Below are 212,456 nucleotides of genomic sequence, written 5' to 3' on the forward strand. Positions count from 1 at the left end.
GTGACGAGGTAGAAAGCTGGGCAACCCTGCTGGACTGATTGTCCATTGCTCGCTATTTGATATACGTAAAAAACGCCGGTTAATAACCGGCGTTTTTTTATGGGCTTTCAATTGACGGCAAACCTCGTTTGCAACGCGTTGGCATGCAGTTGCCAGGCTGTCAGCACTTGCTGTCCTGCTTCACCCGCGCCAGGCCAGGCTGCGGCCAGGGCCTGGGCGAAATCACCCAGGGTATTGGGCGCACCCCAGCGGGGGTCAGTCAGACGTTGCCTACAAAAATCCTGCCATCGCGCCCTGTCTTCATCGTTCAAGGTGTCGGGAAAGTTACGTGCACGGTAACGAAAGAGCAATTCGGCCAAGCGTGGATCATCGAACATCCACTGCCCGGCGCCCAACTGGGCGGGCGACAGCGAACGCACTTGATCGCATAACCGCCGGTCACGCTCGCCGAGAAACCGCTCATACAATTGCTGTTCAGGATCGTCACTGGCCGCAAAACCGTCTTGCGTATAAATAGGTGCCAGTTTTTCCTGCCATTGATCCTGTTGACGGACCAATGCCTCGGCGCGTCGTTGTAATGCGTCCAGGTCAATCCCCAGACGCGCTTGATCAGCCGGTCGTAATACAGAAAGGGGCGCCACCACCGGGCAGCGGTTGATCTGGATGAGTTTGAGCGGTACAGGGAGCTCGCCTTCGCCAAGGGCTTCTCGACGGGTATAGAGCCGCTGGCGCAAAGTTTCGGCGCGCTCTTCAATCAGCGGCAGGGTTTGCTGATGCAGATCGCAAACAATCAATGCATTGCGGTTTTTAGGGTGCCAGGCCAAAGGCAACACGACGCCCAAGTAATGACGCGCAGCACTGAAACGTCCAGAAATATGCACCATCGGCTGCAGCAGCCGTATCTGCTCCATGACCTTGTGCTTGCTGCGAAGCTGAAACAACCAGTCGTACAACTTTGGCTGCTTCTCGCGTATCAGCCGGGCAAGGGCAATGGTCGCCCGAACATCGGAGAGTGCCTCGTGTGCGTGGCCATGTTCGAGGCCGTTGGCCTTGCTCAACAACTCAAGGCGCAGACTGATGCGCCCTTCCTGCTGGGGCCATTGAATGCCATCGGGACGCAACGCGAACGCGGTCCTGACGATATCGATCAGGTCCCAGCGACTGTTACCGCCCTGCCACTCGCGTGCGTAAGGGTCGAAGAAGTTGCGGTATAGGCTGTAGCGCGTGACTTCGTCGTCGAAACGCAGCGTGTTGTAGCCGGCACCGCAGGTACCGGGTTGCGCCAGTTCGGCATGCACGCGCGCCATGAACTCGGCCTCGCCGAGTCCTTTTTCGGCCAACTGTTGCGGCGTGACGCCCGTCACCAGGCAGGCAGCAGGATGCGGCAATATGTCATCCGACAAGCGGCAATAGAGGTTGATCGGTTCGGCGATTTCATTCAGGTCGAGGTCAGTACGCACCCCTGCCATCTGCACGGGCCGGTCGCAGCGCGGGTTGATGCCGGTGGTTTCGTAGTCATGCCAGAAAATGCTTGAAGTCACAGGGCCGTCCTGTTGCAGGTTCGCCCTGATTCTAACGCGTTGAGCCGGGCCTGACGTCGGGCCAATGAAGCGACTTGGGGCCAGTAGGCCGTGCTACACAGCCCCTACTGACCCGGACCGATCTCATGGACGGGCGTCAGCAATCGGCAATACCGACCTGTCAAACCGAGGTAGAGGAGGCGCGAAAACTGAAGTACTCCTGCAAGGAGCGCACAAAGTCGTCGTATTCGCGAGGCGCCTGCAACAACATGAAGCCCGAATCGTAGTACCCAGGCGTCTGGTCCTCGCGGCACCACAGACAACTGGCCGTAAGGTTGACGAACTGATGCCCACCCCCCGTCAACGGCAGGCGCAACTGCAATTCGTAATCGGGGCCCACCATGACCGGCAGCTCGCTGATCAGCATCATGCCGTTTTCAGAGGCATTGCCCAGCTGGCCCATCTCCTGCCCATTGAAGCGATTGAATACCTTCAGGACAAAAGGCAACTGGTGGCGGTCGATATGTCGTTTATTGAATAGCGTCAAGGTCAGTCCGTCCGCGATGCCAGGAACGCCTGGTACTGGCGGTTGTTGTATCAGTTGAGTTACAGGTTAGCGCACGCTGCGACAAATCTCCCCGTCAATACAGCACACCTTGGCATTAGCGCCAAGGTACGCTCGGCGCTGGCCTGGTCACGGCCGGCTCGCCACCCCGGTAATGACCCAGCTTCTCCAATGTTTGCAGACGCGCCTGGGCACGGTAGGCATATTCATTGCCCGGATAGCGCTGGATCAGGTACTGGTAGGTCTGTGCGGCATCCACGTACAACGCTTGCCGCTCCAGGCACTGCCCGCGCAGCAACGCCACTTCCGGGTGGATGAAAGGCCGGGCGCGGCTGGTGCGGTCGACCTGGGACAGCTCCAACATTACCCGCTGGCAATCACCGCGATCATAAGCGCGGTAGGCATTGTTGAGATGGTGGTCCATGGACCAGCGGGTACACCCGACGGCACTGGCCGCGAGGGCTAAAACGATCAGCATGCGCATGGGAGTCTCCTTTGCTGAAGAGCGTATCGGCCGGCCCATCGGATTCTTCAACGGTCGGCACGTATCGCGTGCAGTGGCCCGACCACGCCAGCCAGCAAATGCGCGCGACTGTCACCTGCACAGTTTTCCAAAGCCAGGTAGTGCAACCTAACGATGACTACAGCCCGATTCAGGAGTAGCCTCTCGCTGCGCTTCACTATAGGAGTCTGTGCATGACCATCCGCCGTACCAAAATCGTCGCCACCCTTGGCCCCGCCAGCAATTCGCCGGAAGTGATCGAACAGTTGATCCTCGCCGGCCTGGACGTGGCTCGCCTGAACTTCTCTCATGGCACTCCGGACGAGCACAAGGCACGCGCCCGCCTGATCCGTGAAATCGCTGCCAAGAATGGCCGTCACGTGGCCTTGCTCGGCGACCTGCAGGGTCCGAAGATCCGCATCGCCAAGTTCGCCAACAAGCGCATCGAACTGAAAGTCGGTGACACCTTCACCTTCTCGACCGCTCATCCGCTGACCGAAGGCAACCAGGACATCGTCGGTATCGACTACCCCGACCTGGTCAAGGACTGTGGCGTTGGCGACGAACTGCTGCTCGACGATGGCCGCGTGGTCATGCGCGTCGAAACCGCGACCGCCGACGCCCTGCACTGCGTGGTGATCATCGGTGGACCGCTGTCGGACCACAAGGGCATCAACCGCAAAGGTGGCGGCCTGACTGCACCGGCCCTGACCGAGAAGGACAAGGCCGACATCAAGCTGGCTGCCGAGATGGACCTGGACTACCTGGCCGTGTCCTTCCCGCGTGACGCCAGCGACATGGAATACGCCCGCAAGCTGCGTGACGAGTCTGGTGGCAGCGCTTGGCTGGTGGCCAAGATCGAACGCGCCGAAGCGGTTGCCGACGACGAAACCCTCGACAAGCTCATCGCAGCCTCCGACGCCGTCATGGTTGCCCGTGGTGACCTGGGCGTGGAAATCGGCGACGCCGAGCTGATCGCCATTCAGAAAAAGATCATCCAGCACGCCCGCCGCAACAACAAGGCAGTGATCGTCGCGACCCAGATGATGGAGTCGATGATCCAGAACCCGATGCCGACCCGTGCCGAAGTGTCCGACGTGGCCAACGCCGTGCTCGACAACACCGACGCCGTGATGCTGTCGGCCGAAAGCGCCGCCGGTTCATACCCGATCGAAGCCGTCCAGGCCATGGCGCGCATCTGCCTGGGTGCCGAGAAACACCCAACTAGCCAGCGCTCCAGCCACCGCCTGCACACCACGTTCGAGCGCTGCGACGAAAGCATCGCCCTGGCAGCCATGTACACGGCTAACCACTTCCCAGGCGTGAAGGCGATCATCGCCCTGACCGAGAGCGGTTATACCCCGCTGATCATGTCGCGCCTGCGCTCGCACGTACCGATCTTCGCCCTGTCTCCGCACCGCGCTACCCAGGCCCGTGCCTCGATGTTCCGGGGTGTGTACCCGATCGATTTCGACCCGGCATCGCTGCCGGCCGACAAGGTCAGCCAGGCCGCCGTGGACGAGCTGCTCAAGCGTGGGCTGGTCGAGCAAGGTGACTGGGTGATCCTCACCAAGGGCGACAGCTACCACACCATCGGCGGGACCAACGGCATGAAGATCCTGCATGTCGGTGATCCGCTGGTCGGCTGATCGGCTGACGAGCCAGGGTCGCTTCGCGCGCGTTCCCCCGTGAGCAAGCGGCCCTGTGCAGGCACTGCAGACACGTCGGCTCAGACGTGCTCGACAAAGCTGTCTGCGAACACCTGCCCCCTCGGCACGCCGGCGATGAACAGCCTTCGGGCAAACCGTTCGACGCTGGCGGGCGCGCCGCACAGCAGGGCCAAGGTCTGTCTCGATGAAGGCCGCAGCGCCGCCAGTGTTTCCTCCAGCTGCGCTGTCACCACCAGTTCCACGCTCACACCTGGCAACTGCTGCAACGGTGCTGCCAGGTAGTGCCCTGCGCGGTCGCGGGCCACGTGCAGCAACCGGATCTCCCCCCGATGCCCTTGACGCAACGCTTCGCGCACGATGCCCCATAGCGGTGCAAGCCCGGTACCGGCAGCCAGTAGCCATAACGGCCGGTCCTGCCAGTCAAGGTCGTAATGCAATGCCCCACCCCTGACTTCGCCAAGGCGCAACGCATCGCCCACCCCCAGCGCCCGTGCCTGGTCACAGAAAGCACCGGGACGATGGCAATCGATATGAAACTCCAGGCAATCATCCTCACCCGGCAGGCTGGCCAGTGAATAAGGCCGCGCCACCCCACCCAACCAGAGCACCGCGTGTTGGCCTGGCTGGTAGCGGACGCTGCGCTCGGTCCGCAGGCGCAACCGCAACACATCACCGAACCAGTCCAGTTCGCTGACAACGCCGCCTACGCCGTCGCGCAAGGGATCGAACACGTCCACGCGCAAGTCTTCTACCACGCGGCACTGGCAGGCCAGGCGCCAGCCCACGGCATGCCTGTCCAACGCCAGGGCTTCTGGCAGGGCATCGAGGGGCAACCCGTGCTCGCACCGTACCAGGCACGCATGGCAGCGCCCTGCACGGCAGCTGTAGGGCACATCAAGCCCTGCCTCGTTCAAGGCATCGAGCAAGTTGGCGCCAGTCGGCACTGTCCAACAACGCGTGCCCACGCTAAGTTCGGGCATGTTCACTCACCTCTTCAAACCCCTTGTGCCGATGGACGCGACCGCGTGCCCGTCGATTCTAATGCCCTGTACTGTGCCGAGCAGCAAAAAGGATGCCGGCCACCGGCCAGACCATGGTCCTGACCACTCGCAGGTGTTTCACCGGGGCAGGCGCGCTATACTGCCGCGCCTTTTTTGCGTCGGCAGGCTGTCGGCGCGCCTTTGCAAGGCGTTTCGACAGGCTGGTCGGCTCCGTCGAACGTCTCACTGAATGTTCCCGTCTTTAAGAGGAGCGCGCTGCATGACCGTGATCAAGCAAGACGACCTGATTCAGAGCGTTGCCGACGCCCTGCAATTCATCTCGTACTACCACCCCGTCGATTTCATCCAGGCCATGCACGAGGCCTACCTGCGCGAAGAGTCGCCGGCTGCGCGCGACTCCATCGCCCAGATCCTGATCAACTCGCGCATGTGTGCCACCGGTCACCGGCCTATCTGCCAGGACACCGGCATCGTCACCGTGTTCGTGCGCGTGGGTATGGATGTGCGCTGGGACGGCGCCACCTTGAGCGTGGACGACATGATCAACGAGGGTGTGCGCCGCGCCTACAATCTGCCTGAAAACGTCCTGCGCGCATCGATCCTGGCCGACCCGGCCGGCGCCCGCAAGAACACCAAGGACAACACCCCGGCCGTCATCCACTACTCCATCGTCCCCGGCGACAAGGTCGAGGTCAATGTTGCAGCCAAGGGCGGCGGTTCGGAAAACAAGTCCAAGATGGCCATGCTCAACCCGTCCGACTCCATCGTCGACTGGGTGCTCAAGACCGTTCCGACCATGGGCGCTGGCTGGTGCCCGCCTGGCATGCTGGGCATCGGCATCGGCGGCACCGCCGAAAAAGCCGCGGTCATGGCCAAGGAAGTGCTCATGGAGTCCATCGACATCCATGAGCTCAAGGCACGCGGCCCGCAGAACCGCCTGGAAGAAATCCGTCTGGAGCTGTTCGAGAAGGTCAACCAGCTGGGCATCGGCGCCCAGGGCCTCGGTGGCCTGACCACCGTGCTCGACGTCAAGATCATGGACTACCCGACCCACGCCGCCTCGCTGCCGGTGTGCATGATCCCAAACTGCGCGGCCACTCGCCACGCCCACTTCGTGCTCGACGGCACGGGCCCGGCGCAGCTGGAAGCGCCGTCGCTGGACGCCTACCCCGAGATCGTCTGGGAAGCTGGCCCAAGCGCCCGACGTGTCAACCTGGACAGCATCACGCCCGAAGAAGTGGCCAGCTGGAAACCGGGTGAAACCATCCTGCTCAACGGCAAGATGCTGACCGGCCGGGATGCCGCCCACAAGCGCATGGTCGAAATGCTCAACCGCGGCGAAGCACTGCCGGTGGATCTCAAGGGCCGCTTCATCTACTACGTTGGTCCGGTCGACCCGGTAGGCGACGAAGTGGTCGGCCCTGCTGGCCCCACCACCGCCACGCGCATGGACAAGTTCACCCGCCAGATCCTGGAGCAGACCGGTCTGCTGGGCATGATCGGCAAGTCCGAGCGCGGCCCGACCGCCATCGACGCGATCAAGGACAACAAGGCCGTTTACCTGATGGCCGTAGGTGGCGCCGCCTATCTGGTCGCGCAAGCCATCCGCAAGTCCAAGGTCCTGGCCTTTGCCGAGCTGGGCATGGAGGCCATCTACGAGTTCGAGGTCAAGGACATGCCAGTGACCGTGGCCGTGGACAGCAACGGTGAGTCGGTGCACATCACAGGCCCCGCCTTGTGGCAGAACAAGATCGCCCAGAGCCTGGCCGTCGAAGTGAAGTAACCCAAGGCAACAGCGACGGCGCTGTCACCGGCCGCTCGCGTGCGCAGTCAATGCGCAGCCAACCTGCAGCGGCGGACCTTGATGCCAGGGCCCGCCGCTGTTGCGTTCAAAGACGTTCGAATTGTTCGGGCCAGTCCCTGCGTGTGAATACCTGCCCCTGCTGCCTGACCCGGCGCACGGCCTCCAGATCCAGGTCACACATCAGCCAACGGCTGCGCTGCGGGTCGAGCGATTCGCTCAATGCCATCACCCCATCCCCCGGCATGCCACGATCAGGCGGCACGAACAGCCCTGCCCGGCCCAGGTTCTCGTCCAGTGCCGGCGACCAAGGGGCCAGCCCCACGGTCGGGCTCTGCAACACGGCCAGCTGGTTCTCCAACGCGCGTGCTTGAGCCCCGATCCGTACACGGTGATAGCCGGCCTCGGTGTCGGTGCAGCTCGGCGCCAGGATCAGGTCGGCGCCACGTTCTGCCAACCGACGGGCCAAGAGCGGGAACTCATTGTCGTAACAGACCAGGATGCCAAGACGGCCCAGATCGGTGTCGAAGACCGTCAGCCCTTGGCCTGCGGCAATGCCCCACTGTTCCCGCTCGAAGCGGGTCATCATCAGCTTGTCCTGATGCCCTAGCACACCCTTGGGGCCAAACAGCCAGGCGCGGTTGCGGTAGGCGCCGTCGCTGTCCAGTACCGGCAGCGTGCCTGGTTGCAGGTAGATGCCCCAACGCCTGGCCAGGCCCGCACACAAGGCCTTCCACGGCTCGATCAACGGCTGGATGCCTGCAATGGAAGCGTTCAGGTCCCCCCGCTGCTCGGGTGTCAGCTGCCCACTGAGTACCAGCCCTGCATACTCGGGCAGCAGCAACAGACGCGCGCCAGCCTCCACCGCCTCTGCACACAAACCTTGCAGGTGGTCGGCATAGGCCTCCCAGGTTTCGTGCAGCTCAATGGCATACTGGCAGGCCGCGACACGGATCAAAAGGGCAGTTCCTTGAGCCAGAACGACATGAGTTTGTCCGAGCTTTCCTGCTCGTCCAGGTCGCGCCAGGCATACCGGGTACGCAGGGACGGGTCATGCAGAAAACCACGGTTGCGCCAGAACCCATGCAAGGGCTTGTAATCGGTTGGGCGGCGCGGATGTACACCGGGCCGCTCCACGGCGCAGAACGCGCAGTAATCGAACTCGGCCAGTTTATGGGCGTAGGATTCGCGTTCGATGAAAAAGCGTACCCCAAGCCCCTGCCCTCGGTATTGCGGCAGAACCACGGACTCGCCGAAATAGTAGACGCTGGCCGGGTCGCGACCCCGGGCCACGAACGGCTCCTGAAACTCGGGCGCGACGTCGACCAGGGGCAGGCCCGTCGACGCGCCCACCACCTTGTCCTCATCCACGGCCAGCACCACCAGGCTGCGACCGGAACGGGCATAGGTGGCCAGGTAGTCGGCTTCGTACTCGGGCGAACCGTCGTAGAGGTAGGGGAACTCGCGGAACACGGTCAGGCGCAGACGAGCGAGGTCATCGATATAAGGCGCGATGGCGGCGCCGTGCAGTAGGCGTATTTGCATGCTTGGCGGTCGTTTTGTCGATGTGGATGACGCGCTCGGCTAAGCCGGGCTTGAGGGGAAACCCTATCATCCAGGCCAACGACACGCCTTTTCCCTACACGACAGGTAATGTTCCATGACCGCTACCGAATTGGTAAACGCTTACTACGCTGCCTTCAACGCAGGCGACATGCCAGGGTTTCTGGCCCTGCTCAGCGAGGATGTAATTCACGACATCAACCAGGGTGAGCGGCAGATGGGCAAGGCCAGGTTCGCCGCCTTCATGGACAAGATGAACCGGTGTTACCGCGAGCGCCTTGCCGACATCGTGGTGATGCAAAATGCCGATGGCAGCCGCGCAGCGGCGGAATTCACCGTGCACGGCCAGTACGTGGCCGATGACGAAGGCCTGCCTGCGGCCACCGGCCAGACCTATGTCCTGCCGGCCGGCGCGTTCTTCTATATCCACTGCGGCAAGATCGCCCGCGTGACCAACTATTACAACCTCAACGACTGGGTCGAGCAAGTCGGCTGACCCACGGGCCGGTCGGCCTGTTGGGTCAGAGGATACGGGTGCCCAACACCTTCAGAAACGCCGCCAGCCACGCAGGGTGTGCCGGCCAGGCGGGCGCGGTGACCAGGTTGCCGTCCACATGGGCCTGGTCCACCGCAATGTCGATATAGGTGCCGCCTGCCAGGCGCACCTCCGGAGCGCAGGCCGGGTACGCACTGCACTCCCGGCCTTTGAGCACACCGGCGGCGGCCAGCAACTGGGCGCCGTGGCACACGGCGGCGATGGGCTTGCCTGCTTGGTCGAACGCTCGCACCAGGTCGAGCACTTTCTCGTTCAGGCGCAGGTACTCAGGCGCCCGCCCGCCCGGGATCACCAGGGCATCGTAACTTTCGGCACGGGCCCTGACGAAATCCTGATTCAGGGCAAACTGGTGCCCTGGCTTTTCGCTGTAGGTCTGGTCGCCTTCGAAGTCGTGAATAGCCGTGCGCACGGTCTGGCCCGCTACCTTTTCCGGGCACACGGCGTGCACGGTATGCCCGACCATACTCAGCGCCTGGAAGGGCACCATGACCTCGTAGTCTTCGACGTAATCGCCCACCAGCATGAGTATCTTCTTAGCCGTCATCGCATCCACTCCATCGATTGCCTGTGAACCGTCATTGCACGATAGCTGCGCTCAGTCGCGCCGGTCGAGCACGTTGGCCACCAACCGGTCCAGCCATCCCCAGATGCGCTGTTTGACCCGGCGCCAGAACGGCCTGGCATTCCAGTGCGCGAGGTCGACTTCCTCGCTCAGGGCGAAATCGCGCTCGAAACTGGCGACCACTGCGGTCGTCAGCGGCAGGTCCAACGCTTCTATATTGGCCTCCAGATTGAAGCGCAGGTTCCAATGGTCGAAGTTGCAGGAGCCGACGCTGACCCAATCGTCCACCACCACCATCTTCAGGTGCAGGAAGCACGGCTGATACTCGAAAATTCGCACTCCGGCGCGCAGCAGGCGTGGATAGTACCGGTGGCCGGCATACCGTACCGAAGGGTGGTCGGTGCGCGGGCCGGTGAGCAGCAACCGCACATCGACGCCCTTGCCCGCTGCGCGGCGCAGCGAGCGGCGTACGCTCCAGGTCGGCAGAAAATAAGGCGTGGCCAGCCAAATGCGCTGCTTGCCGCTGTTGAGGGCACGCACCAATGCATGCAGGATGTCCTGATGCTGACGGGCGTCGGCGTACGCCACCCGGCCCATGCCCTGCCCTTGCGCAGGCACCTTGGGCAGGCGCGGCAGGCCGAAGCCCTCGGCAGGGCGCCAGGCCGTGCGGCGATGGTTGGCCTGCCACTGGCGATCGAACAGCAATTGCCAGTCGCTCACCACCGGGCCTTGCATCAGCACCATCACCTCATGCCATTCGCTGCTGGGCTGGCCCGGTTGCCAGAACTCGTCGGTCACCCCGGTACCGCCGACCACCGCCCACTGCTCGTCGACCACCAGTAACTTGCGATGGTCGCGGTACAGGTTGCGCAGCCCGCGTTTCCAGTGCAGCCGGTTGTACCAGCGCAGGTACACGCCGGCATCCACCAGACGTTGCCGCAGCTTGGCGCTCAAGGCCAGCGACCCGTAATAATCGAACAGGCAGCGCACCCGCACCCCGCGGCGGGCCGTCTGTTCCAGCGCCTGGACCACAGCCTCGGCGCAGGCCCCGGACTCGACCAGGTACAGCTCCAGGTCTACCTGCGTCTGGGCATGCTCGATGGCCGACAGCATGCGGGGAAAGAAGTGTGGCCCATCGATCAGCAGCTCGAACTGGTTGCCATCCCGCCAGGGGAAGACCGGGCCCGGCATGTCAGCGCGCAGTGAAGATCAGTACCGCATTGACCGGTACGGACGGGTTGATGGCCGTAAGGTTGGCGGACTTGCGCAGGGCTTGCAGCCCTGGCATCAGGCCGAAATCCTCGGCGCGCAGCACCAGAGGCTCCAAGGTCACGACCTGAAACCGCCGCTCGTCCAGGCGAGTGGCCAGCAGCAAGGCCTCGTAACGATGGGACTGGCCGTGCAACGTTACCGTCAGCGGCAGGCGCAGTTCGATCTGCGCCCCGTTGGCCAAGTCGTTGATCGGGCGCAGATCCAGTTGTGCCTGCACGGTCGCTTCGGCAAACCGCGCGACGTCGAACAACGCGTCACGCATGCGTTCATCACGCAGCGGCACGCCACTGCTGACCGAATCCATCTCGATACGAAGGCTCGCGGCGCCTTTGCGGTCCACCGTGCCATGCAGCACCAGGAAGCGGTGCACCTGCGCCGCTTCGCCATTGGTACCGGTGATGAACGACAGGCGAGACGACTCGCCATCAAGGTGCCAATTGGCGTGTGCGGGCAGGCACAACGCAAGCAGCAGTGCGGGCCATAGGCGGAGTGACTTCAGCATGAGGGGTCTCGAAAATGCAGGCGGCTCACCTTACCGCGCAGGTCTTTGGCACAGCAAGCGCCAGCACGTTCGCCGCCACGCCCAACGGGCGGTTCATGCAAGCATCATCGAACCTTCATCGCCGTGACATCCCATGTTTCTAGCCTGAACGTGCACATAAACGCCTACCGGCCACCTTTGCATGGCTGGTTTTATGGAGACTCGTAATGACGCGAATCGCTCATGTTGCCGACACCTGCGCCGGACACCGCCTGCACGCCGAGCGCCTGATGGGTCACGCCGCGTTGCAGGAGGCCCAGGCCCTGCGCTATCAGGTCTTCAGCGAAGCGTTCGAGGCAAGGTTCAAGGGCGCTGAGCACGGCCTGGATCAGGACGAATTTGACGCGCACTGCCGCCATATCGGCGTACGCGATGTCACCACTGGACGACTGGTGGCCACCACCCGCCTGCTCGACCACGAGGCGGCCAGCAGCCTGGGTCGCTTCTACAGCGAGGAAGGGTTCCGCCTGCAGGGGCTGCTGCAACTTCAGGGCCCTATCCTGGAAGTGGGCCGCACCTGCGTGGCCGCGCCGTACCGCAACGGCGGCACCATTGCTACGCTCTGGAGTGAGCTGGCCGAAGTACTCAACGAAGGCGGTTATCGCTACCTGATGGGTTGCGCCAGCATCTCGATGCAGGACGGCGGGGTGCAGGCGCATGCGGTCATGCAGCGCCTGCGCGAACGCCACCTGTGCACCCAGGACCTGCGTGCCGAACCCCGCAAACCGCTGCCACCGCTGACGTTGCCGGATAACGTGGGCGCCCAGATGCCGGCCTTGCTCAAGGCCTACATGCGCCTGGGCGCCAAGGTCTGTGGCGAACCGTGCTGGGATGAAGACTTCCAGGTCGCCGATGTGTTCATCCTGCTCAAGCGCGAGGCGCTGTGCCCGCGCTACGCCCGTCACTTCAAGGCCGCTGTGTGAGGGGCCGTCTGCGGCAGGTGGGGCGCCTGGCTCACGTGCTGCTGGTGGTGGCGCTGGGGCTGCTGATGGCCAGCCTGCTCGTCATCGGGCGGCACCTTGGCATCAAAGCGTCGCTCGCGCGCCGGCAACGCTGGACACGGCTGTTCATGCGGCGCTTGGTGGCAGCACTGCCGTTCGACGTCTGCGTGACGGGGAAGCTGCCGAGCAGCCCCATGCTGTGGGTCAGCAACCATGTGTCCTGGACCGACATTCCCCTGTTGGGCATGCTGGCCCCTGTGTCATTTCTGTCCAAGGCCGAGGTCCGGCACTGGCCGCTTGCCGGGTGGTTAGCCGAGCAGGCAGGCACCTTGTTCATCAAGCGCGGTGCCAGCGATGGCCAGCAGCTGCGCGTGCACATCGGTCAGCGGTTGGTCACAGGTCACCCCCTGTTGCTGTTTCCCGAAGGCACTACCACCGACGGGCACCAGCTCGGGACGTTCCATGGGCGCCTGCTGGCGGCAGCCATCGACCAGGGCATCGCCGTGCAACCGGTGGCAATCCAATACCAGCGGCGGGGCCAGATCGACCCCTTTGCACCCTTCGTGGGAGATGACGATCTGCTGTCACACCTGCTGCGGTTGCTCGCGCAACCTCGCGGTCGAGTGCGGATTCACCTGCTCGAGCCACTGGCAAGTCATGGCAAGGGCCGCACGCTGCTGGGGCTCCAGGCCCAGCGTTCGATCCATCAGGCGCTCTACGGCAAACCAGAGCCACCGGCACTTCGCAGGCAGTGTGCGACTGCTGCCTGAATGCAGCAGATCCGTCAATCAACGCACGGGCTGGCCTGTGCCCGATGACTGGCAGCGAACGCTTGTACCAGCGGGTAGAATTCGCGGAAATCATCGAGCAACGGCACGTACAGGCGATCAAGCTCGTCCATGACCCCTACCAGGCCTTCAGGCCGCGACAAGCGCCGGGCGATCCCGGCAAACACCTGCTCCAGCGTGGCAAAGTCAGCATACGAGCCCAGCCAATCAGACTGCGCCATGGACGGCGCGATGTGGGCCAACCGGCCCGGCAGGGCGGGCTCGGCTAACAGCACCTGATAGAACGCCTGGGTGAACTGACGCAGCGGCTGGCGCCCATACTCGGGCCAGTGCCGCGCCAGGCAGTGGTCGAAAAAGACGTCCAGAGCGATCCCCGCAAACCGCCGCCGCACCCGCGCAAAGCGCGCCAGGGAAGCGAGCACCACAGGGTGGGCGTCGGTGAAACTGTCGATGTGTCGATGCAGTCGGATGGACGCTTCGAGCTGCGGCGGGAACCGCCCTTCCAGCGAACCTTTGACGAAGTCCCCGTAGAGGCTGCCCAGCAATTGCTGCGGAGCCGACCCTCCCAGGTGCAGGTGTGCAAGATAATTCATGGCGCCAGTCTATCACTTGCTCGGGACATATCGCCGCCGAGCGATATATCGTCTGGCTACTCGCTCGGAACACTTGAATCTTTGTATATCGCAAAATCACGATGTAGGGTTCGCGCTGACCCGATGCACCGCTGCGAGATGAGCCATGCCGCTTGACCTGGACGACATCATGAAAGCCCTCGCCCACCCGGTGAGGCGGGAAATACTCGGCTGGTTGAAAACGCCGGCAGCCCAGTTTCTCGAGCAGGTCCACAGTACTGACCAAGGGGTTTGTGCCGGCAGATCGAGCGGCGCTGCGGGTTGTCCCAATCGACTGTGTCGGCGCACCTGGCGATCCTGCAGCGAGCAGGCCTGGTCATCCGCCAGAAAATCGGCCAATGGCACTTGTTCAAGCGCAACGAAGTCATCATCGAAGCATTGCTCGAACAATTGCGCGACTCTCTTTGACTTTCAGGTATACGTCATGACCACGCTATTCGATCCAATCACCCTGGGCGATCTGGAACTGCCCAATCGTATCATCATGGCCCCACTCACCCGTTGCCGCGCAGACGCCGGCCGCGTGCCGAATGCACTGATGGCCGAGTACTACGTACAACGCGCCAGTGCCGGTCTGATCATCAGTGAGGCGACGTCGGTCAGCCCCATGGGCGTGGGCTACCCGGACACACCGGGCATCTGGAGTGCGGAACAGGTCAGGGGCTGGACCCACGTCACCCATGCCGTGCATGCCGCAGGCGGCCGAATCTTCTTGCAGCTGTGGCACGTGGGCCGCATTTCCCATCCACGCTACCTCGATGGCCAGTTGCCGGTCGCACCCAGTGCCATCCAGCCCAAGGGGCACGTGAGTCTGGTTCGCCCGCTCAGCGACTACCCCACGCCTCGGGCCCTGGATACCGAAGAGATCAGCGACATCGTCGAGGCCTTCCGCACTGGCGCCGAAAACGCCAAGGCCGCAGGCTTTGACGGTGTCGAGATCCATGGCGCCAACGGCTATCTGCTCGACCAGTTCCTGCAAAGCAGCACCAACCAGCGCACCGACGCGTACGGCGGCTCGCTGGAAAACCGGGCGCGCCTGCTGTTGGAGGTCACCGATGCCGTAGTCCAGGTATGGGGGGCGCAGCGCGTTGGGATGCACCTGGCGCCGCGCGCCGATGCCCATGACATGGGCGATGCCGACCGTACCCAGACCTTCACGTATGTGGCGCGAGCGCTGGGCAAGCGGGGCATTGCCTTCATCTGCTCACGGGAGCGGGAGCGCGACGACAGCCTGGGCCCTGCCCTCAAAGACGCATTTGGTGGCGTCTATATCGTCAACGAAGGTTTCGACAAAGCCAGTGCCAATGCGGCCCTGGCCGATGGCAAAGCCGATGCCGTGGCCTTTGGTGTGCCGTTCATCGCCAACCCGGACCTGCCTGCACGCCTGGCTGACGATGCCCCACTGAACGAAGCTCATCCGGAAACGTTCTATGGCCAGGGGCCGGTGGGGTATATCGACTACCCACGCCTGTAAGGCCTGAGACAGGGGCCAGGACCCGGCCCCTGCCCTTCCCAGTCATGGCCTGGCGTTGATCTGCTGCTGCAGGTTCTGCAGCTGGCTCTGGACGTTGTTCAGGTTACGGGTCATCTGACCACGAAACGCGTCGAACTCCTGCACCGATGCGCCCCCGCCGGCCGCCGTGTTCGGGCGGTTGTCCAGCTGGCTTTTGAGCACCAGCACATCCTGCTGCAGGCTTTCGATGGCGGCCGTGGGATTGCCTTGTTTTTTCAGCGCGGCCACCTCCTCGCTCAGACTCTTGAGTTGCCCGTCGAGCTTGCCCCCATCGACCTGGCCCGACTTGAGCGCTGCCAACTCGCCGTTCACCGCCTTCAACTGTGCCTGCAACTGCGTTTGCAGCTCGGTGACCGCTCTTTGCTGTTCACGGTTGTCCGCCAGGACCTGCTCCAGGCGCTTGCCCAGGTCCCCGGCCTGGCCCGCTACACCTGCCTGCTGCTTGCCTTGCTCGGCCAGACTGGCCTGCAACTGGCTGATCTGCTGTTTGAGGGCTTCACTGCCACTGTTGCTGGACGACGCGCTGGCTTCGACCTTGCCGCTGATTGCCTGCAAACGCCCTGCCGCGTCTTCGCTGATGCGCGCGAAGCTCTCCTGAGTGGCGACCAGCTGCTGCTCCATCAGGGAGATCTGCCGATAGCTCCACCATCCCAGACAGCCCAGGGCGATGAACGCGGCCACCAGCATCGCCCACAATGGGCCGGTGCTCGGCGCCCTGGCCGCTTGACGGCGACTGCGCGAGACATGAGCTGGCAGCAACTCATCGTCATCCTGCGTCCCTGCGCGCAAGGCCGGTACATCATCGAAATCATCGCGAGCATCAAAGCGCATGAGCATCCCACCCCACAGGTTGCAAATAAGCCGGATTATAAACCGCGCGCGCAGCCCGGTGATGCCCGACGTCGAGCTGAACGCTTTACCGGCCAGGCGGCTGGTGTTTCCACCACGTGCAGAATTCATCCAATGCCGCCCATACGCTGGTGGTGGGCTGATAGTCCAGGTACTGACTGGCGCGGGTGATGTCCAGGGTGAAATCGCGACTCATCACCTGCATGGCCAGGCGTGACAGCGTAGGCTCCGGCCGCCCCGGCCACAGGGTGCACGCTGCCTCGTTGAGCGCGGCCAAGCCGTAGGCCAGCCCATAACCTCGGTAGCGGGTGACCTGAGGGAGCTGAAGCTGGCGCAGGACATAGTTGATCACATCCCACAGCGGCAAGGGCTGGCCATTGCTGATGTTGTACGCTTGCCCAAGCGCGCGCCCGTCCGCGAACACTGCGCTGTACAGCGCCTCGTTCAGGTTGTGAACACTGGTGAAGTCGACTTTGTTCAAGCCGTTGCCGATGATCGCCAGCCTGCCTTTGCGTTGCAGGTGCACCAGCCGCGGCAGCAGGCTCGTATCGCCTGCGCCGATGACGAAACGCGGGCGCAGCGCCAACACTTCGAGGCCGAACTCCTGGGCGCCGAACACCTTCTGTTCGGCAATGAACTTGGTCCTGGCGTAGTGATTGGCAAACCGGCCGGGCACCTGATCCTCGCCAATGGCCACGCGTGAACGGCCATTGAAGTAGATCGAAGGCGATGACAGGTGCACGAGGCGACGCACGTGTTCCTTCAGGCAGCCTTCGACGACGTTCTCGGTCACCACCACGTTGCCCTGGGCAAACGCCTGATAGGGTCCCCAGTGCCCCACTGCACCGGCGCAATGCACCACGGCCTCGACGCCCTGGCACAGGCGCCGGGCCAGCTCCGCGTCGCCAAGGTCGCCCGGAATGAACTGCGCGCCACGCCGCACCAGGTGCTCCACACCTTCGGCGCGCCGGCCACTGACCCGCACATCCAGCCCCCGCTCCAGGGCCAGCCGCGCAAAACGCCCGCCGATGAAGCCACTTGCGCCAGTGACCAGAATTCGCATGTAACACTCCGCCTTGCCTGATGTTCAGAAGCCTTTGACGCCCTTAGGCGCTACAACGGCACCAGCCAGTGCCGGGCGCTGTGGCGCAGGTGGTCGGTCAGCTGTGCCAGCAGTTGCCCGCCGTTACGCCAATGATGCCAGTACAACGGTACATCGATCGGGGTATCGCTGCAGATTTCCACCAATTGGCCGCTGGCCAGTTGCTCGCGGGCCTGCAACTCGGGCACCAGCCCCCAGCCCAACCCCGCTTCGGTCATGCGCAAAAAGCCTTCGGATGAGGGGCATAAATGATGCAGAAAACCGTCCTGCATGCCCAAAGAGGCCAGGTAGCGGTGCTGCAGGAAATCGTCGGGGCCGTAGACGATCGCGGGCGTGCGGGCCAGGCGACGGGCATCGAATCCCTGGGCAAAATGCTGCTTCATGAAGGCAGGGCTGGCCAAGGCCCGATAGCGCATCGCCCCCAGCGCCAGACTGCGCGCGCCGGCCACTGGGCGTTCGCTGCCGCACAGGCAGGCGGCCACGTCGCCGGCGCGCATGCGCTTGAGGCCCACTTCCTGGTCCTCGACCACCAAATCGGTAAGCACCTTGTGCTCGGCGCAGAATTGCCCCACGGCGCCGGCCCACCAAGTGGCCAGGCTATCGGCATTGAGCGCGATGCGCAGACGCTCCGGCATGCCCCCGTCTTCGAGCGCGGGTACCTGACGCTGCAGGTCGCGCTCAAGCAGGCGTACCTGCTGCACATGGTTGAGCAACTGCCGGCCTACCTCCGTCGGGCCAGGCGGCGCGATGCGAACCAGTACCGGCTGCCCCACGCGCGCCTCCAGCAGCTTGATGCGCTGCGACACGGCCGATTGAGACAGGCCCAGCACCTGCGCGGCACGCTCGAAACCGCCTTGCTCGACGACAGCAGCAAGCGCCGCGAGCAACTTGTAGTCGAACATCGATTTTCCTAATGCCCAGTGAGCTTTATTGATTTTTCTTATAACCCGCAACTTGTCACACTGGCCAGCATCTTTCGAGGAGTCGTCTTCCATGTGGCAGAGTTATCTCAATGGCCTGCTGGTCGCCCTGGGCCTGATCATGGCCATCGGCACGCAGAACGCATTCGTCCTGGCGCAAAGCCTGCGCCGCGAGCATCACTTGCCGGTGGCAGCGCTGTGCATCCTGTGTGATGCCCTGCTGGTCGCCGCAGGTGTGTTCGGCCTTGCCACGGCCCTGGCCCATAACCCGACGCTGCTGAGCGTTGCCCGCTGGGGGGGCGCGGTGTTCCTCATCTGGTACGGGGCCAAGGCGCTTCGCAGCGTCTTTTCCGACCAGAGCCTGCAGCACCAGCAGGGCCAAGGCATGCGCTCACGGCGCGCCGTGCTGCTCAGTGCCCTGGCGGTCACCTTGCTCAACCCCCACGTTTACCTCGACACCGTGCTGCTGATCGGCTCGCTCGGGGCCCAGCAGACGGCGCCGGGCGCCTACGTGGCCGGGGCTGCCAGTGCTTCGCTGCTGTGGTTCTCGACCCTGGCGATCGGGGCGGCCTGGTTGGCGCCCTGGCTGGCACGGCCAGGCACCTGGCGACTGCTGGACCTGATGGTGGCCGTGATGATGTTCGCCGTGGCAGCGCAACTGATCTTCAACTGATCGTACGGGCTCGTGGGTGCCAACGGGCGACTTACCTGCCTGTCCGGTCTGGAAACGACTGCCACCGGTCGCTGCCCGCCAAGGCGCCTGGAACCTCTAATCCCTATGTTTGTTGCGTGGTTATGCGCCAAGGCTTGGTGCTATGATCCAGCCCTTGCGTCGCAAAGAGTACAAACTCGCCGACGCACATAGGGCCGCCCGTGATCGGCCCTGCGCAAACCGCGAACTAGACCTGAATCAGGAGATCTACCATGGCTTTTGAATTGCCGCCGCTGCCCTACGCCCACGATGCCCTGCAGCCGCACATCTCCAAGGAAACCCTGGAGTATCACCACGACAAGCACCACAACACCTATGTCGTGAACCTGAACAACCTGGTCCCGGGCACCGAATTCGAAGGCAAGACCCTCGAAGAGATCGTCACCTCTTCGTCGGGCGGCATCTTCAACAACGCCGCTCAAGTGTGGAACCACACCTTCTACTGGAACTGCCTGTCGCCAAACGGCGGCGGCCAGCCGACCGGCGCCCTGGCAGAAGCCATCAACACCGCTTTCGGTTCCTTCGACAAGTTCAAGGAAGAGTTCACCAAGACGTCCGTCGGCACCTTCGGTTCCGGCTGGGGCTGGCTGGTCAAGAAAACTGATGGTTCCCTGGCGCTGGCCAGCACCATCGGTGCCGGCAACCCGCTGACCAGCGACGATACCCCGCTGCTGACCTGCGATGTCTGGGAGCACGCCTACTACATCGACTACCGCAACCTGCGGCCGAAGTATGTCGAGGCGTTCTGGAACCTCGTCAACTGGGCCTTCGTGGCCGAGCAGTTCGAAGGCAAGACCTTCAAGGCCTGAGCCTCGTAACGCTCTGAGAGCCCGGCACGTGCCGGGCTTTTTTATGCCTGCTGTTCGGCGATGTGGCACTTGCTCAGTGTGCATAGCGCGCTAACATCAAACTTCCGGTTTCTTGACGAGGCCCACTCAAGTTACCCAGGGCTTCAACCGATACACTGCTAATGACCCTCCCGTAGTGAAGGGTCGTGATTGATGGCAAAATAATGTCATTTGCATGGATTAAGGAACCTCCCTTGAAGCTGGAATTGCGTAACAGCTTGTCGGTCAAGTTGCTAAGGGTCGTGCTCCTGGCGGCGCTAGCGGTCGGCGTCGTGCTCAGCTGTGCGCAAATCGTCTATGACACCTACAAGACACGCCAGGCCGTCAACAATGACGCCCAGCGTATCCTCGACATGTTCCGCGATCCTTCCACACAGGCGGTCTACAGCCTGGACCGAGAAATGGGCATGCAGGTCATGGAAGGCCTGTTTCAGGACGAGTCGGTTCGAATGGCCTCCATCGGCCACCCCAACGAGACGATGCTGGCAGAAAAGTCCCGACCCTTGCAGGACATGCCCCTGCGTTGGCTCACCGACCTGATTCTTGGCCAGGAGCGTAGCTACTCCACGCAGCTGGTAGGCCGGGGGCCCTACAGTGAATATTACGGCGACCTCAACATCACCCTCGATACGGCGGCCTATGGCGAAGACTTTCTGATCAATGCCGTGATCATCTTCATCTCCGGCGTGCTTCGAGCGCTTGCCATGGGGCTGGTGCTGTACCTGGTCTACCACTGGCTGTTGACCAAGCCACTCTCCAAAATCATCGAACACCTCACCCAGATCAATCCGGATCGCCCCAGCCAGCATCAGATCCCACTGATCAAAGGCCATGAGAAGAACGAGCTCGGCCTTTGGGTGAACACCGCCAACCAGTTGCTGGCATCGATCGAGCGCAATACCCATCTGCGCCATGAGGCCGAGAACAGTCTGCAGCGCATGGCCCAGTACGACTTCCTCACCGGCCTGCCCAATCGCCAGCAACTGCAGCAGCAACTGGACAAGATTCTGGTGGACGGTGGGCGCCTGCAACACCGGGTGGCCGTGCTATGCGTAGGCCTGGATGATTTCAAGGGCATCAACGAGCAGTTCACCTACCAGGTAGGCGACCAGTTGCTGCTGGCCTTGGCCGATCGTCTGAGGGCCCACAGCGGACGACTGGGCGCGCTGGCGCGGCTGGGGGGCGACCAGTTCGCACTGGTGCAGGCCAACATCGAACAGCCCTACGAAGCGGCAGAGCTTGCGCAAAGCATCCTGGATGACCTGGAAGTGCCCTTCGACCTGGACCACCACCAGCAGATCCGGCTGCGCGCAACCATTGGCATCACCCTGTTCCCGGAAGACGGCGACAGCACCGAAAAACTCCTGCAAAAAGCCGAACAGACCATGACCCTGGCCAAGGCGCGCTCACGCAATCGCTACCAGTTCTATATCGCGAGCGTGGACACCGAGATGCGTCGGCGCCGTGAGCTGGAAAAGGACCTGCGCGAGGCCCTGCCACGCAACCAGCTGTACCTGGTGTATCAACCCCAGATCAGCTATCGCGATCATCGCGTTGTAGGGGTCGAGGCGCTGTTGCGCTGGCAGCATCCGGAACTGGGCATGGTGCCGCCCGATCAGTTCATACCGCTGGCCGAACAGAACGGCAGCATCATCGGGATCGGCGAGTGGGTGCTCGACCAGGCCTGCCAGCAATTGCGCGAATGGCACGACCTGGGCTTCAGCGAACTGCGCATGGCGGTCAACCTGTCCACCGTCCAACTTCACCACAGCGAACTGCCGCGGGTGGTGAACAATTTGCTCCAGGCCTATCGCCTGCCCCCGCGCAGCCTGGAACTGGAGGTGACCGAGACTGGCCTGATGGAGGACATCAGCACCGCGGCCCAACACCTGCTGAGCCTGCGCCGCTCGGGCGCCCTGATCGCCATCGACGACTTCGGGACCGGGTACTCGTCATTGAGTTACCTCAAGTCCTTGCCCCTGGACAAGATCAAGATCGACAAGAGCTTCGTGCAGGACCTGCTCGATGACGACGATGACGCGACCATCGTGCGCGCCATCATCCAGTTGGGCAAAAGCCTGGGCATGCAGGTCATTGCCGAAGGCGTGGAAACCGCCGAACAGGAAGCCTACATCATTGCCCAAGGCTGTCACGAGGGCCAGGGCTACCACTACAGCAAACCGCTGTCGGCCCGGGAACTGACCAGCTTCCTCAGGCAGGCCCAGCGCAATCAGGTTTCCGTGCTCTGAGTGCACAGATGACACGTCGTGACCTGCTTTTACATGAATCGCAGGCTGGACCCTTTACAGCAAATGCAAATCTTTCGCATGATGTGTCGGTTCAACGTGCCATCGCGCACGGTTCATCCATGGTCCAACCACACGACGCAGGAAACCAACAATGATTCGAACGCCCCTGGCCTCTGCCAGTCTGCTGGCCATTGCCATCGCTCTCGCCGGTTGCGGTGAAGGCAAGGACGACAAGACCGCCGCGCCGCAAGCCCAGGCGCCCGCTGCCGCCAGCACCCCTGCAGCAACGCCGGGGGCTGTCGACGAAGCCGCTGCCAAGGCCGTGGTCAAGCACTACGCCGAGATGGTCCATGCCGTGTACAGCGACTCGCTGAGCACCGCCAAAACCCTGCAGAGCGCCGTGGACGCATTCCTCGCCACGCCCAACGATCAGACGCTCAAGGCCGCCAGGGACGCCTGGGTCGCTGCGCGCGTGCCATACCTGCAAAGCGAAGTGTTCCGCTTCGGCAACACCATCATCGACGACTGGGAAGGCCAGGTGAACGCCTGGCCCCTGGACGAAGGCCTGATCGACTACGTCGACACCAGCTATGAGCACGCCCTGGGCAACCCGGCAGCCAGTGCCAATATCATCGCCAACACCGAGATCCAGGTGGGCGAAGAGAAGATCGACGTCAAGGACATCACCCCGGAGAAGCTGGCCAGCCTCAACGAGTTGGGCGGCTCCGAAGCCAACGTCGCCACCGGCTACCACGCCATCGAATTCCTGCTATGGGGCCAGGACCTGAACGGTACCGGCCCAGGTGCGGGTAACCGTCCGGCGTCGGACTACCTCGAAGGCCAGGGTGCCACGGGTGGTCACAACGACCGCCGCCGTGCCTACCTCAAGGCCGTCACCGACCTGCTGGTCGCCGATCTCGACGAGATGGTTGCCAACTGGGCGCCGAACGTGACCGACAACTATCGCGCCAAGCTCGAAGCCGAGCCTGCCACCGACGGCTTGCGCAAGATGCTGTTCGGCATGGGCAGCCTGTCGCTCGGTGAGCTGGCCGGTGAGCGCATGAAGGTGTCCCTGGAGGCGAACTCGCCCGAGGACGAACACGACTGCTTCAGCGACAACACTCACTACTCGCATTTCTACGATGCCAAGGGCATTCGCAACGTCTATCTGGGCGAGTACACCCGCCCCGATGGCACCAAGCTGACCGGGCCTAGCCTGTCGTCACTGGTGGCCAAGGCCGACCCTGCCGCCGATGCGACCTTGCGCGCAGACCTGGAAGCCACCGAAGCGAAGATCCAGGTGATCGTCGATCACGCCCTCAAAGGCGAGCACTACGACCAACTGATCGCTGCCGACAACACCGCCGGCAATCAGATCGTGCGTGATGCGATTGCAGCCCTGGTCAAGCAGACCGGTGCCATCGAACAGGCAGCCGGCAAACTGGGTATCGACAACCTGAACCCTGACACAGCCGACCACGAGTTCTGATCCCACCCTTGTGCAACACCCGACGCCCGGCCTAGAGCCGGGCGTTTTCATGTCTGCGGCAGCGCTTCCCGCTGCCTGGCAGGCCGATGATCGACCACCCTGTACGCATCATTCAATCGCCAACAGGGAGGCAGCCAATGCTGCAGATTCTCGATGTCTGGGGAGAGGGCCGGATCGTGCAGCGCGCTGAAGGCGCGAACCTGATCACAGGATTTCACAACGCCTATAACCTCAACAAAGCAGGGCAGCGCATCTCCAACGGCCCATTTGCTGGCGGGCCGATTCCCAACTTGATCCTGGTGTATGAGTACGACGCGCCCAAGTTCCCGATCGACGATCACTCCGTCCCGCATGTCACCCTCATGGGCGCGCCGATCACCCACACGGTGGCCGAGGAAATGTGCCGTGTATTGGCAGGGTCAGGCAAGGTCTACCTGTACGACCCCAACGAAAGCGACCGACGACTGTTCGAAGCCGTGGCTCACGAGTATGGCCTGCAACCCTTGGGTCGCTTCGATCCAGCCACCCTCGAACCGCCCTTCAATGAAATCACCTTGCTCGCGGCCTACGTATACCGCGCCCCGAGCGCCCCCTTGCCACGTCCGAGTACTCATCCATAAAGGAGATACACCATGGCCAGCGTCACCTACCTGCGTTCCATTGCCAACAACACGCCTTATACCCTGACTTTGGTTGACGGAGAGAGCCGTAGCCAAAGCCTGGCAATTGGCGCCCAGCACGCCTGGAACGGCTCGCTCGCGGTACCTTGGATCGGTAAATCCAAAGAGAACTACAAGGCGCTGCGCTTGATTCTGGGGCCAGGTGCAGAGACCAACATCTGGGTTTTTCAGGATTACTGGCAGCCCGCCCACAAGGATGTAGTGAAATACCTGACCGCCTCGTCCATGGAATACACCAGCGAAGAAGTGATGGAGGTCCCGGGCGATAATCATGAAGGCGGTAGCAAGAACCTCATCGTCAGCCTGGTCAATCGCCAGTTCAAACTCTTCATGGCATAAGCACCTGCCAAGACGATTTCATCCAGCAAACGCAAATTGCTCTTATTCAATGATCCTGGGCCTGATAAGCTTGCACGCCGGTTTTTACGTTCAGGCCCAGGATTCTGCATGTCCCTGCCGCTGTCCCGACTTGCCCCTCTGCTGCTGGTCTTTGCCCTCGCTGCCTGTGATGACGCTCCGCGTTTCACCCAGGCCGAGCCGGGCGAAGCGCTGTCAGGTGGCAAGACGACCGTGTTGCGCAGTGACCGCAATGCGTATTCGCAGCCCGCTGCCAATCTCTCCCCTGAGCGGCGCCTGGACTTTGCCGTGGGCAACAGTTTCTTTCGCAACCCGTGGGTCATCGCCCCCTCTACCACAACGGCGCGCGACGGCCTGGGCCCCTTGTTCAATACCAACGCCTGCCAGAACTGCCATGTGCGCGACGGGCGTGGCCACCCCCCCGCAACAGATGCCAGCAATGCAGTTGGCATGCTCGTGCGCCTGTCGATACCTGACCAGCCCTACCTGGCCAAGGTCATCGAACGGCTCGGGGTGGTACCGGAACCTGTGTACGGCACCCAGCTTCAGGACATGGCCATTCCTGGCGTAGTGCCTGAAGGCAAGGTGCGCATGACCTACACCCCGCAGACGGTCTCGTTCAAGGATGGCTATCAGGTCGAGCTGCGCATGCCTGCGTTGCAGATCACTCAGCTGGGCTATGGGGCGATGCACCCGGACACGCGCTTTTCGGCACGCGTGGCGCCACCGATGATCGGCCTGGGCCTGCTCGAGGCGATCCCCGAGGCCGACCTGCTGGCCAACGAAGACCCGGACGACCGCAATCGCGACGGGATTCGTGGGCGCGCCAACCGCGTATGGGACGACGCTCAGGGACGTTCAGTTGTTGGCCGCTTTGGGTGGAAAGCGGGCCAGCCCAACGTGAACCAGCAGAACGCGCATGCGTTCGCCGGCGACATGGGCCTGACGACGACATTGCAGCCCAACGACGACTGCACCCAGGCGCAGGTCGAATGCCGCGCAGCGCCCAATGGCGACGGCGTGGCAGGCGAAAAGGAAGTCAGTGACAACATCCTGCGCCTGGTCACCTTCTATACACGCAACCTTGCAGTACCGGCCCGGCGGGATGTGTCTGACCCCCAGGTGCTTGCAGGCAAGAACCTGTTCCACGAGGCCGGGTGCCAGAGTTGTCACATTCCTCAGTTCACCACCGCCAGCGATGCCGCCGAGCCGGAGCTCGCCGGTCAGACCATCCGGCCCTATACCGATCTGCTGCTGCATGACATGGGGCCCGGCCTTGCCGATGAACGAACCGAATTTGCCGCCAACGGCCAGGACTGGCGCACGGCCCCGCTCTGGGGAATCGGCCTGAGCGAAACGGTCAGCGGTCACTCGCAATTTCTGCATGACGGACGCGCGCGCAACTTGCTCGAAGCGGTGCTGTGGCACGGCGGCGAAGCCCAGGCAGCACGCGATTTCGTCCTTACATTCGATGCCGAGCAGCGCGCTGCGCTGCTGGCTTTTCTGAACTCACTTTAAACATGCACAGGAGCCGGCCATGTTCCGACCCAAACTGTTGTTTACCAGCCTCGCTGCCCTGGCCCTTGGCGCCTGCTCGCCGCAGGATCCGCAGGCCGTCACCTCCGCGGCCATCGCCAAGCAGGTGATCCTGCCCACCTACAGCCGCTGGGTCGAAGCCGACCGCATGCTGGCCGCCAGCGCCCTGGCTTTCTGTGAAGGCAAGGAGACCCTGGAAAAGGCGCGCGCCGATTTCCTCAATGCGCAAAAGGCCTGGGCCGAACTGCAACCCTTGCTGGTGGGTCCACTGGCCGAAGGCAACCGTGCGTGGCAGGTACAGTTCTGGCCTGACAAGAAGAACCTGGTCGGCCGTCAGGTCGAGCAATTGGTCAATGCGGACAAGCCTGTCGATGCGGCCTCCCTGGCCAAGGCCAGCGTTGTCGTCCGCGGCTTGTCGGCCTATGAGTACATCCTGTTCGACAGCAAGCCGGACATCGCCACGGCCGAGCAGAAGGCGCGATACTGCCCGATGCTGGTGGCCATCGCCGAGCACCAGAAGGGGCTGGCCGAGGAAATTCTCAAGGGCTGGAACAGCACTGATGGCATGCTCTCGCAGATGACCAAGTTCCCCAACCAGCGCTACGCCGATTCGCACGAGGCCATCGCCGACCTGCTGCGCGCACAGGTGACCGCTTTGGACTCGCTGAAGAAAAAGCTGGGTGCGCCCATGGGGCGGCAAAGCAAAGGCATCCCACAGCCGCTGCAGGCTGAAGCCTGGCGTAGCCACAACTCCATGAACAGCCTCCAGGCCAGCCTCAAGGCGGCCCAGGCGGTCTGGGTGGGTGTGGACAATCAAGGGCTGCGCGGGCTGCTGCCTAGCGATCAGAAGGCGCTTGCGCAAAAGATAGACGATGCCTACGCCACATCGTTGAAGTTGCTGGCCGACAATCAGAAAACCCTGGGCGAGCTGCTGGCCGACGATGCAGGCCAGCAGACCCTCAACCAGATCTACGACAGCCTCAACGTGGTACACCGCCTGCATGAAGGTGAGTTGGCCAAGGCACTTAACATTCAGTTGGGTTTCAACGCCAACGACGGTGACTGATCATGCTGCGACGCCAGGCCCTGAAACTCGGTAGCGTTGTGCTCAGTGCCCTTACCTTGGGCGGCTGGACGCTTCTGCGCAACAAAGGTAGCGAGCCCTTGCTGCTCTCGGCACGCGACGACGCCGACGGCAAGCACTACGCCGTGGGCTATCGCCTGGACGGCACCCAGGTGTTCAGCACCCAGGTCGCCCAGCGTTGCCATGCCATCATCGATCACCCCGACCGGCCCGTCGCCCTGTTCGTGGCTCGCCGCCCAGGGACCGAAAGCTACCTGGTCGATCTGCGCGACGGGAAGCTGCTGCAGACGGTGGTATCGCCGCCCGACCGGCATTTCTATGGTCATGCCGTGCTCCACAAGGACGGACAGTGGCTATACACCACCGAAAACGATACCCGTGACCCTGGCCGTGGCGTGCTGGGGGTCTACCGTTTCGACGACGAGCGCCTGGTGCGCACAGGCGAGCTCAGCACCCACGGCATTGGCCCGCACGAAGTCGCCTGGCTGCCGGACGGCGAAACGCTGGTAGTCGCCAACGGTGGCATCCGTACCGAAGCCGAAAGCCGGGTGGAAATGAACCTTGATGCCATGGAGCCGAGCCTGGTGCTGATGCAGCGCGACGGCACCTTGTTGAGCAAGGAAACCCTGGCCCAGCAGATGAACAGTGTTCGTCACCTGGCGGTAGCACGCGACGGCACCATTGCCGCGTGCCAGCAGTTCATGGGGGATGCCTCGGATACTGCCGAGCTACTGGCGATCAAACGGCCGGGCCAGCCTTTCCAGGCTTTCCCCGTTGCGCAACACCAGCTACAGGCCATGGCCCAGTACACCGCCAGCGTGGCCATTCACGACGAACTGCGTCTGGTGGCCTTGACAGCACCACGGGCTAACCGCCTGTTCGTCTGGGACCTGGACAGCGGCGCCGTTCGTCTGGATGCGCCCATGCCCGACTGTGCCGGGGTTGGTGCGGTGAAGGACGGGTTCGTCGTGACATCTGGCCAAGGCCGTTGCCGGTTCTATGATTGCCGCAAGCACCAGCTTGTCGGCCAGCCCCTGAACCTGCCTTCAGGCTTCTGGGACAATCACCTGCACCTAATCTGAAATGTGCGTCAGGCCATGCCCTGCGGCTTAGCCGAACGGCCGCAGGCCCTGGCGCATGCCGAACAGGAACAGCAGCAGGTCATGATCAGGCTGCACCTTGGCCTGCTGCTGCGGCTTTACCTCGCGCGGCAGTGCACATTGTTCAGCCAGCTCCGATTGGCTGAATACCACTGTTTTTGGTTGTTCCCACGCTGCCACCGCAACGGTAGTGAGCGCCAGGCCCCCAACCAGGAACAAAGTTCGAGCTATTTCTAGTTTCATTGCCCTAACCCTTTGACAGCGCTGCCAAACGCTACCTCATCAACGTAGTGCAACCTACGCCCCTTTGCACGCTTGAACGACGAATGGCGGCACCTGTCACATGGGTGATCACGCACAGGGCGCTGCCCTCGAGAGCCGTCAATGCGCCTCAACCCTTGCGCAATACATACACACGCCACATGGCATAAAACGGCAGGAAGTCGAGACGCTCCTGGATTCTGAAACCCGCGGCAGCGAATTCCGCCTCAACCGTTTCGGTGGGTAACACAAAACGGTTCTGGTAACTTTCCGGTCCATGCTCGGCGCCGCGACGCCGCTCGAGCTTCCTGCGCCGCCAGGCTTTGAAATTGCCATCCACCCACAACGACACAATCACGCTGTCTCGGCTAACCCGATGAAATTCATTGAGAATCGCTTTTCTGTGCGCCGCTTCGCCAATATGGTGAAACAGACGCATGCAAAAGATGCTGTCCACCGCGTTGTCCGGCAATTCGATGGCAAAGGCCGAGGTCTGCAAAGGTCGTACCCGGGCCACGATTTCCGGTGGTTGGGCCGCGCATGCCGTCTCGATCATGTCGGCAGAATTGTCTGCTCCGATGATCACGCGGTTGGCTTTTTCCGCCAGCAGTGGCCAGAAGCGACCCGCCCCGCAGGGCAGGTCCAGGACCAGGCCCGGCTCGCCCGCCAGCATCAGGGCCCGTCGAGCCAACTGTTCATCGCGCTTATGGGAAAGGCGCCTGGCAAGGCCAGCCTGGTGCTTCAAAAAATACTGTTGGGCATGGGCCTTGTCGTATTTACGGGAAAATTCGAGGTTGATGGGGCTACGCATCGGGCATCTCCTGATTCCAATGGCGGCCAGACTAAGCAGCCAAGCGTTGGAATCAGGTTATGGCCTTGTGAAAAAAGCGTTCTTCAATAGGATATTTCTTACAGGCTATTACGAAAGTGTGTTCAGCTCGCCCTTGGCTACGGTGCTGCTGAGGTCCACTTGGAAACGGCAGCCATGAGGGTGGGTCGAGGTCAGGGTGACCTGCCAGCCTTGGTCATCGCAAATGCGCTGGACCAACGACAAGCCCAGGCCAAGCCCTTCACCTCGGCGCTCATCCCCCCGCACGAAGGGCTTGAACATGGCTTCGCGCTGCTCCTCCGGGATGCCTACCCCGCTGTCTTCCACGGTGAAATGCGTGGCTTGCAGGGTCAGACGAATGTAACCGCTGTCGGTGTAATGGGCAGCATTACGCAGCAAGTTGCCCATGACCGATTGCAGGAAGGTGGCGTTGTACAAGACCGGACCTGCGTTACCACGGCCTTCGTAATGCAGCGTCAGCCCCTTTTGTTCGATGGTGTCGCGCCATACCCCGATCAATTCGTCCCCCACCTCGCGCAGGGTTGCCCGCGAAGCCACAGCGCCTTCGTCTCTTTGGGCCCGGGCCAGCATGAGGAAGGTTTTTACCAGCTCGCGCATTTCCTCGGTGGCGCGGGCTACCCGTTCGACCTGACTGCGCGAGCGCGCGTCCAGTGCCGGGTTTTCCATGAGCAGCTCGCACGAGGTGGCCAGCACCATCAGCGGCGTACGCAACTCGTGGCTGACGTCGCTTGTGAACAGGCGCTCGCGCGTCAAGGCATCGCGCAGACGGCCCAGGGTGTCGTCGAAGGCCACTGCCAACTGCCCGACCTCGTCGGCGGCGTAATCAGGCGCCAATGGTGGCGCCAACCCCAACAGCTGATCGCGATGGCGCACTTGGCGCGCCAGGCGGATGACCGGCGCCATCACCCGGCGCGCCACCAACCAGCCCAGAATCACGGCGAGCACCAGGCTCAATACGAACCCTACGACCACCACCGCGAACAGCAGCCGTTCTCGCTCCTCGAAGTCGCTTTGATCCTGCAACAGCACGTAGCGACGACCGTCCACGATCTCCACCATGGCGTGATACGAAAGCTGATCGCGAAAGACCTCGTGGAAACCCCGGTCCAGATGGCGCAGGTCCTTTGGCAACTCGAAGTCGTCCCGCCCGCCACTGAAGTAGAACAGTTGGTCCGGTCGCGGACGGTGACTCCAGTCGCTGACGCTGTCCATGCGCAACAGACGCTGCAAGTCACCGCCGAGCACCGACGAAATCAGGCGTTCTTCCACCAGGTGCACGGTAGAAACGATACCCACGGCGAAAGCCCCCGCCACCAGCGCGCTCATCAACGCAAAGGCAATGATGATGCGCTGGGCAAGGCTCTGTTTAAACTCCATCGCGGCCCTCGGCGAGGCGATAGCCGACGCCATGGACGGTATGCAGCAGGGGTTTTTCAAAGGGTTTGTCGATCACCTGGCGCAACTGGTGTACATGGCTGCGCAGGCTGTCGCTGTCGGGGCAGTCATCGCCCCACAGGGCTTCTTCGAGCACTTCGCGCCGCAACACGTGCGGGCTCTTCTGCATGAGCACCGCCAGCAGTTTCAGGCCGACCGGGTTGAGCTTGAGCAGGCGGCCTTGCCGGCTGACCTCGAGTGTGTCGAGGTCGTAGCTCAGGTCTGCAACCTGCAGCGTGCGACGTCCACCACCCTGCGCCCTGCGCAGCACGGCTTCGATACGCGCAGACAGCTCGGACAAGGCGAAGGGCTTGAGCAGGTAGTCATCGGCGCCGGAACGGAAGCCTTGCAGCCGATCGTCCAGCTGATCGCGGGCGGTGAGCATGATCACCGGCGTGTCGCGGCGTGCGTCTTCGCGCAGGCGCTTGCACAGCGTATAGCCATCGATGCCCGGCAACATGATGTCGAGCACGATCAGGTCATAGTGCTCGGTCGCTGCCAGGTGCAGGCCCGACAACCCATCCTGGGCACAGTCGACGGTATAGCCCTTCATGCCGAGGTAATCGGCAAGGTTGGCCAGAATATCGCGGTTGTCTTCAACCAAGAGGATGCGCATGAATTTCTCCTGTGCGACGCTGCTCGCGGTGATGCGCGGCAGGCGCAGCTTAAGGCCTAAGCCTGCGGGGTGCCAGCCTTTGGATGAATTCAGGCGGCTTGACGTTTTTTTCACCGAACCTTCACGGACACAGCATAGAAGCGGCCTGACAATGCGCGACCTTCTCGCGCCCTGGAGCCGCCATGCAGCAATCAAATTGCCCTCGCCCCTTGAACCTGTGGCTGTACCTAGGTATCCCAATGGCCATCATGCTTGGGCTGGTGGCGCTCGAATGGACGTCGGTGGACATGGACATAGCCAACCTGTTCTTCGATACCGCCACCGGGCAGTTCATCGGTCGCCACAGCTACCTGCTGGAGAACATCCTGCATGACCGGGTCAAGCAGGGCGTAATCGTGTTGGGCGTACTGGCACTGGCTGTGTTTGCGGCAAGTTTTTTGGTCAAGGGTTTGTACAGCTGGCGCCGCGAACTGGGCTGCCTGGTGCTCGCACTGGGGGTGTCCACCGCCTTCGTCACACCGCTTAAGAAACTGACGCAGGTGCAGTGCCCTTGGAGCCTCACGCAGTTCGGCGGCTCGGAAACCTACAGCAAGCTGCTCGAGCCAAGGCCTGCCACCGACAAGCCGGGCCTGTGCTGGCCGGGCGGTCACGCGACCACGGGGTTCTGCCTGTTCGCGCTGTTTTTCGCGTTGCGTGATCGTAAACCGCGCCTCGCGCGCGTGGCATTTGCGGCCGCCCTGATCGCCGGTACGGTCCTGTCGGTGGGCAGGATGATGCAAGGGGCGCACTTTTTGTCCCACAACGTGTGGACGGCCGTCTTCTGCTGGCTGATCGGCCTGGGTGCCTACTACCTGGTGCTGTACCGCAGACGGGCAGCAGACAGGCCAGCCGCCGAGCCCAACCCTGCCTGAGTCAGTGCCCCCCGGTCGAGTGCCGAGCCCTGAACGAAAAAGCCCCGGCTCTTGCGAGCCGGGGCTTAGGGGTATAGCGAGGGTAAGGCTGGCTTACATCATGCCGCCCATGCCACCCATGCCGCCCATGTCAGGCATGCCGCCGCCTGCTGGCTTGTCTTCCGGCAGGTCAGCAACCATGGCTTCGGTGGTGATCATCAGACCGCCGATCGAAGCAGCAGCTTGCAGTGCCGAACGGGTAACCTTGGCTGGGTCCAGGATCCCCATTTCGATCATGTCGCCGTACTCGCCGGTCGCAGCGTTGTAGCCGTAGTTGCCCGAACCCTGCTTGACCTTGTCGGCCACAACGCTTGGCTCGTCGCCGGCGTTGGCAGTGATCTGACGCAGCGGGGATTCGACCGCACGGCGCAGCAGCGAGATACCGACGTTCTGGTCTTCGTTGTCACCTTTGAGGTCAACGATTGCAGACAGGGCGCGCACCAGGGCAACACCACCGCCAGGCACCACGCCTTCCTCGACCGCTGCACGGGTAGCGTGCAGTGCGTCTTCGACGCGGGCTTTCTTCTCTTTCATTTCGACTTCGGTGCCAGCACCGACCTTGATGACGGCAACACCGCCGGCCAGCTTGGCCAGACGCTCTTGCAGCTTCTCACGGTCGTAGTCCGAAGAGGTTTCTTCGATCTGAGCACGGATCTGCTTGACGCGACCCTGGATATCGTCTTCAGCGCCAGCGCCGTCGATGATGATGGTGTTTTCCTTGGACAGGGTAACGCGCTTGGCGTTGCCCAGGTGTTCCAGGGTAGCGGTTTCCAGGGACAGGCCGATTTCTTCGGAGATGACCTGGCCGCCAGTCAGGACGGCGATGTCCTGCAGCATGGCCTTGCGACGGTCGCCGAAGCCTGGTGCCTTGACTGCTGCAACCTTGACGATGCCGCGCATGTTGTTGACGACCAGGGTAGCCAGGGCTTCGCCTTCGACGTCTTCAGCAACGATCAGCAGCGGGCGGCCGGCCTTGGCAACGGCTTCCAGTACTGGCAGCAGCTCACGGATGTTGGAGATCTTCTTGTCGACCAGCAGCAGCAGCGGGCTGTCCAGCTCGGCAACCATGGTGTCTGGCTTGTTGACGAAGTACGGGGACAGGTAGCCGCGGTCGAACTGCATGCCTTCGACGACCGACAGCTCGTTTTCCAGGCCCGAACCTTCCTCGACGGTGATGACGCCTTCCTTGCCGACCTTCTCCATGGCTTCGGCGATGATTTCACCGATGGAGCTGTCGGAGTTGGCGGAAATGGTACCGACCTGGGCAATGGCCTTGGAATCGGCGCATGGCTTGGACAGGTTCTTCAGCTCGGCAACGATGGCGGAGGTCGCCTTGTCGATGCCGCGCTTGAGGTCCATCGGGTTCATGCCGGCAGCGACGGCCTTCAGGCCTTCGTTGACGATCGACTGAGCCAGCACGGTCGCGGTGGTGGTGCCGTCACCGGCTGCATCGTTGGCCTTGGAAGCGACTTCCTTGACCAGCTGGGCGCCCATGTTCTCGAAGGCGTCCTTGAGCTCGATTTCCTTGGCGACGGAAACGCCGTCCTTGGTGATGGTCGGCGCGCCGAAGCTCTTGGCCAGTACCACGTTACGGCCTTTCGGGCCCAGGGTCGCTTTTACCGCGTCAGCCAGAACGTTGACACCAACCAGCATTTTCTTGCGAGCGGAATCGCCGAATTTTACGTCTTTAGCAGCCATGATCGTTTAATCCTTGATAAATCTTTGGAGTAACGGGAAGTCGGTGGAAATCAGCCTTCAACAACGGCCAGGATTTCGTTTTCGGCCATGACCAGCAGGTCTTCGCCGTCGACTTTCACGGTGTTGCTACCCGAGTACGGGCCGAAAACCACTTTGTCACCCACTTTCACGGCCAGTGCACGTACTTCGCCGTTGTCCAGGACGCGGCCAGTGCCGACGGCGACGACTTCGCCGCGGTTTGGTTTTTCAGCGGCCGAACCTGGCAGGACGATACCGCCAGCGGTTTTCGATTCTTCTTCGCTGCGACGGATGACGACGCGGTCATGCAGAGGACGAAGCTTCATTGTCGATCTCTCCCAAATTGTGGTTTTCATCGGCCGGTGTCGACACCGGCGGGTTGATGCTGTCCGGCGTTGCCGGAAGGCCGCTCGCAACGAGCAAACGGCCTGAGTCATGTCTGGTGTCACCACCAGAAACCTTGCGGTGACCACTACATGAGGCCGTCCGAATCGATTACAAGGCTTGGCAGGGAATTTTTTTTGCCCAGGCATGAAAAAGGGCCGCTTGGCGGCCCTGTTCTCACTGATCGCGGCGCTCGTACTCGCCTTCGATCACATTGGGCCGATGGCCCCCGTCACGCGGGGGCTGGCCCTGCAAAGGGTCATCCTGAAACGCTCGCTGGCGGGTCGCCTGGGCCTGGGCACGCTCGCGCATCTTGCGAGCCGCCAGACGGCGGGTGAAGGGCAACAGGCACAGCAGGCCGAGCACGTCGCTGATGAAACCGGGGATCATCAGCAGCCCGCCGCCGACCGCCAGCATCATGCCATGGAACATGTCCTCGGCAGGCAGCTCACCGCGTTGCAGGCTTTCACGCGCACGCAGGGCCGTGGCCAACCCCGCGACTCGCATGACCAAGACCCCGAGGGCGGAGCCGGCGATAATCAGCAGCAATGCGGGGAAGAACCCGATGGCACCGCTGACTTTCACGAAGACGAACAGCTCCAGCACTGGAAACAGCAGAAGCAGCAGTAGAAAAACACGCATCAAAGCATTCCTCGTCGCAAGACACCCTTGCAGTAAGACCTACAAATGGATGCGTGTGCTCCGCTTTTCAAGCAGGTATTTCGCTCGAAGCCGGCCAGCGGTCGGCGCGGGCCAGAAAAACCAAGGCTTCGCGCACTTGTGTCGGCGTATTGCAATGAGTCGGAAATGCCAACCAGTGGATCGCCTGGCCGATGCGCAGGTGCATCCCTTCGCTGTCGATACCGACCAACTGCGCAGGCATGTGGCTGGGAAGCTGGGCAAGCTGCACATAGTGCGCGATGGCCACGGCATGGTCGCTGTTCATGTGCTCGATCATGCCGCTCTCGACCTTGCCGGCGAACGGATTGGCCAAGGTCACCTTGTCGAGCCAGTGGATGGCACCGAAGCCACCGATGTAGCGATGCCGTACCGGCTCAAGCACCCAGAAATCGAAGTCGTGAGCCTGGTGGTAGTCGGCCGCGTCCGGGAAGTAGCGGTAATAGCGCAGGGCCGCTGCCTCGATGCTGGCCGGGTCCTGCAGCTTGCTCGCCTCGGCCATGACGGTCAGTCGCCCGACCGCCTGCACGTCCTGCGCCTCACGCTCGCCCACCAGCAGCGAACACTTGGCGTCCTTGTGCAGGTTATGCGTGTGCTGGGCGATACGGCTGATCAGGATGAGCGGCCTGCCCTCTGCATCGAGGCAATAGGGCACGACCGAACCGAACGGGAAACCAGGCATGGACTTGGAATGGGTCGACAAGACCCCCCGGTATTCCTTGAGCAACAATTCCCGGGCAGGACGGACAGCGTTCTCACTCACTTCGAAACCCCTCGATGAAACCCTGCAGGCAGCAGGCGGTGATGGCAGGCACAAGACCGACAAGGGCAGGCCTGACTCCAATCGCCCAGCTTAACCCCGACGGCTTACCAGGTAACGCCAAAGCCTGCAGTGTAGCGGGTCTTGTCCAGGTCGCTCTCGCGGGTGCCACTGATGATGTCCTTCTCGGCCTTGAGGTTCAGCGACGCCCAGTCGGTGACCTTGTAGCGCAGGCCCACTTCGGCGTCCAGGGAATAGTCGGCGACATTGCCCAGGGGCTTTGCCAGCTCGCCGTTAGTGAACAGCTGCACCTTCTTGCCGATCAGGTAGCGGGTGTAGTCCCACTTCACGGCGGCGGAATAGAAGTTGTCCTTGTCACCGTCCTGGTACTCGAAGTCGGTACGGTTGATCAGCGAGCCCAGCGAGAAGGCACCCAGCTCGTCGTCCCAGAACTGGTAGCCAGGGCCAGTACCCACCGTGCGCTGGCGGGCGAGGTCTTCGATACGGTCACGCTTGTACTCGGCACGCCCCTGCCAGAACCATTTCTCGGTCAGGAAGCGGTCCAGCGCATACTCGGCGCTCCAGTTGTCGGTGGTGGTGACATCGTCCTTGGTCTCGCGGTTGTACTCGCCTTCGGCGTTATGACGCCAGCGCCCATGGCGTGCAGTGGTCTTGAAACTGACGTCGTAGTCGTCGGTGTCGTTCTCGGCCCGCTTGTAGTCCAGCGCCACATCGACATTGCCTTTCCAGACCAGGTCCTCGACCACCGGCTTGGGCTTCATGATCTGCTCGATGCTCGCCAGGTCCACCGTCTTGGGTGCCTCGCCGTTGGCCAGGGTCACTTTGCCTGCCTCGGCAGCCTGGAGCGACTTGGCCTTCTCGCCGGAGTAGGCATCCTGCTTGACCAGCAGCTCCTGGTCGCTTTCAAGGGTCTTCACCTGTTTCCAGTCCAAGGCGATCGAACCGCCGTAAGGCGTTTCGAGCAGCAGCTTGCCGCCGTCGAAGACCTTGATCTTGCCGCTCAGGCGGTCGCCATTTTTCATCCAGACAGTATCGGCGAACGCCGAGGAGACGCAGCAGGAGGCGGCGAGCAGTGAGAGCAGTAATTTGAAGGACATAAGCGGGCTACAGGTTCGATTTGGCGAGAAAACCGGGCATTATCCAGATGCAACCGGCAAGAGCAAGCAAAGACCTGCCACGCGCCGATGAGTTCCACTCTCATTTGCCGGCCGTTGGTCAGGTTTCATGTACACCCCAGGGAGGGCCTGGTGTTCGACGCGATGGAGCATACCTTGGAAACTGCAGAGGGCCGACGGACGGCATTGTATTCAGTGCTCGGCCAGGTGCCTGTCGGGCGCGTGGTGAGCTATGGCCAACTGGCAGCGCTTGCCGGGCTTGGCAAGGCCGCCCGGTGGGTGGGCCGCACGCTGTCCCAGTTGCCTGAGGGCACGCGTTTGCCTTGGCATCGGGTGCTGGGCGCAGGCGGTCGCCTGAGCCTGCCTTCAGGTACGCCATCGGGCGATGAGCAACGGGCCCGTTTGCGTGCCGAAGGCGTGCACGTGGCCAACAATCGCGTGGATATGACGCGCCATGGCTGGCGCCCGATGGAGCACAGCGGTTAGAGTGCGCGCTTTGTCCTGGAAACTTGAGGCAGATGTTGGTCCATGCCCCGTAAAACCTGGCGCGCTGCGCTCGCTGCCTATGCCAGCCCGTCAACCCTGGTGCTTTTGCTGCTCGGCTTCGCGGCCGGCCTGCCTTACATGCTGGTGTTCTCGACCCTCTCCGTATGGTTGCGCGAAGCCGGCGTAGCCAGGGAAACCATCGGCTATGCCAGCCTTATCGGCCTGGCCTATGCCTTCAAATGGGTGTGGTCGCCGCTGCTGGACCAATGGCGCTTACCGCTTCTGGGCGGCATGGGGCGTCGCCGTTCCTGGCTGCTGCTGTCCCAGGCACTGGTCGTGGTGGGCCTGGTCGGCATGAGCCTGTGCGACCCGCAACAGCACCTTTCGTGGCTGATCGCCCTGGCCGTCCTGGTGGCCTTTGCCTCGGCCACCCAGGATATCGCCGTGGATGCCTACCGCCTGGAGATCGCCGATGACCAGCGCCAGGCGGCCCTGGCCGCCAGCTACATGGCCGGTTATCGCGTCGCCGCCCTGCTCGCCACCGCCGGCGCGCTGTTCTTTGCCGAATGGTTTGGCTCCACCGGGTTCAGCTACCTGCACAAGGCGTGGGCCGGCACCTATGTGATGTTCGCAGTCATGATGCTTCCGGCCCTCTTCACGACCCTGGTCATGCGTGAGCCACCCGTGCCCCTGCGCACCCAGCTTTCGGCAGCCCGCTACGGGTTGGCCCACCAGTTGGCCTCGGTGTTCGTGCTCATCATCCTGCTGGTGTCGGTGCCGGCCAGCTTCACGCAGATGTTCAATACAGGCTGGTCGAGCGTGATCTCGGGCGACGCCACGCCCCTGGACCTGCTGCTCGAGGACCGCGCCTTCCTGCGCTTGATCCTGTACGTGCTGCTGTCCTGGGCTTGCCTGTCGAGCCTTGGGCGCCGCGGCCTTGCGCCGGTGCTCACGCCCATCAATGACTTCATCGTGCGCTACCGCTGGCAAGCCCTGCTGCTACTCGGGCTGATCGCCACCTACCGCATGTCCGACACGGTAATGGGCGTCATGGCCAACGTGTTCTACATCGACATGGGCTTTACCAAGGACCAGATCGCCAGTGTCAGCAAGATTTTCGGCCTGATCATGACCTTGGTGGGCGCCGGCGTGGGCGGCCTGCTCATCGTGCGCTTCGGCATCATGCCCATTCTGTTCATCGGTGGCGTGGCGTCAGCCGGCACCAACATTCTGTTCCTGATGCTGGCGGACATGGGCCCGAATCTGGAAATGCTGGTGGTGACCATTTCGCTGGACAACTTCAGCTCCGGCATGGCGACTTCAGCCTTTGTCGCCTACTTGTCGAGCCTGACCAACCTCAAGTTCTCGGCCACCCAGTATGCGCTACTGAGCTCGATCATGTTGCTGCTGCCACGCTTGATCGGTGGCTATTCCGGCGTCATGGTGGAGAAGTTCGGGTACCACGATTTCTTCCTGATCACCGCGCTGCTTGGCGTGCCGACCTTGATCCTGATCGCCTTGCAGTGGCGCCAGGACAGCACGCCCGGCCAGTCGGCCAGCCCACCTGCCCCGGCCTCCGAGCAGCCCTGAACCGCCTGCCTTGCAAGGGCAAGGCATGTGTACCGCCTAAGGCATCACAGCCGCTTGGGCACTGCGCGCCCTTAACAGCGACCACAGCGGCCACAGGGCTAGCCCCCCTGCCACACTGGCCGCCACGGCAAAGTGCAAAAGGCTCGCCCCGGCACCGATCATGGCCAGCAAGGCCCCGCCTAATCCCAGCAGCGCGATGGTGATCATGCCGAGCATGGCCGAGACCAGGCCTTTGCTTTGAGTGCTTGCGAACAATGTCATGCGATAGAGCACGGCATTGGCGATACCCAGGCCCAGTGCGTAGAGCGACAGACCTGCCACCAGGCTGATAACGCTCGGCCATACCCAGGTTGCCACCACCATCAGGCAGAGCCCTGCCACATAAGGCCACAGCGCACCGCGCACCAACGTCGGCAGCGGATGACGGTCGGCAATGTGGTTGATGATCAGGTTGCCCAGAATCAGCCCACCAAACACCGGCAACTGCCACAGGGCATAGGCGAGCGTGCTTAGCCCTTCATCGTGGATGAGCAGCACCGGGGACAGGCCAATCCAGCCGATCAACGGCAGACCAACCAGGCCCAGGGCGGCGCTGCCGGCGACGAAACGCCGGTTCGACAGCAGCTGCCCGTACCCGGCCAGCAACGGCAACAGGTGGATCGGGGTGAAGGCCAGGCGCGAGCCGTCGCGCCGCTCCACACCCAAGGTTTCGGGCATCAACCGATACAGCAGCAACCAGGCAACCACAGCGCCAATGGCAAACGCCACGAACAACCAGCGCCAGTCCAGCCATTGCAGCATCAGCGTCCCCACCAAAGGCCCCAGCAGTGGCGACAGCAAGGCGATATTGGCCAGCAAGGCCATCATGCGCACAGCATCCGCCTCGCTGAATGCCTCGTTGAGTGCGGGATAACTGACCGTGACCACAAAACCCAGTCCGATGCCTTGCAGCAGACGCAGCAGGTTGAACAGGCCAATGTCATGGACCCAGAAGGTGCCCAGGCACGCCAGGCCGAAGAATGCGCAACCGGTGAGCAGCAGCGGTCGGCGGCCGTAGCGATCGGCCAACGGCCCGATCAGCCATTGCAGCAAGACACCCCCGAGCAGGTAGAGATTGAGCGCAAGGGGAATGTATTCGGGGCCGGCCTTGAGCTCGCCCACCACAACGGGCATCGCCGGCATGACGGCGTCGCTGGCCAGGTAGGTCAGCAGCTCGAACAGCGCGAGTGTCAGGCCAAACAACAAGGCCCGCAGCGGGGTGATGTACAGCAGTGGTTTCATGATGGTTTACGAAGATGACGGTGGGACGAGGCTATATGCCAGAAATCCCGATGACTGACTGTGAGCAAGTGTAAGCGCGCGAATAGATCCCCTTGAGCAACGAAGCCCGCCCTGCGCGCCCAGCAGGCCCTGTGAAGGACGCTGCTGAACCCGGAGGGCGGGCTCGATCGATGCCAGCCTGTGCTGAGGCCTTACTGCGCGGCCGTTTCCTGCACCACGCGAATGACCCGCTGCGGGAACGGAATGTCGATTCCTTCCGCCTTCAAGCGGTCACGTGCCTGCTCGTTGAGCATGAAGATCACGTCCCAGTAGTCCGAGGTCTTGGTCCACAGACGCAGCGAGACGGTGATCGAGCTGTCACCCAGGGTAGACACCACCGCCACAGGGGCAGGGTCGGCCAGCACACGTGGGTCCTGGGCCAGCTCCAGCAGGACGTTGCGCGCCTTCTGCAAGTCAGCCTCGTAGTCCACCCCCACGTCGAACACCACCTTGCGGGTGGGTTGGCGGTTGGTGTTGGTGATGATCCCGTTGGACAGGGAGCCGTTGGGCAGGATCACGGTCTTGTTGTCGCCGGTACGCAGCACCGTGTGGAAAATCTGGATGCTGTCCACGGTACCGCTCACGCCCTGCGCCTCGATCCAGTCACCGATGCGGAACGGGCGGAACAGCAGGATCAGTACGCCGCCTGCGAAGTTCGCCAGGCTGCCTTGCAACGCCAGGCCGATGGCCAGGGTAGCACCACCGATGGCCGCCACGAAGGAGGTCGTCTCGATACCGATCATCGAGGCCACGCTGATGGCCAGCAGGATCTTCAACACGATGTTGGCCAGCGTGCGGATGAAGCTCTGCAGCGCCGGGTCGTGGACTTTCAGGCCCACGAGCCTTGCCAGCCGGTCGCTGACGATGTTGGTCACCCACCAGCCGATGGCGAGGGTCACCAGCGCCAGCAGCAGGCGGCTGCCGTACGCCATGATCATGGGAATCCAGGTTTCGGATTGGCGGACCAGCTGATCGACTTCAGCACTCAAATCCATATTCATCTCCTGATGCCGAACGGCGATTGCACAATACGTCAGGCCGCCTGCATTTCAGCGGCCAGGCCCCCATGGACAGCCGTGAGTGCACGGGGGTTCCGGCGGCCCGGATCAGTCGCGGAAGTTGTTGAACTGCAGCGGCATGTCAAATTCCTTGGTACGCAGCAAGGCGATGGCTTCCTGCAGATCATCGCGCTTCTTGCCAGTGACCCGTACCTGCTCGCCCTGGATGGCGGCCTGGACCTTGAGCTTGCCATCCTTGATGGTGGCGACGATCTTCTTGGCCAGGTCCTTGTCGATGCCCTCGCGGAACTTGGCCTCCTGCTTTTTCTCCTTGCCGGACGGATAGGGGTCCTTGGTTTCCAGGCACTTGACGTCGATCTTGCGCTTGGCCAGGGCCAGGCGCAGGATTTCGATCATCGCCTCGAGCTGGATCTCTTCCTCGGCCGTGAGCATGACGGTCTGCTCTTTATCCTTGAACTCGAAGCTGCCCTTGCCCTTGAGGTCGTAGCGGCGGTCAAGCTCCTTGATGGCATTGTCGACCGCGTTCTGCACTTCGTGCTTGTCCAGTTCCGATACCACGTCGAACGAAGGCATGGTTACTCTCCCAAAATAAAAGCGCGCTCGGACTGAAGATGGAGCGCGCTGGGTTTGACGGTTAAAATGCGGGCTCATTATAACGGTTGCGAAACGCATATGAGCAGCACCTGGCACATTCTCGGCGCAGGAAGCCTGGGCAGCCTGTGGGCCTGTCGTCTGGCGCGGGCCGGCAAGGCCGTGCGCCTGATCATGCGTGACAGCACGCGTTTGCAGGCTTACCAGCAAGTGGGCAGCCTTGGCTTGCTGGAACAGGACCTGACCGCCCACTACGCCATACCGGCCGAAACAGCCCAGAGTGATGGGCCGATCCACCGCCTGCTGGTGGCCTGCAAGGCCTATGACGCGGCGCCGGCCGTGGCCAGCGTTGCCAGCCGTCTTGTGCCCGGCGCCGAGGTGCTGTTGTTGCAAAACGGCCTGGGTAGCCAGGACGAGGTGGCCAGGCAGGTGCCGCAGGCCCGCTGCATCTTCGTCTCCAGCACCGAGGGCGCCTACCGGGAACGTGACTGGCAGGTGCGCTTCGCCGGGCAGGGGTACAACTGGCTGGGGGACCCGGGCAATCCTGCTCCACCGCCGTGGCTCGAGGATTTGCAAGCAGCGGGTATCCCTGCCCAATGGAGCCCCGATATCCTCAGCCGGCTCTGGCGCAAGCTGGCCATCAACTGCGCGATCAACCCGCTGACCGTGCTGCACCAATGCCGCAACGGGGGCCTGCTGGGCCATCTCGATCAGGTGCAGGCACTGTGCGTTGAGCTCGAGCGTCTGTTGCGTCAGTGCGGCCAGCCGCAGGCCGCTCAGGACCTTGAACAGGACGTGCAACGGGTCCTCCTGGCCACTGCCACCAACTACGCTTCGATGTACCAGGATGTACGGGCTGGCCGGCGTACCGAGGTGCAGTACCTGCTTGGCTATGCTTGCCAGGCAGCCCGCCGACATGGGCTGCACCTGCCGCATCTGGAACACCTGCTCCAATGCCTGGTCGATAACTTGCGCGTGCGGGGCTTGCCCTGCGACTGACGCGGCCCTTGAACCCACACGGACATCGCCTTGCCCATGACGCTGCGTCAACGCCTGGAGAACCTCCCCGTCGGGCAGAAGCTGCTGGCAGCTTTGCTGGTCTTGCTGGTGACCATTCTGCTGGTGGCGAACCTGACCTTCATCAGCGCCGCCTACTGGATCACCCAGGAAAGCATGGCACCGCAAGCGCTCCAGACCATCGGCCGGCTGGTCTCCAATCCTGAGCTGTCGACCCGCGCGGCAGACGACCCCACCTCGGCCCAGGCGCTGCTCGATGAACTGGACAGCTATGCGCCGCTGCGCGCCGCCGCCTTGTATGGCAGCGACGGGCGCATGCTCGCCCAATTGCAGCATGGCGCCCCCCTCACACTGCCCAAGCGGTTTCGCAACATAGAAGGCTGGCGATTCATGGAGTTTCGCAGCACGCAGCTGATTCGCCTGCCACGGGCCGGTAGCCCGCCGGGGCATTTGCTACTGGTAGCCAGCAGCGAGCTGCCCACCGCCTTCTACACCGGCACGCTCAGCGCGAGCCTGGCCATTCTGGTGTTCAGCGTGCTGTTGTGGCTCTTCATCGCCCGGCAGATCAAACGCCTGATCACGCAGCCGATCAACCAGCTCGAAGAGCTCAGCCGCCAGGTCACCCGTGAGGAGAGCTACGCGCTGCGGGCCCGACGCGGCAACGACGACGAGATCGGTAGCCTGGCTAATGCCTTCAATACGATGCTCTCGCGCATCGAAGCCCGGGAGCACCAGCTCAAGCGTGCCCGGGACGAGTTCCAGAGTGCCTACGACCAGGCCCAGGGGCTCGCCGAGCAAACGCGTCATACAAACCGCAAGCTCGAGCTCGAAGTGCAGGTGCGCAGCAAGATCGAGAAAAAGCTCACAGGCTTTCAGAACTACCTGAACAGCATCATCGACTCCATGCCGTCGGCCCTGATCGCCTTGGACGAGCAGCTGTACGTGACCCAGTGGAACCAAGAGGCAACGGCGTTATCCGGCACGACCCTCAACGAGGCGCTCAACCAACCGGTGTTCATCGCCTTCGCACCGCTAAAACCCTTCTTGCCACAGTTGAAGGACACGGTGGAGCGGCACCGGGTGGCGAAAATCGAGCGTGTTACCTGGCACAAGGATGATGAGCCGCGGCATTACGCATTGACCTTCTACCCACTCACCGGCGGTGGAGGCCGGGGCGTGGTGATCCGGATCGATGACATCACCCAACGTCTGTCGCTCGAAGAAATGATGGTGCAGTCGGAAAAGATGCTCTCGGTCGGTGGCCTGGCGGCCGGCATGGCCCACGAAATCAACAACCCGCTCGGGGCCATCCTGCATAACGTGCAGAATATCCGCCGCCGCCTGTCACCTGATCTGCCGCGCAATCTTGAGCAAGCCCACGCGCTGGGCATCGACCTGACCACGGTCAACGCCTACCTGCAAAGCCGCGAAGTGCCTCAGTTGCTCGATGGCATCCAGCAAGCGGGTGCCAGGGCCGCCAAGATCGTCACCCACATGCTCAGTTTCAGCCGTCGCAGCACGCGCGAACTGGCGCCCTGCGACCTCCCTGCCTTGATTGACCAGGCGGTGGACATAGCAGGCAACGACTTCGACCTGGCCATTGGTTTCGACTTCAAAGGCCAGGCCATCGTGCGCCAGTTCGACCCGGCGCTGGGGCCTGTGCCCTGCACCGCCAACGAACTGGAGCAGGTATTGCTCAACCTGCTCAAGAACGCCGCCCAGGCCATTCACCAGCGCCCGGCACCTTGCGAGCCAGGCCGTATCATCTTGCGCACACGGCTTGCGCCGCCCTGGGCAGAAATCCAAGTGGAGGACAATGGCGTGGGCATGCCCGAAGCCGTGCGCAAGCGCACCTTCGAGCCCTTCTTCACGACCAAGGAAATCGGCCAGGGCACCGGTCTTGGGCTTTCGGTGTCGTACTTCATCATCACCAATAACCACAAGGGGCAGATGGAGGTGCATTCCACGCCTGGGCAGGGGACCTGTTTCACCCTGCGCCTGCCCCTCGGCCAGCCGCATCCGCCGCTGCCGGTCACCACGGAGCAATGACATGGGCTACCGCTTGTCCAAAATCTATACCCGCACTGGCGACACAGGTGAAACCGGCCTGGGCGATGGCCGGCGTGTACCCAAGGATCATCCACGCATCGAAGCCATCGGCGAAGTGGACAGCCTCAACAGCCAGCTTGGCCTGTTGCTGGCCGGCCTGGATGAACAAGGTCTGGACGAAGTCAGCCGCGTTCTGGCGCCCTGCCAGCACCGCCTGTTCGACCTGGGCGGGGAGCTGGCCATGCCCAGTTACCAGGCCCTGACCACGGCAGAGGTGGAGCGGCTAGAGGCGGCCATCGATGAGTGGAATGACGAACTGGGCCCACTGAAGAATTTCATCCTGCCCAGCGGGTCGGCCCTGGTCGCCCAAGCACACGTGTGCCGCAGCCTGGCACGCAGCGCCGAGCGACGCTGCCAGCACCTCAATACCGTAGAGCCGCTGGAGGGTGTCGGCCTGGCGTACATCAACCGCCTATCGGACCTGCTGTTCGTTGCCGCCCGTATCATCGGCAGGCGGCAAGGCATTGCCGAGGTCCTGTGGCAGCCGGCCGAAAAACCTCAAGGCTGACGCCAAGCGCTTGCCGCACCGGTCCGGCGTCAGAGGGTCGGCCAGAACGCCCTGATACCCGCAACGCCCTGCGCCCCGGCTAGCCAGGCCTGTTCGCGGTCCGCTGGGCCCATGCCACCGAGCAGGTACACCGGTTGGTCGAACCCGGCAATCAGGTGCTGGGCCTGTTCCCAGCCAAGCGGCGCGGCCTCTGGGTGACTTTCGGTACGCTGGACCGGCGACAGGGTGACGAAGTCGACCCCCATCTGCTGGGCCAGGGCAAGCTCCTCGGCAGTGTGGCAGGAGGCGGCAAGCCAGCGCTGGACCGGGAACGGCCTGCCCTTGTCGGCATACTTGCGCAACTGCGCTGCCGTCAGGTGCCAGCCTGCCGACGGGAAGTCGCCTAACCACTCCAGAGGCCCCTTGAGCATGAGCTGGGCCTTGCCCGCGCATAACCCCACCGCATCAACCGCCACATCGCGGTACTTGGGGTCGTACATGTCCGGTGCACGCAACTGGATCAGCCGGATGCCACTGGCCACGGCCTTCTGGATACCCTTGAGCATGTCAGGCACGTCCAGGCCGTCGGGTGTGATCAGGTATTGATCCGGCAGCCGGGCAGCGTTGACGATGGGCTTGTTGGCCTCGGGAAACGCATGGTCCGGCAGCTCACGGGGCGCGACCCAGGCCAGCGGTTGCCCCTCGGCGCCATGGGGTTCACCGTTGAAGGCCTCGACCTCGCGCACCTCGAGCAGTACGTGTTTGTCGGGGTAGTCGTGACTGACCTTGATCAAGGGCCGCGAGCGCGTTACCTGGATGCCCAGCTCCTCGTCGAGCTCACGCGCCAGCGCGGCCTCGACGCTTTCACCGGGCTCCACCTTGCCTCCCGGAAACTCCCAGAGGCCGCCCTGGTGTTGGGTGTCGGCGCGGCGGGCGATGAGTATCCGCCCGTCCATGCCCCGAATCACGGCTGCAACGACGTGAACCCGTTTCATCGGTCACACTCCGTCACGCCAGCCGTGGGCAATGGGGTTGGCATAAAGCTCATGGTTTTGCTCCCTTGGCATTGAAACATCGGGACCGCGAGCGGCCCCGGCTGCATCAGGTGCGGTACTCGGCGTTGATTTTCACGTATTCGTGAGAGAGGTCGGTGGTCCAGATGGTTTCACTGCACTGGCCACGGCCAAGGTCGATACGGATGGTGATTTCTTCCTGGGCCATCACCCGGGCGCCCTGGTCTTCGGTATAGCTCGGGCTACGACCGCCCTGGCTGGCAATGCACACCTCATCCAGGTAGACATCGATCAGGCTCACATCCAGCGCGGGCACGCCGGCACGCCCAACCGCTGCGAGGATGCGGCCCCAGTTGGGATCGGAGGCGAACAGTGCGGTCTTGATCAGCGGCGAATGCGCCACGGCGTAGCCGACGTCCAGGCATTCCTGAGGGTTGCCACCGCCGTTGACCTGCACGGTCACGAACTTGGTCGCCCCCTCACCGTCACGGACAATGGCCTGTGCCACCTCCATGCAGACCTCGAACACAGCCTTTTTCAAAGCTTCGAACAGGGCTCCGCTGGCTTGGGTGACTTCCGGCAGGTCGGCCTGGCCGGTGGCGATCAGCATGCAGCAGTCGTTGGTCGAGGTATCACCGTCGATGGTGATGCGGTTGAACGATTTGTTGGCCCCGTCCAGCATCAGGTCCTTGAGCACGCCTGGCGCGACCTTGGCGTCGGTGGCGATGTAGCCCAGCATGGTCGCCATGTTCGGGCGGATCATGCCCGCGCCCTTGCTGATACCGGTCACGGTCACGGTCACGCCGTCGTGCTGGAACTGACGGCTCGCGCCCTTGGGCAAGGTGTCGGTGGTCATGATGCCGGTGGCCGCTTCAGCCCAGTTGTTTTCCGACAGGTTGTCCAGGGCAGCTTGCAAGGCACCTTCGATCTTTTCCACCGGCAGTGGCTCACCGATCACACCGGTGGAGAACGGTAAAACCGACTCGGCGGACACACCAGCAAGCTCGGCGAGTTTCGCGCAGGTCCGCTGCGCCGCTTCCAAGCCGGGGGCGCCCGTGCCGGCGTTGGCATTGCCCGTGTTGGTCAGCAGGTAGCGTACGGTACCCTGCACCCGCTGCTTGGCCAGGATCACGGGGGCGGCGCAGAAGGCATTGAGGGTGAACACACCGGCCACACTCGAACCCTCGGCGCAGCGCATGACCACCACATCCTTGCGCCCCGGGCGCTTGATGCCGGCGGAGGCAATACCGAGTTCGAAACCCGGGACGGGGTGCAGCGTAGGCAAAGGACCAAGACCAACAGCCATTGGAGCGCTCCTAGAAAATACGTGTGGTGAAAAAAAGGGCCGCTGTGCGGCCCATCTTTGGCAAGCCCGGGCGAACCGGGCATACCGCATGGCTTGAATCGACGCAGCTCAGGGCGGCGCTGGCGTGTCGGCGATGGGCTGCGCAGTAGCCCCTTGGCAGTGAGCAGCCAGCACGGCGCCGTGCGCCCTGTGACGGCCTTGCGGTCAGATCACTCGATCTGGCCGTGGCAGTGCTTGAATTTCTTGCCCGAACCACACCAGCACGGCTCGTTGCGACCCAGTTTCTGCTCGTTGCGCACAGGCTCGGCAGCCACGGCTACCTCAGCGCCCTCCTCGGCCAACTGCTCGCTTTCAAGACCAGGTGCGGGCGCGTGTTCGAACTGCATGCGGCTGGCCAACTCTTCGGCGTCGCGGCGCAGGCGTGCTTCTTCCTCGGCAGGGTCTTCGCGGCGAACCTGCACGTGCGAGAGCACACGGATGGCATCGCGCTTGATCGACTCGAGCAGTTCCTGGAACAGGGTGAACGACTCGCGCTTGTACTCCTGCTTCGGGTTCTTCTGGGCGTAGCCGCGCAGGTGGATACCATGACGCAGGTGGTCCATGGTCGACAGGTGGTCCTTCCACAGGTCGTCCAGCACACGCAGCAGGATCTGCTTCTCGAAGGTGCGCAGTGCTTCCATCCCGGCCTGGTCTTCTTTCTCGGTGTAGGCCGTGGTGATTTCGTGCAGCAGCTTCTCGCGCAGGGTCTCTTCGTAGAGGTGGTCGTCTTCGTCGAGCCACTGCTGGATCGGCAACTTCATGGCGAAGTCACTGGACAGCGAGGCTTCCAGGCCGGCCACGTCCCACTGCTCAGGCAGCGATTGCGGCGGGATGTGCTGGCTGATGGTGGCGTCGAGTACTTCCTTGCGGAATTCGGCGATGGTGTCGCCCACGTTCTCTGCGGCCAGCAGGCTGTTGCGCATGTGGTAGATGACCTTGCGCTGCTCGTTGGCCACGTCGTCGTATTCGAGCAACTGCTTGCGGATATCGAAGTTGCGGCCTTCGACCTTGCGCTGGGCCTTTTCGATGGCGTTGGTGACCATGCGGTGTTCGATGGCTTCGCCCGACTGCATGCCCAGCGCCTTCATGAAGTTCTTCACCCGGTCAGAGGCGAAGATGCGCATCAGGCTGTCTTCGAGCGAGAGGTAGAAGCGGCTGGAACCCGGGTCACCCTGGCGACCGGAACGACCGCGCAGCTGGTTGTCGATACGACGCGATTCGTGACGCTCGGAGGCGATGACGTGCAGGCCACCGGACTCGATCACCTGCTGGTGACGCTTCTGCCAGTCGGCCTTGATGTGCGCGATCTGCTCGGCCGTTGGGTTTTCCAGTGCGGCCACTTCAGCTTCCCAGTTGCCGCCCAACAGGATGTCGGTACCGCGACCGGCCATGTTGGTGGCAATGGTCAGCGCGCCTGGCGCACCGGCCTGGGCAATGATCTCGGCTTCCTTCTCGTGGTACTTGGCGTTCAGAACCTTGTGCTCGATGCCTTCCTTGTGCAGCAGGTTGGACATGTGCTCGGAGGTTTCGATGGTGGCCGTACCCACCAGCACCGGCCGGCCTTGCTTCAAGGTTTCCTTGATGTCGGCGATGATCGCGGCGTACTTCTCTTCGGCGGTCAGGTACACCAGGTCGTTGTGGTCCTTGCGCGCCAGGGGCTTGTTCGGCGGAATGACCATCACGTTCAGGGCGTAGATCTGGGCGAACTCGAAGGCCTCGGTATCGGCGGTGCCGGTCATGCCCGACAGTTTCGAGTACAGACGGAAGTAGTTCTGGAACGTGGTGGAGGCCAGGGTCTGGCTCTCGGCTTGAATGTTGAGGTTTTCCTTGGCCTCGATGGCCTGGTGCAGGCCTTCGGACAGGCGACGACCCGGCATGGTACGCCCGGTGTGCTCGTCGATCAGCAGCACCTGGCCGTCCTGCACGATGTACTCGACGTTGCGGTGGAACAGCTTGTGCGCGCGCAGACCGGCATAGACGTGGGTCAGCAGGCCCAGGTTGTGCGCCGAGTACAAGCTCTCGCCCTCGGCCAGCAGGCCGACCTGGGTCAGCATTTCTTCGATGAACTGGTGACCGGCTTCGTTGAGCTCGACCTGGCGGGTCTTCTCGTCGATGGTGAAGTGGCCTTCCTGGGTGACCTGGCCTTCGACTTCCTCGATGTGCTGGGTCAGGCGCGGGATCAGGCGGTTGATCTCGATGTACAGCTTGGAGCTGTCCTCGGCCTGGCCGGAAATGATCAACGGCGTACGGGCTTCGTCGATGAGGATCGAGTCCACTTCGTCGATCACTGCGAAGTTCAGCTCACGCTGGAACTTCTCGTCCTGGCTGAACGCCATGTTGTCGCGCAGGTAGTCGAAACCGAATTCGTTGTTGGTACCGTAAGTGATGTCGGCAGCGTAGGCTGCGCGCTTTTCTTCCGGCGGCTGGAAGGCCGAGACGATACCGACCGACAGGCCGAGGAACTCGTACAGCGGGCGCATCCAGTTGGCGTCACGACGGGCGAGGTAGTCGTTGACGGTGACCACGTGCACGCCCTTGCCGGACAATGCATTGAGGTAGACGGCCAAGGTACCGACCAGGGTCTTGCCCTCACCGGTGCGCATTTCCGCGATCATGCCCTCGTGCAGGGTCATGCCGCCAATGAGCTGAACGTCGAAGTGACGCATGCCCATTACGCGCTTGCCAGCCTCACGGGCGACGGCGAAGGCTTCGGGCAGCAGTTGGTCCAGTGTTTCGCCTTTGGCCAAACGCTCCTTGAACTCGGCAGTCTTGCCACGCAGCTGCTCGTCGGAGAGGGCCACCATCTTCTCTTCGAAGGCATTGACGATACTCACCGTCTTGAGCATGCGTTTGACTTCACGCTCGTTCTTGCTTCCAAAAAGTTTCTTTAACAAAGGCGCAAACATATTGGCAGGATCTTCCACACGTAGGGATGGAGGGCGGCCCCATGAGTCGCCCGTGCAGCCCTAAGGCCGCATGCGAACGAGCATTCTACCCGGAAACGATGGTGATGAAAGTGGTGGATTCCACGATGCTGGCACAGCGCTTTTACAGGGGCGTGTCTTAGATAGGGGCATTTCCCCTGAGTTCAAGACCTGGAAAGATGAAAGCGTTCAAGACTCGCCTGTGCGCGCTGCCTTGCAGGGCCTGGCCCCGGTAGCGCCAGGCGCAGCGCTTGGCCAGTGGGCTCAACCGCCGGGTGATCGGGACAGACGCTGAAGTGTTAGACTGCCCTACTTGTAACCTCATGCGTATACCCATGGCCTACAAACCCTCCCCCGCCCAGCTGCCCTCGGCGTTGCTGCGCCAGGTTCGCCCGCTGCGCCTGTTGCTCAACCAGGCCGAGCGCCTGGAGCACCTGCAACGCCTGGTCGAAGGCCAGTTGCAGCCGGCTGCACGCGAGCACTGCCACGTGGCGTCATGGCGTGACGGTACCTTACTGCTTGTGGTAACCGATGGGCACTGGGCCACGCGCCTGCGTTACCAGCAAAAGCGCCTGATGGCGGCGTTGCAGGCAACCGATGCGTTCGGCAACCTCAGGCGTATTCTTTTCAAGGTGCAACCACCCTTGGTACCCGCCAAACGCGGCGGGCATGCGACCGAGTTGTCCAACAGCGCGGCCGAGAGCCTGCTGCAGACGGCCGAAGGCATCACTGACGCGAAATTGCGGGCCGCACTGGAGCGCCTGGCGGCGCATGCGCAGGCCAAGGACTGACCGATTTGCCAGGGGGCTTCGGGCGGCAGCAACCAAGATTTTGAAGGCGTTACAGACTGCGCTGTTCAGCCTGATGGTGCGAGCCATCCTCGGCGGCGCCGGGTTTGGATGGCCGCCAATACTCACAGGTGCATGCGCGCCTGGATCATATCGAGGATGAAAGAGCCGCGCGCAAGGGCAGCCCCAGGGCCAAGCCGATGGATCGCATCCACCATCGAAGCCTGAGTCGATGCCTTTGCCGCCTCGGCGCCGCAGGATACAGTCCGACGCTGCCCCGACTTACACGGTCGGCTCGGGCCATCTGGATGGATTGATGGGTGTCTCTGCCCATAAGCAAGCCATAAAAAAGGCCACCCGAAGGTGGCCTCAATGAACTAGAGAGTGTTCGAGCTTACACAGCCGCGACAGGACGCATATACGAGATCGGCGCCGTGCTGGCATCTTCGAAAGTGACCACTTCCCAGGCATCGGTTTCGGCAATCAGCTTGCGCAACAGCTGGTTGTTCAGCGCGTGACCGGACTTGAAGCCCTTGAACTCGCCAATCAGGCTGTTGCCCAGCAAGTACAGGTCGCCAATGGCGTCGAGAATCTTGTGTTTGACGAACTCGTCTTCGTAGCGAAGACCGTCTTCGTTCAACACGCCTTCCTCATCGACCACGATGGCGTTTTCTACACTGCCGCCCAGCGCAAGGTTGTGCTTGCGCAGGTATTCGATGTCACGCATGAAGCCAAAGGTGCGGGCGCGGCTGACTTCCTTCACGAACGAGGTGCTGGAGAAGTCGACGCTTGCGCTCTGGGTCCGGTTGCGAAGCACCGGGTGATCGAAGTCGATCTCGAAGCTCACCTTGAACCCCTCGAAAGGCAGGAAGGTGGCGCGCTTGTCGCCCTCTTGCACCGTTACCTCACGCAGGATGCGGATGAACTTCTTGGCTGCGTCCTGTTCTTCCAGGCCGGCAGACTGTATCAGGAATACGAAAGGTCCGGCGCTGCCATCCATGATCGGTACTTCCGAGGCGGAGAGCTCGACGTAGGCGTTATCGATGCCCAGGCCCGCCATGGCGGAGAGCAGATGCTCGACCGTATCGACCTTGACGTCACCGTTGACCAGCGTCGTGGACATGGTTGTCTCGCCGACATTGGCCGCACGCGCCGGGATCTCGACCACAGGGTCGAGGTCGGCGCGGCGGAAGACGATGCCGGTGTCAACAGGTGCAGGCTTGAGGGTCAGGTAGACCTTCTCCCCAGAGTGCAGACCGACACCTGTGGCACGGATGGTATTCTTCAGGGTGCGTTGTTTAATCATGGCATTGGCCGCTTCAGCGCAAATTGCGAACAGTTATCAACAAAGGCTGGCGATAATACCAGACCCAACCTTTGATGAATACCAATCACCTTCATAGCCCTGATAAATTTCATTAATCAGCCTGACGACGCAGGAAGGCCGGAATATCCAGATAATCCAGGTCATCCTGAGGGTTCAGCTTGGCCGCCGCTGCCGCACCCGCGTGCGCCTGATTGCGCATGACGGTCGGGCGCTCCAGATCACGGTAGTTGACGGCTGGCTGCTCCTGACGCGCAGGGGCAGGGTTGGACGCCTCGTAGGCCTGCTGGGCAGTCTGCAGAGTGTTGTCCACCACCTTGACCGGCTTCTCGATACGCGCACCCAAGCCGGTGGCCACGACGGTGACATGCAGTTCGTCGCGCATGTCTGGGTCGATCACGGTACCGACCTTGACCATGGCATGGTCCGAGGCGAACGCTTCGATGATGCTACCCACGTCGGAGTATTCACCCAGGGACAGGTCCGGACCTGCGGTGATGTTGACCAGGATGCCACGGGCGCCCTGCAGGTTGACGTCCTCGAGCAGCGGGTTGCGGATCGCAGCCTCGGTCGCCTCGCGAGCACGGTTCGGGCCACTGGCGCAGCCGGTGCCCATCATGGCCATGCCCATCTCACCCATCACGGTGCGCACGTCGGCGAAGTCGACGTTGATCATGCCCGGGCGCTTGATGATGTCGGAGATACCGCGAACGGCACCGGCCAACACGTCATCGGCCTTGGCGAACGCGGACAACAGGCTTGCGTCCTTGCCCAGGATGGTCAGCAGTTTCTCGTTGGGGATGGTGATCAGCGAGTCGACGCTTTCGGCCAGCATGCGGATGCCTTCATCGGCGATCTGCATGCGCTTGCGGCCCTCGAACGGGAACGGACGGGTCACCACTGCCACGGTGAGGATGCCCATTTCCTTGGCCACTTCGGCGATGATCGGCGCTGCACCGGTACCGGTACCGCCGCCCATGCCGGTGGTGATGAACACCATGTTGGTGCCTTGCAGCACTTCGGCGATGCGCTCACGGTCTTCCAGCGCGGCCTGACGACCGACTTCCGGATTGGCGCCAGCACCCAGGCCCTTGGTCACGCCAGTGCCCAATTGCAGGATGGTGCGCGCACCAATGTTCTTGAGCGCCTGGGCATCGGTGTTGGCGCAGATGAACTCCACGCCTTCGATGCTGCTCTTGACCATGTGATTGACGGCGTTACCACCACCACCACCTACGCCGATCACCTTGATGACCGGGCTTTGCGGGACGTTGTCTACGAGCTCGAACATTTTCCCTCTCCTTACAGTTCTCTAGTTGTCGCGCCTACCACTACTGCTTTGAAACTTAGAAGTTGCCTTGTACCCACCGCTTGAAGCGCTCAAGCACCGGGGCCTTCGGTTCATCGCCATAGCTGTTGTTGCTGCTGCTGTTGCCGGTCAAGGGCAGGTCTTCGGTCTGCTTGTGCAGCCCGTAGGTAAGCAAGCCCACACCGGTGGAATAAATCGGGTTGCGTACCACGTCGCTCAGGCCGCGCACGCTGTGCGGCACGCCCAGGCGTACCGGCATGTGGAAAATTTCCTCGGCCAGCTCGACCGCGCCTTCCATCTTGGCGGTGCCACCGGTCAGGACGATGCCAGCAGGCACCAGGTCCTCGTAGCCGCTGCGGCGAAGTTCAGCCTGGATCAGGGTGAAGAGTTCGTCGTAGCGCGGCTCGACCACTTCGGCCAATGCCTGGCGCGACAGTTCGCGCGGAGGACGGTCGCCAACGCTTGGCACCTTGATGGTTTCACCTGCACCTGCCAGCTTGGCCAAGGCGCAGGCATAACGGATCTTGATTTCCTCGGCATACTGTGTGGGCGTACGCAGGGCCATGGCAATGTCATTGGTCACCTGGTCGCCGGCAATCGGAATGACGGCGGTGTGGCGAATGGCGCCTTCGGTGAAAATCGCGATGTCGGTGGTGCCGCCGCCGATGTCGACCAGGCACACGCCCAGCTCTTTCTCGTCGTCGGTCAGTACCGAATAGGCCGATGCCAGTTGCTCGAGAATGATGTCGTCGATTTCGAGGCCGCAGCGGCGCACGCATTTCTCGATGTTCTGGGCGGCATTGACGGCGCAGGTCACCACATGAACCTTGGCCTCCAGGCGCACGCCCGACATGCCGAGCGGTTCGCGCACGCCTTCCTGGTTATCGATCACGTAGTCCTGCGGCAGGGTGTGAAGCACCCGCTGGTCCGCCGGAATGGCCACCGCCTGGGCGGCATCGAGCACACGCTCAAGGTCGGCCAGGCTGACTTCGCGATCGCGAATGGCGACGATGCCATGGGAGTTCAGGCTGCGGATGTGATTGCCTGCAACGCCCACGAAGGCCGAGTGGATGCGGCAGCCCGCCATCAGTTGAGCTTCTTCGACGGCGCGCTGGATCGATTGCACGGTGGACTCGATGTTCACCACCACGCCTTTTTTCAGGCCGCGGGACGGGTGTGTGCCGATCCCGACGATTTCCAGCGTGCCGTCTTCGCCCACCTCACCTACCAAGGCCACTACCTTGGAAGTGCCGATGTCCAGCCCGACGATCATTTTGCCGCTATGCGCGTTTGCCATGGTCCTGCCTCTCTCTAATTCTTCGCAACGGCGGGTTGGGCCGTCGTCGGTGCAATCGGTTCCCGCCAGCCAACGGCAAGCCCGTTGGCATATCGCAGATCGATGCGGGCGATGTTGGCGATCTGCTCTTTAAGCGTCTTGTCGTAAATGGCAATGAAACGGCGCATCTTCTCGACCAGATGGTCGCGCCCCAGCAGCAGCTCGATACCAGGCCCTGCGCTGCTCGCGCCCGTGGTCAGGAACCAGCTGCCTCGCTCGCGCAACTCCAGGCGCGCAATGGAGAAGCCCAGGGGGCGCAGCATCTGGCTCAATATCTGATACTGCTGCATGACCTGCTGCTGGGCCCGCTGGGGGCCGGCCAATTGTGGCAGGTGCTCGTAGTTGGCCAGTTCGCGCGGTGTGAAGGCCTGGCCCTGGTTATTGAGCAAGGCCGCGTCACCCCAGCGTGCCACCGGCAGTTGTTCCTCGAGGCGAATCACCACTTCGTCCGGCCATACCCGGCGCACTTCGGCATGGGCGATCCAGGGCATCTGCTCAAGCTCCTTGCGCATCGCCGGCAGGTCGACGGTGAAGAAGCTTGCGGCCACATAGGGGGCGATACGCTGCTGCACCGACTGCTGGCTGATGTAGGTCAGGTCGCCCTGCACGTCGATCTTGGTGATCGGCCGGTCGGCATACGGCATGAGCCGTATGGCCCCCTCGTAGGCACCGAAGCCTGCGGCTACCAGCAACACCGGCCACAGCAGGCGCTTGAGGCCGCCCAGGCTTGGACGCGGCAGGCGCGCCGATACGGGCTCGTCGGCCACCAGCCGGCTGGCACCACGCGGCACCGGCTTGCTGCGGCCGGTAACGGGTTGCTGCTGACGTACCATTGCGCCCTGCATGATGATTAACCTCGCGTCGCCACGCTTTCGGCCAGGATCGCCAGCACCAGTTGCTGGAAGTCCAAGCCGGCCGCGCGGGCCGCCATGGGCACCAGGCTATGATCAGTCATGCCTGGTGCGGTGTTGACTTCGAGCAGCCAGAACCGGCCCTGCTCGTCCTGCATCACGTCCAGCCGCCCCCAGCCTTCGATGCCGATGGCATCGCAAGCGCGGGCGGTCAGATCGATCAGTTCCTGCTCCTTGGCGCTATCGAGCCCACAGGGAATGCGGTACTGGGTATCGTTGGCGATGTATTTGGCGTCGTAGTCGTAGAACACGTGGGGGGTTCCCAGGGCAATCGGCGGCAGTACCTGCCCGCGCAACACCGCAATGGTGAACTCCGGGCCGTGAATCCACTGTTCCACGAGTACCTGAGAATCGTAGTTGGCGGCATCTCGCCAGGCGGCAACCAGTTCTTGCTCGCTGTTCACCTTGGCCATGCCGATGCTGGAGCCTTCATGGGCAGGTTTGACGATAAGCGGGAAGCCCAGTTCCGTACTGGCACGCAAACAATCGCTTTCGCTGGCCAATACCGCATGCCGCGGGGTAGGAATGCCCAGGCTCTGCCAAACCTGCTTGGTGCGCAGCTTGTCCATCGCCAAGGCCGAAGCCAGGATGCCGCTACCGGTGTAGGGAATGCCCAGGCACTCGAGCAACCCCTGCATGCTGCCGTCTTCGCCGCCGCGGCCGTGCAGGATGATGAAGGCACGGTCGATTTTTTCGCTTTGCAGACGCGCAAGCAGGTCATCGCCCACGTCGATGGCGACGACGTCCACGCCGGCTTCGGTGAGCGCACCTATCACGGCGGCGCCGGACTTGAGCGAGACTTCCCGCTCGGCGCTCTTGCCCCCATAGAGCACGGCGACGCGGCCGAACGCCTTGACGTCCAAGGTGCTGGGCAATAGGTCGTAGGCGCTGGTCATTTAGACGTCTCCTGCACGGCGCCGGCAAACAGCGGGCTTTTCATCAATTGCGGAGCCAGGCCACCGACATCGCCGGCACCTTGGCAGATCAGGATGTCGCCGGCACGCAGCAACGGCTGAACCAACGGCGCCAGCTCGGCGCCGCGCTCGATGTAGATCGGGTCCAGCTTGCCGCGCTGGCGAATGCTGTGGCACAGCTGGCGGCTATCGGCCCCGGGGATCGGCTCTTCGCCAGCCGGGTAGACTTCCATCAGCAGCAGCACGTTGGCGTCACCGAGCACCTGGACGAAGTCGTCGTACAGGTCGCGGGTGCGGCTGTAGCGGTGCGGCTGGTAGACGATCACCAGGCGGCGGCTTGGCCAGCCGCCACGCACGGCCTTGATCACCGCGGCCACTTCAGTGGGGTGATGACCGTAATCATCCACCAGCATCACGCTGCCGCCTTCCACGGGCAGCTCACCGTACACCTGGAACCGACGGCCGACGCCCTGAAACCCGGAGAGCCCCTGGAGAATGGCTTCGTCGGGAATGCCTTCGTCAGTGGCGATGGCAATGGTCGCCAGTGCATTGAGCACGTTGTGGTTGCCGGGCATGTTCACCGAGACTTCCAGCGGCTCGCAGTCGCGGCGCAAGACGGTGAAATGCGTCTGCATGCCTTGCTGGCGGACGTTGATGGCGCGGATATCGGCTTCTTCGCTGAAGCCGTAGGTGACCGTCGGGCGCTTGACCTGGGGCAGGATCTCGCGCACCACCGGGTCATCCAGGCACATCACCGCCAGGCCGTAGAACGGCAGGTTGTGCAGGAACTCGACGAAGGTCTTCTTCAGTTTGTTGAAGTCCCCTTCGTAGGTGGCCATGTGGTCGGCGTCGATGTTGGTGACCACGGCGACCATCGGTTGCAAGTGCAGGAAGCTGGCGTCGCTTTCATCGGCTTCGGCGATCAGGTAACGGCTGGTGCCCAGCTGGGCATTGGTGCCCGCTGCGGTCAAACGGCCACCGATGACGAACGTGGGGTCCAGCCCACCGGCGGCGAATACCGAGGCCAGCAGGCTGGTGGTGGTGGTCTTGCCGTGGGTCCCGGCCACGGCCACGCCATGGCGGTAGCGCATGAGTTCGGCCAGCATCTCGGCGCGTGGCACCACCGGAATGCGGCGTTCCAGGGCGGTTGCCACTTCAGGGTTGGCCGGGTTGATGGCGCTCGACACCACCAGCACGTCAGCGGTCGCAGCGTTCTCTGCACGGTGGCCGACGAAGATCTGCGCGCCGAACGACTCCAGCCGCTCGGTCACAGGCGAGACCTTGAGGTCCGAACCGGAAACCTCGTAGCCCAGGTTCAGCAGCACCTCGGCGATACCGCACATGCCGACACCGCCGATACCCACGAAGTGGATACGGCGAATACGGCCCATCTTGGGCTGGGGCATGGCTTTCTGGCTCTCAACCACGGGCCACCTCCAGACAGATATCGACGACGGTGCTGGTTGCAGCAGGTTTGGCCAGGCGTCTTGCGGTACCGGCCATGACAGTCAGTTTCTCGGGTTGCATCAGCACCTCGTTCAGGCGTTCAGCGAGCTGCGCTGCGCCAGTTGTCGCTTGTGGCATCAGGAAGGCAGCGCCTTCGCGGGCCAGATAATGGGCGTTATGGGTCTGGTGGTCGTCGATCGCATGGGGCAAGGGCACCAGCATCGAGGGCAGGCCCGCTGCCGCCAGCTCGCTGACGGTGAGGGCCCCGGCACGGCAGACCACCAGGTCGGCCCAGCCATAGGCTTGGGCCATGTCCTTGATGAAGGGCTCGACCTGCGCCTGGACACCCGCTTCGCGGTATCGCTCGGCGGTGATCGACGCATGTTGCTTGCCCGCCTGGTGGAACACCTTGGGGCGCACGGCTTCGGGCACTTCGGACAGCGCCTTAGGCAACAAAGTATTCAAGGGTTCCGCGCCCAGGCTACCGCCGAGTACCAGCAGGTGCGGTTGGCGCTGGCCAAGCGCAGGGCGCTCGGCATCCATGAACAGTTCCGCACGCACCGGATTGCCTGTGGTGCGGCGCTTTTCACTGGCCTGGAAGGTGTCGGGGAAGGCTTCGCACACCCGTGCAGCCAGAGGCACCAGCAAACGGTTGGCGGTGCCAGCGCGGGCATTTTGCTCATGAATGATCAGCGGCACCCCGCAAAGGCGCGCTGCCACGCCGCCGGGGCCTGTGACGTACCCGCCGAAGCCCAGCACACAGGCAGGCTTGAGCGCGCGGATGATGCGCCGGGCCTGCAGCACGGCCTTGACCAGGGTCAATGGGGCCTTGAGCAGCGACAGCTTGCCCTTGCCACGCAGGCCGGTGACCTGAATCTGATGCAGGGTAAGGCCGGCCTGGGGCACCAATTCATTCTCGATACCTCGCGGGGTACCCAGCCAGTGCACGGTATAGCCACGCGCCTGGAACTCGCGCGCGCAGGCCAGCGCCGGGAACACGTGACCGCCGGTTCCGCCAGCCATGATCAATACGTTCTTGCCTTCAGCGGCCATGGGCAGGCTCCTCGGCAAAATCGCTTTCGCTGAATTCGTGCTCCTCGCTGCCCAGGTGGGTACGGCTTTCCCATTCGATGCGCAGCAGCAGCCCCACACACGCGCAACAGATGACCAGCGAGCTGCCGCCATAGCTGAGGAACGGCAGGGTCAGGCCTTTGGTCGGCAGCAAACCGACGTTCACGCCAATGTTGATCAGGAACTGACCAATCCACAGGAAGGCCAGCCCGAAGGCCATGTACGCGGCGAAGAACTGTTTGGCTTTTTCGGCCCAGAGCCCGATGTACAGCGCACGGACAGTGACGAAGACGAACAGCGCGATGGTGACCAGCGAGCCCACCACACCCAGCTCTTCGGCCAGCACCGAGAACACGAAGTCGGTGTGCGCTTCAGGCAGGTAGAACTGCTTCTGCACGCTGTTGCCCAGGCCCACGCCAAGCCACTCGCCACGCCCGAATGCGATCAGGGCCTGAGTCAACTGGTAGCCGGAGCCGAACTGATCGGACCAGGGGTCGGTGAAGGTGATCAGTCGCGCCATTCGATAGGGCTGCGCCTGCACCAGCACGAACACCGCGACAACCGCCAGCACCACCATCAGGCTGAATCGGAACAGCCCCACCCCACCCAGGAACAGCATGGCAGCCGCCGCCCCCATCATCACCACGGTGGCGCCGAAGTCCGGCTCCATCAGCAGCAGGCCAGCCATGGGCAGCAGCACGATGAACGGCTTGAAAAAGCCCATCCAGCTTTCCCGCACCTCGGTCTGACGGCGTACCAGGTAGCCGGCAAGGTAGATGACCACGAATACCTTGGCGATTTCAGACGGCTGGACGTTGAAGAAGCTGAAGCCGATCCAGCGCATCGAGCCGTTGACCTCGCGCCCGATCCCGGGCACCAGCACCATGACCAACAGGCCGAAGGCCCCCAGGAGCATCATGAAGCCCATGCGCTGCCAGGTGGCAATTGGCACCATCATGGTCGCGCCACAGGCGACCAGCCCGAGGAAAACGTAAACCAGGTGCCGGTACATGTGGTAAAGCGGGTTGCCGGACTGAACGGCGGCCACTTCCGAGGAGGCGGAAGTGATCATCACCAGGCCCAGGCCCAGCAGCGCCAGGCAACCGGCCAGCAGGGGGAAGTCCAGGTCGATGCCACGGCCGCTGATCAGCGGCGACGGATAGGGCTTGAGGATGCCGAAGATCATGCCAGTGCTCCCGCTGCCTGGGCAAACAGGCGCCCGCGTTCTTCGAAGTTCTTGAACATGTCGAGGCTGGCGCAGGCTGGCGACAGCAGAACGGCATCACCGGGCTGTGCCAGCTCGGCGCAGCGCTGAACGGCGTCGTCCAGGGAGGCCACCCGCACCAGCGGCGCAGCATCACCCAGGGCCTGGCCCAGGCGTTCGGCATCACGGCCCAGCAACACCACGGCGCGGCAGTAGCGCCGGACCGGTTCGCGCAACGCGGCAAAATCGGCGCCCTTGCCGTCGCCTCCGGCAATCAGCACCAGCTTGCCTGCTGTATCGGCACCCAGTCCTTCGATGGCTGCCAGTGCGGCGCCAACGTTGGTGGCCTTGGAGTCGTCGTACCAGTTCACGCCGTGGCGCTCACGTACCCACTGGCAGCGGTGAGCGAGCCCCGTGAATTCACGCAGCGCCTGCAGCATCGGCTCGAAGGGCAGGCCCGCAGCATGGCCCAGGGCCAGTGCGGCCAGCGCATTGCTTTGGTTATGGGCGCCGCGCACCTTGAGGTCGCGAACCGGCATCAGGGTTTGGAACGCGAAGGCCAGGTATTTCTCGCCGTCCACCTCGCGCAGGCCGAACGCCTTGAAGTCGGGCTCGCCCAGGCCAAAAGTCCAGCAGGGACGGCCTTCGACCGGCAGGGGACGGCTGAGCGCGTCCTGGCGATTGACCACCACCTGCCGCGCACCACGGAAGATGCGGTGCTTGGCCAGGTGGTAGGCCGGCAGGCCACTGTAGCGGTCCATGTGGTCTTCGCTGATGTTCAGCACCGTGGCGACTTCGGCATTGAGCTGGTCGGTGGTTTCCAGCTGGAAGCTGGACAGCTCCATTACGTACAGCTCCACGTCATCGGCCAACAGGTCGAGGGCCGGTGTGCCAAGGTTGCCGCCGACCGCCACGCGCTTGCCCGCCCTGGCGGCCATTTCGCCGACCAGGGTGGTGACGGTGCTTTTGGCATTCGATCCACTGATGGCGATGATGGGTGCCTTGGCGTTGCGCGCGAACAGTTCGATGTCGCCGGACAGCTTGACCCCACGGGCAGCGGCTTGTTGCAGCGCCGGCGTAGCCAAGGCCAGGCCTGGGCTGACGTACAGCTCGCTGGCGCGGCACAGGAAGTCCACGTCAAGCTCGCCACAGCGTACTTCCACCTGCGGGTAGTCACGGCGCAGGGTTTCCAGTTCCGGCGGTTGCTCGCGGGTATCGGCGACCGCAAAGGCGATGCCCCGGCTCGCCAGGAAGCGAACCAGGGACATGCCGCTCTTGCCGAGGCCGACAACGATGCGGAATTGGTCGGAAGCGATCAGTGACACGCGCATCTACCTCAGTTTCAGGGTGGCAAGGCCAATCAGCACCAGGATCACGGTGATGATCCAGAATCGGACGATCACGCGTGGCTCTGGCCAGCCCTTGAGTTCAAAGTGGTGGTGAATCGGCGCCATGCGGAACACGCGCTTGCCGGTCAGCTTGAACGAAGCGACCTGGATGACCACGGACAGGGTTTCCATCACGAACACGCCGCCCATGATGAACAGCACGATCTCCTGGCGCACGATCACGGCGATGGTGCCCAGCGCCGCGCCCAGCGCCAATGCCCCCACATCGCCCATGAACACTTGTGCCGGGTAGGTGTTGAACCACAGAAAGCCCAGACCAGCACCGATCAGTGCGCCGCAGAACACGATCAGCTCACCGGAGCCGGGCACGTACGGGATCAACAGGTACTCGGCGAACTTCACGTTGCCCGACAGGTAGCAGAAGATGCCCAGCGCCCCGCCGACCATCACGGTCGGCATGATGGCTAGGCCATCCAGGCCATCGGTCAGGTTCACGGCGTTGCTGGAGCCGACGATGACGAAATAGGTCAGCACCACGAAACCGATGCCCAGGGGAATGGTGACGTCCTTGATGAACGGCAGTATCAGGGTGGTCTCGACACTGGTCGGGGCGGTCTTGTAGAGGAACACCGCCGCAGCCAGGCCGAACACCGACTGCCAGAAGTACTTCCAGCGACTTGGCAGGCCACGGGAGTTCTTCTCGATGACCTTGCGGTAGTCGTCGACCCAGCCGATGGCACCGAAGGCCAGGGTGACGATCAGCACCACCCAGACATATCGGTTGGTCAGGTCGGCCCACAGCAAGGTACTGACGGCGATGGCAGACAGGATCAACGCCCCGCCCATGGTCGGCGTACCGGACTTGGACAGGTGCGACTGCGGCCCGTCATTGCGCACGGCCTGGCCGATCTGGCGAATTTGCAGCGTACGGATCATCCACGGCCCCAGCCACAGCGCCAGCGACAACGCGGTAAGCACCCCGAGAATCCCGCGCAGGGAGAGGTACTGGAAGACCGCGAAGCCTTTGTGGAACTGTTGCAGATACTCGGCCAACAGCAGCAGCATTAATGTTTCTCCCCGCTGGCACCGCACAGTGCAGCCACGACGTTTTCCATCGCAGCGCTGCGCGAGCCCTTGATCAAGATAGTGGTATCGCTGGCATTTTCGGCACTGACTGCTTCGATCAGCGCGGCCTGCGTAGCGTAATGGTGGCCATGGGTCCCGAACGCCTCGACGGCGTGCGCCATGTTGGCACCCACCGCATACAAGGCGTCGACCTTGCCGCGTGCGTAGTCACCCACCTGACGGTGACCTTCCTGCGCCCACTGACCCAGCTCGCCGATTTCTCCAAGCACCAGGACGGTGCGTCCGGAAAAGCCGGCGAGTATATCAATGGCGGCACACATGGAGGTGGGATTTGCGTTGTAACTGTCATCGATCACACGAGCACCGCGCGGGGTGACCTGCGCCACGGTGCGGCCCTTGACCGGCTGAACCGCAGCCAGGCCTGCGGCAATACCCTGCAGGCTGATGCCCACGGCATGGGCAGCGGCGGCGGCGGCCAGGGCGTTGCTGACGTTGTGCACGCCCAGCACGTTGAGTTGCACCTGCACCTGCTCGCCGGCCCCGTGCAGGGTGAAGGACGGGCAACCGCGGGGATCACGGCCAATGCCACTGGCATGGAAATCGGCACGGGGATCGTCGAGCGCAAAGCTCACGACCCGGTGATCGCCAGCACGCGTGCGCCAGGTGTCGAAGGCCTTGTCGGCCAGGTTGAGAATGGCTGTACCGCCCTCACCCAGCCCTTCGAGGATTTCGCCCTTGGCCTCGACGATCTTGTCCGGGCCGCCGAATTCACCCACGTGCGCGGTGCCGGCATTATTGATGATCACCACCTGAGGCTGGGTCAGGCCCACGGTGTAGCGAATCTCGCCGATGCGCGAGGCGCCCAGCTCGATGACGGCGGCGCTATGCTCGGGGGCAATTTCCAACAAGGTCAGGGGCGCGCCCAGGTCATTGTTCAGGTTGCCTCGTGTGGCATGCACCAGGCCGCGCGTGCGCAAAATGCTGGCGAGCATTTCCTTGACCGTGGTCTTGCCGCTGGACCCGGTAATGGCCACCACGGGCTTGTCGAAGGCGGCCCGGTTGAGTGCTCCAAGCTGGCCAAGGGCCAGGCGGCAATCGGCGACCACCAATTGCGGCAGGTCGACGCCTTGCACTTCGCGCTCTACCAGCGCCGCCACGGCGCCCTTGGCCTTGACGTCTGCCAGGTAGTCATGGCCGTCGAAGCGCGGGCCGGTCAGGGCAACGAAGAGCTGCCCCGGCACGACGCTGCGGCTGTCGATGCTGACGCCATCGAAGCGAGCATCGGCGCCGGTCAGGCGGCCGTGCACGGTGGAGCTCACCTGGCTGAGCGTCATCGCCTCAAGCATTGGGGGCCTCCCAGGCTGCGAGTGCCTTTTCGGCCTCGGTCAAATCGGAAAACGCATGCCGCTGCGCGTTGATTTCCTGATAATCCTCATGTCCCTTGCCGGCCAGCACGATGACGTCGGCGGCGCGGGCACCGGCGATCAGCTGGGCGATGGCCTCGCCGCGACCGGGCACGAACGCCACCTCGGTCGGCGCCGTAAAGCCGGGACGAATATCGTCGAATATGCGCATCGGGTCTTCGGTCCGCGGGTTGTCGTCGGTCACCAGCACCCGGTCGGCCAGGCGCTCGGCCACTTCTGCCATCAGCGGGCGCTTGCCCCGGTCACGGTCGCCGCCACAGCCGAACAGGCACAGCAGTTGCCCGTGGGCATGAGGGCGCAGGGCCTGGAGCACTTTTTCCAAGGCATCGGGCGTGTGCGCGTAATCGACCACCACCAGGGGCTTTTCGCCGCCGCCCAGGCGTTGCATGCGGCCAACAGGGCCGTGCAGCTGCGGCATGACCTTGAGGATCTCGTCCAGCGCGTAATCCAATGCCAGCAAGGTCGCCACGGCCGCCAATACGTTGCTCAGGTTGAAGCGACCCAGCAGCTGCGTGCGCAACGTGCGCTCGCCCTGGGCGGTGACGAGGGTGGCGCAGACGCCATCGTCGTCGAACGTGGCCTCGGGGCAATACAGCGAGGCGTCGGGGTGCTCCAGGCTGTAGCTGATCAGCCGGGTATCGATGCGATCGGCCATCGGCTTGCGAGCGTAGGCGTCAGCCAGGCGGTGACCGAAGTCGTCGTCCAGATTGACCACCTGGCAGCGCAGGCTTGGCCAGGCAAACAGCTTGGCCTTGGCCGCTTCGTAGGCCTGCATGCTGCCGTGGTAGTCGAGGTGGTCACGGGACAGGTTGGTCATCACCGCGATGTCGAACGCCAGGGCCGCTACACGCCCCTGTTCCAGGGCATGGGAGGACACTTCCATGGCCACGGCCCTGGCGCCTTGTTTTTTCAAGTCATACAGGGTCGACTGCACGGCGATCGGGTCAGGCGTGGTCAGGCGGCCGCTTTTCAGCTCGCCGTAGAAACCCGTCCCCAGGGTACCCACCAGGCCGCAACGCTGGCCCAACAGATCGAGCGCCTGTGCCACCAGTTGGGTAACGCTGGTCTTGCCGTTGGTGCCGGTCACGCCCACCAGGTTCAATTGGCGGCTGGGCTCGCCATAGAAGCGCCCGGCGATGTCCGACAGCTGGGCGATCAGGCCTTTGACTGGAATCAGCGGTACATCGGTCAGCGGCAGCACCGTGGCGCCCTGTTCCTCGTAAGCCACGGCGGCAGCGCCACGGGCCAGCGCGTCGGCGATATGCTCGCGGCCGTCGACCTTGGCCCCAGGCACCGCCAGGAACAGGTCGCCTGGGCGCACGTTGCGGCTGTCGAGGGTCAGTTCACGAATCAGCGGATCGCGGCTGGCATGGGCGAAGAGCTTGCTCAATGGCATTGTCATTATCCACGCCCTCCGTTGGCAGCTGCTGCATTGACTTGCGATTGGCTTGCCGGCGCTGCCGGCGCAGGGGGCGGCAGGTTGTCTGGCGGCACGTTCATCAACCGAAGGGTGCCGGACATGACCTTGCTGAACACAGGTGCCGATACCAGACCGCCGAAGTACCCGCCTTTGCCGGGCTCGTCGATCACCACGACGATCGCATAACGCGGATCGCTCATCGGACCGAAACCTGCGAACAGCGAGCGATAGGCATTTTCGGTGTAGCCCTTGGAGCCCACCGTGGCTTTACGCGCGGTACCGGACTTGCCGGCCACGTGATAGAACGGCACCTGGGCACGGAATACGCCGCGCGGCGCCTCGATCACTTGCTGGAGCATGCCCTGCACGGTCTCTGCGGTATCCTTGGGAATCGCCTGGACGGCCTCGGGCGCCTTGTCCACCTTGAGGATCGACAGCGGCACCATCTTGCCGTCGTTGGCCAAGGCTGCATAAGCATGCACCAGCTGCAGGGCGGTGACCGAAACGCCGTAGCCGTACGACAGCGTGGCTGTTTCGGCCTTGCGCCATTCCCGGTGGTTGGGCAGGTTGCCGACGCGCTCACCCGGGAAACCCAGGCCGGTGTACTGACCCAGCCCGACCTGAGACATGACCCGGTAGATGGCTTCGCCGCCGATATCGAAGGCGATCTTGCTCATGCCCACGTTACTGGAGTTGATCAGAATGCCGGTCAGGTCGAGGATCGGACCTTCGCTTCGGGACACGTCCTTGATGGTGTAGCGACCGATCTGCAAGCTGCCCGGGTAAACCTCGACCTTGTCGGTGGGCTTCCAGCGGCCACTTTCCAGTGCGGCACTCATCGAGATGGGCTTGACCGTGGAACCAGGCTCGAACACGTCGATGATGGCCCGGTTGCGCATGGCCGCCGGGAACATGCTGCGGCGGTTGTTAGGGTTGTAGGTAGGCTGGTTGACCATCGCCAGAACCTCACCGGTCTTGACGTCCATGATCACCAGGCTACCGGCCTTGGCGTCCTGCTCGGCGATGGCGTTACGCAGTTCGCGGGTAGCCAGGTACTGAAGGCGCAGGTCAATCGACAACGCCAAGGTCTTCCCTGCCTTGGCGTTCTTGGTGACCTGGATGTCCTTGATCAGGCGACCGCGCCGGTCCTTGATCACCTGCCGCTTGCCCGGCACACCGGCCAGCCACTCGTCATAGGCCAGCTCGACACCTTCGCGACCGTGATCATCCAGGTCGGTAAAACCGACCATGTGGGCGGTCACGTCACCAGCGGGGTAGAAGCGGCGGAACTCTTCCAGCCCATAGACGCCTGGCACCTTCAGGTCCAGCACATGCTGCCCCTGCTCCGGCGTCAGGCCGCGGACCAGGTAGATGAATTCCTTGTTGGCCTGCTGGGTCAGGCGCTCGGTGAGCTGCTGTGGATTCTGCCCAAGGGCGGTTGCCAACTGCGGCCACCGATCGCGCGAAGCCTGCATTTCCTTGGGGTTGGCCCACAGGGTGGTGACCGGCGTACTGACCGCCAGTGGCTCGCCATTGCGGTCTGTGATCAAGCCACGGTGCGCAGGGATAGGAATGTGACGCAGGCTGCGCGCATCGCCCTGCCCCTTGAGGAAATCGCGGTCGACGACCTGCAGGTCGATGATGCGCCAGCAAATGGCGCCGACCATCAGCGCCAGCAGGCCAACGACTACGCGGAACCGCCAGGGGTAGAGTGCGCCTTCGAGCTTCATCATGGCGCCACCATCCGCACTTCGTCAGCGGCTGGCACACGCATCTTGAGCTGCTCGGTGGCCAGGTTTTCGATGCGGCTGGCCGCCGTCCAGGTGCTTTGTTCCAGAATCAACCGGCCCCATTCGGCCTGGGCCTTGTCCCGCTCATTCAGCTCCCCGTACAGGGTATTGAGCAATTGCCGGTTCCAGTGCGCGCTATACGACACGGCAATGGCCGAGCCCAGCACGCCGACGAACAGCATGAGCATGAGGAAGCTGCCGCCCGGCAGAGGTTTGGCGAACAACTTGCTCACCGCAATTTCTCCGCAACACGCATCACCGCACTGCGTGAGCGGGGGTTGGCCTTGAGCTCTGCATCGGAGGCGAACTGGGCTTTACCGATCAGCTTGATCTTGGGCTCGAACACCTTGTGCTGCACGGGCAGGTTGCGCGGCAGGTTGTCAGCTTCGCCCTTGGCCAGTTTGCGCATGAACAGCTTGACGATCCGGTCTTCGAGCGAGTGGAAGCTGATCACGGCCAGGCGACCGCCAACCTCCAGCGCGTCGATAGCCGCTTGCAGCCCGGTTTCCAGGTCACCGAGTTCGTTGTTGACATGGATACGCAGGCCCTGGAACGCGCGGGTGGCAGGGTTCTTGCCCTTCTCCCACGCAGGGTTGGCTACCTTGAGAACCTCGGCAAGGTCACCGGTGCGGGTGAACGGCTGCTTTTCACGGCGCTCGACGACGGCACGGGCCATACGGCCGGCAAAGCGCTCCTCGCCATACTCCTTGAACACGCGGGCGATTTCCTCGACCGGCGCGGTGGCAATGAATTCGGCGGCGCTGATGCCCTGATCGGGATTCATGCGCATGTCCAGCGGCCCGTCGTTGAGAAAGCTAAAGCCACGTTCCGGGTCGTCGAGCTGAGGTGAGGACACACCCAGGTCCATCAGTATCCCGCTCACCTTGCCGTGCAGGCCGCGTTCGGCCACTTCTGCACCCAGCTCGGCAAAGCTGCGCTGCACAATGACAAAGCGGCCGTCTTCGGCCGCCAGCGCTTGCCCTGTGGCAATCGCTTGTGGATCTTTATCAAAGCCCAGTAGCTGCCCTTGTGGGCCGAGCCTGCTGAGAATCAACCGACTGTGTCCGCCACGGCCAAAGGTGCCGTCCAGATAGCAACCGTCGGCGCGCAAGGCCAGTGCCTCGACAGCTTCGTCGAGCAGGACGGTAATGTGGTTGAAGCCGCTATCTATGGTCACAGGATCAGGTCACGCAATTCGTCGGGCATGGCGCCCGGTTGTTGGATAGCTGCGAGGTCGGCTGCCGAAACCGTGTTCCAGGCTTCCTCATCCCACAGCTGGAATTTGTTCAGTTGCCCCACCAGCATCGCCTTCTTGTCCAGCCGGGCGTACTCACGCAAGCGGGGCGGCACCAGGAAGCGACCACTGCCATCAAGCTCAAGGTCGACCGCGTTACCGATCAGCAAGCGCTGCAGGCGGCGGTTTTCCTCACGAAGCGACGGCAAGGCTCGCAACTTGGCTTCAATTTGCTCCCACTCATCGAGCGGGTAGACGCACAAACAGGGATCGACAGCATCGATGGTCACGATCAGCTGCCCGTTGCAACGCGAATCGAGCTCGTCACGGTACCGGCTCGGCATGGCGAGACGGCCCTTGGCATCGAGACTGACGGCATTGGCTCCGCGAAACACGGCTGCGATTCCCCACAATATTAGCTTTTTTGTGTCAGAAAACCCACTTCATCCCACTTTCTGCCACTTGCGCACACTATAGGAATCCGCCCGCAGCACCGTCAAGGCACGTTCGGAAGGAAAAGCCTTACATGACCGAGATTTAGCGCGTTAAAGGAATGTGGAAAGACTATCTGGGGAATAAAAAGACTTGAGAAATCAAACGCGCACAACCCGATGCGGGCCGAACTTAAAGTGATTTATGAAGAGTAAGATTTTTTCGGCATTACCAGATGAGATCTGCTATCGATTCAAGCAGGAAGGAAAAGGTGGAGAGTCGATCTGTAAGCCGGGTTTTGTCGAGGACAGTCATTCCTCTACGACGGCCATCACTGGACGCCTCTAGCAACCTACCCGGTTCCGACGCGGGCCACGCCTGATGGAACCCTATTTGGTCTTGCTCCGAGTGGGGTTTACCTAGCCACGGACTGTTGCCAGCCGTGCGGTGCGCTCTTACCGCACCTTTTCACCCTTACCGGCACCGAAGTGCTTAGGCGGTTGTTTTCTGTGGCACTTTCCGTAGGCTCGCGCCTCCCAGGCGTTACCTGGCACTCTGCCCTGCGGAGCCCGGACTTTCCTCCCCCCGCCAGCGACACCGCAATGCGGTGGAACTTAAACGGGCAGCGACTGTCCGATCGACTCTCCGGCGCAAAGAGTACCGGCAGATGCTGCCAAGAACAAGCGTTACCGCCACATATATCAATTAGCCACTACTGCTCTTTCTGTTTTTCCAGCGCAACTTGATACAGCAGGTTCTTGCGTACGCCCGTTATTTCCGACGCCAGCGCCGCGGCCCGCTTGAGCGGAAGCTCGGCCAGCAGCAGGTCAAGTACCCGCTGCGCCTCGGTGCCAATCCCCTGCTCGCCTTCCGGGGCGCTCCAGCCGCCTACCAATACCACGCATTCACCCCGCTGCTGATTGCTGTCGCCGGCCACGAACGCATGCAACTCGGACAAAGGCAGACCCTTGAGGGTTTCAAACGTTTTGGTGATTTCACGCGCCAGCACCGCTGGGCGATCTGCGCCAAACACTGCCTGCATGTCGTCCAGGCACTCCAGGATGCGATGCGGCGCCTCATAGAAGATCAAGGTACGCGGCTCCTCCTTGACCTGCTCCAGACGGGCGCGGCGCCCCGCTGCCTTGGCCGGCAGGAAACCTTCGAAGATGAAACGATCCGAAGGCAAGCCTGCCGCCGACAGTGCGGCGATCAAGGCACAGGCGCCAGGTACCGGCACCACGGGTACGCCTGCACTGCGAGCCTGCCGGACCAGGTGATAACCCGGATCCGAAATCAACGGGGTGCCTGCGTCAGACACCAGCGCCACATCGTCGCCGGCCAATAGCCGGGTCAGAAAGCGCCCCCCCTCGTCCCGCTCGTTATGTTCGTGACAGGCGGCCAGCGGAGTGTCGATGCCGAAGTGTTGAAGCAGGCGGATCGAATGGCGCGTGTCCTCGGCAGCAATCAAGGACACGCCTGCCAGCACCTTCAGCGCCCTGGCACTCATGTCGTCAAGATTGCCGATAGGTGTTGCCACCACATAAAGCGTTCCCACGGGGGCGGTCGAAGCCCCGGCCACATCAGTCACTGCACGCACCTGCGATTGAAATCAAAGCGGGCATTGTAGCCCGAGCACCCGCAACAGCGCGCAAAGAAGTTGAACGCCGCTGCGCGGCAGCAGGCCTATAGTGATGCTTTCACACGGCGACATCGCGCCCCAGCCAGCGCTTGGGTACAATCGCCAGCCAACTTGATCGAGTAACAGGACAATTACATGATCGCCTGCCTGCGGCTGCTCACAGCCTTCTGTCTCGCTGCCCTGCTGGCAGCTTGCGCCAGTTCGCCCTCATCCAGCCTTGGCGAGCTCCCCCGTACGCCGGATGCCAGCATCGAGCAGTTGCTCGAAAGGGCGACCTCCAGCAAGTCTGCCGAAGATGCCGCACTGCTGCGCCTGAGCGCCGCAGACATGGCCTACCAGCAAAAGGACTTCCCGCGCGCCGCACGCATTCTCGAACAAGTCCAGGTAGAGACGCTCAAGCCAGCCCAGCAGGTGTTCGCCGTTACGCTGGCGGCCGAACTTGCCATGAGCCGCAATCAACCCAAGGCGGCCCTGAGCGCATTGCAGCACCCCAGTCTGCAGCACGTGCCCGAATTGCCTGCGCAACAGCAAGTGCGTACCTATTCGGTACACGCCGCCGCCCTGGAGGCCGACGGGCAGGCCATGGCCGCCGCCCAGCAGCGCGTGCTGTTGGCACCGCTGCTCAGCGGGCAAGCTGCCAGCGCCAACCACGATGCCATCTGGTCACTGGTCGCCTCGCTGTCGAACGAGCAACTGCAACAGCCCACCAGCGATCCTGTCCTGGCAGGCTGGTCCAGCTTGGCCCTGACCGTCAAGGGCGCTGGTACCTTGGAACAGCAACAGGCAGCGATCGACGACTGGGTCAAACAGCACCCGGATCATCCTGCCGCGAAACAGTTGCCAACCGCTCTGACCAAGCTCAAGGAGCTGGCTAGCCAGCCTCTGACGCGCATCGCCCTGCTACTTCCCCAGGAAGGCCCATTGGCTGGCGTGGCGCGTGCGCTGCGTGACGGCTTCATGGCTGCCCACTTCCAGGCCCAGCAATCCGGGCAGCCTGCCCCGTCCGTGCAGATGGTCGACAGCTCCCGCCTAGGGTCGCTGGACGACTTCTACCGCCAGGCCCAGGCCGATGGCGTGCAGCTTGTCATTGGCCCGCTGGAAAAACCGCTGGTCAAGCAACTGGCTGCCAAACCGCAGCTTCCGATCACAACCTTGGCACTGAACTACGCCGACGCCGGTCAGAAAGCGCCGCCTCAACTGTTCCAATTTGGCCTTGCCGCCGAGGACGAAGCCCGCGAGGTGTCCCGCAGGGCGCGCGCAGACGGCATGGTCCGTGCCGTTGCCATGGTGCCGAGCGGGGAATGGGGCGACCGTGTACTGGCCGCGTTCCGTCAGGACTGGGAGAGCAACGGCGGCACATTGCTGGCTGCAGAGCGTATTGCCCAGCCCGTGGCACTGGCCCAGCAGATTGCCGACCTGTTCCAGCTGCGCCAAAGCGAAGGTCGCGCCAAGAGCGTGCAAAGCACCGTGGGCGGCAGCATCGCTGCCCAGCCCGCGCGTCGCCAGGACATCGACTTCCTGTTCCTCGCAGCCACCCCACAGCAGGCACAGCAAATCAAGCCGACCCTGAACTTCCAGTACGCAGGTGATGTGCCGGTCTATGCCACCTCCAACCTGTACAGCGCCAGCGGCGATGTGAACCAGTACAACGACATGAACGGCATCCGTTTCTGTGAAACCCCATGGTTGCTCGACAGCAGCAACAGCCTCCGCCAGCAGGTGGTACAGCAATGGCCGCAAGCTGCCGGCAGCCTGGGTCGCCTGTATGCCATGGGGGTGGACGCCTACAGCCTGGCCCCGCGCCTGGGGCAGCTCAAGGCTCTGCCTGACAGCCGTATCCAGGGCCTGTCTGGCAACCTGGGCATCAATGCCAGCCAACGCGTTGAGCGTCAGCTGCCGTGGGCAGAGTTTGCCGGTGGCCAGGTCAAGCGCCTCCCCGACACGCCCCGTTGATGCCCCCTGCCTCGCCAAGCCATGCCGGGCAAGCGGCGGAAAACCAGGCCCTTGAGTACCTTCAAGGGCATGGCCTCAAGCTGATTGCCCGCAACTGGCGATGCAAAGGAGGCGAGCTTGATCTGGTCATGCTCGACGCCGATACAGTAGTATTCGTCGAAGTCCGCTATCGGTTGCACGCACGCTTCGGTGGCGCCCTCGGCAGTATCGATCAGCGCAAGCAGAAGCGGCTGGTGCTTGCCGCCAGCCTGTTCCTGCATCAGAAGCCTCAATGGGGCAACTGTCCTTGCCGCTTCGACGTGGTTGCCCTGCAAGGCAGCCATCATGCTGGCAAGCCGCTCGAATGGTTGAAAAACGCCTTCGAATGCTGAACCCACTCCGTTCTTTTTGCTCTATGTTTCGCGGGCTGATTACCGTCGCGTGCCGCGCCGGCCTCCGCCCCATTTAAGGTCACCAGATGGACATGCAATCCCGAATCCGCCGGCTGTTCCAGGCCAGCATCGATACCAAGCAACAGGCAATGGACATCCTGGCACCGCACATCGAGCAGGCCAGCCTGGTCATGGTCAACGCACTGCTCAACGAGGGCAAGATGCTCGCGTGCGGCAATGGCGGCTCGGCCGGCGATGCGCAGCATTTCTCCTCGGAGCTGCTCAACCGCTTCGAGCGCGAACGCCCCAGCCTGCCAGCGATCGCGCTGACCACCGACAGCTCGACCCTGACCTCGATTGCCAACGACTACAGTTACAACGAGGTATTTTCCAAGCAGATCCGCGCCCTGGGCCAACCTGGGGATGTTCTGCTGGCCATCTCTACCAGCGGCAATTCCGCCAACGTCATCCAGGCCATCCAGGCCGCACATGACCGCGAAATGATTGTCGTAGCATTGACCGGCCGCGACGGCGGGGGCATGGCCTCGCTCTTGCTGCCAGAGGACGTCGAGATTCGGGTACCCTCGACGGTGACCGCTCGCATCCAGGAAGTCCACCTGCTGGCGATCCATTGCCTGTGCGATCTGATCGACAGCCAACTGTTCGGGAGTGAAGAATGACCCCTATGCGCATTGGCCTTGTGGCCTTGACCTTGTGCCTGAGCGTCACCGGCTGCAGTTCGGTACTCAACTCTGCTCGTAATTCGCCCATCGAGGATGACCGAGGCACTCGTACCATTGGCAGCAAGATCGACGACTCACTGATCGAGACCAAGGCCTCGGTGAATATCGCCAAGGCCAGCCCAGACCTGGACAAGGGCTCGCACATCGTCGTCAGCAGCTACAACGGCATCGTGCTCTTGGCTGGCCAGACACCACGCGCCGAACTCAAGAGCCTTGCCGAACAGACGGCCAGCCAGGTCCAGCGCGTCAAGAAGGTGCATAACGAACTGCAGGTCATGCAGCCCTCCTCCATCCTGGCACGCAACAACGACGCGTGGTTGACCACCAAGATCAAGACCCAGATGCTGACCGATACAGCAGTACCCAGCTCGCGGATCAAGGTGATCACCGAGAATGGCATCGTGTACTTGTTGGGCCTCGTCACCCAGCAGGAGGCCAATGCCGCCACTGCTGTCGTGCAGAGCGTGTCTGGCGTGCAGAAGATCGTGAAACTGTTCGAGTACATCGACTGAACATGTGAGCCCGCAGGCAGCGCGGACCAGCGCGCACCTCGTCTATTGCCCAGGCTAAAAAGGCGATCCTTGCGGATCGCCTTTTTTTATTTCACCACTTTCAAACTTGGCCGCCCGCTTGGGCGCGGAGGCTGCCCGCCGCCTTCTGGCGGCCCATCATCATCAGGCTGCTCCTGATCGTCCTCGATCTCGTCGTCCTCCATCATCGAAGACTCCAACTCGAAGACCATGCCCTGTCCATTCTCGCGGGCATAGATACCCAGCACCGCGCCAATGGGCACGAACAATGAATGGGGCACACCGCCAAAACGGCCTTCGAAGCTGACGGCGTCATTGTCCATGTGCAAACTGCGCACAGCGCTTGGCGACACATTCAGGACGATCTGGCCATCACTGGCGAAACCGTCCGGCACCTGTACTTTCGGGTACTCGGCATTGACCAACATATGGGGTGTGCAATCGTTGTCGACGATCCACTCGTACAGTGCTCGAACCAGATAGGGGCGACTGGAGTTCATCAACAGCTCCTCAAAGCGTGCGCATTTCGCGTTCAACGGACGACAGGCTTGCCTGGAATGATTCCCGGGCGAACTGTCGCTCCATGTAATCCAGCAGCGGCTTGGCTTGCCGCGGCAATTCGATACCCATCATCGGCAGACGCCAGAGTATGGGCAGTAGACAGCAATCGACCAGGCTTTGCTCATCGCTCATGAAACAGGCGAACTCGGCAAACAGCGGCGAGACACCGGTCAGGCTTTCGCGCAGTGCCTTGCGAGCCTCTGCACGGGCAGCCTCGCGGGTGCGTGGGTCGAGAATCTGATCGGCCAGGCTGCACCAGTCTCGCTGGATACGGTGCATCAGCAACCGGCTATTGCCACGCCCGACCGGATAGACCGGCATCAGCGGAGGGTGCGGATAGCGCTCCTCCAGGTATTCCATGATCACGGCCGACTCGTACAGAACCAAATCCCGATCCACCAAGGTCGGCACGCTGCCATACGGGTTCAGTTCGGCGAGCCGCGGCGGGATCTTGCCGGTATCGACGTCGATGATGTGCGCGTCAACGGCCTTTTCGGCCAACACAAGGCGAACCCGATGCGAGTATTGATCGGCAGGGTCGGAATAGCAGGCTAACCCATTGGTTACGCCCATGTAGCGCCTCCTCTCGAGGGATGCTTGTAAAAACTGTAAATGAAAACGCGCCTGTGGCGCACTGGCATAACTGCCAGTGCGCCACAGGCGCGTTCAACAACCAGAGGTTACTGCGTGATCAGTGCACGTCCTTCCAGTATTCACGCTTGAGCAAATAGGCGAATACGAAGAAGAAAGCCAGGTACAGCAATACGTAAGTACCAATGCGCTGACTTTCCAGTTTGACCGGGTTGGCCGAATAGGCCAGGAAGGTCACCAGGTTCTTGACCTTCTCGTCGAACTGCTCGGTGGTCAGGGTACCGGAATTCGGCGTAATGGTCAGCTGATCGCAGGCTTCATGGGTCAACGGCGTGCCGGTCAATGGGTCAAATTGTTTTTTGCCATCCACCACCGTCTGCACCTGCTTGCAGCCGATCACCTGGTTTCCCTGCAGGCCAACCAGCACGTTCGGCATGCCGACGTTGGGGAAGACCTTGTTGTTCACGCCGTAGGGCCGCGATGGGTCCTCGTAGAAACTGCGCAGGTAGCTGTACAGCCAGTCGGCACCCCTGACCCGCGCCACCAGGGTAAGGTCGGGCGGCGCGGCACCGAACCAGGTCTTGGCATCGCTGGGCTTCATGCCAATCTGCATGTGGTCGCCAATCTTTGCCCCGGTGAACACCAGGTTCTCAAGCATCACATCGTGGGGTATGCCCAGGTCATCGGCCACACGCTCATAGCGCTGAAACTTGGCACTGTGGCAACCCATGCAGTAGTTGGCGAACGTGCGCGCACCGTCCTGCATCGCCGCCTTGTCGCTCAGGTCGATATCGACCTTGTCCAGTTCCACGCCATGCTCTGCAGCAAGGGTGAATGCAGGCATCACTGCCAGGAGAATTACAGCAATCAACTTTTTCATCAGCCAGTCACCCTTTCCGGAACCGGTTTGGTCTTCTCGAGCCTTGTGTAGAACGGCATCAGCAGGAAGTAGGCGAAGTACAGGAACGTGCACACCTGCGACAGCAAGGTACGCCCAGGCGTCGGCGCCAGTACCCCCAGCACGCCGAGGACGATGAAGGCGACGCAGAACACCAGCAGGAAGAGTTTGCTTATCCAGCCCTTGTAGCGCATGGAGCGAACGGGGCTGCGGTCCAGCCAGGGCAGCACGAACAGCACGGCAATGGCAGCGCCCATGGCGATCACGCCCATCAGTTTGTCCGGTACGGCGCGCAAGATGGCGTAGAACGGCGTGAAGTACCACACCGGCGCGATGTGCTCAGGGGTCTTGAAGGCGTTGGCCTGTTCGAAGTTGGGTTTTTCCAGGAAGTATCCGCCCATTTCCGGGAAGAAGAACACCACGGCGCAGAACACGAACAGGAACACGACCACCCCGACGATATCCTTGACGGTGTAGTACGGGTGGAACGGAATGCCGTCCAGCGGGATACCGTTTTCGTCCTTGTGCTTCTTGATGTCGATGCCGTCAGGGTTGTTCGAGCCGACTTCGTGCAAGGCCAGGATGTGCAGCACCACCAGGCCCAGAATGACGATCGGCAAGGCCACCACGTGCAGGGCGAAGAAGCGATTGAGCGTGATGCCCGAAATCAGGTAGTCGCCGCGAATCCACTGGGTGATGTCTTCGCCGATGACGGGAATGGCCCCGAACAGGGAGATGATCACCTGTGCGCCCCAATACGACATCTGCCCCCATGGCAGCAGGTAGCCCATGAACGCCTCAGCCATCAGCGCCAGGTAGATCAGCATACCAAACAGCCATACCAGCTCCCGGGGCTTTTGGTAGGAGCCATACAGCAAGCCGCGGAACATGTGGAGGTAGACGACGATGAAGAAGGCCGACGCACCCGTCGAATGCAAGTAGCGCAGTATCCAGCCGTACTCCACGTCACGCATGATGTATTCGACCGAGGCGAATGCCTCTTCGGCCGAAGGCGTGAAACTCATCGTCAGCCAGACCCCGGTGACGATCTGATTGACCAGCACCAGCAAGGCCAGAGAGCCGAAGAAGTACAGGAAATTGAAGTTCTTGGGCGCGTAGTACTTGCTGAGGTGGTCTTCCCACATCTTGGTGGCAGGGAAACGCGCGTCGATCCAGTCCATGAACTTGCTCATCATGCGTTCTCCTGGTCGATACCGATGACGATGATTTCGTCGGACTCGTAGGCATGCGGCGGCACCGGCAGGTTCAGCGGTGCCGGCTGCGACTTGTACACTCGCCCCGCCATGTCGTAGTGGGAACCATGGCAGGGGCAGAAATAACCTCCGACCCATTTGGGTCCGAGGTCGACAGGGGCCACTTCAGGGCGGAACGTCGGCGAGCAACCCAGGTGCGTGCACAGACCAACCAGCACGAGGATCTCCGGCTTGATGGAGCGTACCTGCGGATCGACGTAGGTCGGCTGGTCCGATGCCTGGGAATCGGGGTCTGACAGTTCGCCGGTTATTTTCTTGAGATTGCCGAGGATCTCAGCCGTTCGCCGCACGATGAATACAGGCTGCCCTCGCCATTCTGCAACCATCTGCTGCCCTGGCTCGACCTTGGCGATGTTGACCTTTACCGGTGCACCTGCAGCTTTCGCCTTGGCACTGGGGAACCATGACCCCACGAACGGTACCGCAGCCCCCACTGCTCCCGCTGCCCCGACCACGGATGTCGCGGCTACGAGGAAGCGGCGCCGGCCTGCGTTGACGCCGTCATTGCTCATTCAGTCCTCTCCCATCAGCTTGCTTGGCCTGTTGAACCAGGCTCGTACCTAGGTTGTGTCAGTGGCGCTAAAAATTGGTCGCCATGGTAAGTAACAAAACCACACACTGACAAGGTGATTACCGGGCTGCACGGCCACTACCCACGCTTTGCTTGATCTACGTCTATGGGAAAGACGCTCACCGCCGAGCGGGTGAATTATTCAAGGCAAAAAAAAGCCCGGTTCCAAGGAACCGGGCTTTTTTCGACTGCCGAAGCGGTATTAACGCTTGGAGTACTGAGGACGCTTACGCGCTTTACGCAGACCCACTTTCTTACGCTCGACTTCACGAGCGTCGCGGGTGACGTAGCCAGCACGACGCAGTGCGCCACGCAGGGTTTCGTCGTATTCCATCAGAGCGCGGGTGATACCGTGACGGATCGCACCGGCCTGACCGCTGACACCACCACCGGAAACGGTGACGTAGATGTCGAATTTCTCAACGCTTTCGGTCAGCTCGAGTGGCTGGCGAACAACCATGCGAGCGGTTTCGCGACCGAAGAACACGTCCAGAGAACGGTTGTTGATGGAGATGTTACCAGTACCCGGACGCAGGAATACGCGAGCGGTTGCGGTCTTGCGACGGCCAGTGCCGTAATTTTGAGTCGCCGACATAATGAACTATCCCGTTAGATCTTCAGTTCTTGAGGCTGCTGAGCAGTGTGTGGGTGAGCAGCACCCGCGTACACTTTCAGCTTACGGTACATGTCGCGACCCAGCGGGTTCTTCGGCAGCATGCCTTTGACCGCAGTCTCGATAACACGCTCAGGGGCCTTGGCGATCAACTTCTCGAAGTTGATTTCCTTGATACCACCTGGGAAACCGGAGTGGGAGTAGTACATTTTGTCGGAAGACTTGGCACCCGTCACACGAACCTGCTCGGCGTTGATGACGACGATGTAGTCGCCGGTATCAACGTGAGGGGTGTATTCTGGCTTGTGTTTGCCACGCAGACGGCTAGCGATTTCGGTAGCCAGACGACCCAGGGTCTGGCCAGCGGCGTCGACTACGAACCACTCGCGCTTTACTGTTTCCGGTTTAGCAGTAAAAGTTTTCATTCTCTAAAGCCTCAGAGGCCGCCCAGCGAAAAATAGACGGCGAATCTTACTGGATAGTGCACAGCTTGCCAAGGGCAAGCGCGCAGCCGAACGCTGACGCTTTTGGGGGCTCGGGTCAGGCACGCCAATGTTCGACGGGGTTCTTCCTGCGTGATGGTGCATCACTTCCGCCACGCGGAGAGGGGCTGAATTATCCAGATTGCGGGAAAAATATCAACCTGCTTTGATGAATGACCATAGCCAAGGAGCAAGCAACCGATGGACTACCGTCAGCTGGGTCGCACCGACCTCGAAGTCAGCGCGCTGTGTCTGGGCACCATGACCTGGGGCGAACAGAACGATCAGACCCAGGCATTCGAACAGATTGGCCGGGCCAAGGCCGCAGGCATCAACTTCATCGACACTGCAGAGATGTACCCGGTACCCCCGCGCCCGGAAACCTATGCCGCCACCGAGCGCATCATCGGCAACTGGTTCGCCCGCCAGGGCGATCGGGACGACTGGGTACTGGCCAGCAAGGTGGCCGGCCCCGGCAATGGCATCAGCCATATCCGCGACGGTCAACTCAGGCACAACCGGCAACACATTGTCGCGGCACTGGAAGAGAGCCTGCGGCGCCTGCAGACTGATCGCATCGATCTCTACCAACTGCACTGGCCTGAGCGCAGCACCAACTTTTTCGGCAAGCTGGGCTACCAGCACCTGCCGCAAGACCATTTCACCCCACTGGAAGAAACCCTGGAGGTGCTCGACGAGCAGGTGCGCGCGGGCAAGATCCGCCACATCGGGCTGTCCAACGAAACCCCCTGGGGCACCATGAAATTCCTGCAGTTGGCCGAAACCCGTGGCTGGCCTCGGGCCGTCTCCATCCAGAACCCCTACAACCTGCTCAACCGCAGCTTCGAGGTGGGGCTCGCCGAAATCGCCATTCGCGAGCAGTGCGGCCTGCTGGCCTACTCGCCCCTGGCCTTTGGCATGCTCTCGGGCAAATACGACGGCGGCGCCCGCCCGGAGAAAGCGCGTCTGACCCTGTTCAGCCGCTTTGCGCGCTATTCCAACCCACAGACAGTGGCCGCTTGCGAGCGTTATGTACAGCTGGCCCGGGAACATGGTGTCGATCCGGCGCAGATGGCGTTGGCCTTCGTTACCCGTCAACCGTTCGTGACCAGTAACATCATCGGTGCCACCAGCCTCGAACAACTGGACAGCAACCTGGCCAGCCTCGAACTCAGCCTCGATGACGAACTGCTGGCAGCCATCGAGGCCATCCACCAGGATCACCCCAACCCCGCGCCCTGAGCACGCACCCAACGCCGCTTGCTTCTCGGGTTTACCCGCGAAGCGGGCGGCGCTGTCTACCAGGCTAGACATGACCCGTAAAAAATAAGACGATCCAGCCAGTGATTGACCACTCCATCCTATAAGAACAATGACAATGATGTTTACCCAACCCTCCGCGTCGTTGCGGCGCGTCAGCATCCTGGCCATTGACAAGGTATTCGCTTCGACCTTGATGCAGGCCAAGGACTTCTTTCACCTGGCCAGCTTGCGCTACGGCAAGCAGCTTGGCCTGGGCTTGCAACTCATGTTCGAGATCCACCTGGTCAGCCCTGACGGGTTGCCGGTAGAGAGCTTCAGCAACGTGCAGCTGCCGGTGGACGGCGGCCTGGATGATGCCGATGTGATCATCCTTCCGGCGTTCTGGGACGATTTTGACAACCTGTTGCAACGTTATCCGCAGGTGCTGCCCTGGCTGCAGGCACAGCATGCGCGGGGCGCCGTGCTGTGTGCAGAGGCCAGCGGCGTGTTCTGGCTGGCCGAGTCAGGCCTGCTCGACGGCAAGGAAGCGACCACGTACTGGCGTTTCTTCGACAGTTTTGCCGAGCGCTTCCCACACGTACGCCTGACCCAGGACAAACACCTGACCGATGCGGACAATCTGTACTGCGCTGGCGGCACCACGTCAGCCTGCGATCTGTACATCTACCTGATCGAGCGCTTCTGCGGGGCCAATGTGGCGCGGGCCGTGTCGCGCGACATCCTGTACGAGGTGCAGCGCAACTACACGCCGGGACGCATGGGCTTTGGCGGCCAGAAGCTGCACCAGGACCTGATCATCCTGCAGATTCAGCACTGGCTGGAAGAGCATTTCGCCGACAAGTTTCGCTTCGAGGACGTAGCCCGCAACCACGGCATGAGCATTCGCAATTTCATGCGCCGTTTCCAGGGCGCAACCGGGGACAAGCCGCTGCATTACCTGCAACGCTTGCGCATCGAGACGGCCAAGGGGCTGTTGTCGAGCACGCGCAAGAGCATCAAGACCATCAGTTACGAGGTGGGCTATGACGATGCCAGCTTCTTCGCCCGGCTGTTTCGCCAGCACACCGACCTGTCACCGAATCAGTATCGCCAGCAGTTCATGCAAGAGGCCTGAGCGCAATCGGGCTGCAAGGCAGCCCCAGGTTTTCAAGGCTTGTGCGCGCGGGACAGGAATTCATGAGACTGCATTTCCAGCAGTCGGCTCAGCGTGCGCTGAAACTCGAAGCTCAAGCGCCCACCGGTGTACAGGTCCTTGAGTTCCACTTCGGCCGAGATGATCAGCTTGACGTTACGGTCATAGAACTCGTCGACCATGTTGATGAAGCGACGCGCGATGTCATCGCTTGCCACGCCCATTTGCTCGACGTTGCTCAGCAGGACCGCATGGAAGATCTTGCCCAGTTCGATGTAGTCGTTCTGGCTTCGCGGCCCATCGCACAAGGCGCGGAAGTCGAACCAGGCCACATCGTCGCAGGTGCGCAGCGCATGAATGGGACGGTTCTCGATCATCAGCACGTCGTTCTCGACCGCTGCCGTGCACTCGGGCGTCAGCGCCTTGAAGCTGGCACGCATGCTCTGCTGCGCCGCCTCGTCGAGCGGGTAATGGAACAGTTCGGCCTGCTCCAGGTGGCGCAGGCGATAATCGACACCGCTGTCGACGTTCACTACATCGGTGTACTGCTTGATCATGGCGATGGCCGGCAGGAAGCGCGCACGCTGCAGGCCATCTTTGTAGAGGCCGTCCGGCACGATGTTGGAAGTGGCCACCAGGGAAACGCCGTTCTTGAACAGCTCCTCCATCAAGGTGCCCAGGATCATGGCGTCGGTGATGTCCGAGACGAAGAACTCGTCGAAGCAGATCACCTTGGCCTCATCGCTGAAGCGCTTGGCAATGATGGTCAGGGGATTCTTCTCGCCCTTTAGGGTTTTCATCTCCTCGTGGACACGCTTCATGAAGCGGTGGAAGTGCGTGCGCATCTTCTGCTTGAACGGCAGCGCTTCGAAGAAGGTGTCGACCAGGTAGGTCTTGCCTCGCCCTACCCCGCCCCAGAAGTACAGGCCCTTGACCGGGGTCTGCTCCTTCTTGCCGAACAACTTGCCGAATACACCCGGCTTGTTGTTCTGGGCCTGCACCAGGTCGTCGTACAGGCGCTGCAGGTGACGCACCGCAGTTTCCTGCGCCGCGTCATGAAAGAAATCGGGACGTTTCAGATCTGCTTGATAGCGTTCTAGGGGAGTCATGATTCGTTAGCGAGGCAACAAAAAACGGGCCGTCACTGTAGCGAGCGGCCCGCCTAATGGCAATGCGACTTGCGTCAATATGCCTCATACCGGCACCAGAGACCCGATGAGGCTACCCTGATCACAGTACCAGTGGGCGGATACCTCCCGCCCGTCGGTCAGCCCTGTTGAGGCTCAAGCGCTGCGCGAAGACGCTCGATGGCAGCATCACGGGCTTGTTCGCTGTCGAACGGCGCACCGTCGGCAACCGGCTGATCCTTGAGCCACACAGCAAAGCCCAATCCCTCGGCGCGGATATCCACCCCGTCGCCTTGTTGCAACTGCTTGCTCACGGCACCTGCGCTTTTGCCATCGGCAAAGCTGCGCGACAACAGCAGTTGCTCGCCATCGGCAGCCAACAGGCGGAAGCGGAAGCTCCCGTCTTCGTCGCGGAAGCTGACGAAGCGCGCGCTCTTGGCGACCTTCTTCTTGACGTTCGCCGTGGCCTGTACGCTGCTGCGGAACGAGCGCAGGCCAACGGCTTCGCGCAATTGCTCCAGAAATGGCGTGGCGATGGCGCGCGCCTTGGCCGCGCCTGCCAGGAGGATATCCTCCAGGTCCGCAGGCCGCGCGATCAGCTGATGGTAATACTCGCGCTTTTCGGCCAGCTGGCCGTCGAGCAACTGGAACAGTCGCTGCTTGGCTTCGCCCCAACCCAGGCCTTGCTCCAGCTCGGCTCGGAACTCGGCGCACTGCTCAGGTGTGGAGAAGGCCTGGAACAGCGTGAACAGGTGCGCGTCGTCCGGGTTTTTGGCTTCACCCGGCGCGCGCGAGTCCGTGACGATGCGCGAAATGGCATCCTTCATGTCCTTGGCGCTGGTGAACAACGGGATGGTGTTGTCATAGCTCTTGGACATCTTGCGCCCATCCAGGCCGGGCAAGGTGGCCACGCTTTCCTCGATGACCGCCTCCGGCAGTGCGAAGAACTCATTGCCCTGGCCGAACAGGTGGTTGAAGCGCTGGCCGATATCGCGGGCCATTTCCACGTGCTGGATCTGGTCACGACCAACCGGCACCTTGTTGGCGTTGAACATCAGGATGTCCGCCGCCATCAGCACCGGGTAGCTGAACAGGCCCATGGTGACGCCGGCATCCGGGTCTTCGCCGTTTTCGACGTTCTTGTCCACCGATGCCTTGTAGGCATGGGCGCGGTTGAGCAAGCCCTTGGCCGCCACGCAGGTCAGCAGCCAGGTCAGCTCGGGGATTTCCGGAATGTCGGACTGGCGGTAGAAGGTCACCTTGTCCGGATCCAGGCCACCGGCGAGCCAGGTGGCGGCGATTTCCAGACGCGAGCGCTGGATGCGCAGCGGATCGTCGCACTTGATCAGGGCGTGGTAGTCGGCCAGGAAGTAGAACGAGTCCACGCCAGGCTGCTGGCTGGCTCGGATGGCCGGGCGGATGGCACCGGCGTAGTTGCCCAGGTGCGGAGTGCCGGTGGTCGTGATACCGGTAAGGATACGCGTGGTCATGGGTGTTCGCTTATTCAGGCTTGGCTCGGTTCGAAAGTCGCGGCAGCAGCAGATCCTTGAGGTCGGTCAGCTTGCCATGGAAGAAGTGTCCGCATTCTGCCACTTTCAGCAGCTCATGGGGGCGTGACAGGCTGTCGGACCAATCGTAAACCAGCGCCGGTGAAACGACCTCGTCGGCATCGGGTTGCACCAGGGTCACCGGGCACCGCTGCGGCACGGGGAATTGATCGGTCAGGCGCATGACGGCCGGAGCGATCATGAACAGATGCTGCAAGGCAGTGCCTTCGGCTTCCAGGCGGCCAGCCAGGGCGGTCGCCACGAAGCCGCCGAAGGAAAAGCCCATCAACACCAAGGGCAGCCCGGGATGCGCCGCCTGCAGCCAGGCGGCCGCGGCCTGGGCGTCAGCCACCTCGCCTTCGCCCATGTCATGGCTGCCGGCGCTTTGCCCAACGCCGCGGTAGTTGAAACGCAGGGTCACGTACCCGGCGTCCCGGGCCGTGCGTTGCAATGTCGAAACCACCTTGTTGAGCATGGTGCCGCCCTGTACCGGGTTGGGATGACAGATCAGCACGGCGCCACGGGCGTCTGCCACGTCCAGGTAGAGGGCTTCGAGCGGGCCACTGGGGCCGTCGATGAACAGAGGGGTTTCGCGGACAAGCAAGGCACTACTCCGTGACCTTGGGGGAGGTCGATTCGTCTAGGTGAGGAATTCTGTTCTGATTTGCGATCGCTCGCGGTATACAGCGCAGGTCTGAGCCGTTAACGTAAAGCAAAGCCGTTTATAGAGGAAGGACTCGTGGAACTCTCGCTCCTTGTTTGGTTGTTGCCTACCCTGGCCCTGGTCATCGGTGTGGTCGTCGGTTTCGTCGTGGCGCGCCTGTTGCCCAACGCTGCGCCCAGCAGCAGCCAGCGCCAGCTCGATGACATCCAACAGCGTTTCGACAGCTACCAGAACCAGGTGGTGACGCACTTCAACAGCACCGCCGTACTGGTCAAAAAGCTCAATCAGAGCTATCAGGATGTTCAAGATCACCTGGCCGATGGCGCCAACAACCTGGCCCTGGACGAAGTGACGCGTCAACGCCTGCTGGCAGCGCTGCACTCGGAAAGCTCCCACGGCCCGCACAGCCGCCTGACGCCGCCCAGGGATACCGCCGAAGTGCCGCGCGATTACGCGCCGAAAACGCCCAACTCGCCGGGCATGCTCGACGAGAGCTATGGTCTGAAGCACTGACATTGAAAAAGGCCTCGAAAGAGGCCTTTTTCAATGCACGATCAACATCGACCAGGCGCCCCCTGCAAGGGCGGGGAACGCCCTTCAGGTCAAGGCTTGCGCCAGGAATGACCGCCCTCATCGTCATCTCCGCCAGCATGGCGAATGATCAGATCGAGTGGGTATGCAGATACTTTCATGGTGACGCTCCTCTTGGATACGCTGGCTCTTTCGCCAGCACCGCCAGAATGCCCTCGCCCAGTCTGGACAAGGCATCGGGTAGCGCTTCCTCGCACCTCATGAGCAGGCGCGCAACGCCTGTTGCACGTCTGCCAGCAGGTCTTCAATGTCCTCAAGCCCTACTGACAAACGCACAAGCCCCTCGGAGATACCGTGCTGCACCCGCTCTTCGGGCGTGTAGCTAGAATGGGTCATGCTTGCCGGGTGCTGGGCCAACGACTCGGCATCCCCCAGGCTCACGGCGCGTGCGAACAGGCCCAGCGCATTCATGAAGCGGCGTCCAGCATCAAGGCCGCCCTTGAGCTCGAAAGCGATCATGCCGCCGGGTAGGCGCATTTGCCGCTTGGCCAAGTCGTGTTGTGCGAACGTCGGCAAGCCTGGGTAGTGGATCAGCTCCACCTGCGGCTGACGCGACAGGTACTCGGCGACCTGCCGGGCGTTTTCGCAATGCCGGTCCATGCGCAGGGCCAGGGTCTTTATTCCGCGCATCAGCAGCATGGCGTCCTGAGGCGACAGCACCGCCCCAGTCATGTCCTTGAGCCCCTGCAGACGAATCCGATCGATCAGCGCCTGACGGCCCACCACCAAGCCGGCGGTGATATCGCCATGGCCGCTGAGGTACTTGGTGGCCGAATGCACGACCAGATCAGCGCCCAGTTCCAGCGGCCTTTGCAGGTAAGGCGTGCAGTAGGTGTTGTCGACCACCACCAGCACATCACGGCCGCGTACCGCTTCGGCCACGGCGGCAATATCGACCAGCCGCATGGTCGGGTTGGCGGGGGTCTCGAAGTAGATCATGCGCGTCTTATCACTGAGCGCGGCGCGCAGTGCGTCGGTATCGTTGAGGTCGACGTGGCGGATCGTCACGCCAAACGCCCCGATGCCGTGGTGCATGAAGGCAAAGGTGCATCCATACACGGTCCGCCCGACGATCAACTCATCGCCCGGGCGCAGCAGGGTCCAGAGCGTGGACGTGATGGCGCCCATCCCCGATGCCAGCGCAAGGCCCGCCTCCCCGCCCTCAAGCGACGCCATGCGCGCTTCGAGCACATTCAGCGTGGGGTTGGAGATACGGCTGTAGAAATGCCCGGCCTGTTCACCGGCAAAGCACGCCGCGCCGTATTCGACGGTTGGAAAGGCATAGGTAGCGGTTTGGTAGATCGGCGGTACCAGTGCGCCGCCGTGCGCGAGCGGGTCGTAACCGTGATGGATGGCACGCGTTGAAAAACCGTTGTCGTGACGGGAGTCGCGCATGGCAACAGCCTCTTGTTGGTTTGATCTAAGCTTATGCCACTGCGTCGCACGAATTTTTCCAAACTCGCTTGTAAGCACTGCTTATTTCACAACAAAACAGCCATTCTGCCGTTTGCGAGAGCACGTTATGCCTGCCGAGCTAGACCGTATCGATCGCGCCCTGTTGACTGCCCTGCAAGGCAATGCACGCCTGACCATCGCCGAGTTGGCCGACCTGGTGTCGCTGACCACTTCGCCCTGTTGGCGGCGGGTCAAGCAGCTTGAAGAAAGCGGGTACATAACGGGCTATCAGGCTGTACTTTCACCCAGGGCGATGGGCTTTGGCGTAACCGCGTTCGTCAGCATCATGATGGAATCGCACACCAAGCAGACCGCGTTGGCATTCGAGCAGCAGCTGATGGCCATTCCACAAATCGTGGCCTGCCACAACATTTCGGGACGCTACGATTTTTTGCTTGAAGTGCTCGCCGCTGACCTGGAATCGTTCGGGGAGTTTACCCGTGAAGTGTTGCAACGGTTGCCGGGGGTCAAGGAAATCTATTCGAGTTTTTCGTACAAGGCGGTGAAGGAAGGGAGATCCATACCGGTGTTGTGAAGCTGTGCATGTGGGAGCGCTGGGGCCGCTGCGCGGCCCATCGCAGTCGGTCCGGCGCCCCGGTAATGCCGCTCCTACCCCAGACCGCGTGCTGCCTGAGTCAGCAGGCTCGCAGTTTTTTGTAGGAGGGGCATTGCCAAGGCGCTGGACTGGCGTCGGTCAGATCGCCCCACGCTGCCTCAACACATCCAGCACGAGCTTGACCCCTTCTTCCACGCTGGTGGCCTGGGTATCGATGACCAGATCGGCGTCCAGCGGCACATCGAACGGGAAGCTCTCGCCTGGAATGTTGTCACCTTCGGCCGCATACAGGCCCTGCGGATCGCGTTCGCGGCAGACCAGTGGCGAGGCCTGGACGTAGACGGTCACCAGGCGGTCCTTGCCGATCAGCGCCTTGGCTTGCTCACGGCCTTCGGCATCCGGGGCCACGAACGCGGCCAGGGTCAGCAAGCCGGCCTCGTTGAACTGGCGCGCCACATGGGCGGCGCGGCGCCAGTTCTCGGTACGGCCAGCGCGATCCTGTGGCAGGCCCTTGTTCAGGTCATGGCGCAGGTTCTGCCCGTCGAGTACGTAAACGGCGCGGCCCATGTCGAACAGCTTGCGCTCCACCGCGTAGGCCAAGGTGCTCTTGCCGGCGCCGGACAGGCCGCTGAACAGCACGGTTGCCGGTTGCTGGCCAAAGCGCAGGGCGCGCTCTTCGGTCGAGACATGCGCCGACTTGCCATGCTGCCCGGCGCTGCCATGGGGCAGTACGGGCTGGGCGATGATCATGCCGGCGCCCACGGTGCCGTTGGTCAGGCGGTCGATGACGATGAACGCACCGGTGGTGCGGTTGCTCTCGTAACCGTCCAGCGCAATGGCGCTGTCCAGGGACACCTTGACGCGACCGATTTCGTTCAGTTGCAAGGCGCTGGCAGCGCCCTTCTCCAGGGTATTGACGTCCACCTTGTGGGTGATGCTGGCAATCGAACCCGGCACGTAGCTGGTCGCACGCTTGATGTCGTACTTCTTGCCCGGCAGCATCGGCTCTTCGGCCATCCACACCAGCATGGCTTCGAACTGGTCGGTCACAGGCGGCACATTGTCGGCATGCACCAGCAGGTCGCCACGGGAGATGTCGATCTCGTCTTCCATGGTCAGGGTCACGGCCTGGCCCGGGCCTGCGCTTTCCAGCTCGCCTTCGTAGGTGACGATGGACTTCACCCGGCTGCTCTTGCCCGACGGCAGCACGACGACTTCATCGCCCTTGTGCACCACGCCGCTGGCCAGGGTGCCTGCGAAACCACGGAAGTTCAGGTTGGGGCGGTTGACGTACTGCACCGGGAAACGCAGGTCGGTGAAGTTGCGGTCGGCCGCCACTTCCACGGTTTCCAGGATTTCCATCAGGGTCGGGCCGGTGTACCACGGCGACTGTTCGCTGTGGTTGACCACGTTGTCACCCTTGAGCGCGGACATCGGCACAAAGTGCAGGCTGCTCGGCGTCAGGTTGATGGCTTCGGCGAATGCCAGGTAGTCGGCCTTGATCGACTCGAAGACACCTTCATCGAAGCCCTTGAGGTCCATCTTGTTGACGGCGACCACGATGTGCTTGATGCCCAGCAACGAGGCGATGTAGCTGTGGCGGCGGGTCTGGGTCTGCACACCGTAGCGCGCATCGACCAGGATGATGGCCAGGTCGCAGGTGGACGCGCCGGTCGCCATGTTGCGGGTGTACTGCTCGTGGCCCGGGGTGTCGGCGATGATGAACTTGCGTTTGGCCGTGGAGAAGTAGCGGTAGGCCACGTCGATGGTGATGCCCTGCTCGCGCTCGGCCTGCAGGCCATCGACCAGCAGCGCCAGGTCCACTTCCTCGCCCGTGGTGCCGGACTTCTTCGAATCACGGGTGATGGCTTCGAGGTGGTCCTCGTAGATCATCTTCGAGTCATGCAGCAGGCGCCCGATCAAGGTGCTCTTGCCGTCGTCCACGTTACCGCAGGTCAGGAAACGCAGCAGTTCTTTGCGCTCGTGCTGAGCCAGATAAGCGAGGATGTCTTCGCTGATCAAATCGGATTGGTGACTCATCTCATTCAAGCTCCAAGCTGTCAGCTTCAAGCGGCAAGCTTGTCGGCGTACAACTAGTTAGAAATTAGGTTGATCAACCCACTTGGCATTCTGGAGCGCTCGCGGGCCATGCAGGCGGCAATCCACAAGGTTCGAACGCAGCGCGTTCGACTGCTCTTGCAGCTTGCCGCTTGAAGCTTAGAAATAGCCCTGGCGTTTCTTGTCTTCCATGGACCCGGCGCCGTCGTGATCGATGACCCGGCCCTGGCGCTCGGAAGTGCGCGTCAGGAGCATTTCCTGAATGATGTCGGTGAGCGTCTCGGCTTCGGACTCCACGGCGCCCGTCAACGGGTAGCAGCCCAGGGTACGGAAACGCACCTTTTTCTTGACGATACGGGCTTTCTCTTCCTCGGACAGGTGCTCGAGGATGCGCTCGTCGTCGATCATGATCAGGGTGCCATTCTTCTCGATGACTTCGCGCTCGGCGGCGAAGTACAGCGGCACGATCGGGATGCCTTCAAGGTAGATGTACTGCCAGATGTCCAGCTCGGTCCAGTTCGACAGAGGGAACACACGAATGGACTCGCCCTTGTTGACCTTGCCGTTGTAGACGTTCCACAGCTCAGGGCGCTGGTTCTTCGGGTCCCAGCGGTGCTTGCTGTCACGGAAGGAGTACACGCGTTCCTTGGCTCGCGACTTTTCTTCGTCGCGGCGGGCGCCACCGAAAGCGGCATCGAAGCCATGCTTGTCCAGTGCCTGCTTGAGGCCCTGGGTCTTCATGATGTCGGTGTGCTTGGCGCTGCCATGGGTGAACGGGTTGATGCCCTGCGCCACACCCTCTGGGTTGACGTGGGTGATCAGGTCGAGCCCCATTTCCTCGACCATCTTGTCGCGGAAGCGGTACATCTCCTGGAATTTCCACTGGGTGTCGACGTGCATCACCGGGAACGGCAGCTTGCCCGGGAAGAAAGCCTTGCGCGCCAGGTGCAGCATCACGGCGGAATCCTTGCCGATCGAGTACAGCATGACCGGGTTGTCGAACTCGGCGGCCACCTCGCGGATGATATGGATGCTTTCCGCCTCCAGCTGTTTCAAGTGCGTCAGTTTGTCGACCATGGCTACTCACGAAAAACGATCTTATGGACGGCCAGCGGGCCGTGTTCGAGCGAGCCACTCTATCACAGCAGATGATTCTATTTAGACGCCTGGATAGATCGAAAGCGTCTAACCATATGACTGCGGGTTTGGGCTGCGGGTTGGCGCTCAAGCCCGCTGATCCATCATCTGGCCTGCGCCGACAGGCCGGTCAGATCGGATTGGGGCAATCGATGAACAGGTGCTCCACGGCAAAACGCCGTGCCAGGTAATCGCCCAATGCCTGCACCCCGTAACGCTCGGTCGCATGGTGTCCTGCGGCGATGAAGCTCACGCCGTTTTCGCGGGCGCTGTGGTAGGTCTGTTCCGACGCTTCGCCGGTCAGGTACAAGTCCACCCCGGCGGCGATCGCGGTGTCGATGTAGCCCTGCCCGCCGCCGGTGCACCACCCTACACGACGAACGACCCTGTCTTCTTCGACCAGCAATGGCTCACGCCCCAGCACATCCTGCACGCGTCGGGCGAAATCGCGGGCAGTCATGGGTTGGGCCAGCGACCCGACCAGCCCGACTACCTTGGGGTTTTCTGGATCCAGCGGGCCCTCGACGGTGATCTGAAGCTGTTGCGCCAGCTGCACGTTGTTGCCCACTTCCGGGTGGACGTCGAGCGGCAGGTGAAAGGCCAGCAGGCTGATGTCGTTGTTCAGCAGGGTTTTCAGGCGTCGCTGGCGAATGCCGGTGATGCAGGGGTTTTCCCCCTTCCAGAAATAACCATGGTGCACCAGCACGAGATCGGCTTGAGCCTCTACGGCCGCATCGAGCAAGGCCTGGCTGGCGGTCACGCCCGTGACGATGCGCCCGACCTGCGGCCGGCCTTCGACCTGCAAGCCATTGGGGCAATAGTCCTGGATCCTGCTGCTGCCCAGGTAGCGCTCGGCTTCTTCGACCAATGTACTCAGCGCGACGGCCATGGGAAATCTCCTCGAAAAAACTGGGTGCCTGCCAGGCGCAAGGCCTGGCGAAGGTCCGTATAATGCCGGCCATTATGGGCCGTCGTCGGCACTGGGGGAACCGGTGTATGATCGCGCGCCCACGCTCCAATGCGCGGCCCCAGGCCCCGGCTCTTTCCAGGATTCGTTCATGTTCAAGGCTCTGCGTTACTTTGGCTGGCCCCTGCTCACTGGCGTGCTCATCGCCGCCCTGATCATCCAACGCTTTCCGGAGTGGGTCGGCTTGCCCAGCCAGGATGTCAACCTGCAACAGGCGCCCCAGTCCACACAGGTGGTGCAGGGCCCGGTCTCCTATGCCGATGCCGTCACCCTGGCCGCGCCTGCGGTGGCCAACCTGTACACCACCAAGGTGGTGAACAAGAGCTCGCACCCGCTGTTCGAAGACCCGCAGTTCCGCCGGTTCTTCGGCGACAACCTGCCCAAGCAGCGCCGCTGGGAGTCCAGCCTGGGCTCGGCGGTGATCATGAGCCCCGAGGGCTATCTGCTGACCAACAACCACGTGACCAGCGGCGCCGACCAGATCGTCGTGGCGCTCAAGGATGGCCGGGAAACCTTGGCCAGGGTGATCGGCAGCGACCCGGAGACAGACCTGGCGGTGCTCAAGATCGACCTGAAGAAACTGCCGGCCATCACCATCGGGCGCTCCGACACCATTCGCATCGGCGACGTGTCGCTGGCGATCGGCAACCCGTTCGGCGTCGGCCAGACCGTGACCATGGGTATCATCAGCGCCACCGGCCGTAACCAGCTGGGCCTGAACAACTACGAAGATTTCATCCAGACCGACGCGGCGATCAACCCGGGCAATTCGGGCGGCGCCCTGGTGGATGCCAACGGCAACCTGATCGGCATCAACACCGCCATCTTCTCCAAGTCGGGTGGCTCGCAAGGCATCGGCTTTGCTATTCCAGTGAAGCTGGCCCTTGAGGTGATGAAGTCGATCGTCGAGCACGGCCAGGTCATCCGGGGCTGGCTGGGTATTGAGGTTCAGCCGCTCAGCACAGAGCTTGCCGAGTCGTTCGGCATGAAGGACCGGCCAGGCATCGTGGTGGCGGGCATTTTCCGCGAAGGCCCGGCGGCCAAGGCCGGCCTGCAGTTAGGGGATGTGATCCTGAGCATTAACGGCGAGCCGGCGGGCGATGGCCGCCGGTCGATGAACCAGGTGGCGCGCATCAAGCCCAACGAAAAGATCACCATCGAGGTGATGCGCAACGGTCAGCAGCTCAAGCTGATCGCCGAGGTAGGCCTGCGGCCACCGCCAGCGCCGGTGGCCAAGCAGGAAGAAAAGTAACGCAAGTGCCCAACATGTGGGCACTTGCGATTGGCCTGCGGCGCTACGCAGGCCATTCGCCCCTCTACTGCATCAGTGCAGAATCTGACTGAGGAACAAGCGCGTGCGGTCACTCTGTGGCCGGTCGAAGAAATCGTCCGGTGACGCCTGCTCGACGATCTCGCCCTTGTCCATGAAGATCACCCGATTCGCCACGGTGCGGGCAAAGCCCATTTCGTGGGTCACGCACAGCATGGTCATGCCATCTTCGGCCAGGCCAACCATGGTATCGAGCACTTCCTTGACCATTTCCGGGTCCAGCGCCGAGGTCGGCTCATCGAACAGCATGATTTTGGGCTTCATGCACAACGCCCGGGCGATGGCCACGCGCTGCTGCTGACCGCCAGACAACTGCCCGGGGTACTTGTGCGCCTGCTCGGGGATACGCACTCGCTCCAGGTAGTGCATGGCGATTTCCTCGGCCTTGCGCTTGGGCATCTTGCGCACCCACATGGGCGCCAGGGTGCAGTTTTCCAGGATGGTCAGGTGCGGAAACAGGTTGAAGTGCTGGAACACCATGCCCACTTCGCGGCGGATGGCCTCGATCTGCTTGAGGTCGTTGGTCAGTTCCACACCGTCGACCACGATCCGCCCCTGCTGGTGTTCCTCCAGACGGTTCAGGCAACGGATGGTGGTGGACTTGCCCGAACCCGAGGGCCCGCACAGCACGATGCGCTCGCCCTGGCGAACATTGAGATTGATGTCCTTGAGCACATGAAACTGGCCATACCACTTGTTCACGCCCTGCATCTGGATGATGCCTTCGGGGCCGGCAGGCTGCTTGATCGCTTCACTCATTTCGAAACTCCTAACGCTTGTGGCCAGTGTCCAGCTTGCGCTCCAGGTGCATGGAGTAGCGGGACATACCGAAACAGAAAATCCAGAAAACCAAGGCGGCGAACACATAGCCTTCGGTGGCCATGCCCAGCCAGGCCGGGTCGGCGGCAGCTTGCTTGACGCTGTTGAGCAGGTCGAACAGGCCGATGATGATCACCAGGCTGGTGTCCTTGAACAGGGCGATGAAGGTATTGACGATGCCGGGGATGACCAGCTTGAGCGCCTGGGGCAGGATCACCAGCCCCATCGAGCGCCAGTAGCCCAGCCCCATGGCGGCGGCGGCTTCGTACTGCCCCTTGGGGATGGCTTGCAGGCCGCCACGCACCACTTCGGCGATGTATGCCGACTGGAACAGGATCACCCCGATCATGGCCCGCAGCAGCTTGTCGAAGCTCATGCCCTCGGGCAGGAACAACGGCAGCATCACCGACGACATGAACAACACCGTGATCAGTGGCACGCCCCGCCAGAACTCGATGAAGGTCACGCACACCACTTTCACCGCCGGCATGCGCGAGCGCCGCCCCAGCGCCAGTACGATCCCCAGGGGCAAGGCCCCGACGATGCCCACGGTGGCAATCACCAGCGTCAGCATCAGGCCGCCCCATTGGCTGGTCGGTACCGTCTCCAGGCCAAACAGCCCGCCGTGCAGCAGGGTGTAGGCCACCAGCGGGTACAGCACCAGGAACCCCAGCCCGTAGACCGCCTTGCGCGGGAAGCTGCGGATGAACAGCGGCGCTGCGCCCAGCACCGCCAGCCATACCGTCAGGTCCACCCGCCAGCGCAACTCGGAGGGGTAATAGCCATACATGAACTGGCCGAAACGCTGCTGGATGAACACCCAGCAGGCGCCCTCCTTGGTGCAGTCGGCACGGGTGGTGCCCACCCAGTTCGCATCGATCAACGCCCATTGCAGCAGCGGTGGCACGATCAGCCAGACCAGGTAGATGGCGAACAGGGTAAGCAGGGTGTTGAGCCAGCTGGAGAACAGGTTGGCGCGCATCCAGGCGAGCACGCCGACGGTTTTCACCGGAGGCGGCATGTCAGGTTTGAAAACATGAGCATTCACAGACGTATCCTCACCGTTCGATCAGCGCGATGCGCTTGTTGTACCAGTTCATCAACAGCGAAATGCTGATGCTGATGGCCAGGTAGACGCTCATGGTGATGGCGATCACCTCGATGGCCTGGCCGGTCTGGTTGAGCACGGTGCCGGCGAACAGCGAGACCATTTCCGGATAGCCGATGCCTGCGGCCAGCGACGAGTTCTTCGCCAGGTTCAGGTACTGGCTGGTAAGCGGTGGAATGATCACGCGCAGTGCCTGCGGGATGATCACCTTGCGCAGGGTTGGCCCCTCGCGCAGCCCCAGCGAACGCGCAGCCTCGGTCTGGCCATGGCTGACCGAACGGATACCCGAGCGCACGATTTCGGCAATGAATGCTGCGGTGTAGATCGTCAAGGCCAGGGTCAACGCCAGTAGTTCAGGGATCAGTACCCAGCCGCCGACAAAGTTGAAGCCCTTGAGCTGCGGCACCTCCCACTGCACGGGGCTGCCGAACAACAGCACACAGGCACCCGGAATGGCGATCATCAGCGCCAGCCCCACCCAGAACTTGTGATACGGCTGGCCGGTTTCTTCGAAGCGCCGGTTGGCTCGACGCGCCATCAACACGGTTGCCAGCAAGGCTACCAGCAGGGCAGCCACGAATGGCCAGAAGCCTTCTGCCATGGAGGCTCCAGGCATGTTCAGGCCGCGGTTGCTGATAAAGAAAGCGTCATCGATGTTGATGCTGCCCCGCGGCCCCGGAAGGGTCAGGAACACGGCGAAGTACCAGAACAGGATCTGCAATAGCGGCGGGATGTTGCGGAAGGTTTCCACGTACACGGTAGCCAGCTTGTTGATCATCCAGTTCGGCGACAACCTGGCGACACCGATGATGAAGCCCAGCAGTGTGGCCAGCACCACCCCGATGAGGGTCACCAACAAGGTGTTGAGCAGCCCGATGACGAACACCCGCGCATAGCTGTCCGACTCCACATAGGGAATCAGGTGCTGAGCGATGCCGAAGCCGGCACTGCGGTCAAGAAAGTCGAAGCCCGAGGTGATGCCTCGGTGCTGCAGGTTGGTTTGCGTGTTGTGAAACAGGTACCAGCCCAGACCGACCACGAAGACGATGGTCAATAGCTGGAACAGCCACGCGCGCACACGTGGATCGCTCAGGGATAAACCCTTTCGTGCGCCAATTCGATTTTGCATGAAATGCCCCGAAGAGAAGGGTAGCGGACCGCCTGCGGCGGCGGGATGCCGCCGCAGGTGCAACCATTCAACGCACAGGTGGTGCGTACTGGATGCCGCCGTTGTTCCACAGGGCATTCATGCCACGGTCGATCTTCAGGTCGGTGCTCTGGCCAAGGTTCTTCTCGAACACCTCGCCGTAGTTGCCCACTTGCTTGACGATCTGCACTACCCAGTCCTTGGGCAGTTTGAGGTCCTTGCCGTACTCGCCGTCGCCACCCAGCAGACGCGCCACATCCGGGTTCTTGGTGCTCTTGGCCTCGGCCTCGACGTTCTTGGAGGTGATGCCGGCTTCTTCGGCATTGAGCATGGCGAACAGGGTCCACTTGACGATGCTGAACCACTCCTCGTCACCCTTGCGCACGACCGGGCCCAGCGGTTCCTTGGAAATGGTTTCCGGCAGTACCACGTAGTCGGTCGGGGCGGCGAGTTTGGAACGCTGGGCGAACAATTGGGACTTGTCCGACGTCAGCACGTCGCAACGGCCAGACTCCAGGGACTTGGCGCTCTCATCCGAAGTGTCGAAGGTGATGGGGGTGTATTTCAGGCCATTGGCGCGGAAGAAGTCCGATACGTTCAGTTCGGTCGTGGTGCCGGCCTGGATGCAGATGGTCGCGCCATCGAGCTCCTTGGCGCTGGATACGCCAAGCTTCTTGTTGACCAGGAAACCTACGCCGTCGTAGTAGGTGACCCCAGTGAACATCAGGCCCATGCCGGCATCGCGCGAGCTGGTCCAGGTGGTGTTGCGCGACAGCACGTCGACTTCGCCCGATTGCAGCGCGGTGAAGCGTTCCTTGGCGTTGAGCTGGCTGAACTTGACCTTGGTCGCGTCCCCGAACACTGCTGCCGCTACAGCGCGACAGACATCGGCGTCGATCCCGACGATCTTGCCTTGGGCATCTGGAACCGAGAAGCCAGGGAGACCGTCACTCACGCCACACTGGACGAAGCCCTTCTTCTTTACCGCATCGAGTGTCGCACCGGCCTGGGCCGTACTCACGGCGCCCAGGGCAGCGGCAGCGGTCAGGACTGCCAGGGTGGTTTTCAACATCTTCATTCACAACCTCCAAATCGCTCTTGTTGTATCGAGCCGGAATTGCACCGCACCCTTTTGAGGCGCATCCGACCCGTATTGGCTTGTTATTGGGTCACTTGGCGCAATGGGCTGTTCTGTGACAGCCTTCGCGTGCAAAGGGTGTTACCGTCTCGGCCTGTCCCTTGCATCACAGAGGGAAGTGCAAACCGCGTACCAGATTGCGCGGCTTGAGCGTTTAAGCACGAGTCAAGTAGGGAAAGTTGCATCGTTGCGACATTCTTTTTCCGGCTCGTCGGGCGCGCGCCTTCTTTTCAAGCACGACCCCTTCCACACGCACGTTTTCGGAGCAGCCATGACCGACCCACTCATTCTCGAACCCCAAAAAGCCGCAGATGCCTGTGTGATCTGGTTGCACGGCCTGGGCGCGGACCGTTACGACTTCCTACCGGTGGCCGAATTCATGCAGCAGCATCTGCTCACTGCCCGGTTCGTCATGCCCCAGGCGCCGACCCGGCCGGTGACCATCAATGGCGGCTATGCCATGCCCAGCTGGTACGACATCAAGGCCATGACGCCGGCCAGGGCCATAGACGAGGCCGAGCTCGAGGCCTCGGCCGAGCAGGTCATCGCCTTGATCAAGGCCGAGCAGGCCAAGGGCATCAGCCTGTCGCGCATCTTCCTGGCCGGGTTCTCCCAAGGGGGCGCCGTCGTGCTGCACACGGCCTATATAAAGTGGCAGGAAGCGCTGGGTGGCGTGCTGGCCCTTTCCACCTATGCCCCCACCTTCGCTGACGAGCACACGTTGAGTGCTTGCCAGCAACGCACCCCGGCCCTGTGCCTGCATGGTGTGCACGACCCGGTGGTGATCCCGTCGATGGGGCGCACGGCCTTCGAGTACCTGAACACCTGGGGCGTCGCTGCCCAATGGCACGAGTACCCGATGGAGCACGAAGTGATCGTCGAAGAACTCAATGACATCCTTCAATGGCTGGCCACGCAACTGCAGTGACCTGGGCGCACGGTTCGCTCAAGGCCATTGCACTACGCCGAGCGGGGATCTTGCATTACACTGCCCGGCGTACATTCCTTAACCAATTGACGAGATGACCGTGCTCAAGGCACTCAAGAAAATATTCGGCAAGGGAGACATTGCCCCCCAGGCCACTGCGCCCGCTGCCAGCACTACCCCGGCGCCAGCGGCCCCACAGGCCCATTTGCCAGCGGCCCCTGCCGTTGCGCGCAACCCGCCTGCCGCCCAAATCGAACACACTGCCGCCACCAAACCGGCCAGTGACAAACCGCGTCGAGAGCGCAAGCCAAAGCCCAAGCCGCAGGCCAGCCTGTGGAAACCGGAGGACTTTGTGGTCGAGCCCCAGGAGGGCAAGACCCGTTTCCACGACTTCAAGCTCTCCTCTGAGCTGATGCACGCCATTCACGATCTGGGGTTCCCCTACTGCACGCCGATCCAGGCGCAGGTGCTGGGCTTCACGCTGCGGGGCCAGGACGCGATCGGCAGGGCCCAGACCGGTACCGGCAAGACGGCCGCGTTCCTGATCTCGATCATTTCCCAGCTGCAACAGACGCCCCCGCCCAAGGAACGCTACATGGGCGAGCCACGCGCGCTGATCATCGCCCCCACGCGCGAGCTGGTGGTGCAGATTGCCAAGGACGCGGTCGCCCTGACCAAATACACCGGCCTGAACGTGATGAGCTTCGTCGGCGGCATGGACTTCGACAAGCAGCTCAAGGCCCTGGAAGCACGTCACTGCGACATCCTGGTGGCAACCCCCGGCCGCCTGCTGGATTTCAACCAGCGTGGCGAGGTGCACCTGGACATGGTCGAGGTGATGGTGCTGGATGAAGCCGACCGCATGCTGGACATGGGCTTCATCCCGCAGGTGCGTCAGATCATTCGCCAGACGCCGCCCAAGAGCGAGCGCCAGACGTTGCTGTTCTCGGCCACCTTCACTGATGACGTGATGAACCTGGCCAAGCAGTGGACGACCGATCCCGCCATCGTCGAGATCGAGCCCGAGAACGTGGCCAGCGAAACGGTCGAGCAGCACGTTTACGCGGTGGCTGGCAGCGACAAATACAAGCTGCTGTACAACCTGGTGACCCAGAACAAGTGGGAACGGGTGATGGTGTTCGCCAATCGCAAGGACGAAGTGCGCCGTATCGAGGAAAAACTGGTACGCGATGGCGTCAATGCCGCGCAGTTGTCCGGCGATGTACCCCAGCACAAGCGTATCCGTACCCTCGAGAACTTCCGTGAGGGGCGTATCACGGTGCTGGTGGCGACCGATGTGGCTGGGCGCGGGATTCATATCGACGGCATCAGCCACGTCATCAATTTCACCCTGCCGGAAGACCCTGACGATTACGTGCACCGGATCGGCCGTACCGGCCGGGCAGGCACGAGCGGCGTGTCGATCAGCTTTGCCGGCGAAGATGATTCCTACCAGTTACCAGCGATCGAAACGCTGCTGGGGCGCAAGATCAAGTGTGAAATGCCGCCTGATGAGTTGCTCAAGCCAGTGCCGCGCAAGCACACGTGATCGGGTTGCGGGCGGTCAGGTCGATGATGCCCATGCTCCGGGCCCTGACCACCGGATCGGCCGCAATGGGCCGCGCAGCGACCCTGGGCGTTGAGCCTGCATGACTGAACCCTGGGCGTTTCTGCGACGCTCAAGGTCAATCGCTCCCTCTACCCCCACCGCCCCGCCGCGTCCTGGTCGCTCTGACGTCCTTCCACCCATCGCTCCCCTTGCCCGGTCGTTTCCTTCTTCCAGAACGGTGCACGGGTCTTCAGGTAATCCATGATGAAGTTGCAAGCCTCGAACGAGGCCTGCCGATGGGCACTGGCCACCCCAACGAACACGATCGGCTCACCGGGCGCCAAGTAACCCACGCGGTGCAGCACCTCGACCTTGAGCAACGGCCAGCGCTGCTGCGCCTCGGCCACGATCTTGGCCAGGGCCTTCTCGGTCATGCCGGGATAATGCTCAAGCATCATACCCGCCACGTCCTGGCCGTCGTTGAAGTCCCGCACGTAGCCGATGAAGCTGACCACTGCCCCGACACCCACGTTGGCCGCGTGCAAGGCGTTGGTCTCAACGCCTGGGTCGAAAGCGCCTTCCTGTACCCGAACGGCCATGCTCAACCTCCGGTTACAGGCGGAAAGAACGCCACTTCATCGCCCTCTTGCACAGGCTCATCCAGCCTGCACAATTCCTCGTTGCGGGCGCACATCAGGTTTTGCTCGGCCAGCACCTGATAAGGCTCGCCTCTACCCACCAACGCCAGGCGCACATCGTCCACATCCTTGAACGTCCCTTCGAGCGACTCGCTACCGCGTCCCAGTCGCTCCCGGTAGCGAGCGAAATACATCACCTTGATCTTCATCAGCCTTGCACCTTGTACGGGCCGCTTTTTCCGCCCAGCTTCTCCAACAAGCGCACTTGCTCGATGACCATGCCCTTGTCCACGGCCTTGCACATGTCGTAGAGGGTCAATGCAGCCACGCTGGCTGCCGTCAGCGCTTCCATCTCCACGCCGGTCTGCCCGGCCAGCTTGCACCGGGCGACGATGCGCACTGCATCACTGCCCTCGGCGCTGAGCTCGACCTTGACACTGGTCAGCATCAGCGGGTGACACAACGGAATCAGGTCGCTGGTCTTCTTCGCCGCCTGAATGCCGGCGATGCGCGCTACAGCGAAGACATCACCCTTGGGATGCTCACCGTCCACGATCATTTGCAGGGTGTGCGGCAACATGCGCACGCGCGCTTCGGCTGTGGCCTCGCGCTCGGTCACGGCTTTTTCAGTGACGTCGACCATGTTGGCCCGCCCTTGGGAATCAAGATGTGTCAGCACTGCTCTGCTCCTGTGAAGGGAGCAGAGAGTGTAAACCGGTGGGTCAGGTTTGAGCAGGGGCCAGGCCGACGCATCGCGGCCAGAAGCCGCCGGGCGGCGAACCGCCCAGCGCACGGGGCTACATGTGGGACTCGGCGAACTCGGCCAGCACCGACCGAGGAACCCCTTGCAGGGTGATGTGCACGCCGTGGGGGAAGTCCTTGAAGCGTTCGGTCAGGTAGGTCAGGCCCGAACTGGTCGCGGACAGGTACGGTGTATCGATCTGCGCCAGGTTGCCCAGGCACACCACCTTCGACCCTGCGCCGGCACGGGTGATGATGGTTTTCATCTGGTGCGGCGTGAGGTTCTGGCACTCGTCGATGAGGATCAGGCTCTGCTGGAAGCTGCGACCACGGATGTAGTTGAGCGACTTGAACTGCAGCGGCACCCGCTCGAGGATGTACTCGACACTGCCATGGGTGCTTTCGTCGTCCATGTGCAAGGCTTCGAGGTTGTCGGTGATGGCGCCCAGCCAGGGCTCCATCTTCTCGGCCTCTGTGCCCGGTAGAAAACCGATCTCCTGGTCGAGCCCCTGCACGCTACGGGTGGCGATGATGCGCCGGTAGCGCTTGCTGACCATGGTCTGCTCGATGGCCGCCGCCAGCGCCAGGATGGTCTTGCCCGAACCCGCCGCCCCGGTCAGGTTGACCAGGTGGATATCCGGATCGAGCAGCGCCAACAACGCCAGGCTCTGATGAATGTCACGCGGCTTCAAGCCCCAGGCTTCCTGGTGCAGCAAGGGCTCCTGGTGCAGGTCGAGCAGTAGCAGTTCGCCCTCGCGCGTGCCCTTGATCCAGCCGACGAACCCTTGCTCATCGATGATGAACTCGTTCACGTGCACCGCTGGCAGCGGCTCGGCCAATTGCACCCTGTGCCAGGTACGGCCACGCTCCTGACGCGTGTCGACCTTGCTGACCCGGTCCCAGAACGAGCCGGTGACCGAGTGGTAGCCCTTGGACAACAGCGACACGTCGTCGACCAACTGGTCGGTGCTGTAGTCCTCGGCGGCAATGCCGCAGGCACGCGCCTTCAGGCGCATGTTGATGTCCTTGGTGACCAGCACCACGTCCAAGTCGGTACGCCGTGCCCTGACTTCGAGCAGCTGATTGATGATGATGTTGTCGTTGAGGGTTTCGGGCAACAGCTTGTTCGGCTCGTTGCGCGGGGTCATCAGGATGGACAGATAACCTTTTGGCCCACTTTTGCCACGCTGGATGGGTACCCCCTGCTCCACCACGCTGGGCGAGGCATCACCCAGCGTCTGGTCGATCAGGCGGATGGCCTGGCGGCATTCGGCAGCGATACTTTGCTTACCGGCCTTGAGCTTGTCCAGTTCCTCCAGCACCGTCATGGGAATGGCGACGTGGTGCTCCTCGAAGTTGAGTAATGCGTTGGGGTCGTGAATCAGGACGTTGGTATCGAGCACATAGAGGATTGGCTTGCTGGAGGAAGGGGTGCGTCCTTGGTCATCCATACTCGGTCACCTTATGTCGAAGCGGCACGGCGTGGTCTGTTACGCCGCGGAGTGACTGCCGTTCTTCCCGTATCCGCGTTGTTACGGGCGGGAAGCGATCTGGCCAGGTGGACCCATGTGACGCCACCTGTGCTGCAGGAATCGGCTGTCTGGTTTCTTCATACCGCAAAAGCCATGACCGGAAAAAGCATTTTCATACGATTGCCAACTTTATTTTTCTGATTGACGAACAGGCCTTGGCGCCAGCGCCAAGCAGGTCTACAGTCAGAAGTCAGGTTGCTGCGCGCCCTGTCCGTATTCGCGACAATCCTGCCAACCAATGCCGCTTTGCGCGGTGTGTTCAAGCAGCCACTGCAGCGCAGGCCTGGCCTTGGGCAACGCGTCATGAAACTGGATTACGCCTTTGCGCCATAGCAGCATCAAGGTCAACACACGCTGGGCTGAGGCCTGCGCACTCAAGCCCGAGTCGTCCTGCGCATCGATATCCCACAGCGAGACCTGCAACTGCTGGCGCTGCATGAAGGCCTGGCCGTCGGCCCGCCGCTGGCCATAGGGCGGGCGAAACAGCGGCACGTACTGCTCGGGCAGGTCTGCCCGCACCCGTGCCTGGCTGCGGCTGATCGAGGCCTGCCAATCCGTCCACTGCGCGTGGGACCGGTACTCCCACCCCTGAATGCCTACGCACTGCCCTTCATACAAGCGCCGCAGGGCCGCCAGCGATTCGCCGTCACGACGTTGCTGCAAACGGCTGCCGAGCACGAAGAACGTCCCATCGAGCTTCTGCTTGCGCAGGTAGGCGGTCAACGCGTCTGTGGTGCCCGCCGCCGCGCCCGGCCCACCGGCAAAGGTGAGCAGAAACAGCCGGTCATTGAGCTCATCGCCGTTGCGTTCGGCCGCCGACAGCCGCTGTACTTCGCTGCTGGTCTGCGGCAACAACGCCGCCTTGCGCAGTTGCTCGTTCAGGTACTGCTCATGAAATTGCCGGCTGGGCTCGATCCAGCCCGTGTAGAACTCACCCACATCCGTGGCGAAGCTCGCCGCTTGCAAGCGCAGTTCGGCCATCGACGTCACCGCATAGCAAAAGGACGCATCCTGCTCGCAACTGCGTTGCGCCTGTTGATAACCTTGCCAAAGCCGCTGCCACAGCCGCGCCCTCACCTGCCTGACCTTCTGCACGTTGACCTGCCGCAGGCCCAGGCGAGCTGCCAAGGTATTCTCGTCGAGCAGCTCGTTCTCGTGCAGCACCCGGGCGAACGAGAGTATTTCGGCCCGTGATGCCACATCGAACAGCGCAGGGCTGTCCAGCTGCTCCGGCCACAGGCCACGGTCCAGGCTGGCCGGCGTGGCAGGGGCGGCTTGAACGGCCAGGCTCAACAGGCCAGCCAGCAGGGCTGTAACGAGGCGCACGGTCAGGGCTCCGCTCAAGGAAAACAGGCACTATAGCCGCTGTATCGGCCATGGGCGTTGACTATTGTCGCCATAGTTTGGACTTGCCTCTTCCAACCCTTAGAATCCCCGCTCAACGATGCCAGGAGCCGATCCGATGCTGACGGTGATTTCCCCCGCCAAGACCCTCGACTACGACACCCCGCCGGTGACCGAGCGTTTCACCCTGCCCCGCCACCTCGACCATTCCCAGGAACTGATCGAGCAGCTGCGAGCAATGAGCCCGGCGCAGATCAGCGAACTGATGCACCTGTCCGACAAGCTGGCGGGCCTGAACGCCGCGCGTTTCGGCAGTTGGACACCCGCCTTCACGCCAGAGAACGCCAAGCAGGCCCTGCTGGCTTTCAAAGGTGACGTCTACACCGGCCTGGACGCCCAGACCTTGACTGAAGACGACCTCAGCTACGCCCAGGATCACCTGCGCATGCTCTCCGGCCTCTACGGCCTGTTGCGCCCTCTGGACCTGATGCAGCCCTATCGCCTGGAAATGGGCACCAAACTGGCCAACGCCCGTGGCAAGGACCTGTACGCGTTCTGGGGCACGCGCATCAGCGAGTGGCTCAACGAGGCCCTGGCCGAACAGGGCGACGATGTGCTGCTGAATCTGGCCAGCAACGAATATTTCAGCGCGGTCAAGCGCAGCGCCCTGAAGGCCCGGGTGATCAACGTGGACTTCAAGGACCTGAAAAACGGCCAGCACAAGATCATCAGCTTCTATGCCAAGAAAGCGCGCGGCATGATGAGCCGCTTCGTCATCGAAGAGCGCATCAGTGACCCGACGCAGCTCAAGCAGTTCGACGTGCAGGGGTATTACTACAGCGCCGAGCAGTCGAAGGCCGAACACCTGGTGTTCTTGCGGGATCAGCCCGACGCATAGGGCGCTGAGCGCAACGGGTCGTCAGGGCAGCCTGTGTGCCACCTTGGCATCATGGGTGACCACCAGCAAGGTCGTGCCTCTTTCCTGGTTGAGGGTCAGCAGCAGGTGCAGCACCTGCTCACCGGTCTGGGCGTCAAGGCTCCCGGTGGGCTCGTCGGCCACCAGCAGGCTCGGCTCGGTCACCAACGCACGCGCGATCGCCACACGTTGGCGCTGACCACCGGACATCTCGGCGGGCCGCTTGCCCGCCTGGCTGGCAAGGCCTACGGCACGCAATTGCACCTCGGCGTGCTGGCGAGCAACGGGCAAGCGCAGCCCTCGATACGATAGCGGCAACGCCACGTTGTCCAGGGCGCACAACCGCGGCAGCAGGTTGAAACTCTGGAAGACGAAGCCGATCAGGCGGTTGCGCATCACGGCGCGCTGGTCGGCGCTGGCGCCTGTCATGTCGGTACCGCCGATCCATACCTGGCCTGCGCACGGGCGGTCCAACAGCCCGATCAGGTTCAGCAACGTGCTCTTGCCCGAACCGGACGGGCCGATGACAGCGCACGTCTGCCCGCTGGGGATCAGCAGGTCGATGCCTTGAAGCACCGGCACGTCACCCTGAAACCGGCTGACATTGCACAGCTGTACGGCGGGCATCATGCGGGCTTGCCTGGTTCGTCAGGGCCTTCGAGCGGCGGGTGATCCTTCTTTGCCCGGTCTTCAAGCTTGAGGGCGGTTTTCAGGAGGGTGTCTATCAGAGAATCGGCTTCATCGCCGTGCGGTGGTTCGGTTCTGCCTATCATCGCAGTCAAATCAAATTCGTAGTTTCTAAAACTCGCCTCCATGATAGGAGGAAGTTTTTTGTAGTAATCGATCATTTCCCTCAGCGCATCGTCCCTGAAGCCTGTCCTGTCGTATTCCGCGTTGGCTTTGTCAACGATGTAGCGGGTCCACTGCGAATAACGATGACCCAATTCAGCACTGGCAGCGAGCCGCTCGTTGTAGGTGAAGTCTTCGCCCTCATCGTAACCAATCAGCGCCAATTGCTCTGTGGTGAGGTGTTTGAAGGGGTTGGCATCTTTCCCGTTGATAAAATCAGTTGCTTGCCGCGCCCTGGCTAACAGCGCCTGATCTTGCGTATCAGGGATGAAGGCATCATGCAGCGCCTTTGTATAGACGTAGCCTTGACCGCCTAGACCCATTTGAATGCGCGACCCAAGCTCCGCCAACTCCTGCCGACTCAGCTGGCTATCTCGGACAGCCGCTCGCTGCGCCGCCGCCGCGAGTTGACGGCCCAACGCTGAAACATCAGAACTTGACTCATGTATTTCAAACACGGGCGCTACGTTGCCCGCGTTCGTACCGGTCGTTGCCTCCTTTGCCCGCGTTACAGGTACAGCCCCTGCGGAAAAACTTGCCGTTCTCGAAATATGTTCCATCGCCGCACCTCGATTTGAAATTCCGGGAGTTCAATCGGTGAAAGTGCCTGCGTTTGCCATCAGCGCCAATCCAACAGCAAAGCAGGCTACGGAGCCGAGTTACTTCATGGTGAATTCGGCTTTCCAGGCGTAGTTGGAACTGAACCCCGAGTTAACGGCGGTGCAGGTTGCACCGCCGGCCGGCGTGGCAGTCTTGTTCCACTTAGGCTGCTTGATACCTCCTGACATCATCATGACGAACGTCGTGCTGAAGGCGCATGACTTGCGCCCTTGCGAATAGCGGAGCATTGCACCATTGGTGTCAGGGCTCACCAGACGCTGCACGGTGAACCTGATGCTCTCACCCGGTTTCACTTCATCGTGCGGCTTAGGGTTGGCAATCTGATACGTACTGGTCTCGTTCGCATTGGTCAGCTGGAGTTTCACCGACTCGGTTCCAAGATTTCTGAACGTCACTTCAACGGGTGGCCCGGCAAGGGCTGCAGCCGCCGCCAGCATGACGGCGGTGGCAGACAGGATTCGCATGCAGTTCTTCATCGTTTCAAGCCTCGTCTCTTCCATGTGGTTAGGGAGCAGACGCCTGCGTGGGCCGGCAACGCATGGACTGCGACGATCCTTCGTTCACAGCCGCCGATGACGACGTCTAGCCACGTTGGCGGCCCGGTGCTGAAAAACCTTAGGAAGCGAAGGGCCTTCAAGCGTTACGAAATATGGCGAGAAATCGTGAAACCCAGCCGTAAAGGACTGTTTATTGACGTCAAGAAATAAACACCGGTCCAAAAAATCTCAGATTGCCACCATCGCTCAGGCCGATTTTTTTAGTTTTTTTTCGCACCCGACGCTCATGCTGGCATATAAACATCTCGAAACATTTTCGCCCTTTATATACCGAGGTCAAACCGCCTCGTGCCATCAATTTGAAATTGTATGACCCTCGCGAAATACTGAAAAAACCCGCATACGAATGAATCTCAGGCCGGAACTTCTCTCAACCCTACTGCTCATAGGTGCCGTAACGATTTTGCTGTTCGTAGGTTGTAAGAGATGGCCTAAAGATAAATTCCCATACCGGAAAGTTGCCAGCATCTCGATATCAAACCCTGGCAATAAAATGTCGCGCCCAGCACGTCAATAATGGCCACGCCCAGCGCGGGTAATTGAACGCTATGGTTTTTATTTTAAATAGCACACCCAGCGACCCGGCACCTGTACATAAACATGAACAGACGTGCCGACCGCACCCAAGTACTTTCTAAGCGTGGCTCAAATGGGCGTGCTCAACTAAGCACTTTAAACGCATACGTTTAATGTTGAATGTGATTGCCTGGGGCGATGCCGATAATCGCCACGCCCCCGTGCGCCCTGAATTTGTTGTTGATCAACCCCACTCGGCACCTGCAAGTACAAGTGCCAGCGTGATAACACACGAGGTGATAGCGATGCGTATCAGCATCTTTGGTTTGGGTTATGTAGGTGCCGTCTGTTCAGGTTGCCTGACTGCACGTGGCCATGACGTAATTGGCGTCGATGTCTCGGCCACCAAGATCGACTTGATCAACCAGGGTAAGTCGCCCATCGTCGAACCAGGCCTGGAGGCGCTGTTGCAGCAGGGCATCGCCAATGGCCGCCTGCGGGGGACCACCGACTTTGCCGAGGCCATCCGGGCCAGCGATGTGTCGATGATCTGCGTGGGCACCCCCAGCAAGAAGAATGGCGACCTGGGCCTTGAGTACATCGAATCGGTGTGCCGCGAGATCGGTTTCGTACTGCGTGAAAAAGCCAGCCGCCACACCATCGTGGTACGCAGTACCGTGTTGCCGGGCACCGTGAAGAACGTGGTAATACCGCTGCTCGAAGACTGCTCCGGCAAACGTGCCGGCATCGACTTCGGCGTCGCAGTCAACCCTGAGTTCCTGCGGGAGAGCACGGCCATCAAGGACTACGACCATCCGCCGATGACCGTCATCGGTGAGCTCGACAGCGCCAGTGGCGACGTGCTCCAGGCGCTCTACGAAGAACTCGATGCACCTGTCATCCGCAAGTCGGTCGAAGTGGCCGAGATGATCAAGTACACCTGCAACGTGTGGCATGCCACCAAGGTGACCTTCGCCAACGAGATCGGCAACATCGCCAAGGCCGTGGGCGTCGATGGCCGCGAAGTGATGGAAGTGGTCTGCCAGGACAAGGCGCTGAACCTGTCCCAGTACTACCTGCGTCCCGGCTTCGCCTTCGGCGGCTCGTGCCTGCCCAAGGATGTCCGTGCACTGACCTACCGCGCCGCCAGCCTCGATGTGAAAGCGCCCCTGCTCGATTCGCTGATGCGCAGCAACGAGTCCCAGGTGCAGAACGCCTTCGACCTGATCGACAGCCACGACAAGCGCAAGGTGGCCCTGCTGGGCCTGAGCTTCAAGGCCGGCACCGATGACCTGCGTGAAAGCCCACTGGTGGAGCTGGCCGAGCGCCTGATCGGCAAGGGCTACCAGTTGGACATCTATGACGAGAACGTGCAGTACGCCCGGGTACACGGGGCGAACAAAGAGTACATCGAATCGAAGATCCCGCACGTGTCCTCGCTGCTCAATGCCGATTTCCAGAAGGTGATCGACAACGCCGACATCATCGTGCTCGGCAACCGTGACGAGCAGTTCCGCGCCCTGGCCCAGCACGCGCCGGCCGGCAAGCAAGTGATCGACCTGGTGGGCTTCATGGCCAAGCCCACCAGCCCCGATGGCCGCACCGAAGGCATCTGCTGGTAACGCCTGGCCAGGCGACGCGGTGCCCCATCCCGCGTCGCCCCTACCCTGAATTCTTCACGGATGCTGAACATGCAAAGGCTTAAGACAGCGCTGCTGCAGTGCGCCGGTTGGTTGTTCTACATGAGCCTTCTCATGCTGATCGCCCTGGCCCTGCCAGCCGACATCTTCGACCCGCAGTCCAGGCACTTCATCTTCCTGGTCGGCGCAGTTGGCATCTGGCGTTACTCCATGGGCGCCACCCACTTCATCCGTGGCATGGTCTTTCTGTACGGCGTCTATCCGTACCTGCGCCGCAAGGTGCAGAAGATGGGCCAGGCAGCCGATCCGTCCCATGTCTACCTGATGGTCACCAGCTTTCGCATCGAAGCGCTGACCACCGCCCAGGTGTACAGCTCGGTGATTCGCGAGGCGATCGACTGCGGCTTCCCCACCACCGTGGTCTGTTCGCTGGTGGAGATGTCGGACGAACTGCTGGTCAAGAGCCTGTGGGCCAGGTACAACCCGCCCCCTCATGTCACCCTGGACATCGTGCGCATCGCAGGTACCGGCAAACGCGATGGCCTTGCCTACGGCTTTCGCGCCATTTCCCGCATGCTGCCCGATGACGATGCCGTGGTGGCGGTGATCGACGGCGACACCGTGCTGGACGAGGGCGTGGTGCGCAAGACCGTGCCGTGGTTCAAGCTGTTCCCCAACGTCGGCGGCCTGACCACCAACGAGTTCTGCGAAGTGCGCGGCGGCTACATCATGAGCGAGTGGCACAAGCTGCGCTTCGCCCAGCGCCACATCAACATGTGTTCCATGGCCCTGTCCAAGCGCGTGCTGACCATGACTGGCCGCATGTCGATGTTCCGCGCCAGCGTGGTGACCAACCCCGAGTTCATCGCCGACGTGGAAAGCGACGCGTTGATGCACTGGCGCCTGGGGCGCTTCAAGTTCCTGACCGGTGACGACAAGTCCAGCTGGTTCAGCCTGATGCGCCTGGGTTACGACACGTTTTACGTGCCCGATGCGGCCATCAACACGGTCGAGCATCCGCCTGAAAAAAGCTTCTTCAAGGCCAGCCGCAAGCTGATGTACCGCTGGTACGGCAACAACCTTCGGCAGAATTCACGCGCCCTTGGGCTTGGCCTGCGCCGCCTGGGGCTGTTCACCAGCATCGTGCTGTTCGATCAGCGGGTCTCGATGTGGACCAGCCTGCTGGGCCTGACAGTGGCCCTCATCGCCAGCCTGAAATTCGGCATGGCCTACCTGCTGGTGTACCTGCTGTGGATCGGTTTCACCCGCCTGGTACTCACCTTCATGCTGCTGTGCTCGGGCCACAGCGTTGGCCCGGCCTACCCGGTGATTCTCTATTACAACCAGATCGTCGGCGCGCTGATGAAGATCTACGTGTTCTTCCGCCTCGACAAACAGTCGTGGACGCGCCAGCCCACCACCCTCAAGCGTGACCTCGCCAGCTTTCAACAATGGTTCAACACCTGGTCCTCGCGGGCCATGACCTTTTCGGCTGCCAGCCTGTTCGTCGCTGCGCTGTTCATGGTCGTGTGACCCCGCCCCGGATCGGAACTAACAGGAACAACCGCCATGAATACCGCCGTGAACGTCAACGTCGTGCATGAATCCGAAGCCCAGCGCCAGCACGCACGGGTGCGCATGCCTGCCAGGCTGCGCTTTGTCGACGCCCAGGGTCAGCCCCATGAAACCAAGGTAGATGACCTGTCGGCCGGCGGCCTGAGCTTCCATAGCCCGCATCCTCTGGCCGTAGGCCAGGTGCTGCAGGGCCGGTTGCAGTTCAGCGTCGATAACCTGGGGCTGTCGATGGACGTGGCGTTTCAGGTGCGCTCCTACGTCCCAGGCAGCGGTCGGGCCGGCGTGCAGTTCCAGAACCTGGAGCCGCGCGATATCGCCACCTTGCGCCACCTGATCACCAGCCACTTGTCCGGCGAGCTGATCACCATGGGCGATGTGCTCAGCACGCTGCAACGGGACAACTTCACCAAGGCGCGCAAGCAAAAGGACGCCGGCAGCGGGCTGGGCCCACTGGCCCGGTTCAAGGCGGTCAGCGTGACGCTGGGCGTGTTCGTGGCGGGCGTGGCAGCGTTCGGCTTCGTTGCCAAATCGCTGTATGGCCTGTACTTCGTCAGCCATGCCCAGGCCGCAGTCGTCGCCGTGCCTGTCACCACCATCACCATGCCCAGGGACGGCACCGTCAGCAGCCTGGTGCCAAGCGGCGCCCAAACGAGCAAGGGCGCCCCGCTTGCCAGCTTCAGCACCAGCATGCTGGACGTGCTCAAGGGCAGCCTGGACGACACCCAGCTCGACCCCGCCAAAATCCAGGAGCTGTTCGGCAAGCAACTGTCCGGCACCCTCACCAGCCCTTGCGATTGCATCGTCGCCCGCCAGCGTGTGGAAGACGGCCAGTACGCCGCCAAGGGCCAACCGATCTTCGAGCTGGTGCCACGCACCAGCACACCCACTGTCCAGGCCCGCTTCAGCTACCGCCAGTTCGACGAGGTCAAGCCGGGGACGTGGGTCAACTTCCAGGTGGCAGGCGAAGACCAGGTGCGCGCAGGGGAAATCGTCGCCAGCAGCAGCCTGGAACCCGACGCGCTGGCCGCCGACATCCGCGTACAGATCAAACCGGACAGCGCCCTGCCAGCGGCCCTGGCAGGCCGGCCGGTGTCGGTTGCCAGCAACCGCGGCCCTTCGCTGGACTGGCTGATCGGCAGTGCGTCGGCCCGTGGCCTGTGAGGGCGAGGTGATGACGAGCATGCCAACCTTGCCAGGGTCCAACCCGCGCCCCTTTACTGCGTGCGCACTTGCCCTGACCGTGACACTGGCCGGTTGCGCCGGTCTGCCCGACCAGCGCCTGGCCAACGAAGCGCTCAAGCGCGGCGACCTGGCTGTGGCCGAACGCAACTACCAGGCACTGGCCGACTTGGGCTACAGCGATGCCCAGGTCGGGCTGGCCGACATCAAGGTGGCCACCGGTGACAGCGCCCAACGCGAGCAAGCCGAAGCCACCTACCGCGCCGCCGCTGCCACCTCGCCCCGTGCCCAGGCGCGCCTTGGCCGCCTGCTGGTGACCAAGCCGGGCAGCACCCAGGCCGAGCGCGAAGAAGCGCAAACGCTGCTCAAGCTGGCCGCCCGCCAGGGCCAGGGCAATACCCTGGTGCCACTGGCCCTGCTGTACCTGGCCTACCCGCAGAGCTTCCCTACCATCAACGCGCAGCAGCAGATCGATCGGTGGCGTACCGAGGGCTACCCGGAAGCGGGTATCGCCCAGGTGCTGCTCTACCGTACGCAGGGCACCTACGACCAGCACCTGGACGAAGTGCAGAGCCTGTGCCAGGCGGGGTTGGCGACTGCCGACCTGTGCTACGTGGAGCTGGCCACCGTGTACCGCAAGCGTGGTCAGGCCGAACAGCTGGCCGCCCTGATGCACCAGCTCGAATCGGCTTACGCCCGCGGGGCAGTGCCTGCCAGCCGGGTGGACAGCGTCGCTCGCGTGCTGGCCGACCGCAGCCTGGGCCAGACCGACGGGCAAGCTGCCAAGGCGTTGCTCGAACGCGTGGCACCGGCGTACCCGGCATCCTGGGTCAGCCTGGCGCAGCTACTGTACGACTTCCCTGAACTGGGGGACACCGACCAGTTGCTGGCTTACCTGAAAAAAGGCCGTGATGCGCAGCAGCCTCGCGCGGACCTGCTGCTCGGCCGCCTGTACTACGAGGGCAAGCAGCTGCCGGCCGATGCCGAGAGCGCCGAGCGTCACCTGCTGGCCGCCGCCACCGCCGGCGAGACCAGTGCCCGCTACTACCTGGGCCAACTCTATAGCCGTGGCTACCTGGGCAACGTCGAGCCGCAGAAAGCGCTGGACAACCTGCTGGCGGCCGCACGCGGTGGCCAGGTCAGTGCCGACTATGCCCTGGCGCAGCTGTTCAGCGAGGGGCATGGCATCCGCCCGCAACCTGCCGATGCATGGGTCTTCGCGCAACTCGCCCAGGCCAACCCGACGCCCCAGTCGGCCGAGCTGTTGCAGCAGATCGAGCAGCAGCTGGCGCCCGAGGCGCGCCGCCAGGCTCAGCAGACGCTGGCGCGGGAGACCCAAGCTCGCGTGGCCATGACGCCCGGCGCCATCAATACCCTGGCCCTGGATGTGCTGCAAGACGATGAAAACGACGTAGACGGTGAGGACGCGCCATGATGCTCAACCCTTTCGTCAAAGCCGGGATCGGCCTTGGCTTTGCCTTGCTGTGGTCCTGCCCGAGCCTGGCCCAGGTCACGGCCGAACGCAATTTTGGCCTGGAAGTGAAAGTCACTGGCCAGTCCGAAGACGACCGCGACCTGGGCACCCGCCCAGGCGGTGACGTCAATGGCCTGGGCCTGGACCTGCGCCCGTGGGTCTACGGCGAGCGCGACAACTGGAGCGCTTATGCCATGGGCCAGGCGGTCACTGCCACCGATACCATCGAAACCGATACCCTGCGCCAGAACGACGATGGCACCACCACCGACACGGGCGCAGACAGTCGTCAACCGGACAAGAGCTACCTGGCCATGCGCGAGTTCTGGGTGGGCTACAGCGGCCTGACCGCCTACCCCGGCGAGCAACTGCGACTGGGCCGGCAACGGTTGCGCAGCGACGATGGCATGTGGCGCGACACCAACATCGAAGCCCTCAACTGGACCTTCGACACCACCCTGCTCAAGGCCGACCTGGGTGTAGCCCGGCGTTTCAGCGAATACCGAACCGACCTGACCGACCTGGCCCCGCAGGACGAGGATCGTACTCACCTCTACGGCAATGTCGCTGCCCAGTGGACGCCTGGCCATTGGGTGGGCCTGCGGGCTCATCACACCCACGACAGCGGTAGCCTGAAAAACCCCGGCCAAACCGTCGACGCCCTGGACAAGACCCGCACCGGCGACCTGACATGGCTGGGCCTGGAGGCCAACAGCGATGCCTACAACTGGCGCAATGAGCATGACGTCAACTACTGGGGCAGCCTGACCTGGCTGACCGGCAACCGTGACACCCTCAGCAGCCGCCAGGTGGGCGACCAGCAAGTGGCCACCGGTACTCAACGCGGCGACGTCAATGCCTGGGCCACCGACCTGGGCGTACGCCTGCGCCTGAACCCGCAGTGGCAGGTGGGCGCCGCCTATGCCCGCGGCAGCGGCGGCGGTGACGAGGGCGGCAACAACTTCGAGCAGACCGGCCTTGAAAGCAACCGCTCCAACTTCACCGGCACCCGATCGCGTGTGCATCGCTTTGGCGAGGCCTTTCGTGGCGAGTTGGGCAACCTGCAGGCCGCCACCTTGTTCGCCTCCTGGCAGCTGCGCGACGACTACGACGCAAGCTTCCTCTACCACAGGTTCTGGCGAGTGGACGGTGCGCAGAACATAGGCTCGAGCGGCATCAACGCCGTAGTCAACGACAACGGCATCAACCGGCCTTTGGTCGAGGGTGAGAAAGACCTTGGCCAGGAAATGGACGTGGTCGTGACCAAGTACTTCAAGCAAGGCCTGCTCCCCGCCTCGATGAGCCAGGCGATCGACGAGCCTTCGGCTCTGGTTCGCCTGCGTGCTGGGGTATTCAAGCCGGGCGATGCCTACGGCAAAGAGGCAGACAGCTACATGCACCGCGCCTTCGTCGACGTGATCTGGCGTTTCTGAGGCCACGAGGAAATTGCCATGAACGTTCATCCCCATCTTCGCCATAGCCTGCTGGCCTGCGCCCTGCTGCTTGCCAGTGGTTCGACCTGGGCGGCGCAACCCGGCCTGCTGACCAAGGAACTGCAACAGGCGCGCAGCTATACCGTCTCTAGCGCACCGATAGCGCCGCTGCAGCTGGACGCGCCCAAGCTCCCTGACCTCAGTGGCTACACCGCACAGGCCGTGCAGCAAAAGATCGACCGCAGCCAGCCGGGCAAGGTCAGCCTGCGCCGTATGTTCCAGGAAGACAGCCTCAAGGCATTCGTCGGTGGCGACAACAAGGCCGCCGAATGGGTGCGGCGCCAACACGGCATTCCACAGGCCATTTTCATCGACGATGGCCACGTGGACCTGGCGCAGTTGAGCCGCCAGGTGCCGCGCCAGTACCTGTCCGAGGTGCAGCCCGGTGTGTACCTGGCGCGTCTGCCCATCGTGGTCGGGCGCACCGGGACGTTGGAGATCGACGGCAAGGTCAAGCAACTGCGCCTGTCCGAGGAAGGCGGGGCATTTCTGGTCAACGACGGCAAGCTGTTCATCACCGACACCCAGGTGACCGGGTGGCGCGAGCAGGCCAAAGGCCCGGCCACGTTCCGCTCGCCCCAGGCGTTTCGCCCGTTTCTGCTGTCCTGGGGCGGCACCGAGACCTACATCGTCAACAGCACCCTGGCCAGCCTGGGCTATGCGAAGTCCAAGTCCTATGGCGTGAGCATTTCCCAGTACACCCCCAACCTGGCCAAGCGCATGGGCCGGGCGGAGCCGACCGGCTGGATCATCGGTTCGCAGTTCAGCGACCTGTGGTACGGCTTCTACTGCTATGAGACGCGCGACTTCGTGGTCAAGGACAACACCTACCGCGACAACATCGTCTACGGCATCGACCCGCACGACCGCTCCCACGGGCTGATCATCGCCGGCAACAGCGTGCATGGCACGCGCAAGAAGCACGGCATCATCGTTTCGCGGGAGGTGAACGACAGCTGGATCTTCAACAACAAGAGCTTCGACAACAAGCTGTCAGGCGTCGTGATCGATCGCAACAGCGTCAACAACCTGGTGGCCTACAACCAGATCTACCGCAACCACACCGACGGCATCACCCTGTACGAAAGCGGCGATAACTTGCTGTGGGGCAACACGCTGGTCAACAACCGACGCCATGGCATTCGCGTGCGCAACAGCGTGAATATCCGGCTGTACGACAATATCGCCATGGCCAACGGTCTGGTGGGCGTTTACGGCCACATCAAGGACCTGTCCGACACCGACCGCGACATTGCCCTCGACCCGTTCGACACCAAGGTGTCGTTGATCCTGGTGGGTGGGCAACTGGCGGCCAACGGCTCTGGCCCGCTGTCGATCGACTCGCCGTTGTCGGTCGAGCTGTACGACGTGGCCATGCTGGCGCCGCGCAAAGCCAGCGGAATCACCTTCAACGGTGTGCTGGGCCAGCGCCAGGATGAAATCCTCGACCTGCTGGTACGCCAGCGCAAAGCCGTGCTGATCGACCCGGTCGAGCGCCAGACCGAATTGATCCAATAAGGAAGCCCGGACCATGACTCCACAAGCGATTACCGTGCTGGGCGTCACCTGCGCCCTCCTGGCCATCAGTCAGGGCTCAAGCGCCGACACCGTGCAGGCCCCTACCTTCACGGCGGTGCCGTGCTGCCAGTTGTGCCCGCAGGCAAACGATGCCAGCCGCTACACCACCCGCTACCAGCAGAACTTCACCACCCTGGTGCAGGGCCAGGGCGACTGGTTGTTCCGAACCCGTGAAGACCTGCGCACCGAATTCGACACCTCCCCTGCCGGGTACAAACGCCTGCAGCAGGTGCACGACGCCTTCAAGAAACGCGGTGTGGAACTGGTAGTGGTTTATCAGCCGACCCGGGGCTTGGTGAACCGAAACATGCTTGAGCCGGCAGAAAAAGCCGCGTTCGACTACCAGAAAGCACTGGGCAACTACCAGGCCATGCTCAAGCGCTTCGCCGCCATGGGCTACAACGTGCCTGACCTGTCGCCGCTGACCAACGAGCAGTTGCCTGCCGCCGACCAGGGCAAGGATTTCTACTTCCGTGGCGACCAGCACTGGACGCCCTACGGCGCCGAGCGCGCTGCCCGTATCGTGGCCGACACCGTGCACACGATGCCTGCATTCCAGGGCATCCCGCGCAAGGCATTCGAAACCGTCAAGTCCGGGCGCATGGGCAAGACCGGAACCTTGCACAACGTTGCCGGGCAGCTGTGCGGCACTAGCTACGCGGTGCAGTACATGGACCAGTTCAGCACCGAACCCAAAGGGGCCAGCGGCGATGACGACGACCTGTTCGGCGACCAGGGCAATGCCCAGATCACATTGGTGGGCACGAGCCACAGCGGCAAGAACTACAACTTCGCCGGGTTTCTGGAGCAGTACATCGGCGCCGATGTGCTCAACGTCGCCTTCCCCGGCGGCGGTCTGGAGGGCTCGATGATTCAGTACCTGGGCAGCGAGGAGTTCCGCAAGCATCCACCCAAGATCCTGGTCTGGGAATTTTCGCCCCTCTACAGCCTGGAGCAGGAAACCATCTGGCGACAGATCCTCGGCCTGCTCGACGACGGCTGCGACGACCGCCCGGCGCTGATGAGCGCCAAGACCACGCTCAAGCCGGGCAAGAACACCCTGATGGTCAATGGCAAGGGTGGGGTGATCAAGCCGCTGGTCAACCGCCACCTGCAAATGGACGTGAAGTTCGACGACCCCTCAGTGAAGGTGCTGCAGGCAACCCTCTGGTATCTCAACGGCCGGCACGAGGACATCAAGCTGGAAAAACCCGAAACCTCCGATACCGATGGCCGGTTCGTGTTCCAGATGCGCGAGGACCAGGACTGGGCCGATCAGAAGCTGCTGGCCTTCGAGGTGCAGGGGCCGGAAAAAGGCACCCAGAAGCTCGAAGCCAAGCTGTGCAAACGTAACGACTTCGCCGGACCTGCGCAGACCGCGCAGGCCGGCCAGTGAGGCGAACATGACCCATTACAAACTGATTCTGCGCCCGGCCCTGCTCGCCCTCGCTCTGTTCGCAAGCGCCGCGCAGGCCTCGCTGGTGCCACCTCAGGGTTACTACGAAGGCATCGAGAAACTCAAGACGGGTACCGGCGATTTTCGCTGCGAAGCCCCGCCCACCCCGTATACCGGTGCCCTGCAGTTTCGCAGCAAGTACGAAGGCTCGGACAAGGCGCGGGCCACGCTCAATGTGGCTTCCGAGCACGCCTTTCGGACCTCCACCCAGGACATCACTGCCTTGGAAAAGGGGGTAAGCAAACTGGTCACCCAGTACATGCGCGACGGTCGACCGGCGCAGCTGGACTGCGCACTGGCGTGGCTGGGCACCTGGGCACGGGCCGACGCACTGATGTCCACGAACTACAACCACACCGGCAAATCGATGCGCAAATGGGCTTTGGGCAGCCTGAGCGGGTCATGGCTGCGCCTGAAGTTCTCCAACGCCAGGCCACTGGCGGCGCATCAGGCCGAAGCCGAGCTGATCGAGAAATGGTTCGCTCGCCTGGCCCAGCAGACGGTTAGCGACTGGAGCGACCTGCCGCTGCAGAAGATCAACAATCACAGCTACTGGGCGGCCTGGTCGGTCATGGCCACGGCCGTGGCCACCGACCGCCGTGACCTGTTCGACTGGGCAGTGAAGCAATACAAGGTCGGCGTCAATCAAGTCGACGACCAGGGCTTTCTGCCCAACGAGATCAAACGCAAGCAACGTGCGCTGGCCTATCACAACTATGCCCTGCCGCCCTTGGCATTGATCGCAAGCTTTGCCCAGGCCAACGGCGTGGACCTGCGCGCCGAGAACAATTTTGCCTTGCAGCGCCTGGGCGAAGGGGTACTGGCCGGCGCCCGCGACCCGCGTCATTTCGCCGAGCGCGCAGGCGAGAAACAGGACATGAAGGACCTGAAGGTCGACACCAAGTACGCCTGGCTGGAGCCCTGGTGCGCCCTGTACCACTGCGTGGGCGACACCCTGGCGCGCAAGCAGGGCATGCAGCCGTTCAACAGCTTCCGCATGGGGGGCGACATGACGCGCGTGTATGACCCAGGCGCAATGCGCAAGCACTAACGCAAGACCGTGCAAGGGGCGGCGTGTCGTGACGACACACCGCCTGCACAAAGCTAGGTGGCCTCCCGATTATCTGTGGGGGGTTTGGGGGGCGCTTTGCCCTGGATGCTGTGAGTCTTTAGGAGAACCGGGATGGTCTTTTCGTCCAACGTGTTCCTGTTCCTGTTCCTGCCGATCTTCCTCGGTTTGTACTACCTGAGCGGGCAGCGCTATCGCAACGCGTTGTTGCTGATCGCCAGCTACCTCTTCTATGCCTGGTGGCGCGTGGACTTCCTCGCCTTGTTCGCCGGCGTCACCCTGTGGAACTACTGGATCGGGCTGAACGTCGGTGCCGCCGGTGTACGCAGCAAGCCCGCGCAACGCTGGCTGCTGCTGGGCGTTGGCGTGGACCTGGCCATTCTGGGCTATTTCAAGTACGCCAACTTCGGCGTCGAAAGCCTCAATGCGATCATCACCTCGTTCGGCCTTGAGCCGTTCATCCTCACCCATGTGCTGCTGCCAATCGGCATTTCGTTCTACATCTTCGAGTCCATCAGCTACCTCATCGACGTGTACCGCGGGGATACCCCGGCCACCGACAACCTGATCGACTTCGCCGCCTTCGTGGCGATCTTCCCGCACCTGATCGCCGGGCCGGTGTTGCGCTTCAAGGACCTGGTCGAGCAGTTCAACCACCGCACGCATACGCTGGACAAATTTTCCGAAGGCTGCACGCGCTTCATGCAAGGGTTCGTCAAGAAGGTGTTCATCGCCGATACCCTGGCGGTGGTGGCAGACCATTGCTTCGCCTTGCAGCAGCCCACCACCGGCGATGCCTGGCTGGGCGCGCTGGCCTATACCGCGCAGTTGTATTTCGACTTCAGCGGCTACAGCGACATGGCCATCGGCCTGGGCCTGATGATGGGCTTTCGCTTCATGGAAAACTTCCGCCAGCCCTACATCAGCCAGTCCATCACCGAGTTCTGGCGGCGCTGGCACATCAGCCTGTCCACCTGGCTGCGCGACTACCTGTACATCACCCTGGGCGGTAACCGCAAAGGCACGCTCAACACCTACCGCAACCTGTTCCTGACCATGCTGCTGGGCGGGCTTTGGCATGGCGCCAACGTCACCTACATCTTCTGGGGCGCCTGGCATGGCGTGTGGCTGGCGATCGAACGGGCATTGGGCATCGACACCCACCCGCAGCGCTTCAACCCGGTCAAGTGGGCCTTCACCTTTCTGCTGGTGGTGGTGGGCTGGGTGGTGTTCCGGGCCGAGAACCTGCACGTCGCAGCGCGCATGTACGGCGCCATGTTCAGCTTCGGCCACTGGCAGCTTTCCGAACTCAACCGCGCTCAGCTGACCGGCCTGCAAGTGGCGACTCTGGTGATCGCCTACCTGGCCTTGGCCTTCTTCGGCCTGCGCGATGTTTACCGTAACGCCCGAACCACGCCCACCGCATCACCCACCGCCACGCCAGTGCAGATCAACCGTGATGGCTCGCTCGGCCTTGGCTGGACGCGCGTGATGACCCGAACCCTGGTGCTGCTGCTGTTTGTCGCGTCGATCCTGAAGCTGTCGGCGCAGAGCTATTCGCCGTTTCTCTATTTCCAGTTCTGAGGCCGATGTGATGACCCGGACACTTCGCATGACCTACTGCTTGTCTTTCCTCGGCCTGTTGACGGGCATGGGCCTGTGGTCGACCTCAAGCCTGCACGGCTTTGAACGCACCGAACAGATGAGCCTGCTCGACGGCAAGCTGGCCAAGGCCACCGAACAACACTACGACGCCGCGTTTCCGATCAAGCGCCTGGGCACCAACGTGTGGGCCGCCCTGGATTTCAAGCTGTTCCACGAAGGGCGGCCAGGCGTGGTGCTGGGGCGCGACCAGTGGCTGTTCAGTGACGAAGAGTTCAAGCCCACCGCCGGTGCCGAGGCATTGGTGCAGGAGAACCTGGCGCTGATCCGCGGCGTGCGCGACACCCTGCAACGGCACGGCAGCCAGCTGGTGCTGGCGATCGTGCCGGCCAAGGCGCGGGTGTACGACGAACACCTTGGCCAGACACGACCGGCGAGCCTGCATGGGGAGCTGTACAACCAGTTTCATGCCAAGGCACGCCAGGCCAATGTGTTCGCCCCTGACCTGATGGCCCCGCTGGAACAGGCCAAGGCCCGCGGCCAGGTGTTTCTGCGCACCGATACCCATTGGACGCCCCTGGGTGCCGAAGTGGCGGCACAAGCGCTGGCTGCGGCCGTCAGCCGCCAGCGTCTGCTCGAAGCGAGCCCACAAGCCTTCGTCACCCAGGCCCAGGGCAGTGCGCCGTACAAGGGCGACCTGACCAACTTCCTACCGTTGGATCCTTTGTTCTCCCACCTGCTGCCGCCGCCGGACACCCTCCAGCAACGCACCACCCGCCCTGTTGCAGCTCAAGCCGACGCAGGGGATGCGTTGTTCGCCGACCAGCAGATCCCCGTGGCGCTAGTGGGCACCAGCTACAGCGCCAACCCCCGCTGGAACTTCGTGGGCGCCCTGCAGCAGGCGCTGCACAGCGACGTGGCCAACTATGCCGAGGACGGCCACGGGCCCTTCCTACCCATGCTCAAGTACCTGCAAAGCGATGCCTTCCAACATGCCGCGCCACAAGTGGTGGTGTGGGAATTCCCGGAGCGCTACCTGCCCATGAAACCTGAACTCGACGGCATCGATCCGCACTGGGTCGCTCAGCTCAAGCACTCGCGCGACGCCGAAAAAAACCTGGCCTTGACGGCCACCCGAACCACCCACTGACCGAAAGAGGCAATGCCCATGACGACTCCATCTTCCATCGCCAAAGCCCTGACCCTCGCAGCCGGCCTGTCCCTGGCATCAGTACAGGCTTATGCCGGCGCCGACGCGGCGCTTTACGGCCCGAGCGCGCCGAAGGGCTCGACCTTCGTGCGCTTGTACAACGCAAGCAGCGCACCGGCCAGCGCCTCCGTCGGCAACACGCAGATCAAGCCGGTCGGCCCCCAGGCCAGCAGTGACTTCAGTTTCCTGCCAGGCGGTGACTACACCGCTCAGGTCGGCAGCCAGCGCGTACCGGTCAAGCTGGCCTCGGACCAGTACTACACCCTGGTCAACAGCCCTGCCGGTACGCCTCTACTGATCGAAGAGCCGCCGTTCAAGAACAAGCAGAAAGCGCTGGTACGGGTACAGAACCTGAGCAACCAGACGCTGGCGCTGAAAACCGCCGATGGCAAGACCGAAGTGGTCAAGTCAGTCGCCGCCAATGGCCGCGGCGAGCGTGAAATCAACCCTGTGAAGGTGGACCTGGCGCTGTTCCAGGGCGACCGGAAAGTCGGTGACGTGAAACCCGTGGCCCTGGAGCGCGGCGAAGCGGCCGTGCTGTATGTCACCGGCTCCGGCAGCACGCTGTCCCCGGTATGGGTCACCCGCCCTGTGAGCAGCAACTGATTGCCCTGCCCTCAATGACGATTGGAGAAACACGATGATCCCGGTAATTCTTTCTGGCGGTAGCGGTTCGCGTTTGTGGCCTTTGTCGCGCAAGCAGTTCCCCAAGCAGTTCCTGGCCCTGACCGGCGAGCACACGCTGTTCCAGCAGACACTCGAACGTCTGGTGTTCGAAGGCATGGACGCACCCATTGTGGTCTGTAACAAGGAGCACACCTTCATCGTGCAGGAGCAACTGGCCGCGCTCGACCTGCAAACCCAGGGCATCCTGCTCGAACCGTTCGGGCGCAACACCGCGCCGGCAGTGGCCATGAGCGCCATGAAACTGGTCAACGAAGGGCGTGACGCGTTGATGCTGGTGCTGCCTGCTGACCATGTCATCGATGACCAGAAGGCGCTGCAGCGGGCGTTGGCGCTGGCCACCGTGGCCGCCGAGCGCGGCGAGATGGTGCTGTTTGGGGTGCCGGCGACCAAGCCTGAAACCGGCTACGGCTACATTCGCTCGAGCCAGGATGCCTTGCTGCCCGAAGGCGTGGCGCGAGTGGCGCAGTTCGTCGAAAAGCCTGACGAGCAGCGGGCGATCGAGTTCGTTCAGGCCGGGGGGTATTTCTGGAACAGCGGCATGTTCCTGTTCCGTGCCAGCCGCTTTCTCGAAGAGCTGAAAAAGCACGACCCCGACATTTACGACACCTGTTTGCTGGCGCTGGAGCGCAGCCAGGTGGATGGCACCACGCTGATCATCGATGAAGCGAGCTTCGCCTGCTGCCCGGACAACTCCATCGACTATGCCGTGATGGAGAAGACCCAGCGAGCCTGCGTGGTGCCCATGTCGGCCGGCTGGAGCGATGTGGGTTGCTGGTCGTCACTGTGGGATGTGCACGACAAGGATGACCACGGCAATGTCACCAAGGGTGATGTGGTGGTGCAGGACAGCCACAACTGCATGATTCACGGCAACGGCAAGCTGGTGTCGGTGATCGGGCTGGACAACATCGTGGTGGTCGAAACCAAGGACGCCATGATGATTGCCCACAAGGACAAGGTCCAAGGCGTCAAGCAGATGGTCAAGACCCTGGACGCCCAGGGTCGCAGCGAAACCCAGAACCACTTGGAGGTATACCGCCCGTGGGGCTCGTACGATTCGGTGGACATGGGCGGGCGTTTCCAGGTCAAGCACATCACGGTCAAGCCGGGGGCCAGCCTGTCGTTGCAGATGCACCATCACCGCGCCGAGCACTGGATCGTCGTGTCGGGTACGGCTGAAGTGACGTGCGATCAGAATGTATTCCTGCTGACCGAAAACCAGTCGACCTACATTCCGATCGCGTCGGTGCATCGCTTGCGCAACCCCGGCAAGATCCCCCTTGAGATCATCGAGGTGCAGTCGGGCAGCTACCTTGGCGAGGATGACATCGAGCGGTTCGAGGATGTGTACGGGCGTACGTCCGAGTCGGCGCAGTGTGGTGGCGCGGTCAAGGCTGCTTCGCAGTGATTGCGCGGTGATGGGGGGCTCAAGCCCCGGGGCTGATTCGCGCTCCGGCACTTGAGCCCCCACCTCGCCTTGCTCGATCCACAGCCGGCCAAGCCTTCCCCTTTTGAGCCTTCCCCCATTTCACGCTACGATGCTTCAACCCTCGCGCAACCAAGGTCTGCAAGCCTCATGATCATCGGCGCTCTCCTTATCCTCACCTGGCTGGTGCTGTTGCTGCGCTACCCCGCCAAGGCCTTGCCGATTTCGCTGGCTGCGGTGGGTGGTCTGGGCCTGGTGGCCTTGTTCGTCATCTGGCAGGACACTCGCGAAACCTCGCAACTGGCCCGCCTGGACATGCGCCTTGCCTATGCCCCCACCCAATGCCCCGCCGACCGCCCCTTGCAGGTCACCCTGAAGAACGACAACAAGGTTCCGCTCACCGAACTGCGCTGGCGTGTGGCGGCCTATGCGCCTGGCGACACCGTCAACCTGGCAGAAAACACCTACAATGCACCGCGCTACCGTGGGCCTGGGGAATTGCAACCCGGCGCGCAGTGGTCCGATTGCCTGCCGTTGCCTGCGCTACGCTCGGGCTACCGTGCACAGACGTTGGCGTTCAGGGCCGAGCACCTGCAAGGCAGCTTTGCCAACTGAATCCTTGTCGATGCCCCACTGCTGGCGACGCATCGGCGACTCGGCGCACACCCACTGCCCCTCTACCCAGACCCAAAGGCCTTCTGCATGTCGACTGTCCTGATCACCGGTTGCTCCAGCGGCGTTGGCCGCGCCCTGGCCGATGCGTTTCGCGATGCCGGTCATCAGGTCTGGGCCACCGCCCGCCAGGCTGAAGATGTAGCGCGCCTGACCGCTGCGGGCTTCGTTGCCCGACAACTGGATGTCAACGACCCACACGCCCTGGCCCTGCTCGCGCAGGAGCTCGATGCACTGGACATCCTGATCAACAACGCCGGCTACGGCGCCATGGGGCCGCTGCTCGATGGCGGGGTCGACGCCCTGCAGCGCCAGTTCCAGACAAACGTGTTCGCGCTGGTCGGCGTGACACGCGCACTGTTCCCCCAGTTGCGTCGCGCCAGAGGCCTGGTGGTGAACATCGGCAGTGTCTCCGGGGTGCTGGTCACGCCGTTCGCCGGCGCCTACTGCGCCTCCAAGGCCGCCGTGAAGGCCTTGAGCGACGCCTTGCGCCTGGAGCTTGCGCCGTTGGGCATACGCGTGATGGAGGTGCAGCCTGGAGCGATTGCCTCGCAGTTCGCCAGTCACGCCCAGCAGCAGGCGCAGCAGGTGCTTGCGCCTGAATCGCCGTGGTGGCCATTGCGTGAACACATTCAAGCCCGGGCCCGCGCCTCGCTCGACCGGCCAACACCGGCAGCGGTCTTTGCCCAGGGCGTGCTGAAAGCGACCCAGCGTTCGCCAGTGCCAGCACGGGTGCGGCTGGGCAACGGCAGCACTGCCTTGCCACTGATGGCCTGCCTGGTGCCGCAGCGTTTACTGGACAAGGTGCTGCGCAAACGGTTTGGCTTGTCACGAACGCTGTAGGGCGGTGACGGCGCCGCGCACTCAGACCTTGTCGAACGCCTGCCACCCTCCGCCGAGCGCTTTGTACAGCCCCACGAGCGCCTGGGATACTGCGGCAGCGCTGTCGATCCACTGCTCTTCGCTGGCCAGCAAGGCCGACTGCACGGTCAGTACATTGAGAAAATCCACCGCACCTTCCACGTATTGACGCTGGGCCGTTTCCAGGGCGATGCGGTTCTGGCGCACGGCTTCGGCGAGGCGATCGCGACGCAGCTGGCTGGCGTTGTAAAGGCGCAGCACATCATCGATTTCATGCCAGGCCCCCAGCACCACCTTGCGGTAGTTCAGGGCCGCTTCCTGCTGCTGCGCCTGGCGCAGTGCCAAGGTGCCCTTGAGGCGACCGCCTTCGAAAATCGGCAGCGACAGCTGCGGTCCGAAGGCGAAGCGGCGAGAGTCCCAGGCACCGAAGTCAGCCAGTTGCATGGCCTGGAAGCCCACGTTGCCAGACAGCCGGATACGCGGATAAAAATCTGCCTTGGCCACGCCGATGCTGGCCGTGGCAGCATGCAGGCGCGCCTGGGCCTGGCGGATGTCCGGACGACGCTCGGCCAGTTCCGAAGGCACGCCGATGGCGAACGTCTGCTGCGGGTCGGGTAGCTCACCGGCTTGCAGCAGGCTGTCCTGCAGACTGCGTGGGGGCTCGGCCGCCAGCAGGCTCAAGGCATTGATCAAATCGTCACGGCGTGCCTGCAAAGTGGGCAGGCGAGATTCGATCAAGGCAACCTGGGCGTTGGCCTGGGCCACGTCGAGCCGAGTGGCCACGCCTTCGGCCTGACGGTCTTCGGACAATTCAAGGCTGTGCCGCGCGACCTTGAGGTTGTCCTCGGTCACCTGCAACGTATGCTGCACCGCACGCAGCTGGATGTAATCACCGGCTGTTTCGGCGAGCAGGGCCAGCAGGACGCCGTTTCGGTCGTTCTCGGCGACCTCGACACTGGCGTCGGCCGCTTCGACCTGACGCCGCACACGCCCCCAGACGTCCAGCTCCCAACCTGCCACCAAGTCACCCTGCCACAGGTTGAAGGCCGATTTACCCGCGTTGCCCGAGGGGTCGCTCAGCCCCTCGGCGCTGTTGCGGGCACGGCTGTAGCCTGCATTGGCGTCCACCGACGGCTGCTGGTCGGCGGCCACAGTACTGCGCAGCGCACGGCTTTGCAGCAAGCGGGCACTGGCGATCTGCAGATCGAGGTTGCGCGTGGCGACCTGCTCGATCAGTGCACTGAGCCGTGGGTCGTGAAAGCTGTCCCACCAGCGCAACTGGATGGCCTCTGCCACAGGTTGGCTGGGCGCGTGTTCACCCTGCAACGGGTCCCACTGCTGGGGCGCCTGGGCGTCAGGGCGCTGGAAGTCCGGGCCAAGGGTACAGCCCGTGAGCAGTGCAGCGAGCAGTACGGCCGCAGGGGTCTTTGTCTTGAAACGCGTGACGGGCCGCGATGAACTGACTACTTGTGGGCGGGCGGGTGCAGGGCTCTGCGCGTGAGCGATGTTCATCGGGCTGTCACCCCGCTGCCTGCCAGCTTATCGCCTCGGGTATCGCGGGTCGTGTCGATGGTCGCTTCGACCGACATGCCGACACGCAGGCGGGTCAACAACGGCTGCCCGTCATCGAAGACGATCTTCACCGGAATACGCTGGACCACCTTGGTGAAATTGCCGGTGGCGTTGTCCGGCTTCACAGCGGAGAACGTCACCCCTGTGGCCGGAGCGATGCTTTCGACGTGTCCATGGAGTTGTTCATCGGCAAAGGTATCGACGCTGATGCTGACCGGCTGACCAGGCTGCACGTGGGTCAATTGGGTTTCCTGGAAGTTGCCCACCACATAGGCCTGTTGCAGGGGCACCACCGACAACAGTCGCGCCCCTGGGTTGACGTAGGCCCCGATGCGCAACGCACGCTCACCGACCATGCCGTCCACCGGCGCCGTGATGCGGGTATAGGAGAGGTCCAGCCGGGCCTTTTCCACCCCGGCTTCGGCGCGCTTGAGCTGGCCATCGGCGCTGGCGACCTGGGCGGCGAGGATGTCCACCTGCTTGCGTGCAGCCAACGAAGCTGCGCGGGCATTGGCCAGGCGGGCACGGGCCTGGTCCACGGCGCTGCGCGCTTGCTGAGCGTTTTGCACGGTACCGGCGCCCTGCTCGGCCAGGCGCCCGTAGCGGCGCACCTCATGATCGGCGAACGCCGCCTCGGCTTCGGCGGCTTTCACCGCTGCCTGGGCCTGGGCAATCAGCGCGTCCTGGCGGTCGAGGGTGGCGCGGGCATCGGTGCTCTGGGCCTTGGCCACCAGCAGCTGCGCCTGGGCAGCGTCCAGGGCAGCCTGGTAGTCACGGGCATCGATGGTGGCCAACAGTTGTCCGGCCTTGACCTGCTGGTTGTCCTCGACCAGCACCTGCGTGATGAAGCCAGCGACTTTGGGCGCGACCACGGTGTAGTCGGCGGTCACGTAGGCATCGTTGGTGCTCTGCCGGTGATCGCTGCCCACCAGCCATGGGCCGACAAGGGCGGCCAGCACGGCCACGGCCAGCACAGCGCCGATGAACAGGGTTTTACGGTGGATGGTCATTTGGCGTTTCTCGAATTCAGACGGGGGTCAGGCCACCGCGCGCGGCGGATAGACCCGGGTGGGCATGACAGGGATCAGGCAGATCAGGGCCACGGCAATGACGGCCAGGACCAGGTAGAGGTCGGCCGAGGTCAGTACCAGCGCCTGGTCATGAATACGCTTGGCAAGGCTGGCAGCGTGGTCGTCCAGCAACGGGGCATTGCCAAGGCTGTCGACCAGGTGATTGGAATGAAAATGCCGACGCAGCGTGCCCAGGGCATCCAGCAGCCCGCCCGCCACGACGGCGGACAAGCCCTTGACGGTATTGAACCAGGCCGAGGCGAAGGGGCCTTCCTGGGGGCTCATGCCCGTGGTCGAGAGCATCAGCAACGGCAGGACCGCCATCGGCTGGCCGAACACCTGCAACAGGTAGAACGGGTAGAAGTCGGTGCGGATCCACTGGCTCGTGAGCAGGCTGCTGCCGATGCAGGACGCGGCCAGCATTGCCAGGCCGATACCCAGCACCCAGCGGCAGTCGACTGCGCGGATGTTGCAAAGCGCGGCGGTCAGCGGCAGGGCGATCAATTGTGGCATGGCCACCAGCAGCATCAGCGGGCTGGTCTGGGCGGGCCGGTAGCCCTGGAGCTGGGCCAGGTAGGCGGACGGCAGGCTACCCACACCCGACAGCACGATGAGTACGCCTGCGACGGTTAGCAGGGCAAAGGCCAGGTTGCGCCGGCCCAGCAAGCGCAGCTGGAAAAACGGCAGGGGCTCGGACCACTCGTTGAACATGAACAGCACCAACAGCAGCAGCCCACCGCCCAGCAGCCAGCAGATCAACGGCGAATCGAACCATCCCCAGCGATCGCCCAGGGACAGCCCCAGCACGATACCGCAGATCGCCGGCAACCCAAGCAGCACACCACGCCAGTCGAACTGCCTGAAACGCTCCAGGCGCAATGGGTCCTGCGGCAACCCCCACGCCACGCAGCCACCGGCCACCAGCGACGGCAGGATGATCTGCCAGAACGCCCAGCGCCAGCCGACGTATTCGGTCCACAGGCCAGCCAGCGGTGTACCCAGGTTGGGGCCGAAGGTGGCCGTCAAGGCGTAGCACGCCAGGCCGTAGACCTTGATGCCAGGGGGCAGGAAACGCAGCGCCACGCTCATCAGCATCGGCGGCAGTGCACCCGAGGCGAGCCCTTGCAGCACCCGCAGCAGCATCAGGCTGTGCACGTTGGGGGCGAAGGGTTGCAGCAGACCCAGTACCGCGAAGGTACCAATGGCTGCCAAGGTGAAGCGCCGCAAGGAAAAGGTGGTCGCCAACCAGGGCGAAAAGGCCATTGCCGAGACGGAGGCTGCGCTGTACACCGCCAGCAGCCAGGCCCCTTCATCGGCACCGATGCCCATGGCCCCGCGGATATCGGCCAGGGAAATCTTGGTCACGGACTCGTTGAGGCCCGCACAGAGTACCGCCAGCAACACGCCGAACAGCCCGACCACCACCTGCAGGCCGAACGCGCCCTGTGCGGGGGCGGCCGGTGCAGGCGTGGTAGCCAGCCCACTCGCTGAGGCAGAAACGGCATTCATTTAGAGACATCTCCAGCAACAATTTTACGACTGGAGCGATTTTAGGCAGGGTGAATGCTGACGAAAACTGAATTATTGGCAGTTTTATATTGCGTCAAACGCAATGATTCCATGTTCAAGGGTCGCTTCGGGTACAGGCCTTGATCGTCTGACGCAGCCACTGGTGGGCCGGGTCGTTGTCAAAACGTGGGTGCCAGGCCTGCATCACGTTCACTTTTTCAAGGGGTACGGGAATTTCGAAGGAGCGCAGGGGAAGCTTCAGACGCTGGACGCTGTTCAGGATGTTGGCCGGGATCGGCAGGATCAGGTCCGAGTCAGGTAACGAGAACATCGCCGAGTGGAAGCTGGTGGTAATCAGCGCCACCCGGCGCTCGACCCGATGGTTGGCCAGGGCCACATCGATCGGACCGTTGGCACGGCCCCGGCGCGACACGCTGATCTGCGGGAACGCGGCGAAGCGTTGTGGGGTGATGTCCTGGTCGAAGACCGGATGCTCCATGCGCGCCAGGCCGACGAAGTAGGTGCTGAACAAACTCTGCACCTTGATCTCCGGCCCCAGCTCCACGGAGGAGCTGACGATCAGGTCGATGTGGCCGTTGCGCAGCATGGCATCGTCGTCACTGCTGCCTTCGGGCACGAAACGCAGCACGGTATTGGGCGCGTCGGCCAGCATCATGCGCAGCAGCTTGGCCCCGTAGAGGGCAATGAACAGGTCGTTGGTACGCACGTTGAAGGCACGGTGCAGTTTGGACAGGTCGACGCCTTCACGGCTGCGAAACACCTGCCCGGCCTGCTCCACCAGGCCATGCACCTGCTCGCGCAGGGCCAGGGCGCGCGGCGTGGGCACCAGCCCGCGGCCAGCGCGCACCAGGATGGGGTCGCCCATGGCCTCGCGTATGCGCCCCAGCGTGCGGCTCATGGCGGCTGGGCTGAGGTTCATACGTTGTGCCGCGCCCACCACGCTGCCCTCATCGAGCAGCACGTCGAGGGCGACCAGCAGGTTCATGTCAGGCAGTTGCATGGTCGTTTTCCGAGACGACGTTGGGAAAGGGCGATGTTAGCAGGTTGCTCGATTGCGCCCGACGCAATGTGCTCGTGCGTGGCAGGGCCTTTATTCGCAGCCTGGGTGAGGTCGACAATGGCAGCAGCAGGCTCGGCCCTGGCCGGCAGCCCAGCCACCCCCACGATCAAGGATTCCGTATGCCAAGCCCCGTGCTCATCGCCATCGACGCCTCCCCTGCTACCCAAGCGCTGCTCGCCCTGGCCCGCCGCTGGTGTCGTCCTGAAGACCATACCTTGCATGTACTGCTGGCCATCGATACTTCCTTTGCCGTGCACGAACAACCGGCGCCCTACACGGCCGACGAACAAGCGCAGTACCCTGCCGCGTGCGAGGAACAGCAACAGGCCGACCATGCCCTGGGCGAGGCGGTCCGTGACTTGCAGCAGGCGGGTTTCGCCTGCCAGGGCAGCATGGTGGCCGGTCGGCCTGTAGAGGTCATCGTGGCCAAGGCCCAGGCCCTGAACTGCGAACTGATCATCATGGGGCACCGTCATCTGTCGCGATTGGGGCGACTGCTGGACCCTTCGATCAGTGCCAAGGTGATCGATCAGGTGCAGGTGCCGGTTTTGGTCGGGCCGGCTCAATGTCCCGCTTGAGGAGCCGGACCTTCAGGTGATTGCGGGACTTGCAGAAACGTGCCGCCCAGGCGCAACGCGCTGCAGCGGCAGGCTGCCGAGTGCTTCACTGCGGATCGACCACCACCGTACAGGTAGTCCCCGCTGCCAGGAAGTAACCTTCGGGCATCTGGTCGATATGGATGCGCACCGGCACCCGCTGGGCCAGGCGCACCCAGTTGAAGGTCGGGTTCACATCGGCAATCAGCTCGCGACTCTGCGGGTTGTCGCGGTCGTAGATGCCCCGGGCGATGCTCTCCACATGGCCCTGCAAGCGTTCCCCGCTCATCATCTGCAGCTCGGCAGGGTCGCCTACCTTCACATGGGGCAGCTTGGTTTCTTCGAAAAACCCGTACACCCAGAATGACGCCTCATCGACCACCGCCATCACCGCCTCGCCGGTACGTGCGTAATCGCCCTTATGAACGTTCAGGTTGGTCACATAGCCATCGACCGTGGCCACGATCCGGGTACGCTTGAGGTTCAACTCGGCAGCCGCCAGCGCCGCCTGGGCCTGCTGGTACTCGGCCAGCGCAGCGCTGGCAATGTTGCTGGCATCGTCGCGGTTTTCCTTGGAGATCACCAGGTTGTCCAGGTCGGCTCGGCGTCTGGCATTGACCCGGCGCATCTCCCAGGTGGCCTTGCGGGCGGCCACCAAGGCCTTGGCCTGTTCGACCGCCAACCGGTAGTGTTCCGGGTCGATCTGGATCAACAGGTCGCCCTTGCTGACCCGCTGGTTGTCCTTGACTGGCACATCGACCACGTAGCCAGGCACATCGGCCGCCACGTTGATGATGTCGGCACGCACCCGGCCATCGCGTGTCCAGGGGGTGGTCATGTAATGCAGCCACAGCTGACGACCGATCACCACGGCGGCCGCCAGGACCAGCAACGTAGCGACAAGGCTGAAGAACTTTTTCATCGAAGGATTCTCACCAGTAGAGCGACAGCGCCAGGGCGCCGAACAGGCAGACGAACAGGCTCAGGCGCAGCAGCGCCGGGTGCCAGAAGAAGCGGTAGCCATCAACGCTGGCAATGAACCGGTCAAGCCCCCAGGCCAGGCCTAGCGCAAACAGGAACATCACGGTCAGGGTGGGCATGTACACGCCGTGGAAGGCGATTTCACGAGGCATGGGGCAAGCCTTTGGGTGGCGCAAGCGGTGAGTGGGGGTCGAGCAGGGATGAGCGGATAAAGTGCAGGTAGCTCTGGACACGGCGTAACACCGACGTGTCGAAGTGCCGCGCAAACGGCTCGTCGGTGGCCTGCACCCGGGAAATGGCATGGTCCACCGCCACAAGGGCACGCTCATGATTCCCGGCGCTGGGCTGCAAGAACAACCGCGCCAGGGCGCGGCCCATGACCCGGATAGCCTGGCGCCACGGCTGGGACTCGGCATAGGCCGGGTGCACGGGTGCCCGTGCCTGCTCCTTGCGCAGCTCGATGACCGCATGGCCGATTTCAAGCACGCTGAACATCCAGCCCATCAACTGGCTTTGCACCTGCGGCTTGCCGGCCGCCAGGCCATAGGCCTGGTGCAGCAAGTCGCGCGTGCGGCTTTCGAAGGCCGTGCCGATGCCGCGCAGACGCCCGCTGATAGCAAACAGCACTTGTTCACGCAGGGCCTGCTCCAGCCGGCTCCACAACCAGCGGCTATTGGGCGGCAGGATGATCGCGCCGGCAGCCGCGCACACGAACATGCCAACGACCATGGCGATGTAGTCGTTGATGAAGCTGTACGGGTCATACACCGTCAGGTTGTTGGGCACCGAGCCGATGGCGAAGAACACCAGCAGGCCAATACCGTAGCCCGAGTAAGCCGGGCGCGACGAGAGAAACGCACCCAGCACGAACACCGGGGCCAGGACCATGCACAGCAAAGGGAAGCCGTCGATCCAGGGAAACACGAAGAAGGTTTCGAAAAACCCGATCACCGCGCCTATCGCCGTGCCGCACGCCATCTGGAACGACAGCCGCTTGGGGTTGGGCGAAGCCGCCGACAGCCCAGCGGTAACCGTGGCGATCAAGGTCATCATGGCGCCGCTTGGCCAGTCGCTGATCAGCCAGTAACTGCCCAGCAGCAACAGCACCGCTGCCGAGCGCAGCCCGGCTGCCAGGCATACCAGGGTGCTGGTCTGCGCCACGTAGGGTTCGTCCCACTGCTCTCGCGCGTGGTTGTGCACCGCCAGGGAGGCGTGGGTTTCGGCGTAGCTGTACATCTCGTCCACGAAGCGGTAGAGCAACTCGAACGCCGTGTGAAAATCCAGCAGGTCGGCTTCGCAGGGCGCGGTGGCCAGGTATTCGGCGCGCAAGCTGCGGACCTGGGCCTGCAACCCTTCGCGGTAGGCACCAAGCTCAAGGGTCAGGCGCAAGGCGTCGGCATCGGTCAACGCGCGTCCCACATAGGGTTCGAGCAGGTCGACGAGGGTGTGCAGGCCAGGCTCGATGGCGCTGACGATCTGCACGGGCCCACGTGCGCGAAGCCGCTCGATCAGGCGGTGCAGGGCGTTGAAGCGTGTGGTGATGGCCATGAATTCGCTGTTCATGCGTACCAACCGGCCACTGCGCCGCCGCATGTGCGGGTCCTCGAAGGCAGTGACGTTGCGCAGGCTTTCCAACCCCACCGCCTCGGCCACGAAGCGCACGTTGCTGCTTTCAAAACGCTCACGCTGGCTGTCGCCACGCAAGGCTTCGACCACCACGGCCGCGAACGCACCGAAACGCTGATACAGGGCGTTGCGCATGGCAGCACTGGCCGATTGCGGCAAGATGGCGGCGCTGACGAACGTGGACACCAGGATGCCCAAGGCAATCTCCAGCACTCGCCACACCGCTGCCATGAACGCCTGGTCCGGGTGCTGCAACACCGGCAGGCCGATCATCGCCGCCGTGTAGCCGGCAAGCACGAAGCCATACGCCTGAAAAGTGCGGTAGCGCATGGCGCCTGCCGAGCACAGGCCCACCCAGACGGCCAGGCTGGGCAGAAACAGTTCGGTGTTCTGCGGGAACACGGCCATCAATGCGACCATCATCACAGAACCCGCCAAGGTGCCCAGCACCCGGTAGAAGCTCTTGGCGAACACATGCCCGCTTTGCGGCTGCATGACGATGAACACGGTGATCATGGCGGTGCGCGGCTGCGGCAACTCCAGGCGCATGGCCAGCCACAAGGTGATGAAGGCTGCAGCCAGCACCTTGAAGATGTACACCCAGGTGACCCCATCGGTCCGCACCCAGGCCTGGAAACCGCGCCGCCATTGCAGGCTCTGCAACCAGCGCAGGGGTAAACCCCAGGTATTCATGGGCGCTCACTCGGCTTGGCGTTGAGTAGGGCGAGAGGTGCTGGCGTGGCTGGCGGCGCCTGGCGTTCTTCGTCCGGCACATCCGAGCCGGCTTGCAGACCGCCGCCCAGCGCAGTCACCAGCGCGGCGTGAGCGATCAGGCGCGCGGCCTGCACCTGCTGCTGAACCTGCTGCTGACGAAACAGCAGCGTCTGCGCGTTGAGCACGTTCAGGTAGTCAGTTAAGCCCCGCTGGTAGGCGACCATGGCGATGTCGTAGGTTTTCTGCGCCGCGGCGACCGACTCGGCCGCAAAGTGCGCCTGCGCCTGCATCGACTCACGACGCACCAGCTGATCGGAGATGTCCTTGAGCGCGCCGATCACCGTCTGGTTGTAGCGCGCCACGGCCACATCATAGTCGGCGGCGGCGGCCCCCAGTTGCGCGCGCAGACGCCCGCCATCGAAGATCGGCAGGGTGACGGCCGGGCCGACGGTGTAGTTGAACTTGCGCCCGGTGAGAAATGCCAGCGGGCCGCCGCCGGTGGCCACGAAACCCAGGCTGCCGACCAAGTCCACGTTGGGGAAGAAGCCGGCATGGGCCATGTCGATCCCCCGCGCTTGGGCCGCGACCTGCCAGCGGCTGGCGACCACATCGGGGCGCTGGCCGACCAGTTCGGCGGGTAGCCTGGAAGGCAGCGTCAAGGGTGCGGCAAGGGTCAGGCTGGGGCGCTGCAGCTGCGCGCCCTCCCCTGGCCCCTTACCCGCCAGGGCCGCCAGCTGATGAGTGGCCAGGGCGATATCCTCGTCCAAGCTGTCGAGCTGGCGATGGGTTTCCGGCAGCGGCGCCTGAGCCTGGCTGACCTCCAGATGGGTACCGATGCCCGCGTCCAGTCGACGCTGGGCCAGGTCCAGAATCTGCTCTTGCTGCGCCAGTTGAGCCTTGATGATGTCGCGCCGGGCGTAGTGCAGGCTCAGCTCGATGTACACGCTCACCACCGTGTGCTGCAACTCCAACTGGGCCTGCCTGGCCTCTGCGGCCTGTCGATGGGCCTGGTCCACGGCCTGCTCGCTGGCATTGCGCTCGCGCCCCCACAGATCAAGGGCGTAGCTCAGGCCAAGGCTTGCGTTGTTATCCCAGGTGGTGGCACCGGACAAATCACCCGGGCCATAGAAGGGATCGTCAGGCCAATTGTGCCGGTTGAGCGTCGCCCGACCGGTACCTTGCAGGTGTTCGGCCGACTCGGCAAGGCCAGCCAGGGCCCGCGCTTGACGCACCCGTGCTGCGGCGATGGCCAGGCTGGGGTTGGCGGCCAGCGCCAGTGCTATCCAGTGATCGAGTTGGGGGTCGCGGTAGGCGCGCCACCATTGCTGGTCGGGCCAGTGGGCATCGGCGGCGGCCTGCTCGATGGCTGCACTGGGGCTCAGGGTGTTGGCTTGCAGCGTTTGGGTCTGCGGGGCAATGCCCCAGGTTCCGATACAGCCGCTCAAGGTGAGGGCAAGGGCACAGGCACTGAACGCTTGGAGCGTTCCGATGATGCAACGCGGCACAGCTGCGATATCCCGAGGAAGAGGTGGAGGGGCTGGGCAATTCTAGGGGGCGGCCACACTGGCGATAAGCGCTGATTCCTGCGAATCTTTGTTACTGAAACGGCGATAATCAGCCTTTGGTCGAAGGCAACTTTTCATCCTGGTTGCGCGACTTCGTGACACAATTTTGTCCTCTAGATCGAGAGTGACCCATGGACACCCTGCAAAACATGCGTGCCTTCAGTTGCGTGGCCCAGCTCGGCAGCTTCACGGCCGCAGCGGGCCAGCTGGATACCACCACCGCCAACGTGTCGCGGGCCGTCTCCAACCTGGAAGCGCATCTGCAAACACGCCTGCTCAACCGCACCACCCGCCGCATCGCGCTGACCGAAGCCGGCAAGCGCTACCTGATGCGCTGCGAACAGATTCTGACCTACGTCGAAGAAGCCGAGGCCGAGGCCAGCGACGCCCATGCCCGCCCGGCCGGGCAGTTGAAGGTGCACTCGATGACCGGGGTGGGCCAGCATTTCGTGGTCGATGCGATCGCCCGCTACCGCGAATCGCACCCGGACGTGACCTTCGACCTGACCATGGCCAACCGCGTGCCCGACCTGCTCGACGAAGGTTACGACGTGTCCATCGTGCTGGCCACCGAGCTGCCGGACTCAGGCTTCGTGTCACAACGGCTGGGCATCACCTACAGCATCGTCTGCGCGTCGCCGGCCTACATTGCCCGTCATGGCGTGCCGCAGAAGCCGGCCGATCTGCTCAAGCATGCCTGCCTGCGCATGGTCAGCCCGGTGATACCGCTTGAAAAATGGCTGTTCGATGGTCCCGAAGGCCAGGAAATGGTCAACATCACCAGCTCACCCTTCATGGTCAACACGGCCGATGCGATGCGCACGGCCATTCGCAGTGGCATGGGGGTGGGGGTATTGCCGATCTATTCGGCCATCGAAGGCTTGCGCAACGGCACCCTGGTGCGAATCCTGCCGCAATACCGGCTGCAGGAACTCAACCTGTATGCCATTTACCCGTCGCGCCAGTACCTGGACGCCAAGATCAAGACCTGGGTGGAGTACCTGCGCAACTCGCTGCCGGAAATCCTCGCGGCCCATGAAGCCGACCTGAAAGCGCATTGAGCCACCACCGGCAAGGGTTGCAGCCTGCTGCGCACAACCTGTAGCTTCAGGGTTTTGCCTTCAGGTGAACGATGAAAAAGACCGTCCTTGCCTTCAGCCGGATCACCCCGGCCATGGCCGAGCGCTTGCAGCACGATTTCACCGTGATCATGCCCGATCCCAAACGCGGTGACGTCAACGCGCAGTTCAACGAAGCCCTGCCGCATGCCCACGGCCTGATTGGGGTGGGCCGCAAGCTGGGGCGTGCCCAGCTCGAAGGGGCTGGCAAGCTCGAAGTGGTGTCCAGCGTGTCAGTGGGCTACGACAACTACGACCTGGACTACTTCAACGAACGGGGCATCGCCCTCACCAATACACCGGACGTGCTCACTGAAAGTACGGCCGACCTGGGCTTTTCCTTGATCATGGGCTGCGCCAGGCGGACCGCAGAGCTCGACGCCTGGACCAAGGCCGGCCATTGGCAGGCCAGCGTAGGGCCTGCGCTGTTCGGCAGTGACGTACATGGCAAGACCCTGGGCATCGTCGGCATGGGCAACATCGGCGCCGCCATCGCGCGGCGGGGTCGTCTGGGCTTCAACATGTCGGTCATCTACAGCGGCAACAGCCGCAAGACGGCCCTGGAGCAGGAACTGGGTGCGCAGATGCGCAGCCTCGAGCAACTGCTGGGCGAAGCCGACTTCGTCTGCATCGTGGTGCCGCTGTCCGATGCCACGCGCCAGTTGATCGGCGCCCGCGAGCTGAAGCTGATGAAGCCCTCGGCGTTTCTGATCAACATCGCCCGCGGGCCAGTGGTGGACGAAGCGGCATTGATCCAGGCCCTGCAGGACGGCACGATCCGAGGTGCCGGCTTGGACGTGTATGAAAAGGAACCCCTGACCGACTCCCCGCTGTTCAGCCTGCCCAATGCCCTGACCCTGCCCCACATTGGTTCGGCGACCGCCGAGACGCGCGAGGCGATGGCCAACCGCGCCATCGACAACTTGCGCGCGGCGCTGCTGGGCGAGCGGCCGAGGGACCTGGTCAACCCTCAGGTGGGGAAAGGCTGAGCACGGGCGTTGCTGAGCGCACGGGCCGCCACCGGTGCGGCCCGGCTTCATGACCAGGCCTAGGCAGGCCGTGGCACCTCGGAACTACGCGCAGCCTTGGGTTTGCGAAACACCAGCACATTGCCCGCCATCACCGCCACCAGGCCAAGCAAGGCGGTGGGCGTCCATTGATAGCCTTCGACGGCCGCCGACACGTTCAGGGCCACCAGCGGGAAAAGCACCGTGCAGTAGGCCGCGCGTTCCGGCCCCATGCGACCGACCAAGGTCAGATACGCCGTGAACGCGATCACCGAGCCCGGCACCGCCAGGTAGAGCAGTGAGCCCACGTAGCGTGTGCTCCACTCCATCTCGAAGGGAATCCCACCCAACAGGCAGGCGATCGCCAGCATGCCTGCCCCATACGCCATGCCCCAGGCGTTGGTGGTCATGGGCTTGAGCCCGGCCGCCTGCTGCACGCTCGAGAGCATGTTGCCTGCCGAAAAACACAAGGTGCCGAGCAGTGCCAGGCCAAGGCCATAGAGGGTCTGGCGGCTGGCCGCATGGTGCGACAGCTCCGGCCAGAAGAGCAGGCCCAGGCCCAGCAAACCCAGGGCCCCACCGCCAAGTACATGCGGGGCTACCTGCCGGCCAAAAAACAGCCGGGCATTGATCGCGTTCCACAAGGTGGCGGTGGAGAACACCACGGCAATGAGGCCGCTGGCGATCCATTGGCTGGCGCTGAGAAAGCAGATGAAGTTGATGCAGAACAGGCACAACCCCTGGGCCAGGCAAATCTGGTGGCCGCGCCGCCCCATGGGCTGCAGGCGCCGGGTGAGCAACAGCACGGCAAACAGGATCAGCGCTGCCAAGGCAAAGCGATAGACGATGGATACCGGGATGGCGACCCCACCCAGCTGGAATTTCAGGGCAATCCAGGTCGTACCCCAGATAAGCACGGTGAGCAGGTAGAGCGACAGGTTCATGGTGTGTTTCCTTTGGGCCGTCCACGGGTGTCCCGGCCAAGGCAGGCATGCCTGGGTACCGGGCATCGCCAGTATTTCGCTCGGTGTCCCTGCCCTGCTTGCATAAACTTGCGCTTTTGCGCATCAGGGCGCTGTCACCAGTCCTTGGCCGCAGTAGCATGTGCAGCAGAGGTAGGCCCCGATGACGCCATTCACCCAGCTGCAAGTGTTCAATGTCATGCATGCATCACCCAACGCCCGGCTGGAGCTCAGCGCGCACCTGGGCGATGGGCTGGCGGCTGCGCTGTGGCGCAACCGCGACGATGCCCGCGACTACCAGGCACCCAGCCACCACACCCTGTCCTGCTACCTGGCCGACGGTACCGGCACCTTTCGACGCCAACGCCCGGCCGACAAAGGTGCTCCGGACAAGCTGTGCGTATTGCCGGCCGAGCACGAGTCGAACTGGGTGATCAACGGGGCCATCCGCATGGCCCACTTGTATGTGAGCCCAGCGCAGTTTGCGCTGGGGTGCGTACGCCTGCTCGACCGGGAACCGCGGGCGCTGCAACTGCAGGAGGCGACCTTCCTGGACGACCCCGGGCAGGCCCTGCGCTTTCGCCAGTTGTCAGGCCTTGACTGGAACGAGCCGGCCGAGCGTTTGCTGGCCAGCAGCCTGGCGCACGAGATCGTCGACCATGCCGTGCTCAGCCAGGTGGGCCTGCGCCAAGGTCTGCGCCTGAAGGGCGGGCTGGCGCCCAGCCAGCGCCGCCAGTTGATCGACTACATCGAGGCACACCTGGAGCATGCCCTTACCCTTGGCGAGCTGGCCGTGCGGTGCAACCTGTCCGAGTACCATTTCGCACGCATGTTTCGCGTGAGCTTCGGCTTGCCACCCCATCAATACCTGCTGGCCCGGCGCCTGCACCGGGCGTGCCTGCTGCTGCGGCTGGGCCATGCGCCCTTGGGCGAGGTGGCCCTGGCCTGCGGGTTCGCCAGTGCCAGCCATTTCAGCAATCGCTTCCGCCAGGTGCTGGCGGCCACGCCTGGGGAGTATCGCCAAGCCCTGGGCCGAAGGGCCGGTCGCTAGAATTCGAAGGTGCCCGATACGCTCACCTGCCGCGCATCGCCCACCGCCACGAAGTACTGGTTCACCGACGAGCTGTAGTACACCTTGTCGAACAGGTTCTTGACGTTCAGTTGCAGGCGAACGGTGTGCTCGTCCAGCTGGGTCTCGTAGCTGGCGAAGGCGTCGGCCACTGTGTAGGACGGCAGGTCGAAGGTGTTGGTCGCATTGCCGGTACGCTCGCCCACATAACGAGCCCCGGCACCGGCGCGCAGGCTGTCGCCACCGAACAGGCTGCCGAAATCGTAGACGGCGGACAACGAAGCGCCGTGCCGCGCCACGTTCTGCAGGCGGTTGCCCTTGAGGGCCGGGTCCTGGGTGACCTTGGCATCGGTGAAGGCGTAGCTGCCGATCAGGCTCCAGCGCTCGCTCAACTGGCCGGTCAGGTCCAGCTCGACGCCCCGGGAGTTCACTTCACCGGCATTGCTGTAAACCGTCTCGCGGGTACTCGAATCGAAGTTGGACACCAGAACGTTGCGCTTGGTGATGTCGAACAAGGCCAGGGTACCCGTGATACGCCCCGGCACGTCGAGCTTGGCCCCAAGCTCCCACGACTTACCCTCTTCCGGGGCGATGGCGCCGTCGAGCACCACGTTGCCGGCCAGTGGCGCGATGGTCGAGTTGGGCTTGAACGACTCGCTGTAGCTGCCGTAGAACGAGAGTTGCTCATCGACCTTGTACACCACCCCCGCATGGGGAACCCAGGTTTGCCCACTGATGTCGGTGTTGGCATTGAACGGGCGCCCGCGACCGGCGTACTGGTCATATTGCTGGAAGCGCCCACCGGCCACCAGGATCCAGTGATCGTCCAGGTGCAGCGCATCCTGCATGAACAGGGCGTCGGTGCGCAGCTTGTCGGTCTGGTCACTGTCGGAGGCGCGTAGCGTGGTGCCTTCCACTTCACGCCCATACACAGGGTTCAGGTAGTTGAAGGAGGTGCGCGGCGTCTGGCGGATCAAGTCGGCGCGGTACACCTTGCGGTCTTCATGGTCCAGGCCCACCAGCAGGTCATGCTGCAGGCCTGCCAACTGGACCGTGCCAGCCAGGCTCGCCGTGACGAACTGGTCCCGGCTCATGGCACCGCGCGTGCCATCGATGCTGCGCGACAGTGTGCCGGTGCGCGGGTTGACCCCGGTCACGCGTACCTGGCTGGCGTCATAGGTTTCCCGGTTGAAGCTGTAGCCCAGGTGCAGTTTCCAGTCGTCGGCAAGCTGATGGTCCAGTTGCAGGCTGTAGAGGTCGGAGCGGCCCTGCATATCGTTGAACGGCTCATCCAGGCGCCGAGTGGCTGGGATGTCAAGCGGATGACCGTCGTTACCGAAGGCCGTGCCGCGGTCGAACGGGTAGAGAAACTCACGGTGCTCGTAGGCCACCACCACTTGGGTATCCTCGCCCAGCCAGGCCAGCGAGGGGGCCAGCAGCGTCTCGCGGCGCACGCCATAGTTGCGCCAGTAGTCTTCGTCCGTATGGTCGGCAATCAGGCGGTAGGCCATGTTGCTGTCCCCCAGCGCGCCGGTGCTATCGAACCCGCCACCGCTGCCGTTCTTGCCATCGCCATAGGTCGAGCCGCGTGCAGTCAGGGCGTTGTAGGCCTGCAACTGCGGCCGCTTGCTGACCACGTTGATCACGCCGCCTGGATCCTGGATGCCGTACAGCAGCGAAGCCGGCCCCTTGAGCACCTCGACCCGCTCAGTGCTGGCACTGAGGCTGCGGCCCTGCACCAACGGCATGCCATCGCGCATGATCGAGCCGTCGCGGTTGTCGCCAAAGCCGCGCTTCATGACGGTGTCGGAGGTACCGCCGAAATTGTTGCCTTGGGTAATGCCGCTGACATTGGCCAGGGCATCGTCAAGGTTGCGCGGCGCCTGGTCGCGCAGCACTTGGGCAGGCACCACGTTGATCGCCTGGGGGATGTCCTGAGTGGGGCCCTGGCCACGCATGATCGAGGTGGTGTCCGGCGGCTGATAGCTTGAGCTGTCGAGCTGCGAAGTCACGGTGGTGGCCTGCAGGTTCAAGGCACCTGCGGTGTCCAGCGCCTCCAGGGTGAAGGTATGGGCATCGACCCGTCGCCAGATCAGCCCGGCATTACCCAACAAGCGTTGCAACGCTTGCTCGGCGCTCAAGGCCCCGCGCAGCGCAGGCGCCTGCACGGCAGGCAGCGTCAGGGTATGGACCACGCTCTGCCCGGTGACGCGGCTGAAGGCGTCCAGGGCCTGGAGCAGTGGCTGGGCGGGTTGGTCGAAGGTGTAAGCTTGCGCGCGTTGCGCCGCACTCACCGCTGGGGTGTAGACGAACGGCGGGAGTACTGCAAGACCGAGCCAGAGGGGAACGCAACGCAAGGTAGACTTCATGGACGCTGACCTGAGAGAGGGTGTTGAGTGCGAATGAATCGCACTTCCACGCACTACACGGTTGAGGGGTGCTGATACCTCACCTGCGGGATGAAGTTTTTTTGAGAGCATGGCATCAGGTGCATAACGACCAGCATTCAACGGATAACCGTGAACCGCCCAAGCACCGTCTGACGCGAAAAGCCCAACACTGCACCCAGTGAGTCCAGCGCCTGCAGCGGTTCGGCAATGGGGAAACTGCCACTGACTTCACGGTGCCCCAATGCTTCGTTGAGCAGCACGATGTGACCGGGGTAATAGCGACCCAGCTCCTCGACCACTTGCGCCAGCGGCGCCTGGGAGTAGGTCAACCAACCCTCGCGCCATGCCAGACGCTGCTCGCTGTCGACCGACAACGTGTGGCTGACCTGCCCCGCGCTGTAGCTCACCTGCTGGTTGGCAATCAGCTCACGGGCCACGGCTCCCTTGGATGGGCGGACCGCTACGCGACCGGCGCGTACGGTGACCTGGGTGGCGGCGCCCTGCTCGCGTACTTCGAACTCGGTGCCCAGCACTCGCACCTGCCCATCCGCGGCCTGCACCACAAAGGGCTCGCCAGTGTGGGTGACCTTGAAGAACGCGGCGCCGTGCAGCAACCGCACGCGTCGCTGGCCTTTGTCGAAATGCACGGCAATTGCACTGTGGGCGTCCAGCGTGACCGCCGAGTGGTCCGGCAAGGTCACTTCGCGCCGTTCGGCCGACGTACTGTAGTCGGCGCGCAGATCCAGCAGCCAGTGCCCGGGCTGCCACCCAAGGAGCATGCCAATGGCCATGATCAGGCAAGCGGACATGGCCAGCGCCCCTGCACGCCAACGCCTGGGGCGCCTCGTAGCAGGCGGCGTCATCCGGTCGAGGTAGTGTTGCAGGGCCAGCCGGTCTTCATCGGCCAGGGTCGCGGCAGCGGGAGCACTGTGGTTCCACAGCGCCTGCGCCTGCTCGTACGCAACCGGGTGCCGGGGATCGGCCAGCAGCCAACGCCTGAACGCCGCGCAGCGGGCCTGCTCGGGCTGCCCGTTGATGCGTACAAGCCACTGCAGGGCGGCATCGGATTGTGCCTGGGTGACAGCAGCTAACGTGGTCGTCACGGCGTGCCCCGTGGTCGTCGTGGAATCGGCGCGGCCAGGGCGACACTGGTCTTGCAGGCTTGCAGGGCACGCATCATATGTTTTTCCACGGCGCTTTGGGACAGTTGCATGGCGAGTGCTATTTCGCTGTACGTGCAACCGTGGACACGGTTGAGCAGAAAGATCTGCCGGGTACGCTCGGGTAACGCACGCAAGGCGTTTTCGATACGTTGCAGATCGTCATCCACCTCCAGGGTCTGCTCCAGCGTCTGGCTCACAAGGTGCGCGCTGTCCTGTGAAGCATCAGCGACAGCACGCTGTCGGCTGCTCTCGCTGCGCAAGTGATCGATGGCCAGGTTGCCGGCGCAGCGCATCAAGTAGGTGTCCAGGGCTTCGACCTTGACCTGCGCACGCCCCCAGAAGCGCAAGAACAGTTCCTGGACCAGGTCGGACGCGGTGGCCCGGCAGCCTACCCGGCGACTGACCAGCGCCTCCATGCGCGCGCGCTGGGCCATGAAGACCTGGATAAAGCGGGCACGAGCGATCGATTCACCGTCCGAGCCATCGTTCTGCGTCGTGGGGCTCACGGCATCACCCGGCTGACAGGACCAGCAACGGCCCCAGCAATGCGCTGACGGCGGCCATGCCGACCAGCAAGCGCGGCAGATACGGCAACGCGAACACCCACAAGGTCACACCTGCCATCACCACGGCCGTCCACTCCACCAAGCCGTGAGCCCAGCCCCGCGACTGCACAGCAAGGGCCAACGAGACCAGCAGCATGAGCCAGCCGGTCACGCGTAATAGCTGCGGTTGTCCTGGACCAGGCGTGCGCCCCAACAGCGTTTCGAAGTGCTTGGGCATGGCCAGGCACAAGGCGGCGAAACCCGCAAAGGCGATCAAGGCGATACCGAACATCATCGGGCCTGCGCCGTTTCATGGCCAACCTGGCTGGCGCGTGAACGGGAAAGCTTGGCCGAGGCCACCGCAGGGCGCAGCTTCTTGCTTGCCAGCCAGGCCAGGAATACGCCGCAGCCCAGTGCGGTGAGGTCGAACCCCGCCATACTCCAGTCGCCATCGATGATGGCGTGGTCGAGCCCGTGCGCCGTGGTCAGCGCGTTGAGCAGGGGCAACAGCATGAAGGCCAGCGCCCCGAGTGCCAATTGCTCACCCCAGGCCCGGCGACCGCTACGCGCAATGGCATGCGCCAGCGCCAGGCCCCACGTGATGAAAAACGCGTTGACCTCCCAGTCGGCACGGGCTTCAAGCGCCACCGGCAGCAGCCGGTTAGCCCAGAAAAAGCTGGCCACTGCCAACAGCAGCCCACTCATGCTGACGATATTGAGCACTTCCACCAGACGCAGCTCACGTGGAACGCGTGGGGCTTTGGCATGCTTGAGCTGGCGCTTGTCCAACCACATCACCAGGCCGGTCCCGATTACAGCGGTGCCCGCCAGCCCGAAGCAGAAATACAGCCATCGCAGCCAAGGGCCAGCAAAATTGCCCATGTGCAACCCGGCGAAACTGAATGCCGTCAGCATGGCGCCACTTTCGGGCTTGCCTTGTTCGAGCAGCGCGCCTGTGGCGCCGTCGAAGGTCCAGTTGGCACTGCGACGATAGGCAACGTGGTCGGCGGCAGATTGGGTGAAGGTGACCCGGGCGTTGCTGTCGCCCGGGTTCTCGACCCGAATGTTGCCCACCCGCGCCCCTGGTTGCAGCGCCTGGACCTGGGCATACAGACCCGGCAGTGGTGCAAGCGGCGCGGCGACCTGGGCTGCCTTGGGTGCCTCCCCTCCCCCAAACAGATCATTGAAATACTTCGAGGTGTCATCGCCGTAATGCGCCATCAGCCCTGCGGGCATGACCAGGTACATGAACAGCACCAGGCTGCTGTAGCTGATCATCAGGTGAAACGGCAGCACCAGCACGCCAATGGCGTTGTGACCGTCCAGCCAGGAACGCTGGCCTTTGCCAGGACGAAAGGTGAAGAATTCCTTGAAGAGCTTCTTGTGGGTGATGATGCCGGTGACCAGCCCCAGCAGCATGATCAGGGCGCAGAATGTCGACAGCCAGCGGCCATACGGATAAGGCATCTGCAGCTGGAAGTGGAACCGGTAGAAGAACTCACCGCCACGACTGTCGCGCGCCGTGACGGGCTCGCCGGTCTTGGCATCGAGGGTCTGGGTGACGAAACCGCGCGGCCCGCCGTTCGCATCCCGATACCCGACCTTCACACCTGCTTCGCGCTCATTGGGCAAACGAATGAACCAGCTTTGCGAAGCGGGCGCCTGACGTTGCAGGTAGCGCTGCGCCGCCTCCAGTGCGGCCTGCGGGCTGGCGGCGTGATGGCTTATCTCAGGCTGCATCCAGTGGGTGATTTCTTCCTTGAAGTACGACAGGGTGCCGGTGAGGAAGATGGCAAAGAGCAGCCAGCCGAACAGCAGGCCCGTCCAGGTATGCAGCCAGGCCATCGCCTGGCGGAAGCCTTCTTTCATGGCAATTTCATCCAATGGACCAGTGCGCCAAGCAGCCCGAGCACCAGGCTCGGTATCAACACGCCCAGCCACGCTCGCCAGGCATCACGGCAGGCAAAGCAACCGATGAATGCCAGCACGTAGAACACGAACGACAGCATCAGGCCGATCAGCGTGGCGTCAACCGGCGCCACGGGCAGCGACACTGCCACGCAGAAACTGGCCGTAGACGCCAACAGGTAACCGCCGAGCAACGCCGCCAGGCTGCGTGAAGCCACGGCCAGGCGATAGCTGGGCGTGAGGCTGGCGGGTTTACGGGTCATGACGAAGTCCGGAAAGGGTCAGGCCAGCAATAATAATGATATGGATTCTCATATGCAAAGCCTGGCCGACAGCATGCCGGGCAAAAGTGAGCAATCGGCTTTGCTACAAGACATTTATTTTTTCGCGGGGGTTGAATTCGCTGTTCGCTTGCCTGACCTTAGAGTCAAGAGGCGCAGAAATTCCAAGGGTCTCAAGGGCCTGGCGTCTCCACGCGAGCAAGCTGAATAAGGATTGAATCATGCAAATCCAGGTCAACAGCAGCAACCACATCGATGGCAATGCCCGGCTCGACGAGTGGGTCCGCAACACGGTGCAAGACACGCTGGAGCGCTACGAGGAAGACCTCACCCGTATCGAGGTACACCTGCGCGATGAAAACGGCGGCAAACCCGGACCACAGGACAAGCGCTGCCAGATGGAGGCTCGCCCCAAAGGCCATCAGCCGATCTCGGTGACCCATACGGCCAATTCGCTTGACCAGGCGGTGGAAGGCGCGGCTATTAAGCTGACCCACGCGCTGGAGCATCTGTACGGCAAGTTGCGCAGCAAGCGTGGCGTGCTGGAGCTGAGTGATCCGGAGGCTTGATCACCTGACCAGAATAGGGCCGCGCAGCGGCCCTTGCCTTATCCAGCCGCAGGGGCTCAGCCTTGCACTACTGCGCCTGTCACGACCGATAAACGGTTGGAACCTGCTCCCGCCCCCGCCAGTCAATTTCTGCATCATCACGTTGCAGAAGCGCCATCATGACCAACCCATTCGATCAGATCAGTGCAGCGTTCAGCCCCCAGTACCGGGTCAACCTGAGCATCGAGGCGCTAGACGGGAGCATCATGCTCACCTTGTCTGACGAGGCGGGCATTGCCGCCAAACGCTTGATCAGCCAGGCGCAACGCAACGACCCTGCTCGTTTGCAACGGGTCATCGACAGCATCCGCCTGGGTCTGGCGATAGACCGCAGCCAGAACCCCATGCAAGTGCTCGCCGCCCTCACGCGCCCCGGTGGCGGCCAAGCACGCAACGTCGTGGCCAACTGAGGGTTACTTGCCCTCTTCCACATCCTTGCCGCTGGCATCCAGGGCCTTGGTCGACGGATAGCGATACGACGCGTAGCGCACCACCAGAATGGCCAATGCCAGCAGCAGAATGCCCCCGCACACGTACAGCAAGCCTACATCCGGCGCCTTGTGGTGCGACACGTCGCCAATCAACAGGCGGGTGAGCGCCGTGATGGCCACGTACAGTAGAAAGCGGATGGGCATGTGGTTGGTCTTGAAATAGATGCCTACCATGGCGCCCAACTCCAGGTAGATGAACAGCAGCAGGATGTCATCCACACTTATCCCACCCTTGCCGAGCATGTCCAGGAAGGTCACCACAGCGGCATAGGCGGTTATCGCACCGATGCCGAACAAGGCCAGGTAGTGAAAGCCTTCGACGCACAGGTTGCCCAGCGAATCGGCTGAACCATGCAAGCCTTTGCGCAGTTTTTCTGCCCATTTGATGTTCACGATCAACGACTCCCCAAAGCTATCCAAAAAATGATGCGCTACCCGTATGACGCTTGTGCCATGCAGTTAAAGGGCCAGGCACAGGGGCTTGGAAGGTGGTCGAGTGACGCAGGACACGCGCAGCACCCGGGAAATTCAGGGTTGCGCGATTCGGAGAATGCCATTACTGTATATAGATACAGTAAATCGTTAACAGCAAAAAGGCATAGAGGTGATGAATGGCCGTCGAAGTGGTGTATCGCAGCAGCCGCGACCCGGAGCGCTTGTTCATGGATAAAGCCGAAGCAGACCGTCACGACAAGATGCTCGAACTGGCTGAGCGCCTGGCAGAAGTGCTGCACAAGGCCGTGCCATCATTGAGCGAGCAGCAGGTAGAAGAAGCTGGTATCTACATGGCGAAGAACCGCGACGTGTTTGCCAGGGCGTTCAAGAGCCAGCCTGACGCGCTGGGTGAACTGCTCGAGAGCGATGCTGCTCAATAGCGATCGCTGGTGCCTTGATTGCCTAAGGGCGCGGAAATCACGCGTACAGCAAACGTTCCGCCAGCGCCTGCGCCACACGTGCAGGTGAACGCTTTTCAGCCTGGGCATGGCCGAACACTTCGGTGAGTCGGGCAGGTATACGGGCAATATGGGCGGTGATCGCCTCCGCTCTTTCGCCCTTGTGAGCCAACGCCGAGTAGATCAGGGCGCCTGCGTTGATCACGTAATCAGGCGCATAGAGAATTCCTCGCCCCTCCAACTGATCGGCAACATGCAGCGATGCCAGCTGATTATTCGCAGCGCCTGCCACCGCCGCGCACCTCAACTGCATCACACTTTGCCCATTCAATCCCGGGCCTACGCCGCATGGGGCGAAGATGTCGCACGGTGTACTGGGTAGCGCATCGTGGGCAATCGGTTGTGCGTCGAACTGCTCCACTGCAAGTCGCACCCGGCCTGGCTCCAGGTCGCTGACCAGCAGGTCTGCACCGGATGCATGCAGATGTTCGGCCAGCGCATACCCCACGCTCCCCAGTCCCTGAACGGCAACACGCAGCCCTTCCAGGTTGTGGCTGCCCAGCCGTGCATGGGCGGTGGCGCGCAGGCCCGCGAATACCCCCATCGCCGCATGTGGGGCAGGGTCACCCAGCGCCGTCGTGCTGACAACATGGGGGGTGCCCTGCGCCAGGCAATCCATGTCCAGCGTCGAGGTGCCGCTGTCCAGGGCAATGAGCAGTCGCCCTTGCAAGCTATCGATGCAGCGGCCGAGTGCCTCGAACAGGGCGGCGCGGTCGTTCACATGCGGACTGCGCAAAATGACCGCCATGCCGCCCCCGAACGGCAGGCCCGCCATTGCCGCTTTGTAGCTCATGCCCTGGGCCAGGGTGACTGCATCGGTGATGGCACTCTCATGATCGGTGTAGGCCAGGTAGCGACAACCGCCCATGGCCGGCCCGAACCGCTCGCTGTGAATGACCACGACGGCTTCAAGGCCTGTCTGCGGATCGTTGAACACATGCAGTGACTGAGTACGGGTGCTTTGCATCAGTGCGAACATGGCCTGGCTCCCCCATGAGGTGCAGCATCCAGTATAGGCACCTGAACCGGGCAGGCCGGGCTACCGGACAACTGGACGAAACCGCTCTGGCCGGCTATTACTCAAGGGTGAGTGGAGAAGCCCATGAAGCCACGTCAAGCCTGCCTGGCCTGCCTTGAAAACAAGCCTGCCGCCCTGCTGCAAGCTGCGCTGTGGATCGCCGCCGAACATGACCCAAGCGTCGACCCTGATGCCTGCCAGGCCGTCTGCCAGAACATGCAGCACACCATCAGCATTCATCTGCCCATGGTGGCGGCCACTGAACTTGCCCAGCCGCTTTTGCGCCAGCTCAACGCATTAGGTTTCCAACAGGATGAATACCTGCCGCTGCGTCCGCACGCTGCCTTGATGAACCATGTGCTGACAAGGCGACGCGGCCAACCGTTGGCCTTGGCCATCCTGGCACTGGAGTTTGCGCAACGTTTGTCCATTCCACTCGAAGGTGTCAGCTTCCCGGGGCACTTCCTACTGCGCGTGCCGGGTGCCGACCATTTGCTCGACCCCTGCGGCGGTCGGCGTCTTTACCCCAATGATTGCCGGGAGCTGCTGATCCGCCAGTACGGCCCTGGCACCGCGTTGAGCGCCGAGCACCTGCGCCCGGCCAGCGCGATGCAGATGCTGCAACGGCTGTCACGCAACTTGCGCCACCTGCACACCAGTAATGATGCCCCACTCGCGGCGCTGATCGATGCCGAGCGCGTCATGCAACTGGGCCCCGCTCAGGTTGGCGACTACCTGGCCCGTGCAAGCCTGTACAGGCAGCTCGATTGCCCACACGCCGAACGCTTCGACCTGGAACATGCGTTGCTGCTCACGGAAGACCCTGTGCAGCGACTGGCAGTGAGCGAGCGACTGGGTCAGCTGCCTTCGATCAATCGCTCGATTCACTGACGGCAGATGAGCGGGGGCTAACGTCTTTCTAAAAGTAATGGCGCAGGGGTACAAGTAACTGGATTGGATCACCAGAATTAGTGATGATCTGGCACAACGGACTATCTGCAATGCGCAACCTCACAGGCTCAGCGCACCCATTAGCAAGGAAAGCAAGCTTTGAACATACCGACTCGCATAACTGCCATAACCACTTTGACGCTGACTTTCATGGGATTGCCAGGGTGCGGACAGACGACACAGAGCGAACAGCCGAAAGTGTCTAACGTTCAACTCAGAAAGATCGCCAGTCAACTTGTGGAAGCCAATGCCACACTCAAGGAGCTCAAGGAAATACAGGCTCAAAGCATGGTTATGCAACAGGCTCAGCTTGCAGCTCAGCTATCGCTTAACCAAATCCTCCTGCAGTCGCTCAACGACAGGGCCTACAGGAGCGCAACCAAGGAACGCAAAGCCGATGCGCATGATGAGGCGCCTGAGCAGTCATCCAAGCCACGCTAGGCAATGAACGACTTCTCAGATCAACCGCGGCTTGGTGCGCTCACCGCGGTGTATCGGACTGACGCGAAGGATGAGCCTGCATGAACGCCGGATGCTGCTCCGCCAACGCCGCCACTCTGCGGATGCGCGGGTAACGCCCTAGGTCGATCCCGAATCGCTCGGCGGCATAAAGCTGCGGTATCAGGTAGACATCCGCCAGGCCAGGGGTATCGCCCAGGCAATACCCACCCTCGCCGATCACCTGCTCGACAGCCCCCAGCCCCTGGCTTATCCAATGACCGATCCATTGGTTGATCTGCACTTCATCCTGGCCCGCTTCACGCAAGCGGTTGAGCACGCTGACGTTGTGCAGGGGGTGGATGTCGCAGCCGATGATCGCCGCCACCCCGCGGGCCTTGGCGCGCTGCGCTGCACCTTCCGGTAGCAGGGCGGGCTGCGGGTAGGCCTCTTCCAGGTACTCGATGATCGCTGGGGATTGCACCAGCAGCTCGCCACCGTCTGTACGCAGGGTGGGTACCCGGCCCTGGGGATTGATACCCAGGTAACCGGCTTGCCGATGCTCGCCTTGCAGCAGATTGACGGGCAGTGCACGGAAGGTCAGCCCTTTGAGGGCCAAGGCAATCCGCACCCGGTAGGACGAGGTGGAACGGTAATAGGTATACAGCTCCATGCCTGCGCTCCTCAGTTGGCCGCGATGACCCGGCCACGGCACTCGCCGAACCCGATGCTCACCTCGCCGTCGCACACACCCCGTGCCCGCAGGATGACTTCGTCGCCGTCCTCCAGAAACTTGCGCACTTCGCCATTGGGCAACTCCACCGGGTGCTTACCGCCCTCGGTGATTTCCAGCAAGCTGCCATAGGACCCTGGGGTGGCACCTGACAGGGTGCCGGAACCGAACAGGTCGCCGGGTTGCAACTGGCAACCGTTGACACTGTGGTGCGCCACCAGTTGGGCCACCGTCCAGTACATGCTGCGGGTGTTGCTCAGGGCCAGGCGGTGCGGTGTAGCACCGTCCTCGCGCATGCGCTCGGTGAGCAGCAGCACCTCCAGTTCGATGTCGAATGCACCGGCTGCCTGATCACGCTTGTCGAGCAGGTAGGACAGCGGCTGGGGATCCCCTTGCGGCCTGGCCGGCTGAGCGCAGCGCAGGGGCGCCAGCGCCTCGGCCGTGACGACCCAGGGCGAAATCGTGGTCACGAAGCTTTTGGACAGGAACGGCCCCAGTGGCTGGTATTCCCACGCCTGGATGTCTCGCGCCGACCAGTCGTTGAGCAGGCACAGGCCCGCGATGTGCTCGGCGGCATCGCCGATGGGGATGGCCTGGCCCATGTCATTGCCCTGCCCGATCCAGATGCCCAGCTCCAGCTCGTAGTCCAGCCGCGCACAGGGGCCGAAGCTCGGTTCGCTCTGCCCGGCGGGCAATGTCTGGCCCTTGGGCCGGCGAACATCCGTCCCGGAGGGGCGAATGGTCGATGCACGGCCGTGATAGCCGATGGGCACGTACTTGTAGTTGGGAAGCAAGGGGTTGTCGGGGCGGAATAACTTGCCGATGTTGCGGGCGTGCTCGATGCCCACATAGAAGTCGGTGTAATCGCCGATCTGGGCCGGCACGTGCATCTGGCAAGTGCTGGCGGGGTAAAGCGCCCCTTCCAGCATTGCCTGGTGCTCGGACTGCTCACCGAGCAACTCGAGCAGCCGTTCACGCAGCGCCACGCGCGCTCCGCGCCCCAGTGCGAAGAAACCATTCAAGGTGCCGCCCTGCGTAGCAAGTACCGCCGCCTTGGCCTGACCTTCGAACAAACCCAAGCCCAGCACCGCCTCAAGGTCGAGGATGGCATCGCCGATGGCCACGCCACAGCGTCTGGCCTCGCTGCCACGACTGAAGATACCCAAGGGCAGGTTCTGCAGCGGGAAGTCACTGTGCCCATTGGCATGGCTCACCCAACTGCGGGCGATAGCGTGTTGGTTCATGGGTTATCTCCGGTTCGGGTTGAAGGTGCTGGGCAAGGTGGCCCAGCAGCTGTCGTAGTCGGTCTGCAACTGCGGGCAGGCCATGGCGTACTGGCTCGGGCGCAGCACCTGGCTGGTCTCGAACATGAACGCCATGGTGTTCTCGATCTTGTGCGGGGCAAGCTCGGCGGCGATGGCCCTGTCGCACGTCTCGGCATCCGGGCCATGGGCGCTCATGACGCTGTGCAGGGAGGCGCCACCGGGCACGAAGCCTTCGGCCTTGGCATCGTAGGCACCGTCGATCAGCCCCATGAACTCGTTCATCAGATTGCGGTGGAACCACGGTGGACGGAAGGTGTTCTCGGCCACCATCCAGCGCGGCGGGAAGATCACGAAGTCCATGTTGGCAAGGCCGTGCACACTGGTCGGTGAGGTGAGCACGGTGAAGATCGAGGGGTCCGGGTGGTCGAAGCTGACGGTGCCCAAAGTATTGAAGCGGCGCAGGTCGTATTTGTAAGGCACGTTGCTGCCGTGCCAGGCCACCACGTCCAGCGGCGAATGCTGGAGTTCACATGCCCAGTGCTCCCCCAGGAATTTCTGTACCAGCTGCACCGGCCCGGTGGTTTGTTCATAAGCGGCCACCGGCGTTTCGAAATCGCGAGGGTTGGCCAGGCCATTGCTGCCGATGGGCCCCAGGTCCGGCAGGCGCAGGGGCGCGCCGTGGTTTTCGGCAAGGTAGCCACGCGCCTGGGCATCGACCAGCTCGACGCGAAATTTCATGCCGCGGGGAATCACTGCAATTTCAAGCGGGCCGACCTGCATGACACCCAGCTCGGTGGCGATGCGCAGGCGACCTTGCTCAGGCACCAGCAACAGCTCGCCGTCGGCGTTGAAGAACACGCGCTCCATGGAGCGGTTGGTGCAGTAGATGTAGATGCTCACACCGCCAGGCGCATGAGCAGGGCCATTGGCCGCCATGGGCACCCAACCCTCGATGAAGTCGGTCGGCGTTTGCGGGATGGGCTGCGGGTTCCAGCGCAGGCGGTTGGGCGTGATCGTACCCAACGCCTCGCTCAGAGGCTGGCGCGCAAGGCGCTCGAAACGCGGGTGAGCGGCCGACGGCCGGATGCGGTACATCCAGGTGCGGCGCAGCTCATGACGGGCCATGGTGAACGCTGTGCCGGAGAGCAGCTCGGCATAGAGCCCATAGGGAGTTTTCTGAGGCGAGTTCTGCCCGACCGGCAATGCGCCTGGCAACGCTTCGCTGGTGAATTCGTTGCCGAAACCGCTGAGGTAGTGAAGGTCAGGTGCAGGGTCGCGATTCATCGATGCCTCCGGGCCGGGGCGGCCTGTGGGAGCAGTTGCTGCTGCCCGAGGGAACGGCGGCGCATCTGCATTGTTTTTATCGTAATCAGATTACGAATAACGTAATTTGCTCTGCGCCAGGCGTCAAGCTATAAAGGCGCGACTCGATGACTCGCGGATGATCCTACCGATGGCCAAAGCCAGCTCCCCTACCGACAACGGCAAGCAGAAGGTCCGCTCAGCCGAGGTGGGCACCGACATCCTCAAGGCATTGGCCGAACTCTCGCCTTCTACGTCACTGTCCAGGCTCGCAGAGCATGTCCAGATGCCGGCGAGCAAGGTGCATCGTTACCTGCAAGCCTTGATTGCCAGCGGGTTCGCCGAACAGAATGCGGCCACCAATCATTACGGTCTGGGGCGCGAAGCATTGCGCGTGGGCATGGCCGCGCTGGGCAGCATCGATGTACTGAAAGTCGCCGCGTTGCCGCTCTCCCAGCTGCGTGATGAATTGAACGAGAGTTGCTTCATTGCGGTGTGGGGCAACCAGGGGGCGACCGTGGTAAGCATCGAACCGGCCGTGCGCGCCGTCACCGTGGTGACGCAGATCGGCTCGGTATTGCCGCTGCTGACCTCGTCCACCGGGCTGGTGTTCGCGGCCCATTTGCCTGAGCGGGAAACCGTGGACCTGATGGCGCGCGAGCTGACCCAGCTCAAGCAGCGGCCTGATGATTATCAGCAGGTACTGGCAGGTATACGTGAACGCGGCCTGCACCACATCCACGGGCTGCTGATGCCGGGTGTGGATGCGCTGTCAGCACCGATCTTCAACGCCATGGGGCAGATCGCTGCGGTGATGACGGTGGTGGGGCCCACGTCGATGTTCCAGGCCGATGAACAAGGCCCTGCGGCGCAGCGGCTACTGGCTGCCACGCGCGAGACAAGCTGGCGCATGGGGCACTGCCCAGCGCCTTGAGTACTGCAGACTGTTGCCTGGTATGTAACGGTGAATGTCGCCGTATGCGGTTTTTCCAGCGGATTCAATTGCTTATTATCGGATCACTGGCTGCCACCGAGGGCTCTCCCCCCGCTCGCGGTGTCAGCCAGGTGTATCGACGTAGATTTTGAAGCTCCTTGATCTGACGTCTCGATTGACCGCTGCGAAAGGCAGCGGTTTTTTTTGCCTGCGATTTAGTGCTCAAGGGCCTGGTTGCCGCTTCAACGGGTCAGGACTGGGCCACCTTGAGCGAGCCGAACGCCTGGGCGGGCTCCCTGAACGCCAGGTAATGACGCAACACCTGTTGCGGCGCTTCGGTATGCGGATGATGACCAATACCCTGCAACAGCACGGCATCGGCGGTCGGTACGTGCCGACGGTAGTGTTCGACCATGCGCGCGCCATAAAGGGGATCGACTGCGCCAGCGATCAGACGCAACGGCACCGTCCCTTGCAGCGCCTGTGTCCAGCGATCACGGTGGCGCATGCGTTCAGGCACGTAACCGGCAAGCCTGTGCAGCACGCGCGTGCCGCGATTGGCAGCCAGCATGCTCCAGAAGTCGTCGAGCACGCTTTCGCTCGGGTGGGTACACGGCCCGTAGACACGGGTCAGGTGACGCACCAAGTCATCACGGCTGAACGAACGCGCCACCAACCACCCCAGGTGGCTTAGCAGCAGCTTCTGCAGCAGCAGCATGCGACAGCCTTCAGGAAACAGGCCGCTGTTGAGAAAGACGCAGCTGGCGATACTGGCACGCTGTTCATGATGCCGAGCCAGCAGTTCCTGAGCCACGTTACCGCCGTAGTCATGAGCCAGCACATCCACCGGCTGCTCGATCTGCAGGTGAGCCAGCAAGGCCTGCTGCAAGTCGGCCTGCTCCATCAGGCTATAGACGTGATCAACCGGTTTGGCCGAATCGCCGAACCCTAGCATGTCGCAGGCCACCACCCGATAGCGCTGGGCCAGAGGCCCCCACAGGTAATGCCAGTCCCAGCTCCCTGTAGGAAAACCATGTAGCAAAAGCAGGGGCGTTCCTTGCCCTGCGGTCCAGTAGCGGATGCTCTGGCCCCGGAATGTGAAACTCTGTCCCCGGGTACGCCAGACGCACAATGGAATTTCGGCCATGGGCATCGGAAGGCACCGGGTTAAGGAATATGGACGCGATAGGGCAAGGCTGCTGTCATTGCATGTCACCTCGGCACTTGCATGTGCTCTCTATGTCGAGACACAGTCTAGCCAGCGGCCGAGGCGCTTGAACTTGCGTTGCCAGCCAGCTTGATGACTGAGCGAGTCACCTGCACCAGCGGTAGGCGCAGCCTGCCTGGTTGCCGGCTGCGTTCCCGTCCTGCAAAACGTCAGGCATTCAGTGCCTGGGCCAGTTCAGCCAGCCACGGCTCGGCATCGGTTTCCGGTGTCACGCTCTCGCTGGCATCGAGCCGCAGCATGGGCACCACCTCGTGCACGCCAAGTTCGGCAAACAGTTCGCGCATCTGTTCGCCGCCGCCGCAATACGTATCGCCATAACTGGAATCGCCCAAGGCGATGACTGCACCCGGCAGGCCACGCCAGGCGGCCGGCAGGGTGTCGCGAAAGGCGCTGTAGAGGGGCATGAGGTTGTCGGGCAGCTCGCCCATGCCGGTGGTGGAGGTCACCGCCAGCACTGCCTGCGGGCCGAACGCCTGCAGGTCGGGCAAAGAGGCTCGGTTGGCGTGCCAGGCCTCCAGGCCAGCAGCCTTGAGCAGCGATTCGGCGTGACGGGCGACTTCTTCGGCGGTGCCGTACACCGATCCGGAAATAATGACGACTTTCATCAGGGAAAAGGTTTCCGATACTGAGTGAAATCGTAGGATACTAGCACCCAGCGCTGGCACAAGGCCGTGGTAATGCCCGTGGCCCTCATCCCTTCACTGCATGACCTACACATGATCACTGCGCAGTTGCTGCAATCGATGGTCGATGCCTCGGACGACGGTATCGTGGTCGCCGAACAGGAAGGCGACGACACCATCCTCATCTACGTGAACGCGGCTTTCGAGCGCCTAACCGGCTACAGCCGAGATGAAATCCTGTACCAGGACTGCCGATTCCTGCAGGGAGACGACCGCGACCAACTGGGCCGCGCGCGCATCCGCAAGGCGTTGGCAGAGGGCCGGGCCTGCCGTGAAGTGCTGCGTAACTACCGCAAGGATGGCACCGCGTTCTGGAACGAGCTTTCGATTACCCCGCTAAGGCATGCGGCTGACCAGCGCCTGTACTTCATCGGCATTCAGAAGGACGTTACCCGGCAAGTGGAAATGGAACGCGAATTGGCCGAGCTGCGCGTTCGTCAGAAAGCCGGTGACCAGACCTGAACCCCGGTTGTTTTTTGGAGTCAACTGGGTTGTAGAACCCTCCACATCGAGTTTCAAGATGCCCCCCGACACGCTTTTGACCCAGGATGAGCTGGACTATATCCAGGATGTCCAGCACTCCCCGCAGTTCGACATGGCCGAAGCCATGACGAGCCTCCTGGTCAATGGGGACAGCCGCATCCAGGGCCTGTTGACGCGCCTGGTCGCGCATGAGCAAGTCACCTTGCAGGCCCATGTCGACAACCAGCAAATCAGCATTCCGCTGCAGCTGATCGAAGACGAGTTCCATACGCTGCAATTGCAACTGGGCGCGCCCGACATTTTCGAGATAGGCCCCAGGCTGCGACCCTGGCGACTGACCCTTGATCCGCCCTGTGCGCTGCTCGACGCCCATGGTGACGACAGCGGGCTCTGGGTGTGTGACATTTCTGTCAAAGGTGTGCTTGTGCAAGTGCGCGACCTACCTGACGCCCCTGATGTCTTCACGCTCCGATTCGCCCCGGACGGGGTCTGCCCAATCGAGCTTCATGGCAAGCTCGGCCGGCGTATCGACGGATCGAAGGCCGCTTATGACCTGAGTGGCACTGCCCAGGAAGACATCGAACGCCTGCGCGATTTCATTCTCCACAAGCACCGGCTGGCTCACCCTGAGTTGCATACGCAAATGCCCGGCTGAAGCCCACACCCGACGAACGCGCCGTGTTTACCCACCCTATGACTTACGCCTGCCCGGGCGATACGCCATAATCCGCGCCCACTTCTTGCATGCCTAACTGAGTCGACCACCACCCCGGCCGACACAGCCAAGGGGCCAGCTACCCGCCAGCCTCGTCGTCAGGAGATACACGATGTCTAGATCCCCCGTCACCTTGATGGTGTCGCGGCGCGCCGCCGACGGCCGCTACGAAGAATTGCTGGCCTGGCTCCATGAGGGCGAACAGCTGGCCACCGACTTCCCCGGCTACCTGGGCTCAGGGATTCTCGCACCGCCGCGCGACGGCGATGAGTTTCAGATCATCTTCCGCTTCAGTGACGAGCCGACCCTGCATGCCTGGGAACATTCGGCTTCCCGGCGCGCCTGGCTCAAGCGGGGCAACGGGCTGTTCGAGCGCCCCAGAGAGGCACGGGTCAGTGGCATAAACGACTGGTTCGGCACTGCCTTGGTGCGTAAACCACCCCGTTGGAAGCAGGCCACGGCGATCTGGCTGGCGTTCTTTCCGGTGTCACTGGCTTTCAATATGCTGTTCGGTCACTGGTTGGCAGGCATGGACCTGTTGCCACGCGTGCTTTTGAGCACCCTGGCGCTCACCCCCCTGATGGTGTACCTGTTCATCCCCCTTTCAACGCACCTGCTGGCGGGCTGGCTGCAGGGTTCGTCAACACGTGAACACGCCTGGCGTAGCCGGTAGGCGCAGGCCTCACACGCGCTGGGCAGTTGGGGTATGCTGGGCGGCAACCCTCGACAGATACAGTTGACCGCCCCGAACATGAACAGCCCTATCCTGATAACCGGAGCCAGCCAACGCGTCGGGCTGGCCCTGGCCATGGAACTGGCCCAGGCCGGCCATACGGTGGTCAGTGCCAGCCGCAGCGTCCAGCCGCAATCGCCACACCCCAACATCATCCCGTTCACGGCAGACTTGTGCCAGGTGGCCGATCGCCAGGCATTGGTCGACTACCTCTACAGCCATTACGATGGCCTGCGCGCCGTCATCCACAACGCTTCGCTGTGGCTCGACGATGGCCTGGCCAACCTCGAGACCATGTTCCGCCTTCATGTCGAAGCGCCCTATCATCTCAACCTGGCCTTGGGCGAGCTGTTGGCCAAGGTCGACAAGGCTGACATCATCCACGTCTGCGACGAGACATCCTCGCGCGGCAGCAAAAGCCACATCGGCTATGCCGCCACCAAGGCCGCGCTGCAGAACATGGTGTTGTCGTTCGCCGAAAAGTACGCGCCCACGGTGCACGTCAACGGTATTCTGCCTGGGCTGCTGATCCTCAAGGAGGGCGGCGACGAAGCCTATCGCCAACAGACACTGAAGAAGGCACTGCTGGAATTCGAACCGGGCGCCGGGCCGCTGATCGAGACGGTCAAGTACCTGCTTGCCAGTCAGTACAGCACCGGCAGCCAAGTGGTCATCAATGGTGGCCGCCACCTGAAAAACCGCATCATTTGAGAGAAGCCCATGACCCCACAGCAACAGCTTGAACTGGAGGCCGCCGCTTTCCGCCGGCTCGTGGAACACCTGCGTTCACGCACCGACGTGCAGAACATCGACCTGATGAACCTGTCCGGGTTCTGCCGCAACTGCCTGTCCAAGTGGTACAAGGCGGCAGCCGACGAGCGCCAGCTGGACCTGAGCCTGGACGAGGCGCGCGAAGCCGTCTACGGCATGCCTTACGGCGAGTGGAAGGCCCAGTACCAGAAAGAGGCCAGCCCCCAGCAGCAGGCCGCATTCGAACAAGGAAAACCCCGTGACTGATCTGACTACCCTGCGCGCCAGCCTGGACAGTGGTGAACATGTGTTCGCTGACACCCTGGCATTCATTGCCGAACACTATGCCTATCAGCCCCGGGCCTTCAGCAACGGTGACGTCGAAAACGCAGCCGGGCAGAACGAAGGTTCATGCAAGACCTTGGGCCTGGCGTTGCTCGAGGGATTGAGTGATCGTGAAGCGCTGCTGGCTTTTGGCGAGCATTATCGAGATGTGCAGGCCACACCCGAGGGCCATGACCATGGGAATATCCGTGCGCTGATCGCGTATGGCCTGGCAGGCGTCAAGTTCGAGACACTGCCGCTGTCGCGCAAGGCTTGATGAGGGGCTGCCATCGAGTGGACTGCGCCCTGGAGGTCGGCATCGCAGCATGAATACCGGGGCTGCCTGGCAGCCCCGGTAATCTGAACTCTGAGCGCTCGATTACAGCTGGACGCAATCGAACTGCACGTCGGTCGCCACATCTGCGTCGTAGTCGACGTCAGTGCGCTCGAAGCCGAACAGGTTCAGGAACTGCTTCTTGTAACCGGCATAGTCGGTCAGCTCGAACAGGTTCTCGGTAGTCACCTGTGGCCACATGGCCTTGCAGGCGTCCTGCACGTCGTCGCGCAGTTCCCAGTCGTCCAGGCGCAGACGGCCTTTCTCGTCGACCTGCGCTGGCGCGCCGTCGGTGCGATACATACGGTCACGGAACATGCGATCAAGCTGATCCTGGGTACCTTCGTGGACGCCCTTCTCCTGCATGATCTTGAACACCATCGACAGGTACAGCGGCATCACCGGGATGGCCGAGCTGGCCTGGGTCACGACCGACTTGAGCACAGCCACATTGGCGCCGCCCTTCACGTCAGCCGCCAGCTTCTGGTCCAGGCGCAGAGCAGTGTCGTCCAAGTCCTGCTTGGCCTTGCCCAGGGCGCCGTGCCAGTAGATGGGCCAGGTGATTTCGGTGCCGATGTAGCTGAAGGCGACGGTGCGGGCGCCTTCGGCCAGCACATCGGCACCGGCCAGGGCATCGATCCACAGCTGCCAGTCCTGGCCACCCATGACGGTCACGGTGTCGGCGATTTCCTGCTCGGTGGCCGGCTCGATGCTGGCCTCGATGATGGCGTCCTTGTTGGTGTCGATGGCCGTCGACTTGTACGGCTGGCCAATCGGCTTGAGCGCCGAGCGCACCAGTTCGCCTGTCTGTGGCAGCTTGCGCACCGGTGAGGCGAGCGAATAGATGACCAGGTCGACCTTGCCGCCCATGTCGTTCTTGATCAGCTCGATGACCTTGGCCCGCGCTTCGTCGGAGAAGGCGTCACCGTTGATCGACTTGCTGTACAGGCCCTCGGCCTTGGCGAACTTGTCGAACGCCGCCGCGTTGTACCAGCCGGCGGTGCCGGCTTTGGTTTCGGTGCCTGGCTTTTCGAAGAACACGCCCAGGGTGTCGGCCTTGAAACCGAAGGCGGCAGTGATGCGCGCCGCCAGGCCGTAGCCACTGGAGGCACCGATGACCAACACCTTCTTCGGACCATCCTCGCGTACGCCCCGTTTGCGGGTGGCTTCGATCTGGTCACGGACGTTGAGCTCGCAGCCCTTGGGATGAGTCGTGGTGCAGATGAAACCGCGGACCTTAGGATGAATGATGGCCAATGTCTGTACCTCGTCTGGTTTATGCACGATAACGCCACGCAGGGCGTTTTCAAAAGTGGACTGAGGGGTAAGACTCACCCCGCAGGTCAGGCGACACATCTTAAGGGTTGAGCGCAGCGATGCAAAATCGGTGGCCGACTGGCGACAGAGCGCCCTGTCCGGACGCCCTCTTCCTGCGCCTAGGCATTGATTCGGTTTTCCTATCAATAGGCAACAAAAACAAACTTAACAAATGAGCAAAATGCGCCGATGCTGGGTGCCCTCACCTTCAGACGGAGAACAACAACATGAACGAAGTGGTGATCGTCGCCGCGACCCGCACCGCCATCGGCAGCTTCCAGGGCGCCCTGGCTGGCGTCCCGGCCGTCGACCTGGGGGCAGCCGTGATCAAGCGTCTGTTGGAGCAAACCGGGCTGGATCCGGCGCAGGTCGACGAGGTGATCATGGGCCAGGTGCTGACGGCCGGCGCCGGGCAGAACCCTGCTCGTCAGGCAGCCATCAAGGCAGGCCTGCCGTTCAGCGTGCCTGCCTTGACCCTGAACAAGGTCTGCGGCTCGGGGCTCAAGGCACTGCACCTGGGCGCCCAGGCCATTCGCTGCGGCGATGCCGAGGTGGTGATCGCCGGCGGCCAGGAAAACATGAGCCTCGCCCCTTATGTCATGCCTTCTGCCCGCACCGGCCAGCGCATGGGCCATGGTCAGTTGATCGACAGCATGATCAGCGACGGCCTGTGGGACGCGTTCAACGATTACCACATGGGCATCACTGCCGAAAACCTGGTGCAAGAGTACGGGCTGAGCCGCGAACAGCAGGACGCTTTTGCGGCCGAGTCGCAGCGCAAGGCGGTGGCAGCCATCGCCGCTGGCCGCTTCGAGGCTGAAATCACCCCGATCTTGCTGCCCCAGAAAAAAGGCGAGCCCAAGGTTTTCGCCCAAGACGAACAGCCACGCTCGGACACCACGGTCGAATCCCTCGCCAAACTGCGTCCTGCCTTCAAGAAGGATGGCAGCGTGACGGCAGGGAATGCCTCCAGCCTCAACGATGGGGCTGCGGCAGTGCTGCTGATGAACGCTGAAAAGGCCCAGGCATTGGGCTTGCCCGTGCTGGCCAGGATCACGGCCTATGCCAGCGCTGGAGTCGACCCTGCCGTAATGGGGATCGCCCCTGTCTCTGCGACTGAACGCTGCCTGGGCAAGGCAGGCTGGCACTTGGCCGACCTGGATCTGATCGAAGCCAACGAGGCGTTTGCGGCCCAGGCGCTGGCGGTTGGCAAGGCGCTTGCATGGGATGCTTCGCGGGTCAACGTGAACGGTGGGGCGATTGCGCTGGGTCATCCCATCGGTGCATCCGGATGCCGCGTGCTGGTCACCTTGCTGCACGAGATGATCAAGCGCGATGCCAAGAAAGGCCTGGCCACGCTGTGTATCGGTGGTGGACAAGGCGTGGCCCTGGCGATCGAGCGCTGATCAACCGAGCCACGGGCACCCGGGGCCGCTAAGCACGCCAGTGCGCAGCGGCACCTGCCATGCACGATCAGGCGCTGGCCACCTGCAGGGCATCGAACGTGGGTGGCGTCGCCTTGATCGGGTCATTGAGCGCCTTGGCCAGCCGGGCGACATCCTCACAGGCCTGCACGGCGACGCCCAGCGGGCTGTGCAGCAGTGAACAGGCCGTACCGATCCACAGTCGCTCCCCCAGACGCTCATTGGCTTCACACAGCCAGTGCCACTTGCTGTCCAGGGCATGCTGGGCATCGTTTTCTGCATCGACCAGGCCCAGCGACAGCACCTTGTAGGCAGGCAGACGGTCCAGGGTGGTCGTCAGCTGTTCAGGGTCACTCACCAGGTCGATGTGCAAGCCGTCCACCGGCAAGTTCGCGGCCAGGCCAAGGTTGCCCTGCAAGCCACCGGCCCATGTCGCGATCAGCTTCTTCAACGGGGCACGCTGCAGAATGTTGTAAACCCGCTCGTAGGCGTTTTTCCAGTCCTGCGGCAGCGCCTGGGCAAGGATCGGTTCATCGATCTGCACCCACTGCACGCCTAGTTCGGCCAGACGATTGAGAACGTCGTCATAGTGCGGAAGCAGTTCGTCTACACATTCCAGCACCAGGCTGTGCCCGTCTTGCGCCGCGCTTTGCCACAAATAGGTCAAAGGGCCGACAAGAACAGGTTTGACGGTGTGGCCAAGCGCACTGGCCTGGGCCACTTCCTTCAGCAGCTGATCGGCAAGCTGGGTGAAAGGCTGCGTCACTGGCGTGCGAGGGTCGCGCACGGCCCCACCCTGCCAGTCCACATCGCCCACAGGCAACAGCTCGATCCCGGCGTCTTTCTGCATTTGCCAATGACGTGCGCGCAGCGCGTGGTCGTTGCCAGTGCGTGGAAAGCCCAGGTTGTGCGCCAGTGCCATGTGTGTTCCCCAGTGTGCAGAAATGATGGCGGCATTTTCAGATCGATTGGCGTTTGAGACAAACTCAATAAATTTGAGATCAACCCAAGTTTTTCTCATGTTCACTCACATTGGGCGCGCCCGCGGCTCATTGCCATGTCTTGATCAGATCAGTGCCCTGCGCACCCGGGCATGACCCGCTCGCAGGGCTGGCGCACAATGCCAGCCTGCCAACACCCGGTGTCCGTCATGAGCGTGCTCAAAACCGCCCTGCAAGAGCAGCAATTCGCTTGCGTCATGGAGTTCGTCCCCAAACCGTCAGCAGAGCGTTTTGCGGCGATGGACGCAATAATGGCCCGTGGGCAAGTGTGTGGCTGGCCGATGACACTTGCCATCGGTGACCGAGTGAGCAGCCCGCTGGACATGTCTCCCCTGGACGCCTTGGCCTGTTTCGAGCACCCGGTGCCCGCCCTGCCTCACTTCTCCGGCAAGGACCGGGAGCGCCACCATTTGCTCGCCCAGATGCGGCGCATGGACGCTGCAGGCCAGCACCAGCTGCTGATGCTGACAGGGGATCGCCTGCCAGGCCATACGCCAGGCGAGCGCCCGGTGCGGTACCTGGAATCGGTCGCAGCGTTGCAGATCGCCCGCCAGGCCTATCCACACTGGTGGCTGGGCGCAGCACTCAACCCGTTCAAGTACCGAGAGGAGGAAGGTGCCGCTCAGTACCTGAAGGCTGAAAAGAAATTGGCAGCCGGTGCCGACTTTTTCATCCTGCAGCTAGGTTTCGATGCCGCCAAGCATCAGGAGGCCATGCACTGGATGCGCCGCCAACTCGCGCCTAAACCCCTGCTGGCCTGTCTCATGAGCCTTACCCAAGGCCGCGCGGGCATGCTCGATCATGTCGCAGGCGTGACCGTCACCCCGTCGATGCGGCAAATGCTGGAAGCCGAGACGGCGCAATCCAAGGCCTTTGCCCAGGCGCGCAGCATCGACCGCCTGGCCCTGCAGGTCATTGGGGTGAAGCTGATGGGCTACGCCGGCGTGCACCTGTCGGGCATTCATGAGCCCAGCCAGCTGCTTGCCTTGGAGGCACGCCTTGAGCACTGGCAGGCGCACGTGACCACGCTGGAGCAATGGGCGCCTGCCTGGCAGGCCAGTTGGCAAATGCCTGGCCTACCGGCGGTGACGTTCCATCCACCGCAGGCGGCGTGGCGCGAGGGGGAGTCACGTGTCGTGGCTTCGTTTGGGCAGAAAGCCCGCTACCACGCCATGCATGGCATGCATGGCCTGCTGTTCAGCCGTAGCAATCCGGTGAGTCAGCTGTTCGGGTGGGCGGTTCGCCAGCCGATGTGGACGACAGGCCTGGGCGCCCAGGTGCTGCACAGCCTGGAGCGGGCCGTAAAGCGGCCCCTGCTCGGCTGCGACACCTGCGGTCGTTGCCGCCTTGAAGACACCTTGTACACCTGCCCCGAGACCTGCCCCAAGGGCCTGGCGAACGGGCCCTGCGGCGGTACCACGTTGAACCGGTGCGAGTTTGGCGATCGTGAGTGCATCCACAGTGCCAAGTACCGCACGGCCAAGGCGGTGCGGCAAACCGACGTGCTGACCCAGCGCCTGATTCCTTGCGTGGAGCAGCACACCCGCCATCGAAGCTCCTGGCCGGGTTGGTTCGGCGCCCAGGCTCAGCCCGTCACTCGGCCGTCAGCGCCTCGAAGCCGGCCCGAATCGTAGCTTCGGGAAGGTCGTCGGCAATGAACACCATGACGCTCTCGCGCGGTTCGGCCTCTGCCCATTCAGCGTCCCAGTCGAACCCGTAGAGCTTGAGCACGCCCTGGAACACCAGCTTGCGGTCCTCGCCCGCGATATTGAGCACGCCCTTGTAACGCAACAGCTGCGTGCCATGGGTTTCCAACAAGCCGTTCATGAAGTCGCTGAGGCGGTCGATATCCAGCGCCTTGTCGGTGCGCAACACCAAGGTGGCGATACGGTCCGGGGTGGCGGGTTTGAGCACTGGACGCAGGGTGGGTTTGAGGTTGGCGCCCAGATCTGGGTTGAGGTTGAAGCCGCGTACATCGAGCAGTGCACCCAGGTCGATGCGGCCTTGTTCGACCACATGCAGGGCTGCCCGCCCATTGATGCGGGCCAGGCGCTCGCGCAGGGCTTGCACGGTGGCCGGCTCCACCAGGTCGGTCTTGCTCAGCAGCAGGCGATCGGCAAAGCCCACCTGGGCCTGGGCGATGGTCTGGGTCAGATGGACGTCGGCATGGGCGGCGTCGACCAGGGTGATGATGCCGTCCAGGATGTACCGCTCGCGCAGCTCTTCGTCGATGAAGAACGTTTGTGCCACTGGCGCAGGGTCGGCCAACCCTGTGCACTCGATCACCAGCCGATCAAACGCGATTTCGCCGGCGTCGAGCCGCTCCAGCAGCAGGAACAGAGCACGGGTAAGGTCGCCATGAATGCTGCAGCACACACAGCCGTTGGCCAGGGTCATGACCTGCACCGGCTCGTCGCCGAGCAACTGGCTGTCGATGCCTGCTTCGCTGAACTCGTTTTCGATCACGGCCAGCCTCAGGCCATGCTCGGCCTTGAGCATGTGCTTGAGCAGCGTGGTCTTGCCGGCACCGAGAAAGCCGGTCAGTACGGTTACGGGAATCGGGGTCTGCACGCAGAACATCTCCTGTTCGGAAAAAACACAGGCCCCACCGCGACAGGCCTGCGTTGATCGCCAGTGGCTGCCCCCAAGGGGAGCAGGCTGGTCGATGAACGCAGGCTGCCGACGGTGAGGCCGGTACAGCTCAACGCTTGTGGCTTAACAGCATTTGGGCCCGGACTTGCCACCATAACGCGCTTCCTGGCGCTCTCGGAAGAACGCTTCGTGCGTCATGACCGGTTTGTCCGGATGCGTCTTGTTCATGTGTTCGACGTAATTGTCGTAATCAGGCATGCCCACCATAAGGCGTGCAGCCTGCCCCAGGTATTTGCCCAGCCGACCCAGGTCATTGAACATCGCAGCAGTCCTCTCAAGCGTCAGGCAGTGCCTGGAACGGGGTTTCCTTGTCGGTCCGCTCTTTGCGACCCCAGGCGGCGTAACCCACCTTGATCGCGAAGAACAGAATGCTGAACACCACCAGCAGGAACAGGATGGTCAGCCCGGCGTTGGTATAAGCGTTGTAGATCACGTGCTGCATCTGCCCGATGTCCTTGGCCGGTGCCAGTACCTGCCCAGCGTCCAGCGCGGTGCTGTATTTCTTGGCCAAGGCCAGGAAACCCACGGCTGGGTTGGGATCGAACAGCTTGATCAGGCCGGCCGCCGTGGTGCAGATCAGCAACCAGGTGGCTGGCAGCAGGGTGACCCAGATGTAGCGCTGGCGCTTCATCTTGATCAGCACCACGGTGCCCAGCATCAATGCGATACCGGCCAGCATCTGGTTGGAAATGCCGAACAGCGGCCACAGGGTGTTGATACCCCCGAGTGGGTCGATCACGCCTTGATAGAGCAAGTAGCCCCACATGGCCACGCAACCGGCAGTAGCCAGCAGGTTCGCGCCCCACGACTCGGTGCGCTTGAGCGCCGGCACGAAACTGCCCAGCAAATCCTGCAACATGAAGCGCCCGGCACGAGTACCGGCGTCCACGGCGGTGAGGATGAACAAGGCCTCGAACAAAATGGCGAAGTGGTACCAGAACGCCATGGTGTTCTCGCCTGGCAACACTTGGTGAAGAATCTGCGCGATACCCACGGCCAATGTCGGCGCACCGCCGGCGCGGGCCAGAATGGTGTGCTCGCCAATGTCACGGGCAACCGCCTCAAGCTGCTCAGGCGTAATCAAGAAGCCCCAGCTGCTGACCGTCTGCGCCACCGAAACCGTGTCTGCACCTACCACGGCAGCCGGGCTGTTCATGGCGAAATACACGCCCGGCTCGATCACCGAAGCCGCGACCATGGCCATGATCGCCACGAACGATTCCATCAGCATGCCACCGTAGCCGATGTAGCGGGCGTTGGTTTCGTTATCCAGCAGCTTGGGCGTGGTGCCCGACGAGATCAGGGCATGGAACCCCGATACCGCGCCACAAGCGATGGTGATGAACAGGAACGGGAACAGCGTGCCCTTCCAGACCGGGCCGGTGCCATCGGTGAACTGGGTCAACGCTGGCATCTTGAGCTCAGGGGCGATGATCAGGATGCCGATGGCAAGGCCCACGATGGTGCCGATCTTGAGGAAGGTCGACAGGTAGTCACGCGGGGCCAACACCAGCCAGACCGGCAGCACGGCGGCGACGAAGCCGTAGCCCACCAGCATCCAGGTGATCTGTACACCGGTAAAGGTGAAAGCTGGGCCCCAGACCGGATCCGCAGCAATCTGGCCGCCCAGCCAGATGGAAGCAAGCAGCAGCACTACGCCGATGATGGAAATCTCACCGATGCGGCCGGGGCGGATATAGCGCATGTAGACGCCCATGAACATGGCGATCGGGATGGTCGCCATCACCGTGAACATGCCCCAGGGGCTCTCGGCCAAGGCCTTGACCACGATCAGCGCCAGCACCGCGAGGATGATGATCATGATCAGGAAACAGCCGAACAGGGCGATGGTGCCCGGTATGCGGCCCATCTCTTCACGCACCATGTCGCCCAGTGAACGGCCGTTGCGGCGGGTGGACAGGAACAGGACCATGAAGTCCTGGACGGCACCGGCCAGTACCACACCGGCAATCAGCCACAGGGTGCCGGGCAGGTAGCCCATCTGCGCCGCCAGTACTGGCCCGACCAAGGGACCTGCGCCGGCGATGGCCGCGAAGTGGTGGCCGAAGAGGATGTGCTTGTTGGTTGGAACATAGTCCAGACCGTCATTGTTGAGCACCGCAGGGGTGGCGCGGCGTGGATCGAGTTGCATCACCTTGGTGGCGATGAACAGGCTGTAATAGCGGTAGGCGACCAAGTAAATGGCCACTGCCGCGACCACGATCCACAAGGCATTGATCGCTTCGCCACGGCGCAGGGCAACGACACCCAGCGCGCAGGCTCCCAGGACTGCCAGCACCAGCCACGGGAGGTGGCGTAGCAGGCTGTTGTTATTGTTCATAGTTGGCTTCCAGCTGAGAGGTTGGAATGGTCAGCACACTGAGTCTAGGGCCTGCTGGTCGCCTTTACCATCTCCAATTGCATGCCGATCTACAGCGCAACTTCACGTGGTAGAGCAGTACTGCACCACCGACTACCTGGTAGTTCTGCCAGTTGTCGAGCCAGGGCCGATTGGCCGACCTTGGTACTTCCAACTCTAGCGAGGAAGTCGCCATGAACTCACTTCATCTCATCATCGCAGCCAGCCTTGCGGCGGGCAGTGTGCACGTCAATGCCGCACCTGTGGAGCCGATGCATGGCGCAGTGGAGATGCCTGTTTCCAGGCAGTACTACTGTTATCAACAGGGTGACTACAACTGGCCAGTCGACGGTTCCAACATCAAGAGCCCTGGGTGCAAGGCTGCTTACCAACATGTCTATAAAAAGTTTGGCAACAATGCGCAACAGGCTGTTTACCAGTTCAATCAATGGCATGAGGTGTCGAAGAACGTCGTTGATTTCCGCAATAAGGAGGCTGTCAAAAAAGCCATTCCAGATGGTCAGCTGTGCTCGGCAGGCAATAGCCTGACGGACACGAAAACGAAGGCTGCGCAGGTCAATGACAAGAGCGGCCTGGACGTCCCTGCCGATTGGCACGTCCAGGACTGGAAAAAAGATGACGACAACAAAGCCCACATGCGCTACAAAATCATGGCGCCGCACAACCCTAGCTACTGGGAAATCTATGTGTCCAAGCCGGACTACAACCCCACCCAGCAGCCTTTGAAATGGGATGACTTGGAGCTGGTACAGGAAATCGGAGATGTCCAGCCTGTCAATGGCTACTACGAGTTCGACGTCGATCTCAAGGAGCACACTGGCCGACGCGTGGTCTACACCCGCTGGCAACGCGATGACGCTGCAGGTGAGGGTTTCTACAACTGCAGCGACGTGAATATCGTCAAGTAACGTAGGGACGAATCCGGGGATCATGGCTGGTCTATAGTCTGAACATCAGATGAGGACTCGCCATGACCCCGCCACCTTCCGAACGCCGCCGCTTCCAACGCATCGATTTCGACGCACCTGCCGAACTTCGCCAAGGCGAACAGCGCTGGCCTGCCAGACTCATCGATCTCTCCCTCAAAGGCCTGTTGGTCGAGCGCCCGACCGACTGGACCCCGGACCCTACCCAGAACTACGAGGCCGTTATTCAGCTCGACGCCGATACCTGGGTGAAAATGCAGGTCGAACTGCGCCATGAAGAACCCACGCGGCTGGGCTTCGTGTGCCTGTACATCGACATCGACTCCATGAGCCACCTGCACCGTCTTGTGGAACTGAACATTGCCGACAGCACCGAAATGATGCGTGAGCTGCGCGAATTGATCGAATAACAGGATCTATTAGCTGGCTATCTTCTTGACCGTTAGTCCTTTCCTGTCCATCTAGACAGCTTCCTGCCTAGTGCAGGCATCGTTGTATACACCCTTTTCTCATAAGCGCTTCGGGTTGGTATGCCTCCTGCAACAAGGATGCATACGCCCTGAGGCTTTACCCTGCGGCGCTTGGATCAAAATATTGTATACAATTTGTGTAGTACCTGTAGGCAATAACTGACTACAGTAGCTCCACAACAATAAACAGAGAGCCTGCGCCATGACTACGTCCACAAGCACGTCTCCCGCCCAGCGACCAGAGGACGAAAACCTCGGCCTGGGTGCCAACCTGGCCTATGGCCTGCAGCATGTGTTGACCATGTATGGGGGAATTGTCGCCGTACCCTTGATTCTGGGGCAGGCCGCAGGCCTCAATGGCGCAGAAATCGGCATGCTTATCGCCGCTTCGCTGTTTGCAGGTGGCTTGGCGACCTTGCTTCAGACCCTGGGTCTGCCATTTTTCGGCTGCCAGCTCCCTCTGGTACAGGGGGTGTCGTTTGCCGGCGTCGCCACCATGGGCGCCATTCTCAGCAGTGAAAGTGGGGGCGGGCTGCCGGGGGTGCTCGGCGCGGTAATGGCCGCCTCGCTGATAGGGCTGCTGATCACCCCGGTATTCTCGCGCATCACCAAGTTCTTCCCACCGCTGGTAACCGGCATCGTGATCACCACCATCGGCCTGACGCTGATGCCGGTGGCCGCGCGTTGGGTAATGGGTGGCAACAGCGCCTCACCTGATTTCGGCAGCATGGCCAACATCGGCTTGGCGGCGCTTACCTTTGCCATCGTGCTGCTGCTGAGCAAACTGGGTAGCGCGACGATATCCCGGTTGTCCATCCTGCTGGCGATGGTGGTCGGTACGCTTATCGCCTGGGCACTGGGCATGACCGACTTCAGCAAGGTTACCGAAGGCCCTGTTTTCGCCTTCCCCACGCCCTTTCACTTCGGCATGCCGGAGTTCCACATCGCGGCCATCCTGTCGATGTGCATCGTCATCATGGTGACGCTGGTCGAAACCTCGGCCGACATCCTGGCCGTGGGTGAGATCATCGGTACCAAGGTCGACTCCAAGCGCCTGGGCAATGGCCTGCGCGCCGACATGGCCTCAAGCATCCTGGCACCGGTGTTCGGCTCGTTCACGCAAAGTGCGTTCGCCCAAAACGTCGGCCTGGTGGCGGTTACTGGCGTGCGCAGCCGTTACGTGGTGGCCACCGGCGGTCTGATCCTGGTCGTACTGGGCTTGCTGCCAATCATGGGGCGCATCATCGCCGCAGTGCCTACCCCCGTGCTGGGCGGCGCGGGCATCGTGTTGTTCGGCACGGTGGCAGCCAGCGGCATCCGCACCTTGTCCAAGGTCAGCTACCAGAACAATGTCAACCTGATCATCGTTGCCGCTTCCCTGGGCTTTGGCATGATTCCGATCGCCGCACCGGCCTTCTATCACCAGTTCCCCACCTGGTTCGAAACCATCTTCCACTCAGGCATCAGTTCGGCGGCGATCATGGCCATCCTGCTGAACCTGATCTTCAACCATTTCACGGCAGGCAATTCGGACCAGCAGTCGGTGTTCGCTGCCGGCTACGAACGCACCATTCGCTATTCGGATATCTCCGCACTGCGCGACGGTGACTATTTCAAGGATGGCAGGCTGTTCGATGCCGAAGGCCACGAGGTGCCGATGAGGGGCCAGGACGAGCATGGCAGTGAGCCGGTCAAGCGCGCAGCAGTCGCCGAGCACTGACCTATCACGTGGGTGTTGTACCGGGCCGATGCGCATCGTCGGCCCTTTTTTTCGCCTGTGAACTATTCGAACAAGGCATCCAGCGCCTGCTCAAGGCGCGTCACAGCGATGACCTGCAACCCTGCAGGCGCCTCCTTGGGTGCATTGCCCTTGGGCACGATGGCACGCTTGAAGCCGTGCTTGGCAGCCTCCTTGAGCCGCTCCTGGCCACTGGGTACAGGCCGCACCTCACCCGACAGGCCGATTTCCCCGAACACCAGCAGGCCATGGGCCAGCGGCCGATTGCGCAGGCTGGACATGACCGCAGCGAGTAACGCCAGGTCCGAAGCCGTTTCCAACACTTTCACACCGCCCACCACGTTCAGGAACACATCCTGATCGTGGGTCGGGATGCCCCCATGCCGGTGCAGAACGGCCAGCAGCATGGCCAGACGGTTCTGATCCAGGCCCAGGGTGACGCGGCGCGGGTTGGCCAGGTGGCTGTCATCGACCAGGGCCTGGACCTCGACCAGCATCGGCCGGGTACCTTCCCAAGTGGCCATCACGACGCTGCCAGGGACTTCTTCCTGGGTGCGATTGAGAAAGATCGCCGAGGGGTTGGAGACCTCTTTCAAACCCCGGTCGGTCATGCCGAACACGCCCAGCTCGTTTACCGCGCCGAAGCGGTTCTTCACCGCTCGCAGCAGCCGCAGGCGACCGTCGGATTCGCCCTCGAAATACAACACGGTATCGACCATGTGCTCCAGCACCCGCGGGCCTGCCAGCGAGCCCTCCTTGGTCACGTGGCCCACCAGGAAGATCGCTGTGCCACTTTGCTTGGCATAACGCACCAGCAGCGCCGTACTTTCACGCACCTGCGCCACCCCGCCCGGGGCGGATTGCAACTGTTCGGTGAAAATGGTCTGGATGGAGTCGATCACCATTACCCGTGGCTTTTCCTGACGGGCGGTGGCGATGATGGTTTCGATGCAGGTTTCGGTCATGACCTTGAGCTGGTCCTGGGGAAGGCCCAGACGCCGGGAGCGCATGGCCACCTGCTGCTGGGATTCCTCGCCAGTGACGTACAACGCCGGCATGCCGACGGCGATATTGCACAGGGTCTGCAGCAGAATCGTCGATTTGCCGATCCCTGGATCGCCACCGATCAAGACCACGGAGCCATCGACCAGGCCACCGCCCAGCACACGGTCGAGCTCGGTGCTGCTGGTGGTGAAGCGCGGTATCTCCTCGACGCTGACCTCAGCCAGGGTCTTGATCTGCGCCTGCTGCCCTGTCCAGCCGGCGCGGCCCGTGCTGGGGGCTGCGGCGCCGCCGCTCTCGATCATGGTTTCGACCAGCGTGTTCCAGGCGCCACACTCGCCACACTGGCCAGCCCATTTCGGAAAAGTCGCGCCGCACTCGGTGCAGCCATACAAGCGCTTGGCCTTGGCCATGGGTGAGTGCCTCCGGGCAAAACCTGCATGATACCCGAGCCTGACCGTGTCCCGAATGCCTTGGGATGCGACAAAACTATTCGGTGCGACAGAAGTCACTACCCCTGAATGCAGCGCATGAAGCGTTTAAGTGGCTTACACTGCGTTTACCTCACCATTTGTTACAAAGGAATCGAAACATGGGCATGATCAGTGAGTTCAAGGCCTTCGCGGTCAAAGGCAATGTCGTCGACATGGCGGTAGGTATCATCATCGGCGCGGCCTTCGGCAAGATCGTCTCGTCCTTCGTCGGCGACGTGGTCATGCCACCACTGGGCCTGCTGATCGGCGGCGTTGACTTCAGCGACCTGGCCATCACCTTGAAGGCGGCGCAAGGCGACGTCCCGGCCGTGGTGCTGGCCTATGGCAAGTTCATCCAGACCGTGATCGATTTCGTGATCATCGCCTTTGCGATCTTCATGGGCGTCAAAGCCATCAATCGGCTCAAGCGCGAAGAGGCCGTGGCGCCAAGCGTGCCGCCGGCGCCGTCGCCCGAGCAGACCCTGCTCACCGAGATCCGCGACCTGCTCAAGGCTCAGAACCGGCCCTGAAGCTCACCGTTACAGGCTGCAGGAAGCGGCGAACCTCCATGCACCGCTTCACCCCTGTAGCCTGTAGCGGCACGTCGGCTACCAGTACGTCTCGACGGCCACCTGGCCCGGCCGTTTGCTAAGGCTCAACTGCAGGTCGCGGGCCTTGAGCACCTTGCGCGTTTCATCGATCATCTCAGGGTTGCCGCACAGCATGATTCGCGAGTGCTCGGGTGACAGCTCAAGCCCCGCGGCTTTTTCCAGCTCGCCGTTTTCGATCAATGTGGTGATGCGCTGATTCAGGGCGCCTGGATGTCGCTCACGCGTCACGACCGGGATGAACTGCAACTTGCCGGCATGCTCGGCCAGGTACTCACGCTGTTCCAAGCCAGCGATTTCATTCAGATAGGCCAACTCCCTGGCCTCTCGCACCGAATACACCAGTTTGATGTTGTCGAAGCGTTCCCAGGCTTCGAAGTCCTGCAGAATCGACATGAAAGGCGCAATGCCTGTACCCGTGGCCAGCAACCACAGGTCGCGTCCGTCGACAAAGCGGTCAAGGGTGAGAAAGCCGAAGGCCTGACGCTCCACCAATAGCGTATCGCCCTCACCCAGTCGGCTAAGCTCACTGGTGAACTCACCGCCCGGCACTACGATTGAAAAGAAATCCAGGTATTCATCGTGGGGTGCGCTGACCATGGAATAGGCGCGCCAAACCACACTGCCATCCGCCTTGGCCACGCCCAGGCGTGCAAATTGACCGGAGCGAAAGCGAAAACCCGCATCCCGGGTAACCCGCAGGCTGAAGAGGTTCGGCGTGAGCGGCTGAACATCGAGCAAGGTCTGGCGGGTGAATTTTTCGTCGCTGGCGGTCATGTCGGGCTCCATGTCTTGGGTCCCTACAGTGTCGCGCAAAGCGCCCGGGATAAAAACCACTGGGTTTTTGCGGCTTCAAGAGCTGTACAAAGGTAATCAGAAATACAGCACAGTTATAGCGAAAAAGATGAACACAGTGATCTGGATCTATCTACACTGGTCACGTACCCATATGGACTGGGCCGCGTCGCCCTTGGAGATTGGCATGTTTCACTGGAACCCCGAGCACCTGCACGCCCTGGTGAGCGAGCGTAGTCCTCGGAAGCTGTTCGACATCGCGGTGCATCTCGCTCAGGACATGGATTTCGAATTTTTGGGCCTCAAGCTTCGCATCCAGATCGCCACCCAGACACCTCGCCATTACTTGTACAGCAATTATCCCAAGGCCTGGATCGAACGCTACCAGCACGAAGAGTTCTACAAGCAGGACGCCGCGGCTGCGCTCAGCCACAACTCGACCAACCCTGTGGTATGGAGCGACGAGGTCTACCGCGAGGCACCGCATTTTCGCGAAGCGGCCTGCGAGCATGGCCTGCGTCATGGCTGGACCCAGTCCTTGCATGATCTGCAGCACAACGAAAGCCAAATGAGTGTGTCCCGGCCGCTACGCAAGGTCGAGACCGCCGAGCTGTTCGAAAAAGCCGGTGCCATCCAGTGGTTGTGCCATACCGTACATGCGGTGCTGAGCGCCCATCACCTCGATGCACTGTGCCCATCCCAACCCAAGATGAGCGAACGGGAACTGGAAGTGCTGAAGTGGTCTGCGGCCGGCAAGACGGCTGCCGATGTCGCCTGCATCCTGTCGCTGTCGCAGAGTACGGTGAACTTTCATATTCGCAGCGTGATCACCAAGACCAATGCCGCCAACAAGGCAGGCGCCGTCGCCATTGCCGCGTTGCGCGGCTGGATCTGACGCCAGGGCCTGCGAGCCCAGCCAAAGCCCTGTAGAATCGCTCGACCAGGCCTGCAGCGAACGGTTGCGGGCAGCTTTGTACCCGAGCCAGATTGCCATGCCCCTGTTGACCACGCCCTTCGCCGAACTCGATCTGATCCGCCAGCCAGACCAGGCCAACGACCCCTTGCAGGCCTTTGACGCCGCCGATGAGTACCTGCTCGAACAATTGCATGCCCAGGCATTGCCAGGCGGCAGCCGTGTGCTGGTGCTCAACGACAGTTTCGGGGCGCTGGCGGTGAGCCTTGCCGGACACATGCAGGTGACCAGCAGCGGCGACTCCTACCTTGCTCAACTCGCGCTAGGCAAGAACCTGGCACGTAACGGCCTGCCTGCGGACAGCGTTTCGTTCGTGCCTGCCTGCCACACCTGGCAAGGCCCCTTCGATCGGGTAGTGATCAGAGTGCCCAAGACGCTTGCCTTGCTCGAAGAGCAACTCATTCGGCTGCAAGGGCACCTGGCCCCAGGAGCGCTGGTGATCGCCGGGGCCATGATCAAGCACCTTCCCCATGCCGCCGGCGACCTGCTGGAGAAGTATGTCGGACCTATGCAAGCCTCGCTGGCACGTAAAAAAGCCCGGCTGCTGACCGCCACGGTGGAGGCGCGTCCCGCCTTCACCTCGCCCTACCCCAGCCGCTATCGCCTGGAATCGCCACCGCTGGAACTGCTCAACCATGCCAATGTCTTCTGTCGTGAAGGCCTGGACATTGGTACGCGGGCGTTTCTTCCGCATTTGCCGGACAACCTGGGCAATGCCCGGGTCGCAGACCTGGGTTGCGGCAACGGCGTGCTGGCCATTGCCAGCGCCCTGAAAAATCCAGACGCCCAGTACACCCTGGTGGACGAGTCTTACATGGCCGTACAGTCGGCACGGGAAAACTGGCAGCTTGCGCTGGGCGATCGGCCAGCCGATTTTCTGGCCGTAGACGGCTTGGCCGGCATCGAAAAACAGTCACTGGACGTAGTGCTGTGCAACCCGCCCTTCCACCAGCAGCAAGTGGTGGGTGATGTGCTGGCCTGGCGCATGTTCCAGCAGGCCCGCGAGGCGCTGGTGGTCGGTGGCGCCTTGTATATCGTGGGCAACCGCCACCTGGGCTATCACAGCAAGCTTGCCCGCCTGTTCCGAGGCGTGGAGCAGGTGGCGGCAACGCCCAAGTTCGTGGTGCTCAAGGCACGCAAGTAACTGTCCACAGGTAGCGCACCGCACGGCGTCAGGGTCAGCAGACGCGTATAGCGCGCTACCTGTCGATGCCAGGGCTCAGTGGGTAGTCAACCCGGCTGCGCTCATGAACAGGCGCATCAACCAGGCCGCCACACCCAGCGCGGCCACACTCAACGCCCAGATCAACACCAACCAGCCCAGGCGCTGCCACAGCGGTTTCTTGCCTGCCACGTCCTGCTCATGGGTCATGGTGCAGCCTCCTAGTGATAGCCCTGGTCATGGGTGACCTTGCCACGGAACACGTAGTAGCTCCAGAAGGTGTAACCCAGGATCAGCGGAAGAATGAACAGCGTTCCCACCAACATGAAGCCCTGGCTTTGCGGCGGCGCGGCAGCCTCCCAGATCGAGATCGATGGCGGGATGATATTGGGCCACAGGCTGATGCCCAAGCCGCTGTAACCCAGGAAGATCAGCCCCAGCGTCAGCAAAAACGGCATGTAGTTCGCGCTACGGGCTACTGCCTTGAACAGGTTGTAGAAGGTCAACAGCACCAGGATCGGCACCGGCATGAACCACACCAGGTTGGGCATGCTGAACCAGCGATCGGCAATCTGCGGATAGGCGATTGGCGTCCACAGGCTGACCACACCCATTACAGCCAGCAGCACAAGCGCCAGCGGCCGTCCAAGCTTGTGCATCTGTTCCTGAAGCGGCCCCTCGGTCTTCATGATCAGCCAGGTACACCCTAGCAGCGCGTAGGCCACGATCAGCCCCAAGCCGCAGAACAGGCTGAAGGGTGTCAGCCAGTCCAGCGAGCCACCGGCGTAATGCCGATCCACGACCTTGAAGCCTTCGATGAAGGCGCCCAGCGCCACGCCCTGGAAGAACGTTGCCACCAGAGAGCCCCAGATGAACGCCTTGTCCCACAGATGGCGACCAGCGTCGGTGGCCTTGAAGCGGAACTCGAAGGCCACGCCCCGGAAGATCAGACCGATCAGCATCAGAATCAGTGGCAGATAGAGCGCCTCGAGCACGACGGCATACGCCATCGGGAACGCGCCGAACAGCCCCGCGCCACCCAGCACGAGCCAGGTCTCGTTGCCGTCCCAGACCGGTGCGACCGTGTTCATCATCACGTCGCGGTCACGCTCGTGTTTGACGAAGGGGAAGAGCATGCCAATGCCCAGGTCGAAGCCGTCCATCACCACGTACATCATGACGCCGAAGATGATGATGCCGGCCCAGATCAGTGGAAGATCGATACCCATGGCTCAGTTCCCCTTGCTCAGGTCTGCAGTGGTGGCATCGCTGCCTTCGTCGGCGGCGGACAATGGCCGCGCCGGCGTGCGTTTGCGGCCAGGACCGCCCGGACGCTGCTGATCGCCTTCGCCGGTATGCGGGCCCTTGCGCACCAGGCGCATCATGTAGGCGAACCCTGTGCCGAACAGGGCGAAGTACACCACCACGAACGCCACCAGGGTGAACCCCAGTTGGGCATAGCTGTGGTTGGAGACGCCGTCGGCCGTGCGCATCAGCCCGTAGACCACCCAGGGCTGGCGGCCGATTTCGGTGGTGAACCAGCCGGCGAGGATTGCCAGCAATCCTGAAGGCCCCATCCAGGTCACGAAATGCAGGAACGGCCGCGAGGTGTACAGCTTGCCGCCTTTGCGCAATACAAGGCTCCACACGCCAGCGGCGATCATCAACATGCCCAGCGCCACCATGATGCGGAAGGACCAGAAGATGATGGTGGAGTTGGGCCGGTCTTCAGGCGGGAACTCCTTCAATGCCGGCACCTGCTTGTCCAGGCTGTGGGTGAGAATGAGGCTCCCGAGCACCGGGATCTCGATCTTGAACCGTGTCGTTTCAGCTTGCATGTCCGGGATGCCAAAGAGGATCAACGGGGTAGGCTCGCCAGGAGGGTTCTCCCAATGCCCTTCGATGGCAGCGATTTTCGCCGGTTGATGCTTGAGGGTATTGAGCCCGTGGAAGTCGCCGATCACTGCCTGGATGGGCGCGACGATCAGCGCCATCCACATGGCCATGGAAAGCATCTTGCGCACCGAGGGGTTGTCGCGTCCACGCAGCAGGTGCCAGGCAGCCGATGCCCCCACGAAGAAGGCGGTGGCGACGAATGCCGCCGTGGCCATGTGCATCAGGCGGAACGGGAACGAAGGGTTGAAGATGACCGCGAACCAGTCGACCGGAATCACGCGACCATCGATGATTTCGTGACCTTGCGGGGTATGCATCCAGCTGTTCGAGGCCAGAATCCAGAAAGTGGAAATCAGCGTTCCGAGCGCCACCATGCAGGTGGCGAAGAAATGCAGGCCACGGCCTACGCGGTTCCAGCCAAAGAGCATCACCCCCAGGAAACCTGCCTCGAGGAAGAAGGCGGTCAGCACCTCGTAGGTCAACAGGGGCCCGGTGACCGAACCTGCGAACTCGGAAAAACGGCTCCAGTTGGTGCCGAACTGATAGGCCATGACCAGGCCCGAGACCACGCCCATGCCGAAGTTGACTGCGAAGATTTTCGACCAGAAGTGGTACAGGTCCCGATAGACCTGCCTGTCTGTCTTGAGCCACAACCCTTCGAGCACCGCCAGGTAACTGGCCAGGCCGATAGTGATGGCAGGGAACAGGATATGGAAGGACACGGTAAACGCGAACTGGATCCGGGCAAGATCCAGTGCCTCCAGACCGAACATAGGTGCTACCTCATCAGATAATCCGGCGGTCGGGCACTCGGCCCTGTCGCCCACTGCCCCCACATAGTCGAGTACGGCGTGTTGGAATTGTTCTGTTCGATGTGCAGGGATTGCGGCCAAAGGCCGAAATCGTCGGGGATCGTTGCAAACGCAACGATTGATCCAGGTCAACGATATGAATCAAGCATAGCCCCGAATAGCCCGGTGCGAGGTGTGGTTGTTTGCCGCGTGACCGGTTGCCCCACCCCCTGTTCAGCGGCACCGAAACGGTGTCGGACACGGTAAACAGCAACTATTTGTTACATACAGATGATAGGCTGCGGAGCTTCCCCTGCATCGAGGTCACAGGTGTCCGATGTCCGAGACTGAACCGCCGCTGTTGCGTCACCATCGCCCTTTTCTGGCGTTCTGGCTGGCACGGGTCTTCACCGCCAGCGGATTCCAGATGTTGACCGTGGCGATTGGCTGGCACCTGTATCAGCTGACCGGCAACGTGCTGGACCTGGGACTTGTCGGACTGGTGGAGTTCGCACCCCGTGTGCTGTTCATGCTGCACACCGGCCATGTGGCAGACCGCTATGACCGGCGCAAGGTTGCCGCCCTGTGCCAATGCCTGCAAGGGCTGATCGCACTGGCCCTGGCGCTGGGCAGCGCCACGGATCAGGTCAGCCGCGAACTGATTTTCGTGCTGGCGTTTCTGCTCGGCGCCACCCGTTCGTTCGAGATGCCGGCGACCCAGGCGCTGCTGCCCAACGTCGTGCCCGCGGGCCTGTTTCCACGGGCGGTCGCCGCGTCGGCCTCTGCGACCCAGTCGGCTACCATTGTGGCGCCCGCCGTGGGCGGCTTCCTGTACGCATTCGGCAGCGGCTGGGTCTACGGCCCGACCGTGGCGTTGTATGCCATAGCCTGTGTGCTGACCCTGAGCCTGCAGGCGCGAGGACAAGTCGTTCAACGGGGCCGTGCCACCGTCGAGTCGCTGCTGGCCGGCATTCGTTTCATTCGCAGCCGGCCGGATATCCTGGGCGCCATCTCGCTGGACCTGTTCGCCGTGCTGCTGGGCGGGGCCACAGCGCTGCTGCCGGTATTTGCCAAGGACATCCTGCTGACAGGGCCGCTGGGGCTCGGGCTGCTGCGTTCGGCGCCCGCAGTAGGCGCGTTGCTGATGTCGGTGTGGTTGGCGCGCTTTCCCTTCGAGCGCAAGGTGGGCCGAACCATGTTCACGGCGGTGGGCGTCTTTGGCGTGGCCACTATCGCGTTCGGCCTGTCCACATCCTTCTGGTTTTCCCTGGCGGTCCTTGTGGTACTGGGCGCTGCCGACATGATCAGCATGGTCATTCGAGGCGCTTTCGTGCAGTTGCATACCCCGGACGAAATGCGCGGGCGCGTCAGCGCCGTCAACGGGCTGTTCATCGGTGCCTCCAATCAGCTCGGCGAATTCGAATCGGGGGTCACCGCGCACTGGTTTGGTACGGTGCCAGCCGTCGTCATGGGTGGGGTGGGCACCTTGGTGGTGACGGGAGTGTGGATAAAACTGTTCCCCACGTTGGCCAACCGGGACCGTTTGCACGAAGACTGAAAGGCCGCCCCAGCGGCCCTGTACGCCAGGCGCACCGGGCGCGGCCAGCCTATTCCCAGACGGCCATAGGCCCCTGCCCGGCATGCTGGTATGATGCGCGGCTTTTTTCTGCCCCATAGAAATCACGGCAGCCGGTACGGTCTGTGCTTTGCTGATGGGGTCGACATATTCATGGCGCCGGGGGCGCCTCGGGGAGCGGGCATGCTGGAAAGGCTGTTTCAACTAAAAGCACACAACACCAATGTGCGCACCGAGATACTGGCGGGCGTCACCACCTTCCTGGCCATGGCCTACATTCTCTTCGTCAACCCGAGCATCCTCGGCGAGACGGGCATGGACAAGGGTGCGCTGTTCGTCGCCACCTGCCTGGCGGCGGCCATTGGCTCGACCACCATGGGCCTGATCGCCAACTACCCGATCGCCTTGGCGCCGGGCATGGGCCTGAACGCGTTCTTCACCTACACCGTGGTGCTGCACATGGGGCACACCTGGCAAGTGGCCCTGGGTGCGGTATTCCTGTCGGCGGTGATGTTCTTCCTGCTGTCGATCTTCCGAATCCGGGAATGGATCGTGAACAGCATTCCCCTGCCCCTGCGCTCGGCCATTGCTGCGGGCATCGGACTGTTCCTAGCGCTGATCGCGCTGCACAATGCGGGCATCGTCGTCGATAACCCTGCAACCCTAGTGGGCATGGGCGACTTGCGTCAGCCGGCACCGATTCTGGCCACACTGGGCTTCTTCCTGATCGTTGGCCTGGAAGCGTTGAAGGTGCGCGGCGCCGTGTTGATCGGCATCCTGGCCGTGACCGTGGCAGCCATTGCCATGGGCGTCACGCCCTTCGGGGGCATCGTGTCCATGCCGCCTTCGCTGGCGCCGACCTTCCTGCAACTGGACATCGCCGGCGCGCTGGACGTGGGCCTGGTGAGCGTCATCTTCGCCTTCCTGTTCGTCGACCTGTTCGACAACTCCGGCACCCTGATCGGCGTGGCCAAACGTGCAGGGCTGATGGGCAAGGATGGCCACATGCCGAAGATGGGCCGTGCCCTGATTGCCGACAGCACCGCCGCCATGGCCGGCTCGCTGCTGGGCACCTCGACCACCACCAGCTATATCGAGTCGGCGGCTGGCGTGAGCGCCGGGGGGCGTACGGGCCTTACGGCCATCGTGGTCGCCGTGCTGTTCCTGCTGGCCCTGTTCTTCGCACCGCTGGCTGGCAGCGTACCGGCCTTCGCCACCGCGCCGGCGTTGCTGTTCGTCGCCGTGCTGATGGCTTCGGGCCTGGCAGAAATCAATTGGGACGACGTCACCGAAGCAGCCCCAGTGGTGGTCACCGCGTTGGCCATGCCGCTGACCTATTCGATCGCCAACGGCATTGCCTTCGGCTTCATTGCCTGGACCGCCGTGAAACTCATTTCCGGGCGTCGCCATGACCTGAACGCGGCCCTGGTGATTCTTTCCATCCTGTTCGTCATCAAACTGGGTTGGTTCAACGCATGAGTGCTGCATTCGACCCTAGCGCCTATGACGCGCAACTGCAGGATAAGACCGCCCGCCTGCGCGAGCTGCTCGCACCTTTCGGTGCGCCGGAGCCCGCCGTCTTCGACTCGCCGCGCGCGCACTATCGCCTGCGTGCGGAATTCCGCCTCTGGCGCGAGGACGGCCAGCGCCACTATGCGATGTTCGCCCCGGGCGAGAAGCACAAGGCTATCTTGATCGACGACTTCCCGATTGCCAGCCAGCGCATCAACGACCTGATGCCGCGCCTGAAGGCGGCCTGGCAGGCCAGCGAGGCTTTGAGCAATCGCCTGTTCCAGGTGGAATTCCTCACCACCCTGGCGGGTGATGCGATGGTCACGCTGTGCTACCACCGCCCACTGGACGAAGCGTGGGAAGTGGCCGCGCGGCAACTGGCCCAAGATCTGGGCGTGAGCCTGATCGGCCGCTCCAAGGGCAAGCGCCTGGTCATCGGCCGTGACTATGCGGTTGAAAAGCTCGACGTGGCCGGCCGTGTGTTCAGCTATCGCCAGCCTGAAGGCGCATTCACCCAGCCCAACGGCGCCGTGAACCAGAAGATGCTGAGCTGGGCCTTCGAGGCCATGGGCGATCGCGATGACGACCTGCTGGAACTGTACTGCGGCAACGGCAACTTCACCTTGCCGCTGGCCACCCGGGTGCGCCAGGTGCTGGCTACCGAAATCAGCAAGACCTCGGTCAACGCCGCACTGAGCAACCTGGCCGAGAACGCTGTGGATAACGTGCGCCTGGTGCGCTTGTCGGCTGAAGAGCTGACCCAGGCGCTGAACGAAGTGCGCCCTTTCCGCCGCCTCGAAGGCATCGATCTGAAAAGCTACGCATTCGGCACGGTCTTCGTTGATCCGCCGCGCGCCGGCATGGACCCGGACACCTGCGAGCTGACCCGACGTTTCGAGCGGATCCTGTACATTTCGTGCAACCCGGAAACACTCGCGGCGAACATTGCCCAGCTCCACGACACCCACCGGATCGAACGCTGCGCGTTGTTCGATCAATTCCCCTACACCCACCACATGGAAAGCGGTGTGCTGCTGGTGCGGCGCTGAGCCTGGACCCTGTGCAGGCCGGGGACGATGAAATTGAATTCAGGCGCCCCGGCCATCTCCAATGCGCTAGACAGCCGCAGGTGCCCTGACACCTGAGGCTGTGTTGAACTAATATTTGTCTTCTTGTTTCACGCTCTGGAGAGCACTCATGGAATGGCGAAAAGGCCGGCGTAGCGACAATGTGGTCGATGCACGGGGTGCAGGTGGCGGTGGCGGTGGTATGCGCTTTGGCGGTGGCAAAGGACTGGGACTTGGCGCCATCTTGCTGATTGTCGGGATCGGCTGGCTGACGGGCCAGGACCCTTTGCAGATCCTTGGTCAATTGACCGGCCAGATGCAGCAGCAAGCGCCTGCCGTGACCGATGGCAAGGCGCCTCCGGCCAATGACCAGCAGGCGGAATTCGTCGCCTCCGTATTGGGCGACACCGAAGACACCTGGCAAGCATTGTTCGCCCAGTCCGGCAAACAGTACAAGGACCCCAAGCTGGTGCTGTTCAACGGTCAGGTGAATTCTGCGTGCGGCTTTGCCACAGCGGCGGTCGGGCCGTTCTACTGCCCGGCGGATCAGCAGGTGTACCTGGACATGTCGTTCTTCCGTGAAATGGAAACACGCTTCTCGGCTGCTGGCGACTTCGCCCAGGCGTACGTGATCGCCCATGAAATCGGCCACCATGTGCAGACGCTGCTTGGCGTGTCGGCCAAGGTGGACGCGGCACGGCGTAGCGGCCAGCGCATGGAAGGCAGCAATGGCCTACTGGTGCGCCAGGAACTGCAAGCCGACTGCTTTGCTGGCGTGTGGGCCTACCAGGCACAGAAACGCCTGAACTGGTTGGAACCTGGCGATGTGGAGGAAGCGCTCAATGCCGCCAACGCCATCGGTGACGACCGACTGCAGCAGCAGGGTCAAGGGCGCGTGGTGCCGGACTCGTTCACCCATGGCACCTCGGCCCAACGCGTGCGCTGGTTCAAGGCCGGGTTCGCCGAAGGCGACGTCGACAGCTGCGACACCTTCAGCGCGCGTACTCTCTGAAGGTGCTCAGCGTTGCGTCCTGATTGATTCGTCCATTGCAGCACCTGTGGTCGCTGAAACGCGCCGTATCGCCCCTACGGCTGAAAAAGCGTTTCAGCTTCCTCGCCAACGGCCGATAACTCCAGCACGATTGAGCGGGCAGCCAGAATAACAACGCCTTGCGATCGGAGATCAAGAGAGCGAAAACAACTTCTGGAGTGCGTGCATGAACAGCTGGTTTGCCAATATCAGCGTCAACCTCAAACTCGGCCTGGGCTTCGCCCTGGTGCTGATCCTGACCGGCCTGCTGGCCCTGGTGGGCTGGACGAGCCTGGGCGGTCTCATCGACCGCAGCAACTGGATGAGCGACATCGGCCAGTTGAACAAGGACCTTACCGACCTGCGTATCGCCCGCCTGCAATACATGATCGCCAACGGCGATGATGCCGCGGCTGCCAATACCCTGGCCAAGCTCGATACCTTCAGCAAGCAGCAAGCTTACCTGGAGCACACGTTCAAGAGCCCCGAAAACGTCAAGCTGCTGGGCGAACTGGGCGACATCATCAGTGCCTACAAGGTATCGCTGTCCAAGATGCGCCAGGGTTACGACGCCAGTCGTGCCGCACGCGCCGCCATGACCCGCGCCGGTAGCCAGGCGGACCAGGCCATGGAAGCCTTGAGCCAGGAAGTCATGGCTCGGCCCGAGGCCGACAGCGTGCGCCTTGCGCAGTACCAACTGATCAGCAAGGCCCGCCAGCAATTGATGCAGGTGCGCATCGATGTGCGCGGCTACATCGCCGACAACACGGCGGACAATGAACAGGCGGCTCTGCGCCAGCTCGATGCGGCGCTCGCGGTGGTCGATAGTCTCAAGCGCGAGCTGTCCGGCCCAAGCGACCGGGTGCAACAGCTCGAGCGCGCAGTCACCGACTACCGTGAAGCTACGCGTCAATTCCGCGATGCCGTGACCACCATTACCGGTGCTCGCGCCGAGATGACGGTCCAGGGCGCGGACATCGTCAAGCACAGCGATGCGCTGTACAAGATCCAGCTGGAGCGTCGCGATGTCGAAAGCAGCCAGGCGCGCACCTTGCAGACCATCGCTACCCTGCTGGCGTTGCTGGTGGGTATCGTGGCCGCCGTCCTGATCACCCGGCAGATCACCCGGCCGTTGCAGGACACCTTGGCGGCGGTCGAGAAAATCGCCAGCGGCGACCTGACCCAACAGTTGCATGTCACCCGCCGCGACGAGTTGGGGGTGCTGCAGCAAGGCATTGCCCGCATGGGCACGACCCTGCGCGAGCTGATCGGGGGCATTCGCGATAGTGTGACCCAGATCGCCAGCGCTGCCGAGGAGCTGTCGGCCGTGACCGAACAGACCAGTGCCGGTGCCAATAGCCAGAAAGTCGAGACCGACCAAGTGGCCACCGCAATGCATGAGATGGCCGCCACGGTTCAGGAGGTGGCACGCAATGCCGAACAGGCTTCGCAGGCGGCGACAGGTGCCGATGGCGAGGCGCGGGCCGGGGATCGGGTGGTGGGCGAGGCGATCAGCCAGATCGAGCGCCTGGCGCAGGACATGCACCGCTCCACCGAGGCCATGACTGCGTTGCAGCAGGAAAGCCAGAAGATCGGCAGCGTCATGGACGTGATCAAATCGGTGGCCGAGCAGACCAACCTGCTGGCCCTCAACGCGGCCATCGAGGCGGCACGTGCAGGCGAAGCCGGACGCGGTTTTGCCGTGGTGGCAGACGAAGTGCGCGGGCTGGCTCAGCGCACGCAGAAGTCGACCGAGGAAATCGAGGAGCTGATCGCCAGCCTGCAGCACGGCACCCAGCAGGTAGCCAATGCCATGCAGGGCAGCCGCGCCTTGACCGACAGCAGTGTCGACCTGGCGCGCAAGGCCGGTGAGTCGCTGGAGAACATCACAGGCACCGTGTCGAGCATCCAGTCGATGAACCAGCAGATTGCCGCCGCAGCCGAGCAGCAGAGCGCGGTTGCCGAAGAGATCAGCCGCAGCATTCTGAATGTGCGTGATGTGTCGGAGCAGACGGCCTCTGCCAGCGACGAGACGGCGGCGTCGAGCGTTGAGCTGGCGCGCCTGGGGGGCGAGTTGCAGATGCTGGTCAGCCGGTTCCGCGTTTGACCTGAGGCAGTGGGTTGGGCGTGGTGGCCCGTAGCAGAGGCCGCACAACGGCCTCTGCTGTTGCCGCAAGCCTCAGCCATTGGCTGAGTGCTCGCACTTCGGCGCGCCAGCAACCGGCGCGCCATCAGCCCTTCACTTCACCACCATCCCTACTCCACGGCCACGCGGGTCGGACGCGGTCTCAAGCGTCTGTCCGTTGACCCGAATGGCCTGGATGTCGCCCATCTCCCAGCCTTGGTCCTCCAGCACGTAACCCATCTTTTTCAGATCAGCAGCCACCTGCCCGGTTAGCGGCGCATAGCTGTCGAAATAGATCGTGTCCTTGGGCAGCAACTGGTGGTGGACCCGCTGCGCAGCCACTGCCTTGTCCAGCGGCATGCCGTAGTCATACAGGTTGTTCATCACCTGGAAGATCGAGGTGAAAATGCGCGACCCACCCGGTGTGCCGATCACCAGCTCCACTTTGCCGTCACGGGTCATGAGGCTGGGGCTCATGGAAGACAGCATGCGCTTGCCCGGCTCGATGGCATTGGCATCGCCACCGATCACGCCGAACGCATTGGCGGCACCCGGCTTGGCGCTGAAGTCGTCCATCTCGTCATTGAGCAGGAACCCGGCACCTTTGACCACCACGCCACTGCCGTAGTCGAGGTTGAGCGTGTAGGTGTTGCTGACCGCATTGCCGGCCTTGTCGACGATGGAAAAATGCGTGGTCTGGTGCGGCTCCAGCCCGGGCTTGACCTGATCGGTAGCGGAAATGGCCTTGGGATTGACCTGAGCCGCACGCTTGGCCAGGTAATCCTTGGCCACCAACTGATCCACGGGCACTTTTGTGAAAGCCGGGTCACCGAGGTAGTCGGCCCGGTCGGCGAAAACGCGTTTTTCAATCTCGGCCAACAGGTGGATGTACTGCGCAGAGTTGTGCGCCACACCCTTGAAATCGGCGGCACGGTCCTCCTTGATGCCCAGCAGCTGGGCCAGGGCAACGCCACCGGAACTGGGCGGGGGCGCGGTGTACACGACATTGCCGCGCCAGCTGACGGCCATGGGCTCACGCCACACGGCCTTGTAGTCCTTGAGGTCCTGCTTGGTGATCAGCCCCTTGTCGGCCTGCATCTGCGCCACCAGCAGGTCGGCGGTCTTGCCCTGGTAGAACTCGCTCACGCCCTTGTCGGCGATGCGCTCGAGGGTCTGGGCCATCTCGGGTTGCTTGAACAGCTCGCCCACCTTCATGCTGCCGAAGTAGTCGTTGAAGTTGGTGGCGGTCTTGAACATGCCTTGGGCATCGTTGCGGTACTGATACTGCTTGTCGGCGACCTTGAAGCCGTTTTTGGCGTAGCCGATGGCCGGTGTCAGCAGCTCGCTCCACGGTAGCTTGCCGAACTTGCGATGGGCCTCCCACAAGCCCATCACCGTGCCTGGCACGCCTGCAGCACGGGCACCCACCAGGCTCAGGTTCTCGATCACTTCGCCTTTGTCATCCAGGTACATGTTGCGCGTGGCCGCCTTGGGCGCCACTTCACGGTAGTCAAGGAAGTAGGGCTTGCCGTCCACGAACAACGTCATGAAGCCCCCACCGCCAATGTTGCCGGCTTCGGGGTAAGTCACTGCCAGCGTGAATGCGGTGGCTACCGCGGCATCGACCGCGTTGCCGCCTTTTTTCAGGATATCGGCGGCTACCTGGGCGCCGTACTGATCAGGCGCGGCGACAGCCCCGCCCTCCAGGGCAACGGCGTACACCGATGAGCTGCCCAACAGCGCGGCTGCCAGAGCCAGGTACTGGAAAGGGACGCTACGCATGACACATTCCTTGGGTGTTGTTCTTGTGGGACCGTCAGTAAGACCCAAGCGTCAGGCCTGTGCAATCTCATCGTCCATGACGCGCCGCCCCTAGGCAGCAGATGTCGCGTTCAGGCAACTGAACAGGCGTAGATGGCCAACTTGCGCTGGATGAAATCCAGGAAGCATTGAATGCGCAGGGCCAGCTGGGTATTGCGGTAGTACACCGCATGGATGGGCTGACGATGGCCGTTGTTGGCCTGGGGCAGCACGACCTGAAGGCGGCCGCTGCGAATGTCTTCGTGGGTCATGAAGTGCGACAGGCTGACGATGCCCTCCCCGGCCAGCGCCAGTTGTCGCAGCGTCTCGCCGCTGGAAGCGACCAGCGTAGGCCGAATGGTCCAGTGTTCGCCCTGGGCATGGCGCAGGGGCCACTGGTTCAGCGTCTCGGGTTGACTGAAGCCAAGCAGGCAGTGATCGGCCAGATCCTCGACCCGCTGGGGGGTGCCGTGACGCGCCAGATAAGCCGGGCTGGCGAGCACCTGCACCGGGCTGCAACCCAGGTTGCGCGCGTGCAGGCTGGAATCGGCCAGCTCACCGATGCGGATGGCCACGTCGGTACTGTGCTCAAGCAGGTCGATGATCAAATCGTCGGTGTTGAGCTCCAGGTCGATGCCGGGGTACTGCTGCCGGAACTCGCCTATCCAGGGCACGATGGCGTGAAGCATGAATGGCGTGGCCGCGTTGACCCGCAGGCGACCGATGGGCGTCTGCCGGTTCATCGCCAGGCGCTCTTCCAGCTCGTCCATCTGCCGCAGCACCTGCCTTGCCTGTTCGAGAAAGAACCGCCCCTCCTCGGTCAGGTCCATGCGCCGGGTGGTGCGGTTGACCAGCGTGGTGCCCAGCTTGGCCTCAAGGCGCGCCAGGGTTCGGCTGACCGCCGAGGGCGTCTGGCCCATTTGCGCGGCCGCTGCAGAGATCGACCCACAGTCGATGACGGCGACGAACACCTGGAGTTCTTCGGATCGGGTTTTCACATCAAGGCCTGCGGGTAGAGTTGCCAGGGTCTAGATAGCCGCTTGCGCAAGGGAAGTCCAGCAGTGCCATCAAGGCAGATGTCTACCGAGCCTTGCCAAACACCCGCTCCAGGTGCGCTTGATAGGCCGCCAGCGCTGCCGGGACATCCGGGCGCTTCATGACGTCGGTGGCCAGGAAGGTCGGCAAGCCGCTCATGCCCAGGAACTGCTGCGCCTTGTGGAAGGGGAAGTACACCGCATCCACACCTTTGCCCTCGAAGAAGTCGTCAGCCTCGTCGAACGCCTGCTGCGGTGCATTCCACGTGAGCGACAGCATGTACTGTTTGCCTTGAATGAGCCCACCACTGCCGTACTTCTGCGTGTGATCCGAGCGGGTACGACCATCGCTGGCATACAGGCTGCCGTGCCCGGCAGTGAAGACCTCATCGATGTACTTCTTGACGGTCCAGGGCGCGCCCATCCACCAGCCTGGCATCTGGTAGATCACCACGTCAGCCCAGAGGAATTTCTCCACCTCCTCCTGGACGTCATAGCCCCCGTCGATGAAGGTCTGGCGCACGTCGAAACCTGCACGGTCAAGGTGCGCCAGTGCGGCCTCATGCAGGGTGCTATTGAGCTGGCCTGCGGAATGGGCAAACTGTTTGCCGCCGTTGAGTAGCAAGATGTTTTTCATGGGGGCCTCCCGGACCTGATCACTGATTGCAGGCAGGTTAAGGTCAGGCGCAGTTGGGAAACAGCCAATCAACAGCAAAATACATTTGACTCAAGATCACGAATCGACCGGGATTATTGCTTTAATCTTTGGCACTTACGAAGCAGGAGACCCTCATGAACGAGCAATACGCCTTCATTCTCAAAGCCAAGACACGCCCGGAAATGGCAGAAGCCTTCGAGCAACTGTTCCGGCCCTATGTCGAGCCCAGCCGACAAGAACCCGGCTGTGTCGAATACCACATGCTGCGCGATCAGCAGGACCCGAGCCTGTTCGTGTTCTTCGAAGTCTGGGCGAACAAGGCGGCACTGGATGTGCACTCGGCCCTGCCGCACATGGCTGCTTTTTTCGACCGGCGCATGGATTACCTGGAGCGCGACTTCGAGGTCCAACGGGTCGACATGCTCAGCGACTCATCCGCTAACCGTTGATCAGCAAATGCACGCCCAGCAGCATCAGGCCCACCAAGAAACAGCGGCGGAACACCTGTGCGCTGACGCGTCGGCGCAGCCACTGGCCCGCCTGCATGCCAAGCAGGGCGGGCACCACCAGCAGTAAAGAAGCACCCAGCGCCGGGCCGCCGAGTGCGCCTTGCCCGGCAAGGCCCACAGCCAGCGCCAGGGTGGACACCGTAAATGCCAGCCCAAGGGCCTGAATCATCTCGTCACGGCTAAGCCCAAGGCTTTGCAGGTACGGCACTGCCGGCATCACGAACACACCCGTGGCCGCACTGATCACTCCGGTAGCCAGGCCGCAGACAGGGCCGAGCCACCCTTCGCGTTTCCGGGCAATGCGCAAGGCCGGCCCAGCCAGTCCATAAACGGCATAGAGAATCAGTGCGCCTCCCAGTGCATGCGCGGCCCAGGGGCCACTGCTGATGCCCAGCCACGCACTGCCCAGCAAGGTACCGATAAAGATCATGGCCAGCATCGGGCCCAGCCTGCGCAGCAACGCTCGCAAATGCCCTCCTGCCGCCAATTGCCAGAGATTGGTGACGGTGGATGGGACGATCAGTAACGCAGCAGCCTGCGCGGGCGGCAGAGCCATGCCCAGCAGCCCCATGGCCACGGTCGGCAGGCCGAGCCCGATCACGCCCTTGACGGCACCTGCCAGAACAAAGGTGGCAAACACCAGCGCAGTCAGCAGTAGGCCAAGGTCTTGGTAAAACGCTGTAAATGTCATCATGTGCCCATCATGGCCAATGCATGACGCGCTGAACATCTGTCATATTCGTGGTCAGCCTCTTGCCTGGACAGAGCCACGTGCATTTTGATCTTGTTGACCTGACCCTATTCCGGCACGCTGTCGAGTGTGGAAACATCACCGCCGGTGCTGGGCGTAGCCACTTGTCGCTGCCAGCAGCCAGCGCCCGGATTCGTGCCATGGAGGCGTCCCTGGGCGTTGCACTCCTGCTGCGCAATCGCCGAGGTGTCAGCCCCACGCCCGCCGGGCAGGCATTGCTGCAACATGCCCGGCTCATCGCCCAGCAGGTCGAGCGCTTGCAATTCGACCTGGGTCAGTACGCGCAGGGGCATCAAGGCCAGGTGCGCTTGCTGAGCAACACCGCGGCCCTGACCCAATACCTGCCCGAACTGCTGGCGGCCTACCTTGCCCAGAACCCAGGCATGAGCGTGGATGTGCAGGAGTACCCGAGCTTGCGCATCGTGCAGGCCATCACCCAGGGCATGGCCGACCTGGGCATCATCTCCAGCGCAGCACCTAGCGAGCATCTACAGACGCAGCCCTTTCGCGACGACCCGTTGGTACTGGTGACGCCAACGGATCACCCGCTCGTCAACCTTCCCTCGCCGCGCTTCGTCGACAGCCTGGCCCATGGTCACGTCGGCCTCGGGCCGGCCAGTGCCCTGGCGCTTTACCTGGAAGAGCAGGCGCTGCGTGCAGGCCAGCGCATGCGCGTCAGGGTTCGTGCCGAGGGCTTCGAAGGCGTGTTGCGCATGGTCGCAGGAGGTGCCGGCGTCGGGGTCGTGCCCTTGGCGGCGGTGCAGCGCTGGCAAGGGGTGTTGCCGCTGCGGGCCATGGCACTGCAGGAACCCTGGGCTAACCGGAAGTTGCTGTTGTGCGCGCGCGACTTTGCGGCCCTGCCAGGCTACGCAGCGGCATTGGTCAGCGTATTCGCCGGGTGTGCCTGAAACTTCTTGTCGCGCAGCCAGGTCAGTGGCAAGAGCGCCGGTGCCTGCGGCTTTACCGGCCACCAAGACTGCAACAGAATGCGCGACAACGCCCCACCAAAAAGGACTTGCCAGTGGCCTCGATCTACCAGCTCAAACCCCGTTTCCAGGCCCTGCTGCGGCCTCTGGTGCAGCGCCTGTACGACAGGGGCGTGACGGCCAACCAGGTCACGCTCACCGCTGCCGTCATCTCCGTTGCGCTAGGGCTGCTGCTGGCGGCCCTGCCCCACCTTCACGGGTTGTTCATCCTGGTGCCCATATGGATGCTGCTGCGCATGGCGCTCAACGCCATCGACGGCATGCTGGCACGGGAATTTGGCCAGCAATCCACCCTTGGCGCCTATCTGAACGAGCTGTGCGACGTGATCGCCGATGCCGCCCTGTACCTGCCGTTCGCCCTCTTGGTAGGCGTGTGGCCGCCGCTGGTGGTGATGGTGGTGCTACTGGCGACGATCAGCGAATACGCTGGCGTGATGGGGCCCTTGGCAGGTGCCTCGCGCCGCTATGACGGGCCCATGGGCAAGAGCGACCGCGCCTTCGCCTTTGGTGTACTGGGTACCGGTGTCGCCCTGGATGTGCTTGACGGTACCTGGATCAATGGTTTGCTGCTTGTGGTCCTGGCGCTCTGCCTCTATACCCTCTACAACCGGGTGCGTCGCGGGCTGGCTGAAACCCGCTGAGTCTTCGCCCGTCGCATAAGGATATCGACCATGCGCCAAGCGCAAAGCCTGCATTTTTCCACCCATGACGGTGTCGAGCTGCATTACCGCCACTGGCCCGCCACGCGCAACGAACACCAGCCGCGTCGGGCGGTGGTGATGTTCCACCGTGGCCATGAACACGGCGGGCTCATCGCCCACTTGGCCGATGAGCTGGACATGCCGGGCTATGACTTTTTCGCCTGGGATGCCCGCGGTCATGGCCTGTCGCCCGGCGCACGCGGGGACAGCCCGAGCTTCGCGACCAGCGTGCGCGACGTGCAGACGTTCATCGAGCACATTCAGGCCCGTCACGGGCTGGCCGAACAGGACCTGGTGGTGCTGGCGCAGAGCGTCGGCGCGGTGCTGGTGGCCACCTGGGCGCATGACTATGCACCCAAGGTGCGTTGCCTGGTGCTGGCGTCTCCGGCGTTCAAGGTCAAGCTGTACGTCCCCTTGGCACGCCCTGGCCTGAAGCTGCTCAAGGCCGTGCGCGGCAATTTCTTCGTCAACAGCTACGTCAAGCCACAACTGCTGACCCATGACCCGGAACGGGTCATGTCGTACAAGGCAGACCCGCTGATCAGCCGGCCCATTTCGGTGACCATGCTGCTAGGGCTGTACGAAGCCGCCGATCGTGTGGTGGCCGACGCCCAGGCCATCCAGCTACCGACGCAACTGCTGGTCTCCGGTACAGACCTGGTGGTCGAGCTAGCACCCCAGCAGCGCTTCTTCGACCGTCTGGGCAGTGCGCGCAAGGAGATGCACGTGCTGCCGGGGTTCTTCCACGACACCTTGGGCGAGCGTGAGCGAGCACACGCTTTACGGCGTATCGAGCGTTTCGTCGAGCACTGCTTCGCCTGCCCTGCCGAGCGGCCTTCGCTGCTCGATGCGGACAAGACCGGCGCCAGTTGCGCCGAGGCCGAAAGCTTGGCCGCGCCTTTGCCCCGCCACTCGCTGCGCGGGCTTTACTGGCGCGCCACCCGAGCCGGTCTGCGCCTGGGCAGCAAGGTAGCGGACGGCGTGCGGCTAGGCTTCGACACGGGTTTCGATTCGGGCAGCACACTGGACTACGTGTACCGCAACCAGCCTGCAGGCAAAGGCGCGCTGGGCCGCCTGGTCGACCAGAACTACCTCAATGCCATCGGCTGGCGTGGCATTCGCCAGCGCAAGCTGAATGTGGAAGCACTGCTGCGCCTGGCCATGGATCGTCTACGCGAGGCCGGCCGACCCGTGCACATCGTGGATATCGCAGCCGGCCATGGCCGCTACATTCTCGAAGCCCTGCAACAGGTCGATCAACGCCCAGAATCAATCCTGCTGCGCGATTACAGCCCGCTCAACGTGCAACAAGGCACCGCGCTGATCCAGGAAAAGGGCCTGGGGGACATTGCCCGTTTCGTCCAGGGCGATGCCTTCGACCGCCCTAGCCTGGCGACGCTGGAACAGCCTCCGACGCTGGCAGTGGTATCAGGCCTGTACGAACTGTTCGCCAGCAACACCCTGGTGAGCAACTCATTGGCTGGCCTGGCACAGGCAATGGAGGATGGCGGTTACCTGGTCTACACCGGTCAACCGTGGCACCCGCAACTGGAGATGATTGCGCGTGCCTTGACCAGCCACCGGGGTGGCGAGGCCTGGGTGATGCGTCGTCGCAGCCAGGCAGAAATGGACCAGCTGGTGGAGGCGGCAGGCTTTCGCAAGGTGACCCAGCGCATCGACGAGTGGGGGATTTTCAGTGTCAGCCTCGCTCAACGGGTGCGCTGAGTGGACCTTGTGTTGGTCGCTAGCCTGCTGCGCCGGGGCCGGCAACTGGCAGGGCTCTCGGACGGCATGACCCTGCTGGCGCTCGGGTTCGGCCTGGTGCCGCTGCTTGGCGCGACGCTGTCACCCTGGTCGCTTGTGCCGTGCCTGCTGCTCATCGGCCTGGGCATGCTGCACAAGTACTGGGCCATCCGCGTTGCACTCGATGCCGACCTGTTCGCGCACCTGGCCAACAGCCAGGACCTGGCAGCAGACACCCAGGCACTGGACCGCGCGTTGTTCGACCACGGGCTCAAGCCGCAGCCAGTCGATGCGCGCACCTGGCCGGTCCGCAGCCGGGCGGCGCTTGCTCTGCTGCGTCGCCAGGGCCTGTGCCTGGGCCTGCAACTCACGGTGGCCTTGGCTACCCTGCTGATACTGTCTATCAAAGGATGATGAACGTTCCATGCTCGCCAACCTGACCGCCTACCTGATCACCTCGGCCGCGCGCCTGATTACCGGGGCGCGAGCCCTCTGGCTGGGGTGCACGCCCCTTCCGGTGCAGCGCCTGTACTTTGCCAATCACAGCAGCCACGGCGATTTCGTCCTGCTATGGGCATCGCTGCCCCAGACGCTGCGGCGTCGCACTCGGCCGGTAGCCGGTGCCGACTACTGGGCCAAGCCGGGGATTCGCGATTTTCTCATCCGCAAGGTATTCAATGGCGTGCTGATCCAGCGACATCGCGACGAAGGCCAGGGCCACCCCTTGCAACCGGTACTCGACGCCGTGGCCCAGGGCGATTCGCTGATCTTCTTTCCGGAAGGCACGCGCAACCTCAGCGATGAGCCCTTGTTGCCGTTGCGAAGTGGCCTGTATCACCTGGCGGCGGCCCACCCGCAGGTCGAGCTGGTGCCGGTATGGATCGCCAACCTCAATCGGGTGATGCCCAAGGGACGCGCCTTGCCGTTGCCGTTGCTATGCACCCTGAGTTTCGGCGAACCCTTGCACCTGCAGGCCGACGAAAGCAAGCAAGCCTTTCTGGAGCGGGCTGGCCAAGCCCTGCTCGATCTAGCCCCCAAGGACGTTTGACATGCACGACAATACCCTCGCGCTGTTCGCCGGCATCGGCGCCCTGCTGCTGCTCGCCAGTGTGATCGGCCGTGTGCTGAAGTGGCGCGCAGGCCCCGGGCCCCATGCGGTGATCGACAACCTCAACGCCCGCATCAATGCCTGGTGGGTCATGGTGCTGGTAATCGGCATCGCCTTCGTCTTCGGCAAATACGGCGTGATCGTGCTGTTCTACGGTGTGTCGTTCTATGCCTTGCGCGAGTTCATGACCCTCACGCCCACCCGGCGCAGTGACTACCCCGCCCTGGCGGCGGCGTTCTACATCGCGCTGCCCGTCCAGTACGTGCTCATCGCCATGGACTGGTATGGCCTGTTCAGCATCTTCATTCCGGTCTACCTGTTCCTGTTGCTGCCGATCCTCGCCAGCCTTGGGGGCGACACCACGCGCTTTCTGGAGCGGGCTTCGAAGGTCCAGTGGGGCTTGATGATCGCGGTGTACTGCGTATCGTCGGTGCCGGCGCTGATGACCCTGGAGATCCCCGGCTTCGAGGGGCGCAACCTGCTGCTGATCGCCTGGCTGATCGTGGTGGTGCAGCTCAGCGATGTGCTGCAATACGTGTGCGGCAAGCTGTTCGGCAAGCGCAAGGTGGCGCCCAACTTGTCGCCTTCCAAAACCCTCGAGGGCCTGGTCGGCGGCGTGGCACTGGCCACGCTGATCGGCGCGCTGCTGTGCTGGATCACGCCGTTCAGCTTCTGGCAGGCCGCCTTGATGGCCTTGGCGGTCAATACCATGGGCTTCTTTGGTGGGCTGGTGATGTCGGCGATCAAGCGCGACCGTGGCGTCAAGGACTGGGGGCACATGATCGAAGGCCATGGCGGCATGCTCGACCGCATCGACTCGGTCTGCTTCGCTGCACCGGTGTTTTTCCACTTCGTGCGCTACTGGTGGGCTTGAAACGGCGCCAAGGCCTGGTAGCGCGTTAGCCGGTAGTTTGGGCTGACCCTGCGCGAACAGCGCGGCCAGACACCTGGACGTCGACTTCAGGCAACTGCGCGGGCGCTTCAACGCCTATGGTGACGGGTCATTCAACCAGTCACAGGAGTTGTGCCATGTCCGATTTCATCACCGTGCTGCGTGAAACCTGCCCCACCCCGGTCGTGGACGCGACCAAGTGGAAACGCATCGGCGGCGACCCGCACACCGTGAACCTGAACGCCTACCTGTCGGCCGACGGCAGCAAGATCATGGGCACCTGGATCTGCACCCCGGGCAAGTTCGAAGTCAACTACGACAAGTGGGAATACTGCCACTTCCTCGATGGCTACTGCATCGTCACCCCGGAAGGCGAGGAACCGAAACACCTCAAGGCAGGTGACGTGTTCGTGATCGAGCCAGGGATGAAGGGGACCTGGGAAGTGGTCGAGACGGTGCGCAAATACTTCGTCTTCGCCTGATTGGCAGACGCAGGGGGCGCAATGAGCCGCCCCCTGTACAACGATGACGTGCACCCTTTGATCATTGTGGCTTGCGGTAGGCCTCGATGATGGCCGAGAAGTCCTTGCCACCCTCCCCGCGCAGGCTCATGGCCTGGTACAGCTGTTGCGCGAGGGCGCCGAGGATCACGGGCTGGCGGGCCTGACGCGCAGCTTCGGTGGCCAGCCCCAGGTCCTTGAGCATCAATTCGGCGCCGAAGCCGCCGGTGTAGCCACGCGAGGACGGCGCCGTCTCGATCACGCCAGGCCAGGGGTTGTAGGTGTCGGAGCTCCAGCAGCGTCCGGTGGAGCTGTTGATGATGCCTGCCAGCACCTGAGTGTCGATACCCAGAGCATTGCCCAGCGCCATGGCTTCGGACACACCGATCATCGAAATGCCCAACAGCAGGTTGTTGCAGATCTTGGCGATCTGCCCCGTCCCCACTTCGCCGCAGTGCACGATATTGCGGCCCATGTGCTCGAGCACCGGCTTGAGCGCTGCGAACAGTTCGTCGCTGGCTCCAACCATGAAGGTCAGCGTACCGGCCGCCGCCCCACCCGTGCCTCCGGAGACAGGCGCATCGCCCATGTCCACGCCCTTGGCGGCCGCCGCCTTGGACACCTCGCGCGCGGTCTGTGGGTCGATGGTGCTGCAATCGACGGTGGGCGTGCCAGCTCGGATCCCGGCCAGTACCCCATCGTCATCGAGGTAGACGCTGCGCACGTGCGCGGCTGCCGGCAACATGGTGATGACCAGGTCGCTTTCGGCTACCGCCTCGCGTGGTGAGGCGCTGACCTGCCCACCCAGGGCGCCGAGTTCTGCCAGTACCTCCTTGTTCAAGTCAAACAGGGCAAGCGCGTGACCGGCCTTGATCAGGTTGCGGGCCATGGGGGCGCCCATGTTGCCCAAGCCAATGAATGCGATACGCATGACGTGCTCCTTAGCGCAGGCTGATGGTGGTGTTCACGCCGTCGTTGATACTGTCGTCATCGAACCAGCGGGCGGTAACCGTCTTGGTCTGGGTGTAGAACTGCACCACCTGCTTGCCGTACGGCCCCAGATCTCCCAGCTTGGAGCCGCGCGAGCCGGTGAAGCTGAAGAACGGTACGGGCACCGGGATCGGGATGTTGATGCCCACCTGCCCGACGTCGATCTCGCTCTGGAACTTGCGTGCCGCCGCGCCGCTCTGGGTGAACAGACCGGTGCCGTTGCCGAACGGATTGGCGTTGACCAGGGCGATGGCCTCATCGAGGGTGTCGACCTCGAGCGTCACCAGAACCGGACCGAAGATTTCCTGGGTATAGACCTGCATGTCGGTGGTCACGCCCGAGAACAACGTGGGGCCGACGAAGTTGCCGTGCTCATAGCCCGGCACCTTGACGTCGCGGCCATCGAGTTCCAAGGTGGCGCCCTCTCGGATGCCGCTCTCGATCAGGCTCAGTACACGCTCCTTGGCCCGCTTGGACACCACCGGCCCCACATCGGTACCTGGCTCGCTGCCGGCGTTCACGCTGAGCTTGCTCGCCGCTTGCTTTATGTCTGGCAGCCATTCGCGGGCCTTGCCCACCAGCACCGCAACCGAGGTGGCCATGCAGCGCTGGCCTGCAGCGCCAAAGGCCGCCCCTACAAGGGCATTCACGGTTTGCGTACGGTTGGCGTCCGGCAGCACCACGGCATGGTTCTTGGCGCCCATCATCGACTGCACGCGCTTGCCATGCTGGCTGGCCAGGTTGTAGACATGGGTACCTACCTCGGTCGAGCCGACGAAGGAAATCGCCTTGATGTCCTGGTGTGTGCACAGGGCATCGACCACGGCCTTGCCCCCATGGACCACATTGAGCACACCGGCGGGCACCCCGGCCTCCACGGCCAGCTCGACCAGCAACAAGGTCGACAACGGGTCCTGCTCGGAGGGCTTGAGCACGAAGGTGTTGCCGCAGACGATGGCCATGGGGAACATCCACAGCGGGATCATCGCGGGGAAGTTGAACGGCGTGATGCCAGCGCATACCCCAATCGGCTGACGCAAGGTATAGGTATCGACACCGCCTGCCACGTTTTCGGCGAATTCGCCCATTTGCAGGGTGCCGATGGAAGCCGCGTGCTCGACCACTTCCAGGCCACGGAAGATATCTCCCTCGGCGTCGGCCAGGGTCTTGCCCTGTTCGGCGCTCAGCACCTGGGCAATGCGCTTGCTGTGTTCACGGATCAGCGCCTGGAGCTTGAGCATGATGCGCATGCGCGCGCCAATCGGCGTATGGCGCCAGGTCAGAAAGGCACGCTGGGCCGCCGCCACGGCGGCGTCCACCTCCTCAGCGGTGGCGAACGGAACACGCGCCAGCACGGCCTGGGTGGCCGGGTTGACGATATCGCGCCACTCGCTCGTTCGGGACTCCACCCATTGACCATCGATCAGCAGCTTGGCCTGCTCGACCTTGGTCTGGTCAGGGGACTGGGGTGCGTTCATCTGCGTTCTCCTTGGAATTATTGTCAGGACGAGATCGCCAGCGCCGTCGCTAACGCGGGGTGGCGTAAGAGGGCATGTTTCGAGTATAGATGTGCAAACATCCTACAAGAACGCATAAAAATTCCGGATCATCATGCAAAAAGACCTCACATCCCTGAGCGCGCTCAACTGGGACGACTTGAAGTTCTTTCTCGAAGTGGCCCGCACGCGCAAGGCCAGCAGCGCGGCCAAACGGCTGAGCGTGGACTACACCACCGTCTCGCGGCGCATCACTTCGCTGGAAGGCGCGCTTGGCACCTTGCTGTTCGAAAAATCGCGCACCAGCGGCTTCGTGCTGACGGCAGAAGGTCAACGTCTGCTCAGTTATGCCGAGGCCATCGAAAGCACGCTGCACATGGCGTGCGAGCAGGTATCCGGCTCGGGGGTGGCGCTGTCGGGGCATGTGCGCATGGGCTGCACCGAGGGCTTCGGCAGTTTCTTCATCACCCCGCAGCTGAGCCACTTCGTCGATGCCTACCCGGCGATTTCAGTGGATATCCTGCCGCTGCCGCATTTCATCAGCCTTTCCAAACGCGAGGCGGACATCGTCATCGCCCTGGAACGCCCGGAACACGGGCCCTACGTATGCTGCAAGCTGTGCGACTACCGACTGCGCCTGTACGCCACGCAGGCATACCTGGACAGCCATGCGCCGATCCAGGCCGTTGCCGACCTGGCCGGGCATCCCTTCATCAGTTATGTCGACGACCTGGCCTTCAGCTCCGAGCTGCTGTACCTGGCCAACCTGATCCCTGGGGCCACGGCTCACCTGCGCAGTACCAGTGTGATTGCCCAGTACACCGCTGCGCTTCAAGGCCGCGGGCTGGCGATTTTGCCGTGTTTCCTGGCCGCGCAGGACCCGCGGCTGGTGACGGTGCTGCCCGAGCAGGTGGAAGTGACGCGGCAATTCTGGATGTACTGCCGCGAAGACCTGCGCAAGCTCAAGCGCATCACCTTGTTGTGGGACTACATCCGCGAGGTGACCGAAGCCAATGCCCCACTGATGATGGGGCAGGACACGGTGATGCGCTTTACCAAGGCCTGCAACCAGGCCTGACGGCGCTGACGAGCGTCGCCCTCACACCTGCTCGAGCATCAACCCCGAAATACGTCGAACCTTGCGCCCCACGGCTTCCTCGAAAATGCCCTGGCGAGGTTCCACCAGGCTGAAGCAGTGCTTGGCACGGGTGATGCCGGTGTAGACCAGTTCCTTGGTCAGGACCGGGTTGAGCGCGTCGGGCAGGACCAGTGCGGTATGGCCGAATTCCGAGCCCTGGGACTTGTGCACGGTCATGGCGAACACGGTTTCCACCTCGTTCAGGCGGCTGGGGAGCACGAAGCGTACGCCACCCTTGCCATCGTTGCGGGGAAAGGCCACGCGCAGCAATGGCTTGCCCTGCTCATCCGGCAGGCACAGGGCGATACCGATGTCGCCGTTCATCAAACCCAGCCCATAGTCGTTGCGGGTGACCAACACCGGCCGGCCCTCGTACCAAGGCTGCTGGCTGTCGATCAGGCCGGCGCTGTGCAGCACCCGCGCCACCCGCTCGTTCAACCCCTCTACACCCCAGGCGCCACGGCGCACGGCGCACAACAGCTGGAAATCCTCGAAACGGTGCAGGACCTTGGCGGCCCAGCGTTCCCAGGCAGGGTCGTCGAATGGAGTGTCTAGTGCCGGACGCTGACTGCCCAAGGTACGCAAGTAGCTGCGATAGCCCTGGGGGCCTTCCGCGCCGCGGTCCAGGCCGTCGAGCAGCAGGCGATCGAAGGCGCGGTCATGCTCCTGTTTCAGGGCCAGGCTGTGGACGTCGGGCGGCGGCATGGCCAATAAGTCGCGCGCCGCATGGCTTTGCTGACGGTTGACCAATCGGGCGAGCTGACCGATGCCGCTGCCTTCGCCGAAGCGTCGGGAAAAACGCAGCATGACCACTTGCTGAGCCAGCGGATGGCGCTGTTCATCACCAGGCTCAAGACCGCTTTCAGACAGCGATTGCCCGCCGATATGCTCCAGCCATGCCTGGGTCGCTGGGGAGTAGCGGCCCTGCTCGGCATCCCGGCACAAATCACCCAGCACCGCCCCGGCCTCCACCGAGGCCAGCTGGTCCTTGTCACCGAGCAGCACCAGTCGTGCTTTTGGCGGCATGGCATCGAGCAGGTTGGCCATCATCTCCAGGTCGATCATCGAAGCTTCGTCGACCACCAGTACATCCAGAGGCAGGGGGTTGGCGGCATTGTGACGGAAGTGTCGCGAGCCTGGACGGCTACCGAGCAGGCGGTGCACGGTACTGACTTCGGTGGGGATATGGCCACGCACGTCGCTGCTGACATGCAGGCGTTCGACTTGCTGGCCAATGGATTCGGTCAGGCGAGCAGCTGCCTTGCCCGTGGGCGCCGCCAGGCGAATGCGCAACGGCCTGCCCGCTTCCACTGCCGGGGCCTGGAGCAAGGCAAGCAGGCGTACCACGGTGGTGGTCTTGCCGGTGCCAGGCCCACCCGTGATGATGCTGAACCCGGCGCGAGTGGCCAGGGCGCAGGCAAGCTTCTGCCAGTCCACCTGCCCTGCGAGGCTGCCGCCCTCGAACAGGGCATCCAGACGCCTCGTCAGGTCTGACGGTACGGCGTCGGCCTGGGTCAGGCGTTGGCGCAGGGTGCGGTCGATGCGCCGCTCATAACTCCAGTAGCGGCGCAGGTAAAGGCGTTCGCCGCTGAGGACCAAGGGCCGGGTGTGCTGCCCTGGCGTATCGGCGGCTGCCACCAGCGGGCTTGCGGCGATGCGCTGGCGCCAGGCGTCCAGGTCAAGGCCGGCCAGCAGTTGGGAGGGCAACAGCAGCGGGCCGGTCAGCGCATCCCCCTCAGGCGGTAACGAGAGCGCGAAGTCAGGTTCGGCCAAGGTCTGCTGCAAGTCCAGGCAGACGTGCCCATGCCCCAGTTGATGGCTGGCAAGGGCGGCTGCCAACAGCAACAGCGGGTCACTGCCCGGCGCAAGCGTCTCCAGAAAGGATACGAAAGCACGGTCCAGCGCCCGCAACCAGCCGCGTTCGACCCAGCGATCGAGCAGTTGCAGCAGGTCACTGCTGCGGTGTTGAGGGGCCAGGGCCAGCAGGTGCTCGGCCTGCAGGGGGGTGGGCAGCAGGTCGACGAGGCTTCGGCTCATGGGGCGTCTCCGGCAAACAGGTCATGCGCAACAGGTGCGTGCTCGCCGCGAAACAGGGCATCGAGGGTTTCGATCAGCTCGCGCGGGGGCTTGGCGTGATAAATACCATGCCCGCTGCTGTTGGCCCCTCGCAGGAAAATGAAAAGGGCCCCGCCGACATGCAGGTCATAGTCATAGTCCGCCAGGCGGGCGCGCAGCTGTCGGTGCAGGGCCAACAGGTACAGCACGTATTGCAGGTCATAACGATGCTCAAGGATGGCCCGCTGCATCGCGGCAGGGTCATACGCCTGAATGTCGGGGCCCAACCAATTGGATTTGTAATCGGTCACGTAGTAGCGCCCCTCCAGCTCGAACGCCAGGTCGATGAAACCCTTGAACATGCCGTTGAGCAGCGTCGGCTGCGCGGCTGGGCGCAGTAGTCCTGGATGGGTGTAGTGGGCCACCAGGCGGTCGAGCTGCTGGGCATCGACCTGGTGACTGGCAAACCAGAACTCCATTTCGACCTGGTAGCGGGTGAGCTGGCTGAGGGTCACGGTCAGGCCGTTTTGTGCCACGGGCATCGGTGTGTCGAGCAGGCCTGTGAGCCACTGGGTCAGCGTCGGTATCCAGCCCTCCCAGCCGCGCCGGTTACAGCGCTGGCCCACGGTGCGGGCCAGCGCTTGCGGGTTATCGTGTACCTGGGCAAAGCCTTCACGCCCGGCCCACTCCAGCAACCCGTGAAGGAACGTGCCGGGGTTTGGGCCGCGCGGGAAGCGGTGGATGTCTCCGCTGTCCGCGGGGACCTCGCGCAGTACCTGGGTATCGACGGGCTCATCGTCGAGCAGTTGTTGCGCCAGCGAGCTGTCGACGCCCAGTGCCTGCTCACCGATCCGCAGCGCGCTGTAGGAGGCGATCCACCACTGTTCGGCCGCCGCGCGCCGGGGCATACGGGCTGGGACCAGTTGGTGCTGCAACTGCGGGGTGTGGTAGAGCGCTCGGTCCTCTTCCGGAAGCCCAGGGCAGGTTATGTGCGCGCTGGTATCGGCCAGTGCTTGCAACCAGCCTGTCAGTTGCTTGGAATCGGCAAGTTCGGCGCCGCCGCCTAGCAGGTAGCCGAGCGCCGAGCGATGCAGGCTCGAGCGCTTGTGATTACCGCGCTTGAGGTCGGCCACCCCCAGCCAGCAGGCATACTGGGCACGGGTGAGCGCCACATACAAAAGGCGCAAGTCTTCGGCCAGGCGTTCGTCATCGGCGCGCTCGACCTGCGTGGCGTCCGGCGTCAGGGTCAGGTGCGCATTGCCCTGGCTGTCGTGCCAGGCGAGCGGCAGGCGGCTGCCGTCCACCGGTTTGCTGGAGCAGATGAACGGAAGATAGACCAATGGGTACTCCAGGCCCTTGGACTTGTGGATGGTGACCACCTTGACCAGTTGCTCGTCGCTCTCCAGGCGCAGGATCTGCTCCTCGCCGGCCTGGCCTGAACTGGCCAGATGATCGGCCAGGTGGCGGATCAGCGCCTGCTCACCGTCCAACTCGCCTGCGGCCTGCTGGAGCAACTCGGCCAGGTGCAACAGGTTGGTGAGCACGCGCTCGCCGTCCGTGCGACGAATGAGCGTTCGCGGCAGCTCGAAGTCATGCAGCAACTGACGCAGCATGGGCAGCACGCCCTGGCGCTGCCAGGTGTCGCGGTAGGCGCGAAACCGCATCACCCAGCTTTCCCACACCCGTTCGTCCTGGTTCAGGCGATCAAGCGCCGGCAGCGACAGGTCAAGCGTCAAGCTGGCCAACGCCGCCTTGAGCAGGCGCTCGGAGTCCGGCTCTGCGCAGGCTTTGAGCCAGGCCAGCAGGTCATGAGCCTCCTGGGCGGCGAACACCGAGTCCTTGTCGGAGAGGTAGACGCTGCGCACGCCTCGGGCAGCGAGCTCTGCGCGGATACGTTGCGCCTCGTGGCCATCGCGCACCAGGATGGCGATGTCCGATGGCAGGCACGGGCGCAAATGGCCATTGGCGTGCGCAAAGCCTGCCGTGCCGTGTTGACTGGCGTTGAGCAGGCCCACGATGTGACTCGCGCAACTGGTGGCCATTTGCTGCCGGTAAACGCCCATCGAAACCGGCTCGTCGCTGGGGAGTTGCCAGCACTGGAGTGCGGCGCAGGGCTGACCCTGGAGCATCAGTTGTTCGCTGCGGCCCTGGGCGCGCACTGCAACGAAGGGCAGAGGGTTGTCGTCCGCCTCCCGAAAGAGGAAGGCGCCACGCCCGCTGGGACGCGCCTCGGCCTGCTGGAAGACCTGATTGACCGCCGCGACCATGCCTTCGCTGGAGCGGTAGTTGGTGTCCAGGCTGTGCAAGCGGCCTTGGGTCGCGCGCCGGGCCGCAAGGTAGGTGTAGATATCGGCGCCCCGGAAGGCGTAGATCGCCTGCTTGGGGTCGCCGATCATGAACAGGCCGGTGTCGCCGTGGTTCTCGCTGATGCGGTAGATGCGTTCGAAAATACCGTACTGGACCGGATCGGTGTCCTGGAATTCATCGATCATCGCCACCGGGAACTGCTCACGGATCAATCCGGCCAGTCGCTCGCCTGCCTCGCTGTACAGTGCCTGCTGCAACCGCAGCAGCATGTCGTCGAACCCCATCTCCGCGCGGCGCCGCTTCTCCACTTCGAACTGCGCCGAAACCCAGCTGGCGGCATGTTCGAGCAGCGCTGCGTCCGGGCTGGCCAGGCCCTGCAGGTCTTGTTGCAATGTTTGCATGGCGTCGAGTGCAGGGTGCGCTGGCGGCTCGCCGACTTTCCAGGCCTCGGCGAGGCCCGCAGGGGTCAGGCGGGTGAAGCCTGTACCCAGGTCAAGTTCCACGCACTGTTCGTCGTTGCACCACTGGGATAATTTGTCGAACCAGGGTTCGAAGTAGCGGGCCTGCATCTTTCTGCCGTCCACCTGTTTGGCGGCCACGGCGTCATGACAGAGCTGTCGCAGCTCCTGGACCCAGGCCGCCCAGGGCCCCTTGAGCCGGGCCAGCTGCTCGTCGCGGGCCTGCAACGCCTCAAGGATCAGTGCCTCGGGCTCGGGCCCTTGGTGGGCGGCACGCACCCTGCCAAACAGCGGGCGAATGCGGGGCAAGAGCGCGGCAGGGCTGACCCAGTGGCTACGCACCCACGTCAGGGCCTGGCTTTGCATGCCGTAGCAGAAACGTCGCCAGTAATCGCGCACCACCTGCCCCAGCAGTTCACTGTGGTCGGTTTCGAGGGTCTGGGTAAACAGGCTGCCGCTGTCGAATGCGTGCTCACGCAACATGCGCTGGCACCAGCCGTGAATGGTCGATACGGCTGCTTCGTCCATCCACTGCACAGCGGTTTCCAGCCGGGCGGCACTGCTGGCCCACGCGTGCTGTGGATAATCGTCACGCAATTGCGCCAGCAGCGGGTCGACGGCTTCGAGTTCACCGCGGAAAAACCGCGCCGCCTCAGCCAGCCGAGTCCGGATACGCTCGCGCAACTCCTTGGTGGCAGCGTCTGTGAACGTCACTACCAGAATCTGCGGCGGCAGCAGCTCTCGTTCGAAACCCTGCTCGCCACCGTGGCCGAGGATAAGGCGCAGGTACAACGCTGAAATGGTGAACGTCTTGCCCGTTCCCGCGCTGGCCTCGATCAGCTGGCTGCCGTGCAAGGGAAAATTCAGGGCCAGTGGCCGAGCCTGGGTCATGCGCTTTTCTCCGGGTTGCCCAGGGTTTGCCAGGGGGCGTCGAACAGGGGGCGGTACAAGGCCTCACACCACCCCACGAAGGTTTCGTCGGCCGTGAGCGCGGCGAAATCGCGGAACTGTCGGGCCAGGGCAACGCTTTCACCGCGCTCGCCGGCACTGGTGCGTTCGTCGCCTTCGTAAGCACGGGCGGCCGCAGCCATGGCTTTGTCCGGATCGTCCTGGGCGAGCCAGGCGAATGCCGTCTTGGGCGCCACCGGGAGCGGTGCACACATGCCCGCCTGTCGTGCCACCAGCAGTTCTCCCAACAGGTCCGCTGCCGCTTGCTGGTCAACAGGCGCCAGTAGCAGGGTCACGTCACTGGCCACCAGCGCACTGTGATAGGCGTAACCTGCCGCGCAGGCGGCAAGGTGTGTCACCCACGGCGCGATGAGGCGATGCCATTTTAGGCTGTTGCGCCCTGCACTGATGGTGTTGGGGACCGTGTTGATGCTCAGCACGCTCTGGTCATCGCCTTGGAACACGCGACCCAGCCAGCCCTCCAGCCGATGGGGGCCGTGCTCGAAATGCACAGGCAGTGCACCCTCAACCTGCCGCGGCCAGCGCTCGAGCAACTGCCCATGGCGTTGCAGCAAGTCGGGCAGCGGCTCGATCAGGTCATGCTGCAAGAGTTCGCCAAAACCGGCCAAGGGCAGCAAGCCCTGGGCCTGCAGGCGACGTGCCTGCTGATGCAGGGCGCGCGGAACATCCTCGGGTGTGCTCAAGGCTGCGCCGAGTAACGCCTCACTTGCACCATAACGCTGCAAGGCGTCGAGTACGAAAGGCTCTTCGTCCGGCGTGGGCGCTTCGAGCGCTTCGAAATAGACCTTGAGCCGCTGACTGAAGAAATGCCGCACCGGATGCCTGAGAAAATCGGCCAGCTGATTCAATGTCAGCGGCTCATCATCCTGATAGGGCGGCAGCTCGGCCAGGTCGTGTGGGACATCGCTGTGGGCCTGGTGCAGCACTTGCCACTCGTGTGCGTAGCTGAACAGCGCGCTGCCCTGTTCGAAATAGCGCAGGCTGAAGGGCTGCAAGGGGTGTTCCTGGGTCAAGGCATGAAGCAGTTGCTGGCCCGGATCGTGTTTGACATCGGCTTGCGCATCGGCCAGTTGCCACCCCGCAGCGATGTGATCGCGAAGCTGGCCGATCAGTACCGAGGCAGGCCGCTCGCTGTTGTCGCGGATACTGCGCCCCACCCAACTCACGTAGAGCTGGTCCTGGGCCGACAGTACGGCTTCGAGCAACAGGTAACGATCATCTTCCCGACGCGAACGATCACCTGGGCGGTAATCGGTGGCCATCAGATCGAAATCCAGCGGTGGCTGCGCGCGTGGATAATCACCGTCATTCATGCCCAGCAGGCAGACCACGCGAAACGGGATGGCGCGCATGGGCATGAGCGTACAGAAGTTCACCGAGCCGGCCAGGAAGCGCTGGGACAATTTGCCTTGGTCCAGGCCCGACAGCCAGGCTTCGCGCACCACCGTTAGCGGCAGTGGGTCTTGCAGGTCCACGGTTTCGCAGACATCCAGCCAAGATTCGCGCAGGTCCTGCAACTGGATCAGCAGAAACTCATCCTGCTCATCCTCGGCCAGGAAGAAGACGTGCAGCAGGGCATTGAGGCGTTCGCTCCATTCGCCGGCGTTGGCCGGGCAAGACAAGGTTTGGCACGCCACTTCAAGCGCATCGAGCAACGCGACAAGCGGCCCAATCAGTGCAGCGTCCAGCCCGCCTATCTCGTCGTAAGGCTCGATGCCATCGCAGGCATCACCCACACCCACGGCATAACCCAGCAGCATCCGCCGCAAACCAAAGCGCCAGGAGTTCTGCTCGAGCCCGTCCGGCAAGCCCAGGCTGGCCCGTTGCTCGGCATTGAGCCCCCAGCGAATGCCGGCACCTTCGATCCAGCGGTGCAGGGTTGGCAAGTCACCTTCGCGAATGCCGAACCGAGCCCGCACTGCCGGTACGTCCAGCAGGTCCAGCACTTCGCTGACGGCAAAACGACTTTCGGGGAGTTTGAGCAGGTGCTCCAGGGCGATCAGCAGCGGCTCGCGGCCACGTTGGCCCTGGTCGGTCAAGGTGTACGGGATGTAGCGAGGGTCTTTGCGCTGCAATTGGCCGAAGACGGCCCGTATGTGCGGTGCGTAGCTATCGACGTCGGGCAACATGACGATGACGTCACGTGGGCGCAGCGTGGGATCTGCGCTGAAGCGGGCCAACAACTGGTCGTGGAGAATCTCGACTTCCCGTTGCGGGCTGTGCGCAACGTGGAAGCGCACCGAACGGTCGCGGCGTGCATTGACCGGCGGCCATTGCTCACGGGATTCGGCCAGCGGACGCAATTGAAGGATATCGTCCTGTAGCTGGTTGAGCAGCGTGATGGGTGAACCTTCGGTAAACAGGTCGATTCGTCCATCGCTGAAGACACCCTGGTAACTGCCTGGGTCGTCGTAGCTGTCGAGCAGGTTGATGTAGTCGCGGCCTTGCTTGCCCCAGGCTGCCAGCAGGGGATGCGCATGTTGGTGCAGCGACTGGTCATCCAGTTCCAATGGCATGCCGGGCCGGCGTTGCTGACGCTTGTACTGGTGCCGCAGCAAGTCCTTGTCGGCCACAATGTCGGCCCAGTGATGGCGGCAAGGGTTGTGCACGCATAACAGGACCTGGCTGAAACGGGCGAGACCGGCCAGCGCTTCGAGCGTCTGGGCAGGCAGCGAGGAGATACCGAACACGATCACCCGTGCGGGCAGGTTTGCCGGAGCCTGCTCCAGGTCGTCGATGCAGGCCATGAACCGCTGGTGTACGCCGGCACGGCTCTGGGCCATGCCTTCCTCGCCTACATCCTCCAGCAGGGCACGCCACAGTTCTGCCTGCCAGCAGTTGTCGACAGGCAATGGCTTGCGTTCGCCGCGGGCAGTGTTGAGCACATGCCGCCCTGCGGCCCACTCTTTCAACCAGTCGGCGCGGTACACCTGATATTGGTCGAACAGATCGGCCAGGCGCTCGGCGAGCTGGTAGCGTTTGCGTAGATCGCTGTCGTCAGTCAAAAAACGCCGCAAGGGCTCGAAGTGCGGCCGCTCGACCAGTTCGGGTAACAGGCGCATCAGGCGCCAGGTGAGCGGCGCCTTGTCGAGCAGCGACACTTCCGGTATCTGATCGCGGCCCAGCACGGTGCGGTACAACTGCCACATGAAGCTACCCGGCAGCTGCATCTCGATGGCAGCGGCAATGCCACAACCGCCCTGGTCATCTTCTAGAGGATCCTCGGCCAAGGCGAGCTTGAGCCATTGGGCGATACCATTGCTCTGGACCAGCGCGATTTCATTCTCCAAAGGCGCCAGAGGGTAACGGCGCATCCAGCTCACCACCAGGCTGCGCAGGTCGTCTGGGCGATTGCCGTGGACGATCATGAAGCCAGGCTGGAGGTGGGTACTGGACATCGGCAGGTCTCTTTCGGGCGCGTTTACTTGGGGAGGAACGATATCACGGAGCGGGTCGAGGGCGGGGTTGTAGAGATGTTTCGAGGCGTTGGTGTGGGGTAGGCAGTCGCGCGCCTGCCCCGGCTCGCCCACGGCGGTTGCTCGTTTGACGGTACAAACACGAGTACGTCATTTTTTCCAGCCTAAAGACAAAACCCCTACCTGCCTGCGCAGATAGGGGTTTTGCGAAATGAATCTTGACGATGACCTACTCTCACATGGGGAAACCCCACACTACCATCGGCGATGCATCGTTTCACTACTGAGTTCGGGATGGGATCAGGTGGTTCCAATGCTCTATGGTCGTCAAGAAATTCTGTAGCCAGAATGTCCTGTTGGACAGCCCAGCGAATTCGGATATGTGATGTTTGTGATGCGTTGCGAACTTTCGGTTCATGTCATCTTCACCACCGCAATCTGCAGAAGCAAATTGCTTGGGTGTTATATGGTC

General features: G+C 62.7%; 199 protein-coding genes, 1 rRNA gene, 1 other RNA gene and 1 pseudogene (1 of these 202 only partly in view). 88 read left to right on the forward strand and 114 right to left on the reverse strand.

The annotated features are described in order from the left end of the window. Nucleotides 1-38, forward strand: the 3' end of a protein-coding gene (gene mvaT, locus CRP40_RS10990; RefSeq protein ID WP_023534419.1) for a histone-like nucleoid-structuring protein MvaT. The gene continues 340 nt to the left of window position 1, outside the view; 38 of the gene's 378 nt are visible here — the last part of the coding sequence; its start codon lies beyond the left edge, outside the window; its stop codon occupies nt 36-38. Nucleotides 39-107: 69 nt separating this feature from the next. Here the strand turns inward: mvaT and sbcB are convergent, their stop codons facing one another. The 3 genes from sbcB to CRP40_RS11005 form a co-directional block, all read right to left on the reverse strand. Beyond that, nucleotides 108-1,541, reverse strand: a complete 1,434-nt coding sequence (gene sbcB / locus CRP40_RS10995; RefSeq protein WP_027914529.1) for an exodeoxyribonuclease I — start codon at nt 1,539-1,541, stop codon at nt 108-110. Nucleotides 1,542-1,701: 160 nt separating this feature from the next. Next, on the reverse strand, nt 1,702-2,067 hold the full coding sequence (locus tag CRP40_RS11000; RefSeq protein WP_033695024.1) for a PilZ domain-containing protein: 366 nt from the start codon (nt 2,065-2,067) through the stop codon (nt 1,702-1,704). A gap of 115 nt (nt 2,068-2,182) precedes the next feature. After that, nucleotides 2,183-2,569 carry a hypothetical protein gene (locus CRP40_RS11005; RefSeq protein WP_027914527.1) on the reverse strand — a complete coding sequence of 129 codons (387 nt, stop codon included), beginning with the start codon at nt 2,567-2,569 and terminating at the stop codon, nt 2,183-2,185. Nucleotides 2,570-2,781: 212 nt separating this feature from the next. On the opposite strand from CRP40_RS11005, the gene pyk reads away from it, so the two are divergent. Then, nucleotides 2,782-4,236, forward strand: coding sequence for a pyruvate kinase (pyk, locus tag CRP40_RS11010; RefSeq protein WP_027914526.1), 1,455 nt, complete (start codon nt 2,782-2,784; stop codon nt 4,234-4,236). An 80-nt stretch (nt 4,237-4,316) separates the two neighbouring features. Here pyk and CRP40_RS11015 read toward each other — a convergent pair whose 3' ends face one another. Continuing rightward, a complete protein-coding gene (locus CRP40_RS11015; protein ID WP_027914525.1) occupies nt 4,317-5,237 on the reverse strand; it encodes an iron-sulfur-binding ferredoxin reductase in 921 nt (306 codons plus the stop codon). A gap of 280 nt (nt 5,238-5,517) precedes the next feature. On the opposite strand from CRP40_RS11015, the gene CRP40_RS11020 reads away from it, so the two are divergent. Then, entirely contained in the window at nt 5,518-7,041 is a 1,524-nt protein-coding gene (locus CRP40_RS11020; RefSeq protein ID WP_027914524.1) for a fumarate hydratase, read from the forward strand. Nucleotides 7,042-7,147: 106 nt separating this feature from the next. Here CRP40_RS11020 and CRP40_RS11025 read toward each other — a convergent pair whose 3' ends face one another. Together CRP40_RS11025 and CRP40_RS11030 are read right to left on the reverse strand one after the other, a co-directional pair. After that, nucleotides 7,148-8,017 carry a carbon-nitrogen hydrolase family protein gene (locus CRP40_RS11025; RefSeq protein ID WP_027914523.1) on the reverse strand — a complete coding sequence of 290 codons (870 nt, stop codon included), beginning with the start codon at nt 8,015-8,017 and terminating at the stop codon, nt 7,148-7,150. Beyond that, entirely contained in the window at nt 8,014-8,604 is a 591-nt protein-coding gene (locus CRP40_RS11030) for a GNAT family N-acetyltransferase (RefSeq protein ID WP_027914522.1), read from the reverse strand. The genes CRP40_RS11025 and CRP40_RS11030 overlap by 4 nt, the downstream gene beginning before the upstream one ends. A 115-nt stretch (nt 8,605-8,719) precedes the next feature. On the opposite strand from CRP40_RS11030, the gene CRP40_RS11035 reads away from it, so the two are divergent. Continuing rightward, the gene (locus CRP40_RS11035; protein WP_027914521.1) at nt 8,720-9,118 is read left to right on the forward strand and encodes a nuclear transport factor 2 family protein; all 399 of its coding nucleotides are present in this window, start codon (nt 8,720-8,722) and stop codon (nt 9,116-9,118) included. Nucleotides 9,119-9,143: 25 nt separating this feature from the next. On the opposite strand, the gene CRP40_RS11040 is transcribed toward CRP40_RS11035, so the two are convergent. Genes CRP40_RS11040 through CRP40_RS11050 form a run of 3 tightly spaced genes read right to left on the reverse strand, consistent with a single transcriptional unit; the run spans nt 9,144 to nt 11,514 of the window. Further along, on the reverse strand, nt 9,144-9,722 hold the full coding sequence (locus CRP40_RS11040; protein WP_027914520.1) for a DJ-1/PfpI family protein: 579 nt from the start codon (nt 9,720-9,722) through the stop codon (nt 9,144-9,146). Nucleotides 9,723-9,773: 51 nt separating this feature from the next. Further along, nucleotides 9,774-10,931: a phosphatidylserine/phosphatidylglycerophosphate/cardiolipin synthase family protein gene (locus tag CRP40_RS11045; protein ID WP_027914519.1), complete on the reverse strand. Its 1,158-nt coding sequence runs from the start codon at nt 10,929-10,931 to the stop codon at nt 9,774-9,776. Nucleotide 10,932: 1 nt separating this feature from the next. Beyond that, nucleotides 10,933-11,514 (reverse strand): YceI family protein, encoded by a 582-nt coding sequence (locus CRP40_RS11050; RefSeq protein ID WP_027914518.1) that lies wholly within the window; start codon nt 11,512-11,514, stop codon nt 10,933-10,935. 206 nt (nt 11,515-11,720) lie between these two features. Here CRP40_RS11050 and CRP40_RS11055 point away from each other — a divergent pair, with 206 nt between their 5' ends. Both CRP40_RS11055 and CRP40_RS11060 read left to right on the forward strand, forming a co-directional pair. After that, a complete protein-coding gene (locus CRP40_RS11055) occupies nt 11,721-12,476 on the forward strand; it encodes a GNAT family N-acyltransferase (RefSeq protein ID WP_027914517.1) in 756 nt (251 codons plus the stop codon). Continuing rightward, complete coding sequence (locus tag CRP40_RS11060) at nt 12,473-13,264, forward strand: lysophospholipid acyltransferase family protein (protein WP_027914516.1); 792 nt, start codon at nt 12,473-12,475, stop codon at nt 13,262-13,264. The genes CRP40_RS11055 and CRP40_RS11060 overlap by 4 nt, the downstream gene beginning before the upstream one ends. Nucleotides 13,265-13,278: 14 nt before the next feature. Here CRP40_RS11060 and CRP40_RS11065 read toward each other — a convergent pair whose 3' ends face one another. Further along, entirely contained in the window at nt 13,279-13,875 is a 597-nt protein-coding gene (locus tag CRP40_RS11065) for an ACP phosphodiesterase (RefSeq protein ID WP_027914515.1), read from the reverse strand. Between the two features lie 145 nt (nt 13,876-14,020). Between CRP40_RS11065 and CRP40_RS11070 the strand changes: the two are divergent. Both CRP40_RS11070 and CRP40_RS11075 read left to right on the forward strand, forming a co-directional pair. Continuing rightward, nucleotides 14,021-14,322: pseudogene (locus CRP40_RS11070) on the forward strand (metalloregulator ArsR/SmtB family transcription factor). A gap of 16 nt (nt 14,323-14,338) precedes the next feature. Continuing rightward, nucleotides 14,339-15,388: an alkene reductase gene (locus CRP40_RS11075; RefSeq protein ID WP_027914514.1), complete on the forward strand. Its 1,050-nt coding sequence runs from the start codon at nt 14,339-14,341 to the stop codon at nt 15,386-15,388. A 42-nt stretch (nt 15,389-15,430) separates the two neighbouring features. Here the strand turns inward: CRP40_RS11075 and CRP40_RS11080 are convergent, their stop codons facing one another. The 3 genes from CRP40_RS11080 to CRP40_RS11090 all read right to left on the reverse strand — a co-directional run bounded on the left by CRP40_RS11080 (nt 15,431) and on the right by CRP40_RS11090 (nt 18,280). Then, nucleotides 15,431-16,258 (reverse strand): hypothetical protein, encoded by an 828-nt coding sequence (locus CRP40_RS11080; protein ID WP_027914513.1) that lies wholly within the window; start codon nt 16,256-16,258, stop codon nt 15,431-15,433. An 85-nt stretch (nt 16,259-16,343) separates the two neighbouring features. Continuing rightward, nucleotides 16,344-17,339 carry an NAD-dependent epimerase/dehydratase family protein gene (locus tag CRP40_RS11085; protein ID WP_027914512.1) on the reverse strand — a complete coding sequence of 332 codons (996 nt, stop codon included), beginning with the start codon at nt 17,337-17,339 and terminating at the stop codon, nt 16,344-16,346. A gap of 50 nt (nt 17,340-17,389) precedes the next feature. After that, the gene (locus CRP40_RS11090; protein ID WP_027914511.1) at nt 17,390-18,280 is read right to left on the reverse strand and encodes a LysR family transcriptional regulator ArgP; all 891 of its coding nucleotides are present in this window, start codon (nt 18,278-18,280) and stop codon (nt 17,390-17,392) included. Nucleotides 18,281-18,371: 91 nt separating this feature from the next. On the opposite strand from CRP40_RS11090, the gene CRP40_RS11095 reads away from it, so the two are divergent. From CRP40_RS11095 to CRP40_RS11135, 9 genes are all read left to right on the forward strand, one after another. Next, nucleotides 18,372-18,971, forward strand: coding sequence for a LysE/ArgO family amino acid transporter (locus CRP40_RS11095; RefSeq protein WP_027914510.1), 600 nt, complete (start codon nt 18,372-18,374; stop codon nt 18,969-18,971). A 251-nt stretch (nt 18,972-19,222) separates the two neighbouring features. Further along, nucleotides 19,223-19,819 (forward strand): Fe-Mn family superoxide dismutase, encoded by a 597-nt coding sequence (locus CRP40_RS11100; protein WP_027914509.1) that lies wholly within the window; start codon nt 19,223-19,225, stop codon nt 19,817-19,819. 233 nt (nt 19,820-20,052) lie between these two features. Continuing rightward, on the forward strand, nt 20,053-22,107 hold the full coding sequence (locus tag CRP40_RS11105) for a GGDEF domain-containing phosphodiesterase (RefSeq protein WP_027914508.1): 2,055 nt from the start codon (nt 20,053-20,055) through the stop codon (nt 22,105-22,107). 151 nt (nt 22,108-22,258) lie between these two features. Then, complete coding sequence (locus tag CRP40_RS11110) at nt 22,259-23,596, forward strand: imelysin family protein (protein WP_027914507.1); 1,338 nt, start codon at nt 22,259-22,261, stop codon at nt 23,594-23,596. A gap of 137 nt (nt 23,597-23,733) precedes the next feature. Next, nucleotides 23,734-24,216 (forward strand): hypothetical protein, encoded by a 483-nt coding sequence (locus CRP40_RS11115; protein ID WP_027914506.1) that lies wholly within the window; start codon nt 23,734-23,736, stop codon nt 24,214-24,216. Nucleotides 24,217-24,228: 12 nt separating this feature from the next. Further along, the gene (locus tag CRP40_RS11120) at nt 24,229-24,615 is read left to right on the forward strand and encodes a hypothetical protein (RefSeq protein WP_027914505.1); all 387 of its coding nucleotides are present in this window, start codon (nt 24,229-24,231) and stop codon (nt 24,613-24,615) included. Between the two features lie 108 nt (nt 24,616-24,723). Continuing rightward, nucleotides 24,724-26,151, forward strand: coding sequence for a di-heme oxidoredictase family protein (locus CRP40_RS11125; protein ID WP_027914504.1), 1,428 nt, complete (start codon nt 24,724-24,726; stop codon nt 26,149-26,151). A 19-nt stretch (nt 26,152-26,170) separates the two neighbouring features. After that, nucleotides 26,171-27,235 carry an imelysin family protein gene (locus CRP40_RS11130; RefSeq protein WP_027914503.1) on the forward strand — a complete coding sequence of 355 codons (1,065 nt, stop codon included), beginning with the start codon at nt 26,171-26,173 and terminating at the stop codon, nt 27,233-27,235. A 2-nt stretch (nt 27,236-27,237) separates the two neighbouring features. After that, nucleotides 27,238-28,335 (forward strand): DUF1513 domain-containing protein, encoded by a 1,098-nt coding sequence (locus CRP40_RS11135; RefSeq protein ID WP_027914502.1) that lies wholly within the window; start codon nt 27,238-27,240, stop codon nt 28,333-28,335. A gap of 27 nt (nt 28,336-28,362) precedes the next feature. On the opposite strand, the gene CRP40_RS11140 is transcribed toward CRP40_RS11135, so the two are convergent. From CRP40_RS11140 to colR, 4 genes are all read right to left on the reverse strand, one after another. Then, nucleotides 28,363-28,596: a hypothetical protein gene (locus CRP40_RS11140; protein ID WP_023534390.1), complete on the reverse strand. Its 234-nt coding sequence runs from the start codon at nt 28,594-28,596 to the stop codon at nt 28,363-28,365. A gap of 148 nt (nt 28,597-28,744) precedes the next feature. After that, nucleotides 28,745-29,425, reverse strand: a complete 681-nt coding sequence (locus tag CRP40_RS11145; protein ID WP_027914501.1) for a class I SAM-dependent methyltransferase — start codon at nt 29,423-29,425, stop codon at nt 28,745-28,747. A gap of 108 nt (nt 29,426-29,533) precedes the next feature. Then, nucleotides 29,534-30,841, reverse strand: a complete 1,308-nt coding sequence (locus CRP40_RS11150; protein ID WP_027914500.1) for a HAMP domain-containing sensor histidine kinase — start codon at nt 30,839-30,841, stop codon at nt 29,534-29,536. Next, nucleotides 30,831-31,514 (reverse strand): two-component system response regulator ColR, encoded by a 684-nt coding sequence (colR, locus tag CRP40_RS11155; RefSeq protein ID WP_023534349.1) that lies wholly within the window; start codon nt 31,512-31,514, stop codon nt 30,831-30,833. The genes CRP40_RS11150 and colR overlap by 11 nt, the downstream gene beginning before the upstream one ends. Before the next feature lie 182 nt (nt 31,515-31,696). Between colR and CRP40_RS11160 the strand changes: the two genes are divergently transcribed. Further along, the gene (locus CRP40_RS11160) at nt 31,697-32,425 is read left to right on the forward strand and encodes a phosphatase PAP2 family protein (protein WP_027914499.1); all 729 of its coding nucleotides are present in this window, start codon (nt 31,697-31,699) and stop codon (nt 32,423-32,425) included. Nucleotides 32,426-32,518: 93 nt separating this feature from the next. Here the strand turns inward: CRP40_RS11160 and groL are convergent, their stop codons facing one another. The 5 genes from groL to CRP40_RS11185 form a co-directional block, all read right to left on the reverse strand. Further along, a complete protein-coding gene (gene groL / locus CRP40_RS11165; RefSeq protein ID WP_027914498.1) occupies nt 32,519-34,162 on the reverse strand; it encodes a chaperonin GroEL in 1,644 nt (547 codons plus the stop codon). Between the two features lie 50 nt (nt 34,163-34,212). Beyond that, complete coding sequence (locus tag CRP40_RS11170) at nt 34,213-34,506, reverse strand: co-chaperone GroES (protein WP_003251905.1); 294 nt, start codon at nt 34,504-34,506, stop codon at nt 34,213-34,215. A gap of 235 nt (nt 34,507-34,741) precedes the next feature. Beyond that, entirely contained in the window at nt 34,742-35,206 is a 465-nt protein-coding gene (locus CRP40_RS11175) for an FxsA family protein (protein ID WP_027914497.1), read from the reverse strand. Nucleotides 35,207-35,273: 67 nt separating this feature from the next. Continuing rightward, entirely contained in the window at nt 35,274-36,005 is a 732-nt protein-coding gene (locus CRP40_RS11180; protein WP_027914496.1) for a HugZ family protein, read from the reverse strand. A 104-nt stretch (nt 36,006-36,109) separates the two neighbouring features. After that, nucleotides 36,110-37,120 carry a DUF481 domain-containing protein gene (locus tag CRP40_RS11185; RefSeq protein WP_027914495.1) on the reverse strand — a complete coding sequence of 337 codons (1,011 nt, stop codon included), beginning with the start codon at nt 37,118-37,120 and terminating at the stop codon, nt 36,110-36,112. A gap of 162 nt (nt 37,121-37,282) precedes the next feature. Here CRP40_RS11185 and CRP40_RS11190 point away from each other — a divergent pair, with 162 nt between their 5' ends. Together CRP40_RS11190 and CRP40_RS11195 are read left to right on the forward strand one after the other, a co-directional pair. Next, complete coding sequence (locus CRP40_RS11190) at nt 37,283-37,624, forward strand: MGMT family protein (RefSeq protein WP_033695031.1); 342 nt, start codon at nt 37,283-37,285, stop codon at nt 37,622-37,624. Between the two features lie 42 nt (nt 37,625-37,666). Further along, nucleotides 37,667-39,214 carry an AmpG family muropeptide MFS transporter gene (locus CRP40_RS11195; RefSeq protein ID WP_027914493.1) on the forward strand — a complete coding sequence of 516 codons (1,548 nt, stop codon included), beginning with the start codon at nt 37,667-37,669 and terminating at the stop codon, nt 39,212-39,214. Nucleotides 39,215-39,250: 36 nt separating this feature from the next. Here CRP40_RS11195 and CRP40_RS11200 read toward each other — a convergent pair whose 3' ends face one another. The 3 genes from CRP40_RS11200 to CRP40_RS11210 all read right to left on the reverse strand — a co-directional run bounded on the left by CRP40_RS11200 (nt 39,251) and on the right by CRP40_RS11210 (nt 42,126). Continuing rightward, a complete protein-coding gene (locus CRP40_RS11200) occupies nt 39,251-40,495 on the reverse strand; it encodes an MFS transporter (protein ID WP_027914492.1) in 1,245 nt (414 codons plus the stop codon). A gap of 191 nt (nt 40,496-40,686) precedes the next feature. Next, nucleotides 40,687-41,529: a mechanosensitive ion channel family protein gene (locus CRP40_RS11205; RefSeq protein ID WP_027914491.1), complete on the reverse strand. Its 843-nt coding sequence runs from the start codon at nt 41,527-41,529 to the stop codon at nt 40,687-40,689. 111 nt (nt 41,530-41,640) lie between these two features. Next, the gene (locus CRP40_RS11210) at nt 41,641-42,126 is read right to left on the reverse strand and encodes a YajQ family cyclic di-GMP-binding protein (protein ID WP_027914490.1); all 486 of its coding nucleotides are present in this window, start codon (nt 42,124-42,126) and stop codon (nt 41,641-41,643) included. Nucleotides 42,127-42,225: 99 nt separating this feature from the next. Between CRP40_RS11210 and CRP40_RS11215 the strand changes: the two genes are divergently transcribed. From CRP40_RS11215 to CRP40_RS11225, 3 genes are read left to right on the forward strand one after another with little or no spacing between them, the layout of a single operon-like run. Continuing rightward, nucleotides 42,226-43,143, forward strand: a complete 918-nt coding sequence (locus tag CRP40_RS11215; protein WP_027914489.1) for a putative 2-dehydropantoate 2-reductase — start codon at nt 42,226-42,228, stop codon at nt 43,141-43,143. Between the two features lie 36 nt (nt 43,144-43,179). Beyond that, nucleotides 43,180-45,210 (forward strand): ATP-binding protein, encoded by a 2,031-nt coding sequence (locus tag CRP40_RS11220; protein ID WP_027914488.1) that lies wholly within the window; start codon nt 43,180-43,182, stop codon nt 45,208-45,210. Between the two features lies 1 nt (nt 45,211). Further along, a complete protein-coding gene (locus CRP40_RS11225) occupies nt 45,212-45,778 on the forward strand; it encodes a cob(I)yrinic acid a,c-diamide adenosyltransferase (protein WP_027914487.1) in 567 nt (188 codons plus the stop codon). 29 nt (nt 45,779-45,807) lie between these two features. Here the strand turns inward: CRP40_RS11225 and CRP40_RS11230 are convergent, their stop codons facing one another. The 3 genes from CRP40_RS11230 to secA form a co-directional block, all read right to left on the reverse strand. After that, nucleotides 45,808-46,752 (reverse strand): Nudix family hydrolase, encoded by a 945-nt coding sequence (locus CRP40_RS11230; RefSeq protein WP_027914486.1) that lies wholly within the window; start codon nt 46,750-46,752, stop codon nt 45,808-45,810. Between the two features lie 106 nt (nt 46,753-46,858). Next, nucleotides 46,859-48,076, reverse strand: coding sequence for a bifunctional glutamate N-acetyltransferase/amino-acid acetyltransferase ArgJ (gene argJ / locus CRP40_RS11235; protein ID WP_027914485.1), 1,218 nt, complete (start codon nt 48,074-48,076; stop codon nt 46,859-46,861). A gap of 209 nt (nt 48,077-48,285) precedes the next feature. Continuing rightward, nucleotides 48,286-51,021, reverse strand: coding sequence for a preprotein translocase subunit SecA (gene secA, locus CRP40_RS11240; RefSeq protein ID WP_023534287.1), 2,736 nt, complete (start codon nt 51,019-51,021; stop codon nt 48,286-48,288). A 353-nt stretch (nt 51,022-51,374) separates the two neighbouring features. Between secA and CRP40_RS11245 the strand changes: the two genes are divergently transcribed. Further along, a complete protein-coding gene (locus tag CRP40_RS11245; RefSeq protein WP_027914484.1) occupies nt 51,375-51,830 on the forward strand; it encodes a DciA family protein in 456 nt (151 codons plus the stop codon). Between the two features lie 391 nt (nt 51,831-52,221). Here CRP40_RS11245 and lpxC read toward each other — a convergent pair whose 3' ends face one another. From lpxC to rsmI, 18 genes are all read right to left on the reverse strand, one after another. After that, the gene (gene lpxC, locus CRP40_RS11250; protein WP_023534425.1) at nt 52,222-53,133 is read right to left on the reverse strand and encodes a UDP-3-O-acyl-N-acetylglucosamine deacetylase; all 912 of its coding nucleotides are present in this window, start codon (nt 53,131-53,133) and stop codon (nt 52,222-52,224) included. 112 nt (nt 53,134-53,245) lie between these two features. Further along, nucleotides 53,246-54,442 carry a cell division protein FtsZ gene (ftsZ, locus tag CRP40_RS11255; protein ID WP_012274054.1) on the reverse strand — a complete coding sequence of 399 codons (1,197 nt, stop codon included), beginning with the start codon at nt 54,440-54,442 and terminating at the stop codon, nt 53,246-53,248. A 55-nt stretch (nt 54,443-54,497) separates the two neighbouring features. Then, entirely contained in the window at nt 54,498-55,757 is a 1,260-nt protein-coding gene (gene ftsA, locus CRP40_RS11260; protein ID WP_023534383.1) for a cell division protein FtsA, read from the reverse strand. 14 nt (nt 55,758-55,771) lie between these two features. Next, entirely contained in the window at nt 55,772-56,641 is an 870-nt protein-coding gene (locus CRP40_RS11265; RefSeq protein ID WP_027914483.1) for a cell division protein FtsQ/DivIB, read from the reverse strand. 5 nt (nt 56,642-56,646) lie between these two features. Continuing rightward, complete coding sequence (locus CRP40_RS11270; RefSeq protein ID WP_027914482.1) at nt 56,647-57,603, reverse strand: D-alanine--D-alanine ligase; 957 nt, start codon at nt 57,601-57,603, stop codon at nt 56,647-56,649. Beyond that, nucleotides 57,600-59,027, reverse strand: coding sequence for a UDP-N-acetylmuramate--L-alanine ligase (gene murC, locus CRP40_RS11275; RefSeq protein WP_173645895.1), 1,428 nt, complete (start codon nt 59,025-59,027; stop codon nt 57,600-57,602). Before murC ends, CRP40_RS11270 begins: the two co-directional genes overlap by 4 nt. A 13-nt stretch (nt 59,028-59,040) precedes the next feature. Next, entirely contained in the window at nt 59,041-60,120 is a 1,080-nt protein-coding gene (murG, locus tag CRP40_RS11280; RefSeq protein ID WP_027914481.1) for an undecaprenyldiphospho-muramoylpentapeptide beta-N-acetylglucosaminyltransferase, read from the reverse strand. After that, nucleotides 60,110-61,321 (reverse strand): putative lipid II flippase FtsW, encoded by a 1,212-nt coding sequence (gene ftsW, locus CRP40_RS11285; protein ID WP_173645896.1) that lies wholly within the window; start codon nt 61,319-61,321, stop codon nt 60,110-60,112. The genes murG and ftsW overlap by 11 nt, the downstream gene beginning before the upstream one ends. Next, nucleotides 61,321-62,667 (reverse strand): UDP-N-acetylmuramoyl-L-alanine--D-glutamate ligase, encoded by a 1,347-nt coding sequence (gene murD / locus CRP40_RS11290; protein ID WP_027914480.1) that lies wholly within the window; start codon nt 62,665-62,667, stop codon nt 61,321-61,323. The genes ftsW and murD overlap by 1 nt, the downstream gene beginning before the upstream one ends. 6 nt (nt 62,668-62,673) lie before the next feature. After that, nucleotides 62,674-63,756 (reverse strand): phospho-N-acetylmuramoyl-pentapeptide-transferase, encoded by a 1,083-nt coding sequence (gene mraY, locus CRP40_RS11295; protein ID WP_015271711.1) that lies wholly within the window; start codon nt 63,754-63,756, stop codon nt 62,674-62,676. Further along, entirely contained in the window at nt 63,756-65,123 is a 1,368-nt protein-coding gene (gene murF / locus CRP40_RS11300; RefSeq protein ID WP_027914479.1) for a UDP-N-acetylmuramoyl-tripeptide--D-alanyl-D-alanine ligase, read from the reverse strand. The genes mraY and murF overlap by 1 nt, the downstream gene beginning before the upstream one ends. Continuing rightward, nucleotides 65,116-66,603, reverse strand: coding sequence for a UDP-N-acetylmuramoyl-L-alanyl-D-glutamate--2,6-diaminopimelate ligase (locus tag CRP40_RS11305; protein WP_027914478.1), 1,488 nt, complete (start codon nt 66,601-66,603; stop codon nt 65,116-65,118). Before CRP40_RS11305 ends, murF begins: the two co-directional genes overlap by 8 nt. Then, nucleotides 66,603-68,351 (reverse strand): penicillin-binding protein 2, encoded by a 1,749-nt coding sequence (locus CRP40_RS11310; RefSeq protein WP_161631443.1) that lies wholly within the window; start codon nt 68,349-68,351, stop codon nt 66,603-66,605. Before CRP40_RS11310 ends, CRP40_RS11305 begins: the two co-directional genes overlap by 1 nt. Then, the gene (gene ftsL / locus CRP40_RS11315; protein WP_023534348.1) at nt 68,351-68,644 is read right to left on the reverse strand and encodes a cell division protein FtsL; all 294 of its coding nucleotides are present in this window, start codon (nt 68,642-68,644) and stop codon (nt 68,351-68,353) included. The genes CRP40_RS11310 and ftsL overlap by 1 nt, the downstream gene beginning before the upstream one ends. Further along, nucleotides 68,641-69,582: a 16S rRNA (cytosine(1402)-N(4))-methyltransferase RsmH gene (gene rsmH / locus CRP40_RS11320; protein ID WP_173645897.1), complete on the reverse strand. Its 942-nt coding sequence runs from the start codon at nt 69,580-69,582 to the stop codon at nt 68,641-68,643. Before rsmH ends, ftsL begins: the two co-directional genes overlap by 4 nt. 2 nt (nt 69,583-69,584) lie before the next feature. Next, entirely contained in the window at nt 69,585-70,040 is a 456-nt protein-coding gene (gene mraZ / locus CRP40_RS11325; protein WP_023534344.1) for a division/cell wall cluster transcriptional repressor MraZ, read from the reverse strand. Between the two features lie 308 nt (nt 70,041-70,348). Continuing rightward, nucleotides 70,349-70,722, reverse strand: an RNA gene (gene rnpB, locus CRP40_RS11330) — RNase P RNA component class A. 67 nt (nt 70,723-70,789) lie between these two features. Continuing rightward, nucleotides 70,790-71,665: a 16S rRNA (cytidine(1402)-2'-O)-methyltransferase gene (gene rsmI / locus CRP40_RS11335; protein ID WP_027914477.1), complete on the reverse strand. Its 876-nt coding sequence runs from the start codon at nt 71,663-71,665 to the stop codon at nt 70,790-70,792. 186 nt (nt 71,666-71,851) lie between these two features. Between rsmI and CRP40_RS11340 the strand changes: the two genes are divergently transcribed. The 4 genes from CRP40_RS11340 to CRP40_RS11355 all read left to right on the forward strand — a co-directional run bounded on the left by CRP40_RS11340 (nt 71,852) and on the right by CRP40_RS11355 (nt 75,295). Further along, complete coding sequence (locus CRP40_RS11340) at nt 71,852-73,669, forward strand: penicillin-binding protein activator (protein ID WP_027914476.1); 1,818 nt, start codon at nt 71,852-71,854, stop codon at nt 73,667-73,669. After that, complete coding sequence (locus tag CRP40_RS11345) at nt 73,669-74,040, forward strand: YraN family protein (protein WP_027914475.1); 372 nt, start codon at nt 73,669-73,671, stop codon at nt 74,038-74,040. Before CRP40_RS11340 ends, CRP40_RS11345 begins: the two co-directional genes overlap by 1 nt. A gap of 86 nt (nt 74,041-74,126) precedes the next feature. Continuing rightward, the gene (locus CRP40_RS11350; RefSeq protein WP_012274070.1) at nt 74,127-74,720 is read left to right on the forward strand and encodes a phosphoheptose isomerase; all 594 of its coding nucleotides are present in this window, start codon (nt 74,127-74,129) and stop codon (nt 74,718-74,720) included. Then, a complete protein-coding gene (locus CRP40_RS11355) occupies nt 74,717-75,295 on the forward strand; it encodes a BON domain-containing protein (RefSeq protein ID WP_027914474.1) in 579 nt (192 codons plus the stop codon). The genes CRP40_RS11350 and CRP40_RS11355 overlap by 4 nt, the downstream gene beginning before the upstream one ends. An 86-nt stretch (nt 75,296-75,381) precedes the next feature. Here the strand turns inward: CRP40_RS11355 and CRP40_RS11360 are convergent, their stop codons facing one another. From CRP40_RS11360 to rplM, 7 genes are all read right to left on the reverse strand, one after another. Beyond that, nucleotides 75,382-75,813, reverse strand: a complete 432-nt coding sequence (locus tag CRP40_RS11360; RefSeq protein ID WP_027914473.1) for a ClpXP protease specificity-enhancing factor — start codon at nt 75,811-75,813, stop codon at nt 75,382-75,384. A 10-nt stretch (nt 75,814-75,823) separates the two neighbouring features. Further along, nucleotides 75,824-76,447: a glutathione S-transferase N-terminal domain-containing protein gene (locus CRP40_RS11365; protein ID WP_027914472.1), complete on the reverse strand. Its 624-nt coding sequence runs from the start codon at nt 76,445-76,447 to the stop codon at nt 75,824-75,826. A gap of 118 nt (nt 76,448-76,565) precedes the next feature. After that, nucleotides 76,566-77,345, reverse strand: coding sequence for a cytochrome c1 (locus tag CRP40_RS11370; RefSeq protein ID WP_027914471.1), 780 nt, complete (start codon nt 77,343-77,345; stop codon nt 76,566-76,568). Further along, entirely contained in the window at nt 77,345-78,556 is a 1,212-nt protein-coding gene (locus tag CRP40_RS11375) for a cytochrome bc complex cytochrome b subunit (RefSeq protein ID WP_027914470.1), read from the reverse strand. Before CRP40_RS11375 ends, CRP40_RS11370 begins: the two co-directional genes overlap by 1 nt. Next, nucleotides 78,556-79,149, reverse strand: a complete 594-nt coding sequence (petA, locus tag CRP40_RS11380; RefSeq protein ID WP_023534417.1) for a ubiquinol-cytochrome c reductase iron-sulfur subunit — start codon at nt 79,147-79,149, stop codon at nt 78,556-78,558. Before petA ends, CRP40_RS11375 begins: the two co-directional genes overlap by 1 nt. Before the next feature lie 261 nt (nt 79,150-79,410). Next, nucleotides 79,411-79,803: a 30S ribosomal protein S9 gene (gene rpsI / locus CRP40_RS11385; RefSeq protein ID WP_003251821.1), complete on the reverse strand. Its 393-nt coding sequence runs from the start codon at nt 79,801-79,803 to the stop codon at nt 79,411-79,413. Between the two features lie 14 nt (nt 79,804-79,817). After that, a complete protein-coding gene (gene rplM, locus CRP40_RS11390) occupies nt 79,818-80,246 on the reverse strand; it encodes a 50S ribosomal protein L13 (RefSeq protein WP_003260798.1) in 429 nt (142 codons plus the stop codon). Between the two features lie 258 nt (nt 80,247-80,504). Here rplM and CRP40_RS11395 point away from each other — a divergent pair, with 258 nt between their 5' ends. Then, nucleotides 80,505-81,545 (forward strand): NADP(H)-dependent aldo-keto reductase, encoded by a 1,041-nt coding sequence (locus tag CRP40_RS11395; RefSeq protein ID WP_027914469.1) that lies wholly within the window; start codon nt 80,505-80,507, stop codon nt 81,543-81,545. A gap of 238 nt (nt 81,546-81,783) precedes the next feature. Further along, the gene (locus tag CRP40_RS11400) at nt 81,784-82,680 is read left to right on the forward strand and encodes a GlxA family transcriptional regulator (RefSeq protein ID WP_176505841.1); all 897 of its coding nucleotides are present in this window, start codon (nt 81,784-81,786) and stop codon (nt 82,678-82,680) included. 32 nt (nt 82,681-82,712) lie between these two features. Here the strand turns inward: CRP40_RS11400 and zapE are convergent, their stop codons facing one another. From zapE to CRP40_RS11415, 3 genes are all read right to left on the reverse strand, one after another. After that, nucleotides 82,713-83,807, reverse strand: a complete 1,095-nt coding sequence (gene zapE, locus CRP40_RS11405) for a cell division protein ZapE (protein ID WP_027914467.1) — start codon at nt 83,805-83,807, stop codon at nt 82,713-82,715. Between the two features lie 158 nt (nt 83,808-83,965). Beyond that, on the reverse strand, nt 83,966-85,315 hold the full coding sequence (locus CRP40_RS11410) for a tryptophan--tRNA ligase (RefSeq protein WP_027914466.1): 1,350 nt from the start codon (nt 85,313-85,315) through the stop codon (nt 83,966-83,968). A gap of 10 nt (nt 85,316-85,325) precedes the next feature. Continuing rightward, entirely contained in the window at nt 85,326-85,976 is a 651-nt protein-coding gene (locus CRP40_RS11415) for an alpha/beta fold hydrolase (protein WP_027914465.1), read from the reverse strand. Between the two features lie 135 nt (nt 85,977-86,111). Here CRP40_RS11415 and CRP40_RS11420 point away from each other — a divergent pair, with 135 nt between their 5' ends. Continuing rightward, complete coding sequence (locus tag CRP40_RS11420) at nt 86,112-86,549, forward strand: DUF1043 family protein (protein WP_023534478.1); 438 nt, start codon at nt 86,112-86,114, stop codon at nt 86,547-86,549. 276 nt (nt 86,550-86,825) lie between these two features. Here the strand turns inward: CRP40_RS11420 and CRP40_RS11425 are convergent, their stop codons facing one another. Then, nucleotides 86,826-88,022 (reverse strand): methionine gamma-lyase, encoded by a 1,197-nt coding sequence (locus tag CRP40_RS11425; protein ID WP_027914464.1) that lies wholly within the window; start codon nt 88,020-88,022, stop codon nt 86,826-86,828. A gap of 127 nt (nt 88,023-88,149) precedes the next feature. On the opposite strand from CRP40_RS11425, the gene CRP40_RS11430 reads away from it, so the two are divergent. Further along, on the forward strand, nt 88,150-88,617 hold the full coding sequence (locus CRP40_RS11430) for an Lrp/AsnC family transcriptional regulator (RefSeq protein WP_027914463.1): 468 nt from the start codon (nt 88,150-88,152) through the stop codon (nt 88,615-88,617). A gap of 159 nt (nt 88,618-88,776) precedes the next feature. On the opposite strand, the gene cysN is transcribed toward CRP40_RS11430, so the two are convergent. The 3 genes from cysN to CRP40_RS11445 form a co-directional block, all read right to left on the reverse strand. Beyond that, on the reverse strand, nt 88,777-90,678 hold the full coding sequence (gene cysN / locus CRP40_RS11435; RefSeq protein WP_027914462.1) for a sulfate adenylyltransferase subunit CysN: 1,902 nt from the start codon (nt 90,676-90,678) through the stop codon (nt 88,777-88,779). 177 nt (nt 90,679-90,855) lie between these two features. Beyond that, nucleotides 90,856-91,773 carry a sulfate adenylyltransferase subunit CysD gene (cysD, locus tag CRP40_RS11440; protein WP_023534492.1) on the reverse strand — a complete coding sequence of 306 codons (918 nt, stop codon included), beginning with the start codon at nt 91,771-91,773 and terminating at the stop codon, nt 90,856-90,858. A 190-nt stretch (nt 91,774-91,963) separates the two neighbouring features. Next, nucleotides 91,964-92,722 carry a Nif3-like dinuclear metal center hexameric protein gene (locus CRP40_RS11445; RefSeq protein WP_027914461.1) on the reverse strand — a complete coding sequence of 253 codons (759 nt, stop codon included), beginning with the start codon at nt 92,720-92,722 and terminating at the stop codon, nt 91,964-91,966. A 169-nt stretch (nt 92,723-92,891) separates the two neighbouring features. On the opposite strand from CRP40_RS11445, the gene algW reads away from it, so the two are divergent. Continuing rightward, nucleotides 92,892-94,052: a Do family serine endopeptidase AlgW gene (gene algW / locus CRP40_RS11450; RefSeq protein ID WP_027914460.1), complete on the forward strand. Its 1,161-nt coding sequence runs from the start codon at nt 92,892-92,894 to the stop codon at nt 94,050-94,052. 72 nt (nt 94,053-94,124) lie between these two features. On the opposite strand, the gene CRP40_RS11455 is transcribed toward algW, so the two are convergent. The 4 genes from CRP40_RS11455 to CRP40_RS11470 form a co-directional block, all read right to left on the reverse strand. Further along, nucleotides 94,125-94,889, reverse strand: a complete 765-nt coding sequence (locus CRP40_RS11455) for an amino acid ABC transporter ATP-binding protein (protein WP_027914459.1) — start codon at nt 94,887-94,889, stop codon at nt 94,125-94,127. A 10-nt stretch (nt 94,890-94,899) separates the two neighbouring features. After that, nucleotides 94,900-95,997, reverse strand: coding sequence for an amino acid ABC transporter permease (locus tag CRP40_RS11460; protein ID WP_023534443.1), 1,098 nt, complete (start codon nt 95,995-95,997; stop codon nt 94,900-94,902). 10 nt (nt 95,998-96,007) lie between these two features. After that, on the reverse strand, nt 96,008-97,186 hold the full coding sequence (locus tag CRP40_RS11465; RefSeq protein WP_027914458.1) for an amino acid ABC transporter permease: 1,179 nt from the start codon (nt 97,184-97,186) through the stop codon (nt 96,008-96,010). Nucleotides 97,187-97,253: 67 nt separating this feature from the next. Beyond that, the gene (locus tag CRP40_RS11470; RefSeq protein ID WP_027914457.1) at nt 97,254-98,282 is read right to left on the reverse strand and encodes an amino acid ABC transporter substrate-binding protein; all 1,029 of its coding nucleotides are present in this window, start codon (nt 98,280-98,282) and stop codon (nt 97,254-97,256) included. Between the two features lie 331 nt (nt 98,283-98,613). On the opposite strand from CRP40_RS11470, the gene CRP40_RS11475 reads away from it, so the two are divergent. Together CRP40_RS11475 and rhlB are read left to right on the forward strand one after the other, a co-directional pair. Beyond that, the gene (locus CRP40_RS11475) at nt 98,614-99,270 is read left to right on the forward strand and encodes an alpha/beta fold hydrolase (RefSeq protein ID WP_027914456.1); all 657 of its coding nucleotides are present in this window, start codon (nt 98,614-98,616) and stop codon (nt 99,268-99,270) included. 100 nt (nt 99,271-99,370) lie between these two features. Then, entirely contained in the window at nt 99,371-100,819 is a 1,449-nt protein-coding gene (rhlB, locus tag CRP40_RS11480; protein ID WP_027914455.1) for an ATP-dependent RNA helicase RhlB, read from the forward strand. Nucleotides 100,820-100,968: 149 nt separating this feature from the next. On the opposite strand, the gene moaE is transcribed toward rhlB, so the two are convergent. The 5 genes from moaE to CRP40_RS11505 all read right to left on the reverse strand — a co-directional run bounded on the left by moaE (nt 100,969) and on the right by CRP40_RS11505 (nt 105,056). Further along, nucleotides 100,969-101,418, reverse strand: coding sequence for a molybdopterin synthase catalytic subunit MoaE (gene moaE, locus CRP40_RS11485; RefSeq protein ID WP_027914454.1), 450 nt, complete (start codon nt 101,416-101,418; stop codon nt 100,969-100,971). 2 nt (nt 101,419-101,420) lie between these two features. Beyond that, nucleotides 101,421-101,666: a MoaD/ThiS family protein gene (locus CRP40_RS11490; protein ID WP_027914453.1), complete on the reverse strand. Its 246-nt coding sequence runs from the start codon at nt 101,664-101,666 to the stop codon at nt 101,421-101,423. Beyond that, nucleotides 101,666-102,136: a cyclic pyranopterin monophosphate synthase MoaC gene (gene moaC, locus CRP40_RS11495; protein WP_023534451.1), complete on the reverse strand. Its 471-nt coding sequence runs from the start codon at nt 102,134-102,136 to the stop codon at nt 101,666-101,668. Before moaC ends, CRP40_RS11490 begins: the two co-directional genes overlap by 1 nt. Nucleotides 102,137-102,254: 118 nt before the next feature. Then, entirely contained in the window at nt 102,255-103,649 is a 1,395-nt protein-coding gene (locus tag CRP40_RS11500) for a PhoH family protein (RefSeq protein WP_023534350.1), read from the reverse strand. Between the two features lie 264 nt (nt 103,650-103,913). Beyond that, complete coding sequence (locus CRP40_RS11505) at nt 103,914-105,056, reverse strand: polysaccharide deacetylase family protein (protein ID WP_027914452.1); 1,143 nt, start codon at nt 105,054-105,056, stop codon at nt 103,914-103,916. Nucleotides 105,057-105,192: 136 nt separating this feature from the next. Between CRP40_RS11505 and yaaA the strand changes: the two genes are divergently transcribed. Continuing rightward, a complete protein-coding gene (gene yaaA / locus CRP40_RS11510; protein ID WP_027914451.1) occupies nt 105,193-105,972 on the forward strand; it encodes a peroxide stress protein YaaA in 780 nt (259 codons plus the stop codon). Between the two features lie 21 nt (nt 105,973-105,993). On the opposite strand, the gene CRP40_RS11515 is transcribed toward yaaA, so the two are convergent. The 3 genes from CRP40_RS11515 to CRP40_RS11525 all read right to left on the reverse strand — a co-directional run bounded on the left by CRP40_RS11515 (nt 105,994) and on the right by CRP40_RS11525 (nt 107,924). Beyond that, nucleotides 105,994-106,620: an ABC transporter ATP-binding protein gene (locus CRP40_RS11515; protein ID WP_033695030.1), complete on the reverse strand. Its 627-nt coding sequence runs from the start codon at nt 106,618-106,620 to the stop codon at nt 105,994-105,996. Next, a complete protein-coding gene (locus CRP40_RS11520; RefSeq protein ID WP_141400905.1) occupies nt 106,617-107,399 on the reverse strand; it encodes a hypothetical protein in 783 nt (260 codons plus the stop codon). Before CRP40_RS11520 ends, CRP40_RS11515 begins: the two co-directional genes overlap by 4 nt. Before the next feature lie 99 nt (nt 107,400-107,498). Further along, nucleotides 107,499-107,924, reverse strand: a complete 426-nt coding sequence (locus tag CRP40_RS11525; protein WP_225806670.1) for a hypothetical protein — start codon at nt 107,922-107,924, stop codon at nt 107,499-107,501. Nucleotides 107,925-108,838: 914 nt separating this feature from the next. Here CRP40_RS11525 and CRP40_RS11530 point away from each other — a divergent pair. The 14 genes from CRP40_RS11530 to CRP40_RS11595 all read left to right on the forward strand — a co-directional run bounded on the left by CRP40_RS11530 (nt 108,839) and on the right by CRP40_RS11595 (nt 126,437). After that, nucleotides 108,839-110,155 (forward strand): UDP-glucose/GDP-mannose dehydrogenase family protein, encoded by a 1,317-nt coding sequence (locus CRP40_RS11530; RefSeq protein ID WP_027914449.1) that lies wholly within the window; start codon nt 108,839-108,841, stop codon nt 110,153-110,155. Between the two features lie 69 nt (nt 110,156-110,224). After that, nucleotides 110,225-111,706 carry a mannuronan synthase gene (gene alg8 / locus CRP40_RS11535; RefSeq protein ID WP_161780414.1) on the forward strand — a complete coding sequence of 494 codons (1,482 nt, stop codon included), beginning with the start codon at nt 110,225-110,227 and terminating at the stop codon, nt 111,704-111,706. 36 nt (nt 111,707-111,742) lie between these two features. Beyond that, nucleotides 111,743-112,909, forward strand: a complete 1,167-nt coding sequence (locus CRP40_RS11540) for an alginate biosynthesis protein Alg44 (RefSeq protein ID WP_027914447.1) — start codon at nt 111,743-111,745, stop codon at nt 112,907-112,909. A gap of 19 nt (nt 112,910-112,928) precedes the next feature. Continuing rightward, a complete protein-coding gene (gene algK / locus CRP40_RS11545) occupies nt 112,929-114,362 on the forward strand; it encodes an alginate biosynthesis TPR repeat lipoprotein AlgK (protein WP_050587314.1) in 1,434 nt (477 codons plus the stop codon). Further along, a complete protein-coding gene (locus CRP40_RS11550; protein WP_027914445.1) occupies nt 114,359-115,834 on the forward strand; it encodes an alginate export family protein in 1,476 nt (491 codons plus the stop codon). Before algK ends, CRP40_RS11550 begins: the two co-directional genes overlap by 4 nt. Nucleotides 115,835-115,852: 18 nt before the next feature. Further along, the gene (algG, locus tag CRP40_RS11555) at nt 115,853-117,412 is read left to right on the forward strand and encodes a mannuronan 5-epimerase AlgG (RefSeq protein ID WP_027914444.1); all 1,560 of its coding nucleotides are present in this window, start codon (nt 115,853-115,855) and stop codon (nt 117,410-117,412) included. Nucleotides 117,413-117,425: 13 nt separating this feature from the next. Continuing rightward, the gene (locus CRP40_RS11560) at nt 117,426-118,868 is read left to right on the forward strand and encodes an alginate O-acetyltransferase (RefSeq protein WP_027914443.1); all 1,443 of its coding nucleotides are present in this window, start codon (nt 117,426-117,428) and stop codon (nt 118,866-118,868) included. A gap of 7 nt (nt 118,869-118,875) precedes the next feature. After that, on the forward strand, nt 118,876-119,979 hold the full coding sequence (locus tag CRP40_RS11565) for a mannuronate-specific alginate lyase (protein WP_027914442.1): 1,104 nt from the start codon (nt 118,876-118,878) through the stop codon (nt 119,977-119,979). A gap of 132 nt (nt 119,980-120,111) precedes the next feature. Then, nucleotides 120,112-121,581: an MBOAT family protein gene (locus tag CRP40_RS11570; RefSeq protein WP_027914441.1), complete on the forward strand. Its 1,470-nt coding sequence runs from the start codon at nt 120,112-120,114 to the stop codon at nt 121,579-121,581. A 10-nt stretch (nt 121,582-121,591) separates the two neighbouring features. Next, nucleotides 121,592-122,749, forward strand: coding sequence for an alginate O-acetyltransferase (locus CRP40_RS11575; RefSeq protein WP_027914440.1), 1,158 nt, complete (start codon nt 121,592-121,594; stop codon nt 122,747-122,749). 18 nt (nt 122,750-122,767) lie between these two features. After that, nucleotides 122,768-123,415: an alginate O-acetyltransferase AlgF gene (locus tag CRP40_RS11580; protein ID WP_027914439.1), complete on the forward strand. Its 648-nt coding sequence runs from the start codon at nt 122,768-122,770 to the stop codon at nt 123,413-123,415. A 34-nt stretch (nt 123,416-123,449) separates the two neighbouring features. Next, nucleotides 123,450-124,904, forward strand: coding sequence for a mannose-1-phosphate guanylyltransferase/mannose-6-phosphate isomerase (locus tag CRP40_RS11585; RefSeq protein WP_027914438.1), 1,455 nt, complete (start codon nt 123,450-123,452; stop codon nt 124,902-124,904). Nucleotides 124,905-125,072: 168 nt separating this feature from the next. Continuing rightward, nucleotides 125,073-125,537, forward strand: a complete 465-nt coding sequence (locus tag CRP40_RS11590; RefSeq protein ID WP_027914437.1) for a hypothetical protein — start codon at nt 125,073-125,075, stop codon at nt 125,535-125,537. An 87-nt stretch (nt 125,538-125,624) separates the two neighbouring features. Then, nucleotides 125,625-126,437, forward strand: a complete 813-nt coding sequence (locus CRP40_RS11595) for an SDR family oxidoreductase (protein WP_027914436.1) — start codon at nt 125,625-125,627, stop codon at nt 126,435-126,437. Between the two features lie 21 nt (nt 126,438-126,458). Here the strand turns inward: CRP40_RS11595 and CRP40_RS11600 are convergent, their stop codons facing one another. The 4 genes from CRP40_RS11600 to CRP40_RS11615 all read right to left on the reverse strand — a co-directional run bounded on the left by CRP40_RS11600 (nt 126,459) and on the right by CRP40_RS11615 (nt 131,627). Further along, nucleotides 126,459-127,967 (reverse strand): efflux transporter outer membrane subunit, encoded by a 1,509-nt coding sequence (locus tag CRP40_RS11600; RefSeq protein WP_080992904.1) that lies wholly within the window; start codon nt 127,965-127,967, stop codon nt 126,459-126,461. Next, the gene (locus CRP40_RS11605) at nt 127,964-129,037 is read right to left on the reverse strand and encodes an HlyD family secretion protein (RefSeq protein WP_027914434.1); all 1,074 of its coding nucleotides are present in this window, start codon (nt 129,035-129,037) and stop codon (nt 127,964-127,966) included. The genes CRP40_RS11600 and CRP40_RS11605 overlap by 4 nt, the downstream gene beginning before the upstream one ends. 27 nt (nt 129,038-129,064) lie before the next feature. Further along, the gene (locus CRP40_RS11610; RefSeq protein ID WP_027914433.1) at nt 129,065-130,606 is read right to left on the reverse strand and encodes an MFS transporter; all 1,542 of its coding nucleotides are present in this window, start codon (nt 130,604-130,606) and stop codon (nt 129,065-129,067) included. A 115-nt stretch (nt 130,607-130,721) separates the two neighbouring features. After that, nucleotides 130,722-131,627: a LysR family transcriptional regulator gene (locus CRP40_RS11615; protein ID WP_023534365.1), complete on the reverse strand. Its 906-nt coding sequence runs from the start codon at nt 131,625-131,627 to the stop codon at nt 130,722-130,724. Nucleotides 131,628-131,806: 179 nt separating this feature from the next. Between CRP40_RS11615 and CRP40_RS11620 the strand changes: the two genes are divergently transcribed. Then, a complete protein-coding gene (locus CRP40_RS11620; RefSeq protein WP_027914432.1) occupies nt 131,807-132,265 on the forward strand; it encodes a universal stress protein in 459 nt (152 codons plus the stop codon). Nucleotides 132,266-132,350: 85 nt separating this feature from the next. Here CRP40_RS11620 and CRP40_RS11625 read toward each other — a convergent pair whose 3' ends face one another. Genes CRP40_RS11625 through CRP40_RS11640 form a run of 4 tightly spaced genes read right to left on the reverse strand, consistent with a single transcriptional unit; the run spans nt 132,351 to nt 137,109 of the window. Then, on the reverse strand, nt 132,351-133,205 hold the full coding sequence (locus CRP40_RS11625; RefSeq protein ID WP_027914431.1) for an HlyD family secretion protein: 855 nt from the start codon (nt 133,203-133,205) through the stop codon (nt 132,351-132,353). A 10-nt stretch (nt 133,206-133,215) separates the two neighbouring features. Then, nucleotides 133,216-133,416: a DUF1656 domain-containing protein gene (locus tag CRP40_RS11630; RefSeq protein WP_027914430.1), complete on the reverse strand. Its 201-nt coding sequence runs from the start codon at nt 133,414-133,416 to the stop codon at nt 133,216-133,218. Beyond that, on the reverse strand, nt 133,406-135,583 hold the full coding sequence (locus tag CRP40_RS11635; protein ID WP_027914429.1) for an FUSC family protein: 2,178 nt from the start codon (nt 135,581-135,583) through the stop codon (nt 133,406-133,408). Before CRP40_RS11635 ends, CRP40_RS11630 begins: the two co-directional genes overlap by 11 nt. After that, a complete protein-coding gene (locus CRP40_RS11640) occupies nt 135,580-137,109 on the reverse strand; it encodes an efflux transporter outer membrane subunit (protein WP_027914428.1) in 1,530 nt (509 codons plus the stop codon). Before CRP40_RS11640 ends, CRP40_RS11635 begins: the two co-directional genes overlap by 4 nt. Before the next feature lie 191 nt (nt 137,110-137,300). On the opposite strand from CRP40_RS11640, the gene CRP40_RS11645 reads away from it, so the two are divergent. Both CRP40_RS11645 and CRP40_RS11650 read left to right on the forward strand, forming a co-directional pair. After that, nucleotides 137,301-138,230, forward strand: a complete 930-nt coding sequence (locus CRP40_RS11645; protein WP_027914427.1) for a LysR family transcriptional regulator — start codon at nt 137,301-137,303, stop codon at nt 138,228-138,230. A gap of 71 nt (nt 138,231-138,301) precedes the next feature. Further along, on the forward strand, nt 138,302-139,276 hold the full coding sequence (locus CRP40_RS11650) for a D-glycerate dehydrogenase (RefSeq protein WP_027914426.1): 975 nt from the start codon (nt 138,302-138,304) through the stop codon (nt 139,274-139,276). A gap of 59 nt (nt 139,277-139,335) precedes the next feature. On the opposite strand, the gene CRP40_RS11655 is transcribed toward CRP40_RS11650, so the two are convergent. Continuing rightward, nucleotides 139,336-140,238, reverse strand: a complete 903-nt coding sequence (locus tag CRP40_RS11655) for a DMT family transporter (protein ID WP_027914425.1) — start codon at nt 140,236-140,238, stop codon at nt 139,336-139,338. A gap of 181 nt (nt 140,239-140,419) precedes the next feature. On the opposite strand from CRP40_RS11655, the gene CRP40_RS11660 reads away from it, so the two are divergent. Continuing rightward, a complete protein-coding gene (locus tag CRP40_RS11660) occupies nt 140,420-141,307 on the forward strand; it encodes an AraC family transcriptional regulator (RefSeq protein WP_027914424.1) in 888 nt (295 codons plus the stop codon). Here CRP40_RS11660 and CRP40_RS11665 read toward each other — a convergent pair. The 6 genes from CRP40_RS11665 to CRP40_RS11690 form a co-directional block, all read right to left on the reverse strand. After that, nucleotides 141,304-143,694 (reverse strand): TonB-dependent receptor, encoded by a 2,391-nt coding sequence (locus CRP40_RS11665; protein ID WP_027914423.1) that lies wholly within the window; start codon nt 143,692-143,694, stop codon nt 141,304-141,306. The genes CRP40_RS11660 and CRP40_RS11665 overlap by 4 nt on opposite strands. A 137-nt stretch (nt 143,695-143,831) precedes the next feature. Further along, a complete protein-coding gene (locus CRP40_RS11670) occupies nt 143,832-144,818 on the reverse strand; it encodes a FecR family protein (protein ID WP_027914422.1) in 987 nt (328 codons plus the stop codon). After that, complete coding sequence (locus CRP40_RS11675) at nt 144,815-145,384, reverse strand: RNA polymerase sigma factor (protein ID WP_027914421.1); 570 nt, start codon at nt 145,382-145,384, stop codon at nt 144,815-144,817. Before CRP40_RS11675 ends, CRP40_RS11670 begins: the two co-directional genes overlap by 4 nt. 4 nt (nt 145,385-145,388) lie before the next feature. Continuing rightward, nucleotides 145,389-145,715 carry a DUF3325 domain-containing protein gene (locus tag CRP40_RS11680; RefSeq protein ID WP_027914420.1) on the reverse strand — a complete coding sequence of 109 codons (327 nt, stop codon included), beginning with the start codon at nt 145,713-145,715 and terminating at the stop codon, nt 145,389-145,391. Continuing rightward, nucleotides 145,715-147,292 carry a PepSY-associated TM helix domain-containing protein gene (locus CRP40_RS11685; RefSeq protein WP_027914419.1) on the reverse strand — a complete coding sequence of 526 codons (1,578 nt, stop codon included), beginning with the start codon at nt 147,290-147,292 and terminating at the stop codon, nt 145,715-145,717. Before CRP40_RS11685 ends, CRP40_RS11680 begins: the two co-directional genes overlap by 1 nt. Continuing rightward, nucleotides 147,289-147,594: a DUF3649 domain-containing protein gene (locus CRP40_RS11690; protein WP_027914418.1), complete on the reverse strand. Its 306-nt coding sequence runs from the start codon at nt 147,592-147,594 to the stop codon at nt 147,289-147,291. Before CRP40_RS11690 ends, CRP40_RS11685 begins: the two co-directional genes overlap by 4 nt. Nucleotides 147,595-147,833: 239 nt before the next feature. Between CRP40_RS11690 and CRP40_RS11695 the strand changes: the two genes are divergently transcribed. Together CRP40_RS11695 and CRP40_RS11700 are read left to right on the forward strand one after the other, a co-directional pair. Beyond that, nucleotides 147,834-148,181, forward strand: a complete 348-nt coding sequence (locus CRP40_RS11695) for an HPF/RaiA family ribosome-associated protein (protein ID WP_027914417.1) — start codon at nt 147,834-147,836, stop codon at nt 148,179-148,181. Between the two features lie 158 nt (nt 148,182-148,339). Further along, a complete protein-coding gene (locus CRP40_RS11700) occupies nt 148,340-148,630 on the forward strand; it encodes a DUF3509 domain-containing protein (protein ID WP_027914416.1) in 291 nt (96 codons plus the stop codon). Between the two features lie 3 nt (nt 148,631-148,633). On the opposite strand, the gene CRP40_RS11705 is transcribed toward CRP40_RS11700, so the two are convergent. After that, entirely contained in the window at nt 148,634-149,104 is a 471-nt protein-coding gene (locus CRP40_RS11705; RefSeq protein WP_027914415.1) for a phosphate-starvation-inducible PsiE family protein, read from the reverse strand. 218 nt (nt 149,105-149,322) lie between these two features. On the opposite strand from CRP40_RS11705, the gene CRP40_RS11710 reads away from it, so the two are divergent. Next, nucleotides 149,323-149,586, forward strand: coding sequence for a YebG family protein (locus tag CRP40_RS11710; RefSeq protein WP_027914414.1), 264 nt, complete (start codon nt 149,323-149,325; stop codon nt 149,584-149,586). Nucleotides 149,587-149,623: 37 nt separating this feature from the next. On the opposite strand, the gene CRP40_RS11715 is transcribed toward CRP40_RS11710, so the two are convergent. Further along, the gene (locus CRP40_RS11715) at nt 149,624-150,643 is read right to left on the reverse strand and encodes a Glu/Leu/Phe/Val dehydrogenase dimerization domain-containing protein (RefSeq protein WP_027914413.1); all 1,020 of its coding nucleotides are present in this window, start codon (nt 150,641-150,643) and stop codon (nt 149,624-149,626) included. 123 nt (nt 150,644-150,766) lie between these two features. Here CRP40_RS11715 and CRP40_RS11720 point away from each other — a divergent pair, with 123 nt between their 5' ends. Together CRP40_RS11720 and CRP40_RS11725 are read left to right on the forward strand one after the other, a co-directional pair. Continuing rightward, nucleotides 150,767-151,573, forward strand: coding sequence for a tetratricopeptide repeat protein (locus CRP40_RS11720; protein WP_027914412.1), 807 nt, complete (start codon nt 150,767-150,769; stop codon nt 151,571-151,573). 159 nt (nt 151,574-151,732) lie between these two features. Then, nucleotides 151,733-152,074, forward strand: coding sequence for a hypothetical protein (locus tag CRP40_RS11725; protein WP_027914411.1), 342 nt, complete (start codon nt 151,733-151,735; stop codon nt 152,072-152,074). A 40-nt stretch (nt 152,075-152,114) separates the two neighbouring features. On the opposite strand, the gene maiA is transcribed toward CRP40_RS11725, so the two are convergent. The 3 genes from maiA to hmgA are packed head-to-tail and all read right to left on the reverse strand — an operon-like array spanning nt 152,115 to nt 155,353. After that, entirely contained in the window at nt 152,115-152,744 is a 630-nt protein-coding gene (gene maiA, locus CRP40_RS11730; RefSeq protein WP_027914410.1) for a maleylacetoacetate isomerase, read from the reverse strand. A gap of 11 nt (nt 152,745-152,755) precedes the next feature. Continuing rightward, nucleotides 152,756-154,048 (reverse strand): fumarylacetoacetase, encoded by a 1,293-nt coding sequence (fahA, locus tag CRP40_RS11735; protein ID WP_027914409.1) that lies wholly within the window; start codon nt 154,046-154,048, stop codon nt 152,756-152,758. Nucleotides 154,049-154,051: 3 nt separating this feature from the next. Then, entirely contained in the window at nt 154,052-155,353 is a 1,302-nt protein-coding gene (hmgA, locus tag CRP40_RS11740) for a homogentisate 1,2-dioxygenase (protein ID WP_027914408.1), read from the reverse strand. Between the two features lie 169 nt (nt 155,354-155,522). Here hmgA and CRP40_RS11745 point away from each other — a divergent pair, with 169 nt between their 5' ends. Beyond that, on the forward strand, nt 155,523-156,305 hold the full coding sequence (locus CRP40_RS11745; RefSeq protein ID WP_027914407.1) for an IclR family transcriptional regulator: 783 nt from the start codon (nt 155,523-155,525) through the stop codon (nt 156,303-156,305). Between the two features lie 250 nt (nt 156,306-156,555). On the opposite strand, the gene CRP40_RS11750 is transcribed toward CRP40_RS11745, so the two are convergent. Both CRP40_RS11750 and CRP40_RS11755 read right to left on the reverse strand, forming a co-directional pair. Further along, nucleotides 156,556-157,458 carry an alpha/beta hydrolase gene (locus CRP40_RS11750; protein WP_027914406.1) on the reverse strand — a complete coding sequence of 301 codons (903 nt, stop codon included), beginning with the start codon at nt 157,456-157,458 and terminating at the stop codon, nt 156,556-156,558. A 224-nt stretch (nt 157,459-157,682) separates the two neighbouring features. Beyond that, on the reverse strand, nt 157,683-158,138 hold the full coding sequence (locus CRP40_RS11755) for a flavodoxin (RefSeq protein ID WP_027914405.1): 456 nt from the start codon (nt 158,136-158,138) through the stop codon (nt 157,683-157,685). A 111-nt stretch (nt 158,139-158,249) separates the two neighbouring features. Here CRP40_RS11755 and CRP40_RS11760 point away from each other — a divergent pair, with 111 nt between their 5' ends. From CRP40_RS11760 to CRP40_RS11785, 6 genes are all read left to right on the forward strand, one after another. Continuing rightward, the gene (locus tag CRP40_RS11760; protein WP_027914404.1) at nt 158,250-158,678 is read left to right on the forward strand and encodes a PAS domain S-box protein; all 429 of its coding nucleotides are present in this window, start codon (nt 158,250-158,252) and stop codon (nt 158,676-158,678) included. A gap of 58 nt (nt 158,679-158,736) precedes the next feature. Continuing rightward, nucleotides 158,737-159,354 (forward strand): hypothetical protein, encoded by a 618-nt coding sequence (locus CRP40_RS11765; RefSeq protein ID WP_023534363.1) that lies wholly within the window; start codon nt 158,737-158,739, stop codon nt 159,352-159,354. A 172-nt stretch (nt 159,355-159,526) separates the two neighbouring features. Further along, nucleotides 159,527-160,087, forward strand: coding sequence for an antibiotic biosynthesis monooxygenase (locus CRP40_RS11770; RefSeq protein ID WP_027914403.1), 561 nt, complete (start codon nt 159,527-159,529; stop codon nt 160,085-160,087). A 33-nt stretch (nt 160,088-160,120) separates the two neighbouring features. Continuing rightward, nucleotides 160,121-160,858, forward strand: a complete 738-nt coding sequence (gene folM / locus CRP40_RS11775; protein WP_027914402.1) for a dihydromonapterin reductase — start codon at nt 160,121-160,123, stop codon at nt 160,856-160,858. 9 nt (nt 160,859-160,867) lie between these two features. Further along, nucleotides 160,868-161,164: a DUF1244 domain-containing protein gene (locus tag CRP40_RS11780; RefSeq protein ID WP_027914401.1), complete on the forward strand. Its 297-nt coding sequence runs from the start codon at nt 160,868-160,870 to the stop codon at nt 161,162-161,164. Further along, nucleotides 161,157-161,498: a HopJ type III effector protein gene (locus CRP40_RS11785; RefSeq protein ID WP_027914400.1), complete on the forward strand. Its 342-nt coding sequence runs from the start codon at nt 161,157-161,159 to the stop codon at nt 161,496-161,498. The genes CRP40_RS11780 and CRP40_RS11785 overlap by 8 nt, the downstream gene beginning before the upstream one ends. Before the next feature lie 102 nt (nt 161,499-161,600). On the opposite strand, the gene fabV is transcribed toward CRP40_RS11785, so the two are convergent. After that, on the reverse strand, nt 161,601-162,812 hold the full coding sequence (gene fabV / locus CRP40_RS11790; protein WP_027914399.1) for an enoyl-ACP reductase FabV: 1,212 nt from the start codon (nt 162,810-162,812) through the stop codon (nt 161,601-161,603). Nucleotides 162,813-163,099: 287 nt separating this feature from the next. Here fabV and CRP40_RS11795 point away from each other — a divergent pair, with 287 nt between their 5' ends. After that, nucleotides 163,100-164,278 (forward strand): acetyl-CoA C-acetyltransferase, encoded by a 1,179-nt coding sequence (locus CRP40_RS11795; protein WP_027914398.1) that lies wholly within the window; start codon nt 163,100-163,102, stop codon nt 164,276-164,278. A 67-nt stretch (nt 164,279-164,345) separates the two neighbouring features. Here CRP40_RS11795 and CRP40_RS11800 read toward each other — a convergent pair whose 3' ends face one another. Further along, on the reverse strand, nt 164,346-165,218 hold the full coding sequence (locus CRP40_RS11800) for a 5-methyltetrahydropteroyltriglutamate--homocysteine methyltransferase (protein ID WP_042139756.1): 873 nt from the start codon (nt 165,216-165,218) through the stop codon (nt 164,346-164,348). A gap of 228 nt (nt 165,219-165,446) precedes the next feature. Here CRP40_RS11800 and CRP40_RS11805 point away from each other — a divergent pair, with 228 nt between their 5' ends. Next, nucleotides 165,447-166,931 carry a methylenetetrahydrofolate reductase C-terminal domain-containing protein gene (locus tag CRP40_RS11805; RefSeq protein WP_027914397.1) on the forward strand — a complete coding sequence of 495 codons (1,485 nt, stop codon included), beginning with the start codon at nt 165,447-165,449 and terminating at the stop codon, nt 166,929-166,931. Here CRP40_RS11805 and yjiA read toward each other — a convergent pair. The 3 genes from yjiA to CRP40_RS11820 all read right to left on the reverse strand — a co-directional run bounded on the left by yjiA (nt 166,891) and on the right by CRP40_RS11820 (nt 170,290). Continuing rightward, complete coding sequence (gene yjiA / locus CRP40_RS11810) at nt 166,891-167,868, reverse strand: GTPase (protein WP_027914396.1); 978 nt, start codon at nt 167,866-167,868, stop codon at nt 166,891-166,893. The genes CRP40_RS11805 and yjiA overlap by 41 nt on opposite strands. Before the next feature lie 144 nt (nt 167,869-168,012). Then, complete coding sequence (locus tag CRP40_RS11815; protein WP_027914395.1) at nt 168,013-168,210, reverse strand: YbdD/YjiX family protein; 198 nt, start codon at nt 168,208-168,210, stop codon at nt 168,013-168,015. 13 nt (nt 168,211-168,223) lie between these two features. Beyond that, a complete protein-coding gene (locus tag CRP40_RS11820) occupies nt 168,224-170,290 on the reverse strand; it encodes a carbon starvation CstA family protein (RefSeq protein WP_023534399.1) in 2,067 nt (688 codons plus the stop codon). A 212-nt stretch (nt 170,291-170,502) separates the two neighbouring features. Here CRP40_RS11820 and CRP40_RS11825 point away from each other — a divergent pair, with 212 nt between their 5' ends. The 3 genes from CRP40_RS11825 (at nt 170,503) to CRP40_RS11835 (ending at nt 173,445) form a co-directional block, all read left to right on the forward strand. Further along, the gene (locus CRP40_RS11825; RefSeq protein WP_050587312.1) at nt 170,503-171,237 is read left to right on the forward strand and encodes a lytic polysaccharide monooxygenase auxiliary activity family 9 protein; all 735 of its coding nucleotides are present in this window, start codon (nt 170,503-170,505) and stop codon (nt 171,235-171,237) included. 62 nt (nt 171,238-171,299) lie between these two features. Next, a complete protein-coding gene (locus CRP40_RS11830) occupies nt 171,300-171,665 on the forward strand; it encodes a PilZ domain-containing protein (RefSeq protein WP_027914394.1) in 366 nt (121 codons plus the stop codon). Nucleotides 171,666-171,927: 262 nt separating this feature from the next. Next, nucleotides 171,928-173,445: a nucleobase:cation symporter-2 family protein gene (locus tag CRP40_RS11835; protein WP_027914393.1), complete on the forward strand. Its 1,518-nt coding sequence runs from the start codon at nt 171,928-171,930 to the stop codon at nt 173,443-173,445. 62 nt (nt 173,446-173,507) lie between these two features. Here the strand turns inward: CRP40_RS11835 and radA are convergent, their stop codons facing one another. Further along, complete coding sequence (gene radA, locus CRP40_RS11840; RefSeq protein WP_023534442.1) at nt 173,508-174,878, reverse strand: DNA repair protein RadA; 1,371 nt, start codon at nt 174,876-174,878, stop codon at nt 173,508-173,510. 179 nt (nt 174,879-175,057) lie between these two features. On the opposite strand from radA, the gene mscL reads away from it, so the two are divergent. Continuing rightward, nucleotides 175,058-175,468 (forward strand): large-conductance mechanosensitive channel protein MscL, encoded by a 411-nt coding sequence (gene mscL, locus CRP40_RS11845; RefSeq protein WP_023534347.1) that lies wholly within the window; start codon nt 175,058-175,060, stop codon nt 175,466-175,468. A 78-nt stretch (nt 175,469-175,546) separates the two neighbouring features. On the opposite strand, the gene CRP40_RS11850 is transcribed toward mscL, so the two are convergent. Further along, nucleotides 175,547-176,323, reverse strand: a complete 777-nt coding sequence (locus tag CRP40_RS11850) for a ferredoxin--NADP reductase (RefSeq protein ID WP_027914392.1) — start codon at nt 176,321-176,323, stop codon at nt 175,547-175,549. A 205-nt stretch (nt 176,324-176,528) separates the two neighbouring features. Between CRP40_RS11850 and CRP40_RS11855 the strand changes: the two genes are divergently transcribed. Beyond that, entirely contained in the window at nt 176,529-177,236 is a 708-nt protein-coding gene (locus CRP40_RS11855) for an autoinducer binding domain-containing protein (RefSeq protein WP_027914391.1), read from the forward strand. A 97-nt stretch (nt 177,237-177,333) separates the two neighbouring features. Continuing rightward, nucleotides 177,334-178,458 carry a methyltransferase gene (locus CRP40_RS11860; protein ID WP_027914390.1) on the forward strand — a complete coding sequence of 375 codons (1,125 nt, stop codon included), beginning with the start codon at nt 177,334-177,336 and terminating at the stop codon, nt 178,456-178,458. 75 nt (nt 178,459-178,533) lie between these two features. Here the strand turns inward: CRP40_RS11860 and CRP40_RS11865 are convergent, their stop codons facing one another. From CRP40_RS11865 to CRP40_RS11875, 3 genes are read right to left on the reverse strand one after another with little or no spacing between them, the layout of a single operon-like run. Further along, the gene (locus CRP40_RS11865; protein WP_033695023.1) at nt 178,534-178,686 is read right to left on the reverse strand and encodes a DUF2474 domain-containing protein; all 153 of its coding nucleotides are present in this window, start codon (nt 178,684-178,686) and stop codon (nt 178,534-178,536) included. An 11-nt stretch (nt 178,687-178,697) separates the two neighbouring features. Continuing rightward, on the reverse strand, nt 178,698-179,705 hold the full coding sequence (cydB, locus tag CRP40_RS11870; protein WP_027914389.1) for a cytochrome d ubiquinol oxidase subunit II: 1,008 nt from the start codon (nt 179,703-179,705) through the stop codon (nt 178,698-178,700). Between the two features lie 3 nt (nt 179,706-179,708). Beyond that, nucleotides 179,709-181,145 carry a cytochrome ubiquinol oxidase subunit I gene (locus tag CRP40_RS11875; protein ID WP_027914388.1) on the reverse strand — a complete coding sequence of 479 codons (1,437 nt, stop codon included), beginning with the start codon at nt 181,143-181,145 and terminating at the stop codon, nt 179,709-179,711. Between the two features lie 355 nt (nt 181,146-181,500). Between CRP40_RS11875 and CRP40_RS11880 the strand changes: the two genes are divergently transcribed. The 5 genes from CRP40_RS11880 to CRP40_RS11900 all read left to right on the forward strand — a co-directional run bounded on the left by CRP40_RS11880 (nt 181,501) and on the right by CRP40_RS11900 (nt 188,455). After that, entirely contained in the window at nt 181,501-182,721 is a 1,221-nt protein-coding gene (locus CRP40_RS11880) for an MFS transporter (protein ID WP_027914387.1), read from the forward strand. 201 nt (nt 182,722-182,922) lie between these two features. After that, nucleotides 182,923-184,218, forward strand: coding sequence for an NCS2 family permease (locus CRP40_RS11885; RefSeq protein WP_027914386.1), 1,296 nt, complete (start codon nt 182,923-182,925; stop codon nt 184,216-184,218). Then, a complete protein-coding gene (gene trmA / locus CRP40_RS11890) occupies nt 184,215-185,300 on the forward strand; it encodes a tRNA (uridine(54)-C5)-methyltransferase TrmA (protein ID WP_027914385.1) in 1,086 nt (361 codons plus the stop codon). The genes CRP40_RS11885 and trmA overlap by 4 nt, the downstream gene beginning before the upstream one ends. 148 nt (nt 185,301-185,448) lie before the next feature. Then, the gene (locus tag CRP40_RS11895; protein ID WP_027914384.1) at nt 185,449-186,330 is read left to right on the forward strand and encodes a neutral zinc metallopeptidase; all 882 of its coding nucleotides are present in this window, start codon (nt 185,449-185,451) and stop codon (nt 186,328-186,330) included. A gap of 205 nt (nt 186,331-186,535) precedes the next feature. After that, a complete protein-coding gene (locus tag CRP40_RS11900) occupies nt 186,536-188,455 on the forward strand; it encodes a methyl-accepting chemotaxis protein (RefSeq protein ID WP_027914383.1) in 1,920 nt (639 codons plus the stop codon). A 132-nt stretch (nt 188,456-188,587) separates the two neighbouring features. On the opposite strand, the gene ggt is transcribed toward CRP40_RS11900, so the two are convergent. The 3 genes from ggt to CRP40_RS11915 all read right to left on the reverse strand — a co-directional run bounded on the left by ggt (nt 188,588) and on the right by CRP40_RS11915 (nt 191,944). Further along, the gene (ggt, locus tag CRP40_RS11905; RefSeq protein ID WP_027914382.1) at nt 188,588-190,255 is read right to left on the reverse strand and encodes a gamma-glutamyltransferase; all 1,668 of its coding nucleotides are present in this window, start codon (nt 190,253-190,255) and stop codon (nt 188,588-188,590) included. Between the two features lie 110 nt (nt 190,256-190,365). Next, entirely contained in the window at nt 190,366-191,271 is a 906-nt protein-coding gene (locus tag CRP40_RS11910; protein WP_027914381.1) for a LysR family transcriptional regulator, read from the reverse strand. 82 nt (nt 191,272-191,353) lie between these two features. Continuing rightward, entirely contained in the window at nt 191,354-191,944 is a 591-nt protein-coding gene (locus CRP40_RS11915; RefSeq protein ID WP_027914380.1) for an NAD(P)H-dependent oxidoreductase, read from the reverse strand. 155 nt (nt 191,945-192,099) lie between these two features. Between CRP40_RS11915 and CRP40_RS11920 the strand changes: the two genes are divergently transcribed. Further along, complete coding sequence (locus tag CRP40_RS11920) at nt 192,100-192,414, forward strand: putative quinol monooxygenase (protein WP_027914379.1); 315 nt, start codon at nt 192,100-192,102, stop codon at nt 192,412-192,414. Here CRP40_RS11920 and CRP40_RS11925 read toward each other — a convergent pair. Next, nucleotides 192,404-193,168: a sulfite exporter TauE/SafE family protein gene (locus CRP40_RS11925; RefSeq protein ID WP_027914378.1), complete on the reverse strand. Its 765-nt coding sequence runs from the start codon at nt 193,166-193,168 to the stop codon at nt 192,404-192,406. The genes CRP40_RS11920 and CRP40_RS11925 overlap by 11 nt on opposite strands. Nucleotides 193,169-193,245: 77 nt before the next feature. Between CRP40_RS11925 and CRP40_RS11930 the strand changes: the two genes are divergently transcribed. The 7 genes from CRP40_RS11930 to CRP40_RS11960 all read left to right on the forward strand — a co-directional run bounded on the left by CRP40_RS11930 (nt 193,246) and on the right by CRP40_RS11960 (nt 199,137). After that, complete coding sequence (locus CRP40_RS11930) at nt 193,246-194,133, forward strand: LysR substrate-binding domain-containing protein (RefSeq protein ID WP_027914377.1); 888 nt, start codon at nt 193,246-193,248, stop codon at nt 194,131-194,133. Between the two features lie 113 nt (nt 194,134-194,246). Continuing rightward, a complete protein-coding gene (locus CRP40_RS11935) occupies nt 194,247-194,852 on the forward strand; it encodes a CDP-alcohol phosphatidyltransferase family protein (RefSeq protein ID WP_027914376.1) in 606 nt (201 codons plus the stop codon). Nucleotides 194,853-194,882: 30 nt separating this feature from the next. Further along, complete coding sequence (locus CRP40_RS11940) at nt 194,883-196,637, forward strand: bifunctional alpha/beta hydrolase/class I SAM-dependent methyltransferase (protein WP_027914375.1); 1,755 nt, start codon at nt 194,883-194,885, stop codon at nt 196,635-196,637. After that, nucleotides 196,638-197,069: a hypothetical protein gene (locus CRP40_RS11945; protein ID WP_027914374.1), complete on the forward strand. Its 432-nt coding sequence runs from the start codon at nt 196,638-196,640 to the stop codon at nt 197,067-197,069. It abuts the gene before it with no gap. A gap of 10 nt (nt 197,070-197,079) precedes the next feature. Beyond that, nucleotides 197,080-197,703 (forward strand): lysophospholipid acyltransferase family protein, encoded by a 624-nt coding sequence (locus tag CRP40_RS11950; RefSeq protein ID WP_027914373.1) that lies wholly within the window; start codon nt 197,080-197,082, stop codon nt 197,701-197,703. A gap of 1 nt (nt 197,704) precedes the next feature. Then, on the forward strand, nt 197,705-198,637 hold the full coding sequence (locus CRP40_RS11955) for a phosphatidate cytidylyltransferase (protein WP_023534414.1): 933 nt from the start codon (nt 197,705-197,707) through the stop codon (nt 198,635-198,637). 155 nt (nt 198,638-198,792) lie between these two features. After that, nucleotides 198,793-199,137 carry a cupin domain-containing protein gene (locus tag CRP40_RS11960; protein WP_023534343.1) on the forward strand — a complete coding sequence of 115 codons (345 nt, stop codon included), beginning with the start codon at nt 198,793-198,795 and terminating at the stop codon, nt 199,135-199,137. Between the two features lie 61 nt (nt 199,138-199,198). Here CRP40_RS11960 and mmsB read toward each other — a convergent pair whose 3' ends face one another. Together mmsB and CRP40_RS11970 are read right to left on the reverse strand one after the other, a co-directional pair. Continuing rightward, nucleotides 199,199-200,086 (reverse strand): 3-hydroxyisobutyrate dehydrogenase, encoded by an 888-nt coding sequence (gene mmsB, locus CRP40_RS11965; protein WP_027914372.1) that lies wholly within the window; start codon nt 200,084-200,086, stop codon nt 199,199-199,201. A 10-nt stretch (nt 200,087-200,096) separates the two neighbouring features. Then, complete coding sequence (locus tag CRP40_RS11970; protein ID WP_027914371.1) at nt 200,097-201,623, reverse strand: CoA-acylating methylmalonate-semialdehyde dehydrogenase; 1,527 nt, start codon at nt 201,621-201,623, stop codon at nt 200,097-200,099. A 133-nt stretch (nt 201,624-201,756) separates the two neighbouring features. Between CRP40_RS11970 and CRP40_RS11975 the strand changes: the two genes are divergently transcribed. After that, nucleotides 201,757-202,719, forward strand: a complete 963-nt coding sequence (locus CRP40_RS11975) for a LysR family transcriptional regulator (protein ID WP_027914370.1) — start codon at nt 201,757-201,759, stop codon at nt 202,717-202,719. A gap of 21 nt (nt 202,720-202,740) precedes the next feature. Here CRP40_RS11975 and recD read toward each other — a convergent pair whose 3' ends face one another. The 4 genes from recD to rrf all read right to left on the reverse strand — a co-directional run bounded on the left by recD (nt 202,741) and on the right by rrf (nt 212,316). After that, on the reverse strand, nt 202,741-204,816 hold the full coding sequence (gene recD / locus CRP40_RS11980; RefSeq protein ID WP_027914369.1) for an exodeoxyribonuclease V subunit alpha: 2,076 nt from the start codon (nt 204,814-204,816) through the stop codon (nt 202,741-202,743). Further along, a complete protein-coding gene (gene recB, locus CRP40_RS11985; protein ID WP_027914368.1) occupies nt 204,813-208,490 on the reverse strand; it encodes an exodeoxyribonuclease V subunit beta in 3,678 nt (1,225 codons plus the stop codon). The genes recD and recB overlap by 4 nt, the downstream gene beginning before the upstream one ends. Beyond that, a complete protein-coding gene (gene recC / locus CRP40_RS11990) occupies nt 208,487-211,966 on the reverse strand; it encodes an exodeoxyribonuclease V subunit gamma (protein WP_033695022.1) in 3,480 nt (1,159 codons plus the stop codon). The genes recB and recC overlap by 4 nt, the downstream gene beginning before the upstream one ends. Nucleotides 211,967-212,200: 234 nt before the next feature. Further along, nucleotides 212,201-212,316: ribosomal RNA gene (rrf, locus tag CRP40_RS11995) — 5S ribosomal RNA — on the reverse strand. Between the last annotated feature and the right edge of the window lie 140 nt (nt 212,317-212,456).

Source organism: Pseudomonas sp. URMO17WK12:I9 (assembly GCF_900230165.1).
Taxonomy (GTDB): Bacteria; Pseudomonadota; Gammaproteobacteria; order Pseudomonadales; family Pseudomonadaceae; genus Aquipseudomonas; species Aquipseudomonas fulva.

Bases quoted from the DNA above. Each gene is read 5' to 3' on its own strand.
- CRP40_RS11960 (WP_023534343.1), top strand. From the start codon at position 198,793: ATGTCCGATTTCATCACCGTGCTGCGTGAAACCTGCCCCACCCCGGTC.
- CRP40_RS11755 (WP_027914405.1), bottom strand. From the start codon at position 158,138: ATGAAAGTCGTCATTATTTCCGGATCGGTGTACGGCACCGCCGAAGAA.
- CRP40_RS11220 (WP_027914488.1), top strand. From the start codon at position 43,180: ATGACGCTGCGTCAACGCCTGGAGAACCTCCCCGTCGGGCAGAAGCTG.
- CRP40_RS11030 (WP_027914522.1), bottom strand. From the start codon at position 8,604: ATGCAAATACGCCTACTGCACGGCGCCGCCATCGCGCCTTATATCGAT.
- murC (WP_173645895.1), bottom strand. From the start codon at position 59,027: ATGCCCCAGCCCAAGATGGGCCGTATTCGCCGTATCCACTTCGTGGGT.
- CRP40_RS11340 (WP_027914476.1), top strand. From the start codon at position 71,852: ATGATCGCCTGCCTGCGGCTGCTCACAGCCTTCTGTCTCGCTGCCCTG.
- CRP40_RS11720 (WP_027914412.1), top strand. From the start codon at position 150,767: ATGAAGCCACGTCAAGCCTGCCTGGCCTGCCTTGAAAACAAGCCTGCC.
- CRP40_RS11665 (WP_027914423.1), bottom strand. From the start codon at position 143,694: ATGAAGTCTACCTTGCGTTGCGTTCCCCTCTGGCTCGGTCTTGCAGTA.
- murF (WP_027914479.1), bottom strand. From the start codon at position 65,123: ATGCTTGAGGCGATGACGCTCAGCCAGGTGAGCTCCACCGTGCACGGC.
- CRP40_RS11075 (WP_027914514.1), top strand. From the start codon at position 14,339: ATGACCACGCTATTCGATCCAATCACCCTGGGCGATCTGGAACTGCCC.
- CRP40_RS11540 (WP_027914447.1), top strand. From the start codon at position 111,743: ATGAATACCGCCGTGAACGTCAACGTCGTGCATGAATCCGAAGCCCAG.
- maiA (WP_027914410.1), bottom strand. From the start codon at position 152,744: ATGGAGCTGTATACCTATTACCGTTCCACCTCGTCCTACCGGGTGCGG.
- CRP40_RS11455 (WP_027914459.1), bottom strand. From the start codon at position 94,889: ATGAGTGAAGCGATCAAGCAGCCTGCCGGCCCCGAAGGCATCATCCAG.
- CRP40_RS11915 (WP_027914380.1), bottom strand. From the start codon at position 191,944: ATGAAAAACATCTTGCTACTCAACGGCGGCAAACAGTTTGCCCATTCC.
- CRP40_RS11940 (WP_027914375.1), top strand. From the start codon at position 194,883: ATGCGCCAAGCGCAAAGCCTGCATTTTTCCACCCATGACGGTGTCGAG.
- CRP40_RS11950 (WP_027914373.1), top strand. From the start codon at position 197,080: ATGCTCGCCAACCTGACCGCCTACCTGATCACCTCGGCCGCGCGCCTG.
- CRP40_RS11750 (WP_027914406.1), bottom strand. From the start codon at position 157,458: ATGCCCATGGCCGAAATTCCATTGTGCGTCTGGCGTACCCGGGGACAG.
- CRP40_RS11345 (WP_027914475.1), top strand. From the start codon at position 73,669: ATGCCCCCTGCCTCGCCAAGCCATGCCGGGCAAGCGGCGGAAAACCAG.
- cydB (WP_027914389.1), bottom strand. From the start codon at position 179,705: ATGGGTATCGATCTTCCACTGATCTGGGCCGGCATCATCATCTTCGGC.
- CRP40_RS11015 (WP_027914525.1), bottom strand. From the start codon at position 5,237: ATGCCCGAACTTAGCGTGGGCACGCGTTGTTGGACAGTGCCGACTGGC.
- algW (WP_027914460.1), top strand. From the start codon at position 92,892: ATGTTCAAGGCTCTGCGTTACTTTGGCTGGCCCCTGCTCACTGGCGTG.
- CRP40_RS11125 (WP_027914504.1), top strand. From the start codon at position 24,724: ATGTCCCTGCCGCTGTCCCGACTTGCCCCTCTGCTGCTGGTCTTTGCC.
- CRP40_RS11830 (WP_027914394.1), top strand. From the start codon at position 171,300: ATGACCCCGCCACCTTCCGAACGCCGCCGCTTCCAACGCATCGATTTC.
- CRP40_RS11660 (WP_027914424.1), top strand. From the start codon at position 140,420: ATGACGCCATTCACCCAGCTGCAAGTGTTCAATGTCATGCATGCATCA.
- recC (WP_033695022.1), bottom strand. From the start codon at position 211,966: ATGTCCAGTACCCACCTCCAGCCTGGCTTCATGATCGTCCACGGCAAT.
- CRP40_RS11130 (WP_027914503.1), top strand. From the start codon at position 26,171: ATGTTCCGACCCAAACTGTTGTTTACCAGCCTCGCTGCCCTGGCCCTT.
- CRP40_RS11710 (WP_027914414.1), top strand. From the start codon at position 149,323: ATGGCCGTCGAAGTGGTGTATCGCAGCAGCCGCGACCCGGAGCGCTTG.
- CRP40_RS11430 (WP_027914463.1), top strand. From the start codon at position 88,150: ATGCCTGCCGAGCTAGACCGTATCGATCGCGCCCTGTTGACTGCCCTG.
- mmsB (WP_027914372.1), bottom strand. From the start codon at position 200,086: ATGCGTATCGCATTCATTGGCTTGGGCAACATGGGCGCCCCCATGGCC.
- CRP40_RS11370 (WP_027914471.1), bottom strand. From the start codon at position 77,345: ATGAAAAAGTTGATTGCTGTAATTCTCCTGGCAGTGATGCCTGCATTC.
- CRP40_RS11635 (WP_027914429.1), bottom strand. From the start codon at position 135,583: ATGAATACCTGGGGTTTACCCCTGCGCTGGTTGCAGAGCCTGCAATGG.
- CRP40_RS11550 (WP_027914445.1), top strand. From the start codon at position 114,359: ATGATGCTCAACCCTTTCGTCAAAGCCGGGATCGGCCTTGGCTTTGCC.
- CRP40_RS11920 (WP_027914379.1), top strand. From the start codon at position 192,100: ATGAACGAGCAATACGCCTTCATTCTCAAAGCCAAGACACGCCCGGAA.
- CRP40_RS11185 (WP_027914495.1), bottom strand. From the start codon at position 37,120: ATGTCCTTCAAATTACTGCTCTCACTGCTCGCCGCCTCCTGCTGCGTC.
- CRP40_RS11820 (WP_023534399.1), bottom strand. From the start codon at position 170,290: ATGAACAATAACAACAGCCTGCTACGCCACCTCCCGTGGCTGGTGCTG.
- pyk (WP_027914526.1), top strand. From the start codon at position 2,782: ATGACCATCCGCCGTACCAAAATCGTCGCCACCCTTGGCCCCGCCAGC.
- fahA (WP_027914409.1), bottom strand. From the start codon at position 154,048: ATGAACCAACACGCTATCGCCCGCAGTTGGGTGAGCCATGCCAATGGG.
- CRP40_RS11745 (WP_027914407.1), top strand. From the start codon at position 155,523: ATGGCCAAAGCCAGCTCCCCTACCGACAACGGCAAGCAGAAGGTCCGC.
- yaaA (WP_027914451.1), top strand. From the start codon at position 105,193: ATGCTGACGGTGATTTCCCCCGCCAAGACCCTCGACTACGACACCCCG.
- CRP40_RS11020 (WP_027914524.1), top strand. From the start codon at position 5,518: ATGACCGTGATCAAGCAAGACGACCTGATTCAGAGCGTTGCCGACGCC.
- CRP40_RS11175 (WP_027914497.1), bottom strand. From the start codon at position 35,206: ATGCGTGTTTTTCTACTGCTGCTTCTGCTGTTTCCAGTGCTGGAGCTG.
- rplM (WP_003260798.1), bottom strand. From the start codon at position 80,246: ATGAAAACTTTTACTGCTAAACCGGAAACAGTAAAGCGCGAGTGGTTC.
- CRP40_RS11885 (WP_027914386.1), top strand. From the start codon at position 182,923: ATGCTGGAAAGGCTGTTTCAACTAAAAGCACACAACACCAATGTGCGC.
- cysN (WP_027914462.1), bottom strand. From the start codon at position 90,678: ATGAGTCACCAATCCGATTTGATCAGCGAAGACATCCTCGCTTATCTG.
- CRP40_RS11190 (WP_033695031.1), top strand. From the start codon at position 37,283: ATGGAGCATACCTTGGAAACTGCAGAGGGCCGACGGACGGCATTGTAT.
- CRP40_RS11355 (WP_027914474.1), top strand. From the start codon at position 74,717: ATGACCCCTATGCGCATTGGCCTTGTGGCCTTGACCTTGTGCCTGAGC.
- argJ (WP_027914485.1), bottom strand. From the start codon at position 48,076: ATGGCTGTTGGTCTTGGTCCTTTGCCTACGCTGCACCCCGTCCCGGGT.
- CRP40_RS11145 (WP_027914501.1), bottom strand. From the start codon at position 29,425: ATGCGTAGCCCCATCAACCTCGAATTTTCCCGTAAATACGACAAGGCC.
- CRP40_RS11465 (WP_027914458.1), bottom strand. From the start codon at position 97,186: ATGCAAAATCGAATTGGCGCACGAAAGGGTTTATCCCTGAGCGATCCA.
- folM (WP_027914402.1), top strand. From the start codon at position 160,121: ATGCTGGGCGGCAACCCTCGACAGATACAGTTGACCGCCCCGAACATG.
- CRP40_RS11625 (WP_027914431.1), bottom strand. From the start codon at position 133,205: ATGAAAAAGTTCTTCAGCCTTGTCGCTACGTTGCTGGTCCTGGCGGCC.
- CRP40_RS11265 (WP_027914483.1), bottom strand. From the start codon at position 56,641: ATGCAGGGCGCAATGGTACGTCAGCAGCAACCCGTTACCGGCCGCAGC.
- CRP40_RS11110 (WP_027914507.1), top strand. From the start codon at position 22,259: ATGATTCGAACGCCCCTGGCCTCTGCCAGTCTGCTGGCCATTGCCATC.
- CRP40_RS11970 (WP_027914371.1), bottom strand. From the start codon at position 201,623: ATGAACGCACCCCAGTCCCCTGACCAGACCAAGGTCGAGCAGGCCAAG.
- CRP40_RS11715 (WP_027914413.1), bottom strand. From the start codon at position 150,643: ATGTTCGCACTGATGCAAAGCACCCGTACTCAGTCACTGCATGTGTTC.
- rpsI (WP_003251821.1), bottom strand. From the start codon at position 79,803: ATGTCGGCGACTCAAAATTACGGCACTGGCCGTCGCAAGACCGCAACC.
- CRP40_RS11395 (WP_027914469.1), top strand. From the start codon at position 80,505: ATGGACTACCGTCAGCTGGGTCGCACCGACCTCGAAGTCAGCGCGCTG.
- CRP40_RS11700 (WP_027914416.1), top strand. From the start codon at position 148,340: ATGACCAACCCATTCGATCAGATCAGTGCAGCGTTCAGCCCCCAGTAC.
- CRP40_RS11200 (WP_027914492.1), bottom strand. From the start codon at position 40,495: ATGAAACCACTGCTGTACATCACCCCGCTGCGGGCCTTGTTGTTTGGC.
- CRP40_RS11585 (WP_027914438.1), top strand. From the start codon at position 123,450: ATGATCCCGGTAATTCTTTCTGGCGGTAGCGGTTCGCGTTTGTGGCCT.
- CRP40_RS11120 (WP_027914505.1), top strand. From the start codon at position 24,229: ATGGCCAGCGTCACCTACCTGCGTTCCATTGCCAACAACACGCCTTAT.
- CRP40_RS11365 (WP_027914472.1), bottom strand. From the start codon at position 76,447: ATGGGCGTAACCAATGGGTTAGCCTGCTATTCCGACCCTGCCGATCAA.
- CRP40_RS11225 (WP_027914487.1), top strand. From the start codon at position 45,212: ATGGGCTACCGCTTGTCCAAAATCTATACCCGCACTGGCGACACAGGT.
- CRP40_RS11780 (WP_027914401.1), top strand. From the start codon at position 160,868: ATGACCCCACAGCAACAGCTTGAACTGGAGGCCGCCGCTTTCCGCCGG.
- CRP40_RS11610 (WP_027914433.1), bottom strand. From the start codon at position 130,606: ATGAATGCCGTTTCTGCCTCAGCGAGTGGGCTGGCTACCACGCCTGCA.
- ggt (WP_027914382.1), bottom strand. From the start codon at position 190,255: ATGCGTAGCGTCCCTTTCCAGTACCTGGCTCTGGCAGCCGCGCTGTTG.
- CRP40_RS11205 (WP_027914491.1), bottom strand. From the start codon at position 41,529: ATGGATTTGAGTGCTGAAGTCGATCAGCTGGTCCGCCAATCCGAAACC.
- CRP40_RS11620 (WP_027914432.1), top strand. From the start codon at position 131,807: ATGCCAAGCCCCGTGCTCATCGCCATCGACGCCTCCCCTGCTACCCAA.
- CRP40_RS11500 (WP_023534350.1), bottom strand. From the start codon at position 103,649: ATGGATGACCAAGGACGCACCCCTTCCTCCAGCAAGCCAATCCTCTAT.
- CRP40_RS11215 (WP_027914489.1), top strand. From the start codon at position 42,226: ATGAGCAGCACCTGGCACATTCTCGGCGCAGGAAGCCTGGGCAGCCTG.
- CRP40_RS11825 (WP_050587312.1), top strand. From the start codon at position 170,503: ATGAACTCACTTCATCTCATCATCGCAGCCAGCCTTGCGGCGGGCAGT.
- hmgA (WP_027914408.1), bottom strand. From the start codon at position 155,353: ATGAATCGCGACCCTGCACCTGACCTTCACTACCTCAGCGGTTTCGGC.
- CRP40_RS11095 (WP_027914510.1), top strand. From the start codon at position 18,372: ATGTGGCAGAGTTATCTCAATGGCCTGCTGGTCGCCCTGGGCCTGATC.
- CRP40_RS11680 (WP_027914420.1), bottom strand. From the start codon at position 145,715: ATGTTCGGTATCGCCTTGATCGCCTTTGCGGGTTTCGCCGCCTTGTGC.
- CRP40_RS11470 (WP_027914457.1), bottom strand. From the start codon at position 98,282: ATGAAGATGTTGAAAACCACCCTGGCAGTCCTGACCGCTGCCGCTGCC.
- CRP40_RS11605 (WP_027914434.1), bottom strand. From the start codon at position 129,037: ATGACCATCCACCGTAAAACCCTGTTCATCGGCGCTGTGCTGGCCGTG.
- mraY (WP_015271711.1), bottom strand. From the start codon at position 63,756: ATGCTGCTGCTGTTGGCCGAGTATCTGCAACAGTTCCACAAAGGCTTC.
- CRP40_RS11045 (WP_027914519.1), bottom strand. From the start codon at position 10,931: ATGCCGGGCCCGGTCTTCCCCTGGCGGGATGGCAACCAGTTCGAGCTG.
- CRP40_RS11080 (WP_027914513.1), bottom strand. From the start codon at position 16,258: ATGCGCTTTGATGCTCGCGATGATTTCGATGATGTACCGGCCTTGCGC.
- CRP40_RS11760 (WP_027914404.1), top strand. From the start codon at position 158,250: ATGATCACTGCGCAGTTGCTGCAATCGATGGTCGATGCCTCGGACGAC.
- CRP40_RS11895 (WP_027914384.1), top strand. From the start codon at position 185,449: ATGGAATGGCGAAAAGGCCGGCGTAGCGACAATGTGGTCGATGCACGG.
- CRP40_RS11515 (WP_033695030.1), bottom strand. From the start codon at position 106,620: ATGATGCCCGCCGTACAGCTGTGCAATGTCAGCCGGTTTCAGGGTGAC.
- CRP40_RS11575 (WP_027914440.1), top strand. From the start codon at position 121,592: ATGACCCGGACACTTCGCATGACCTACTGCTTGTCTTTCCTCGGCCTG.
- CRP40_RS11040 (WP_027914520.1), bottom strand. From the start codon at position 9,722: ATGACGGCTAAGAAGATACTCATGCTGGTGGGCGATTACGTCGAAGAC.
- CRP40_RS11600 (WP_080992904.1), bottom strand. From the start codon at position 127,967: ATGAACATCGCTCACGCGCAGAGCCCTGCACCCGCCCGCCCACAAGTA.
- CRP40_RS11305 (WP_027914478.1), bottom strand. From the start codon at position 66,603: ATGACAATGCCATTGAGCAAGCTCTTCGCCCATGCCAGCCGCGATCCG.
- CRP40_RS11375 (WP_027914470.1), bottom strand. From the start codon at position 78,556: ATGAGCAAGTTCATGGACTGGATCGACGCGCGTTTCCCTGCCACCAAG.
- CRP40_RS11360 (WP_027914473.1), bottom strand. From the start codon at position 75,813: ATGAACTCCAGTCGCCCCTATCTGGTTCGAGCACTGTACGAGTGGATC.
- CRP40_RS11170 (WP_003251905.1), bottom strand. From the start codon at position 34,506: ATGAAGCTTCGTCCTCTGCATGACCGCGTCGTCATCCGTCGCAGCGAA.
- cysD (WP_023534492.1), bottom strand. From the start codon at position 91,773: ATGGTCGACAAACTGACGCACTTGAAACAGCTGGAGGCGGAAAGCATC.
- CRP40_RS11800 (WP_042139756.1), bottom strand. From the start codon at position 165,218: ATGGCACTGGCGCACAACCTGGGCTTTCCACGCACTGGCAACGACCAC.
- CRP40_RS11835 (WP_027914393.1), top strand. From the start codon at position 171,928: ATGACTACGTCCACAAGCACGTCTCCCGCCCAGCGACCAGAGGACGAA.
- murG (WP_027914481.1), bottom strand. From the start codon at position 60,120: ATGGCCGCTGAAGGCAAGAACGTATTGATCATGGCTGGCGGAACCGGC.
- CRP40_RS11065 (WP_027914515.1), bottom strand. From the start codon at position 13,875: ATGAATTATCTTGCACACCTGCACCTGGGAGGGTCGGCTCCGCAGCAA.
- CRP40_RS11150 (WP_027914500.1), bottom strand. From the start codon at position 30,841: ATGGAGTTTAAACAGAGCCTTGCCCAGCGCATCATCATTGCCTTTGCG.
- CRP40_RS11925 (WP_027914378.1), bottom strand. From the start codon at position 193,168: ATGATGACATTTACAGCGTTTTACCAAGACCTTGGCCTACTGCTGACT.
- petA (WP_023534417.1), bottom strand. From the start codon at position 79,149: ATGAGCAATGACGGCGTCAACGCAGGCCGGCGCCGCTTCCTCGTAGCC.
- CRP40_RS11900 (WP_027914383.1), top strand. From the start codon at position 186,536: ATGAACAGCTGGTTTGCCAATATCAGCGTCAACCTCAAACTCGGCCTG.
- CRP40_RS11815 (WP_027914395.1), bottom strand. From the start codon at position 168,210: ATGTTCAATGACCTGGGTCGGCTGGGCAAATACCTGGGGCAGGCTGCA.
- CRP40_RS11880 (WP_027914387.1), top strand. From the start codon at position 181,501: ATGTCCGAGACTGAACCGCCGCTGTTGCGTCACCATCGCCCTTTTCTG.
- CRP40_RS11875 (WP_027914388.1), bottom strand. From the start codon at position 181,145: ATGTTCGGTCTGGAGGCACTGGATCTTGCCCGGATCCAGTTCGCGTTT.
- CRP40_RS11410 (WP_027914466.1), bottom strand. From the start codon at position 85,315: ATGACCACGCGTATCCTTACCGGTATCACGACCACCGGCACTCCGCAC.
- CRP40_RS11490 (WP_027914453.1), bottom strand. From the start codon at position 101,666: ATGAAGATCAAGGTGATGTATTTCGCTCGCTACCGGGAGCGACTGGGA.
- CRP40_RS11645 (WP_027914427.1), top strand. From the start codon at position 137,301: ATGGACACCCTGCAAAACATGCGTGCCTTCAGTTGCGTGGCCCAGCTC.
- mscL (WP_023534347.1), top strand. From the start codon at position 175,058: ATGGGCATGATCAGTGAGTTCAAGGCCTTCGCGGTCAAAGGCAATGTC.
- CRP40_RS11650 (WP_027914426.1), top strand. From the start codon at position 138,302: ATGAAAAAGACCGTCCTTGCCTTCAGCCGGATCACCCCGGCCATGGCC.
- CRP40_RS11765 (WP_023534363.1), top strand. From the start codon at position 158,737: ATGCCCCCCGACACGCTTTTGACCCAGGATGAGCTGGACTATATCCAG.
- CRP40_RS11955 (WP_023534414.1), top strand. From the start codon at position 197,705: ATGCACGACAATACCCTCGCGCTGTTCGCCGGCATCGGCGCCCTGCTG.
- CRP40_RS11850 (WP_027914392.1), bottom strand. From the start codon at position 176,323: ATGACCGCCAGCGACGAAAAATTCACCCGCCAGACCTTGCTCGATGTT.
- CRP40_RS11135 (WP_027914502.1), top strand. From the start codon at position 27,238: ATGCTGCGACGCCAGGCCCTGAAACTCGGTAGCGTTGTGCTCAGTGCC.
- CRP40_RS11090 (WP_027914511.1), bottom strand. From the start codon at position 18,280: ATGTTCGACTACAAGTTGCTCGCGGCGCTTGCTGCTGTCGTCGAGCAA.
- radA (WP_023534442.1), bottom strand. From the start codon at position 174,878: ATGGCCAAGGCCAAGCGCTTGTATGGCTGCACCGAGTGCGGCGCGACT.
- CRP40_RS11570 (WP_027914441.1), top strand. From the start codon at position 120,112: ATGGTCTTTTCGTCCAACGTGTTCCTGTTCCTGTTCCTGCCGATCTTC.
- CRP40_RS11770 (WP_027914403.1), top strand. From the start codon at position 159,527: ATGTCTAGATCCCCCGTCACCTTGATGGTGTCGCGGCGCGCCGCCGAC.
- CRP40_RS11530 (WP_027914449.1), top strand. From the start codon at position 108,839: ATGCGTATCAGCATCTTTGGTTTGGGTTATGTAGGTGCCGTCTGTTCA.
- CRP40_RS11690 (WP_027914418.1), bottom strand. From the start codon at position 147,594: ATGACCCGTAAACCCGCCAGCCTCACGCCCAGCTATCGCCTGGCCGTG.
- CRP40_RS11035 (WP_027914521.1), top strand. From the start codon at position 8,720: ATGACCGCTACCGAATTGGTAAACGCTTACTACGCTGCCTTCAACGCA.
- CRP40_RS11425 (WP_027914464.1), bottom strand. From the start codon at position 88,022: ATGCGCGACTCCCGTCACGACAACGGTTTTTCAACGCGTGCCATCCAT.
- CRP40_RS11695 (WP_027914417.1), top strand. From the start codon at position 147,834: ATGCAAATCCAGGTCAACAGCAGCAACCACATCGATGGCAATGCCCGG.
- CRP40_RS11055 (WP_027914517.1), top strand. From the start codon at position 11,721: ATGACGCGAATCGCTCATGTTGCCGACACCTGCGCCGGACACCGCCTG.
- CRP40_RS11195 (WP_027914493.1), top strand. From the start codon at position 37,667: ATGCCCCGTAAAACCTGGCGCGCTGCGCTCGCTGCCTATGCCAGCCCG.
- CRP40_RS11630 (WP_027914430.1), bottom strand. From the start codon at position 133,416: ATGCCTCGTGAAATCGCCTTCCACGGCGTGTACATGCCCACCCTGACC.
- moaE (WP_027914454.1), bottom strand. From the start codon at position 101,418: ATGGCCGTTCGGGTACAGGAAGGCGCTTTCGACCCAGGCGTTGAGACC.
- ftsZ (WP_012274054.1), bottom strand. From the start codon at position 54,442: ATGTTCGAGCTCGTAGACAACGTCCCGCAAAGCCCGGTCATCAAGGTG.
- CRP40_RS11805 (WP_027914397.1), top strand. From the start codon at position 165,447: ATGAGCGTGCTCAAAACCGCCCTGCAAGAGCAGCAATTCGCTTGCGTC.
- algG (WP_027914444.1), top strand. From the start codon at position 115,853: ATGAACGTTCATCCCCATCTTCGCCATAGCCTGCTGGCCTGCGCCCTG.
- CRP40_RS11795 (WP_027914398.1), top strand. From the start codon at position 163,100: ATGAACGAAGTGGTGATCGTCGCCGCGACCCGCACCGCCATCGGCAGC.
- CRP40_RS11100 (WP_027914509.1), top strand. From the start codon at position 19,223: ATGGCTTTTGAATTGCCGCCGCTGCCCTACGCCCACGATGCCCTGCAG.
- secA (WP_023534287.1), bottom strand. From the start codon at position 51,021: ATGTTTGCGCCTTTGTTAAAGAAACTTTTTGGAAGCAAGAACGAGCGT.
- CRP40_RS11230 (WP_027914486.1), bottom strand. From the start codon at position 46,752: ATGAAACGGGTTCACGTCGTTGCAGCCGTGATTCGGGGCATGGACGGG.
- algK (WP_050587314.1), top strand. From the start codon at position 112,929: ATGCCAACCTTGCCAGGGTCCAACCCGCGCCCCTTTACTGCGTGCGCA.
- CRP40_RS11865 (WP_033695023.1), bottom strand. From the start codon at position 178,686: ATGACCCATGAGCAGGACGTGGCAGGCAAGAAACCGCTGTGGCAGCGC.
- CRP40_RS11350 (WP_012274070.1), top strand. From the start codon at position 74,127: ATGGACATGCAATCCCGAATCCGCCGGCTGTTCCAGGCCAGCATCGAT.
- ftsA (WP_023534383.1), bottom strand. From the start codon at position 55,757: ATGGCAAACGCGCATAGCGGCAAAATGATCGTCGGGCTGGACATCGGC.
- CRP40_RS11085 (WP_027914512.1), bottom strand. From the start codon at position 17,339: ATGCGAATTCTGGTCACTGGCGCAAGTGGCTTCATCGGCGGGCGTTTT.
- CRP40_RS11475 (WP_027914456.1), top strand. From the start codon at position 98,614: ATGACCGACCCACTCATTCTCGAACCCCAAAAAGCCGCAGATGCCTGT.
- zapE (WP_027914467.1), bottom strand. From the start codon at position 83,807: ATGACTCCCCTAGAACGCTATCAAGCAGATCTGAAACGTCCCGATTTC.
- CRP40_RS11160 (WP_027914499.1), top strand. From the start codon at position 31,697: ATGCAGCAATCAAATTGCCCTCGCCCCTTGAACCTGTGGCTGTACCTA.
- alg8 (WP_161780414.1), top strand. From the start codon at position 110,225: ATGCAAAGGCTTAAGACAGCGCTGCTGCAGTGCGCCGGTTGGTTGTTC.
- CRP40_RS11590 (WP_027914437.1), top strand. From the start codon at position 125,073: ATGATCATCGGCGCTCTCCTTATCCTCACCTGGCTGGTGCTGTTGCTG.
- recD (WP_027914369.1), bottom strand. From the start codon at position 204,816: ATGAGCCGAAGCCTCGTCGACCTGCTGCCCACCCCCCTGCAGGCCGAG.
- groL (WP_027914498.1), bottom strand. From the start codon at position 34,162: ATGGCTGCTAAAGACGTAAAATTCGGCGATTCCGCTCGCAAGAAAATG.
- CRP40_RS11005 (WP_027914527.1), bottom strand. From the start codon at position 2,569: ATGCGCATGCTGATCGTTTTAGCCCTCGCGGCCAGTGCCGTCGGGTGT.
- CRP40_RS11520 (WP_141400905.1), bottom strand. From the start codon at position 107,399: ATGGAACATATTTCGAGAACGGCAAGTTTTTCCGCAGGGGCTGTACCT.
- CRP40_RS11595 (WP_027914436.1), top strand. From the start codon at position 125,625: ATGTCGACTGTCCTGATCACCGGTTGCTCCAGCGGCGTTGGCCGCGCC.
- CRP40_RS11685 (WP_027914419.1), bottom strand. From the start codon at position 147,292: ATGAAAGAAGGCTTCCGCCAGGCGATGGCCTGGCTGCATACCTGGACG.
- CRP40_RS11140 (WP_023534390.1), bottom strand. From the start codon at position 28,596: ATGAAACTAGAAATAGCTCGAACTTTGTTCCTGGTTGGGGGCCTGGCG.
- CRP40_RS11975 (WP_027914370.1), top strand. From the start codon at position 201,757: ATGCAAAAAGACCTCACATCCCTGAGCGCGCTCAACTGGGACGACTTG.
- CRP40_RS11565 (WP_027914442.1), top strand. From the start codon at position 118,876: ATGACCCATTACAAACTGATTCTGCGCCCGGCCCTGCTCGCCCTCGCT.
- CRP40_RS11860 (WP_027914390.1), top strand. From the start codon at position 177,334: ATGCCCCTGTTGACCACGCCCTTCGCCGAACTCGATCTGATCCGCCAG.
- CRP40_RS11560 (WP_027914443.1), top strand. From the start codon at position 117,426: ATGACTCCACAAGCGATTACCGTGCTGGGCGTCACCTGCGCCCTCCTG.
- CRP40_RS11210 (WP_027914490.1), bottom strand. From the start codon at position 42,126: ATGCCTTCGTTCGACGTGGTATCGGAACTGGACAAGCACGAAGTGCAG.
- lpxC (WP_023534425.1), bottom strand. From the start codon at position 53,133: ATGATTAAACAACGCACCCTGAAGAATACCATCCGTGCCACAGGTGTC.
- colR (WP_023534349.1), bottom strand. From the start codon at position 31,514: ATGCGCATCCTCTTGGTTGAAGACAACCGCGATATTCTGGCCAACCTT.
- recB (WP_027914368.1), bottom strand. From the start codon at position 208,490: ATGACCCAGGCTCGGCCACTGGCCCTGAATTTTCCCTTGCACGGCAGC.
- CRP40_RS11655 (WP_027914425.1), bottom strand. From the start codon at position 140,238: ATGAACCTGTCGCTCTACCTGCTCACCGTGCTTATCTGGGGTACGACC.
- CRP40_RS11245 (WP_027914484.1), top strand. From the start codon at position 51,375: ATGGCCTACAAACCCTCCCCCGCCCAGCTGCCCTCGGCGTTGCTGCGC.
- CRP40_RS11525 (WP_225806670.1), bottom strand. From the start codon at position 107,924: ATGCGAATCCTGTCTGCCACCGCCGTCATGCTGGCGGCGGCTGCAGCC.
- CRP40_RS11855 (WP_027914391.1), top strand. From the start codon at position 176,529: ATGTTTCACTGGAACCCCGAGCACCTGCACGCCCTGGTGAGCGAGCGT.
- CRP40_RS11050 (WP_027914518.1), bottom strand. From the start codon at position 11,514: ATGCTGAAGTCACTCCGCCTATGGCCCGCACTGCTGCTTGCGTTGTGC.
- CRP40_RS11310 (WP_161631443.1), bottom strand. From the start codon at position 68,351: ATGAAGCTCGAAGGCGCACTCTACCCCTGGCGGTTCCGCGTAGTCGTT.
- CRP40_RS11115 (WP_027914506.1), top strand. From the start codon at position 23,734: ATGCTGCAGATTCTCGATGTCTGGGGAGAGGGCCGGATCGTGCAGCGC.
- CRP40_RS11615 (WP_023534365.1), bottom strand. From the start codon at position 131,627: ATGCAACTGCCTGACATGAACCTGCTGGTCGCCCTCGACGTGCTGCTC.
- trmA (WP_027914385.1), top strand. From the start codon at position 184,215: ATGAGTGCTGCATTCGACCCTAGCGCCTATGACGCGCAACTGCAGGAT.
- CRP40_RS11580 (WP_027914439.1), top strand. From the start codon at position 122,768: ATGACGACTCCATCTTCCATCGCCAAAGCCCTGACCCTCGCAGCCGGC.
- CRP40_RS11270 (WP_027914482.1), bottom strand. From the start codon at position 57,603: ATGACCAGCGCCTACGACCTATTGCCCAGCACCTTGGACGTCAAGGCG.
- CRP40_RS11445 (WP_027914461.1), bottom strand. From the start codon at position 92,722: ATGGCCGTCGCGCTGAGTACATTGGTCGAAGAAGCCGAGCGCTACCTG.